The sequence below is a fragment of the Streptomyces sp. Da 82-17 genome, from assembly GCF_046098215.1.
GTDB lineage: Bacteria > Actinomycetota > Actinomycetes > Streptomycetales > Streptomycetaceae > Streptomyces.
In genome coordinates this window covers 337,854-525,813 of record NZ_JBJURH010000002.1, presented here as the reverse complement: position 1 = coordinate 525,813, position 187,960 = coordinate 337,854, and the positions used below count along the sequence as shown (strand labels likewise).

General features: G+C 72.5%; 158 protein-coding genes, 1 pseudogene and 2 riboswitches (1 of these 161 running past the window's edge). Of the genes and pseudogenes, 79 read left to right on the top strand and 80 right to left on the bottom strand.

The features are described 5' to 3' along the window. The coding region (locus ACIDOF_RS05275) for an ATP-binding protein (RefSeq protein ID WP_409004466.1) at window positions 1-2,637 on the top strand (2,637 nt) is incomplete at its 5' end. A gap of 69 nt (window positions 2,638-2,706) precedes the next feature. Here the strand turns inward: ACIDOF_RS05275 and ACIDOF_RS05270 are convergent. From ACIDOF_RS05270 to panB, 3 genes are all read right to left on the bottom strand, one after another. Continuing rightward, window positions 2,707-3,549 (bottom strand): ABC transporter permease, encoded by an 843-nt coding sequence (locus ACIDOF_RS05270; RefSeq protein WP_409004465.1) that lies wholly within the window; start codon window positions 3,547-3,549, stop codon window positions 2,707-2,709. Further along, window positions 3,546-4,565, bottom strand: coding sequence for an ATP-binding cassette domain-containing protein (locus tag ACIDOF_RS05265; RefSeq protein ID WP_409004464.1), 1,020 nt, complete (start codon window positions 4,563-4,565; stop codon window positions 3,546-3,548). The genes ACIDOF_RS05270 and ACIDOF_RS05265 overlap by 4 nt, the downstream gene beginning before the upstream one ends. Window positions 4,566-4,829: 264 nt before the next feature. Continuing rightward, on the bottom strand, window positions 4,830-5,720 hold the full coding sequence (gene panB / locus ACIDOF_RS05260) for a 3-methyl-2-oxobutanoate hydroxymethyltransferase (protein ID WP_409004463.1): 891 nt from the start codon (window positions 5,718-5,720) through the stop codon (window positions 4,830-4,832). Window positions 5,721-6,012: 292 nt separating this feature from the next. Between panB and ACIDOF_RS05255 the strand changes: the two genes are divergently transcribed. Continuing rightward, the gene (locus ACIDOF_RS05255; protein ID WP_409004462.1) at window positions 6,013-7,035 is read left to right on the top strand and encodes an endonuclease/exonuclease/phosphatase family protein; all 1,023 of its coding nucleotides are present in this window, start codon (window positions 6,013-6,015) and stop codon (window positions 7,033-7,035) included. A gap of 160 nt (window positions 7,036-7,195) precedes the next feature. Next, window positions 7,196-8,401, top strand: a complete 1,206-nt coding sequence (locus tag ACIDOF_RS05250) for an MFS transporter (RefSeq protein WP_409004461.1) — start codon at window positions 7,196-7,198, stop codon at window positions 8,399-8,401. A gap of 166 nt (window positions 8,402-8,567) precedes the next feature. On the opposite strand, the gene ACIDOF_RS05245 is transcribed toward ACIDOF_RS05250, so the two are convergent. Together ACIDOF_RS05245 and ACIDOF_RS05240 are read right to left on the bottom strand one after the other, a co-directional pair. Continuing rightward, window positions 8,568-10,319 (bottom strand): NAD+ synthase, encoded by a 1,752-nt coding sequence (locus ACIDOF_RS05245; RefSeq protein ID WP_409004460.1) that lies wholly within the window; start codon window positions 10,317-10,319, stop codon window positions 8,568-8,570. 83 nt (window positions 10,320-10,402) lie between these two features. Then, on the bottom strand, window positions 10,403-11,254 hold the full coding sequence (locus ACIDOF_RS05240; protein ID WP_409004459.1) for a DUF4190 domain-containing protein: 852 nt from the start codon (window positions 11,252-11,254) through the stop codon (window positions 10,403-10,405). Between the two features lie 175 nt (window positions 11,255-11,429). On the opposite strand from ACIDOF_RS05240, the gene ACIDOF_RS05235 reads away from it, so the two are divergent. Together ACIDOF_RS05235 and ACIDOF_RS05230 are read left to right on the top strand one after the other, a co-directional pair. Next, window positions 11,430-12,161, top strand: coding sequence for a DUF998 domain-containing protein (locus ACIDOF_RS05235; RefSeq protein ID WP_409004458.1), 732 nt, complete (start codon window positions 11,430-11,432; stop codon window positions 12,159-12,161). 50 nt (window positions 12,162-12,211) lie between these two features. After that, on the top strand, window positions 12,212-13,069 hold the full coding sequence (locus ACIDOF_RS05230; RefSeq protein ID WP_409004457.1) for an alpha/beta fold hydrolase: 858 nt from the start codon (window positions 12,212-12,214) through the stop codon (window positions 13,067-13,069). Window positions 13,070-13,097: 28 nt separating this feature from the next. Here ACIDOF_RS05230 and ACIDOF_RS05225 read toward each other — a convergent pair whose 3' ends face one another. Together ACIDOF_RS05225 and ACIDOF_RS05220 are read right to left on the bottom strand one after the other, a co-directional pair. Continuing rightward, a complete protein-coding gene (locus tag ACIDOF_RS05225) occupies window positions 13,098-13,796 on the bottom strand; it encodes a DUF305 domain-containing protein (protein ID WP_409004456.1) in 699 nt (232 codons plus the stop codon). Continuing rightward, window positions 13,793-14,497 (bottom strand): DUF3105 domain-containing protein, encoded by a 705-nt coding sequence (locus ACIDOF_RS05220; protein ID WP_409004455.1) that lies wholly within the window; start codon window positions 14,495-14,497, stop codon window positions 13,793-13,795. Before ACIDOF_RS05220 ends, ACIDOF_RS05225 begins: the two co-directional genes overlap by 4 nt. A gap of 183 nt (window positions 14,498-14,680) precedes the next feature. Here ACIDOF_RS05220 and glnA (ACIDOF_RS05215) point away from each other — a divergent pair, with 183 nt between their 5' ends. Further along, on the top strand, window positions 14,681-16,042 hold the full coding sequence (gene glnA / locus ACIDOF_RS05215) for a type I glutamate--ammonia ligase (protein ID WP_409004454.1): 1,362 nt from the start codon (window positions 14,681-14,683) through the stop codon (window positions 16,040-16,042). Between the two features lie 63 nt (window positions 16,043-16,105). Here the strand turns inward: glnA (ACIDOF_RS05215) and ACIDOF_RS05210 are convergent, their stop codons facing one another. Next, window positions 16,106-16,528: a VOC family protein gene (locus ACIDOF_RS05210; RefSeq protein ID WP_409004453.1), complete on the bottom strand. Its 423-nt coding sequence runs from the start codon at window positions 16,526-16,528 to the stop codon at window positions 16,106-16,108. Between the two features lie 41 nt (window positions 16,529-16,569). Continuing rightward, window positions 16,570-17,079 (bottom strand): pyridoxamine 5'-phosphate oxidase family protein, encoded by a 510-nt coding sequence (locus ACIDOF_RS05205; protein WP_409004452.1) that lies wholly within the window; start codon window positions 17,077-17,079, stop codon window positions 16,570-16,572. Window positions 17,080-17,212: 133 nt separating this feature from the next. Between ACIDOF_RS05205 and ACIDOF_RS05200 the strand changes: the two genes are divergently transcribed. Continuing rightward, complete coding sequence (locus ACIDOF_RS05200) at window positions 17,213-20,206, top strand: bifunctional [glutamine synthetase] adenylyltransferase/[glutamine synthetase]-adenylyl-L-tyrosine phosphorylase (RefSeq protein ID WP_409004451.1); 2,994 nt, start codon at window positions 17,213-17,215, stop codon at window positions 20,204-20,206. 24 nt (window positions 20,207-20,230) lie between these two features. On the opposite strand, the gene ACIDOF_RS05195 is transcribed toward ACIDOF_RS05200, so the two are convergent. From ACIDOF_RS05195 to ACIDOF_RS05155, 9 genes are all read right to left on the bottom strand, one after another. Beyond that, window positions 20,231-21,184 carry a phosphatase PAP2 family protein gene (locus ACIDOF_RS05195; protein WP_409004450.1) on the bottom strand — a complete coding sequence of 318 codons (954 nt, stop codon included), beginning with the start codon at window positions 21,182-21,184 and terminating at the stop codon, window positions 20,231-20,233. Window positions 21,185-21,325: 141 nt separating this feature from the next. Next, a complete protein-coding gene (locus ACIDOF_RS05190) occupies window positions 21,326-22,363 on the bottom strand; it encodes a LacI family DNA-binding transcriptional regulator (RefSeq protein WP_409004449.1) in 1,038 nt (345 codons plus the stop codon). A 163-nt stretch (window positions 22,364-22,526) separates the two neighbouring features. Further along, entirely contained in the window at window positions 22,527-23,234 is a 708-nt protein-coding gene (locus ACIDOF_RS05185) for a TetR/AcrR family transcriptional regulator (protein WP_409004448.1), read from the bottom strand. 51 nt (window positions 23,235-23,285) lie between these two features. Further along, window positions 23,286-24,362, bottom strand: a complete 1,077-nt coding sequence (locus ACIDOF_RS05180; RefSeq protein ID WP_409004447.1) for a PDR/VanB family oxidoreductase — start codon at window positions 24,360-24,362, stop codon at window positions 23,286-23,288. A 41-nt stretch (window positions 24,363-24,403) separates the two neighbouring features. After that, entirely contained in the window at window positions 24,404-25,354 is a 951-nt protein-coding gene (locus tag ACIDOF_RS05175; RefSeq protein ID WP_409004446.1) for a metal-dependent hydrolase, read from the bottom strand. 144 nt (window positions 25,355-25,498) lie between these two features. Continuing rightward, the gene (locus ACIDOF_RS05170) at window positions 25,499-27,616 is read right to left on the bottom strand and encodes a hypothetical protein (RefSeq protein ID WP_409004444.1); all 2,118 of its coding nucleotides are present in this window, start codon (window positions 27,614-27,616) and stop codon (window positions 25,499-25,501) included. An 85-nt stretch (window positions 27,617-27,701) separates the two neighbouring features. Further along, entirely contained in the window at window positions 27,702-30,830 is a 3,129-nt protein-coding gene (locus tag ACIDOF_RS05165) for an alpha-N-acetylglucosaminidase (protein WP_409004443.1), read from the bottom strand. A gap of 624 nt (window positions 30,831-31,454) precedes the next feature. Further along, window positions 31,455-32,927, bottom strand: a complete 1,473-nt coding sequence (locus ACIDOF_RS05160) for a DUF1996 domain-containing protein (RefSeq protein ID WP_409004442.1) — start codon at window positions 32,925-32,927, stop codon at window positions 31,455-31,457. A 149-nt stretch (window positions 32,928-33,076) separates the two neighbouring features. Continuing rightward, a complete protein-coding gene (locus ACIDOF_RS05155) occupies window positions 33,077-34,069 on the bottom strand; it encodes an NAD-dependent epimerase/dehydratase family protein (protein WP_409004441.1) in 993 nt (330 codons plus the stop codon). A gap of 296 nt (window positions 34,070-34,365) precedes the next feature. Between ACIDOF_RS05155 and ACIDOF_RS05150 the strand changes: the two genes are divergently transcribed. Both ACIDOF_RS05150 and ACIDOF_RS05145 read left to right on the top strand, forming a co-directional pair. Then, window positions 34,366-35,019 (top strand): hypothetical protein, encoded by a 654-nt coding sequence (locus ACIDOF_RS05150; protein ID WP_409004439.1) that lies wholly within the window; start codon window positions 34,366-34,368, stop codon window positions 35,017-35,019. Between the two features lie 75 nt (window positions 35,020-35,094). Next, window positions 35,095-36,561 carry a PepSY-associated TM helix domain-containing protein gene (locus tag ACIDOF_RS05145; protein ID WP_409004437.1) on the top strand — a complete coding sequence of 489 codons (1,467 nt, stop codon included), beginning with the start codon at window positions 35,095-35,097 and terminating at the stop codon, window positions 36,559-36,561. A gap of 74 nt (window positions 36,562-36,635) precedes the next feature. Here the strand turns inward: ACIDOF_RS05145 and ACIDOF_RS05140 are convergent, their stop codons facing one another. After that, entirely contained in the window at window positions 36,636-37,268 is a 633-nt protein-coding gene (locus tag ACIDOF_RS05140; RefSeq protein WP_409004436.1) for a winged helix-turn-helix domain-containing protein, read from the bottom strand. Between the two features lie 443 nt (window positions 37,269-37,711). Beyond that, window positions 37,712-38,743: a glutamine synthetase gene (gene glnII, locus ACIDOF_RS05135; RefSeq protein WP_409004435.1), complete on the bottom strand. Its 1,032-nt coding sequence runs from the start codon at window positions 38,741-38,743 to the stop codon at window positions 37,712-37,714. A 183-nt stretch (window positions 38,744-38,926) separates the two neighbouring features. On the opposite strand from glnII, the gene ACIDOF_RS05130 reads away from it, so the two are divergent. Beyond that, window positions 38,927-39,865 (top strand): Gfo/Idh/MocA family protein, encoded by a 939-nt coding sequence (locus ACIDOF_RS05130; protein ID WP_409004434.1) that lies wholly within the window; start codon window positions 38,927-38,929, stop codon window positions 39,863-39,865. A 66-nt stretch (window positions 39,866-39,931) separates the two neighbouring features. Here ACIDOF_RS05130 and ACIDOF_RS05125 read toward each other — a convergent pair whose 3' ends face one another. Next, window positions 39,932-40,300: an arsenate reductase family protein gene (locus tag ACIDOF_RS05125; protein WP_409004433.1), complete on the bottom strand. Its 369-nt coding sequence runs from the start codon at window positions 40,298-40,300 to the stop codon at window positions 39,932-39,934. A gap of 173 nt (window positions 40,301-40,473) precedes the next feature. On the opposite strand from ACIDOF_RS05125, the gene ACIDOF_RS05120 reads away from it, so the two are divergent. The 8 genes from ACIDOF_RS05120 to ACIDOF_RS05085 all read left to right on the top strand — a co-directional run bounded on the left by ACIDOF_RS05120 (window position 40,474) and on the right by ACIDOF_RS05085 (window position 48,533). Further along, window positions 40,474-40,761 carry a hypothetical protein gene (locus ACIDOF_RS05120; protein ID WP_409004432.1) on the top strand — a complete coding sequence of 96 codons (288 nt, stop codon included), beginning with the start codon at window positions 40,474-40,476 and terminating at the stop codon, window positions 40,759-40,761. Window positions 40,762-40,959: 198 nt separating this feature from the next. Beyond that, entirely contained in the window at window positions 40,960-41,940 is a 981-nt protein-coding gene (locus tag ACIDOF_RS05115) for a fibronectin type III domain-containing protein (RefSeq protein ID WP_409004431.1), read from the top strand. A gap of 157 nt (window positions 41,941-42,097) precedes the next feature. Next, window positions 42,098-43,105 (top strand): asparaginase, encoded by a 1,008-nt coding sequence (locus ACIDOF_RS05110; RefSeq protein ID WP_409004430.1) that lies wholly within the window; start codon window positions 42,098-42,100, stop codon window positions 43,103-43,105. 393 nt (window positions 43,106-43,498) lie between these two features. Further along, window positions 43,499-44,281, top strand: a complete 783-nt coding sequence (locus tag ACIDOF_RS05105; protein ID WP_409004429.1) for an MHYT domain-containing protein — start codon at window positions 43,499-43,501, stop codon at window positions 44,279-44,281. 113 nt (window positions 44,282-44,394) lie between these two features. Then, entirely contained in the window at window positions 44,395-47,109 is a 2,715-nt protein-coding gene (locus tag ACIDOF_RS05100) for a nitrate- and nitrite sensing domain-containing protein (RefSeq protein ID WP_409004428.1), read from the top strand. Then, window positions 47,106-47,558, top strand: coding sequence for a roadblock/LC7 domain-containing protein (locus ACIDOF_RS05095; protein ID WP_409004427.1), 453 nt, complete (start codon window positions 47,106-47,108; stop codon window positions 47,556-47,558). Before ACIDOF_RS05100 ends, ACIDOF_RS05095 begins: the two co-directional genes overlap by 4 nt. Next, window positions 47,555-47,986, top strand: coding sequence for a DUF742 domain-containing protein (locus tag ACIDOF_RS05090; RefSeq protein WP_409004426.1), 432 nt, complete (start codon window positions 47,555-47,557; stop codon window positions 47,984-47,986). Before ACIDOF_RS05095 ends, ACIDOF_RS05090 begins: the two co-directional genes overlap by 4 nt. Continuing rightward, window positions 47,967-48,533 (top strand): GTP-binding protein, encoded by a 567-nt coding sequence (locus tag ACIDOF_RS05085; protein ID WP_409004425.1) that lies wholly within the window; start codon window positions 47,967-47,969, stop codon window positions 48,531-48,533. The genes ACIDOF_RS05090 and ACIDOF_RS05085 overlap by 20 nt, the downstream gene beginning before the upstream one ends. A gap of 87 nt (window positions 48,534-48,620) precedes the next feature. Here ACIDOF_RS05085 and glnA (ACIDOF_RS05080) read toward each other — a convergent pair whose 3' ends face one another. Next, the gene (gene glnA / locus ACIDOF_RS05080) at window positions 48,621-50,030 is read right to left on the bottom strand and encodes a type I glutamate--ammonia ligase (RefSeq protein ID WP_409004424.1); all 1,410 of its coding nucleotides are present in this window, start codon (window positions 50,028-50,030) and stop codon (window positions 48,621-48,623) included. Window positions 50,031-50,254: 224 nt separating this feature from the next. Here glnA (ACIDOF_RS05080) and ACIDOF_RS05075 point away from each other — a divergent pair, with 224 nt between their 5' ends. Continuing rightward, entirely contained in the window at window positions 50,255-50,722 is a 468-nt protein-coding gene (locus tag ACIDOF_RS05075) for an RDD family protein (RefSeq protein ID WP_409004423.1), read from the top strand. A 407-nt stretch (window positions 50,723-51,129) separates the two neighbouring features. Here the strand turns inward: ACIDOF_RS05075 and ACIDOF_RS05070 are convergent, their stop codons facing one another. The 4 genes from ACIDOF_RS05070 to lipB form a co-directional block, all read right to left on the bottom strand. Continuing rightward, entirely contained in the window at window positions 51,130-51,831 is a 702-nt protein-coding gene (locus ACIDOF_RS05070) for a DUF4191 domain-containing protein (protein ID WP_409004422.1), read from the bottom strand. A 30-nt stretch (window positions 51,832-51,861) separates the two neighbouring features. Further along, a complete protein-coding gene (locus ACIDOF_RS05065) occupies window positions 51,862-52,068 on the bottom strand; it encodes a hypothetical protein (protein WP_409004421.1) in 207 nt (68 codons plus the stop codon). 259 nt (window positions 52,069-52,327) lie between these two features. Then, window positions 52,328-53,293 carry a lipoyl synthase gene (gene lipA / locus ACIDOF_RS05060; protein ID WP_409004420.1) on the bottom strand — a complete coding sequence of 322 codons (966 nt, stop codon included), beginning with the start codon at window positions 53,291-53,293 and terminating at the stop codon, window positions 52,328-52,330. 107 nt (window positions 53,294-53,400) lie between these two features. Beyond that, complete coding sequence (gene lipB, locus ACIDOF_RS05055) at window positions 53,401-54,207, bottom strand: lipoyl(octanoyl) transferase LipB (RefSeq protein ID WP_409004419.1); 807 nt, start codon at window positions 54,205-54,207, stop codon at window positions 53,401-53,403. Between the two features lie 242 nt (window positions 54,208-54,449). Here lipB and ACIDOF_RS05050 point away from each other — a divergent pair, with 242 nt between their 5' ends. Next, window positions 54,450-55,892 (top strand): regulator, encoded by a 1,443-nt coding sequence (locus tag ACIDOF_RS05050; RefSeq protein WP_409004418.1) that lies wholly within the window; start codon window positions 54,450-54,452, stop codon window positions 55,890-55,892. 61 nt (window positions 55,893-55,953) lie between these two features. Here the strand turns inward: ACIDOF_RS05050 and ACIDOF_RS05045 are convergent, their stop codons facing one another. Beyond that, the gene (locus ACIDOF_RS05045; RefSeq protein ID WP_409004416.1) at window positions 55,954-57,360 is read right to left on the bottom strand and encodes an NAD(P)/FAD-dependent oxidoreductase; all 1,407 of its coding nucleotides are present in this window, start codon (window positions 57,358-57,360) and stop codon (window positions 55,954-55,956) included. 295 nt (window positions 57,361-57,655) lie between these two features. Then, window positions 57,656-58,558, bottom strand: coding sequence for a TIGR01777 family oxidoreductase (locus ACIDOF_RS05040; RefSeq protein WP_409004415.1), 903 nt, complete (start codon window positions 58,556-58,558; stop codon window positions 57,656-57,658). A gap of 90 nt (window positions 58,559-58,648) precedes the next feature. Here ACIDOF_RS05040 and ACIDOF_RS05035 point away from each other — a divergent pair, with 90 nt between their 5' ends. Then, window positions 58,649-59,143 carry a GNAT family N-acetyltransferase gene (locus ACIDOF_RS05035; RefSeq protein WP_409004414.1) on the top strand — a complete coding sequence of 165 codons (495 nt, stop codon included), beginning with the start codon at window positions 58,649-58,651 and terminating at the stop codon, window positions 59,141-59,143. A gap of 46 nt (window positions 59,144-59,189) precedes the next feature. Here ACIDOF_RS05035 and ACIDOF_RS05030 read toward each other — a convergent pair whose 3' ends face one another. Next, window positions 59,190-59,795, bottom strand: coding sequence for a TetR/AcrR family transcriptional regulator (locus ACIDOF_RS05030; RefSeq protein ID WP_409004413.1), 606 nt, complete (start codon window positions 59,793-59,795; stop codon window positions 59,190-59,192). Window positions 59,796-60,023: 228 nt separating this feature from the next. On the opposite strand from ACIDOF_RS05030, the gene ACIDOF_RS05025 reads away from it, so the two are divergent. Both ACIDOF_RS05025 and ACIDOF_RS05020 read left to right on the top strand, forming a co-directional pair. Next, window positions 60,024-60,818 carry an SDR family NAD(P)-dependent oxidoreductase gene (locus ACIDOF_RS05025; RefSeq protein WP_409004412.1) on the top strand — a complete coding sequence of 265 codons (795 nt, stop codon included), beginning with the start codon at window positions 60,024-60,026 and terminating at the stop codon, window positions 60,816-60,818. 1,362 nt (window positions 60,819-62,180) lie between these two features. After that, window positions 62,181-63,335 carry a PP2C family protein-serine/threonine phosphatase gene (locus ACIDOF_RS05020; protein ID WP_409004411.1) on the top strand — a complete coding sequence of 385 codons (1,155 nt, stop codon included), beginning with the start codon at window positions 62,181-62,183 and terminating at the stop codon, window positions 63,333-63,335. A gap of 52 nt (window positions 63,336-63,387) precedes the next feature. On the opposite strand, the gene ACIDOF_RS05015 is transcribed toward ACIDOF_RS05020, so the two are convergent. From ACIDOF_RS05015 to ACIDOF_RS04985, 7 genes are all read right to left on the bottom strand, one after another. Then, the gene (locus tag ACIDOF_RS05015; RefSeq protein ID WP_409004505.1) at window positions 63,388-63,912 is read right to left on the bottom strand and encodes a DUF4240 domain-containing protein; all 525 of its coding nucleotides are present in this window, start codon (window positions 63,910-63,912) and stop codon (window positions 63,388-63,390) included. 102 nt (window positions 63,913-64,014) lie between these two features. Beyond that, a complete protein-coding gene (locus ACIDOF_RS05010; protein WP_409004410.1) occupies window positions 64,015-64,986 on the bottom strand; it encodes a helix-turn-helix transcriptional regulator in 972 nt (323 codons plus the stop codon). Between the two features lie 369 nt (window positions 64,987-65,355). Next, window positions 65,356-68,052, bottom strand: a complete 2,697-nt coding sequence (gene aceE, locus ACIDOF_RS05005) for a pyruvate dehydrogenase (acetyl-transferring), homodimeric type (protein WP_409004408.1) — start codon at window positions 68,050-68,052, stop codon at window positions 65,356-65,358. A 267-nt stretch (window positions 68,053-68,319) separates the two neighbouring features. Next, complete coding sequence (locus ACIDOF_RS05000; RefSeq protein WP_409004504.1) at window positions 68,320-68,943, bottom strand: GntR family transcriptional regulator; 624 nt, start codon at window positions 68,941-68,943, stop codon at window positions 68,320-68,322. A gap of 205 nt (window positions 68,944-69,148) precedes the next feature. Beyond that, window positions 69,149-70,921 (bottom strand): 2-oxoglutarate dehydrogenase, E2 component, dihydrolipoamide succinyltransferase, encoded by a 1,773-nt coding sequence (gene sucB / locus ACIDOF_RS04995; protein ID WP_409004406.1) that lies wholly within the window; start codon window positions 70,919-70,921, stop codon window positions 69,149-69,151. 63 nt (window positions 70,922-70,984) lie between these two features. Continuing rightward, a complete protein-coding gene (gene lpdA / locus ACIDOF_RS04990; protein ID WP_409004405.1) occupies window positions 70,985-72,373 on the bottom strand; it encodes a dihydrolipoyl dehydrogenase in 1,389 nt (462 codons plus the stop codon). 321 nt (window positions 72,374-72,694) lie between these two features. Then, complete coding sequence (locus ACIDOF_RS04985) at window positions 72,695-74,221, bottom strand: leucyl aminopeptidase (RefSeq protein WP_409004404.1); 1,527 nt, start codon at window positions 74,219-74,221, stop codon at window positions 72,695-72,697. Window positions 74,222-74,395: 174 nt separating this feature from the next. On the opposite strand from ACIDOF_RS04985, the gene ACIDOF_RS04980 reads away from it, so the two are divergent. Next, window positions 74,396-75,211, top strand: coding sequence for an adenosylcobinamide-GDP ribazoletransferase (locus ACIDOF_RS04980; RefSeq protein ID WP_409004503.1), 816 nt, complete (start codon window positions 74,396-74,398; stop codon window positions 75,209-75,211). A gap of 76 nt (window positions 75,212-75,287) precedes the next feature. Further along, window positions 75,288-76,124 carry a hypothetical protein gene (locus ACIDOF_RS04975; protein ID WP_409004403.1) on the top strand — a complete coding sequence of 279 codons (837 nt, stop codon included), beginning with the start codon at window positions 75,288-75,290 and terminating at the stop codon, window positions 76,122-76,124. Here ACIDOF_RS04975 and ACIDOF_RS04970 read toward each other — a convergent pair. From ACIDOF_RS04970 to ACIDOF_RS04955, 4 genes and pseudogenes are all read right to left on the bottom strand, one after another. Further along, window positions 76,097-76,789 (bottom strand): annotated as a pseudogene (locus tag ACIDOF_RS04970) (hypothetical protein); the annotation flags it as partial. The gene ACIDOF_RS04975 and the pseudogene ACIDOF_RS04970 overlap by 28 nt on opposite strands. Then, window positions 76,786-78,603 carry a phosphatidylglycerol lysyltransferase domain-containing protein gene (locus ACIDOF_RS04965; RefSeq protein WP_409004402.1) on the bottom strand — a complete coding sequence of 606 codons (1,818 nt, stop codon included), beginning with the start codon at window positions 78,601-78,603 and terminating at the stop codon, window positions 76,786-76,788. The gene ACIDOF_RS04965 and the pseudogene ACIDOF_RS04970, both read right to left, overlap by 4 nt. Before the next feature lie 126 nt (window positions 78,604-78,729). Then, window positions 78,730-79,890 (bottom strand): nicotinate-nucleotide--dimethylbenzimidazole phosphoribosyltransferase, encoded by a 1,161-nt coding sequence (cobT, locus tag ACIDOF_RS04960; protein ID WP_409004401.1) that lies wholly within the window; start codon window positions 79,888-79,890, stop codon window positions 78,730-78,732. A 249-nt stretch (window positions 79,891-80,139) separates the two neighbouring features. Continuing rightward, window positions 80,140-81,336 (bottom strand): bifunctional adenosylcobinamide kinase/adenosylcobinamide-phosphate guanylyltransferase, encoded by a 1,197-nt coding sequence (locus ACIDOF_RS04955; RefSeq protein WP_409004400.1) that lies wholly within the window; start codon window positions 81,334-81,336, stop codon window positions 80,140-80,142. A gap of 92 nt (window positions 81,337-81,428) precedes the next feature. Between ACIDOF_RS04955 and ACIDOF_RS04950 the strand changes: the two genes are divergently transcribed. Next, window positions 81,429-81,653, top strand: coding sequence for a hypothetical protein (locus ACIDOF_RS04950; protein ID WP_409004399.1), 225 nt, complete (start codon window positions 81,429-81,431; stop codon window positions 81,651-81,653). Between the two features lie 54 nt (window positions 81,654-81,707). On the opposite strand, the gene ACIDOF_RS04945 is transcribed toward ACIDOF_RS04950, so the two are convergent. From ACIDOF_RS04945 to ACIDOF_RS04935, 3 genes are all read right to left on the bottom strand, one after another. Further along, entirely contained in the window at window positions 81,708-82,310 is a 603-nt protein-coding gene (locus ACIDOF_RS04945) for an RDD family protein (RefSeq protein ID WP_409004398.1), read from the bottom strand. A gap of 117 nt (window positions 82,311-82,427) precedes the next feature. Next, window positions 82,428-83,162: a class I SAM-dependent methyltransferase gene (locus ACIDOF_RS04940; protein ID WP_409004502.1), complete on the bottom strand. Its 735-nt coding sequence runs from the start codon at window positions 83,160-83,162 to the stop codon at window positions 82,428-82,430. Between the two features lie 53 nt (window positions 83,163-83,215). After that, window positions 83,216-83,929: a DUF3043 domain-containing protein gene (locus tag ACIDOF_RS04935; RefSeq protein WP_409004501.1), complete on the bottom strand. Its 714-nt coding sequence runs from the start codon at window positions 83,927-83,929 to the stop codon at window positions 83,216-83,218. Window positions 83,930-84,109: 180 nt separating this feature from the next. On the opposite strand from ACIDOF_RS04935, the gene ACIDOF_RS04930 reads away from it, so the two are divergent. The 5 genes from ACIDOF_RS04930 (at window position 84,110) to ACIDOF_RS04910 (ending at window position 90,757) form a co-directional block, all read left to right on the top strand. Continuing rightward, window positions 84,110-84,904 (top strand): PspA/IM30 family protein, encoded by a 795-nt coding sequence (locus tag ACIDOF_RS04930; RefSeq protein ID WP_409004397.1) that lies wholly within the window; start codon window positions 84,110-84,112, stop codon window positions 84,902-84,904. A gap of 35 nt (window positions 84,905-84,939) precedes the next feature. Further along, window positions 84,940-85,218, top strand: coding sequence for a PspA-associated protein PspAA (gene pspAA, locus ACIDOF_RS04925; RefSeq protein ID WP_409004396.1), 279 nt, complete (start codon window positions 84,940-84,942; stop codon window positions 85,216-85,218). 179 nt (window positions 85,219-85,397) lie between these two features. Then, entirely contained in the window at window positions 85,398-86,615 is a 1,218-nt protein-coding gene (locus ACIDOF_RS04920) for a sensor histidine kinase (protein ID WP_409004395.1), read from the top strand. 49 nt (window positions 86,616-86,664) lie between these two features. Continuing rightward, the gene (locus tag ACIDOF_RS04915; RefSeq protein WP_409004394.1) at window positions 86,665-87,357 is read left to right on the top strand and encodes a response regulator; all 693 of its coding nucleotides are present in this window, start codon (window positions 86,665-86,667) and stop codon (window positions 87,355-87,357) included. Window positions 87,358-87,544: 187 nt separating this feature from the next. Continuing rightward, window positions 87,545-90,757 carry an efflux RND transporter permease subunit gene (locus tag ACIDOF_RS04910; protein WP_409004393.1) on the top strand — a complete coding sequence of 1,071 codons (3,213 nt, stop codon included), beginning with the start codon at window positions 87,545-87,547 and terminating at the stop codon, window positions 90,755-90,757. A 110-nt stretch (window positions 90,758-90,867) separates the two neighbouring features. Here the strand turns inward: ACIDOF_RS04910 and ACIDOF_RS04905 are convergent, their stop codons facing one another. Further along, window positions 90,868-91,752 carry a GNAT family N-acetyltransferase gene (locus ACIDOF_RS04905; RefSeq protein WP_409004392.1) on the bottom strand — a complete coding sequence of 295 codons (885 nt, stop codon included), beginning with the start codon at window positions 91,750-91,752 and terminating at the stop codon, window positions 90,868-90,870. A 73-nt stretch (window positions 91,753-91,825) separates the two neighbouring features. Further along, entirely contained in the window at window positions 91,826-93,022 is a 1,197-nt protein-coding gene (nadA, locus tag ACIDOF_RS04900; protein WP_409004391.1) for a quinolinate synthase NadA, read from the bottom strand. A gap of 309 nt (window positions 93,023-93,331) precedes the next feature. Between nadA and ACIDOF_RS04895 the strand changes: the two genes are divergently transcribed. After that, window positions 93,332-93,688 carry an iron-sulfur cluster assembly accessory protein gene (locus ACIDOF_RS04895; protein WP_409004390.1) on the top strand — a complete coding sequence of 119 codons (357 nt, stop codon included), beginning with the start codon at window positions 93,332-93,334 and terminating at the stop codon, window positions 93,686-93,688. A gap of 113 nt (window positions 93,689-93,801) precedes the next feature. Here ACIDOF_RS04895 and ACIDOF_RS04890 read toward each other — a convergent pair whose 3' ends face one another. Together ACIDOF_RS04890 and ACIDOF_RS04885 are read right to left on the bottom strand one after the other, a co-directional pair. Further along, the gene (locus tag ACIDOF_RS04890) at window positions 93,802-95,343 is read right to left on the bottom strand and encodes a hypothetical protein (RefSeq protein ID WP_409004388.1); all 1,542 of its coding nucleotides are present in this window, start codon (window positions 95,341-95,343) and stop codon (window positions 93,802-93,804) included. A 92-nt stretch (window positions 95,344-95,435) separates the two neighbouring features. Beyond that, entirely contained in the window at window positions 95,436-95,636 is a 201-nt protein-coding gene (locus ACIDOF_RS04885) for a hypothetical protein (protein WP_409004386.1), read from the bottom strand. A 136-nt stretch (window positions 95,637-95,772) separates the two neighbouring features. Here ACIDOF_RS04885 and ACIDOF_RS04880 point away from each other — a divergent pair, with 136 nt between their 5' ends. Then, window positions 95,773-96,747: a carbohydrate kinase family protein gene (locus ACIDOF_RS04880; RefSeq protein WP_409004385.1), complete on the top strand. Its 975-nt coding sequence runs from the start codon at window positions 95,773-95,775 to the stop codon at window positions 96,745-96,747. Window positions 96,748-96,875: 128 nt separating this feature from the next. Here ACIDOF_RS04880 and ACIDOF_RS04875 read toward each other — a convergent pair whose 3' ends face one another. Continuing rightward, a complete protein-coding gene (locus ACIDOF_RS04875; RefSeq protein ID WP_409004384.1) occupies window positions 96,876-98,255 on the bottom strand; it encodes a cysteine desulfurase/sulfurtransferase TusA family protein in 1,380 nt (459 codons plus the stop codon). Window positions 98,256-98,609: 354 nt separating this feature from the next. Between ACIDOF_RS04875 and coxB the strand changes: the two genes are divergently transcribed. The 4 genes from coxB to ACIDOF_RS04855 all read left to right on the top strand — a co-directional run bounded on the left by coxB (window position 98,610) and on the right by ACIDOF_RS04855 (window position 103,092). Continuing rightward, the gene (gene coxB / locus ACIDOF_RS04870; protein WP_409004383.1) at window positions 98,610-99,569 is read left to right on the top strand and encodes a cytochrome c oxidase subunit II; all 960 of its coding nucleotides are present in this window, start codon (window positions 98,610-98,612) and stop codon (window positions 99,567-99,569) included. Then, a complete protein-coding gene (gene ctaD / locus ACIDOF_RS04865; RefSeq protein WP_409004382.1) occupies window positions 99,566-101,314 on the top strand; it encodes a cytochrome c oxidase subunit I in 1,749 nt (582 codons plus the stop codon). Before coxB ends, ctaD begins: the two co-directional genes overlap by 4 nt. After that, entirely contained in the window at window positions 101,311-101,709 is a 399-nt protein-coding gene (locus ACIDOF_RS04860; protein WP_409004381.1) for a cytochrome c oxidase subunit 4, read from the top strand. The genes ctaD and ACIDOF_RS04860 overlap by 4 nt, the downstream gene beginning before the upstream one ends. 138 nt (window positions 101,710-101,847) lie before the next feature. Next, complete coding sequence (locus ACIDOF_RS04855) at window positions 101,848-103,092, top strand: Ig-like domain-containing protein (protein ID WP_409004380.1); 1,245 nt, start codon at window positions 101,848-101,850, stop codon at window positions 103,090-103,092. Between the two features lie 87 nt (window positions 103,093-103,179). Here the strand turns inward: ACIDOF_RS04855 and ACIDOF_RS04850 are convergent, their stop codons facing one another. Continuing rightward, entirely contained in the window at window positions 103,180-103,581 is a 402-nt protein-coding gene (locus tag ACIDOF_RS04850; RefSeq protein ID WP_409004379.1) for a hypothetical protein, read from the bottom strand. Between the two features lie 210 nt (window positions 103,582-103,791). Here ACIDOF_RS04850 and ACIDOF_RS04845 point away from each other — a divergent pair, with 210 nt between their 5' ends. The 6 genes from ACIDOF_RS04845 to ACIDOF_RS04820 all read left to right on the top strand — a co-directional run bounded on the left by ACIDOF_RS04845 (window position 103,792) and on the right by ACIDOF_RS04820 (window position 110,982). Then, window positions 103,792-104,391 carry a heme-copper oxidase subunit III gene (locus ACIDOF_RS04845; protein WP_282541026.1) on the top strand — a complete coding sequence of 200 codons (600 nt, stop codon included), beginning with the start codon at window positions 103,792-103,794 and terminating at the stop codon, window positions 104,389-104,391. 86 nt (window positions 104,392-104,477) lie between these two features. Next, entirely contained in the window at window positions 104,478-105,287 is an 810-nt protein-coding gene (locus tag ACIDOF_RS04840) for a c-type cytochrome (protein WP_409004378.1), read from the top strand. Next, the gene (locus ACIDOF_RS04835; protein WP_409004377.1) at window positions 105,284-106,339 is read left to right on the top strand and encodes a Rieske 2Fe-2S domain-containing protein; all 1,056 of its coding nucleotides are present in this window, start codon (window positions 105,284-105,286) and stop codon (window positions 106,337-106,339) included. The genes ACIDOF_RS04840 and ACIDOF_RS04835 overlap by 4 nt, the downstream gene beginning before the upstream one ends. Next, window positions 106,336-107,961 (top strand): cytochrome b, encoded by a 1,626-nt coding sequence (locus ACIDOF_RS04830; RefSeq protein ID WP_409004375.1) that lies wholly within the window; start codon window positions 106,336-106,338, stop codon window positions 107,959-107,961. The genes ACIDOF_RS04835 and ACIDOF_RS04830 overlap by 4 nt, the downstream gene beginning before the upstream one ends. A 136-nt stretch (window positions 107,962-108,097) precedes the next feature. Then, the gene (trpD, locus tag ACIDOF_RS04825) at window positions 108,098-109,162 is read left to right on the top strand and encodes an anthranilate phosphoribosyltransferase (protein WP_409004374.1); all 1,065 of its coding nucleotides are present in this window, start codon (window positions 108,098-108,100) and stop codon (window positions 109,160-109,162) included. A gap of 132 nt (window positions 109,163-109,294) precedes the next feature. Beyond that, window positions 109,295-109,412, top strand: a riboswitch (SAM riboswitch). A gap of 196 nt (window positions 109,413-109,608) precedes the next feature. After that, window positions 109,609-110,982 carry an aminotransferase class V-fold PLP-dependent enzyme gene (locus tag ACIDOF_RS04820; protein WP_409004373.1) on the top strand — a complete coding sequence of 458 codons (1,374 nt, stop codon included), beginning with the start codon at window positions 109,609-109,611 and terminating at the stop codon, window positions 110,980-110,982. A 272-nt stretch (window positions 110,983-111,254) separates the two neighbouring features. On the opposite strand, the gene ACIDOF_RS04815 is transcribed toward ACIDOF_RS04820, so the two are convergent. The 7 genes from ACIDOF_RS04815 to ACIDOF_RS04785 all read right to left on the bottom strand — a co-directional run bounded on the left by ACIDOF_RS04815 (window position 111,255) and on the right by ACIDOF_RS04785 (window position 117,538). Beyond that, complete coding sequence (locus ACIDOF_RS04815) at window positions 111,255-112,403, bottom strand: glycerate kinase (protein ID WP_409004372.1); 1,149 nt, start codon at window positions 112,401-112,403, stop codon at window positions 111,255-111,257. A 33-nt stretch (window positions 112,404-112,436) separates the two neighbouring features. After that, window positions 112,437-113,855, bottom strand: a complete 1,419-nt coding sequence (locus tag ACIDOF_RS04810; RefSeq protein ID WP_409004371.1) for an SLC13 family permease — start codon at window positions 113,853-113,855, stop codon at window positions 112,437-112,439. Between the two features lie 76 nt (window positions 113,856-113,931). Next, window positions 113,932-114,603: a response regulator transcription factor gene (locus ACIDOF_RS04805; protein WP_409004370.1), complete on the bottom strand. Its 672-nt coding sequence runs from the start codon at window positions 114,601-114,603 to the stop codon at window positions 113,932-113,934. Beyond that, window positions 114,600-116,039 carry an ATP-binding protein gene (locus ACIDOF_RS04800; RefSeq protein ID WP_409004369.1) on the bottom strand — a complete coding sequence of 480 codons (1,440 nt, stop codon included), beginning with the start codon at window positions 116,037-116,039 and terminating at the stop codon, window positions 114,600-114,602. The genes ACIDOF_RS04805 and ACIDOF_RS04800 overlap by 4 nt, the downstream gene beginning before the upstream one ends. After that, window positions 116,026-116,349, bottom strand: coding sequence for a small secreted hydrophilic protein (locus tag ACIDOF_RS04795; RefSeq protein WP_409004368.1), 324 nt, complete (start codon window positions 116,347-116,349; stop codon window positions 116,026-116,028). Before ACIDOF_RS04795 ends, ACIDOF_RS04800 begins: the two co-directional genes overlap by 14 nt. A gap of 95 nt (window positions 116,350-116,444) precedes the next feature. Next, entirely contained in the window at window positions 116,445-116,726 is a 282-nt protein-coding gene (locus tag ACIDOF_RS04790) for an Lrp/AsnC family transcriptional regulator (protein ID WP_161699606.1), read from the bottom strand. Window positions 116,727-116,740: 14 nt separating this feature from the next. Then, window positions 116,741-117,538, bottom strand: coding sequence for a rhomboid family intramembrane serine protease (locus tag ACIDOF_RS04785; RefSeq protein ID WP_409004367.1), 798 nt, complete (start codon window positions 117,536-117,538; stop codon window positions 116,741-116,743). Window positions 117,539-117,717: 179 nt separating this feature from the next. Between ACIDOF_RS04785 and ACIDOF_RS04780 the strand changes: the two genes are divergently transcribed. The 5 genes from ACIDOF_RS04780 (at window position 117,718) to ACIDOF_RS04760 (ending at window position 124,026) form a co-directional block, all read left to right on the top strand. After that, on the top strand, window positions 117,718-117,957 hold the full coding sequence (locus tag ACIDOF_RS04780) for a hypothetical protein (RefSeq protein WP_161699610.1): 240 nt from the start codon (window positions 117,718-117,720) through the stop codon (window positions 117,955-117,957). Window positions 117,958-117,988: 31 nt separating this feature from the next. After that, on the top strand, window positions 117,989-119,401 hold the full coding sequence (locus tag ACIDOF_RS04775) for an NYN domain-containing protein (protein ID WP_409004366.1): 1,413 nt from the start codon (window positions 117,989-117,991) through the stop codon (window positions 119,399-119,401). Between the two features lie 624 nt (window positions 119,402-120,025). Beyond that, window positions 120,026-121,051 carry an NlpC/P60 family protein gene (locus ACIDOF_RS04770; protein WP_409004365.1) on the top strand — a complete coding sequence of 342 codons (1,026 nt, stop codon included), beginning with the start codon at window positions 120,026-120,028 and terminating at the stop codon, window positions 121,049-121,051. 455 nt (window positions 121,052-121,506) lie between these two features. Next, on the top strand, window positions 121,507-122,538 hold the full coding sequence (locus tag ACIDOF_RS04765; RefSeq protein ID WP_409004364.1) for an NlpC/P60 family protein: 1,032 nt from the start codon (window positions 121,507-121,509) through the stop codon (window positions 122,536-122,538). A gap of 303 nt (window positions 122,539-122,841) precedes the next feature. Next, on the top strand, window positions 122,842-124,026 hold the full coding sequence (locus ACIDOF_RS04760; RefSeq protein WP_409004363.1) for a hypothetical protein: 1,185 nt from the start codon (window positions 122,842-122,844) through the stop codon (window positions 124,024-124,026). A 21-nt stretch (window positions 124,027-124,047) separates the two neighbouring features. On the opposite strand, the gene ACIDOF_RS04755 is transcribed toward ACIDOF_RS04760, so the two are convergent. Beyond that, window positions 124,048-125,280 carry a glycosyltransferase 87 family protein gene (locus tag ACIDOF_RS04755; RefSeq protein ID WP_409004362.1) on the bottom strand — a complete coding sequence of 411 codons (1,233 nt, stop codon included), beginning with the start codon at window positions 125,278-125,280 and terminating at the stop codon, window positions 124,048-124,050. Between the two features lie 59 nt (window positions 125,281-125,339). Here ACIDOF_RS04755 and ACIDOF_RS04750 point away from each other — a divergent pair, with 59 nt between their 5' ends. Then, window positions 125,340-126,482, top strand: coding sequence for a glycosyltransferase family 4 protein (locus tag ACIDOF_RS04750; RefSeq protein WP_409004361.1), 1,143 nt, complete (start codon window positions 125,340-125,342; stop codon window positions 126,480-126,482). A 220-nt stretch (window positions 126,483-126,702) separates the two neighbouring features. On the opposite strand, the gene ACIDOF_RS04745 is transcribed toward ACIDOF_RS04750, so the two are convergent. After that, a complete protein-coding gene (locus ACIDOF_RS04745; RefSeq protein WP_409004360.1) occupies window positions 126,703-128,511 on the bottom strand; it encodes an AMP-dependent synthetase/ligase in 1,809 nt (602 codons plus the stop codon). Between the two features lie 322 nt (window positions 128,512-128,833). Here ACIDOF_RS04745 and ACIDOF_RS04740 point away from each other — a divergent pair, with 322 nt between their 5' ends. The 6 genes from ACIDOF_RS04740 to ACIDOF_RS04715 all read left to right on the top strand — a co-directional run bounded on the left by ACIDOF_RS04740 (window position 128,834) and on the right by ACIDOF_RS04715 (window position 133,700). Beyond that, complete coding sequence (locus ACIDOF_RS04740; protein ID WP_409004500.1) at window positions 128,834-129,601, top strand: metallophosphoesterase; 768 nt, start codon at window positions 128,834-128,836, stop codon at window positions 129,599-129,601. Between the two features lie 94 nt (window positions 129,602-129,695). Continuing rightward, window positions 129,696-130,133 (top strand): SRPBCC family protein, encoded by a 438-nt coding sequence (locus ACIDOF_RS04735; protein WP_409004359.1) that lies wholly within the window; start codon window positions 129,696-129,698, stop codon window positions 130,131-130,133. A 2-nt stretch (window positions 130,134-130,135) separates the two neighbouring features. Then, window positions 130,136-131,281 (top strand): ArsA-related P-loop ATPase, encoded by a 1,146-nt coding sequence (locus tag ACIDOF_RS04730; protein WP_409004358.1) that lies wholly within the window; start codon window positions 130,136-130,138, stop codon window positions 131,279-131,281. An 88-nt stretch (window positions 131,282-131,369) separates the two neighbouring features. Continuing rightward, window positions 131,370-131,813, top strand: a complete 444-nt coding sequence (locus ACIDOF_RS04725) for a DUF5304 domain-containing protein (RefSeq protein ID WP_409004357.1) — start codon at window positions 131,370-131,372, stop codon at window positions 131,811-131,813. Window positions 131,814-131,869: 56 nt separating this feature from the next. After that, entirely contained in the window at window positions 131,870-132,823 is a 954-nt protein-coding gene (locus ACIDOF_RS04720; protein WP_409004356.1) for an ROK family glucokinase, read from the top strand. 127 nt (window positions 132,824-132,950) lie between these two features. Next, window positions 132,951-133,700 (top strand): endonuclease/exonuclease/phosphatase family protein, encoded by a 750-nt coding sequence (locus tag ACIDOF_RS04715; RefSeq protein WP_409004355.1) that lies wholly within the window; start codon window positions 132,951-132,953, stop codon window positions 133,698-133,700. 40 nt (window positions 133,701-133,740) lie between these two features. Here ACIDOF_RS04715 and ACIDOF_RS04710 read toward each other — a convergent pair whose 3' ends face one another. From ACIDOF_RS04710 to ACIDOF_RS04695, 4 genes are all read right to left on the bottom strand, one after another. Continuing rightward, on the bottom strand, window positions 133,741-135,942 hold the full coding sequence (locus tag ACIDOF_RS04710; RefSeq protein ID WP_409004354.1) for a terpene synthase family protein: 2,202 nt from the start codon (window positions 135,940-135,942) through the stop codon (window positions 133,741-133,743). 133 nt (window positions 135,943-136,075) lie between these two features. Beyond that, complete coding sequence (locus ACIDOF_RS04705; protein ID WP_409004353.1) at window positions 136,076-138,067, bottom strand: serine/threonine-protein kinase; 1,992 nt, start codon at window positions 138,065-138,067, stop codon at window positions 136,076-136,078. 217 nt (window positions 138,068-138,284) lie between these two features. Continuing rightward, window positions 138,285-139,067: a hypothetical protein gene (locus ACIDOF_RS04700; protein ID WP_409004351.1), complete on the bottom strand. Its 783-nt coding sequence runs from the start codon at window positions 139,065-139,067 to the stop codon at window positions 138,285-138,287. Continuing rightward, a complete protein-coding gene (locus ACIDOF_RS04695) occupies window positions 139,060-139,848 on the bottom strand; it encodes an alpha/beta hydrolase (protein WP_409004350.1) in 789 nt (262 codons plus the stop codon). Before ACIDOF_RS04695 ends, ACIDOF_RS04700 begins: the two co-directional genes overlap by 8 nt. 152 nt (window positions 139,849-140,000) lie before the next feature. On the opposite strand from ACIDOF_RS04695, the gene ACIDOF_RS04690 reads away from it, so the two are divergent. The 5 genes from ACIDOF_RS04690 (at window position 140,001) to ACIDOF_RS04670 (ending at window position 145,092) form a co-directional block, all read left to right on the top strand. Beyond that, a complete protein-coding gene (locus ACIDOF_RS04690; RefSeq protein ID WP_409004499.1) occupies window positions 140,001-140,783 on the top strand; it encodes a lysophospholipid acyltransferase family protein in 783 nt (260 codons plus the stop codon). Window positions 140,784-140,841: 58 nt separating this feature from the next. Then, the gene (gene macS / locus ACIDOF_RS04685) at window positions 140,842-142,041 is read left to right on the top strand and encodes a MacS family sensor histidine kinase (protein ID WP_409004349.1); all 1,200 of its coding nucleotides are present in this window, start codon (window positions 140,842-140,844) and stop codon (window positions 142,039-142,041) included. Window positions 142,042-142,126: 85 nt separating this feature from the next. After that, window positions 142,127-142,771: a response regulator gene (locus ACIDOF_RS04680; RefSeq protein ID WP_409004497.1), complete on the top strand. Its 645-nt coding sequence runs from the start codon at window positions 142,127-142,129 to the stop codon at window positions 142,769-142,771. Window positions 142,772-142,964: 193 nt separating this feature from the next. Further along, window positions 142,965-144,002 (top strand): 6-phosphofructokinase, encoded by a 1,038-nt coding sequence (locus ACIDOF_RS04675; RefSeq protein WP_409004348.1) that lies wholly within the window; start codon window positions 142,965-142,967, stop codon window positions 144,000-144,002. Between the two features lie 82 nt (window positions 144,003-144,084). Next, the gene (locus tag ACIDOF_RS04670; RefSeq protein ID WP_409004347.1) at window positions 144,085-145,092 is read left to right on the top strand and encodes a 2-hydroxyacid dehydrogenase; all 1,008 of its coding nucleotides are present in this window, start codon (window positions 144,085-144,087) and stop codon (window positions 145,090-145,092) included. Here ACIDOF_RS04670 and ACIDOF_RS04665 read toward each other — a convergent pair. Both ACIDOF_RS04665 and ACIDOF_RS04660 read right to left on the bottom strand, forming a co-directional pair. Next, on the bottom strand, window positions 145,032-146,945 hold the full coding sequence (locus ACIDOF_RS04665; RefSeq protein ID WP_409004346.1) for an anthranilate synthase family protein: 1,914 nt from the start codon (window positions 146,943-146,945) through the stop codon (window positions 145,032-145,034). The two genes, ACIDOF_RS04670 and ACIDOF_RS04665, sit on opposite strands and share 61 nt — an antisense overlap. Before the next feature lie 94 nt (window positions 146,946-147,039). Next, window positions 147,040-147,096: a trp operon leader peptide gene (locus ACIDOF_RS04660; RefSeq protein WP_093653364.1), complete on the bottom strand. Its 57-nt coding sequence runs from the start codon at window positions 147,094-147,096 to the stop codon at window positions 147,040-147,042. Between the two features lie 108 nt (window positions 147,097-147,204). On the opposite strand from ACIDOF_RS04660, the gene ACIDOF_RS04655 reads away from it, so the two are divergent. Together ACIDOF_RS04655 and ACIDOF_RS04650 are read left to right on the top strand one after the other, a co-directional pair. Further along, window positions 147,205-148,557 carry a class II 3-deoxy-7-phosphoheptulonate synthase gene (locus ACIDOF_RS04655; protein ID WP_409004345.1) on the top strand — a complete coding sequence of 451 codons (1,353 nt, stop codon included), beginning with the start codon at window positions 147,205-147,207 and terminating at the stop codon, window positions 148,555-148,557. A gap of 154 nt (window positions 148,558-148,711) precedes the next feature. Continuing rightward, window positions 148,712-148,969 carry a bacterioferritin-associated ferredoxin gene (locus ACIDOF_RS04650; RefSeq protein ID WP_409004343.1) on the top strand — a complete coding sequence of 86 codons (258 nt, stop codon included), beginning with the start codon at window positions 148,712-148,714 and terminating at the stop codon, window positions 148,967-148,969. 19 nt (window positions 148,970-148,988) lie between these two features. On the opposite strand, the gene bfr is transcribed toward ACIDOF_RS04650, so the two are convergent. Next, the gene (gene bfr, locus ACIDOF_RS04645; protein ID WP_409004342.1) at window positions 148,989-149,468 is read right to left on the bottom strand and encodes a bacterioferritin; all 480 of its coding nucleotides are present in this window, start codon (window positions 149,466-149,468) and stop codon (window positions 148,989-148,991) included. Between the two features lie 155 nt (window positions 149,469-149,623). Between bfr and ACIDOF_RS04640 the strand changes: the two genes are divergently transcribed. After that, on the top strand, window positions 149,624-150,247 hold the full coding sequence (locus tag ACIDOF_RS04640) for a sulfite oxidase-like oxidoreductase (RefSeq protein WP_409004341.1): 624 nt from the start codon (window positions 149,624-149,626) through the stop codon (window positions 150,245-150,247). A gap of 37 nt (window positions 150,248-150,284) precedes the next feature. Here ACIDOF_RS04640 and ACIDOF_RS04635 read toward each other — a convergent pair whose 3' ends face one another. The 6 genes from ACIDOF_RS04635 to thiO form a co-directional block, all read right to left on the bottom strand. Next, a complete protein-coding gene (locus ACIDOF_RS04635; protein ID WP_409004340.1) occupies window positions 150,285-150,821 on the bottom strand; it encodes a DUF4396 domain-containing protein in 537 nt (178 codons plus the stop codon). Window positions 150,822-150,929: 108 nt separating this feature from the next. Next, window positions 150,930-151,799 (bottom strand): deoxyribonuclease IV, encoded by an 870-nt coding sequence (locus ACIDOF_RS04630; protein WP_409004339.1) that lies wholly within the window; start codon window positions 151,797-151,799, stop codon window positions 150,930-150,932. Between the two features lie 35 nt (window positions 151,800-151,834). Then, on the bottom strand, window positions 151,835-153,796 hold the full coding sequence (pknB, locus tag ACIDOF_RS04625) for a Stk1 family PASTA domain-containing Ser/Thr kinase (protein ID WP_409004338.1): 1,962 nt from the start codon (window positions 153,794-153,796) through the stop codon (window positions 151,835-151,837). Window positions 153,797-153,994: 198 nt separating this feature from the next. After that, the gene (locus ACIDOF_RS04620) at window positions 153,995-154,789 is read right to left on the bottom strand and encodes a thiazole synthase (protein ID WP_409004337.1); all 795 of its coding nucleotides are present in this window, start codon (window positions 154,787-154,789) and stop codon (window positions 153,995-153,997) included. A 3-nt stretch (window positions 154,790-154,792) separates the two neighbouring features. Then, window positions 154,793-155,014 (bottom strand): sulfur carrier protein ThiS, encoded by a 222-nt coding sequence (gene thiS, locus ACIDOF_RS04615; protein ID WP_409004336.1) that lies wholly within the window; start codon window positions 155,012-155,014, stop codon window positions 154,793-154,795. Further along, window positions 155,011-156,189 carry a glycine oxidase ThiO gene (gene thiO / locus ACIDOF_RS04610; protein WP_409004335.1) on the bottom strand — a complete coding sequence of 393 codons (1,179 nt, stop codon included), beginning with the start codon at window positions 156,187-156,189 and terminating at the stop codon, window positions 155,011-155,013. The genes thiS and thiO overlap by 4 nt, the downstream gene beginning before the upstream one ends. Then, window positions 156,187-156,298, bottom strand: a riboswitch (TPP riboswitch). It overlaps the preceding gene by 3 nt. Window positions 156,299-156,670: 372 nt before the next feature. Between thiO and ACIDOF_RS04605 the strand changes: the two genes are divergently transcribed. From ACIDOF_RS04605 to ACIDOF_RS04585, 5 genes are all read left to right on the top strand, one after another. Further along, a complete protein-coding gene (locus ACIDOF_RS04605) occupies window positions 156,671-157,834 on the top strand; it encodes an NAD(P)/FAD-dependent oxidoreductase (RefSeq protein ID WP_409004496.1) in 1,164 nt (387 codons plus the stop codon). A 159-nt stretch (window positions 157,835-157,993) separates the two neighbouring features. Then, the gene (locus ACIDOF_RS04600) at window positions 157,994-158,359 is read left to right on the top strand and encodes an Rv2175c family DNA-binding protein (protein WP_409004334.1); all 366 of its coding nucleotides are present in this window, start codon (window positions 157,994-157,996) and stop codon (window positions 158,357-158,359) included. A gap of 211 nt (window positions 158,360-158,570) precedes the next feature. Further along, on the top strand, window positions 158,571-159,227 hold the full coding sequence (gene thiE / locus ACIDOF_RS04595; RefSeq protein WP_409004333.1) for a thiamine phosphate synthase: 657 nt from the start codon (window positions 158,571-158,573) through the stop codon (window positions 159,225-159,227). Window positions 159,228-159,384: 157 nt separating this feature from the next. Then, on the top strand, window positions 159,385-160,308 hold the full coding sequence (gene metF / locus ACIDOF_RS04590) for a methylenetetrahydrofolate reductase [NAD(P)H] (RefSeq protein ID WP_409004332.1): 924 nt from the start codon (window positions 159,385-159,387) through the stop codon (window positions 160,306-160,308). Between the two features lie 63 nt (window positions 160,309-160,371). Further along, complete coding sequence (locus ACIDOF_RS04585; RefSeq protein ID WP_409004331.1) at window positions 160,372-161,358, top strand: hypothetical protein; 987 nt, start codon at window positions 160,372-160,374, stop codon at window positions 161,356-161,358. 82 nt (window positions 161,359-161,440) lie between these two features. Here the strand turns inward: ACIDOF_RS04585 and ACIDOF_RS04580 are convergent, their stop codons facing one another. From ACIDOF_RS04580 to ACIDOF_RS04560, 5 genes are all read right to left on the bottom strand, one after another. Beyond that, window positions 161,441-162,922, bottom strand: coding sequence for a phytoene desaturase family protein (locus ACIDOF_RS04580; protein WP_409004330.1), 1,482 nt, complete (start codon window positions 162,920-162,922; stop codon window positions 161,441-161,443). A gap of 86 nt (window positions 162,923-163,008) precedes the next feature. Next, complete coding sequence (locus tag ACIDOF_RS04575; RefSeq protein ID WP_409004329.1) at window positions 163,009-163,623, bottom strand: DUF4126 domain-containing protein; 615 nt, start codon at window positions 163,621-163,623, stop codon at window positions 163,009-163,011. A gap of 364 nt (window positions 163,624-163,987) precedes the next feature. Then, entirely contained in the window at window positions 163,988-164,602 is a 615-nt protein-coding gene (locus ACIDOF_RS04570; RefSeq protein ID WP_409004328.1) for a TetR/AcrR family transcriptional regulator, read from the bottom strand. A 38-nt stretch (window positions 164,603-164,640) separates the two neighbouring features. Continuing rightward, window positions 164,641-166,725, bottom strand: coding sequence for a YhgE/Pip family protein (locus tag ACIDOF_RS04565; RefSeq protein ID WP_409004327.1), 2,085 nt, complete (start codon window positions 166,723-166,725; stop codon window positions 164,641-164,643). Beyond that, the gene (locus ACIDOF_RS04560) at window positions 166,697-167,554 is read right to left on the bottom strand and encodes an ATP-binding cassette domain-containing protein (protein WP_409004326.1); all 858 of its coding nucleotides are present in this window, start codon (window positions 167,552-167,554) and stop codon (window positions 166,697-166,699) included. Before ACIDOF_RS04560 ends, ACIDOF_RS04565 begins: the two co-directional genes overlap by 29 nt. 241 nt (window positions 167,555-167,795) lie before the next feature. Here ACIDOF_RS04560 and ACIDOF_RS04555 point away from each other — a divergent pair, with 241 nt between their 5' ends. From ACIDOF_RS04555 to ACIDOF_RS04545, 3 genes are all read left to right on the top strand, one after another. Continuing rightward, window positions 167,796-168,323 carry an SAV_6107 family HEPN domain-containing protein gene (locus tag ACIDOF_RS04555; protein WP_409004325.1) on the top strand — a complete coding sequence of 176 codons (528 nt, stop codon included), beginning with the start codon at window positions 167,796-167,798 and terminating at the stop codon, window positions 168,321-168,323. Between the two features lie 171 nt (window positions 168,324-168,494). Continuing rightward, entirely contained in the window at window positions 168,495-169,256 is a 762-nt protein-coding gene (locus ACIDOF_RS04550) for a methyltransferase (RefSeq protein WP_409004323.1), read from the top strand. 320 nt (window positions 169,257-169,576) lie between these two features. Continuing rightward, on the top strand, window positions 169,577-169,975 hold the full coding sequence (locus tag ACIDOF_RS04545; RefSeq protein ID WP_409004322.1) for a DUF3040 domain-containing protein: 399 nt from the start codon (window positions 169,577-169,579) through the stop codon (window positions 169,973-169,975). 1,246 nt (window positions 169,976-171,221) lie between these two features. On the opposite strand, the gene ACIDOF_RS04540 is transcribed toward ACIDOF_RS04545, so the two are convergent. The 4 genes from ACIDOF_RS04540 to ACIDOF_RS04525 form a co-directional block, all read right to left on the bottom strand. After that, window positions 171,222-173,717: a transglutaminaseTgpA domain-containing protein gene (locus tag ACIDOF_RS04540; RefSeq protein ID WP_409004321.1), complete on the bottom strand. Its 2,496-nt coding sequence runs from the start codon at window positions 173,715-173,717 to the stop codon at window positions 171,222-171,224. Beyond that, the gene (locus ACIDOF_RS04535) at window positions 173,714-175,114 is read right to left on the bottom strand and encodes a DUF58 domain-containing protein (protein WP_409004320.1); all 1,401 of its coding nucleotides are present in this window, start codon (window positions 175,112-175,114) and stop codon (window positions 173,714-173,716) included. The genes ACIDOF_RS04540 and ACIDOF_RS04535 overlap by 4 nt, the downstream gene beginning before the upstream one ends. Then, window positions 175,114-176,160 (bottom strand): AAA family ATPase, encoded by a 1,047-nt coding sequence (locus tag ACIDOF_RS04530; protein ID WP_409004319.1) that lies wholly within the window; start codon window positions 176,158-176,160, stop codon window positions 175,114-175,116. Before ACIDOF_RS04530 ends, ACIDOF_RS04535 begins: the two co-directional genes overlap by 1 nt. A 305-nt stretch (window positions 176,161-176,465) precedes the next feature. Next, window positions 176,466-177,020 carry a beta-class carbonic anhydrase gene (locus ACIDOF_RS04525; RefSeq protein WP_409004318.1) on the bottom strand — a complete coding sequence of 185 codons (555 nt, stop codon included), beginning with the start codon at window positions 177,018-177,020 and terminating at the stop codon, window positions 176,466-176,468. Between the two features lie 416 nt (window positions 177,021-177,436). On the opposite strand from ACIDOF_RS04525, the gene rsmH reads away from it, so the two are divergent. From rsmH to ftsW, 8 genes are all read left to right on the top strand, one after another. Beyond that, a complete protein-coding gene (gene rsmH, locus ACIDOF_RS04520; RefSeq protein WP_409004317.1) occupies window positions 177,437-178,393 on the top strand; it encodes a 16S rRNA (cytosine(1402)-N(4))-methyltransferase RsmH in 957 nt (318 codons plus the stop codon). A 25-nt stretch (window positions 178,394-178,418) separates the two neighbouring features. Further along, on the top strand, window positions 178,419-179,009 hold the full coding sequence (locus ACIDOF_RS04515) for a hypothetical protein (protein WP_409004316.1): 591 nt from the start codon (window positions 178,419-178,421) through the stop codon (window positions 179,007-179,009). 4 nt (window positions 179,010-179,013) lie between these two features. Beyond that, complete coding sequence (locus ACIDOF_RS04510) at window positions 179,014-180,972, top strand: peptidoglycan D,D-transpeptidase FtsI family protein (RefSeq protein ID WP_409004314.1); 1,959 nt, start codon at window positions 179,014-179,016, stop codon at window positions 180,970-180,972. A gap of 52 nt (window positions 180,973-181,024) precedes the next feature. Beyond that, window positions 181,025-182,719 (top strand): UDP-N-acetylmuramoyl-L-alanyl-D-glutamate--2,6-diaminopimelate ligase, encoded by a 1,695-nt coding sequence (locus ACIDOF_RS04505; RefSeq protein WP_409004313.1) that lies wholly within the window; start codon window positions 181,025-181,027, stop codon window positions 182,717-182,719. 4 nt (window positions 182,720-182,723) lie between these two features. Next, window positions 182,724-184,127, top strand: a complete 1,404-nt coding sequence (murF, locus tag ACIDOF_RS04500; RefSeq protein ID WP_409004312.1) for a UDP-N-acetylmuramoyl-tripeptide--D-alanyl-D-alanine ligase — start codon at window positions 182,724-182,726, stop codon at window positions 184,125-184,127. Continuing rightward, the gene (mraY, locus tag ACIDOF_RS04495; protein WP_409004311.1) at window positions 184,124-185,194 is read left to right on the top strand and encodes a phospho-N-acetylmuramoyl-pentapeptide-transferase; all 1,071 of its coding nucleotides are present in this window, start codon (window positions 184,124-184,126) and stop codon (window positions 185,192-185,194) included. Before murF ends, mraY begins: the two co-directional genes overlap by 4 nt. Next, a complete protein-coding gene (gene murD, locus ACIDOF_RS04490; protein ID WP_409004310.1) occupies window positions 185,176-186,621 on the top strand; it encodes a UDP-N-acetylmuramoyl-L-alanine--D-glutamate ligase in 1,446 nt (481 codons plus the stop codon). The genes mraY and murD overlap by 19 nt, the downstream gene beginning before the upstream one ends. A gap of 61 nt (window positions 186,622-186,682) precedes the next feature. Further along, a protein-coding gene (gene ftsW / locus ACIDOF_RS04485) for a putative lipid II flippase FtsW (protein WP_409004309.1) crosses the window boundary here: on the top strand, window positions 186,683-187,960 show its 5' portion. 72 nt of this gene lie beyond the right edge of the window; the window shows 1,278 of its 1,350 coding nt (coding positions 1-1,278); the start codon lies at window positions 186,683-186,685; its stop codon lies beyond the right edge, outside the window.

Sequence of the window (187,960 nt, the reverse complement as noted above, 5' to 3'; positions counted from 1 at the left end):
GTCGGCCGTACCTCCGTCGACCCCCACGCCCCCGCCCCCGTCGGCCGTACCTCCGCCGACCCCGCCCCCGGCAACCTTCGTACGCGGCTGACGAGTTTTGTCGGGCGGGAAGGGGACATCGAGGTGATTCGGGGGGACCTCGGGCGGGCTCGGCTTGTGACGTTGCTCGGGCCCGGGGGTGCCGGGAAGACGCGGCTCTCGCAGGAGGCGGCCGAGGGGCTCGCCGTGGCCGACGGGGTGTGGCTGGCGGAGCTCGCGCCGGTCGACGCGGCGGCCGATCCGGACGCCGTGCCCGAGGCCGTGCTGAACGCGCTCGGCGGTCGCCGTACCGTCCTGTACGGCATGGGCGCCGAGGAGCTGCGCGCCGCCGACCAGGGCGGCGGGGACCCCCTCGTGCGGCTCGCCGAGCACTGCGCGCCGCGCCGCATGCTGTTGCTGCTCGACAACTGCGAGCACGTCGTGGAGTCCGCCGCCCGCACCGTCGAGCATCTGCTCGCCCACTGCCCCGGCCTCACCGTGCTCGCCACCAGCCGCGAACCCCTCGGCGTGCCGGGCGAGTTGGTGCGGCCCGTCGAGCCGCTGCCCGAGCCCGTCGCGTTGCGGCTGCTCGCCGACCGGGGCGCCGCCGCCCGGCCCGGGTTCCGCGTCGAGGACGACCCGGAGGCCTGCGCCGAGATCTGCCGGCGCCTCGACGGCCTGCCGCTCGCCGTGGAGCTCGCCGCCGCCCGGCTCCGCTCGCTCACGCCGCGGCAGATCGCCGACCGGCTCGACGACCGGTTCCGGCTGCTCACCTCCGGCAGCCGTACGGTGCTGCCCCGGCAGCAGACCCTGCGCGCCGTCGTCGACTGGTCCTGGGAGCTGCTCGACGCGCGCGAGCGGGCCGTCCTCCAGCGACTCTCGGTGTTCGCGGGCGGCTGCGAACTCGACGCCGCCGAGGAGGTGTGCGGGGGCGCGCCCACCGGCTCCGAACCGGCCGGCGGCGAGCCCGCCTGCACGCTCGACCTGCACGTGGACCGCCGCGACGTCGCCGACCTCATCGGCTCCCTCGTCGACAAGTCCCTCGTCGTGGCGGCCCCTTCCGACTCGGGGGCGATGCGCTACCGGCTCCTCGAAACCGTCGCCGAATACGCGGGCGCCCACCTCGACGCCGCCGGCGACCGCCCCGCCGCCGAGCGGGCACACCTCGTCCACTACCGCGAACTCGCCCGCCGAGCCGACCCCGAACTGCGCGGAGCCGGGCAGAAGCAGGCCATCGCCCGCATCGAGCGCGAGTACGAGAACCTGCGCACCGCGCTGCGCCGGGCCATGGACGCGGGCGACGAGCAGGAGGGCCTCAGCCTGGTGCTCTCGCTGTGCTGGTACTGGCAGATGCGTGACCTGCGCAGCGAGTCCCGGCACTGGTCGGCCGCCGTGTCCGCGCTCGGCCCCGACCCGTTCGCCGAACCCGTGCAGCCCGCGCCGCCGCTCACCGAACGGTGCACGGCGAAGCCGCCGCCGATGGCGCCCGACCAGCTCCAGGAGGCGCGGCGCGGGGCCCGCCTGATGCAGATCGCGTCGATGGACCACCGGGCCGACGGCTGGAACCGCCCCGAGCACGAGCAGCGCCTGCAGGGCATCGTCGCCGCGTACCGGCCGGGCCTGCCGCAGACCTGCTGGAGCCCCGGCGCGTTCTGGGTGTTCGCGGTGCTCCTCACCGGCAGGCCCGACGACCTGCGGCAGCTCCTCGACCAGAACGTGCAGACCTGCCGTACGCACGGCTTCCGCTGGGAGCTCGCGTCGACGCTGCAGCTGCGCGCCAACGTCCTGGCCAACCGCAGCGCCTGGGGCGGGGACGCCGACCGCGACGCGACCGAGGCGCTCGCCCTGTTCACCGAGCTCGGCGACTCCTGGGGCGCCGCCGAGGCACTGTCGGCGCGCGGCGAGGCCTGGGAGCGGCGCGGCGAACTCGCCCACGCGGAACGGGACTTCGCGGCCGCCGTCGCCCACGCGGAGGCCATCGGCGCGGCCACCCAGGTGGCGGTGCTGCGGGTGCGGCTCGCCGGGATCATGCTGGAGACGGGGCAGGCGGAGCGGGGCGAGGAGATCCTGTGGGAGATCCTCCGCGAGGCCGGCGACACCTTCTCCGAGGCCGTGCCCGCGGCCCGTATCCACCTCGCGGGCCGCCTCGGCGACACCGGCCGCAGGGACGCGGCGCGCGAACAGCTCGACCTGCTGTGGGAGCAGTACTTCTCCGGGCCCGCCGTGATGTTCAAGGGCGTCCTGCACGGCATCTACGGCTGGCTCGACATCCTCGACGGCCGCTACGAGCAGGCGTACGAGCACGGCGCCGCCGCGTTCCGCTGGTCCCAGGACCCGGTGGCCGTGATGATCGCCCCGCACATGCCGTCCATCCAACTCGGCCTCTGCGCCTGGGCGTCGACCGGCGGCGGGGACCGCGAAGCGGCGTACCGCGGGGCCCGGATGCTCGGCGCCGCCGACGCCCTGCTGCCGCCGGGCCACCGCCCCGCCCGCCAGGAGCGCGCCCAACGCGACGCCGCCGAGCGGGCCGTACGGGAGATCCTGGGCGACGAGGCGTACGCGCGCGGGTACGCGGAGGGCGGCGGACTCTCCCTGGAGGAGGCCGCCGCCCTGATCTGATCCGAGGGCGACAAATGGGGCGGCGCGAAGCGCCTCGTTGAGGGGCGGTGGTCGGGCCGGCGGGCGGGATCAGCTCTTGTTGTTGAACTTGTGGACGGCGATCGGGGCCATGATCACCGTGAGGCCGATCGACCAGGCGAGCGTCACCCACAGGCCGTGGGCGATCGGGCCGCCCACCATCAGGCCGCGGGCCGCGTCCGCGAGGCCCGACATCGGGTTGTAGCGCGTGAACGCCTCCAGCCAGCCCGGCATCGACGCGGTCGGCGCGAAGATCGACGAGCCGAACTGCAGCGGCATCATCACGAGGAACCCCATGGCCTGCACGGACTGGGCGCTCTTCATGGTCACGCCGAGCGTCAGGAAGATCCACATCACGCCGAAGCCGAACAGGGCGCCGAGGCCGACGGCCGCGAACAGGCCGCTCCAGCTCACGATGTCGAAGCCGACGAGGACGCCCACGATCAGCAGCACGGTCGTGGCGACCAGCATCCGCAGGAGCTCCACGAAGATCTTCGCGACGAGCACCGAGCCGCGGCCGATGGGCAGGGACCGGAAGCGGTCCATGATGCCCTTCTGGAAGTCCTCGTTGAAGCCGGTGCCGACGGCCTGTGCGATGCCCATGCTCATCATCGCGAGCATGCCGGGGATCACGTACTGCACGTACGCGTCCTGGCCGCCGCCGAGGGCCTGGCCGATGGAGCCGCCGAAGACGTACACGAAGAGCAGTGTGAAGACGACCGGCATCAGCAGGGCGTCGAACATCGACTCCGGGTTGTTCCTGATCCACAGCAGGTTGCGGCGGATCAGCGCGCCGGTGTGCCGGGCGTGCGCGCGCAGCCCGATGCGGTCGTCGGCCGGGCCGGGCTGCGGCACGGGCGCGGCGTCGACGGGCGCGGTGGTCGCGGTGGTCATGCGGCGACCTCCTCTCGGATCGGGTCGGCGTCCTGCGGGGCACTGGCCTTCTGGCCGGTGATGGACAGGAACACCTCGTCCAGGCTGGGCAGTTCGGTGGCGATGTCGGCGAGCGCGTAGCCCCGCTCGGCGAGCGCGCCGACGATCGCGGTGAGCTGCTCGTCGCTCTGCACGGGGACCAGGACCGTGCCGTTCTCGGCGTCCACGGTGGCCGTGGCGAGCCCGGTCAGGCCGGAGGCGTCCAGGTCGGCGGCGAGGGCGCGCAGCTCGGCCGGGTCGGCGGGGCGTACGCGGAGGGTGCGGCCGCCGATCTTCGCCTTCAGCTCGGCGACCCGGCCGCCCGCGATGATCTTGCCGCGGTCGATCACGGTCAGCTCGGACGCCAGCTGCTCGGCCTCCTCCATGTACTGGGTGGTGAGCAGCACGGTCACGCCCTCGCCGACCATCCGCTTCACCTCGTCCCACACCTCGTTGCGGGTGCGCGGGTCGAGGCCGGTGGTCGGCTCGTCCAGGTACAGGACGGCGGGCTGCCCGATCATCGACGCGGCGAGGTCGAGGCGGCGCCGCATGCCCCCGGAGTACGTGGCGGCCGGGCGCTTCGCGGCCTCCGTGAGGGAGAACCGCTCCAGGAGTTCGGCGGCCCGGCGCTTGGCCTCGGAGCGGGACAGGTCGAGGAGCCGGCCGATCATGTACAGGTTCTCGAAGCCGGACAGCTTCTCGTCGACCGAGGCGTACTGGCCGGTCAGGCCGATCTTGCGGCGCAGCTGGCGGGGCTGGCGCAGCACGTCGTACCCGGCGACCGTCGCCGAGCCGGAGTCGGGGGTGATGAGGGTGGAGAGGCAGCGGACGAGGGTCGTCTTGCCCGCGCCGTTCGGGCCGAGCACGCCGAGGACGGTGCCTTCGCGGACGTCCAGGTCCACGCCGTCCAGTGCCTTGGTCTCGCCGTAGTGCTTGACCAGTCCCCGCACCTCTACGGCGTTGCGGCCGTCGCTTGGGTTCTTGTCGGATCGCGTCATGGCACCACCGTGCCGGGGGCTGCCGACAGATCACCGACAGCCCACCGACAGGGTGTTTACGCCCCCGACAGGGCACCGACACGGGGCTCCGCCCCGGACCCCATGGGTCGTTGTTCGGCTTCCCCGCCGTCGTGGCCGGTCGCGCAGTTCCCCGCGCCCCTGTCGGGGCGCGGATTCCCCCACCTCGCTGTGGGCAGGCGTTCCGCAGGGCGGAACGGGTGGGCACAGCGCCACGACGGCGGGTCAGACGAACGACGACCGGTGCTAGTGGAACGCGTGTTCCGGGGCCGGGAACTCTCCGGCCCGGACGTCGTCCGAGAAGGCGCGGGCCGCGTCCCCCATCACCGAGCGCAGCGCAGCGTACTGCTTCACGAAGCGCGGCATCTTGCCCGAGGTGAGGCCCATCATGTCCGTCCACACGAGGACCTGCGCGTCGCAGCCCGCGCCCGCGCCGATGCCGATGGTCGGGATGTGCAGGGAGCGCGTCACCTCGGCGGCGAGCTCCTCCGGGACGAGCTCCAGGACGACGCCGAACGCGCCCGCGTCCTGCGCGGCCTTCGCGTCGCGGAGCAGGCGGTGGGCGTCCTCGTCGCCGCGGCCCTGCACCCGGTAGCCCATGGTGTTCACGGACTGCGGGGTGAGGCCCAGGTGGGACATGACCGGGATGCCCGAGGAGACCAGCAACTCGGTCTGGGCGAGCGACCGTTCGCCGCCCTCCAGCTTCACCGCGCCCACCCCGGCCTCCTTCACGAGCCGGGTCGCCGAGCGCAGCGCCTGCACCGGGCCCTCCTGGTACGAGCCGAACGGCAGGTCGCCGACGATCAGGGCGCGCTTCGTACCGCGGACGACGGCGGCGCTGAGGACGGCCATCTCGTCGAGCGTGACGGGCACCGTGGTCTCGTACCCGAGGTGGCAGTTGCCCGCCGAGTCGCCGACGAGCAGGACGGGGATGCCCGCCTCGTCGAAGACGGACGCGGTCATGGCGTCGTACGCGGTGAGCATCGGCCACTTCTCGCCGCGCTCCTTGGCGGCGGCGAGGTCGCGGACGGTGACACGGCGGCTGGTCACGCCCCCGTACAGCGATGCTCCGGACGTCTTGCTGCGCTCGGGCGTCTGCGCGGCGGCAGGCGTGTGGGCAGCCGGAATCTGCGTCATGACGACGGCTCCTTCAATGTCATCTCGAGGCGCCCTGACGGCGTCCCCGGACCACAGCCATGGTGGCACCCCCGACGGCACCCGCGCCAGGGGAGTGCGGCCGGGGCTGGTGGTCCCGAACGTGCGCGTTTTGTCACAGACGCCGTTGAGCTGCGCCGACGCGGAACTCCGCACGGCCCCCTGTCGTCCTCGACCACGTACGGCCGTCGTGACGGCGGCGGGTAGAGGGCTGCACCTCATCCCCTAGGGTCTGGGGGCGGACGGTGTGCACGGCAGGCAGTGAGGCGACGGTATGGCGCAGGCGTACAGGGCGGAGACGGGGAACCGAAGCTCGGGGAGCGGGCGTTCCGGGTCCCGGCTGCGCCGCCTGGGCGGGGGCTGGCGCGGGGACCGCGGGATCTGGCGGCGCGGCCTCATCCTCGGCTTCCTCGCGGTGCTGCTCGCCCTGGTGATGCTGCTGCACGCGCACATCCCCAACGCGGTCGGCAACCTCGGCAGCCTCATCGAGACGTTCCTGCCGTGGCTCGGCCTCGGCGTGCCGCTGCTGCTCCTGCTCGCGCTCGCGCGGAAGTCGGCCACCGCCCTGGTCGCGGTCGTGCTGCCCGCCGCGGTGTGGGTGAACCTCTTCGGCGGGCTCGTCACCGACAAGTCCGGCTCGGGCGGCGACCTGACCGTCGTCACGCACAACGTCAACGCCGAGAACGCCGACCCGGAGGGCACCGCCCGCAAGCTCGCCGAGTCCGGGGCGGACGTGGTGGCCCTGGAGGAGCTGACCCAGGAGGCGCTGCCCGCGTACCGGAAGGCGATGGGGGAGACGTACCGCTACCACTCTGTGGAAGGCACCGTCGGCCTGTGGAGCAAGCTGCCGATGAGCGACAGCCGGCCCGTCGACATCAAGATGGGCTGGACCCGCGCGCTGCGCGCCACCGTGACGACCCCGAAGGGCGACGTCGCCGTGTACGTCGCGCACCTGCCCTCCGTGCGGGTCAAGGCCGACGCCGGGTTCACGGCCGGACAGCGGGACAACAGCGCGGAGGCGCTCGGCGTCGCCATCCGGGACGAGCCGGTCGAGAAGGTCGTGCTGCTCGGCGACCTCAACGGCACGATGAACGACCGCGCCCTGTCCCCGGTCACCTCGCAGCTGCGCTCCACGCAGGGCGCTGCGGGCGACGGCTTCGGCTTCAGCTGGCCGGCGGCGTTCCCGATGGCGCGGATCGACCAGATCATGGTGCGCGACGTGGAACCCGAGGCGTCCTGGACCCTCCCGGACACGGGCAGCGACCACCTGCCGCTGGCGGCGCGGGTCACGCTGTGAGGACTGTCATCCGGCGTTAACGGGGCCCTCATCCCGCGGAATACAACGGCTGGGAGACTTTGTTCCGTACGAGAACTTAAGTGCGTGAACTTAGGTGCGTGAACGAGTACGTGAACGTGAGTGCGTGAACGTACCTCCTGCCAGTTGTGAAGGGTCTCCCATGCCTGTGGCGCTGCTAGCGCTCGCCGTCTCCGCCTTCGGGATCGGCACCACCGAGTTCGTGATGATGGGCCTGCTGCCCAACGTCGCGGCCGACCTGGGCACTTCGGTCCCCACCGCCGGATATCTCGTCTCCGCGTACGCGATCGGCGTCGTCGTCGGTGCCCCGCTGCTCACCGCCTTCGGCTCGCGCGTGCCGCGGAAGAAGATGCTGGTGCTGCTCATGGCGGTCTTCACGATCGGCAACCTCGCCTCCGCCCTCGCCCCCACCTTCGGCCTGCTCGCCGCCGGCCGGGTCCTCGCCGGGCTGCCGCACGGCGCGTTCTTCGGCGTCGGCGCGGTGGTCGCCGCACGGCTCGTACGGGAGGGGCGCGAGGCGCGGGCGGTCGCGACGATGTTCCTCGGCCTGACCGTCGCCAACATCGTCGGCGTGCCCGCCGCGACGCTGCTCGGCCAGCACCTCGGCTGGCGCGCGACGTTCCTGGTCGTCGCCGCGATCGGGCTGCTCGCCATGGCCGCGCTCGCCCGGCTCGTGCCGTACGTGCCGCTCGACGAGGGGCAGAACCTGCGGCGGGAGCTGCGGGCGCTCGGCGACCGGCAGGTCCTGCTCGGCCTGCTCACCGCGGTGTTCGGCTTCGCCGGGGTGTTCGCCGTCTACTCGTACCTGGCGTCGATGACCACCGAGGTCATGCGGATGTCGGAGTCCTCGGTGACGCTGGTGCTCGCGCTGTTCGGCATCGGCATGACGCTCGGCGCGCTGGTCGCCGGGCCGCTCACGGACCGCGCGCTGCGGCCCACGCTGTACGGGTCCCTCGGCGCCCTCGCCGTGGTGCTGCTCGCCTTCGACTACACGGTGCACGTGCGGTGGGCGGCGCTCGTCACGGTCGTCGTGCTCGGTGCGGTGGGGTTCATGACGACCACGCCGCTGCAGATGCTGGTCATGCGCAAGGCCGCGCACGCGCCGACGCTGGCGTCGGCCTCCAACCACTCGGCGTTCAACCTCGCCAACGCGGGCGGGGCGTGGGCCGGCGGCGCGGCGATCGCGGCGGGCTGGGGCTGGATGTCGCCGACGCTGGTGGGGGCGGGGCTTGCGGTGGTCGGCCTGTCCATCGCCGTGGTCGCCGGTCTCCTCGACCGGGGTACGAGCCCGTCCCGGGTCGTCGCGGGGGGTGGGGCGACGGTGCCGGAGCAGGAGCGGGTGGGCTGAGGGAGGTTTCCTCCCCACCCCGCCCCTTCCCGAGAGCCTCCGGCGGTGTTCGTTCGGCTTTCCCGCCGTCGTGGTCGCTCGCGCAGTTCCCCGCGCCCCTGGACAGGGGCGCGGGGAACTGCGCGATCAGCTGCAGCGGCGCCACAGTCGGACGACGACCTGGGGGTCAGGTCAGTTCCCGCCAGCGGTTCGTGATCGGGAGCCGCCGGTCCTTGCCGAACCCCTTCGCCGAGATCTTCGTACCCGGCGGGTACTGCCGCCGCTTGTACTCCGCCCCGTCGACCAGGCGCAGCACCTTCCCGACCACCTCCGGCTCGTACCCCGCCGCGATGATCTCCTCCGCGCCCTTGTCCCGGTCCACGTACAGGGCCAGGATCCCGTCGAGCACCGGGTAGTCCGGCAGCGAGTCCGTGTCGACCTGGTCCGGGCGGAGCTCGGCGCTCGGGGGCTTGGTGATGGAGTTCTCCGGGATCGGCGGGGTCTGCCCGCGCTCGACCGCCGCCCGGTTGCGCCACTCGGCGAGCCGGAAGATCGCCGTCTTGTAGACGTCCTTGATCGGGCCGTACGCCCCCACCGAGTCGCCGTACAGCGTCGAATACCCCACCGCCAGCTCGGACTTGTTGCCCGGCGCGAGCACGATGTGGCCCTCCTGGTTGGAGACCGCCATCAGCATCGTGCCGCGCAGCCGCGACTGCAGGTTCTCCTCGGCGAGCCCGGTCAGGCCGAGCGAGCCCATGTACGCGTCGAACATCGGCTCGATCGGCACGGTGCGGAAGTTGAGCCCGGTGCGCCGCGCCAGCTCGGCCGCGTCGCCCTTGGAGTGGTCCGAGGAGTACTTCGAGGGCATCGAGATGCCGTACACGTTCTGCGCGCCGAGCGCGTCGCAGGCGATGGCGGCGGTGAGCGCCGAGTCGATGCCGCCGGACAGGCCGATGAGCACGGACCGGAAGCCGTTCTTCGCCGCGTACGCGCGCAGGCCGACGACGAGCGCCGAGTAGATCTCCTCGTCGTCCTCGAGCCGCTCCGCGTACCCGCCCGCGAGCTCCGGCTCGTACGCCGGCAGGGGGTCCTCGGAGAGCACGACGTGGTCGATGCGCAGGCCGTCGTCGACCACCCCGGACGGGGCCGGGCCGGCGGCCGGCAGGTCCAGGTCGAGCAGCACGCTGCCCTCGGCGAACTGCGGGGCGCGCGCGACGACTTCGCCGCTCGCGTCGACCACGATCGAGTCGCCGTCGAAGACCAGCTCGTCCTGCCCGCCGATCATCGCGAGGTACGCCGTGGTGCAGCCGGCCTCCTGGGCGCGCTTGCGCACCAGCTCCAGGCGGGTGTCGTCCTTGTTCTGCTCGTACGGCGAGGCGTTGATGGAGACGAGCAGGCCCGCGCCCGCCGAGCGGGTGGCCGGGACGCGGCCGCCGTCCTGCCAGAGGTCCTCGCAGATGGCGAGCGCGACGTCGACGCCGTGCACGCGGATCACCGGCATGGTGTCGCCGGGCACGAAGTACCGGAACTCGTCGAAGACGCCGTAGTTCGGCAGGTGGTGCTTGGCGAAGGTCAGCGCCACCTCGCCGCGGTGCAGCACGGCCGCGGCGTTCTGCGGGGCGCCCGCGGGCTGGCCGTACTTGGGCTGGGCGGTCCCGGACCGGTCCAGGTAGCCGACGATCACCGGGAGTTCGCCGTACCCCTCGTCGGCCAGGCGGGCGGCGAGCGCGCGCAGCGCCTGCCGGGACGCCTCGACGAAGGACGGGCGCAGGGCCAGGTCCTCGACGGGGTAGCCGGTGAGGGCCATCTCCGGGAACGCCACCAGGTGGGCGCCCTGTTCGGCGGAGTGCCGGGTCCAGTGCACGATCGAGTCGGCGTTCTGGGCGAGGTCGCCGACGGTCGAGTCGATCTGATTCAAGGCGAGGCGTAGTTGAGGCACGCCGCCCAGTGTAATCGTCAAAGCGACGCGATGTCGTGGCGGCCTGGTGTGGGGAGCCCCACGTGCGGGGCTCCCCGGTGGTGCTACTTCGCGGGGCCCGTCCAGATGATGTCGTCGTACTTGATGACCTCCGGGCCGACCTCCAGCTGGACCTCCTTGGTGGCGTCCGCGGGCACGGAGAACGCGAAGTTCCCCTGGGCCTGCTTGCCCGCGAGGAGCTTGCCGTTGAACGGCTTGGTGCCGTTGCTGCCGTCGAAGACCATCTCGACGTCCGCGCCCTTGGCGTCCCGCAGCGTCGGCAGGGCGGTGGTGACGTCCATGGTCTTCTTGCCGCCGTTGACGATGGTGATCGTGAACTGCACCGCCACGTTGCCGTCCTTGTGCCCGGCCGCGAACTCGTCGGGGCTGTACGGCTTCGGCTTGGACACGGTGACCTTCACGCCGTCGTCGTACGTGTGGGTCGCGCCGAACTTCAGCGGCTCGTCGGACGCGGCGGGCTCCTCGGTGTCGTCGCCGCCGGCCGGGTCGTCGGCGCCCGCGCCGGGGTCGGCGGTGGCGGCCTTGTCGACCTCCTTCTGGATCTCGTCGGACACCTTCTGCACGGCCATCACGACGACCACGAGCCACACGATCGACACGACGACCGCGAGGCCGCCGAGGATCGTGCCGGCGAGCGCGACGCCCTTGTTCGTGGCCAGGCCCTTGCGTGCCCGCGCGTGACCGATCAGGCCGAATATCAGGGCGAGCACGCCGAGGATGATGCCGCCCCACACGGTGAAGAACAGCACCGCGCCGATGATGCCGAGCACGAGGGCCGTGGTGCCGAGGCCGTTCTGCGGCTGGGGAGGGGTCGGGAACGGCGGAGCCATCGGCTGGCCGCCGGGCGGCGGGCCGAAGGGCGAGGGCTGGCCGGGGTTGTTGTTGGGCGCGGTCATGTGGAGTCCTAGTGAAGGAGCGGTGAAACGGGGCCCATGAGTGAACCCCGCGCAGGATGGACTCGCGGACCCCGGCCATGGTTGTACGGGCGTGTCCGACGTCTTGCGGAATGGGATGCGTCGGCGGGCGGGCTCCGGGGATGCACGGTGCGGCGCCCGTAGTCTGCGTCCCACTATGTCCACTCAAGACCGGATCAGTCCGTCGCGGGACGCGCGTATCGCCGCCGCCCTGCTCGGCCTCGGCGCCGTCGCCTACACCGCCTGGGTCCTGGAGGCCGTACTCGCCACCGGGCTCGATCCGATACGGACGTACGTCAGCGAACTCGCCGCCGAAAGCCAGGAGTTGGGCGGCCTCTTCCGGGCCACCGACCTCACCGCCGGACTCCTCGTGTGCGCGGGCGCGGCCTGGGCGCTCGCCCGGCTCGGCCCGCACACGCTGTGGTTCCGGGTCGGCTGGGCCGGGCTGCTGCTGTTCGGCGCGGCCACCGCCGTCGACTCGCGGCTGCCGCTCAGCTGCACGCCGACCGCCGACCCCGAGTGCGCGGCGCGCGAGACGGACGGCCTGGTGCCCGCGACCCACACGGCCCACGCCATCAGCAGCTCCCTCGCCGTGACCGGCGCCCTGATCGGCCTGGTCGTCCTGACCGCGGCCGCCCGCCGCGACCCGCACCGCCGACGCTCGGCGCTCGCGCGCTTCGGCCCGTGGCTCGTCGCGCTCGAACTCGCGGTCACCGTCTGGACGTTGAGCGCCGTCGCCGCCTTCCAGTCCGGCCACGGCACCTGGCTCCTCGGCCTCGCCCAGCGCGCCCAGGTCCTGCTGATCGCGGCCTGGCTGGCCCTGCTCGTACGGGAACTGCTGCGGGTACGCGGCCCTCGGGGCGCGGCACGGGCGGAGGCGGGCCGGTGAGCGGCGTGCACGGGAACGGGCCGGTGAGCGGCGTGCACGGGAACGGGCCGGTGAGCGATACGGCCTGGCCGGTGAGCGGCGCGGCCCCGCGGTTCGTGCGGATCGACGGCGTGCCGCACCACGTCCTCGTCGAGGGCGCCGGGCCCGTCTGCGTCCTGTCGGGCGGGCTCGGCATGGCCTGGTACGACTGGGACGCCGTGGCCGCGCTGCTCACCCCGTACCGGACCGTCGTGCGGTTCGACCGGCCCGGCCTCGGCCTCAGCGGCCCGGCCCGGTCCGCGCCGACGCTGACCGGCGAGGCAGGGCGGATCGTGCGGGTCCTCGACGCCTGCGGGCTGCCGGGCCCGGCGACCCTCGTCGGGCACTCGCTCGCCGGGTTCCACTGCGAGGCCGCGGCACGGCTGTGGCCGGAGCGGGTGGCGCGGCTCGTCCTCGTCGACTCCAGCGTGGAGGAACGGGCCCGGCCCCGGCCCCGTGCGACCGCGCTGCGGTTCGCGCTCGCGCGCGGCTCCGGGACGCTGCTCGGCGCGGCCGGGGTCCCGTACGCCCTCGGCCCGGCGCTGCGTCGCGCGTCGGTGTTCCTGGCCCGTACGGGCGGCGGCGACCCGGCGCCGCACGAGCTGGTGCGCCGCACCTACGGGACTAGCCGCGCGCTGCGGGCGATCCTCGCCGAGCACGCGACGTACGGGGAGGCCGCGGCTCAACTGGCGCTGCTGCGGGGGGAGTCGGCGCTGCGGGACGGCCTGCCGGTGCTGGTGCTCGCCGCGGGCGCCGACGCCGGGTGGCTGCGGCGGCAGCGGCGCCTGGCCGCCCGCCTCGGCGCGGAGTTCCGCGTCGCCCCGGAGGCGGGCCACCTGGCGATGCTCGACCGCCCGCACGAGGTGGCGGCGGCGGTCCTGGGGGAGTAGAGGAGCAGAGGGCGCGACCCCGGCGGGGTCACTCCGGCTTCGCGCCCCGCGCCTTCAACAGGTCCGCCATCAGGCTCAGTTCGGACTCCTGCGCCGTCACCATGCCCTGCGCCAGGTCCCGCTGCACGCCCGGGCGGCAGCGGTCGACGCAGCCCTCGGCCATGTGCACGCCGCCCTTGTGGTGCGCGGTCATCAGCTGCAGGAACAGCACCTCGGCCCGCTCGCCCGAGGCCTTCTCCAGACGCGCCAGATCCGCCTTCGTGGCCATGCCGGGCATCAACGGGCCGCCCTTGCCGGAGCCCGAGCCGTGCCCCGAGTGCCCCGAGTGGCCGGACTCGGACCCGTGCCCGCCCTCGGCCGTGCCCATCCACGCCATCGGCGCCCCCGACGACACCTTCGGCAGCCCCCACATGTCCAGCCAGCCGAGCATCATGCCCCGCTGGTTGGCCTGCGTGTTCGCGATGTCGTACGCGAGCCTGCGGACCTCCTCGTCGTCCGTGCGGTCGCGTACGACGAAGGACATCTCCACGGCCTGCTGGTGGTGGACCGCCATGTCGCGCGCGAACCCGGCGTCCGCCGAGTCCGCCCCCGGAACGGAGGCCGACGTTGCGGACGCCGGAACGGCGGGGTCGTCGGCCGGGCCGTCGGCCAGCGCGGCCGTCACCCCGCCGGCCGCCGCGGCGAGCAGCACCGCCCCGCACACGGCCGCCCACCCCGCACGCCTCACTGCGCGATCCCGCCCTGGCAGGCCGCGCCCGGCTCCGGGGTCTGCTTGCCCTGCACGTACTTGGCGAAGAACGTGTCGACGCGCGGGTCCTTCGCGCTGTCCACGGTGAGCTGCTTGCCCCAGGCGCTCAGCATCAGCGCGCCCTTCTGCTCGTTCACGGGGCTCATCAGCGAGTACGGGGTCGCCGAGACCTTCGCCTCCAGCGCCTTCAGGTCGGCGGGCTTCGCCCGGTCGTTGTACGTCACCCAGACGGCGCCATGTTCGAGGGAGTGCACGGCGTGCTTGTCCGGGATCGGCTTCGCGTACACGTCGCCGTTGCAGTTCATCCAGACCTGGTCGTGGTCACCGCCGACCGGAGGCGTCATCGGGTAGCTCACGGGCTTCGTGACGTGGTTGCGGCCCAGCTTCTTCGCGTCCCAGGCCTGCTCGCCCTCGATGTCCTTCCCCTGGGCCTCCTTGCGGAGCTTCTCCTGCCGCTTCTGCTCGGCGGCGACCCGGGCCTCTTCCCGCTGCTTCTCGTTCCGTTCGCTGATGAACAGATACGAGCCGAACCCCACCAGCCCCGCGACGACGGCGGTGCTCGCGACGATCGCGATGGTCCGGTTGCGGCGCTCCCGCGCCCGTTCGGCGCGGCGCATCGCCTCTATTCGGGCCTTGCGGTCGTTCGGGCTTCCCTGCCCGGATGTCTTGCTGGAACCCATGAGTTGTCCTTCTGCGGAAAGGTACGGAAGACGGGTACGGCGGCCCGCCGATCGTAGTGGCCACCGGGATGTCGTACGCCACAAGGGGCCCGTAATCTGGCGGAAACCCCTGGCCTCGACAATGAAGCTCCTACCGTGCCGGGGCGGTGGTGCACAGACCGTCTGAACTGCAAGGATGTAGCTATGGACAAGCAGCAGGAATTCGTGCTCCGCACCCTCGAGGAGCGCGACATCCGCTTCGTACGCCTGTGGTTCACGGACGTCCTGGGCTTCCTCAAGTCCGTCGCGGTGGCCCCGGCCGAGCTGGAGCAGGCCTTCGACGAGGGCATCGGCTTCGACGGCTCCGCGATCGAGGGCTTCGCCCGGGTCTACGAGTCGGACATGATCGCCAAGCCCGACCCGTCGACGTTCCAGATCCTGCCCTGGCGCGCCGAGGCCCCCGGCACGGCCCGGATGTTCTGCGACATCCTCATGCCCGACGGCTCCCCGTCCTTCGCCGATCCGCGGTACGTCCTGAAGCGGGCCCTCGCCAAGACCTCGGACCTCGGCTTCACCTTCTACACCCACCCCGAGATCGAGTTCTTCCTGCTCAAGGACAAGCCGGTGGACGGCTCCCGGCCCACCCCCGCCGACTCCTCCGGCTACTTCGACCACACCCCGCAGAACGTCGGCATGGACTTCCGCCGCCAGGCCATCACGATGCTCGAATCCATGGGCATCTCGGTCGAGTTCAGCCACCACGAGGGCGCCCCCGGCCAGCAGGAGATCGACCTGCGGTACGCGGACGCGCTGTCCACGGCCGACAACATCATGACGTTCCGCCTGGTCATGAAGCAGGTCGCGCTCGAACAGGGCGTGCAGGCCACGTTCATGCCGAAGCCGTTCTCCGAGCACCCGGGCAGCGGCATGCACACGCACCTCTCCCTCTTCGAGGGCGACCGCAACGCGTTCTACGAGTCCGGCGCCGAGTACCAACTGTCCAAGGTGGGCCGCTCCTTCATCGCCGGTCTGCTCCGCCACGCCGCCGAGATCTCCGCGGTCACCAACCAGTGGGTCAACTCGTACAAGCGCATCTGGGGCGGCTCCGAGCGCACCGCCGGCGCGGGCGGCGAGGCCCCCTCGTACATCTGCTGGGGCCACAACAACCGCTCGGCCCTCATCCGCGTGCCCATGTACAAGCCGGGCAAGACCGGCTCGGCCCGCGTCGAGGTCCGCTCCCTCGACTCCGGCGCCAACCCGTACCTGGCGTACGCGGTGCTGCTCGCCGCCGGCCTCAAGGGCATCGAGGAGGGGTACGAGCTGCCGCCCGGCGCCGACGACGACGTGTGGGCCCTGCGCGACGCCGAACGCCGCGCCCTCGGCATCGAACCGCTCCCGCAGAACCTCGGCGAGGCCATCGCCCTGATGGAACGCTCGGAACTGGTCGCCGAGACCCTCGGCGAGCACGTCTACGACTTCTTCCTGCGCAACAAGAAGCAGGAGTGGGAGGAGTACCGCAGCGAGGTCACGGCCTTCGAGCTGCGGAAGAACCTGCCGGTGCTGTAAGGCAGTCGAGGCGGTCGGCCAGGGTGCGGGACCCGCGTCCCGCACCCCCGCCGCCCGCCGTGCTCAGATCGCCGACCGCAGCGGCTTCTCCGCCCGCACCCGGTACTCCTGGACGCCCCAGCCGTTGCCGTCCGGGTCCTTGAAGTACATGAACGTGGCGCCGTCCTGGTCCGCGTAGACCACCGGGTCGCTGACGTCCAGGCCGCGGTCCGTCAGCTCCTTGTGGGCCTGCTGGATGTCGGGGACGCACAGCTGCAGGCCCTGGTACGAGCCCGGGGCGGGTACCGGCTTCACGTTCAGGCCCTCCAGGTTGTTGCAGAGCGCCACCGAACAGCCCGACCCGGGCGGCGTCAGCTGCACGATCCGTACGCCCGGCATGACCTCGTCGTCGAGGTCCACATGGAAGCCGACCTTGTCGCGGTAGAACTCCTTCGCCCGGTCCACGTCGGAGACGGGAAGCGTGATGACTTCGAGGGTGTACTCCATGGTGTCTCTCCCTGGCTGGTCAGAACCGCCGTCGCAGCTGGTCAGAACCGCCACCGCGTCTGGCTGAACAGCTCGCCCTTGCCGAAGCCGAAGGCCGTGCGGGGCACCACCGAGTACACCAGGTCCAGGCCGTTCGCGCCCCGGAAGCCGCCCTCCGTCACCTCGCAGCTCCACACCTCGCCGTACTTCTCCGCCCACGCCGCCGCGAGCGCCCGCAGCCGCGGCTCGTCGGTGACGCGCTCCGCCGTGCCCTCCACCACGACGTCGTAGCCCGCGTCCAGCGCGCCCGACCCGGTGGTCAGGACCACCTCACGGTTCTCGGCGAGGTTCCGCGCCTTGCGCTCCTGCTCGCCGGTCGTGAAGTGCAGCGCGCCCTCCTGCCAGACCGCGATCAGCGGCGTCACATGCGGGCGGCCGTCCGGGCGCACCGTCGACAGCCAGAACACCTCCGCCCGCTCGATCCGCTCCCGGGCCTGCGACCAGGGCACGGCCTGTGCGTCGGCGGAGCTGTAGCGGGGATCCAGATCGGTACGCGGCGACTGCTGAGGCATGACGAACCCTTCCACCGGCGTGGTCTCTCACAGGGCGGACTCCGGCCGTCCCCGGAACTCATCGAAGGTTCCGGTCCCCGCGACTGCGACTACGCTCACTCCCGTACGACGTGATCACAGCGGGAGGCCGAACATGACCACGCCGGGGCGGAGAAGCAGCACGTTCACACGGCTGCTGCGGCACGGCTTCACCGACGCCTCCACGGCCGAGCGGCTCCTCGACAGCCCCGAGCTCGCCCCCGTACGCGCCGACCCCGTCCTCCTCGACGCCCTCGGCGCCACCGCCGACCCCGACCTGGCGCTGCTCGGCCTCGTCCGGCTCGTGGAGGCCCAGGCCGAGGACGAACGGCAGCTGCTGCTCGACACCCTGCTCTCCGCGAAGCCGCTGCGGGACCGGCTGCTCGGCGTGCTCGGCGCCTCCGAGGCCCTCGGCGACCACCTGGCCCGCCACCCCCGCGACTGGCAGGCCCTCGTCACGTACGAGGCGAGCGATCTGCACCCCGGCGTCGAGGAGTTCGAGCAGGGCCTCGCCGACGCCGTCGACCCCGTGACGCTGCGCGTCGCCTACCGGCGCTGCCTGCTCTCCATCGCCGCCCGCGACGTGTGCGGCACCACCGACGTCGCCCAGACCGCCGCCGAGCTCGCCGACCTCGCCACCGCCACGCTGCGCGCCGCCCTCGCCCTCGCCCGCGGCGCGGCCCCCGAGGACGCCGCGCTCTGCTCGCTCGCCGTGATCGCGATGGGCAAGTGCGGCGGGCACGAGCTGAACTACGTCTCCGACGTGGACGTCATCTTCGTCGCCGAACCGGCCGACGGCGCCGACGAGTCCAAGGCCCTGCAGGCCGCGACCCGGCTCGCCTCGCACCTGATGCGGATCTGCTCCGAGACCACCGTCGAGGGCGCCATCTGGCCCGTCGACGCCAACCTGCGGCCCGAGGGGCGCAACGGCCCGCTCGTCCGCACCCTCTCCTCCCACCTCGCGTACTACCAACGCTGGGCCAAGACCTGGGAGTTCCAGGCCCTCCTCAAGGCCCGCCCCGTCGCCGGCGACCCCGAGCTCGGCGAGGCGTACGTGCAGACGCTCGCCCCGCTGGTCTGGCAGGCCGCCGAGCGGGAGAACTTCGTGCCCGACGTGCAGAAGATGCGCCGCCGGGTGGTGGACAACATCCCCGCCGCCGAGATCGAGCGCGAGCTGAAGCTCGGCCCCGGCGGGCTCAGGGACGTCGAATTCGCCGTCCAGCTCCTGCAGTTGGTGCACGGCAGGGCCGACGCCTCGCTGCGCAGCGGCACCACCCTCGACGCCCTCGCGGCCCTCGCGGAAGGCGGGTACGTGGGCCGGGCCGACGCCGCGCAACTGGACGCCGCGTACCGCTTCCTGCGCGCCATGGAGCACCGCATCCAGCTGTACCGGCTGCGCCGCACCCACCTCGTGCCCGAGGACGAGAGCGACCTGCGGCGCCTCGGCCGCTCACTCGGCCTGCGCACCGAGCCCGTCACCGAGCTGAACCGGGCCTGGCGGCGGCACGCGGCCGTCGTCCGCCGGCTGCACGAGAAGCTGTTCTACCGGCCGCTCCTCGACGCCGTCGCCCAGCTCGCCCCCGGCGAGACCCGGCTGCGCGCCGACGCCGCCCGCGAACGCCTCGTCGCCCTCGGGTACGCCGACCCGGCCGCCGCCCTGCGCCACCTGGAGGCCCTCGCCTCCGGAGTCACCCGCAAGGCCGCCATCCAGCGCACCCTGCTGCCCGTGCTCCTCGGCTGGTTCGCCGACTCCGCCGACCCGGACGCGGGCCTCCTCGGCTTCCGCAAGGTGTCCGACGCGCTCGGCAAGACCCCCTGGTACCTGCGGCTGCTGCGCGACGAGGGCGCCGCCGCCGAGAACCTCGCCCGCGTCCTGTCCGCCGGCCGCCTCGCCCCCGACCTGCTGCTCCGCGCCCCGGAGGCGGTCGCTCTCCTCGGCGACGTGCGCGGACTCGAACCGCGCGGCCGGGACCACCTGGAGCAGGAGATCCTCGCCGCGGTGCGCCGGGCCGACGGCGCCGAGCAGGCCGTGGCGGCGGCCCGCGGGGTGCGGCGGCGCGAGCTGTTCCGTACGGCGGCGGGTGACTTGATCGGCTCGTACGGGACGGAGGAGAGCCCCGCCGAAGCCGACCCCGGGGCCTTGGTGGACCGCGTCGGGAACGCGGTCTCCGACCTCACCGCCGCCACGCTCGCCGGGACGCTGCGCGCCGTCGTCCGGGCCGGCTGGGGCGACGAGCTGCCCACCCGGTTCGCCGTCATCGGCATGGGCCGCTTCGGCGGGCACGAGCTGGGCTACGGCTCGGACGCCGACGTGCTGTTCGTGCACGAGCCGCGCGAGGGCGTCGACGACCAGGAGGCCGCGCAGGCCGCCAACCAGGTCGTCGCCGAGATGCGCCGGCTCCTGCAGCTGCCCACGTCCGACCCGCCGCTGCTCATCGACACGGACCTGCGGCCCGAGGGCAAGAACGGCCCGCTGGTCCGCACCCTCAAGTCGTACGCCGCGTACTACCAGCGCTGGTCGCACGTCTGGGAGAGCCATGCGCTGCTGCGCGCCGAGCCCGTCGCGGGCGACGCGGACCTGGGGCGCCGCTTCATCGAGCTCGTCGACCCGCTGCGCTACCCGGCGGAGGGCCTCGGGGACGACGCGGTACGCGAGATCCGCCGCCTCAAGGCCCGTATGGAGGCCGAGCGGCTGCCCCGCGGCGCCGACCCGACGCTGCACGCCAAGCTGGGGCGCGGCGGGCTCTCCGACGTCGAGTGGACGGTGCAGCTCATCCAGCTCCAGCAGGGCTGGGCCGAGCCGGGCCTGCGCACCACCCGCACCCGTGAGGCACTCGCCGCCGCCCGCGCCGCGGAGCTGATCTCCACGCAGGACGCGGAGGTCCTCGACGAGGCGTGGGTCCTCGCGACGCGGGTGCGGAACGCGGTGATGCTGGTGCGGGGGCGGGCCGGGGACACGTTCCCGTCGGACGGCCGCGAGCTGGCGGCGGTCGGGCGCTACCTCGGCTACGAGCCGGGCACGGTCGGCGAGATGATCGACGACTACCGCCGCATCACGCGCCGGGCGCGGCAGGTGGTGGAGGAGCTGTTCTACGGGGCGGCGGGGTAGGCGCCCCCGGGCCCCTGCTTCTCCTCAATCGCCGGAGGGGCCTCCGACGCCGGAGGGGCCTCCGACGCCGGAGGGGCTTTTGACCGACTCCGGCTCTCCCGCCGTCGTGGTTGCTCGCGCAGTTCCCCGCGCCCCTTTGGGGCGCTCGGGGGCAGACCGCGGCAAGCGGTACGGCGCCGTGCCGTACCAGGCGTACGCCGCCGCGAGGCCGACGAGGAGGCAGAGGAGCCCGCCGACCGCGTCGAGCCAGAAGTGGTTGGCCGTGGCGATGATGACCACGAGCGTCGCCAGCGGGTACAGCACCGCGAGCACCCGCACCCACGGCACCCGCGACAGCGTGAACAGCGCGAGCCCGCACCACAGCGACCACCCGATGTGCATGGACGGCATCGCCGCGTACTGGTTCGTCATGTGCTTGAGGTCGCCGGACGCCATCGACCCCCATGTCTCGTGCACCAGGACCGTGTCGACGAAGCCGCCGCCGTCGAACAGCCGCGGCGGGGCGAGCGGGAAGAAGTAGAAACCGATCAGGGCGAGTCCGGTGGTCGCGAACAACACCGTGCGCATGGCCGCGTACCGTCCGGGGTGGCGGCGGTACAGCCACACCAGAACGGCGATCGTCACAATGAAGTGCAGTGTCGCGTAGTAGTAGTTCATGCCGACGACCAGCCATGTCACCGAGTTCACGGCGTGGTTGACCGTGCGCTCGAATGCAAGGCCGATCGCGTGTTCCGCCTGCCAGATCCAGTCGGCGTTCCGCATCGCCGCGGCCTGCTGTTCCGGTACGGCATTGCGGACCAGTGAGTACAGCCAGTAACTCACCGCGATCAGGGCCAGCTCGTACCAGAGACGGGGGCGCCGGGGGGTGCGCAGGCGGCGCACGAAGGTCCCTTCCGGACGGGTCTGGACCTCCGCGACGAGGGGTGAGGTTCCGGCCGCCGTCCGGCCTTCCCGTGTGCTCACATTCGTCTCACCCATGGACAGAAAGTCTGCCAGAAATTCACCTTTGCACGATCATCCCTCGGGTGGGTCCGCAGTGCATTTTCTACGCCTCAGGGACTACTTCGGCATCTGCTTCCGTCCCCCCGGAGAAATACCTTCGGACGAGGAATCTCAGGTTCAACCCTTAGGGGCAGAAGCCTTGCGCGCAGAAGCCGTTGAACCGCGTACGACGAGTTCCGGCATGAACACGAATTCGCTGCGCGGGGCCGGCGTGCCGCCGATCTCTTCGAGCAGGGTGTTGACCGCGGCCTGGCCCATCGCCGGGACCGGCTTGCGGACCGTGGTCAGCGGCGGGTCGGTGAACGCGATCAGCGGGGAGTCGTCGAAGCCGACCACCGAGATGTCGTCCGGCACTTCGAGGCCCCGCTGCCGGGCGGCGCGGATGGCGCCGAGGGCCATCATGTCGCTCGCGCACACCACGGCCGTGCAGCCCCGGTCGATCAGCGCCGAGGCCGCGGCCTGCCCGCCCTCAAGGGTGAACAGCGAATGCTGCACGAGCCGCTCGTGCACGGTCTCCTCGCTCACGCCGAGCTGTTCCCGTACGGCGCGCACGAAGCCCTCGATCTTGCGCTGGACCGGCACGAAACGCTTCGGGCCGAGGGCCAGGCCGATGTCGGTGTGGCCGAGGGACACGAGATGCGTGACGGCCAGGCGCATCGCGGCCCGGTCGTCGGGCGAGATGAACGGGGCCCGCACCTTCTCCGAGAAGCCGTCGACGAGCACGAACGGCACGCCCTGCGCGCGCAGCTGCTCGTACCGGTCCATGTCGGCGCTGGTGTCCGCGTGCAGCCCGGAGACGAAGATGATGCCGGAGACGCCGCGGTCCACGAGCATCTCCGTCAGCTCGTCCTCGGTGGAGCCGCCGGGGGTCTGGGTGGCGAGCACCGGCGTGTACCCCTGCCGGGTCAGGGCCTGGCCGATGACCTGCGCGAGGGCCGGGAAGATCGGGTTCTCCAGCTCCGGCGTGATCAGGCCGACGAGCCCCGCGCTGCGGCTGCGCAGCCGGACCGGCCGCTCGTACCCGAGCACGTCGAGCGCGGCAAGCACGGACTGGCGGGTGGTCGCGGCTACGCCCGGCTTCCCGTTCAGCACCCTGCTGACCGTGGCCTCGCTGACCCCCGCCTGGGCTGCGATGTCGGCAAGCCTCGCGGTCATGGGCGCGACTGTACCGGGCGGATGTACGGATGCCTATCGGGATCCGGTGAGGGGAGGCGCCCGTAGGGGCGCGGGGAACTGCGCGAGCAACCCACGACGATCCGCACCCGGCGACGAAACGGAACAGGGCAGACGGGTTGCGGCGGGCGAGCGGAGGCCACCCTCAACTGCCGTGCACCGGCGCCAACTTCAACCCCACGAGCCGGCTGACGAGATCCCCGAACGGCCCGTCCGCCGGTTCCTCGGCCAGCATGCCGCGCAGCACGCCCGCCATGCCCTCGTCGTACGCCGCACTCACCGCGGCCAGCGCGGCGAAGTCGTGGACGAGTTGGAGTTCGAGCTCGGCGCGCGGCACCCGGCGGCCGTCGAGCCAGAGCAGCGCCGTCGACTCGGCGAGCGACACCCAGGAGCGGACGACGAGTTGGAGCCGGGCGGACGGCTCGTCGATGCCGAGGTGCGCGAGGATCTGCTCGTACGCGGCCTGCCGGACCGAGTTGATCAGGGCGTTGGTGGCGGACGAGCCGACCGCCGGGCCGCCCCGCATCAGCGCCGCGAAGCCGGGCCCGTGCTGGTCGACGAAGTCGAAGAAGCGGCCCATCACCCGCAACAGGCGGGCGCCGAGGGGGCCTTCGCGGGGTTCCTCGAACCGCGCGGCGAGATCGACGGCGGCCTTGCGCAGCGCCGCTTCGTACAGGCTGCGCTTGCCCGGGAAGTAGTGGTACACGAGCGGGCGGGAGATGCCCGCCGCGCCCGCTATCTCGTCGATCGACACCTCGTCGGGGGAGCGGTGGCTGAACAGTTCGAGCGCGACGGCGATCAACTGCTGTCGCCGCTCCTCGACTCCCATCCTGCGGCGCACCCCGGTCGTCATACGAACACCCTAACGGCCGGGGGTGCGTTCACCGCCAGGGGTCGGCGGCGCTCACAGGTCGAGGACCAGCTTGTCGCCGCGGGCGCGGGAGACGCAGATCAGCATCGAGTCGCGCCGTTCCTCGTCGTCGAGCAGCTCGTCCCGGTGGTCCACCTCGCCCGCCACGACCCGGAGTCGGCAGGTCCCGCAGAAGCCCTGCTCGCAGGAGTACGCGACGCTCGGCAGCTTCTTGCGGACCGCGGCGAGCACCGACTCGTCGGCCGGGACCTCCACCGTGCCGCCGCTGCGCCGGAGTTCGACCTCGAAGGCGGTGTTGCCCTCGGTCGCCGTGGCGGGCGTGAACCGTTCCAGGTGCAGGGTGCTGCCGTGCGGCAGGGCGGCGGCCACCGCGTCCATCAGGCCCTCGGGACCGCAGCAGTACACGGCGGCGGCCTGCGGAGCCCCGTCGAACAGCGCGGCGGCGTCCGGCCGGCCGTCCTCGTCCTCGGCGAGCACCGTCACCCGGCCGTGGCTGCTGCGGCCGAGCCGCGCCACCTCGTCGAGGAACGGCATCGACGCGCGCGAGCGGCCCGCGTACACCAACTGCCACTGCGCGCCGGACAGTTCGGCGGCGCGCAGCATCGGCAGGATCGGGGTGATGCCGATGCCGCCGGCCACGAACACGTACGCGTGCGCGGGTTCGAGCGGGAACCGGTTCCGCGGGCCGCGCACCTCGACCTCCGTGCCCTCGGCCAGCTTCTCGTGCACCTCCCGCGAGCCGCCGCGGCCGTCCTCGATCAGCCGGGTCGCCACGGTGTACGCGGACCGGTCCTCGGGATCGCCGCACAGCGAGTACTGCCGGACCGTGCCCGAGGGCAGCACCAGGTCCAGGTGGGCTCCCGGCGCCCAGGCGGGCAGCGGGCCCGCGGCCGGGTCGCGCGGTACGAGGCGCAGCCGGACCACGCCGTCGGCGACCTCGGTGCGCGCGGCGACCCGGAGGCGGTGGGCTCGGCCGCGCGGGCGGCCCGATATCGGGGTCTCCAGGGCGGGCATCGGCCACAGCGGGGCCGTGCTCATCCGGCGGCGCACGGCCCGTCGTACGAGCAGGGCTGCGCCCGCGACGGCGGCGACGGTGCGGAGCTTGGGCATGTCAGACGGCGCCTTTCCGGTTCTTCGGCACTGCACGCATCTCAGGCGGCGCCCTTCTCGCGGGTCGCGGTGACGCCCTTCTCGCGGGCCTCGGCGGCGAGGGCGGCCGGGGACGACGCCAGGTAGGCGACGGCCTGCTCGGTGGAGCCCTCGTGCGAGGGGTGGTACGCGCGGTTCAGGTACCGGGGGATGGAACGCGCCATCGCTCCCGCGGTCGGCAGCACGCCCTGCCGGCCCTTCGCGAAGAACTCCTTGAAGGACGCCTTGCCGTCCACGAGCGTCGGGTCGTTCTCCATGAAGAACCGCGCCCCGCGCTGCCACAGGAACACCAGCGCCGTGAACGCGGTCGCCCAGGTCCGCACCCGGCGCGCGTACGAGCCGTCGACATGCATGAACAGGTCGAACGCCACCGAGCGGTGCTCGACCTCCTCGGCGCCGTGCCAGCGCAGCAGGTCCAGCATGGTCGGGTCGGCGCCCCGCCGGTCCAGCTCGTCGGCGTTCAGGACCCAGTCGCCGAGGAACGCGGTGTAGTGCTCGATCGCCGCGATCAGCGCGACCCGCTCCATCAGCCACCACTTGCGCGGCTTGCCCGGCGGCAGCGTCCGGTCACCGAGCAGCTTCTCGAAGAACCAGTCGATCTGCGCCGTGTACGGGGTCGGGTCCAGGCCCTGCTCCCGCAGATGCGGAAGCACCTCGTCGTGGGCCTGGGAGTGCATCGCCTCCTGCCCGATGAACCCGATCACGTCGGCCCGCAGCTGCTCGTCCTCGATGTACGGGAGGATCTGCTTGTAGACGTGCACGAACCAGCGCTCGCCCGCGGGCAGCAGCAGGTGCAGGACGTTGATGGTGTGCGTCGTGAACGGGTCGCCGGGCAGCCAGTGCAGTGGCGTCTCGTCCCAGGCGAAGGAGACCTTCCGGGCCTTCAGGGCCGTCCACTCGGAAGCGATGGGCTGCGGCGCCCGGTCCGGCCGGGCCTGCGGCGTATTAGACATGGCGTCAATGTACTGACGGGTACGGTCGGGGTGTACCCCCTGTGCAGAGCTTTTTCGGTGCTGTCCTGATGGGCTTTCGGCGCGGTGGGGCTGTGGGGAACGGGGAGGGACGCGGGGCCCCGTGGGCCTGCGTGGCAGGGGGTGTCAGCGCAGCGCCCGCACCTCCGTACCGTTCGCGAGCCGGCCCGTCAGCCGGGAGTGGGCCCCCTTGTGCGCGGGCGCCGCGAGGACATTGCCGGTCGCCGTGCCACGCGCACCGCCCGTGACGCCGATCGACGCCACGTCCTTGCTGCCCGCCGCCAGCACGTGCCAGTTGCCCGCGCGGGACTTCCACAGCACCCCGGCGAGCACCCGCGGTTCACGCGCCCCGCACGCCGGCGAGTCCTGCGCGCGTGCCGCGATCGCCCCGCTCTCCTTGCCGGGCGCCTGGAACTGGGCGAGCACCCTGCCGCCCGTGCCCCGCCACGTGTCGGCCCGCGTGCACACCCACGTGGCCGTCCCGTTGCCCTCGGGCAGCCGCTGCGTCGCGTACGCCCACGAGTTCACCGACCGCACCCCGTTCGACCGCACCGCGCCCAGCAGGCAGGCGGTACGCGCCCAACCCGCCCGCGCCGACGGGCCGTTCACGTCGCGCGGGGCGATTGGGCGGCCGGAGGTGAGGAGGGCGGGGGTGAGCTCGCCGAGGTCGGTCACGAGCCGGGTGCCCGGAGTGCCGCCCGCCTCGCGCAGCTCCAGGGCCGCGACCTCGCCGCACGCGCCGGGCCGCGGCACGGCGGGCACCGAGGCCGTCACCCCGTCCGCCGACAGCGCCAACTCCCGTGCCGGCGCCTCCGGTCGGCGCAGGTCCCGCACGCCGACGGTACGCACCCACGGCGCCGTCAGATACCGCACCTCACCCTTGCCCCGGCCCACGACCACCGCCCCCGACGTGGCCTGACCCGCGCCGTCGACCCGCGCGAAGTCCAGGGCCGCGCCGCCGTCGGGCCCGGACCGCGGCTCGGCGTACCGCACCAGGCGCAGGCCGTCGTGCAGCACCACCACGCGCGCCCGGCCGACCTCGCCCGCGTACAGGAGTTGCGCCGGGCCGGGCGGGGCGCCCTGCGGTGTGCCGGGCGTGGCCGAGACCTGCACGGACGGGCCGGGGCTCGCCCACACGGCGAGCGCACGGCCGAGCAGTTCGCGGTCGCCGGTGAGGGAGCCGCGCGCGGGCCACACGGTGTAGTCGGTGCGTGCCGAGCTCCGCCACGCGTCCTCGTCCGCCCGCGTCAACTTCCGTGGATCCAGGGCCGCTTGGGCGGTGTGCGCGCCGCCGGGGCCCAGGGCGCCTCGGGCGTACGCGGGTGGGGCGGGCTCGTCGGGTGCGAGGCCGTCGCCGGGCAGCGCGAGCAGCGTTCCGCACACCAGGGCCGCCGCGGCGGCGGCGAGCGCGGCCCGGCCGTGCTGTCGGCGCCGCACCAGGTCCGGCGGCCTGGCCTGCAGGGAGCACGGGTCGAACTCGGAGGAGTCGAGCAGCGCGTACGGGGCGGTCACGCCGTCGGCCTCCGCGAGTGCCGCGTGCGGGTCGGCGACCCCGGCGCCCTCCAGGAGCCTGCGCACTTCGGCGTCCGGTAACTGCTCCAGGCCGCGCAGCACGTACGCGGCGCGGGCCGGGCCGCCGAGCGCGGAGAGCTGCTGGTCGAGGGCGAGTTCGTCGGCGCCGCCGGAGCGCGGGAACAGTCGCAGGCCCCACACCTGCGGGAGCAGCGGCGGCAGTTGGGCGCGCTTCGGCCAGGCCCGCCGACGCAGCGGAAGCCCGGCCTCCAGCGCGCTGCGGAGGACGCGCAGGCGTACGTAGGCGTATCCGGCGTCGCTGCCGGGGCGGTCGCCGGGGTGGTGGGCGCTGGGCCGGTCGGGGCGGCGGTCGCCGGGGCGGTGCCCAGTGCGGTCGCCGGGGCGGTCTCCCTCGTTGCCGCTGCCGCGCGGGGTGTTGTGCCGGTTGTCGTTCGGCGGCAGCCCGTTCGCCGTCCGGCCGCTCGCCGTGCGCTGTGCGGGGATCGCGGCGCGTTCGACGGTGGTGCGGCCGCGGGGGAGGGCGCGCTGGGTGAGCCAGTGCGCGGTCAGCACCCGCCGGTTGCGTCCCAGTGACGGCGGCAGCACGAGGTAGCCGAGCCGTACGAGCCGCGGATAGTGCTCGACGAGCGCGGCCTCGGCCTGCTCCACGTCCACGACGGGAGCGGGACCGGCGGAGGGCACGGTTCGGGTGGCGGCGTCCGAGGAACTCACGTTCAGCAGAACGAGCGAATCGTCGGATGGTCACCCGAACGGGCCATCGCCGCAGGCGAGTTGATGCCCGCCGGTCCCGGCCGCCTCACCCCAGCGTGAACCCGCTGAACTCCACCGTCCCGCGCTCCCCGCTTCCGCCGTGCGTCGCCGACATGAAGAAGCCCACGTCCTGCGCCTGCCCCGCGCCCGCGACCGGCACCTCCCCGACCGTCCGCCAGCTCGCCCCGCCGTCCGTCGAGCACTCGCCCCGGAAGACACCCCCGGCCCGGCTCAGCCGCAGCAGCACCGGAGCCGCGATGCCGGTGATCCGCTTGTACGTGTCGAGGGTGCCGTCCCCGTTCGTGTCGTACGACAGGACCACACCGTTCGCGGGCGTCACGGCGAGGTTCACGAAGCCCGGGGAGCCGGGCGCGGCAAGGGAGTTGCGGGCGATGAGCCCTGCGCGCGCCCACGGGCCCGTCGCATCCTGCGCGTCCACCCGCACCGTCGCCGCGACCCCGTCCCGCAGGGCGCCCGCGCGGTACGCCGTGCCGAACTCGCTGGTCCCCTTCCACAGGTCCTGGCCGCCGCCGTTCACCGCGAACCGCTCGCCGGCCTGCCCGAACACCGCCCCGTTGCTGGTGTACGTCCGCCACCCCTCGTCCAGCGGCCCCGCCACGTACAGGCTGCCGTCGACCACCGTCGTCACCCGGTCCTCGCCCAACGGCCCGTACCGCACGGACAGTTCGTACGGCAGCGGTCTCAGCGGCCTCGTCAGCGGCTCGTCCGGGGCCGTGGCGCGCCAGGCGACCTCGCCCTCGCCGGCCGCCGGAACGGAGGGGAGCGAGGTGCTTCCCTCGGGCTCCGCCCGCAGTCCGGTCAGCTCGAAGTCGACGCGCCCCGTGGCGCGCAGGCCGTTGACGTTGGTGAAAACCGCCTCCACGCGCGCGTGCCCGCCGGGCGGGAACGCCGACGGTTCGGCGCTGAGCACGATTCGGCCCTGATAGGGGGCGCGTGCCAGCACATCGTGCGCCTGCTTGGCCGTGCGGTACGCGTCGTTCGGCGGCCGGAGCGGATACTCCTTCCGCTCCCGCGTCCACGGCTCCTCGATCGCGTACCAGTCGAACGTCCGCGGTTCCCGGCCCGCCGCGAGCGCGTCCTCCAGCTCGTCCAGGTAGGCCGTCCACTGCGGCAGGTGGAAGTCGCCGATCAGGCCGTGCCAGTCACGGTTCGCGTAGTTGGCGAGGCGTCCGCCGTCGGCGGTGCCGCGGTCCGCCCATGTGGTGATCAACACCCGCGCGGTGTGCTCCAGTCGGGCCTCCTCGGTGCTGTTCGACGCCATCCGCTTCGCATCGTCCAGCCACGGCCCGAGCAGGAACGCGCGGTGCGAGCCGGTGACGTCCTCACTCAGCCGCATCAGCCGCAGCCACAGCCGCGCGAGCACCCGGAACGTCTCCAGGTCCTTCCTGCCGTACGCCGCCCGCAGCTGCGGCAGCAACTGCCAGGACCGGTTGGCGAGCGCCTGCCGCGCGAGATCCGTGAGGTCGTGGCGGTACGCGTCCGAGCCGCGCAGCGACGCGTCCACCCCGAGCAGCGCCGCGAACGCCCGGTCGAACGTGCCGGGCGAGAACGCGGGCGTGTGCGTCGCGTAGTACGTGCCCGAGTTGGCGGTCAGGCTCGGGCGGGCCGCGAAGATCGAGTCGTGCGGCCTGCCGTCCCGGCTGGTGATCCGGTACGCGCTCTCGCGCAGCGCCGCCGTCGCCGCCCGCGCCCGCTCGTCCCGGCCTCCGTACCGCAGATCCGCGTACGCCCGGAACCACTCGGTCCGGTCGATGGCCTCCTCGCGCCAGGCGAGTTCGCTGAAGAGTTCCAGGGCGGCCGGGTCGCGCTCGGCGGCCTCCGGCATGTACGCCGTGCCCGCGAGCGTCGAGCCCGGCTTGTCCCGCCAGACCGTGAACCGCTCCGTCCACATGTGGGTCTTCGCGCCGATGGTGGTGCGGCCGCCGAAGTTGGGGATGGTGCCGAACGCGTACGGCGCTCCGCCCCAGTCCCGCTCCCGGTCGGTGACGGTCTCCAGGTCGGACAGGCCGTCCACGATCAGCAGCTGTTCCTTGTCGAGCGCGTCGATCAGGTCGCGGCGCGGGTTGGCCTGCCAGCCGAGGATCGTCCAGATCGCCCGGGGGCGCGCGGCGCGCAGGGCCCGCTCCACGGCGCGCGCCGCGTCGGGCACCGGCACGTCGCCCGGATGTCCGCCCTCGTGCAGCAGGTCCATCTTGAACAGGTCGATCTCGCCGAAGAGTTCGGCCTGGTGCCGGTAGAAGGCCGCCGCCACCCGGTCGAACACCTCGGTGCGCGGGTCGAGCCACTCGGGCCTGCGCAGGCCGTTCCAGTCGCCCTGCGGGATCGTGCGCGCGCCCGGGTTGCGTGCGGCGAAGCCGTCCGGGACGGTGCCGAAGTAGCCGGGCAGGACCGGTTTCATGCCGAGCTCACGCATCCGGTCGGCGATCTTCCGCCCCAACTCGACGCGTTTGCCGATGAGTTCGGGGCTGACGGGTCCGCCGTACGCGCTCATGTTCTGCAGTAGCCACCACGGCTGGTGCGAGGGCGCGGGCAGCCAGGCGCGGGCCTCGGCGTCGGAGTACCCGAAGTCCTGCAGCAGCCGGTGGTACACGCCCTCCTGGCCTGCGGTGACGAGCACTTCGTTGCAGCCGTGCAGCGCGAGCACGTCGATCATCCGCTCCCAGCGCGGCCAGTCCGCGTACGGGGCGGTGTAGCCGTCGTGGGTGTCGTTGAAGACGAAGCGGTGCGGGACGGTCGCGGCGCGTTCCAGGGGGCGGTCCGGGCCGGGGAGGTGTTTCGGCAGGTCGAGGCGGCTGCCCGACCAGGATATGTGGGCTCCGCCCACATATTTCAGATACCAGTGCACGCCGGTGAGCACCGCCAGCGGCCCGGTGCCGGCGACGGTGATCCGGCCGGTGGCGCCGCTGACCTTGAACCGCTCGCCGGGGGCGTCGAGTCGGGCGACCGCGATCTGTTCGGCGTGCTCGGGCAGCAGCCTGTTGAGCGCGGCGCGCACGGGATCCGTATCGAGGGCGGGGCCCTGCGTGGGCTCGCCCGTGGCGCGGGCGGAGGCGGCGGCCGGGACGGCGTGGGCCGGGACGGTCGCGCCGAGGACGCTGCCGAGGCCGACGGCTCCGGCCGTCCCGATGACTCTGCGGCGGGACGGTGCGGTCATGTGGTGCCCCCCTCTGTCGTCTGCTGCGGCGCACGCTAACCGTGCGGATGACGGTGCTCAACGGTGCTCACGGAGCTGGCGCGTTCGCGTCGGCGGACGGGTCGGGAGGTAGGCATGAGGCGGGTCCTGTGGGTGGTCGTGGGGGTGCTGGGCGTTGCGGGGTGCGGTGCGGGCGCTGACGGTGGTGCGGGTGAGCCGAGGGGTGGGCGGCCGGTGTCGGTGTCCGGTACGGCGGGCCTGGATCGCCTTGCCGCGGCGGCGGGCTGTGAGCCGGTCGTGCGGTCGGCGAGCCGTGATCTCCGGCAGGCCAACTGCCGTACCGCCGAGGGCCGTTATGTGCTTGCCGTGTTCCGTACGGATCGGGGGCAGCGTGAGTGGCTGGATGCGGCGGACGACTACGGCGGGTCTTTTCTGGTGGGCCGACGGTGGCTGGCGGTGGGGGAGCAGCGGGTGCTCGTGGGGCTGCGCGGCCGGCTCGGCGGGACCGTGGTGACGTCCTCGCACCACTCGGGGAACAGCGGTGGTGGGGGGAGGGAGGGTCACGGCACGGGCCACCATGGGAGCTGACCGCGCAGCGGTACGGGGGGCGGCGGCGGGTGGGGCTGCGCTGACGGATGGTCGGGGTCAGTCGCAGCGGTCGCCGTCGTTGATGCAGCGCACCATCCGGTCCATGAGTTGTTCGTCGAAGACGTTGATGAAGTCGCCGTGGTCGGTGATCGGTTTGTGGAGTTGTTCGGGGAACGAGTCGACGGCGAAGTTCCGCTGCGGCTCGATGTCGTACACGATGCGTTGCACCAACTGCGGTATGGCTCGGAAGCCTTGGGGGCAGCGGCCTTCTTCGTCGGTGAAGGCCACGTGCGTGCGGTGGTTGGCGCTGTCGGTGTTGCGGCCGTCCCAGCAGCTCTGGAAGCGGAAGGTCCGGACGACGTCGCTGCCGTCGGGGCAGAGCGGGTATTTGTCGGTCAGTTGGCGGTCTTCGAAGCCGGTGCAGCTCCAGGACGCGTTGGCGTTGGCGTCTCCGTTGGTGAACGCTTTGGCGTCGCCGGTGATGATGCGCAGGAACCGTGGCATGGCGGTGACTTGGTCGACGGGGCTGCCGGTGAAGGTCAGCTCTACTTGGGTGGGCGTCTGGATCTGCCCGACGTTCTGGTCGTTGCCGCCGCCGTCGGCTTCCGCGTCTTGTTCGTCCTGCCCGTTCTGTACGCGCAGTACGGGCCAGTAGTAGGTGGAGCGGTCGCCTTGGTCGCGGCAGCTGGTGGCGCCGTCCGCGAGGTCCTGGTCGTCGGCGAACGCGTCGTTCGCCTGGTTGCCGACGTAGTCGTGCATGTGGTGTGCGCCGTTGCTCACGCCGGGCGCCACGATGACGTTGTCGGGGTTGCGTTTGCCGTTCTGGTTCGTGCCGCAGTCCGTGGTGAACGTGCCGCGGGATGCGCCTTGTCGCTGGGGGAGGTCGACGTCGGGGTCGACGCTCCTGATGTCCACGAAGTCCCCGTCGACGGGCCCGTTCCCGGCCTGCCCGCCGCTCTGTCCTTGGTTCTGTTCCTGTTCCTGCTCCTGCTCCTGCCCTTGTTCTTGTCCTGGTGGCTGCTCCTGTTGTTGCTCCTGTTGTTGCTCCTCCTGTTGTCCGTCTTGCGCTGTGTCGGGTGCTCGGAGGGTGCACGGGGCGAGGCTGTCGAGGTTTTCGGGGGTGCTCGCGCCGTTCTCCTCGATGGTGGAGGTGATCGTGCCGATGGAGTCGCGGCGTTGTCGTTCGAGTGGTCCGAGGAGTTGGGCGGGATCCTCACCGTTCTCCTGGGCCTGGGCGAGCTGTGTGTATGTGTCGGTGATCTGGCGGTCGAGTTCGGCCAGTTCGGCGTCGACCTCCTGGCGTGCGGCTTGGGGTACCTCCCTCAGTTCGTCGCCCACGTCGGGGCAGTCGATGGTGGTCATGGCGGCGGGTTGTACGGCGCGGGTGTCGCGGCCGTCGGGGGAGTCGCCCTCGCCCGCCGAGGCCTGGACGTTCAGCACGGCCAGCCCGCCGCCGCCGAGTATCAGGGCCGCGGCGGCGGCGATCGCCCGGCCGGCCAGCGTCGATCGTTTGCGTGATGTGCGTCCCATGCGTTGACGTACGCAACACTGGCCCGCCCCGTTCAACGCGGCCCGGAATCAGCGGAGTTGACCACTGGGGCCCGGGCCCCCGGTTCGCCGGGCGCCGGGGGCTCGGGGGCCGGAGGGCCGGGGGGCCGGGGGGCCGGGGCAGGGCGCCCCTATGCCAGGCCCAGCAGCTTCTCCTCCACCTCCGGGGCCAGTCCGAGCTGCGGTCGGTCGGGGCGCTGGGGCGCGACCCCGCCTATGGACTGCAGCCACTCCCAGGTGTCCCGCACGGTCTCCTCCGCCGGACGGCAGCGGAGGCCGGCGCCGAGGGCCTTCGACACGTCGCCGTTGTGCAGCGCCTGGTGCAGCTCGGTGTGGGGCGGCACCCAGATCGGCAGCTGGGTCCACGGCTCGACGCCCGCCTCGACGATCGTCTCCGGCGCCGTCCAGCGCAGCTCGGCGTCGCTCCCCGTGACCTGGACGCAGGCCTCGAGGAGCGCCCCGGTCGTGGTGTGCCCGGGCGGCGCGATCAGGTTGTACGGCCCGCTGAGCCCCGCGCGCGCCGCGTCGAGGATCCACTCGGCGAGGTCGCGTACGTCGATGAACTGCAGCGGCAGCTCACGCGGACCCGGCGCGAGGACGGGGCCGCCGCGAGCGATCCGGCCGAGCCACCACGGCAGCCGCCCCACGTTCTCGTACGGCCCGATGATCAGGCCCGCCCGCGCGAACAGCGAGCGGTCCTCGCCGAAGGACTCCAGGACGGCCAGCTCGCCGCCGCGCTTGTCCTGCGCGTACGCCGTCTGTTCCGCGTCGGCCGCGCCGTGGGTGAGCGTCGCGCTCTCGTCGAAGCCCGCCGGGGGCGCCCATTCGTAGACCGAGCCGCTCGACACGTACACGTATCTCCCCGCCCGGTCGGCGAGCAGGCGCGCGCTGTCCCGGACGACGCGCGGGGCAGCCGACCAGGTGTCGACCACCGCGTCCCACTCGCCGTCCGCCAGCGCCGCGAGACCGTCGGGCGCCGTGCGGTCGCCGTGCAGGGCGCGGACGCCCGAGGGCGGGGCGTGCCGGCCGCGGTGCAGCACCGTCACGTCCCAGCCGCGGGCGAGCGCCGACTCGGCGACGGCCCGGCCCACGAATTCCGTACCGCCGAGGATCAGAAGTTTCATGCCTCCGAGCTTGCCGCCCGACCGGCCGCGAGGGAATGGCGCTCTGCTGACAGAAGATTCGCGCTGCTGTCAGCAGAACCCCGCCCCGCGACGGCCGTGTTCGGTGTATTACGGCGCGCACGCGGCGTCGTTCCTGGCAGCGGGTGAGCTCAGCCGCACGCGACCTGTGCGACGGCGGCCTGTGCGGCGACCACCCGCGCAGTGCGACCTGTGCAGTGCGACCCGTGCAGCGCGACCTGTGCAAGTCGCGCAGGCCCTGTACTCAGCCGTCTGCCGGGATGGCACGATGAGCGCCCATGACGGATGCCCGGTCGCCGCTGCGCGCCTTTCGGGCCGCGATTTTCGCGGCGGTGGGCGTCTCGCTGGGCGCCGTGGGGCATTCCTCCATGTCCGGCCGTGAAATCCCGTTCGGCGCCCTCTTGGTGGCGTTCGTCGTCACCGGCGTCGTCGCCTGGGGTGTCGGCCACCGGCGTCGCGGCGTTCCGTCCATCGCGACGGGACTCCTCGCGATGCAGACCGCCCTGCACCTGACGTTCGCCGGCTCCCAGGCGCATTCCCCGGCTCACCCGAGCCACGGGAGCGGCGCGTCCATGGGTGACGGGAGCGGCGCGTCCACGGGTGCCGGCATGCACGGCGGAGGAGCCGACCACAGCTCCCTCGGGATGCTGGCCGTGCACGGGCTCGCCGCGCTGGTCTGCGCCCTGTGGCTGGCGCGCGGCGAGGCGGCGTTCTTCCAACTTCTCGCCGCCGTCGAATCGTCGGCCTTCGCCCCACTGCGGCTGCTGCTCACGGCGGTACGGCTGCCCGTCCCGCCCCGCCTCACCCGACGGCCCCGGCCCCGCCCGGCCGCACGCGCGCGTGCGGTCGTTCTCGCGTACGCCGTCACCCGGCGCGGGCCACCCGCCCGGCGCTCCTTCTGCGAGCTCCGACTCACGCCCCTGGCGTCCTGAACTTCTGGTCACGCTTTTCGCGACGGCGCCACGGGTGCGCTTCCCCCTGCCGTCGTACGCGTACCGAAGGACGCCATGGCCATCGAAAACCAGACAAAACCCGACCAGCTGTCTGATCACCAACAGGATCAGCACCTACTAGAGGAGCAGCCTGACCGGACCTCCTCCTGGTCCGCGCTGAGGCCGCTGCTGCTGCGGCTGCACTTCTACGCCGGGGTGCTCATCGCCCCGTTCCTCCTCGTCGCCGCCCTGAGCGGGTTTCTCTACTCGCTCTCCTTCCAGGCGGAGAAGATCGTGTACGCGCACGAACTGGAGGTTCCCGTAGGGGACAAGGCGCTGCCGATCAGCGAGCAGGTCGCCGCCGCCCGCGCGGCGCACCCCGAGGGCACCGTCACCGCCGTGTGGCCCGCGCCCGAGAAAGACCGCACCACGCGCGTGCTGCTGTCCACCCCGGACGTGCCGGACGACCGCTCCCTCGCGGTCTTCGTGAACCCCTACGACGCCGAGGTGCGCGGAGAGCTCGTCAGCTACGGCAGCTCGGGCGCGCTCCCGCTGCGGACCTGGCTGTCCGAACTGCACCGCCATCTGCACCTCGGCGAACTCGGCCGCCACTACAGCGAGTTGGCGGCGAGCTGGCTGTGGGTCGTGGTGCTCGGCGGGGTCGCCCTGTGGTTCGGGCGCCGCAGGGCGCGCCGTCGCGACCTCCTCGTGCCCGCGAAGGGGCAGGCGAAGGGGCGGCCCCGCACGCTGTCCTGGCACGGCGCCGCCGGCCTGTGGGCGGCGGTCGGGCTCCTGGCGCTCTCCGCCACCGGTCTGACCTGGTCGAAGTACACCGGCGTCAACATCGACGCCTTCAAGGCCCAGCTCGGCGGAGCCACGCCCGTCGTCGACGCGACGCTCGCCGGAGGCACGTCGGCCGGCGGCGGCCACGAGGGCCACGGCTCCGGGCACGGCAGCGGCCACGGGGGCGGCCACGGCGGCGGCGCGGACATCGGCGTCGACCGGGCGCTGGAGATCGCCCGCGGCGAGGGCGTCGACGGCCAGGTCTCGGTGATCCTGCCGGTCGACGGGCAGGGCTACGTGGTCAAGGAGACCGACACCGAATTCCCCGTCCACCTCGACTCGGTGGCCGTCGACCCGGCCGACGGGCGGGTCATGGACGAAGTCGCGTTCGCCGACTACCCGTTGCTCGCCAAGCTCACCCGGTTCGGCATCGACGCGCACATGGGCGTGTTCCTCGGCCTGCCCAACCAGCTGGCGCTCGCGGCCCTGACGGCCGTCACCGTCCTGCTGATCGTGTGGGGCTACCGCATGTGGTGGCTGCGCCGGCCGACGAAGGACCGCGCCCTCCGCTTCGGCCGGCCGCTGCCGCGCGGGGCCTGGCGCAAGGTGCCGCTGCCGCTGCTCGTGCCGCTCGCCGCTGTGACGGTTCTGGTCGGCTGGTTCGTGCCGCTGCTCGGGCTCAGCCTGCTCGCGTTCCTCGCGCTCGACGTGACGCTCGGGCGGGTGGCCCGGGCCCGGTCGGCGTCACCGCGCGGCTGACGCGTCCAGAGGCTGCCTCCCGTACGACTCGGGTATGACGTACGGGATGCAGCCCCCCGGCCCGTTCCGCTACGTCAACGGCCGGTCGGCGGCGCGTACTTGTACCCCACCCGGCGGACCGTCTGGATGACCTGGCGGTGCTCGGCGCCCAGCTTGCGGCGGAGGCGGGCGATGTGGGCGTCGACGGTCCGGCCGTCGCCGACGTGCCCGTACCCCCACACCGTGGTGACCAGCTGGTCGCGGGAGTGGACCCGGTGCGGGTGGGCGACCAGGTGGGCGAGGAGCTCGAACTCCAGGTAGGTGAGGTCGAGTTCGCGGCCGTCGACCGCGGCGGTGCGCTGCACGGCGTCGACCCGCACCAGCGGAGCCGACGCAGCCGGCGGAGGCGACTGGACCGGCTGAGCCGACTGGACCGGCTGAGCCGACTGGACCGGTTGGGCCGGAGAGGCCGGCGCTTCGGGCCGTCCCGGCGCGGCCTGCTGGTCGGCCGGGACCAGGACCAGGTAGCCGACCATCGGGGGGTGCCCGGGAAGGCTGGGAACGGCGTGCTGCGGCGCGGGCAGCCATGTGGCGCCGGGCGGCAGGAACTCGGCCACGTCGACCATCTCGTCGCGGCCGATGGCGCGCAGATGGTGGCGCCGGAGCGGGGCGGGAGCAGGGGCGGACGGGGAGGAGGGAACGGAAGAGGCGCTCTGGGGACTCGTCATGAGAGGTCAGCTCGATTCGCGCGAGAGGCGTTCGGGGAAAACGTGCTCAGTGGCGCGCCGACCAAAAGCCGCACTCAGAAGAAGTGAACGGCGTTAGCGGGCCGGCGCGTTCAGCGCGCGGCAACAGACCCGGTCGAAGTCGTGGTGCTGACGGGACGGCCAGAACGGCTCGAGGTCGTGGCGACCCGGCGCGGAGTTCTGGAAGCTGGCCATGTGTCCCATTGAAGCAGACGGCGAAAACGCCCACCGAGGCAGACGGCGAAAACGGCCACAGGGGCAGACGGCGAAAACGCCCACCGCGCCGGATGCCGAAAACGCCCACCGAGGCAGACGGCGAAAACAGCCACCGAGGCAGACAGTGAAAACGCCCACAGGAACACACGACAGGAGCGCCCACCGAACCCCGGTGGGCGCTCCCGAAAACCGCAACAGTCGCGTACGGCTCAGACCTGGCCGGCCTTCTCCAGCGCCGAGCAGCAGGTGTCCACGATCAGCCGGGTCACCACGTACGGGTCGACGTTCGCGTTCGGGCGGCGGTCCTCGATGTAGCCCTTGCCGTCCTGCTCGACCTGCCACGGGATGCGGACGGAGGCGCCGCGGTCGGAGACGCCGTAGCTGTACTTGTCCCACGGGGCGGTCTCGTGCAGGCCGGTCAGACGGTCGTCGATGCCGGCGCCGTAGTTCTTGACGTGGTCGAGGGGCTTCGAGCCCTCGCCGAGCGCCTCGCAGGCGGTGATGATCGCGTCGTAGCCCTCGCGCATCGCCTTCGTGGAGAAGTTGGTGTGCGCGCCGGCGCCGTTCCAGTCGCCCTTGACCGGCTTCGGGTCGAGGGTCGCGGACACGTTGAAGTCCTCGGCGGTGCGGTAGAGCAGCCAACGCGCCACCCACAGCTGGTCGGAGACCTCCAGCGGGGACAGCGGGCCGACCTGGAACTCCCACTGGCCGGGCATGACCTCGGCGTTGATGCCGGAGATGCCGAGGCCCGCCTTGAGGCAGTTGTCCAGGTGCGCCTCGACGACGTCACGGCCGTGGATCTCGTCCGCGCCGACACCGCAGTAGTAGCCGCCCTGCGGGGCCGGGAAGCCGCCGACGGGGAAGCCGAGCGGACGGTCGCCCTCGAAGAACGTGTACTCCTGCTCGATGCCGAAGATCGACTCCTGGCCGGCGAACTTCTCGGCGACCTCGCGCAGCGCGGCGCGGGTGTTGGAGACGTGCGGGGTCATGTCCGTGTTGAGGACCTCGCACAGGACGAGTACGTCGTCGCCGCCGCGGATCGGGTCCGGGCAGGTGAAGACCGGCTTGAGCACGCGGTCGGAGGCGTGGCCCTCGGCCTGGTTGGTGCTGGAGCCGTCGAAGCCCCAGATCGGCAGCTCGGCGAGACCGGCCGGCGAACCGGGCATGATCTTGGTCTTGGAGCGCAGCTTCGCCGTCGGCTGGGTGCCGTCGATCCAGATGTATTCGGCCTTGAAGGTCACGGGGCGCCATCCTTTGCGGGCTGTGCGTGCGGTGCGGGCGGGTCGCGGCGGTGCTGTCGCGCTGTACCGCAGCCTCGCAACCCGCGATTTCCCGGCCGTTGCCCGTCTGTGAACCCCGTGTAACGCGGCCCGCTCCCCGGCTTCGGTGGTCAGGTGCGCTGTATACGCGGTTGACTGTGCCCCATGGCGACAGCACCGATCACCCCTGAGAGCCACGCCGACGAGACCCCCGAGGCGCCGCTGCGCGTAGGCCTGTTCGGCACCGGACCGTGGGCCGCGCGTGTGCACGGCCCGGCGCTCGCCGCGCACCCCGGGGTCGAGCTGGCGGGAGTGTGGGGGCGCAGGCCCGAGGCGGCGGGCGCGCTCGCGACGGAGCTCGGCACGCGCGCGTACACGCGGGCGGACGACCTGATCGCCGACGTCGACGCGGTCGCCTTCGCCCTGCCGCCGGACGTGCAGGCGGACATCGCGGTACGGGCGGCAGGCGCCGGCCGGCACCTGCTGCTCGACAAGCCCGTCGCGACGAAAACCGACACCGCGCGTGTGCTGGCCGACGCCGTCTCGGACTCCGGTGTCACCTCCGTCGTCTTCTTCACGCTGCGCTTCTCGGCGGCCAGCGCCCCCTGGCTCGCCGAACAGGCCACCGTGGACGGCTGGTTCACCGGCCGCGCCGAGTGGCTCGGCAGCATCTACGCGCCGGACACGAAGACCCCGTACGCCGCCTCGCCGTGGCGGCAGGAGAAGGGCGCGCTGTGGGACGTGGGGCCGCACGCCCTGTCGCTGCTCGTGCCCGCGCTCGGCGACGTGACGGAGGTGACGGCGGCGCGCGGCCCGGAGGACACCACGCATCTGCTGCTCCGGCACGACTCGGGCGCCTCCTCCGTGGCCACGCTCAGCCTGACGGCGCCGGAGAAGGCGGGCGGCGTGACGGTCGAGCTGCGCGGCAGGTCCGGCGTCGCGACCCTGCCCGAGGTGTGGGGCGATGGGCCGCTCGACGCGTACGCCCGGGCCGTCGACGCGCTGCTCACCTCGGCGCGAACCGGCGAACCGCACGCCTGCGACGTGCGGTTCGGGCTGCGCGTGACGGAGATCCTGGCGGAGGCGGAACGCGCCCTGCGCTGACCACCGGCCGATGCAGAACGCGCGCTGCGCCGGCGGTCGGCCGGAGCCCCGCCGGGCACGGCCCGCTCAGCGGCCGAGCGCGTCCCGGACCGCCTCTTCCGTGCGGGCCACGACCGCCGTGCCGTCGTCCGCCGTGATGATCGGGCGCTGGATCAGCTTCGGGTGCGCGGCGAGCGCGGCGATCCAGCGGTCGCGGGCGGCGGGCTCGCGCGGCCACTCCTCGCGGTCCTTGAGGTTCAGCTCCTTGGCGGCCGCCTCCTGGGTGCGGGTGATGTCCCACGGTTCGAGTCCGAGCCGGTCCAGGACGGCGCGGATCTCGTCCTCGCTCGGCACGTCCTCCAGATAGCGGCGCACCGTGTACGTCGCGCCTGCCTCGTCGAGCAGCTGCTGCGCGCTGCGGCACTTCGAGCAGGCCGGGTTGATCCAGATCTCCATGCCGCAAGCGTAAGCCAGCACTCCGCTACGAGGGGTCGAGTCGAGGCCTCAACGCCCTTGTGGCCAGGGGCGATTGTCAGTGGTGGGCCATAGAATAGAAGCAGTGTTCGAGAAGGGTCGCGCACTGCCGTGGAAGCGGTGTGCGCACCCCCGACCACCCCAGGAGGATGTTCATGGCCGCTGTCCTGTCCGCCGTCCAGAAGCCGTTGCCGATCGACCTTCCGTACAAGCCGCTGCTGAAGGAGCCGCTCCCCGCGGGCCGCCCCCGGGAGTGGTACATCATGCACAACCGCCGTCTGAAGGCCATGCGCCTCGCCATCGCCCTGCTCGACTCGGGCACGCTCCGCGCGGAGCAGGCGAACAACCGCAAGATACGCGCCACGGCCGAGCTCGTCGGGGTGCGCCCGCCTTCGGACATCACCTGCCACATGGTCCGCGCGCTGATGCGGTACAGCCGCTGACGCCAGGCCGGTGACGGGGAGTGCGGGGCGCGGTGCGTGCGCGTCGCCGCCCCGCCTCCCTCTTCCACGCGTGACGCGAACGGTCAACTCCCGCTCGCGTACGCCCTCTTGAAGTGAGCGCGGCCCTGTGGCGAACATGTCCAGACCAATGCCGTCGGTACGGTGCGCACCGCGCGCCGTCGAGCGGAAGGCCGCACCGTGCGACGCACCCACCTCATCGCCCCCGCCGCCCTGGCCGCCGCCCTCTGCCTGCCGTTGACCGGCTGCGCGGGCGACACCAGGGCGGCCGAGCCGGAGCCGGTCGCGCCGCGCGGCCTCACCGCCCAGGCGTCCAGCGCGACCTCGGTCCACGTGATGTGGAACAAGGCCGCCACGGGCGACATCACGGCGTACGAGATCTACCGCGGCAAGACCCGCGTCAAGACCGTGTCCGCCGACCGCCTCATGGTCGACATCACCGGCCTGAAACCCGAATCCACCTACGAGTTCACCGTCCGCGCCAAGGCCGAGGGCGGCGCCGCCTCGCCGCTGAGCCGGCCCGTGCAGGTCACCACCCGCAAGCACACCGCCACCGACGACGAACCGCCCACCGCCCCCACCCGGCTGCGCGCCCGCGCCTCCGGCCCCCGCGCGGCCACCCTCTCCTGGCGCGCCGCCACCGACAACGAGGAGGTCACCGCGTACGACATCTACCAGCGCGGTTCGAGGATCCACAGCGTCGACGGGGACTCGACCGCCGCCCTGGTCACGGGACTTCGGCCCGGCACCGACTACACCTTCACCGTCAAGGCCAGGGACGCCGCCGACAACAGCTCCCGCGCGGGCGAAGCCGTCGGCCTCACCACGGCCGGGGCGTCCGACGGCACGGACGACGCCTCGGCGGACACCGCGCCCACCGGGTTCCGCGTCGGCACCCATGCCGACGACGGCGCCCACCACCTCGACCTGTCGTGGAACCCGCCCGACACCGGGGGAGACGTCAGCGAGTACCAGATCCACCTCAACGGCAGACCGGCCACCACGCTGATGTGGGGAGCGAAGGCCCCCGAAGGCCGGGCCGAGCACAGCTTCTTCATCACCCGCGAGGCGGGAAAGACGTACCGCGTGAAGCTGCGCGCCAAGCTGCCCGACGGAAACTGGGGCGCGTTCTCCGCGGAGCGGACGGTGACGACCGGCTGAGGCCGCCCCGCCCGCCCCGCCCGCCCGGCCTGCCCGGCCTGACTGACCTGCCCGGCCTGCCCGATCCGACCTCCGCCCCACTTCCCGGGCCCGCCCCGGCGGTAGCCTCGGCCCCTCGAAAGCGCCGGTGCGCGCACACTCGCGAAGGGAACTCCCCGTGACCGTAGCCCTGTTCACCCTCGGCGGGACCATCGCGATGGCGGGCGCCGGAACGGAGCAGAGCGGACCCGGGGCCGACCAGCCGGGCGGCACCGTCGTCGCCCGGCTCACCGGCGCCGACCTCACCGCGGCCGTCCCCGGGCTCGACATCCCGCTCGACGTCCACGACACCCGGGCCGTGCCCAGCGCCGACCTCACCTTCCGTCAACTCCTCGACCTGGTCGAGCAGGCCTCGCGGGCGGTACGCGCGGGCGCGCGCGGGGTCGTCGTCACCCAGGGCACCGACACCCTGGAGGAGAGCGCCTTCCTCGTCGACCTGGTGTGGCCCCACCCCGAGCCGTTCGTCCTCACCGGTGCCATGCGCAACCCGACCCTCGCCGGGCCCGACGGACCGGCCAACCTCCTTGCCGCCGCCCGCGTCGCCGCCGCCGACGAGGCCCGCGACCTGGGCGCGCTGGTCGTGCTCAACGACGAGATCCACGCGGCCCGTTCGGTCCGCAAGGCACACGCCACCAGCACGGCCGCGTTCACGTCCCCCGACACCGGCCCCCTCGGCCACGTCATCGAAGGCGTGCCCCGCGTCCTCACCCGCCCGCCCCGCTGCACCCCGCTCACCCCCGGCCCGGGCGCACCCGCCCGCGTCGCGCTGCACACCGTCACCCTCGACGACGACGGGCACGCGCTCACCCGCCTCGGCGACGGAGACGGTGTGCGGGGCCTGGTCGTCGCGGGCTTCGGCGTCGGCCATGTGCCCGGCGAACTCGCGCCCGTACTGGGCGGACTGGCCGAACGCATGCCGGTCGTCCTCGCCTCGCGCACCGGCGGCGGATCCGTGCTGCGGCACACCTACGGCGCCCGGGGCTCGGAGACCGACCTGCAACGCCGCGGCCTCATCAACGCCGGCCTCCTCGACCCGTACAAGGCCCGGGTGCTGCTCCGACTGCTGCTGACGACGGAGGGCGCGACGACGAAGGACATCGCGGAGGAATTCGCCCGCCACGCGTGACCCCGAAGGAGGCGCCCGCCACGCGTGCCCGCCAGGAATGCGCCCGCCACGCGTGAAGGGAACGTGCCCGGATGCCGTAGGCGGCGAAGCACGCGTGAAGGCGCCTGGCCGAAAACCTACGGAGCGCCTCCACAACCTCCCCACGAGTGTCCGAAAGGTCCTTATCGTGCCCGGCCCCGAATGTCCGAAGGGCCCTGAGGTGCGGCGTGACAAGAGTCGCACCGGCCGCGCACGCCCGGTCGTCCGCCGTGCGCCGCAAGCCCCTTGAACTCGCAGTCGAACCCCCGGTAACCCCCGAATTTCCCCGGTTCTCGCGGCCCCCGAACGGAGATCCACTGCGTGTTAGCGTCCCGTCCGACCGGGGGGCCGACCGCACAGTGCGAGAGGAAATCCGTGGGTCACATGCAGCACATGGACGGTGGCTGGATCACTCCAGTCCTGTCGTACGTCATGGCCGTGGTGGGCGCAGCGCTCGGACTGCGCTGCACCGTGCGCGCCCTGGCGGCGGGGGGCAGGGCCAGAAGGAACTGGCTCATCACCGCGTCCGCCGCGATCGGCGCCGGCATCTGGACGATGCACTTCATCGCGATGCTCGGCTACAAGGTCGAGGGCACCGCGATCCGCTACGACATCCCGCTCACCCTGCTGAGCCTCGCCGTGGCCATCGCTGTCGTCGGCGCGGGCGTCTTCATCGCCGGGTACGGCGGGTCCCGCGCCCGTGCCGTCCTCCTCGGCGGTCTGGGTACCGGCCTCGGCGTCGCGGCGATGCACTACATCGGCATGTCCGCGGTGGAGCTCAACGGCAGCATCGCGTACGACCCGACGCTGGTCGCGGCCTCCGTGGTCATCGCCGTCGTCGCCGCGTCCGCCGCCCTGTGGGCCGCGCTGGCCGTACGCGGACCGGTCGCCGCGGCCGTCGCCGCGCTCGTCATGGGGCTCGCGGTGAGCAGCATGCACTACACCGGCATGGCCGCCGTGTCCGTCTCCGTGACCGCGAGCACCGAGCCGCTCGGCGGGGCCAGCGCACCCGCGTTCATCCTGCCGATGGCCGTCGTGCTCGGCTCGTTCCTCTTCCTGACCTGCGCCTTCGTCGCACTGTCGCCGACCGCGCGGGAGAGCGCCGAGAACGCGGCCGCCGCCCGCCCGCTGCACGAGGTGGAACTCCCGGCGACCTGAGCCGACCCCACCGCGCGGTCCGTACGACCCCGAACCCGTAACCCCAGGGCCGAGCCGTCCCCTCGCCCGCTCAACTCCCGCACTGCCGAGTGCCGCCGAGGAGCCACCCCGTCATGTCCGTACGCCTACCGCTGCCCGAACGGCTGCGCCCCAGATCGATCAGGGCCAAGGTCGTCACCCTGCTCACCGTGCCGGTCGTCTCCCTGATGGCGCTGTGGGGCCACGCCGCGGTCACCACCGCCACCCAGGTGTCGGCCGCCGAGCAGCTGAAGCAGGTCAACTCGGCGCTGGTGCAGCCCGTCTCGGACTTCACCCGCGCCGTCCAGGACGAACGGGCCGCCGCCCTCCACCAGTTCGCGGCCCCCGGCCCCGCCGCCCACGACGCGTACACCGCCGCCGAGTCCCGTACGGACAAGGCCGCCGCGGCCCTGCGCGCGGGCGTGCGGTCGAGCAGCACCGACGTCGCCGCGATCAACGCGGCCCTGCCCGACCGCATCCAGCGGCTGCTGCACAGCGCCGACACGGTCGCCGGACGGCAGGCCGACACCCCGGCCGCCGCGCTCGCCCGCTACAGCACCGCCGTCGACCACGGCTTCGCCGTCCGCTCCGCGCTCGTCCGCGCCGACCGCACCGGCTCCGCCCCCGGCACCCGCGCCGTCCTCGAACTCGCCCGCGCCCGCGAGGCGTTGAGCCGCCAGGACGCGGTGTACGGGGCCGCGCAGGCCGACGGCACCATGACCGCCGAGCAGTACCGCACCTTCGTCGGCGACGTCGCACTCCAGCGCAGCCTCACCGGCAGCGCCGCCGCCGACCTCGCCCCGAGCGACGCCCACGCCTACCGCGAGGTCCTCGACTCCGCCCCGGCCGCCGACCTGCGCACCGCCCAGGACAAGGTGCTCGCCGCGGGCCCCGCCAAGGCCGCCGACGCCGTACCCGCCGACACCTGGGAGACCGCGGCCGTCGACACCCTCGCCGGGCTCGACCGCGCCGAACGCGCGAGCGCCGACCCGGCCGCGTCCGCCGAGCCGTACTCCCTCGCCACGCTCGGCAGTTCGGGCCTCGCCGTGATCCTCGGCCTGCTCGGCGTGGTGCTCGCCCTGATCCTCTCCGTACGCATCGGCCGCGGCCTGGTCGCCGACCTCACCGGCCTCCGCAACCGCGCGCTCGAACTCGCCGCGACCCGGCTGCCCACCGCGATGCGCCGCATCCACAACGGCGAGGACATCGACCTCGACACCGAGGCCCCGCTCGACCCCACCCCCGTACGCGACGAGATCGGCCAGGTCGGCGCGGCCCTCACCACCGTGCAGCGCGCCGCCCTGCGCGCCGTCGCGGGCCGCGCCGCCGTCCTCACCGGAGTCTCCGGCGTGTACGTGAGCCTCGCCCGGCGCAGCCAGGTGCTCCTCCACCGCCAGCTGGAACTCCTCGACACGATGGAGCGCCGCACCGAGAACCCCACCGACCTGGAGGACCTCTTCCGCCTCGACCACCTCACGACCCGCATGCGCCGGCACGCCGAGTCCCTGCTGATCCTCTCCGGCTCCGCCCCCGGCCGCGCCTGGCGCAACCCGGTCCCGCTGATCGACGCCGTACGCGCGGGCATCGCCGAGACCGCCGACATCGACCGCGTCCAGCTGCACGACCTGCCGGACCTGCACCTCGCCGGTTCCGCCGTGGCCGACCTCGTCCACCTCGTCGCCGAACTCACCGAGAACGCCGCCCAGTTCTCGCCGCCGCACACCCCGGTCGTCGTACGCGGCGAGGAGGTCGGCGCCGGTGCGGTCCTGGAGATCGAGGACCGCGGGCTCGGCATGGGCGACGAGGCCCTCGCCGCGGCCAACGAGAAGATCCACGCCGCGGACGTCGACCTCCTCGACTCCCGCCAGCTCGGCCTGTTCGTCGTCAACCGCCTCGCCGAGCGCCAGCACGTCGACGTCACCCTGCGCCGCTCCGTCTACGGCGGCATCACGGCCACCGTCTTCGTGCCGAAGGAGATCCTGGAGGCCCCGCACCCGGGCCTGCGCGCCCTCCCGGAGCACACCGAACGCCCGCTCCGCGACCAGCAGTCGACCGTACGACCCCTCCAGCCCCGCCCAACCACCGCCCGGGCCCTCCCGCCCGCAGCCCCGGCCCACCCGACCGCACCCCCGGCCCACCCGGACCGACAGCCGCAGCCCCCGGAACGCCGACCGGAGCCCACCCCCGAACCCGCCCGCGAGCCGAGCGCCCCGCTGCCCTCCCGCCGCGTACAGCACCAGCGGGTGCTGGACCAGCAGCCCCCGGCATCACGCACATCCGCAGCCCCGGCCCATGCGGAAGCGCAGCCCCAGCCGGACCCCCGAGTCCAGCCCCACCCGGACCGACAGCCGCAGCCCTCGGAACGCCGACCGGAGCCCACCCCCGAGCCCGCCCGCGAGCTGAGCGCCCCGCTGCCCTCCCGCCGAGAGCAGCGGCAGCCACCTCGACCGACACCACCCGTGCCCGCACCCCCGCACGACGACGGCCTCCCGCGGCGCGTGCGCCAGGCCAACCTGGCGCCCGAGCTGCGCGCACCCGGCCCCGACGGCCCCGACGGCGACGCACCGGCGTCGCGGGCCGAGCAGCCCGGCCGCCGTTCCCCGGAGGCCGCACGGGCCACGATGGCCTCCCTCCGCTCCGGCCGGCACCGCGCCCGCGCCGCCCGCGAGGCCGCCCCGCACCCGGCCCCGGCCGAAGGCACGCCGAGCCCGCCGAACCCGCCGAACCCCCCGAGCCCGCCGAGCACCCCGCGTACCACAGGCAGCGCCCCGCGCACCCCGACCCACGACGAAGGACAAGGACCCCGATGACCCCGACGTACACCGTCACCAACCTGGGCGGCGCCGACGGACCCGGCGGTGAGGGCCGCGGCGGCGTCGACTGGCTCCTCGACGACCTGGTCGGCCGCGTCCCCGAGGTCCGGCACGCGGTGATGCTCTCCAACGACGGCCTGTGCGTGGGCGCTTCGACCGGCATGGGCCGCGACGAGTCGGAGCGCTTCTCCGCGATCGCCTCCGGCTTCCACTCCCTCGCCAAGGGCGCGGGCCGGCACTTCGACGCGGGCGGCGTCGTGCAGACGATGGTCGAGCTGCAGGGCGGCTTCCTCTTCGTGGTCGCCGCGGGCGACGGCTCCTGCCTCGCCGTCTTCACCGACGGCCACGCCGACATCGGCCTGGTGGCCTACGAGATGGCCCTCCTCGTGGACCGCGTACGCGAGCACCTCGGCGTCCCCACCCGCACGGACGGCGACACCCCATGACGGCCGACCAGCCCGGCCGGGCCCCTCACCCCGGCCGCCCCGACGCCTGGACCGACCGCTACGACGACGACGCCGGCCCCCTGGTCCGCCTGTACGCGATGACCGCCGGCCGGGCCCGCACGGAGAACGGCGCCGAGCGGGTCGACCTGATGGCGATCGTCCGCGCCCGCCCCGAGGCGACCGCGCCGCGCGCCCCGCTCCCGCCCGAGCAGCGCGACCTCCTCGCCCTGTGCACCTCGGGCCCGCGCCCGGTCGCCGACCTGGCCTCGGACTCGGGCCTGCCCCTCGGCGTCGTACGCGTCCTGCTCGGCGACCTGACCGCGGCCGGCCTGATCACCGTCACGACGCCCGACGCCGCCCCGCAGACCAGCACCCGCCCCGACGCCCACCTCCTGCGAGAAGTGATCCATGGCCTACGAGCACTCTGACCGCGCCGCGTTCACCGCGCTGAAGCTTCTGATCGCCGGGGGCTTCGGCGTCGGGAAGACCACGCTGGTGGAGTCGGTGAGCGAGATCCGCCCGCTGAACACGGAGGAGCAGCTCACCGAGGCCTCCCGCCCGGTCGACGACCTGCACGGCGTGGCGACCAAGACCACGACGACCGTCGCGATGGACTTCGGCCGCATCACCCTCCGCGAGGACCTGGCGCTCTACCTCTTCGGCACCCCGGGCCAGGACCGCTTCTGGTTCGTCTGGGACGAGCTGGCCACCGGCTGCCTCGGCGCGGTCGTCCTCGCCGACACCCGCCGCCTCGCGGACTCCTTCCCGGCGGTCGACTACTTCGAGAGCCGGAACATCCCGTTCATCGTCGCGGTCAACTGCTTCGACGGCGTACGCACCCACACCCCCGAAACCATCGCCGCCGCCCTCGACCTGGCCCCCGCGACCCCCGTCCTGCTCTGCGACGTACGCGACCGCGAGTCCGGCAAGGACGTCCTGATCACGCTGGTCGAACACGTCCTGGCCCAACCCTGACCGCGGCCGCCCTGCCGGAAACGGCGAAGGCCGCCGGCCCCCTCGCAGGGGTCGGCGGCCTTCGTACGCGTGGGGCGTACCCGCGGCTCAGAGGTCGAAGTAGAGCTCGAACTCGTGCGGGTGCGGGCGCAGCTGGATCGGGGCGATCTCGTTGGTGCGCTTGTAGTCGATCCACGTCTCGATCAGGTCGGACGTGAAGACGCCGCCCTGCTGCAGGTACTCGTTGTCCTCCTCCAGGGCGTCGAGTACCGCGGGGAGCGAGGTCGGGACCTGGGCGACGTTCGCGTGCTCCTCGGGAGCCAGCTCGTACAGGTCCTTGTCGATCGGCTCGGCCGGCTCGATCTTGTTCTTGACGCCGTCGAGGCCCGCGAGGAGCAGCGCCGAGAACGCGAGGTACGGGTTCGAGGACGGGTCGGGCGCACGGAACTCGACGCGCTTGGCCTTCGGGTTCGAGCCGGTGATCGGGATGCGCATGGCCGCGGAGCGGTTGCGCTGCGAGTACACCAGGTTGATCGGCGCCTCGAAGCCCGGGACCAGGCGGTGGTACGAGTTCACGGTCGGGTTGGTGAACGCGAGCAGCGACGGGGCGTGCTTGAGGATGCCGCCGATGTAGTAGCGGGCGGTGTCCGAGAGGCCGGCGTAGCCCTGCTCGTCGTAGAAGAGCGGGGAGCCGCCCTGCCACAGCGACTGGTGGACGTGCATGCCCGAGCCGTTGTCACCGAAGATCGGCTTCGGCATGAAGGTCGCGGTCTTGCCGTTCCGCCAGGCGACGTTCTTCACGATGTACTTGAAGAGCATCAGGTCGTCGGCCGCGGCGAGCAGCGTGTTGAACTTGTAGTTGATCTCGGCCTGGCCGGCGGTGCCCACCTCGTGGTGCTGGCGCTCGACCTGCAGGCCGGCGTCCTCGAGGGCCAGGGAGATCTCGGCGCGCAGGTCGGCGAAGTGGTCGACCGGCGGGGCCGGGAAGTAGCCGCCCTTGTAACGGACCTTGTAGCCGCGGTTGTTCTCCTCCGCACCGGTGTTCCAGGCGCCCGCCTCGGAGTCGATGTGGTAGAAGCCCTGGTTCGCGGAGGTCTCGAAGCGGACCGAGTCGAACACGTAGAACTCGGCCTCGGGACCGAAGTACGCGGTGTCGGCGATGCCGGTCGACGCGAGGTACGCCTCGGCCTTCTTCGCGATGTTGCGCGGGTCGCGGCTGTACTGCTCGCCCGTGATCGGGTCGTGGATGAAGAAGTTGATGTTCAGCGTCTTGTCGCGGCGGAACGGGTCCACGCGGGCCGTCGACAGGTCGGCGCGCAGCGCCATGTCCGACTCGTGGATGGCCTGGAAGCCGCGGATCGACGAGCCGTCGAAGGCCAGCTCCTCGGACGGGTCGAACGCCGTCGCCGGGATCGTGAAGTGCTGCATCACGCCCGGGAGGTCGCAGAACCGGACGTCAACCATCTTGACGTCGTTGTCCTTGATGAACTTCTTGGCATCGTCGGCGTTCTGGAACATCCGGCTCCTCCTACTCCCGGTCCGGGGTGGAGCCGGGGATGTCTCGCTTGAGTGCGGCCAGTGCGGTGGCACACGCTGGTCCTGACCATAAGGACGCGGGATTTCTCAAGCATGACCCATTTGTTTCGTCGAAGTTAACCGACCGACGGGCGAGACGCCTGCTCTGCCCCGCTTCCGCGACCCCGGCCCGGCCGGTGCGAAAGGGGGCGCAGTACCGTGGACGGGTGGACAACAGACAGGCAATCGGATCGTGGCTCTCCGGCCCCCGTCAGGCGGCCGAGGACATGGGCGCCGAGTTCGGTTACCGGGGCCAGCAGATGGGCCTCCCCGAGGAGGGCCCCGGCGCCATCGCCCCGCTCGGCCGCCGCTTCGGAGCGGTCGTCGTCGACTGGGCCGGCTGCATGCTCATCGCATACGGCCTCTTCGCTCAGGGCAACCAGCAGGCGATGGGCAACTGGGCTCTGGGCATCTTCTTCGTCCTGAGCGTGCTCACGGTCGGCACGGTCGGCTCGACCCCCGGCAAGCGCCTCTTCGGCCTCCGCGTCGTCGCCGAGGGCGGCGGCCGCCTGGTCCTGGGCCGCGTCCTGCTGCGCAGCCTCCTGCTGTGCCTCGCGATCCCGGCCCTGATCTGGGACAGAGACGGCCGCGGCCTCCACGACCGCCTGGCCAAGGCGATCCAGATCCGCATCTGACACGTCGCACGTTCCACCCCGTCCGGCGGCCCACCTGCCGTCCCGGCTGGACGGTAATCCCAGCCCGTCCGGCGGTTCACCTGTCGTCCCGGCCGGTCGGTAATCCCAGCCCGTCCGGCGGTTCACCTGTGGTCCCGGCTGGGCGGTAATGCCAGCCCGTCCGGCGGTTCACCTGTGGTCCCGGCCGGGCGGTAATCCCAGCCCGTCCGGCGGTTCACCTGTCGTCCCGGCTGGACGGTAATTCCAGCCCGTCCGGCGTTTGAGGACGAGCCCGAAGGGCGATCGAGGGCGCCCGAGCCGACGGCACACGAACGACCACCGCATACGCCGATGGGGCGCCGGGAAACAATCCCGACGCCCCATCGACGTACGTACAGCCGTAAAAACCCGTAACCAAGCGGCGAGCGTCACCGCATCTTGGGCCCACCCTTCGGCATCCGCATCCCCTTGGGCATCGGGCCCTTCGGGAGCGGCATGTTGCTCATCAGGTCGCCCATCGCCTTCAGGCGGTCGTTGGTCTGCGTGACCTGGGGGCCGGCGAGCACGCGGGGGAGCTTCAGCATCGTCGTACGGAGCTTCTTCAGCGGGACCTGGCCCTCGTCGTTGCCGACGATGAAGTCGTGCACCGGTACGTCGACGACGATCCGGGCCATCTTCTTCTTCTCGGCCGCGAGCAGGCCCTTGAGCCGGTTCGGGTTGCCCTCGCCGATGAGGACGATGCCGGCCTTGCCGACCGCGCGGTGCACCACGTCCTGGCTGCGGTTCATCGCCACCGCCGGGGTCGTCGTCCAGCCGCGGCCGACGTTGTCCAGGACCGCGGCCGCCGCACCGGGCTGCCCCTCCATCTGCCCGAACGCCGCCCGCTCGGCCCGGCGGCCGAAGACGATCGCCACCGCCAGGAAGGCGAGCAGGACGCCGAGGATGCCCAGATAAACCGGGTGCCCGATCAGGAAGCCGATACCGAGAAGGACACCGAAGGTGACAAGTCCCACTGCGGCTAGAACGAGACCGATCTTGGAGTCGGCCCGCCGGGTCATCTTGTAAGTAAGAGCGATCTGCTTGAGCCGCCCTGCGTTCGCAGCGCTCGCTGCGTCGTCCTTCCTCGCCATGTCTCGAAGTTTACGTGCCCTTCGAACGGGCTACGACGTGCGGGCCGAGCTCACCGCCTCCAGCACCCGCTGGGCCTCGACCCGGTCCTTGGCACGGCGCCGGTCCTCGAGCACCGAGGACCAGGCGTTGCGGCGCGCGGTGCGCTGGCCGCCGCGCAGCAGCAGCGACTCGACGGCCCGCAGGGCGTCGGTGACGGAAGGGATGGCGGTGGCGCGTACGGGAGGCGCGGCCTGCATGGCAGGGGTCCCTCTCTGAAGGCTCTGAAGTCCGGGCGGAGTGGGGGGATGTGCGGTGGTACGTGGCGTAGTGCCAGCGTCACTGATTGGTGTTACCAGCGCATGACCGGCCGGTCAAACACCCATGAAGCCGCGATGAGGGACCCCCGAGGGGCCCCGGAACGCGAGACGCGGCCCGCATGCGGCCCCCTACCTGCGGGGACCTCAACGGGCCGCGTCACCAAGGCCGTTACCGGCCGGTAGTCACTTGTGCGGGAGTTCACACCGCCTGCGAGGCGACGTACTCCCCACGCTTCTCGACGGCCATCTGGAACAGCCGCCCCGCGCGGTACGAGGAGCGGACCAGCGGCCCGGACATCACGCCGGAGTAGCCGATCTCCTCGGCCTCCTCCTTCAGCTCCACGAACTCCTGCGGCTTGACCCAGCGCTCCACGGGGTGGTGGCGCACGGTCGGGCGGAGGTACTGCGTGATCGTGATGAGCTCGCAGCCCGCGTCGTGCAGCTGCTGCAGCGCCTCGCTGATCTCCTCACGGGTCTCGCCCATGCCGAGGATCAGGTTGGACTTCGTGACGAGACCGGCCTCGCGGGCCTCCGTGATGACCTTGAGCGAGCGCTCGAAGCGGAAGCCGGGGCGGATCCGCTTGAAGATCCGCGGCACGGTCTCCACGTTGTGCGCGAGCACCTCGGGGCGGGACGAGAAGACCTCGGCCAGCTGGTCCGGCTCGGCGTTGAAGTCGGGGATGAGCAGCTCGACCTTGGTGTGGCCGCCCTCGCGCTCCGCCGTCATCGCGTGGATCTGGCGCACGGTCTCCGCGTACAGCCAGGCGCCGCCGTCCTCCAGGTCGTCGCGGGCGACGCCGGTGATGGTGGCGTAGTTCAGGTCCATCTTGACGACGGACTCGCCGACGCGGCGCGGCTCGTCACGGTCCAGGGCCTGCGGCTTGCCCGTGTCGATCTGGCAGAAGTCACAGCGCCGCGTGCACTGGTCACCGCCGATGAGGAAGGTCGCCTCGCGGTCCTCCCAGCACTCAAAGATGTTCGGACAGCCCGCCTCCTGGCACACGGTGTGCAGGCCCTCGCTCTTGACGAGGTTGTGCAGGTCCTTGTACTCGGGGCCCATCTTCGCCCGGGTCTTGATCCACTCGGGCTTGCGCTCGATGGGGGTCTGGCTGTTGCGGACCTCCAGGCGCAGCATCTTGCGTCCGTCGGGTGCGACTGCGGACACGACCGGCTCCCTACAGCTTCGATTCTTCGGCGCCCACCAGGGTACGCCCGTTGTTCGTACGGTCTTCAAAGCGGCCAACCTGTGGACGGCGGCCCGCATTCCCTCGGTCAGGCGGCCGGCTGCGCCTCCGGTTCCCGGACGATCTCGCGGGGCTTCAACTCCGCGTTCTCCAGCACCTCTCGCAGATGCTTCTCGACGACCGGCAGGACCTCGTCGATCGTGATGTCCCGGCCCAGCTCGTTCGCGAGCGAGGCGACGCCCGCGTCCCGGATGCCGCACGGCACGATCTTGTCGAACTCGGTGTTGTCCGGGTTCACGTTCAGCGCGAAGCCGTGCATCGTGACGCCCTTGGCGACGCGGATGCCGATCGCCGCGAGCTTGCGGTCCTCCCGGCGCTGGCCGGCGTTGGACGGCGCGTACTCCGGGCCGTTCAGGCGCGGGTCGAACTCCTCGTCCTGCAGTCGCGGGTCGAAGTCCAGGGAGAGCCCGCCGAGCCGCTGCTCCACCGGGTCGCCGAGCACCCACACGCCGCTGCGCCCCTCGACCCTGCTGGTCTCCACGCCGAACTCGGCGCAGGCCCGGATCAGCGCCTCCTCCAGGCGGCGCACGTGCGCGACGACGTCCACCGGTCGCGGCAGCTTCAGGATCGGGTAGCCGACGAGCTGGCCCGGGCCGTGCCAGGTGATCTTGCCGCCGCGGTCCACGTCGACGACCGGCGTGCCGTCGAGCGGCCGCTCGCTGTCGGCCGTACGGCGGCCCGCGGTGTAGACGGAGGGATGCTCCAGGAGCAGGCAGGTGTCGGGCACCTCGTCGGCGAAGCGGGCGGCGTGCACCCGGCGCTGCTCCTCCCAGGCCTCCACATAGTCGACCTTGTCCGGGCCGAAGCCGAGTCGGACGAATCGCAGCTCACTCACGGCAAGCGCCTCCTTGAAAACTTTCACCGTGCACGTTTCGCGCCCCGAGCCACTGTACGACCCGGCGCGCAACCCGTTCGAGTCACCCGTCCCCGCCGAAACCCGTCATCCCTTCGCACAATCCTCACACGATCGGATGAATGCGAGGCCAGGGCGGCGATGCGGCCCCCGGAGGCCGCTACATTCGCGCCGTTCCATGAGGGCCTGCACACCGGCCCGGAAGGCAGGAGACCGCAGAGCCGATGACGGATCGACCCCCGCAGCGCACGCCCAACCGCCAACTAGCCGCGCTGATCGCCGAGGCCGGCTTCTCCAACGCCGGCCTCGCCCGCAGGGTCGATCAACTGGGCCTGGAGCACGGACTCGACCTGCGCTACGACAAGACCTCGGTGACCCGCTGGCTGCGCGGCCAGCAGCCCCGCGGCACGACGCCCGCGCTGATCGCCGAGGTCTTCACCCGCAGACTCGGCCGCCGCCTCTCCGCGCAGGACCTCGGCCTGGACGCCTGCGCACCGGTCTACGCGGGCCTGGAGTTCGCGGGCTCGCCGGAGGAGGCCGTCGACATCGTCAGCGGCCTGTGGCGCAAGGACTCCGGCAGCCACGCCGAGCTGCAGAAGATCGCCTTCACCCCGGCCGGGCTCGTCGTGCCCAGCCGGGACTGGCTGATCGGCCGGGCCGACGAACGGGTCGGCCGCGGCGACCCGGCGAGCAACGCCCGCGTCCCCGTCCAGGGCCGCAGCTCCGTGCCCCGGCAGCGCACGCAGACCGAGCGCGGCCCCGGCCAGAAGGTGACCGGCGGGGACATCGCCGCGCTGCGCTCCGTCGGCGAGCTCTTCCGCGCCCTCGACCACGCCTACGGCGGCGGCCACGCCCGGCAGGCCCTGGTGCGGTACCTGGAGCACGAGGCCGAGCCGATGCTGCGCGGGGTGTACGGCGAGCAGATCGGCCGCCGCCTCTTCTCCGCGGCCGCCGACCTGACCCGGCTCGCGGGCTGGACGTCGTACGACATCGCGGCGCACGGCCTCGCGCAGCGGTACTTCGTCCAGGCGCTGCGGCTCTCACAGGCGGCGGGGGACCGGGCGTACGGCAGCTATGTGCTGGTGACGATGAGCCGGCAGGCGGTCTATCTCGGGCACGGGCGGGAGGCGGTGCAGCTCGCGCGGGTCGCCCAGCAGGGGGTGGGCGCGGCGGCGCCGCCCGTGGTGCAGGCGCTGCTGCACGCGGTGGAGGCGCGCGGGCACGGCGTGCTCGGCGAGGTCCGCGCCTGCACGGGCGCGCTCGCGCGGGCCGAGCGCGCCCTGGAGGCGGCCCGGCCCGGTGACGAAGTCCCGCACTGGGCGCGGTTCTTCGACGAGGCGCAGCTCGCCGACGAGTTCGGGCACTGCCACCGCGACCTGCAGCAGTACCGGGCGGCCGCGCAGCACGCCGAGCGCTCGCTGCATCTGCGCGCGCCCGCGTTCGCCCGCTCGCGCCTGTTCAGCCGCGTCGTCCTCGCCACGGCCCGGCTCGGCCTCGGCGAGCTCGACCAGGCCTGCGTGCTCGGCGCGGAGGCGGCCCAGCAGGCCTCGGAGATGCGCTCGGCCCGCGCCCTGGAGTACGTACGCGACTTCGAGCGCCGCCTGGAGCCGTACCGGGACGCGATGCCCGTGCGCGGCTACCGGGAGCGGGTGGCGGCGATCGGCTGAGGCCCGCCCCGACGGGGACGCGGGGCCGCTGAGGACTTCGGGAAGGGGCGGGTGGGAGAACTCAGGCCGCGGCCCGCACCCCGCCTGCCCCCGTCCCCACCGGCACCCCCAGATCCCGCAGGACCGCCCGCGCCGCCCGCTGCCCCGAGTGCAGGGCGCCCTGGACCGTGCTGGTGTCCCGGTGGTCGCCGCACACGTACAGGCCGGCCAGGATGCGCACGCGGCGGCGCGGGTCGTGCGGGACCGGCATGGCGGGCACGGCCTCCGGGTCGTGGTGGACGGCGAGCAGGTCCCAGCCGGACGTGGACGTGCCGTAGAGACGGGCGAGCTGGGCGCGGACCTCGTGCTCGGCCGGGGGCGGGCCGTGGACGACGGACGTGATCAGCGCCCGGTCGGCGGGGGCGCGGGACGGGTCGACCTCGCTCATCACCGCCGTGTGCGCGACCGGCCCCGAGCGGTCGGCGTCCAGGAGCAGCGCCGGTTCGCCGAGCGGGGGCTCGGGCGCGCTGTGGTGCAGCACGGTCACCGCGTGGAAGTCCGGCAGCCGCAGCCCGGGCAGCAACTCGGCGGCCTGCCGCGCCCCGGTCGCCAACAGCACGGAACGGCACGGCAGTTCACCGTGATCGGCGGTCCGTACGGAGGTCGTGGCGATGTCGATGGCCTTCACCCCGGTGTGCACCGTGCCCGGCGGCAGGGCGGCCGCGAGCAGGGCCGGCAGGGTGTCGGCCCCGCCCGCGGGCACGCAGAGCCGGCCCCGGGCGAAGCCGCGCAGGGCGAGGTCGGCGCACCGGCTGGACGTGTCCAGGTCCGGGTCGCAGAGCAGCGCGGCGAGCAGCGGGCGCAGAAAACCGTCGACGGTACGGGCGGGCAGGCCGCGGGCCGACAGCGCCTGGGCGGTGGACAGTTCGGGCCGGGCGAGCAGGCGGTCCACGGGGGTGGCGGCGAGCCGGTTCAGGGCGGCGCCGAGCCGGGCGTGGTCGAGCGGACCGCCGAGGGCGGGACGGGCGCGCTGCGGGCGGTGTGCGGGGCGCGGCACCCGTGGGGCCCCGGCGAGGGCCCGCGGAGTGCCGGCCAGCGCACGCGCGGCACTGAGTGCGCCCCGTGCGCTTCGTGCGCCCCTCGCGCTCCGGCGCCCGCCGAGCGCGGCGCTCAGCGCGCTCCCGGCTTCCCAGGTGCGGTGGACGCGGCCGCCGCTGTGGACCAGGACGCCGGGTGCGAACGTACGCAGCGCCAGGGCCTCCAGGGCCGGGGTGCGGCGCAGTTCGGGATCGGCCGTGGAGAGCAGCCGGCCGATCCGGTCGAGTCGGAATCCATCGATCCGTTCTGTGCTCATCCGGCCGCCGACGGCGGGGCCCGCCTCCACGACCACGGTGCTCACCCCGGCCTCGGTCAGCTGCAGGGCGGCGGAGAGTCCGGCCACCCCGGCCCCCACGACTACGACGTCCGCCTGTTCCACGGGCTCGTGCACGTGCCCCTCCCCAGGTTGCGGCTGCTGGGGTCGTGATGCCCCAACTCGACCCGGGAATACCCGAGTTCGGCACGAGGGTAGGAGGGGATCCGGTCAGTTGCAGTCGCGCATGCACCGGGCACGGTCGCACGAGGTCGCATACGGTCGCGCACGCCCCATTTCGGGCGCACGCCGGGGCGCGCGGGGAGGGCCCCAGGGGCGTGACGGGACGTACGCACTCCGGCTCGTGGCGGCTGTCGCGGCGCGGCCCGCCCCCGGTTCCGGCGGCTGACGCAGCGCCCCGGGGTTGCGGAGGCTAGCGCAGCGCGGCCCGTACCGCCTCGTCGATCGTCGGGAAGGCGAAGCGGAAGCCGGACTCCAACAGGCGGGCGGGGAGTACCCGTTGGCTGCCCAGCACCTCCGAGGACATCTCGCCGAGGACCGCGCGCAGGGCGGGCGCCGGAGCCGGGACGAGGGTCGGGCGGCGCAGCACGCGGCCCATCGCGGCGGTCACCTCGCGGTTGGTCACCGGGTGCGGGGCGGTCAGGTTGACCGGTCCGGAGAGCGAGTCGGTGTCGAGGAGATGGCGCAGGGCGGCGATCTCGTCGTGCCGCGAGATGAAACTCCAGTACTGCGAGCCGTCGCCGAGCCGGCCGCCGAGGCCCGCCTTGAACAGCGGGAACATCCGCTTCCAGGCCCCGCCCTCGCGCGCCACCACGATGCCGCTGCGGGCGAACACGGTACGCACCCCGGCCTCCACCGCCGCGCCCGCCGCCTCCTCCCACTCCACGCACAAGGACGCCAGAAAACCGTCGCCCGCGGGCGCGCTCTCGTCGACCGCGCGGTCCCCGGTGTCGCCGTAGTAGCCGACCGCGCTGCCGCTGAGGAAGACCCGCGGCGGGGTGTCCAGGGCGGCCACGGCCTCGGCGAGCGCGACGGTCCCGAGCACCCGGCTGTCCCGCAACTCCTGCTTGTACGCGGCCGTCCAGCGGCGGTCGCCGATGCCGGCCCCGGCCAGGTTGACGACGGCGTCGCAGCCCGCGAGGCCCGCCGTGTGCACGTACTGCCGCTCCGGGTTCCACTCGATCTCGTCGGGGAACTCGGCGCGGCGGCGGACCAGGCGCACCACCTCGTGCCCGTCCGCGGCGAGGGAGCGGGCGAGCGCCGAGCCGATCAGGCCGGTCGAGCCCGCGATGGCGATGCGCTGTTTGGCGTCCATGGGCCCATCCTGCCCACAGACCCGCCCGTCGGCGAGCAAGCGTGCGGCCGCCCGGGGGTGTTGTCGGTGCCGGGTCCTACGCTGGCCCGCATGCCGCTCGACGACGTACGCATCCGCCCCGCCCAGCCGTCCGACGAGACCGCCCTCGCCGCGCTCGACCGGGAGACCTGGTCGCGGCTGCACGCCGTGGCGCCCCGGCCTGCTCCGGACGCCGCGTTCTTCGACGAGCGGCACGCGCCGGACGACTTCCTGGTGGCGGAGGCGGCCGGCGCGATCGCCGGGTACATACGGCTGGTGCCGCCCACGCCGCTCGCCGTCAACGCGCATGTGCGGCAGATACAGGGCCTGGCCGTCGCCCCCGCCGCCCGCGGCCTCGGCCTCGGCCGCGCACTGATCCGGGCCGCCTGCGCCCGCGCCCGCGAGCAGGGCGCGAACCGCATGACGCTCAGGGTCCTCGGCCACAACGCCCCGGCCCGCGCGCTGTACGAGGCCGAGGGCTTCACGGTGGAGGGCGTCCTGCCCGGGGAGTTCCTGATCGAGGGGGAGTACGTGGACGACGTGCTGATGGGACGCACGCTGGACTGAGTTGCCGCGCGCCCCTCCTGCTTCTCGCTTCTTGCGCCGCGGCGGGTCAGTCCGGGAGGAGCTCGCTCAGACAGTGCAGGGCGAGAGCGGCGGGGGAGTTCGGGCCCCGTACGTCGGCTTCGTCCTGCTCGGACCAGGTCTCCAGGGCGATGCGGATCGCCGCCGTCGCCGCGGCCGCCGCGAGACGTACGCGCAGGGGGTCCGCGTCCGGGCCCATCAGGGTGGCGAGCACCGGCCTGAGCTGTTCCTCGGACTCCTGGTTGACGCGGTACCAGACTGCGCGCAGCGCCGGATCGTCGACGGCGGCGCGGAGGAGGCCCCGGGTCTGCCGCAGGCCGTCGGCCGCCGCGTCGTCGGCGGGCGTCAGGGCCTCGGCGACGGCTGCGCGCAGCGCCTGCGGCAGTTCGGTGCCGGGTTCCGTCGCGGCGAGGCCGGCGCGCCACTGCGCACCGCCGACCGCGAGCAGCGGGCCCACGGCGTCCTGCTTGTTGCGGAAGTACCGGTAGAAGGTGCGCAGGCCGACGCCCGCGCGGCTCGCGATCGCCTCGGTCGTCGTCGCGTCCGGGCCGACCTCGGTGAACAGCTCGGCTGCGGCGTGCGCGATCTCCAGCTGGGTGGCGGCCTTGCGGCGCTCGGTCAAAGAGGTGCTCACGCCGGAAGCGTACGCCCCGATCCCGCCCTCGACGCCAATGTGGCGTGCATCGCCATCATGGCAAAACATGCCACATGGGCGTACTCTGCAAGAGAAGCGAAGCCGGAACGGCTGGAAGGCGCACCGCCTACAGGCACAGGGCTGAACAGCACAGTGCTGCAAGCACACGGCTGAAGAGCACACAGCTGAAGAGCACACGGCTGAAGAGCACACAGCAGGGAGCAGGTCATGCAGAACCTCGATCGCTACACGGGCCGCCGCGTCCTCGTCACCGGCGCGGGCTCCGGGATAGGCCAGGCCACGGTGCTGCGGATGCTCGCCGAGGGCGGGCGCGTGGTCGCCGCGGACATCAGCGAGGGCGGCCTGAAGGACACCGTCGCCAAGGCCGGCGCGGACGCGGAGCGGCTCAGCACGCTCGTCCTGAACATCGCCGACGAGGAGTCCGTCAAGGCGGGCGTCGCCTCCGCCGTCGAGACGCTCGGCGGTCTGGACGCGCTCGTCAACGCCGCCGGAATCCTGCGCTCGTCGCACACCCACGAGACGACGCTCGACGCCTTCAACCAGGTCATCGCGATCAACCTCACCGGCACGTTCCTGGTGATCCGCGAGGCGATCCCGGCGCTGCTGCGCGGCGAGGGCGCGGCCGTCGTCAACTTCAGCTCGACCTCCGCGATGTTCGCCCACCCGTACATGGCGGCCTACGCGGCGAGCAAGGGCGGAATCCAGTCGATGACGCACGCCCTCGCGAGCGAGTACGGGAAGCAGGGCATCCGCTTCACCGCCGTGCAGCCCGGCTCCATCTCGTCCGGCATGACCGACGGCTCCGGCGCCAGCCGCCAGAGCGTGGGCCCCGGCCTGCCGGAGGACGCCGACATGAGCCTCTTCGTCAAGCTGGCCCCGGCCCTCGGCGAGGGCTTCGCGGGCCCGGAGACGGTCGCGTCGGTCGTGGCGATGCTCGCCTCGGACGACGGCCGCTTCATCACGGGCACGGAGATCCGCATCGACGGCGGCACCCACTTCTGACCCCCGCCTCGCCTCCAGGGGTTTCCGGCCGGCGGCAGGGTGGTCGATCGGGTGCGCTGGGGGTCCGAGCCCGAGCCCGAGTCCGCGGTGGGGCGGTGGCACTCACCGACCCGCCCCCGGGCCCGGGCCCGGGGGCGTACCTCAGGCTGCGCCCGCCGGGGCGTGACATCGGCCCACCGCCGAGACGGGGTAACGCCCGGCCGGGTGGCTCGGTGGCATATCGGGTACGCCCGGGCCCGGGAGCCTGTGGCGTGGTGACGCTCAGCTGCGCTGTCGGTCCGGGCTGTCGGCCACGGCCGGGGGCAACTGACCGGTCTCGGGCCGCCCCTGGCCTGGACCCGGAGACCTTCTTCGGGCTGGGCCGCCGGGGCTTGACGTCGGCCCGCCGCTGAGGCGGGGTAACGCCCGGCTGGTTGGCTTGGTGGCAAATCGGGTACGCCCGGGCCCGGGCCCGCCGTGGGGCGGGGCGTTCGGAGGAGCTGGCGGCCGGGGCTGCTGGGCCACGGACCGGACAGCTGCCCAGCTCGGTCCGCCTGGTCCGGGCCGGGAGCGTTCCTCCGACTGGGCCGCCGGGGCTGGCCTCTGCGGACCGCCGTGACTCGGCGAGGGCCCGCCCCCGGACGATCGCCCACAGGTAGGGGCACCCGGCGTGCCCCTCGCCCTCACCCCTCCGTGACCGGGTGCCCCGACCCGCGATCTCGGCCGGACCCACCGGCCCGCCCCCGGCCTGCAGCCGTGCCCGGGCGAGGGGGCCCGGCCGACCGTCCGACGGCCGCCGACACGGGGCCGGGGTGGGCGCGCCCCTCGTACCCGCCCATCGGCCTCCCCCGTAGCCACGGAGAGGTAGGCACCCGGTGTGCCCCTCGCGCCCCACCCCTCCGTGACCGGGTGCCCCGACCCGCGATCTCGGCCGGACCCACCGGCCCGCCCCGGCCTGCAGCCGTGCCCGGGCGAGGGGGCCCGGCCGACCGTCCGACGGCCGCCGACATGGGGCCGGGGTGGGCGCGCCCCTCGTACCCGCCCATCGGCCTCCCCTCCCGTAGCCACGGACAGGTGGGCACCCGGTGTGCCCTTCGCGCCCACCTCTCCGTGACCGGGTGCCCCGACCTCGGCTGGCCCCAGCGGCCCCCGGCCTGCTTCGCCGCGACGGGGCGAGGGCCCGCCCCCGGACGATCGCCCGCCGGTAGTGGCGCCCGGAGTGCCACCGGCCCCAGCCCCTCGGAAAGCACGGGGCCCGGGGCAGGCCCCGGTGCTTGCCCCCACTCACCCACCCCGCCCGGTCCGACGTGCGGGGGCGCGGCCCGCGCCGCAGGGTGGCCGTATGAGGTGTGTGTTTCGGTGGTGCGGGGTGGGGTCGGGAGCGTGACCGGGTCGGCCGATCGGCGCCGGCACCCCGAACCGCGCGGCGGGCAGGCGGCCTGGCTGCGGCGCGGGGCGGGGCCGCCGCGCTGGGCCCGCTGGATGCCGATCGTGCTGCTCGTCGGCCTCGGCACCGCCCAGGTCCTTACGCCGCCCGAGGTCGAGCTCGGACTGCTGATCGCCGCCACCCCGCCGCTCGCCGCCCTCGCCTACGGGCCGTTCGCCACCGGCTGCCTCGGCGCCGTCGCCGTCGTGCTCGCCGTCCTGCCCGGTACCGGGCCCGACCAGCCGGGCAACAGCGACATCGTGATGATCGCGTTCGTCGCCCTGCTCAGCGTCGGCATCTCCTGGGTGCGCAGCCGCCGTGACGCCCAGCTCGTCAGCGTCGGCTCCGTCGCCGAGGCCGCCCAGCTCGCCGTACTGCCGCCGCTGACCGAACGCGTCGGGCGCGTGCGCTGCGCCGGGCTCTACCGCGCCGCCCAGCGCGGCACCCTCGTCGGCGGCGACCTCTACGACGTACGCGAAGGACCGTGGGGCGTACGGGCGTTGGTCGGGGACGTGCAGGGGCACGGGCTCACCGCCGTCGGCACCGTCGCCGCGCTGCTCGGCGCGTTCCGCGAGGCCGTGCTCGACGAGCCGCACCTCGAAGGCGTCGCCGCCAAGCTGGACCGCCGTCTCGTCACGGACAACGAGCGCTCCGAGCACGCCGAGCTCTTCGCCACCGCCCTGCTCGTCGAGTTCCCGCCCGGCTCGACGACCGTACGGCTGCTGTCCTGCGGGCACCCGCCGCCGCTGCTGCTGCGGGCCGGAGCAGCAGCGGAAGTGGCGCCGGAGCCCGGCACTCCGCTCGGGCTCGGCCTCGCCGGATACGCGCCGCCGCCCCCGCTCCTCGTCGACCTCGAACCCGGCGACCGGCTGCTCGCCCACACCGACGGCCTCTCCGAGGCACGCAACGCGCAGGGCGAGCTCTACGTTCCGGTGCGCCGGTTCGCCGCGCTGCCGCTCGAAGTGCGCGAGGGGGAGACCGTGGTGGTCGTGGGCGCGATCTGGCGGGACCTGCGCCGCTTCGCCGGGGAGGTCGACGACGACGTGGCGTTGCTGCTCCTCGCCCCGACCGAGCCGGAACAGGAAACGGAACCGGAACCGGAAACGGAATAACCAGGGGCCGACCCCGGAATCGCCAGGGGCCGACCCCGGAATCGCCAGGGGCTCAGTCCACCGGGCCGAACCGGTCCCACAGCTTCGGGTAGTAGCGCGCCAGCGCCGCATCGTCCTCGAAGTCGACGGGCGTCCCCTCCGGCTCGGCCGGCGCGGGCGGAATGCCCAGGTCCGCGGCGACGGTGCCGGTCAACTGCTCGTACGCCTCGTCCGCCGCGTACCCCAACTCCTCCGCGTCCCCGTCGACCTCCTCGTCGAAGTCGTCCAGGAGATCGGCGAGCGCGTCCGGGTCGTGCAGGGCGCCCTCGAAGACCTCCCGGCCCTGGCCGATCAGCCAGCAGCGGAAGAAGTCGAAGGCGTCGTCGCTGGCCCCGTCGAGCAGGACGGCGGCCGCGCCCCACAGATCCCAGCGGTACGCCCGGTTGTAGCGGGCCTCGAAGTGCCGGGCGAAGTCCAGGACGGCGTCCGGGTCGAGCTGCACCAGCCGTTCCACGAGCAGGTCGGCGTGATCCTCCGGGTCGCCGTCGGCGGCCGCGCGGGTGCTGTCGATGAGCTCCCAGAACTCCGTCTCGTCCATCACGGGACCAGCATCGTCCCTGCACGGATCCGACGCACCCGGAGTGTCGCTCTTGTTACTCGTACGACGAATGCCGTTCCTGCGGGCGTTCACGGGCCCGCACTAGCCGTACAGCTCCCCGAGCCGGGCCGCGGTCCGCGCGAACCGCTCACGCAGCGCGGCCGGTTCCAGCACCTCGCACTCCGCGCCGAGCACGATGAGCTGCGCGTACGCGACGTCGTCGTTCTCCACCGGCAGCACCACCCGCACCCGCCCGAGCCCGTCAGCGGGCCCCGCCGCGTCCAGGGCCTCGCGGGCGGCGGCCTGGTCCGTGACGTACGGCAGCCGACGCGCGCCCTCGGCGGTCAGACGCAGCACGGCCGTGGAGCGGAGGATCGAGCGCGCGAACTGCTCGGCCTGCTCCTCCCAGAACCGGGGCAGCTCGAACGTCTCGTCCCGCACGAAGCGGTCCTCGCCGGGCGTGACGGACGTGAACCGGTCGATCCGGTACACCCGGTGCGCCTCGTGCTCCGGCACCCGCGCGCACAGGTACCAGACGCCCGCCTTCAGGATCAGGCCGTACGGCTCCAACTCCCGCTCGACCTCGGCGTCCTGGCGGCGGTAGCGGGCGGTGAGGCGGCGGTCGTCCCACACGGCGTCGGCGACGACCGGAAGCAGCTCGGGCGGATCCGACTCCCGGAACCAGGCCGGGGCGTCCAGGTGGAACCGCTGCGCGGCGCTCCGGGACGCGTCCCGCAGGCTGGGCAGCAGGGCCGCGGACACCTTCAGGCGGGCGGCGGAGGCGGCGTCCTCCAAGCCCATCTCGCGCAGGGCGCCCGGTACGCCGGACAGGAACAGGGCCTCCGCCTCGCTGCGGGCCAGGCCGGTGAGGCGGGTGCGGTAGCCGCCGATCAGCCGGTATCCGCCCAGGCGGCCGCGGTCGGCGTACACGGGGACGCCGGCCTCCGAGAGGGCCTGGGCGTCGCGGGTCACTGTGCGCTCGGAGACCTCGAGCTCTGTGGCGAGCTCGGCGGCGGTCATGGAGGGGCGGTTCTGCAGCAGGAGCACCATCTTGATGAGACGAGCAGCACGCATGACCGCATTCTCCCCTGGGCGCCGGCCCCCGGGGCCCCGCTTGCGGCGCTGCTCGTTCGTCTGCGGCGCCGCCCCTGCCCCGGCCGTTTCCCGCCTCCGGCGGATCGATCCCCTCCCCGCCCCTTCTCGAAAGCCTCCGGCGGTTCGTCGTTCGTCTGCGGCCTTCGTCGTGGCTGGTCGCGCAGTTCCCCGCGCCCCTGTCGGGGCTCGTGAATCCAGCCCCTCCGGCGTTTGAGGAGCGGGGGTCCGGGGGCGGAGCCCCCGCAGCCGACGGCAGTCTTTCGGGAAGGGGCGGGGTGGGGAAAAGTGACCGGCCCCCGCCACGACGATGCGTGGCGGGGGCCGGAAAGCCGCAGGGCGACGGGACGCTCAGAGGCCGTACTTCTCCCGGGCCTCCTTGACCGCGGCAGCGGACACCTCTCCGCGCCGTGCCAGCTGCGCCAGCGCCGCGACGACGATCGACTCCGCGTCGACGCCGAAGTGGCGGCGGGCCGCGTCACGGGTGTCGGAGAGGCCGAAGCCGTCCGCACCGAGCGAGGTCCAGTCCTGCTCGACCCACTGCGCGATCTGGTCCGGCACCTGCCGCATGTAGTCGCTGACGGCGAGCACCGGGGTCGTGACACCCTCCAGCGCCTGCCGCACGTACGGCGTGCGCTCCTCGCCGCGGAGCAGGGCCGCGTCCGCCTCGAGGGCGTCGCGACGCAGCTCGGTCCAGGAGGTCGCGGACCATACGTCCGAGGCCACGTTCCACTCGTCGGCGAGCAGCTGCTGCGCCTTGAGGGCCCAGTGGATCGCCGTACCGGACGCCATCAGCTGGGTGCGCGGCGCCTCCGCGGGGAGCGAGATCCCGGCGGACTCGGCGGTGTTGAAGCGGTACAGGCCCTTCACGATGCCCTCGTCGACGCCCTCGGGCTTCGCGGGCTGCGGCATCGGCTCGTTGTAGACCGTGAGGTAGTAGAAGACGTCCGAGTCCTCGCCCGGCGCGGTCTCCCCGTACATCCGGCGCAGGCCGTCCTTGACGATGGCCGCGACCTCGTACGCGAACGCCGGGTCGTACGTCAGCGCCGCCGGGTTGGTCGCCGCGATCATCGGCGAGTGGCCGTCGGCGTGCTGCAGGCCCTCACCGGTGAGCGTGGTGCGGCCGGCGGTGGCGCCGATCAGGAAGCCCTTGCCCAGCTGGTCGCCGAGCTGCCACATCTGGTCGGCCGTGCGCTGCCAGCCGAACATCGAGTAGAAGATGTAGAAGGGGATCATGGTCTCGCCGTGCGTGGCGTACGACGACGCCGCGGCGATGAAGTCGGCCATCGAGCCGGCCTCGGTGATGCCCTCGTTGAGGATCTGGCCGTCCTTGGCCTCGCGGTAGTACATCAGCTGGTCGCGGTCGACCGGCTCGTACGTCTGGCCCTTCGGCGAGTAGATGCCGAGGGACGGGAACAGCGACTCCATGCCGAAGGTGCGGGCCTCGTCCGGGACGATCGGGACCCAGCGCTTGCCGGAGGTCTTGTCCCGCATCAGGTCCTTGGCGAGACGCACGAACGCCATCGTGGTCGCCACCGACTGCGAGCCGGAGCCCTTGTCGAAGGCGGCGAAGGTCTTGTCCGCGGCGGCCGGGAGAGCCGGGAGCGGCTGCGTGCGGCGGGCCGGGGCCGGACCGCCGAGGGCGGCGCGGCGCTCCTGGAGGTAGCGGACCTCGGGGGAGTCGGCGCCCGGGTGGCCGTAGGGGACCTGGCCGTCGACGAAGTCGCTGTCCTTGATGGGGAGTTCAAGAAGGTCACGCATGTTCTTGAACTCGTCCGTCGTGAGCTTCTTCATCTGGTGGTTCGCGTTCTTCGACGCGAAGCCCTCACCGAGCGTGAAGCCCTTGACGGTCTGGGCCAGGATCACGGTCGGCGCGCCCTTGTGGGCGAGGGCCGCCTTGTACGCCGCGTACACCTTGCGCGGCTCGTGGCCGCCGCGGGACAGCTGGAAGCACTCGATGATCTTGTCGTCGCTCAGCGACTTGCCGAGCTGGACGAGCGCCGGGTCGCCCGCGAAGAAGTGCTCGCGGATGTAGGCGGCGTCACGCGTCTGGTACGTCTGGATCTGCGCGTCCGGCACCTCACGGATGCGGCGGACCAGGGCGCCGTTGGTGTCGAGCTGGAAGAGCTCGTCCCAGGCGTTGCCCCACAGCGACTTCACGACGTTCCAGCCGGCGCCGCGGAACTGGGCCTCCAGCTCCTGCACGATCTTGAAGTTGGCGCGGACCGGGCCGTCGAGGCGCTGCAGGTTGCAGTTGATGACGAAGGTCAGGTTGTCCAGACCCTCGCGGCTCGCGAGTGCGAGGGCCGCCGTCGACTCGGGCTCGTCCATCTCGCCGTCGCCGAGGAACGCCCACACGTGCGAGTTGGAGACGTCCTTGATGCCGCGGTTCGTCAGGTACCGGTTGAACCGGGCCTGGTAGATCGCGGAGAGCGGGCCGAGGCCCATGGAGACCGTGGGGAACTCCCACAGCCAGGGAAGCCGGCGCGGGTGCGGGTACGACGGCAGACCGTTGCCGCCGGACTCCTGCCGGAAGTTGTCGAGCTGCTGCTCGGAGAGGCGGCCGTCCAAGAAGGCGCGGGCGTAGATGCCGGGCGACGCGTGGCCCTGGATGTAGAGCTGGTCGCCGGAGCCGTCCTGCTCCTTGCCGCGGAAGAAGTGGTTGAAGCCCGTCTCGTAGAGCCAGGCCGCGGAGGCGAAGGTGGCGATGTGGCCGCCGACGCCGTGCTTGGAACCGCGGGTCACCATCGCGGCCGCGTTCCAGCGGTTCCACGCGGTGATCTTCCGCTCCATCTCCTCGTCGCCGTCGATGGCGGGCTCCGCGGAGGTGGGGATGGTGTTGACGTAATCCGTCTCCAGGAGCCGGGGGAGGGCGAGGCCCGCGTCCTCGGCGTGCTGGAGGGTACGACGCAGCAGGTACTCCGCGCGATGCGTACCGGCGTGCTCACTCACGGCGTCCACGGAGGCCGCCCACTCGGCGGTCTCCTCGGGGTCGCGGTCCGGCAGCTGGTCCAGCTGGCTCGGAAGCTTGCCTACGGGGTCGGTCATGATCGACGCCTTCCGGACAGGTTCTCCCGCATCACCGCGGAAGAGGGGGTGGAGATGGCCCTATCTGGCAGGACAGGGCGGCGGGCTGGGTGCAGCCCGCAGACGACTGTAAGCGGCTGATCGATGATCGATCAAAGGGTTGAGGCGAGAATTTCCCCTACGCGGAAAAATCGGCACCCGGTGCCTTGAGCCCGGGCACGGGGTGCCGCCCAAAACGGGACAGTCCGGGCGCTACTTTGGGGTGGCCGCAGACCATATGAGCGCAGGTCACGCCCGGGGTGCGCACCCCAGGACGTGCTCCTTCACGAGCGGTCCGATCTGCGGGTCCCGCCGCCGGAACGCCGCCACCAACGCCTCGTGCTCCTCCGCGTACGACTGCTGCCGGGTGCCGAGCCAGCGGATCGACAGGGCCGTGAACACCTCGATGCCGAGGCCCTCCCAGGTGTGCAGGAGCACGGAGTTGCCCGCGGCGCGCACCAGTTCGCGGTGGAAGCCGACGGTGTGCCGCACCTGCGCCGTGCCGTCGGCGTTCCGGTCGGCCTCGTACAGCGGCGCCACGTGCGCCTCCAGGGCCGAGCAGTCCTCGGCCAGGCGGTCGGCGGCCAGCTCGGCCGCGATCTGCTCCAGGCCGGCCCGCACCGGGTAGCTCTCCTCCAGGTCGGCCGCGGTCAGATTCCGTACGCGCACGCCCTTGTTCGGGGCCGACTCGATCAGGCGGAGCGACTCCAGCTCGCGCAGGGCCTCCCGCACCGGGGTCTGGCTGACCTCCAGCTCGACCGCGATCCGGCGCTCCACGATCCGCTCACCCGGCTTCCAGCGGCCGCTGACGATCCCCTCCACGATGTGCTCGCGGATCTGGTCGCGCAGCGAGTGGACGACGGGCGCGGACATGGCCGTCCCGGGGCTCGAACTCATGGGTGGTGGCTCCTCAGGCAGGTGCGATGGGACGACGATACGGCGTTCACCACGTCCTTGGGGTGTGCGCGGGGTGCGGGATCCGTCACTCGCGGCTGCCACGACGACGGTTTCGGTGACGACGACGCCCCCGCCCGGAAAGTTCCGGACGGGGGCGCCGCCGTACAACGGAAAGCAGAGGTCAGAGGCCGAGCTCGACCTCGAACTCGCCCGCCTCCAGGATCTGCTTGACCGTGGTCAGGTAGCGGGCGGCGTCGGCGCCGTCGACCAGACGGTGGTCGTAGGAGAGCGTCACGTACGTCATGTCGCGGACGGCGATGGTCTCGCCGAGGTCCGGGTGGTTGATGACGACGGGGCGCTTGACCGTGGCGCCGATGCCCAGGATGGCGACCTGGTTCGGCGGGACGATGACCGTGTCGAAGAGCGCGCCGCGCGAACCCGTGTTGGAGATCGTGAAGGTGGCGCCCGACAGGTCGTCCGGGGCGATCTTGTTGGTGCGGACCTTGTTGGCCAGCTCCGCGGTCTTCTTGGCGATGCCCGCGATGTTGAGGTCGCCCGCACCCTTGATGACCGGGGTCATCAGGCCCTTCTCCGAGTCGACGGCGATGCCGACGTTCTCGGAGTCGAAGTAGGTGATGGTGCCCTCGTCGTAGTTCAGGCGCGCGTTGATGACCGGGTGGGCCTTCAGCGCCTGGACGGCGGCCTTGACGAAGAACGGCATCGGGGAGAGCTTGACGCCCTCGCGGGCGGCGAAGCCGTCCTTGGCCTTGGCGCGCAGCTTCATCAGCTTCGTGATGTCGACCTCGATGACCGAGGACAGCTGGGCCTGCTCCTGCAGGGCCTTGTGCATGTTGTCCGCGATGGCCTTGCGGATCCGCGGCAGCTTGACCGTCTGGCCGCGGAGGGGAGAGACCTCCAGGGCCGGGGCCTTCGGCGCGGCAGCGGCGGCCGGAGCAGCAGCGGCGGCAGCCGGAGCGGCGGCCTTGGCGGCCTCCGCGGCGGCGATGACGTCCTGCTTGCGGATACGGCCGCCGACGCCGGTGCCCTTGACGGTCGACAGGTCCACGCCGTTCTCCGACGCGAGCTTGCGGACCAGCGGGGTCACGTAGGCGCCGTCGTCCACCGGACCGGCAGCGGCCGGAGCCGGGGCCGGAGCGGCGGGCGCGACCGGAGCCGGAGCGGCCGGGGCAGCCGGAGCGGCCGGAGCGGCCGGGGCAGCAGCGGCCGGAGCCGGGGCAGCGGGAGCCGGGGCAGCGGGCGCAGCCGGGGCGGGGGCGGCAGCGGCCGGGGCGGGCTCGGCCGGGGCGGCGGGGGCGGCCGGGGCGGCGGCCGGAGCCGCGCCCGCGGCGCCGATGACGGCGAGCTTGGCGCCGACCTCGGCGGTCTCGTCCTCACCGACCACGATCTCGAGCAGGACACCTGCGGCGGGCGACGGGATCTCGGTGTCGACCTTGTCGGTCGAGACCTCGAGCAGCGGCTCGTCCTCCGCGACCTCCTCGCCGACCTCCTTCAGCCAGCGGGTCACAGTGCCCTCGGTGACGGACTCGCCCAGGGCGGGCAGCGTCACGTCGGTGCCCTCGGCGCCACCCGCGGGGGCGGCGGCCGGGGCGGCCTCGGCGGCGGGCGCCGGAGCCGCGGGGGCCTCGGCGGCCGGAGCCGGGGCGGGCTCGGCGGCGGGGGCCTCGGCCTGGGCCGGGGCGGCGGCCGGGGCGCCGGAGCCGTCGTCGATGATGGCGAGCTCGGCGCCGACCTCGACGGTCTCGTCCTCGGCGACCTTGATGGACGCGAGGACACCGGAGGCGGGGGCCGGGATCTCGGTGTCGACCTTGTCGGTCGAGACCTCGAGCAGCGGCTCGTCGGCCTCGACGCGCTCGCCCTCGGCCTTCAGCCAACGGGTGACGGTGCCTTCGGACACGCTCTCGCCGAGCGCCGGCAGGGTTACGGAAACCGACATGGTTTCGGTTGCTCCTAACGAACTACGTACGGATAAGGGGGCGCGGTCCCTGCGGGAGAGCGACTAGTCGTGCGAGTGCAGCGGCTTGCCGGCCAGGGCCAGGTGGGCCTCGCCGAGCGCCTCGTTCTGCGTCGGGTGCGCGTGGATGAGCTGCGCGACCTCGGCGGGCAGCGCCTCCCAGTTGTAGATGAGCTGCGCTTCGCCGACCTGCTCGCCCATGCGGTCACCGACCATGTGGACACCGACGACAGCGCCGTCCTTGACCTGGACGAGCTTGATCTCGCCCGCGGTCTTCAGGATCTTGCTCTTGCCGTTGCCCGCCAGGTTGTACTTCAGCGCGACGACCTTGTCCGCACCGTAGACCTCCTTGGCCTTCGCCTCGGAGAGACCCACCGACGCGACCTCGGGGTGGCAGTACGTCACCTTCGGCACGCCGTCGTAGTCGATCGGAACGGTCTTCAGACCGGCCAGACGCTCCGCCACCAGGATGCCCTCGGCGAAGCCGACGTGCGCGAGCTGGAGCGTCGGAACCAGGTCACCGACGGCCGAGATGGTCGGCACGTTGGTCTGCATGTACTCGTCGACCAGGACGTAGCCGCGGTCCATCGCGACGCCCTGCTCCTCGTAGCCCAGGCCCTGGGAGACCGGGCCACGGCCGATGGCGACCAGGAGGACCTCGGCCTCGAAGGTCTTGCCGTCGGCCAGGGTGACGCGGACGCCGTCCTGGGTGTACTCGGCCTTCTCGAAGAACGTGCCGAGGTTGAACTTGATGCCGCGCTTGCGGAAGGCGCGCTCAAGAAGCTTGGAGCTGTTCTCGTCCTCGACGGGGACGAGGTGCTTGAGTCCCTCGACGATCGTCACGTCGGCGCCGAAGGACTTCCACGCCGAGGCGAACTCGACGCCGATGACGCCGCCGCCCAGGATGATCGCGGACTTCGGGACGCGGTCCAGGGTGAGCGCGTGGTCCGAGGAGATGATGCGGTCGCCGTCGATCTCCAGGCCCGGCAGCGACTTCGGCACGGAGCCGGTCGCCAGCAGGACGTGGCGGCCCTGCACGCGCTGGCCGTTGACGTCGACGGAGGTGGGGGAGGACAGCTTGCCCTCGCCCTCGATGTAGGTCACCTTGCGCGAGGCGATGAGTCCCTGCAGGCCCTTGTACAGGCCCGAGATGACCTCGTCCTTGTACTTCTGGACGGCCGGCATGTCGATGCCCTCGAAGGTGGCCTTCACGCCGAACTGCTCGGACTCGCGCGCCTGGTCGGCGACCTCGCCGGCGTGCAGCAGGGCCTTCGTCGGGATGCAGCCGACGTGCAGGCAGGTGCCGCCGACCTTGTTCTTCTCGATCAGGGCGACGTCAAGGCCCAGCTGCGCTCCGCGCAGGGCCGCGGCATAACCGCCGCTACCACCGCCGAGGATCACTAGGTCGAAAACGGTGCTGGCGTCGTTCGCCACGTCACGTCCTCCATGCATGTGCGCCGTACGCCGGTCGTCGATGACCGCGCGGCGGCTGGTGTTCGGCCGCTTGTTCCTTCGGCCCTGTGGTGGGGGCCCTGTCCTGCCGAGAACCCATCTTCGCACTTGTCGACGGGTGACGGGACGCCGGGCCGCTGACTGAGACGGGGACCTCACCGTCTCCGAGGGTTACTGCTCCGTATGGACCTGCGGATTTCGTCGCGAGCGAAACCCGCGCACGCCGGTACGGGTGCGCCGCGCCGGGCGTGCTCATGCGTACGGCCCCGGGGTGGGAACTCCGGGGCCGCACACGGAATTCCGTCAGCCCAGGTCGCCGGCGGCGGTGCGCTCGGCGAGCCGCACCAGGGTGCGGACGGCGCTGCCCGTGCCGCCCTTCGGGGTGTAGCCGTACGGGGCGCCCTCGTGGAAGGCGGGGCCCGCGATGTCCAGGTGGGCCCAGGCGATGCCCTCGCCCACGAACTCCTGCAGGAACAGACCGGCCACGAGGCCGCCGCCCATCCGCTCGCCCATGTTGGCGATGTCGGCGGTCGGGGACTCCATGCCCTTCAGCAGGTGCTTCGGCAGCGGCATCGGCCAGGAGGCCTCGCCGACCTCCTCGGCGATCTCGTGCACCGACGTACGGAAGGCGTCGTCGTTGGCCATGATGCCGAAGGTGCGGCTGCCCAGGGCCATCATCATGGCGCCGGTCAGGGTCGCCACGTCGACGATCGCGTCGGGCTTCGCCTCGGAGGCCTTCCACAGCGCGTCGGCCAGGACGAGCCGGCCCTCGGCGTCGGTGTTGAGCACCTCGACGGTCTTGCCGGAGTACATCCGCAGCACGTCGCCGGGGCGGGTGGCGGAGCCGGACGGCATGTTCTCGGCGAGGGCCAGCCAGCCGGTGACGTTCACCTCCAGGCCGAGGCGGGCGGCGGAGACGACCGCGGCGAACACGGCGGCGGCGCCGCTCATGTCGCACTTCATCGTCTCGTTGTGCCCGGCCGGCTTCAGCGAGATGCCGCCCGAGTCGTACGTGATGCCCTTGCCGACGAAGGCGAGCGACTTCTGCGCCTTCGGGTGCGTGTACGCGAGCTTCACCAGGCGCGGCGGGTTCTGCGAGCCGGCGCCGACGCCGAGGATGCCGCCGTACCCGCCCTTGGCGAGCGCCTTCTCGTCGAGCACCTGCACCTTGATGCCGTGCTCCTTGGCCGCGGCCGACGCGACGGCGGCGAAGGCCTCGGGGGTGAGGTCGTTCGGCGGGGTGTTGATCAGGTCGCGGGAGCGGTTGACCTCCTCGGCGACCGCGACGGCGCGCTCCAGGGCGGCCTTGACGGCCTTGTCGCGCGGCTTGTCCACGGCGATCGCGGCCTCGCCCAGCGGGCCCTTGCCGTTCTTGCCGTTCTTCGCCTCGCCGTTGTCCTTGTACGCGTCGAAGACGTACGCGCCGAGCGCGGCACCCTCGGCGACCGCGGCCACGGCCTCGGCGCTGTCGGCGGGCAGCGCGAACACGGCCTTCTTCGTGCCGGCCAGGGCGCGGGCGGCGGCGCCGGCGGCGCGGCGCAGCGTGTCGTCCGCGAACGCCCCGTCCTTCGCCGGGAGTTCGCCGAGCCCGATCGCGAGCACGACCGGCGCCTTCAGCCCGTCCGGCGCGGGCAGCTTCGTCGTCTCACCCTCGCCGCCCGAAGCTCCGAGCGTCTCGAGGACGGCGGCGAGCTTGCCGCCGAACGCCTCGTCCACGACGGCGGCGCCCGGTGCGACGACCGGTCCCTTCGCGCCCTTCGCGACACCGACGACGATCACGTCGGCGCGCTGCCCGGCAGCGGCGGCGGGCTTCAGAGTCAGAGCAGTCACGGTGGTGAATTCTCGCTTCCGTTGAGTTGTGGCCGATGGGATCGGGTCGACCGGGCCCAGCCGCATCGTACGACCGGCCCCGCGGGCACCCGCAGTGAGCCTACGCTCGCCGTCCCCGCGGCCGCCCGGGAGTGGGCGCGCGCGACCTGCGGATAACCTGCCGCGGTGAACTCAGTGGGCGACGGCGGCAGCGGCGGCAAGGGCATACGGGACGACGTGGAGCACGGACTCCGGTTCGCCTTCGGCACGTTGACGGTGCTGCCGGTCCGGCTGACCCGCTGGGACCGCGGCGCCGCCCGGGCGGGCATGCTGTGCGCGCCGCTCGCCGGACTCGTCGTCGGCCTCTGCGCCGCCGCCCTCGGCGCGGCCCTGCTGCTGCTCGGCACGGGGCCGCTGCTCGCCGCCGTCGCCGCGGCCGCCGTACCGGCCGTGCTCACCCGCGGCCTGCACCTGGACGGCCTGGCCGACACCGCGGACGGCCTCGGCAGCAACAAGCCGGCCGAGGCGGCGCTCGACATCATGAAGCGCTCCGACATCGGCCCGTTCGGCGTGGTCACGCTGCTCTTCGCCCTCCTCGCCCAAGTGGCCGCGCTCTTCAGGGCGTACGAGTCCGGGGGCTGGGCGGCGGGCGCGCTCGCCGCGGTCGTGTCGGCGGTCGCCGCCCGCGTCGCGCTCACGCTCGCCTCCCGCGCCGGGGTCCCGCCCGCCCGGCCCGAGGGCCTCGGCGCCGCCGTCGCCGGCACGGTCACGCCGCGCTCCGCCCTGCTCGTCCTCGCCGCCGCCACCCTGCTCGCCACGGCCTGCGGCGCACTGTGGGGTCCGTACGAGGCGCTGCGCTCGGGGGCCGCGGTGCTCGTGGCGGCGGGGGCGGCCGAGCTGCTGCTGCGGCGCTGCGTGCGCAGGTTCGGCGGGGTGACCGGGGACGTCTTCGGGGCCCTCGCGGAGACGGCGGCGACCGGGGCGCTGGTCGTGCTCGTACTGGGGAGCTAGCTCTCGTCCCGCAGGCCGGGCCCGGCCTGCCGCGGCGCGCTAAATTGCGCAGAAGCGGGCAATTCGGGAGCGGTGGATGAGCGACTGGTGGTACCGGAGCATCGTGGAGCCGGGCAAGCTGCCGCTGCTGCTCGCGCTCCTGTCGTTCGTGTTCGCCTTCCTGGTCACGCGGGTCATCACCCGCATGATCCGGGCCGGCCGCGGCCCCTTCGGCAACGTCAAGGCCGGTGACCTGCACATCCACCATGTGGTGCCGGGCATCGTGCTGACCGTCATCGGCGGCTTCGGCGCGGTCGCGGCCGGGCGGCACAACCTCGGCTCGATCGTCTCCGCCGTGATCTTCGGGCTCGGTGCGGGCCTGGTCCTCGACGAGTTCGCGCTGATCCTGCATCTGGACGACGTGTACTGGAGCGAGGCGGGGCGCAAGAGCGTCGAGATCGTGGTGCTCACGGCGGCACTCGTGGCGCTGGTGCTCGGCGGGTTCCTGCCCTTCGGGGTGGACGAACTGACGCCCGAGGAGCGGCACAACCGCACGCTCGTCGTGATGAACACGGCCCTGAACTTCTTCTTCGCCCTGGTCGCCCTCGGCAAGGGCAAGCCGCGGGTCGCGCTGATCGGCACGCTGGTGCCGTTCGTCGCGCTGTTCGGGGCGGTCCGGCTCGCGCGGCCGACGTCGCCGTGGGCGCGGCTCTTCTACCGGAACCGGCCGCGCACCCGGGCCCGCGCCGGGCTGCGCGCCTTCCACCACGACCGGCGCTGGAGCGGGCCGCGGCGCAGGCTTCAGGACTGGATCGGGGGACGCCCGGACCCGGACCCGGAACCGGACCCGGAACCGGACCCGGGACCGGACCCGGAACTGGAACCGGGACCTCCGTCGGACCCGTCGGGCCCGGACCGCCCCGGCCGCCCCTGACGCACGCCCCGCCCCCGGCGTACGCCGCGGACCTCCCGTACCGCGCACCACACCGCCACCAGCGCGATCGCCGCCAGGTGTTCGCGGCCCGCGAGGTTGTCCTTCACCGCCACCTCGACCGCCATCAGGGCCACCACCAGGCCGGCCGTGCACCACGCCCGGAAGTGCCACGCCACGTACACCGCGAGGCCCACCACCGCGGCCGACGGGCCGGTGTCCACGACCTGCGCGTCGGACGCCGGGAGGCCCAGCGGGCGGTCGGGGCCGAGGGCGACGCCCACGCGCGCGTACAGCGTCCCGGCGAGCGTGGCCGCGTACCCGACGGCGAGGGTGCGCGGGCGGCCGAGGCAGATCTCCGCGACGCCGAAGACGAGCAGGATCTGCGCGAGCGCACCCCACACCGGCAGGTCGAGGGCGGGCACGAACAGCGAGAGGGGCGTGCGAAGGAGGGCGAGCCAGAGCGGGTCGTCGGCGCGTACGGCGCCGAGGTTCTGGACGAGCTGGAAGCCCCACTCCTGGTGCTGCGCGTACTGCAGGAGCGAGGTCAGGCAGACCGCGCCGGCCGTCAGGGGGAGGGCCCGCCACTTCTTCGCGGCGAGGCCGTCCCGTACGGCGGTGAGGAGGGCTCCCCACTCCGCCCTGGCGAGGCCGGCGGGTCCGTTCATCTTGGTGGCTCCAGCTGTCTGCGGTGCAGCCGGCGCGGCAGGCCGGGGACTTCGAGGAAGCCCTCGGCCCGGGCGGCGGCGAGCGAGATGCGCGGCAGGTCGCCGCTCTTCTCGAACAGCACGAACCGCGGCACCCAGTCGGGGCGGTACTTGGCGTTGGCGCGGTACAGCGACTCGATCTGCCACCAGCGGGAGCAGAAGCCGAGCACCGCCCGCCACAGCCGGAGCACCGGGCCCGCGCCGAGCCGCGAGCCACGTTCGAAGACCGACCGGAACATCGCGAAGTTCAGCGAGACCCGAGTGATCCCGATCTCTCCCGCGCGCTGCAGGAGTTCGATGACCATGAACTCCATCAGGCCGTTCCCGGTGTCCCGGTCGCGCCGCATCAGGTCGAGCGACAGCCCCTTCGGCCCCCACGGCACGAACGAGAGCAGTGCTCTCAACTCGCCCTCGGCGTCGGTGCATTCGAGCATCACGCAGTCCCCGTCGGCCGGGTCGCCGAGCCGCCCGAGCGCCATCGAGAAGCCCCGCTCGCTCGCCCCGTCCCGCCACGCGTCGGCCCGCCGCAGCAGCCGCTCCCACTCCGGTACGGGGATGTCCCCGTGGCGCCGCAGCCGCACCTCGTACCCGGAGCGCCGCACCCGGTTGTGGGCCTGCCGCACGGTGCGCATCGCCCGGCCGGAGAGGGTGAACTCGGCGGTCTCGACGATCGCCTCGTCGCCCAGCTCCAGGGCGTCGAGGCCGTGCCGGGCGTAGATCGTGCCGGCCTCCTCGCTCGCGCCCATCACGGCCGGGGTCCAGCCGTGCGCGCGGGCCTCGGCGAGCCAGGGCTCGATGGCGCCGGGCCAGGCCTCGGGGTCGCCGATCGGGTCGCCGGACGCGAGGGAGACGCCGCCGACGACGCGGTAGACGACGGCCGCCTTGCCGGTCGGCGACCACATCGCGCTCTTCTCCCGGCGCAGCGCGAAGTAGCCGAGCGAGTCGCGCTGCCCGTGCCGGTCGAGCAGGGCGCGCAGCCGGGCCTCGTCGCCGGGGGTGAGCGGGTCGACGGCGCGGCGCGAGCGGAACGCGGCGTACAGCACGGCGAGCAGGAGCAGGAAGCTGATCGCGTTCACGGCCACGTCCACCCACCCGGGGGTGGCGATGCCGGGCAGGCGGGCGTCGTCCGCGGCGAGCGAGACGAGCCGGAGCGTGCCGTACCGCCAGCGGTCCGTGAACGTCGAACGCGCCGCGTCCGACGCGGAGTTGGTGACGGTGACGAGGAGCGCGGCGAGCAGCGAGCAGACCAGGAGCCCGCCCGCGGCGACGGCGGCGGCGAGCTTCGGGTTGGCCCGGTCGCCCTTCGCGTAGAACGCGCGCCGGCCGGTCACGAGGGCGGCGACGAAGCCGGCGGTGAGGGCGAGGGAGACCCAGTTCTGGGCGTGCGCGCGGATCTCGGGGAACAGCATCGCCACCCCGAGGAGCAGCAGGAACACCCCGCCGAGCACGAGGTTCAGGATCCACGCGGCCCGCTTGCGGCGGCGCATGGTGACGGCGAGGAAGAACGTGACCAGCGCCGAACCGAAGCCCGCGGTCAGCAGGTACGGGGTGAACAGGTCGGCGGTGTTGTGCCGTCGCAGGTCCTGGCCGAGGGAGACCCAGACGGCGCTGAGGACGTTCAGGAAGGTGACGGCCCGCAGGTACCAGACGGCGAGCCCGGCGGCCCGCTCGGCCACCCGGCCGACGGCCCGGGGCGCCCCTTCGTCGGGAGGGCTCTGCGCTGCTGTCGCAGGGGTGTGTTCCGCGGGTGCTTCGAGCGCCTCTGCCGTTCCCATGAACGGTGATCATATGGGGCGTACGGGGTTAATTCGGGCGGGTCTGGGCGGGTCCAGGCGGGTTCGGGCGGCTTCGTGCGGTTCGAGCGAGGGGTGCCGCCGCTCGAACCGCACCGCCTGGGCGCGCTAGGCGCGGGACTCCGCTTCCGGTTCCTTCAACTCGGGCTCGGCGCCTGCCTGCTCGGGCTCGTCGGCCTGTGCGGGTTCCGGGTCGGCCTGCTCGGGCTCGGGTGTGGTCTCGGGCTCGGCCTCGGGGAGTTCCGCCGCCAGGGCCGCGGCCGCCTGTACGAGGGGGAGAGCCAGCATCGCGCCGGTGCCCTCGCCCGCGGTGACGCCCTGGTCGAGCAGCGGGTCGACGGCGAGGCGGTCGAGGGCCTTGGCCTGGGCGGGCTCGCCGCTGCGGTGTCCGGCCAGCCACCAGTCGGGCGCCCGGAACGCCACGCGCTGGGCGACGAGCGCGCAGGCCGCGGAGACGACTCCGTCGAGGATCACGGGGGTCCGCCGTACCGCGCTCTGCAGCAGGAACCCGGTGATCGCCGCGAGGTCGGCGCCGCCCACCGTGCGCAGCAGCGCCAACTGGTCGCCGAGGACCGGGCGGGCCCGGCGCAGGGCGTCGCGCACCGCCGCGCACTTGCGCATCCACGCCAGGTCGTCGATGTGCTTGCCGCCGCGCCCGGTGACGACGGAGGCGTCCGTGCCGCAGAGCGCCGCGACGAGGGTCGCCGCGGCCGTCGTGCCGCCCACGCTGAGGTCGCCGAGCACGACCAGGTCGGTGCCCGCGTCGGCCTCCTCGTCGGCGACGGCCATGCCCGCGCGGAACGCCTGCTCGGCCTCTTCGGGGGTGAGCGCGTCCTCGATGTCGATCCGCCCGCTGCCGCGCCGCACCCGGTGCCGTACGACGTCGGCGGGGAGCTCGTCCGGGTCGCAGTCCAGGGCCAGGTCGACGACGCGTACGGGGACGCCGCTGCGGCGGGCCAGCACGGCGACGGGGCTCTCGCCGTCGAGCACGGCGCGCACGAGGCGGTGGGCGCTGCCGGCGGGCCGCGCGGAGACGTCGAGCCCGGCCACTCCGTGGTCGCCCGCGAACAGTACGACGCGGGGCCGCTCGATCGCCCTCACCGGCACCGTCGACTGCGCGGCCGCCAGCCACTCGCCCAGCTCGTCGAGCCGCCCCAGCGCGCCGGGCGGCACCGCGAGCCGCTCCCTGCGCTCTTCGGCGTCGCGGCGCACCCCGCCGTCGGGGCGCTCGATCAGATCGGAGAAGTCATCGAGATTCAGCGAGCTCATTCGCCGAACAGTACCGGTGCCCCTCCGCTCTCCTCCCATCTCCTCCCACGGATCCCCACGCCCGCCTCCCGGCTACGGCGCGGCCCCGCCGGGGGAGGCCGGGGCGTGGGGGCCGGGCTCTGTCGACTGGCGTAGGGGTGGGCGAGTTGGGCCTACCTCGGTCGTCGGTCGCTTGCGGGGGGGCGCACGTCACGTCACGTCGGCAGGGCACCGAACCCCAGACCGAGCCCCCGCAACGCGAACGCCCGCCTACCCCCGCAGTGCGAGCGCCTGGCCCGCCACCACCAGGAGGACCGACTCGCATTCCGTGGCGAACGAGGCGTTCAGGCGGCCGAGTTCGTCGCGGAAGCGGCGGCCCGCGGGGGTGGCGGGGACCACGCCCGAGCCGACCTCGTTGGAGACCGCCACGACCGTGCGGCGGGTCCTGCGCACCGCCTCCGTCAGCGCGGCGACCCGTTCCCGCAGGGCCCGTTCGCCGCCCTCCGCCCACTTGTCGTCGTCCCACGCGCCGACCTGGTCCATCGCGTCGGTGAGCCACAGCGACAGGCAGTCGATGAGCAACGGCGGCCCGTCCGCGTCGAGGAGCGGGATCAGGTCGCAGGTCTCCTCCGTACGCCAGCTGCCCGGCCGGCGCTCCCGGTGCAGGCCGACGCGCGCCGCCCACTCCGGGTCGCCCTCGCGGGTCCCGCCGGTCGCCACGTACACCACCTCGGGGAACGACTCCAGGCGCCGTTCCGCCTCGACGGACTTCCCGGAGCGGGCCCCGCCGAGGACGAGCGTGCGCCGCGGCAGGTCCGGTACGGCGTGGAACTCGCCGACCACCAGCGTCGTACCGTCCGGCACGGCCCGCGCCCCCGCCGCGGCGAGCCGACGGCGCAGTTCGGCGCCGGGCGGCACGTCGTGGTCGATGTGCACCGCGAGCACGTCCGTCGTCGCGGTCACCGCGCCCGCCGCCCGCAGCCGCGCCAGCGCGTCCGGCCGCCCGACGACGTCGGCCAGCACCATGTCGTACGGCGCCGGGTGGTCGAGGCCCGCGGGTGCGCAGCCCGGCGGCAGGTACAGCAGCCGCTGCCCGTCGGGGCCCGTCACCTCGTACCCCGTGCCCGGGGCGTCCATCGCGAGCGCCCGCACCCGGTGTCCGTCGAGCAGCGCCAGCTCGCGGCCCTCCGGCACCCGGCCCGCCGCGGGCAGCCCCGCCGGGTGTTCCAGGGCCGGGCCCTCCTGCGGGTGCGAGAGCAGCACCTGGCGTACGCCGCTGAGCGTGCGCCCCGCGCGGGCCGCCGCGAACGCCGCGCCGGGCGTCAGGTCGAGCAGCAGCACGCCGTCCACGAGGAGCGCGGTCGCGGCGCGTGCGTCGTCGCCGAGGGCGCTCGCGCAGGCGGCGCAGGGGCAGTCGGGGCGGGGCAGTCCTTCGGGGGCGCCGGTGCCGAGCAGTGTCAGTTCCACGGGGACGATCCTGCCGGTTCCGGGACGGTCTTGCGCGCCCGGATAGGCTGCTGCCAGAAGTCGGATCTTGGACCAGCACCTGGGAGGCTGACATGGCGGCGTGGACGTGGCGGTTCGAGAAGTCCGACGGCACCGAGGTGGAACCGGCGGTGCAGCCCGAGGAGTTCACGACCCAGGGCGACGCGGAGTCCTGGATCGGCGAGGTGTGGAAGGACCTCCTGGACGGCGGCGCCGACCAGGTCCGCCTCTTCGAGGACAGCACGGAGATCTACGGCCCGATGAGCCTGCATGCGGAGGACGCGGCGGCCCAGGGCTGAGCGTGCGGGGGTCCGTGGGGCGCGCCCCCACGGGCCGGCCCCCGCCTCACCGGTTCAGTGCAGATCCTGGCTGCGCACGTACCGCAGCCCGCAGGGGTCGCCGTCGTACGGATCGCCCTCGTCGTTCGTGAGGGCCGCCAGCGGCTGCATCGGGAGCCAGGTCAGACCGAGGAGCCAACGTCTCACCGTCTGCCAGAAGCGCGGTCGTCCGGCGTCATCGGCGCGCACCACGCGCGTGGTGCAGACGAACTTGCCCACCGTCGTGCGGAATATGAGCGCCCCGAAGACCTGGTGAATGAATGAGATCCCGAGGACGAGGCCGACGACGTAGCCCCAGAAGGTGCCGACGCTCTCGCCCTCGGCAAGCTGCTTCGCGAGCGCGAAACCGCCGACGAACGCGATCGACCCGTCGATGAAGGCGGCGCCCCAGCGCCGGTAGTCCCCGACCTCCTCCGGCACGCCCGGTGCCCGATGCTGCGGCTGGTACTGCTGAGGCTGCTGCTGGACATACGGGTGCCCGGGCTGTTGCTGATACAGGCCCGGCTGCTGGGCGTACGGATGCGGCTGGTTCGGATACTGCTGGGCGTACGGATGCGGCTGGTTCGGATACTGCTGGGCGTACGGGTGCTGCTGGTTCGGTGGCTGTTGGTGGTTCACGTCAGCCATCCTGCACCACGCCACTGACAAGCGAACTCCCCTACTGCCAAGAGCAGAAGGGGAGTTGAGCGTTCCGGACGGTGGGCCCGCAGGAAAGCATGGTGGGCCCGCAGGAGCTCAGCCGCGTACCCCGCACAGGTGCGTCAGCGCCGCCACCGCCCGGTAGGGATCCGTGCGGCCCGCGCGTTCCTCCGCCGCGAGCAGCTCCGCGAGTTCCGCTTCCGGGGGCAGCACGGCGTCGTCGGGGGCCGTGTCCGTGAAGACCCGCACGCCGTACCACGCGTGCAGCGGGGCGCCGATGCCCGCGAGCGTCGCCGTGAGCGCGGCCCGGCGGTCGGCGCGCACCTGCAGGCCGAGGCGGTTCGTGTACGTCGTCGTGTCGAAGGCGGTGAGCGCGCCCGGCCAGTCGCCGGACAGGCCCGCCCGCAGTGCGAGCGCGTCCGCGTTCCGCACCAGGAGCGAGAGCAGTCCGCCCGGGGCCAGCATCCGGGCGAGCCCGGCGAGCATCCCGTCCGGCTCGTCCACGTACATCAGGACGCCGTGGCAGAGGACCACGTCGAACGAACCGGGCAGGAAGTGGACGCCGGTGTCCCGGCCGTCGCCCTGCACGAGCCGCACCCGCGCGCGGATGCCCTTGGGCTCGGCGGCGAGCGCCGTACGCGCGGCGGCCAGCATGTCGGCGTCCGACTCGATGCCGGTGACCTGGTGCCCGGCGCGGGCGAGCCGCAGCGCCTGGGTGCCCTGGCCGAGCCCGACGTCGAGCACGCGCAGCCGCTGCCCGACCGGGAAGCGGGCAGCGATCTGCTCGTCCAGCTGGCGCGCGACCAGTTCCTGTCGTACGACGTTCCGCAGTCCGCCGAGGCCCTGCAGCCAGGCGGCCGCACCCCCCTCGAACCTGACTGCGCTCAGGGCCGCTCTCCGCGCTTGACCTGCGGCTTCGGCAGGCGGAGGCGGCGCATCTGGAGCGTGCGCATCAGGGCGTACGCGACGGCGCCGCGCTTCGGCTCGTCCGGGAAGCGCTCGCGGAGCTGCTTCTTCAGGCGGATGCCGGTGAACACCGAGTCGATGACGATCAGCAGGATCACGCCGAGCCAGAGCAGCAGCGCGATGTTCTGCAGCTGCGGGTTCCGCAGCATGCTCAGGACGAGGATGATCACCGCCATCGGCAGGAAGTACTCGGCGATGCAGAACCGCGAGTCGACGAAGTCGCGCGCGAAGCGGCGCACCTTGCCCTTGTCGCGCACCGGCAGATAGCGCTCGTCGCCACTGGCGAGGGCCTCGCGCTGGCGCGCCATGTCCGCACGGCGGGCCTCGCGCTGCCGCTTCGCCGCCTCCTTGCGGTTCGTCGGCGTACTCGCCACGCTGCGGCGCTGCGACTGGGCCTCGCTGCGCTTAGGGGTGGGGCGACCCTTGGGTGCCTGCGGGTCGCGGGGCTGCTTGGAGTCGGCTACCGGCGCCTTGGCGGCCGGGGCCTTCTCTTCGTTGGAACGGCTACGGAACACAAAACCCAAGGGTACGGGGTAGCGCGTGTGCGCCACAGTCCGGCGGGGAACGATCCGGCAACGGCGGACGTCCTGAAAGACAACCGCAAGGGGATGTAAGGGGACCTTCCCGATCATTGCCGCGTCGATCACCTACTCCCTGGGCTGGAGCCACGGCCTTCGCAGTCGTCCTTGGGGAGGAGTGGATCGGCGCTCGAACAGTGCGGTAATGGAGGCAGGGCCCGTAGGCTGGGTTCTGTCGCAGTGCTGGGGCTGGAACGGCCGGTCGTAACTGTCAGAAGGGGGCGCGCGAAGCCCATGAGCGGTGTCATGAAGCGTATGGGGATGATCTTCCGCGCGAAGGCGAACAAGGCCCTTGACCGGGCCGAGGACCCGCGCGAGACCCTCGATTACTCGTACCACAAGCAGCTGGAGCTGCTGCAGAAGGTGCGCCGCGGCGTCGCGGACGTGGCCACGTCGCGCAAGCGCCTCGAGCTGCAGCTGAACCAGCTCCAGTCGCAGTCGTCCAAGCTGGAGGACCAGGGCCGCAAGGCGCTCGCGCTCGGCCGCGAGGACCTGGCCCGCGAGGCGCTGTCCCGCCGCGCCGCCCTCCAGCAGCAGGTCACCGACCTGGAGACGCAGCACCAGACGCTGCAGGGCGAGGAGGAGAAGCTGACGCTCGCCGCCCAGCGCCTGCAGGCCAAGGTCGACGCCTTCCGTACGAAGAAGGAGACGATCAAGGCGACGTACACGGCGGCGCAGGCCCAGACCCGGATCGGGGAGGCCTTCTCCGGCATCTCCGAGGAGATGGGCGACGTCGGCATGGCCATCCAGCGCGCCGAGGACAAGACGGCCCAGCTGCAGGCCCGCGCCGGCGCCATCGACGAGCTGCTCGCCTCCGGCGCCCTCGACGACCAGTCCGGCTCGACCAAGGACGACATCCAGGCCGAGCTCGACCGCCTGTCCGGCGGCACCGACGTCGAGCTGGAGCTGCAGCGCATGAAGGCCGAGCTGGCCGGCGGTTCCGGCGCCTCCCAGCAGGCCATCGAAGGCGGCAACGGGCAGGCGCAGGGGCAGCCGCAGCAGGACACCCCGCGCTTCGACAAGCAGTAGTCCGCCACCCGTATCGACTCTTCGAGGAGAGCGTCATGATCGTACGGATCATGGGGGAGGGGCAGGTGGAGCTGGCGGACAGCCACTTCGCCGAACTGAACAAGCTGGACGACGAGTTGCTCGCCGAGATGGAGAGCGGCGACGGCCCCGGCTTCCGCGCGACGCTGGCCGCGCTCCTGGACAAGGTCCGCGAGCTCGGCACCCCCCTGCCCGACGACGCGCTCGAACCCTCGGAGCTGATCCTCCCGGCACCGGAGGCGACGCTGGAGGAGGTCAGGGAGATGCTGAGCGAGGACGGGCTGATCCCGGGCTGAGGACGGGCTGATCCCGGGCTGAGGGGGAGCAACCAGCCCGTCCGGCGCTTGAGGACGAGGCCGGAGGCCGATGATCGAGCCGGTCCGGCGATTGAGGACCAGGCCGGAGGCCGGAGCGGGTCCGGGGCGGCAGCCCTGGGACCGAGCCCCGTCCGACAGCACCGGTACCGTTCTCCGACGTGAGCACCCTCGTACGCGCCAGGGACTGGCAGAAGGCGCACCCGCTGGCCTTTGACGCGAGCCTCGCCCTGGGCGTGCTGGCCTGCATGCTGCTCGGCTCGTTCGTGGAGCCGCACGGACCGCGCGGGCCGTACTTCGGGCGCAGCCCCGACGGGCTCAGCGTCGCCCTCATGCTCGCCGGGTCCGTCGCGCTGATCTTCCGCCGCCGCCGGCCCTGGCTGGTGCTCGCCGCCACCGTCGCCGTCGCCCTCGTCGAGGTGATCACCGGGGAGCCGCGGGCGCCCGTCGCGATGTGTGCCGTGGTCGCCCTGTTCACCGTCGCCGCGGGCACCGACCGGCCGACCACCTGGCGGGTCGGCCTGCTCACCATGACCGTGCTCACCGGCACCGCCATGCTCACCGGCCCGCTGCCCTGGTACGCCCAGGAAAACGTCGGCGTCTTCGCCTGGACCGGGATGGCCGCGGCCGCCGGGGACGCCGTGCGCAGCCGCCGCGCCTTCATCGCCGCCATCCGGGAACGCGCCGAGCGCGCCGAACGCACCCGCGAGGAGGAGGCCCGGCGCCGCGTCGCCGAGGAACGCCTGCGCATCGCCCGCGACCTGCACGACGTGGTCGCCCACCACATCGCCCTCGTCAACGTCCAGGCCGGCGTCGCCGCGCACGTCATGGACAAGCGGCCCGACCAGGCCAAGGAAGCCCTCGGGCACGTACGCGAGGCCAGCCGGTCCGCGCTCGACGAACTCCGCGCCACCGTCGGCCTGTTGCGGCAGACCGGCGACCCCGAGGCGCCCACCGAACCCGCGCCCGGCCTCGCCCGCCTCGGCGAACTCGTCGACGGCTTCCGCAACACCGGCATCCCCGTCGAACTCGCCCGCGCCGACGAGGACGCTCCGCTTCCGGCCGCCGTGGACCTGGCCGCGTACCGGGTCATCCAGGAGGCGCTGACCAACGTGCACAAGCACGCGGGGGCCGGGGCCAGGGCCGAGCTGAGCGTGATCCGGGTCGGGGCGAACGTGGAGATCACCGTGATCGACGACGGCCCCGGTACGGACGAACCCGCCGAGGGCGGCGGCGGGCACGGACTGCTCGGCATGCGCGAACGGGTCTCCGCGCTCGGCGGCACCCTCACCGCCGGGCCCCGCTACGGCGGCGGCTTCCGCGTCCATGCGATCCTGCCCGTCGCCGACCGCAAGGCCACCACGGGCGAGAGCCGATGAGGCCACAGGCCCGCCGCCGGCGCGAACACACCACCACGGGGGAGACCGCATGACCGTCATCAGGGTGCTGCTCGCCGACGACCAGGCTCTGCTGCGCAGCGCGTTCAAGGTCCTCGTCGACTCCGAGCCCGACATGCAGGTCGTCGGCGAGGCCTCCGACGGCGCCGAAGCCGTCGACCTCGCCCGCTCCGAACGCGCCGACGTCGTCCTCATGGACATCCGCATGCCCGGTACGGACGGCCTCGCCGCCACCCGCAGGATCAGCGCCGACCCGGACCTCGCCGGGGTCCGCGTCGTCATGCTGACCACGTTCGAGGTCGACGAGTACGTGGTGCAGTCGCTGCGCGCCGGCGCCTCCGGGTTCCTCGGCAAGGGCTCCGAACCGGACGAACTGCTCAACGCCATCCGCGTCGCCGCCGCCGGTGAGGCGCTGCTCTCGCCCGCCGCGACCAAGGGCCTGATCGCCAAGTTCCTCGCCCAGGGCGGCAGTTCGGACGACGGCGACGGGACCGGCGGAGCGTACGCCGAACGGCTGCAGGCCCTCACCGGGCGCGAACGGGAGGTCCTCGTGCAGGTCGCCGCCGGCCTCTCCAACGACGAGATCGCCGAACGCCTCACCGTCAGCCCGCTCACCGTGAAGACCCATGTGAACCGCGCGATGGCCAAGCTGGGCGCCCGCGACCGGGCACAACTCGTCGTCATCGCGTACGAGTCGGGCCTGGTACGTCCGAGGGTGGACTGAGCCCCGGAAGGGCGTACTGCGGTCGCAGTAGGCCGCGGGGCGAGGAAGGGACCTGGGAGCGAGGAATACCGGGCCCGGCATGACCGAGGGTTGAAGGGTCGGGCACGGCTGTGTCCTGGGGCCCGGCGACCGGGCGCAGGCTGCGCCCTCTCCTGCCGCGCAAGCCACAGAAGAGAGACCCTCACCCATGTCCTGGCTGTCCAGATTCAGCCTCGCCCAACGGGCCCTGATCGGGCTGATCTCGATCGTCGCGATCGTGTTCGGCGCGATCGCCGTCCCGCAGCTCAAGCAGCAGCTGCTCCCGTCCATCGAGCTCCCGATGGTCTCCGTCATCGCCCCGTACCAGGGCGCCTCGCCCGACGTCGTCGAGAAGCAGGTCGTCGAGCCGCTCGAGTCGTCCATCGAGGCCGTCGACGGGATCACCGGCGTCACCGCCACGGCCAGCGAGGGCAACGCGCTGGTCATGGCCCAGTTCGACTACGGCGAGAACGACTCCAAGCAGCTCGTCGCCGACGTCCAGCAGGCCGTCAACCGCGCCCGCGCCCAGCTGCCCGAGGACGTCGACCCGCAGGTCGTCGCCGGCTCCACGGACGACATCCCGACCGTCGTCCTCGCCGCGTCCGCCGACGGCATGGACCAGCAGGCGCTCGCCGACCGCCTGGAGCGGAGCGTCGTACCCGTACTGAAGGACATCGACGGCGTCGGCCAGGTCAGCGTCGACGGCGTGCGGGAGCTGCAGGTCGCGGTCACCCCGGACGACGCGAAGCTGGCGCGGGCGGGCCTGACGCCGGGCGCGCTCGTGCAGGCGCTGCAGCAGGGCGGGGCCTCCGTGCCCGCCGGGTCGTTCGACGAGGACGGCCGGAACCGCACCGTCCAGGTCGGCGGCGGCTTCACCTCGCTGCAGCAGGTCGAGGACCTGATGGTCGCCCCGGCCGCGGCGCCCGGCGCGTCCGGCGCGTCCGGCGCGTCCGGGGCCGCTCAGGGGCAGCCGAAGAAGCCCGTGCGCCTCGGCTCCGTCGCGAAGGTCGAGCAGCAGGAGGCGACGGCCACCTCGCTGACCCGGACCAACGGCGAGCCGAGCCTCGCCGTCGTCGTCACCATGGACAAGGACGGCTCGGCCGTCGCCATCTCGGACGCGGTCAAGTCCGAACTCCCGGACCTGCGCAAGGACCTGGGCTCCGCCGCCGAGCTGACCGTGGTGTCCGACCAGGGCCCGGCCGTGTCCAAGTCGATCTCCAGCCTGACCACCGAGGGCGCGCTCGGCCTGGCCTTCGCGGTCGTCGTCATCCTGGTCTTCCTGACGTCGATCCGCTCGACCCTGGTGACCGCGGTGTCGATCCCGCTGTCGGTCGTGCTCGCCCTGATCGTGCTGTGGACCCGCGACCTGTCGCTGAACATGCTCACGCTCGGCGCCCTGACCATCGCGATCGGCCGAGTCGTGGACGACTCGATCGTGGTCCTGGAGAACATCAAGCGGCACCTCGGCTACGGCGAGGAGCGCAAGGAGGCCATCCTCGGCGCGGTCAAGGAGGTGTCCGGCGCGGTCACCTCGTCGACGCTCACCACGGTCGCGGTGTTCCTGCCGATCGGCCTGGTCGGCGGCATGGTGGGCGAGCTGTTCGGCTCGTTCTCGCTGACCGTCACGGCCGCCCTGCTGGCCTCCCTGGTCGTCTCCCTCACGGTGGTCCCGGTCCTCTCGTACTGGTTCCTGCGCGCCCCGAAGGCCACCGCCGGGCTCGACCCGGAGGAGGCCCGCCGCAAGGCCGAGGAGAAGGAGGCCCGGAGCCGACTGCAGCGGCTGTACGTGCCGGTGCTGCGGTTCGCGACCCGGCGTCGTTTCACCAGCCTGCTGATCGCGGTGGCCGTGCTGGTCGGCACGTTCGGCATGGCACCGATGCTGAAGACCAACTTCTTCGACCAGGGCGAGCAGGAAGTCCTGTCCGTCAAGCAGGAGTTGAAGCCCGGCACCAGCCTCGCCGCCACCGACGAGGCCGCCCGGAAGGTCGAGAAGGCCCTCGACGGCGTCGACGGCGTGAAGGACTACCAGGTCACCATCGGCTCGTCCGGCTTCATGGCGGCCTTCGGCGGCGGCACCGACACCAACCAGGCCTCGTACCAGGTCACGCTCGCCGACGGCGCCGACTACGAGAGGGTCAGCGACGCCATCGACCGTGAGCTGGCCGCCCTCGACGGCATCGGCGAGACCCGGATCGCCGCGGGCGACCCGATGGCGGGGCAAGACCTCAGCGTGGTCGTCAAGGCCGCCGACGCCGACGTGCTGAAGAAGGCGTCCGAGCAGGTCAAGGACGGCGTCGCCGAGCTCGACGACGTGACGGACGTGCAGAGCGACCTGTCGCAGTCGGTGCCGCGGATCTCCGTGCAGGCCAACGACAAGGCCGCCGCGGCCGGTTTCGACGACACCACGCTCGGCCAGGCCGTCGCCCAGGCCGTCCGCGGCACCCCCAGCGGCAAGGCCGTGCTCGACGACACCGAGCGCGATGTGGTCGTGAAGTCCGAGAAGCCCGCCGAGACCCTCCAGGAGCTGCGTGAACTGCGGCTCGGCCGGGTCGAGTTGGGCGACATCGCGACGGTCGAGCTGGTCGACGGCCCGGTGTCGATGACCCGCATCGACGGCGCCCGCGCGGCGACGATCACCGCCAAGCCGACCGGGGACAACACCGGTGCGGTCAGCGCCGCGCTGCAGACCAAGCTGAACGAGCTGGAGAAGGACCTGCCCGACGGCGCCACCGTCTCGATCGGCGGCGTCTCCGAGGACCAGGACGAGGCCTTCGCCTCGCTCGGCCTGGCGATGCTCGCGGCCATCGCGATCGTCTTCATGCTGCTCGTGGCGACCTTCAAGTCCCTGGTACAGCCGCTGATCCTGCTGGTCTCCATCCCGTTCGCGGCCACCGGCGCGATCGGTCTGCTCGTCGCCACCGACACCCCGATGGGCGTCCCGGCGATGATCGGCATGCTGATGCTCATCGGCATCGTGGTGACCAACGCGATCGTCCTGATCGACCTGATCAACCAGTACCGCGAGAAGGGCTACGGCACCGTCGAGGCCGTCATCGAGGGCGGCCGCCACCGCCTCCGCCCGATCCTGATGACGGCCCTGGCGACGATCTGCGCCCTCGCCCCGATGGCCGCGGGCGTCACCGGCCACGGCGGTTTCATCGCCAAGCCGCTGGCGATCGTGGTGATCGGCGGCCTGATCACGTCGACGCTCCTGACCCTCCTCCTGGTGCCGACGCTGTACGCGATGATCGAGCTCCGCAAGGAGCGCCGCGCCAAGAAGAAGGCCGCCAAGCGCGCCAAGAAGGCGGGCGTCGTCCCGGAGCAGCCCGAGCCCACGGAGGAGTCGGACCGGTCCGACGACCCGGAGCCCGCGAAGGTCTGACCCGGCCGACGGTCGTACGCACGAGGGGGCGCCCCTCTCCGGTCAACTCCCGGAGAGGGGCGCCCCCTTCGCGTACGCACAAGGGCGCCTACAGGCACTGCCCCGTGCGCCTACAGGTACTGCCCCGACGGCACGAACCCCACCGGCGGGGCCATCCCGCGCAGGCACAGGTAGCCGCCGGGCACGGGCTCCAGGCGGGCGGTCAGGGCGACGTCGACGGCCCAGCGCTGCTCGGCGGTGACGTTCTGGATCTTGACGTTCCGGCCGGCGGGGACGTCCCGCAGGGCGGCGGTGAGGAGTCGGGCGGCGGCGGTGTCGGTGGTGGCGACGAGGCCCATCAGCTCGACGGTGTCGGCCGACATGTCGACAAAGCAGTATCCCCGGTGCTCCCCGCTGTCCACCGTCAACAGGCGGCAGTCGCGCAGCAGTCGGGCATGGTCGGGCCCGTGCGCCCCGCCGCGCACCTTCCGGTCGACGGCGTCCAGGAACTCCGGGTCGCCGCCCTCCGTCACCGGCCCGTCGGGCGCGCCGAGCCGGGCCGGGTCGACCGTGCCGTGGAGCCGCATCGCCGGGTGCAGGGCGAACCCGGCGGCCCAGTAGGCGCGCGCGGCCCGCGGATCGCGCGACCCGGAGATGACGCCGCGCGGGCACGACTCCCCGTACTCCAGGGCCCGTTCGAGCAGCGCCCGCCCCACGCCCCGGCCCTGCGCCTCCGGCGCCACGGTGAGCAGCGACAGCCCCCACACCGACTCCCGCCGCGACGCCACGGCCACTCCGAGCGCCCGCCCGTCCGCGCCCTGAGCGATCCAGCACCCCTCGGGGTCGTGCCGTACGAAGTGCAGGTTCAGCGCGTCGATCCGGGCGGCCTGGTCCGGGGTGGGCGGCGGCTCCGGCGGGTCCCCGAGCGCGGCGCCCAGCGCGGCGAAGGCGTCGGTGGCGATGTGCCGGGCGGCGGCGAGGTCGGCGGCGGTGTCCCGCAACGGGCGAAGGATCATGCCCGCACGCTACGGACACCGCCGCCGCACGAAAACGGATTTACGGGACCGTGAGGCCCCGTCGGGCACCGGGCTACGGCAGCGCCAGCATCCGCTCCAGGGCGAGCTTCGCGAAGCTCTCCGTCTCCTTGTCGACCTCGATGCGGTTGACCAGGTTGCCCTCGGCCAGGGACTCCAGGGCCCAGACCAGGTGCGGCAGGTCGATGCGGTTCATGGTCGAGCAGAAGCAGACCGTCTTGTCGAGGAAGACGATCTCCTTGCCCTCGGGCGCGAAGCGGTTGGCGAGGCGGCGCACCAGGTTCAGCTCGGTGCCGATCGCCCACTTCGAGCCGGCGGGGGCGGCCTCCAGGGCCTTGATGATGTACTCCGTCGACCCGACGTAGTCGGCGGCCGCCACGACCTCGTGCTTGCACTCGGGGTGCACCAGGACGTTCACGCCGGGGATGCGCTCGCGCACGTCGTTCACCGAGTCGAGCGAGAACCGGCCGTGCACCGAGCAGTGGCCGCGCCACAGGATCATCTTGGCGGCGCGCAGCTCGTCGGCGGTCAGGCCGCCGTTCGGCTTGTGCGGGTTGTAGACCACGCAGTCGTCGAGGGACATGCCCATGTCGCGCACGGCGGTGTTCCGGCCGAGGTGCTGGTCGGGCAGGAACAGCACCTTCTCGCCCTGCTGGAAGGCCCAGTCGAGAGCGCGCTTGGCGTTGGACGAGGTGCAGATCGTGCCGCCGTGCTTCCCGGTGAACGCCTTGATGTCCGCCGAGGAGTTCATGTACGAGACCGGCACGACCTGCTCGGCTATGCCCGCCTCGGTCAGCACGTCCCAGCACTCGGCGACCTGCTCGGCCGTCGCCATGTCGGCCATCGAGCAGCCGGCGGCGAGGTCGGGCAGGACCACCTTCTGGTCGTCCGTGGTCAGGATGTCCGCCGACTCGGCCATGAAGTGCACGCCGCAGAAGACGATGTACTCGGCCTCCGGCTTGGCGGCCGCGTCCCGGGCCAGCTTGAAGGAGTCGCCGGTGACGTCGGCGAACTGGATGACCTCGTCGCGCTGGTAGTGGTGGCCGAGGACGAAGACCTTGTCGCCGAGCTTCTCCTTGGCCGCGCGGGCGCGCTCGACCAGGTCCGGGTCGGACGGCGAGGGCAGGTCGCCGGGACACTCGACGCCGCGCTCCGACTTCGGGTCGGCCTCGCGGCCGAGCAGCAGCAGGGCGAGCGGCGTGGGCTCGACAGCAAGGTCTACGGGGGAGTGGGCGGTGGTCACGACACGCACCCTTTCTTCTTCCGGCGGGCAGAACCCGCTGTCCGGGCCTGCTTTTCGTCGAATTGACGCTATCTATCATAACCGCTTCACGTCAGTTTGACGATGGCCATCGTGTCGATGTGACGCATCACCGGTCCGCACACCGGCGCCTTGCCCCGCGAGGGTGTGCGAGCATGAAAGGCAACAGGCGGAAACGCGGCGACGCGAAAACGCGAGAACGCGAGAACGCGGAAACAGCGCGCCGGGCCCGGAATGAATCCGCGGCCCCGACGGTTGCAACCGTCGGCAAGCAGTCCGAACAACCCGGGAGAGATGTAGATGTCCGTATCGGACGAGACCACCACCGTCAGCGACGGCATCATCCTGTCCGACGCCGCCGCGGCCAAGGTCAAGGCCCTCCTCGAGCAGGAAGGCCGTGACGACCTGGCCCTGCGTGTCGCCGTTCAGCCCGGCGGCTGCTCCGGCCTGCGGTACCAGCTGTTCTTCGACGAGCGCTCGCTCGACGGGGACGTCGTGAAGGACTTCGACGGCGTCAAGGTCGTCACCGACCGCATGAGCGCCCCGTACCTGGGCGGCGCCTCCATCGACTTCGTCGACACCATCGAGAAGCAGGGCTTCACCATCGACAACCCCAACGCCACGGGCTCCTGCGCCTGCGGCGACTCCTTCAGCTGAGCCGACCGGCTCCAGGAGTCCACAGACACCGAAGGCGGCGCCCCCTGCGCGAGGGGGCGCCGCCTTCGTCGTACGCGCTGCGTCCGTCCACGCGCCCCGGGGCCGCCGCGTGGCTACCTCCGCTGCACCGCCGCCCCGTCCGTGCCGACCACGGTGCGCTCGCCGAGCGGCTCGTCGAGGGTGACCTCGGCCGTGCGCTCCTCGGCGATCATCACGCAGACCTGGCCCTTCTTCTGCGGCTTCTCGGTCACGGCGACCCGCACCTCGCTGCCGCTCTCGGTCGCCCGCGCGCTGTACTCGCTGCACGCCCCGCCCCAGAACCGCAGCGTCAACGTCCGCCCGTCCGCGCTGTACGACGTCACCGGCACGTCCCGCGTCCGCGGCCCGCCCTCGCCCGGGTCCTCGGTCGGCTCGGGCCGCGGCTCGGTGGCACGCGGCTCCGCCAGGTACTTCGGGTCCACGGCGGGATGCGTCAGCGTGAACTCCTCCCCGCCCCCGCCCGGCCGCACCTGGAACAGCCAGGACGGTACGAGCACCTGCCGGCCCCGCTCGAAGTGCAGCGCCAGCCCGAACGTCGCCCCCGTCACCCGGACCGGCTCGGGCCCCTGCCCTTCCGCCCCGGACCCGGACTCGGCCCCGGACTCCGGAGGGCAGGGCTGCTGCGGGCCCACGCCGCCGCCGGGAGCGGGTTCACCGGGTGCGATCCCGGACGGCTCGGACCCTCCGCCCTGCGGCCCGGCGCCCAGGCCCTGCTTCCCGGCGCCCCCGTCGAGCGGCACGGGGCGGGCGCAACCGCCGCTTCCGCTTCCGGGCCCGGACTTCTTCGCCGCCTCGTTCAGCTCCGCGATCGTCCGCTCCGCGCTCAGCACGGGGTACGCGGCGCCCTTCTCCGGCACGCTCAACTGCCCGCTGCCGCCGACCACTCGACCGTCCGCGCCGACCTGCACACCCGTCGACCAGCCGTACGTCGGCAGCCCGCCCACCTCCGGGTCCGCGTTCACGACCCGTACGGCGCCGACCGTCTGCGAGGCGTCCAGCTCGGCGTCGCTCTGCCCGACCGCTTCGAGGACGGGGGCCGCGGCCCGCTCGGCGTCCTCCTCGCTCACCGGCCCGGGCCCGCCGGCCCCAAAACCCGAGCCCGAACTCCCCTGAGGCGTACAGGACTTGCCCTTGACGCAGTCGTCCGTACCGACCGGGTGCGCCCGGAAGCTCCACGTGCCCGGCGCCTCCTTGCCGACCGTGAGCACCGGACCGTCCCCGGCCCGGCCCACCTTCCACACGGTGCCCTCGGCACGCGGCGTGCCCGACACGTCCAGGGCTTCGGCAAGCCGCGCCACCAGGTCCACGTCGACCACTCCGCGCGGCCGGTGCACCGACGCGGAGCCCGGCCCCTTCGGCAGCTCACCGCCCGCCCGGTACGTCACACCGCCCGGCGCGGGCTCCCCGGGCGCGACACCGCGCGCCGGGTCCTCGTCCAGGACCAGCGGGGGAGGGGTCTCGTCGGCCGCGGGGCCGCCCGCACCGGCGCCGCCCGAGGCGTTCGCCGCGACATACGCGCCACCGCCCCCGGCCAGCAGCACCGCGGCCGCCACCGAGGCAGCCACGAGCCCGGGCCGCCGCCGACGACCGCCCTCGGGTGTCTCCTCGCCGCCCACCGCATCGCTCCTTCGTCCACACCGGCTCCCCGCACGGGGAGGCTGTCGGTGGGACGGCCCCGCAGGGCGTACGGTTCCCGGCCGCGCGCCCCTCAGTCCCCGTAGTCGGACATCGCGTCCAGGAGCCGGGCCGAGGTGCCCGGCACGGTCACGCCGTGGATGTTCGCCGGGGAGACGGGCTGCGGCGCGGTCTCGCGCGCCTGCTTCCAGTGCGGAGCCATCCGGGCGCAGTCACCCCGGAGCTGCTCCAGAGTGAGGTCGGGCTGTTCCGGCATGGCGGTGTGCTTCGACATATACGCACCGTACGCACGCGGAACCCCACAGAAAAAGGTCTACTATCGGGTAGTTTCGCCGGTTCAGACGAGGGCCCGGCACCGGATAGCGTGGAGCGTCACTCTCCACCGCAGCCTCTCCGCAGGAGACATACGCGTGCGTATCGCAGTCACCGGCTCCATCGCCACCGACCACCTCATGACCTTCCCCGGCCGATTCGCCGACCAACTGGTCGCGGATCAGCTGCACACGGTCTCCCTCTCCTTCCTGGTCGACAACCTCGACGTGCGCAGGGGAGGCGTGGGCGCGAACATCTGCTTCGGCATGGGCCAGCTCGGCACTCGCCCGATCCTCGTCGGAGCCGCGGGGTCCGACTTCGACGAGTACCGCGCCTGGCTCGACCGGCACGGCGTCGACACCGACTCCGTACGCATCTCCGAAGTCCTGCACACCGCGCGCTTCGTGTGCACCACGGACGCCGACCACAACCAGATCGGCTCCTTCTACACCGGCGCCATGAGCGAGGCCCGGCTGATCGAGCTGCAGTCCGTCGCCGAGCGCGTCGGCGGCCTCGACCTCGTCCTGATCGGCGCCGACGACCCGGAGGCGATGCTCCGCCACACCGAGGAGTGCCGCTCCCGCTCCATCCCGTTCGCCGCGGACTTCTCCCAGCAGATCGCCCGCATGGACGGCGAGGAGATCCGCACGCTCCTCGACGGCGCGACCTACCTCTTCTCCAACGAGTACGAGAAGGGCCTCATCGAGTCCAAGACCGGCTGGACCGACGAGGAGATCCTCGGCCGCGTCGGCCACCGCGTCACCACCCTCGGCGCCCGCGGCGTCCGCATCGAGCGGGCCGGCGAGGACCCGGTCGAGGTCGGCGTCCCGGAGGAGGAGTCGAAGGTCGACCCGACGGGTGTCGGCGACGCGTTCCGCGCCGGCTTCCTCTCCGGCCTCTCCTGGGGCGTCAGCCTGGAGCGCGCCGCCCAGGTCGGCTGCATGCTCGCCACCCTGGTCATCGAGACGCTCGGCACGCAGGAGTACACCCTGCGCCGCGCCCACTTCATGGACCGCTTCACCAAGGCGTACGGCCACGAGGCCGCCGCCGAGGTCCAGGACCGCCTGGCCTGATCCGGCCAACTTCGGAAGGCCGGGTCCGACAGTCCCCTTTCGGCCCGGCCTTCCCGCCGTTCCCGGCACCCGGGCCTCCCGCGGGCCTCGGCTTCCCGGCCTCCCGCCTGCCCGGCGCCCTTCGTACGTCAGGAGACCCGGCGGACCGTATAAGCAGTGCCGCGGTCCGCCGGCTCCTCGCCCACGAACTCCTGCTCCCGCATGTGGCACCAGGCCCGGATGTCGAGCCCCGCCGCCCCGTCGTCCGACAGGACCGTGACCGTGCCGCCCACCGGGACGTCACCGATCACCTTGCCCAGCTCGATCACCGGGATCGGGCACTGCTTGCCGAGCACATCGAGGACCAGCGAATCGGCAGGGCCCGAGGCCGCCGACTCCACCGGCGCCCCCAGCTTCTCCCGCACCGCCGCCACCGCCCGAGGCAGCACGGTCAGGAACCGCTCCACATCCGCGGCCTCCGTGCCCACCGGCAGCGACACCCGCACGTTGCCCTCGCTCAGCACGCCCATCGCCCGGAGCACATGGCTCGGCGTCAGCGTGGAGCTCGTGCACGACGAACCCGACGACACCGAGAAGCCCGCCCGGTCCAGCTCGTGCAGCAGGGTCTCGCCGTCGACATAGAGACAGGAGAACGTGACCAGATGCGGCAGCCGCCGCTCCGGATCGCCGACCACCTCCACGTCCGGCACCAGCTCCGGCACCCGCGCCCTGATCCGCTCCGTCAACTCCCGCAGCCGCGCCGCCTCCTGAGCCGCCTCCGCGTGCACGGCCCGCAGCGAGGCCGCCGCCGCCACGATCGCCGGCAGGTTCTCGAACCCCGGCGCACGCCCCGACTCCCGCTCGTCCGACGGCCCTTGAGCCGCGAACCGCACCCCCTTGCGTACGACCAGGAGCCCCACGCCCGACGGGCCGCCCCACTTGTGGGCGCTCGCCGCGAGCAGCGACCAGGCGCCGCCCACCGGCCCCCACGGCAGGGACTGCGCCGCGTCCACAAGGAGCGGCACCCCGGCCGCCCGGCACGCCTCCGCCGCTTCGCCGACCGGCTGCTCCGTGCCCACCTCGTGGTTGGCGGACTGCAGACAGGCGAGCGCCGTCCCCGCACCCAGCGCCTCCGCGAACGCCCCGGCGTCCACCCGCCCCGAACGCCCCACCTGCACCTGGACCGTCGTACCGCCCTGCTCCTCGTGGGCCGTGGCCGCGTGCAGCACCGAGGAGTGCTCGACCGCGGAGACGACGAGGCGGCTGCCCACGCGGCGGCGGCCCGCGAGCGCCCCCGCGACCCCCGTGTGCACGGCCCGCGTTCCCGAAGGAGTGAAGACCAGCTCGTCCGGCCGGCAGCCCACCGCCCCCGCCGCCGCCTCGCGCGCGGCGTCGAGGAGCAGCCGGGCCCGCCGGCCCTCGCGATAGAGCCGGGCGGGATCGGCCCAGCCCTCGTCGAGCGCGGCGAGCAGAGCCTGCCGGGCAACGGGGTGCAGGGGAGCGGACGATGCGGCGTCGAAGTAGGGCACGCCGTCACGCTACCCGGACCGGGGAAGAGTTCGGCCGGCCTGTGGACAACCTCCGTACGTACCTCCGGAAGCGCGCGTTCCGAGGTGGCCGCCGACTTCCTGTCGGTATCTCCGGAGGGGGTGTCAGTTGCCCGTTCACGTGCGACGTTGGGCTTCGACGAGGGGGTTTTGGCCACCCCTTCGGGTCGGACCACGGCGCGTTGGGCACCCTCCCCGCGCGACCCCAAATAGCGTCCAGTAGGGTTTGGTCCGCATAAACATCCAAACCCCTGCCCGTACAGGGACCGGAGCCCGACCGACCAGCATCACCGGCCGAGCCCGGCCGAGCGGGCGAGACTCTCGGGAAGGCGCTACGTGAGTCCCAACGGCTCCGACCGCTCGTCGCGGCGCCCGATGCGGCGGAAGCTGCCGCAGGTGCTGACTGCGGGCCTGGTCCTGGCGACCGCGACCGGTTGCACATACAAGGACTTCCCTCGGCTTGGTATGCCCACCCCCGTCACGGAAGAGGCTCCGCGGATCCTCTCCCTGTGGCAGGGCTCGTGGGCCGCGGCGCTCGCCACCGGCGTGCTCGTGTGGGGCCTGATCCTGTGGAGCGTTGTCTTCCACCGGCGCAGCCGCACCAAGGTCGAGGTTCCTCCGCAGACCCGGTACAACATGCCCATCGAGGCGCTGTACACCGTGGTCCCGCTCATCATCGTGTCGGTGCTTTTCTACTTCACCGCACGCGACGAGTCGAAGCTCCTCGCACTCTCCGACAAGCCGAAGCACACCGTGAACGTGGTGGGCTTCCAGTGGAGCTGGGGCTTCAACTACATCGAGAACGTCCCCGGTTCCGAAGGCGACGCCAAGTCGAACAAGGACCTCGCGGCGATTCCGGACAAGCTCCAGAAGGACTTCCCGGACAACGCCGGCGGTGTCTTCGACGTCGGCACGCCCGGCACCCGGAACCCGCAGAACGGCAACCCGGGCCCGACCCTGTGGCTGCCGAAGGGCGAGAAGGTCCGCTTCGTCCTGACTTCGCGTGACGTCATCCACTCCTTCTGGGTGGTGCCGTTCCTGATGAAGCAGGACGTCATTCCGGGCCACACCAACACCTTCGAGGTGACCCCCAACAAGGAGGGCACCTTCTTGGGCAAGTGCGCCGAGCTCTGCGGCGTCGACCACTCCCGGATGCTGTTCAACGTCAAGGTCGTCTCCCCGGAGCGCTACCAGCAGCACCTGCAGGAGCTGGCCGAGAAGGGGCAGACCGGCTACATCCCGTCGGGCATCGAGCAGACGGACCCGGCCAGGAATGCGGAGAAGAACCAACTGTGAGCATCCTCAACGAACCCCAGGGTGCTGGTGCAGCAGGCGCCGCGAGCAGTGAACCGTACGAGAACGAGCTCCCGGTTCGGCGCAGGCAGCCCGGCAACGTGGTCGTGAAGTGGCTGACCACCACCGACCACAAGACGATCGGCACGCTTTACCTGGTCACGTCGTTCGCGTTCTTCTGCATCGGCGGCCTGATGGCGCTCTTCATGCGCGCCGAACTGGCCCGTCCCGGCACGCAGATCATGTCGAACGAGCAGTTCAACCAGGCGTTCACGATGCACGGCACGATCATGCTGCTGATGTTCGCGACGCCGCTGTTCGCCGGATTCGCGAACTGGATCATGCCGCTGCAGATCGGCGCGCCCGACGTGGCGTTCCCGCGGCTGAACATGTTCGCGTACTGGCTGTACCTCTTCGGCTCGCTGATCGCGGTGGGCGGCTTCCTCACCCCGCAGGGTGCGGCCGACTTCGGCTGGTTCGCCTACTCCCCGCTGTCGGACGCGGTCCGTTCGCCGGGCATCGGCGCCGACATGTGGATCATGGGTCTGGCCTTCTCCGGCTTCGGCACGATCCTCGGCTCGGTCAACTTCATCACCACGATCATCTGCATGCGTGCCCCCGGCATGACGATGTTCCGGATGCCGATCTTCACCTGGAACGTGCTGCTGACCGGTGTCCTGGTCCTCATCGCCTTCCCGGTGCTCGCGGCCGCGCTGTTCGCCCTTGAGGCGGACCGCAAGTTCGGTGCGCACATCTTCGACGCGGCCAACGGCGGCGCCCTGTTGTGGCAACACCTCTTCTGGTTCTTCGGACACCCAGAGGTGTACATCATCGCCCTGCCGTTCTTCGGCATCATCTCCGAGGTCATCCCGGTCTTCTCGCGCAAGCCGATGTTCGGTTACATGGGCCTGGTCGGCGCGACCATCGCGATCGCCGGTCTGTCCGTGACGGTGTGGGCGCACCACATGTACGTCACCGGTGGCGTGCTGCTTCCGTTCTTCTCCTTCATGACGTTCCTCATCGCCGTACCGACCGGCGTGAAGTTCTTCAACTGGATCGGAACGATGTGGAAGGGCTCGCTGTCCTTCGAGACTCCGATGCTCTGGGCGATCGGCTTCCTGATCACCTTCACCTTCGGTGGTCTGACCGGTGTCATCCTGGCCTCGCCGCCGATGGACTTCCACGTCTCGGACTCGTACTTCGTGGTCGCGCACTTCCACTACGTCGTCTTCGGAACCGTGGTCTTCGCGATGTTCTCCGGATTCCACTTCTGGTGGCCGAAGTTCACCGGCAAGATGCTCGACGAGCGCCTCGGCAAGATCACGTTCTGGACGCTGTTCGTGGGCTTCCACGGCACGTTCCTGGTGCAGCACTGGCTCGGCGCCGAGGGCATGCCGCGGCGTTACGCGGACTACCTCGCGGTCGACGGCTTCACCGCCCTGAACACGCTCTCGACGATCGCCTCGTTCCTGCTCGGTCTGTCGATCCTGCCGTTCTTCTACAACGTCTGGAAGACCGCCAAGTACGGCAAGAAGATCGAGGTCGACGACCCGTGGGGCTACGGCCGTTCGCTCGAGTGGGCCACGTCCTGCCCGCCGCCGCGGCACAACTTCCTCACCCTGCCGCGGATCCGTTCCGAATCCCCGGCGTTCGACCTGCACCACCCTGAGATCGCGGCCCTCGAACAGCTCGGTCACGGCGACGAGTCCGACAAGGCGCTCGCGGGCGGCAAGGAGGCCGGCAAGTGAAGATCCAGGGCAAGATGTTCATCTGGCTGAGCGTCTTCGTCCTCGCCATGGCGATCGTCTATGGCGTGTGGTCGAAGGAGCCGGCCGGCACCACGGCGCTCTTCCTGGCCTTCGGCCTGTGCATCATGGTCGGCTACTACCTGGCCTTCACGGCCCGGCGGGTCGACGCCATGGCGCAGGACAACAAGGAGGCCGACGTCGCGGACGAGGCCGGCGAGGTGGGCTTCTTCAGCCCGCACAGCTGGCAGCCGCTCTCCCTGGCCGTCGGTGGCGCGCTCGCCTTCATGGGCGTCGTGTTCGGCTGGTGGCTGATGTACTTCTCCGCTCCGCTGATCCTCGTCGGTCTGTGGGGCTGGGTGTACGAGTACTACCGCGGCGAGAACCAGAACCAGTGAGCCGCTAGCACGCAGCAGCACAAGAGGGGCCCGGACACTCCGTGAAGGAGCGTCCGGGCCCCTCTCGTGCAGCAACCTCCACCCCTCGTACGGGTCACTCGGCGCGCCGCGGCTGACGAATCTTCATACCGTGTGCTCATGAGCAACTCACCGCGCATCCCCACGGTTCTGAGCTGCACACTGCTGGTCGTCGCGCTCGGCGCGGGAGCGACCGCGTGCGGCGGCTCCGACGGACATCCGCTCTCGGCCAAGCCGTACGACGCGGCCGGCCAGATCGCCTTCAACGGCCCCGACGAGGACGAGAAGGCGGACCCGGAGAAGCCCCTGGAGGTGACCGCCCAGGGCGAGGAGGCGCGCATCACGGACGTGACCGCGACGGACTCCCTCGGCCGGCACGTCGCGGGCGAACTCTCCGCCGACGGCACCCGCTGGCACAGCACGGGCCCCCTCGCGGCCGGCGTGCACTACACGCTGAAGGTCAGCACCGAGGACGAGGACGGAGCGCCCGGGAGCAAGCTCCTCAGCTTCGACACCGGCACCCCCAAGAAGAAGCTCCTGAAGGTCGAGTTCGGCCCGGAGAAGGGCACGTACGGCGTCGGACAGCCCGTCACCGCGAAGCTCAGCAAGGCCGTCAAGGGGAAGGAGGCCAGGGCGATCGTCGAACGCGCCCTGACCGTCCGCTCCGTGCCCGCGGCCGAGGGCGCCTGGCACTGGGTGGACGGCAAGACGCTGCACTACCGCCCGAAGGACTACTGGCCGACCCAGGCGACCGTCGAGGTGCGCTCCAACCTGGAGGGCATCAAGATCAACGACAGCCTGTGGGGCACCGACACCAAGCCCGTGAAGTTCAAGACGGGCGACCGCGTCGAGGCCGTCGTGGACGCCGGCTCGCACTACATGACGGTCTACCGCAACGGCGAGGAGATCAACTCCGTGCCGGTCACCACCGGCAGGCCCGGCTACTCGACCCGCAACGGCGTCAAGGTCGTCCTGGGCAAGGAGTACGCGGTCCGCATGACCAGCGCCAGCATCGGCGCCTCGGACTTCTACGACAAAATGGTGTACTACGCGACCCGCGTCACCGACACCGGCGAGTACCTGCACGCCGCCCCCTGGTCCGCGGGCTCCCACGGCTACGCCAACACCAGCCACGGCTGCGTGGGCATGAGCACCGGCAACGCCGCCTGGCTGTTCGAGAACCTGCGCCAGGGCGACCTCGTCAAGACCGTCAACAGCTACGGCGAGGACATGCCCACCTTCGGCAACGGCCTCGGCGACTGGAACATGAGCTGGAAGGACTGGCGCAAGGGCAGCGTCCTGCTCGCCGACACCCGCGACGGCCAGTCCCCGGTCGACGCGGCCCGCCTCCGCCCGCAGGTCTGAGCGGCCCCGTACATGCCGAACACCCCTGCGCCGTACGGAAGTTGCCCCGTACGGCGCAGGGGCGCGCAGAGCGGCGGGAGGCGGGGCTCAGGCGGTCACGGAGAGGCGGCGGCGCAGCAGGGCCGCCAGGGAGTCGGCGAACTCGACCGGGTCCACGGGGAGCGTCACCGCGGCCTCCGCGCGGCTCCACGTGGCCAGCCAGGCGTCCTGCGGGCGGCCGATGAGGAGCAGCACGGGCGGGGCCTGGAAGATCTCGTCCTTGATCTGCCGGCAGACGCCCATGCCGCCCGCGGGGACCGCCTCGCCGTCCAGGACGCAGACGTCGACGCCGCCGCGCTCCAGCTCCTTGAGGACCGCGGCCTGGGTCGCGCACTCGATGAACTCGACCTGGGGCACGTCCGCGGCCGGCCTGCGACCCGTCGCCAACCGCACTTGCTCGCGGGTGTTCGCATCGTCGCTGTAGACCAGGACCGTGGCGGTCGACTGCATGGTTGCTCCGCTTCGTCGAGGTGCAGGGCTCGGCCGATCAACTCGGTTCCGATGCGCGGATGCTACTCCTCCCGACACCCTGTCAACACCGGTACGGACAGGCCACTGATGGGCCATCCGGGCTGGACATGGGCGGGGAACACTCCGAACGGCACCCCCCGGAGTGAGGGCTGGATAAGCGACCGACATAATGTCGGCGTGGCGACAGCAATGACAGTAGACAAGGGGCACGCGCACCCGTCGGTCAATCGACCGAACCTCACCAGCGTCGGAACCATCATCTGGCTGAGTTCCGAGCTGATGTTCTTCGCGGCCCTCTTCGCGATGTACTTCACCCTGCGTTCGGTTACGGGTGCCGAACACTGGAAGGAAATGGCTTCGGCCCTGAACTTCCCCTTCTCGGCGACGAACACCACGATCCTGGTGCTCTCCTCGCTCACCTGCCAGCTCGGCGTCTTCGCCGCTGAGCGCGGTGATGTGAAGAAGCTCCGGGCCTGGTTCATCGTGACCTTCATCATGGGCGCGATCTTCATCGGCGGCCAGGTCTTCGAGTACACCGAACTGGTCAAGCACGAGGGCCTCTCGCTCTCGTCGGACCCGTACGGCTCGGTGTTCTACCTCACGACCGGCTTCCACGGCCTGCACGTGACGGGCGGCCTGATCGCCTTCCTGCTGGTTCTCGGCAGGACGTACGCGGCCAAGAGGTTCACTCACGAGCAGGCAACCTCCGCCATCGTCGTGTCCTACTACTGGCACTTCGTCGATGTCGTCTGGATCGGCCTCTTCGCCACGATCTACATGATCAAGTAATCGGGCCCGGGTTCGGGAACGTCGAACCCGCCGTCCAACACATTCCAGAAGCATCGACGCAGAAGATCCTGACACCGGGGTAATCCGTGAAAAAGCTCTCCGCACGACGACGCCATCCGCTGGCGGCGGTCGTCGTCCTACTCCTCGCGCTGGCGGCCACCGGGGGGCTGTACGCCGCGTTCGCACCCGCGGACAAGGCGCAGGCCGATGAAACCGCCCAGTCCCTCGCCATCGACGAGGGCAAGAAGCTCTACGCCGTCGGCTGTGCCAGCTGCCACGGCACCGGTGGTCAGGGCACTTCCGACGGCCCGAGCCTCGTGGGCGTCGGCGCCGCCGCGGTGGACTTCCAGGTGGGCACCGGCCGTATGCCGGCCCAGCAGCCCGGCGCCCAGGTGCCGCGCAAGAAGGTCATCTACACGCAGGCCGAGATCGACCAGCTCGCGGCGTACGTCGCCTCGCTCGGCGCCGGTCCCGCGGTGCCGACCGACAAGCAGTACAACCCCGAGGGTGCCGACATCGGCAAGGGTGGCGAACTGTTCCGCAGCAACTGCGCGCAGTGCCACAACTTCACCGGTGAGGGCGGCGCCCTGACCCACGGCAAGTTCGCGCCGACCCTCGAGGACGTCGACCCGAAGCACATCTACGAGGCCATGCAGACCGGCCCGCAGAACATGCCGTCCTTCCCCGACACCACGATGCCGGAGAAGGAGAAGAAGGACATCATCGCGTACCTCGACGCGGTCAACGGTGAGAAGACCGCCAACCCGGGCGGACTGAAGCTGGGCGGCCTCGGCCCGGTCAGCGAGGGTCTGTTCGCCTGGATCTTCGGTCTCGGCGCACTGATCGCAGTCGCCGTCTGGGTAGCCGCTCGGACCGCAAAGGCCAAGAAGTCATGAGTAGCCAAGACATTCCAGAAGAGAACCTGCCCACTGAGCAGGACGCTGCCGGGCACACCCTGGAGAAGACCGCGGACGACCCGTTCGCGGACCCGGGTATCCCCCCGCACGAGCACCGGATCCAGGACATCGACGAGCGGGCCGCCAAGCGGTCCGAGCGCACGGTGGCCCTGCTGTTCACGATCTCGATGCTCGCCACCATCGGCTTCATCGCCTCGTACGTGATCCTCCCGGTCGAGAAGATCGTCTACGTCTGGCCGATCGGGCACATCAGCGCGCTGAACTTCGCCCTGGGCCTGACCCTCGGCATCGCGCTCTTCTGCATCGGCGCGGGCGCGGTCCACTGGGCCCGCACCCTGATGTCCGACGTGGAGATCGCCGACGAGCGGCACCCGATCGCGGCCGAGCCCGAGGTTCGCGCCAAGGTCATGTCCGACTTCAAGGCGGGCGCCGAGGAGTCCGGCTTCGGCCGGCGCAAGCTGATCCGCAACACGATGTTCGGCGCCATGGCCCTCGTGCCGCTCTCCGGCGTCGTCCTCCTGCGCGACCTCGGTCCGCTGCCCGAGGACAAGCTGCGGCACACGCGCTGGGCCAAGGGCAAGATGCTCGTGAACATGAACACCCACGAGCCGCTGCGCCCGGCGGACGTCGCGGTCGGTTCGCTGACCTTCGCCATGCCCGAGGGCATGTCGGAGCACGACCACGACTTCCAGACCGAGATCGCCAAGGCCGCCCTGATGATCGTCCGCATCCAGCCGGACGACATCAAGGACAAGCGCGAGCTCGAGTGGTCGCACGAGGGCATCGTGGCCTACTCGAAGATCTGCACCCACGTGGGCTGCCCGATCTCCCTGTACGAGCAGCAGACGCACCACGCCCTCTGCCCGTGCCACCAGTCCACCTTCGACCTCTCCGACGGTGCCCGAGTGATCTTCGGCCCGGCCGGTCACGCCCTGCCGCAGCTGCGCATCGGCGTGAACGAGGAGGGCTACCTCGAGGCGCTCGGCGACTTCGAAGAGCCCGTCGGTCCTGCCTTCTGGGAGCGCGGATGAGCACCAAAGCTGAGAACACGAGGAAGGCACCGGCCGGCGAGCGCGTAGCCGACTGGGCCGACGGCCGGCTGGGGATCTACTCCCTGGCCAAGGCCAACATGCGCAAGATCTTCCCGGACCACTGGTCCTTCATGCTGGGCGAGATCTGCCTCTACAGCTTCATCATCATCATCCTCACGGGTGTGTACCTGACGCTGTTCTTCCACCCGTCGATGAACGAGGTGGAGTACGCGGGCAGTTACGTCCCGCTGCAGGGTCAGCTGATGTCCGAGGCCTTCAACTCGACGATGCACATCAGCTTCGAGGTCCGCGGCGGTCTGCTCATCCGGCAGATCCACCACTGGGCCGCGCTGATCTTCGTCGCGGCGATGCTCGTGCACATGATGCGCGTCTTCTTCACCGGCGCGTTCCGCAAGCCGCGCGAGGTCAACTGGCTGTTCGGCTTCCTGCTGCTGGTGCTCGGCATGTTCACCGGCTTCACCGGCTACTCGCTCCCGGACGACCTGCTGTCCGGTACGGGTGTGCGCTTCATGCAGGGCGCCGTGCTGTCCGTGCCGGTCGTCGGCACCTACCTGTCGATGTTCCTCTTCGGCGGTGAGTTCCCCGGCGGCGACTTCGTGGCCCGGTTCTACTCGGTCCACATCCTGCTGCTGCCCGGCATCATGATGGGCCTGCTCGTGGCCCACCTGATCCTGGTCTTCTACCACAAGCACACGCAGTTCGCGGGCCCCGGCAAGACCAACAAGAACGTGGTCGGCATGCCGCTCCTCCCGGTCTACATGGCCAAGGCCGGCGGCTTCTTCTTCCTCGTCTTCGGTGTCATCACCGTCGTCGCGGCGATCGCCTCGATCAACCCGATCTGGGCGCTCGGCCCGTACCGCCCGGACCAGGTGTCCACCGGTGCGCAGCCCGACTGGTACATGGGCTTCTCCGAGGGCCTGATCCGTGTCATGCCGGGCTGGGAGATCAACCTCTGGGGTCACACGCTCGTCCTGGGTGTGTTCGTCCCGCTGATGATCTTCCCGCTGGTCCTGGCGGCCATCGCGGTCTACCCGTTCATCGAGTCCTGGGTCACCGGCGACAAGCGCGAGCACCACATCCTGGACCGCCCGCGCAACGCCCCGACCCGTACGGCCTTCGGTGTGGCCTGGCTGACCTGGTACTTCGTGCTGCTGATCGGTGGTGGAAACGACCTCTGGGCGACCCACTTCCACCTGTCGATCAACTCGATCACCTGGTTCGTCCGGATCATGTTCTTCGTCGGCCCGGTCATCGCGTTCATCGTCACCAAGCGGATCTGCCTGGGTCTGCAGCGGCGCGACAAGGACAAGGTGCTGCACGGACGCGAGTCCGGCATCATCAAGCGCCTGCCGCACGGCGAGTTCATCGAGGTGCACGAGCCGCTCAGCCAGGAGCAGCTGCACACCCTCACCGCGCACGAGCAGTACAAGCCGCTCGAGCTCGGCCCCGAGGTCGACGAGAACGGCGTCAAGCGCAAGGTGTCGCGCGGCGAGAAGCTGCGGGCCAAGCTCTCCAAGGGCTACTACGGGGAGGACAACCAGATCCCCAAGCCCACGGTGGAGGAGTACAAGGAGATCACCAGCGGCCACGGCCACCACTGATCCCCGTCAGCTGTAGCTGAACGCCACGGCAGGAGCCCCGTCCATTCAACGGACGGGGCTCTTTGCCGTCACCGGGCTTGGCTAGGCTGGGCCCACACCCTTTTCGACGTGTTCCGTACGAGAACCAGGAGCTGCCATGAGCGCTGCGACCCCCGCTGGAGGCGACCACGCGGCGGGCCGTACCTGGCCCGACGTACTGAACGGACTGCTCGAAGGCCGTGACCAGAGCGCCGACGACACCGCGTGGGCGATGGACCGCATCATGCGCGGCGAGGCGACGGACGCGCAGATCGCCGGCTTCGCCGTGGCGCTGCGGGCCAAGGGCGAGACCGTGGAGGAGATCACCGGTCTCGTACGGACCATGTACGAGCACGCCAACACCATCGAGGTGCCCGGCCCCAGCGTCGACATCGTCGGCACGGGCGGGGACGGCGCGAAGACCGTCAACATCTCGACCATGTCCGCGATCGTGGTGGCCGGCACCGGCGCCAAGGTCGTCAAGCACGGCAACCGGGCGGCGTCCAGCGCGAGCGGCGCCTCCGACGTCCTGGAGAAGCTCGGCGTCAACCTGGAGCTGACGCCCGCGCGGGTCGCCCAGGTGGCCGACGAGGCGGGCATCACGTTCTGCTTCGCCGTGAAGTTCCACCCCGCCCTGCGCCATGTGGCCGCCGCCCGCAAGGAGTTGGGCATCCGGACGACGTTCAACTTCCTCGGCCCGCTGACCAACCCGGCCCGCGTCCGGGCCCAGGCCACCGGCGTCGCCGACCCGCGGATGGCGCCCATCGTGGCCGGAGTGCTGGCCAAGCGCGGCTCCAGCGCCCTGGTGTTCCGCGGGGACGACGGCCTGGACGAGCTCACCACGACCGCCACCTCGCGTGTGTGGGTCGTACGCGACGGGGGCGTGCGGGAGGAGGCCTTCGACCCGCGGGACGTCGGCATCGACCTCGTGCCCGTCGAGGCGCTGCGCGGCGCCGACGCCTCGTACAACGCGGACGTGGCCCGGCGGCTGCTCGGCGGTGAGACCGGGCCCGTGCGGGACGCCGTGCTGCTCAACTCGGCCGCCGCCCTGGTGGCGTTGGAGCCGACCGAGGCGCCGCTCGTCGAGCAGATCCGCGCCGGGATGGCGAAGGCCGCCGAGTCCATCGACTCCGGGGCCGCCCGCCAGGCGCTCGACCGGTGGGTCACGGCCAGCAACTCCTGAGCCGACGAGCAGTCGGCGAGCAGTGTGGCGAGCTGAGTGACGAGCAGTGTGGCGAGCAGTGTGACGTGAGGCGCAGTCCGGATTCTGGACTGCGCCTTGCGCGTGCTCGATCTTCTGGCAGGATGCTGGACAGGTCATGAGTGACAGCGACTGAGGCCCCGGCCCGCTGTCCGGCAACCCTCCGTCCGTGGCGGGGTGCCCCGGGTGAAGACCAGGCCGCAGGCAGCAAGGTCTGCGGCAAGCGCGGACCCCTGCACACCCTGGGGTCCTGGTCCTCAAGGGAGCAGTCTCGTGAGCAAGCGAATGCGATAGGGCGCAACGCCCCTCTCCGCGTACCACTTTTCCTTTTCTTCTTCCCGCGCCGTCGACGCGTCCGGGTGCACCATCGGTGTGCTCAGGCCTGCGTCCTGCGCGGTGAATTCGCCTGCCTCATACGGGAGTTCGCCATGTCCGTCGCCATTTCCGCCGCCGACCAGTCCGTCTGTGCCCCGCTGCCCGTCCTCGGCCGGGACGTCACCGTTCCGCTCGTGACCGGCGGCGAAGTCACCTACGCGGCCCTCGACTACGCCGCCAGCGCCCCCGCCCTGCAGCGCGTCTGGGACGACGTGGCCGCGTACGCGCCGTACTACGGCAGCGTGCACCGCGGCGCCGGGTACCTCTCCCAGCTGTCCACCGACCTGTTCGAGAACGCGCGCCGCACCGTCGAGGAGTTCCTCGACTGCCGCGAGGGCGACCAGCTCGTCTTCACCCGGTCCACCACCGACTCCCTCAACCTGCTCGCCGCCGCGCTGCCCGCCGACTGCCAGGTGTTCGTCTTCGAGACCGAGCACCACGCCTCGCTGCTGCCGTGGCGGGACGCGCGGGTCACGTACCTCAACGCGCCCCGTACGCCCGGCGAGGCCGTCACCACCCTGGAGCGCGCCCTCGCCGACCGCGACCCCTACGGCCCCGCCCTGGTGTGCGTCACCGGCGCCTCCAACGTGACCGGTGAACTGTGGCCCGTGAAGGAGCTGGCCGCCGCCGCGCACGCGCACGGCGCCCGGATCGTCCTCGACGCCGCCCAGCTCGCGCCCCACCACCCGCTGTCCGTACGGGAGTTGGACGTCGACTGGGTCGCGTTCTCCGGGCACAAGCTGTACGCACCGTTCGGCTCCGGTGTGCTCGCCGGGCGGGCGGACTGGCTGCAGGCGGCCGAGCCGTACCTCGCCGGCGGCGGGGCGTCGAAGGCCGTGGCGCGCCGGGCGGACGGCGGTGTGGACGTGGAGTGGCACACCACCGCCGCCCGCCACGAGGCCGGTTCGCCGAACGTGATCGGCGCGTACTCCATCGCCTCCGCCTGCAAGGCGCTCACCGAGGCCGGATTCGACTCGCTCGTGGCCCGCGAGCAGCACCTGATCGGCCTTGTCCGGGACGGGCTCGCCGAGGTGCCCGAGGTGAAGGTGCTCTCGCTGTTCGGCGACGACGCCCCGCGGGTGGGTGTGCTGTCGTTCGTCGTGGACGGCTGGAACAGCTCGCACTTCGCGGCCGCGCTCTCCGCGGAGTACGGGATCGGCGTACGGGACGGTCTCTTCTGCGCCCACCCGCTGGTGCGCACCCTGCTCGGCAGCGACCCGCAGGAGCAGGGCGAGTGCGGTGCGCCGGAGGGCGCGCCCGGCGAGAAGTCGCTGAACGCGATCCGGGTCAGCTTCGGGGCCGGTACGCCCGATGAGCACGTCGAGCGGTTCGTCTCCGCGGTGCGGGAGTTGGTACGGGAGGGTGCGCGGTGGTCGTACCGGACCGAGGGTGGGCGGTGCGTGCCGGATACTTCGGCTGCGGCGTAGGTTCTGTCGGCCGACCCTTGCCGTTGGGTCGGTTGCCGGTCCGGGGCTTTGCCCCCGGGCCCCCTTTGGGGGCTGCGCCCCCAAGCCCTGCTTTCGGGTTCGTTGTTCGGCTTTCCCTGGGCGGGGGCCGGTCGCGCAGTTCCCCGCGCCCCTGGGTCCTGCCCCTTCCGGTTTGTTGGTCGGCCCCCCCGCCGTCGTGGCTGGTCGCGCAGTTCCCCGCGCCCCCCTGTGGGGCGCCCCAGTCCCGTGTGCGTATAGGGCGCCCTGTCCCTTCACGCCGCCAGGCGTGCGCCCAGGAGGACCATCCTCAGGGCGCGTTCCGTTGCGTCCGTGAGGAACTCGCCGCCTCTGCCCAGGGCCTCCGGGAGTGAGACCGGGGACGGGAGGATCGAGCTGTAGGCGTCCACGCCCGAGGAGTGGACCTGGTGGGCGCCCTCGCCGATCGTGCCCGCCAGGGCGAGGACCGGGCGGCCGAACTGCTTGGCTCGGCGGGCCACTTCGGCCGGGACCTTGCCGCGCGGCGTCTGGTGGTCGAGCGCGCCCTCGGCCGTGACGACCAGGTCGGCGCGGGCCAGGCGGGCGTCCAGGTCGAGGTGGTCGAGGAGGACGTCGAAGCGGGGCAGGAGCTTCGCGCCGAGTGCGGCCAGGCCCGCGCCGAGGCCGCCGGACGCGCCGGTGCCGGGGCCCTCGCGCAGGTCGACGGCGCCGAGGTCGCGCTCCAGGACGTACGCCCAGCGCTCCAGGCCCGCCGACAGCTCCTCGACCTGCGCCGGGGTCGCGCCCTTCTGCGGGCCGAAGACGCGGGCCACGCCGCGCTCGCCGCACAGCACGTTGAACGGGTTGCAGGCGACCTGCAGCTCCACGTCCTTCAGGCGCGGGTCGAGGCCCGTCGGGTCGACGCGGTCCAGGCGGTGCAACTCCCGGCCGCCGCGCGGGAGTTCGTACCCCCTCGCGGTGAGCAGGCGGGCGCCGAGGGCCTGCAGGGCGCCCGCGCCGCCGTCCGACGTGCCGGAGTCGCCGCAGCCGACGAGGATGCGGCGCACCCCCGTGTCCAGGGCGGCGCGGATCAGCTCGCCGACGCCGTACGTGGTGGTGGCGCCCGGGTCGCGCAGGGTGCGCGGGACGAGGGAGAGGCCGGCGACCGCGGCCATCTCGACCACCGCCGTGTCCCCGTCGAGCAGCGCGAAGTGGGTGCCCACCTGCTCGCCGACGGGGCCCGTGGCGGGCAGGGCGACGAGCCGGCCGCCGGTGGCCGAGGCGAGCGCGGCCGCGGTGCCCTCGCCGCCGTCGACGAGCGGGATCAGGTCGACCTCCGCCTCGGGCACGACACGGCGCACCCCCGCGGCGATGGCCTCGGCGGCGGCCTGGGCGGACAGGGATTCCTTGAAGCCGCTGGGGGCTACGGCGAAACGGGTCAGCATCGGTCTTCCAACTCCTCGGGAGACGTGGAGAGTTCAGTGGTTCAGGACCGGCACGCCGAGCAGCGGCCAGACGGCGAGGGCGAAGAGCAGGACGAGCGCGGCCGTCGCCGGGGCGAGCACGGCGGACAGGCGCAGCAGGTCGCGCGGCTCGTACGTGGGCGTGCCCGGCAGGTCGGAGAAGAGCGTCACGGGCTTGGCCGAGGCGGGCAGGGTGTGGCAGAAGCCCGCGGCCGCCGTGGAGGCGAGCGCGGCGGCCACCGGGTTGACGCCCGCGCCGACCGCCGCCGCCACGACCAGCGGCACGAGCACCGAGGAGCGGGCCGACCGGGACTGCAGGATCAGATGGGCCGCCGTGCTGACGGCCACGACCACGGTGAGGAACAGCCACGGCGGCACCGTCACCGGCAGGCCCGCCACCAGCCACTTCGCGGCGCCCGAGTCGGCCAGGGCCACGCCCATCGCCATCGTCGCGGCCATGAAGAGCAGCAGCGACCAGGGCACCGTCTTCAGCGCGTCCTTCAGCCGTACGGTGCCGAGCGCGGGGGAGGAGGCCACGACCGCGCCGATCAACGCGACCACGGCGGGCGGGACTTGGTGCAACGGCTCGCTGCACCACAGCGCCACCACCGTGGCGAGCAGCAGCGCGCAGCGGGCCTCGGCCGAGGACAGCGGGCCGGTGACGGGCCGCTCGCTGTGCTCCTGGATCTGGTCGGCGGTGATGCGGACGGGGCCGCGCCGGTCCGCCCGCCGGGTCGTCGTCAACAGCACGATCTCCGCGGCCAGATGGGAGGAGGCGACCGCGAGCGGCAGGCCGAGCAGGAGCCACTGCGTGAAGCCGATGCGGTCGCCCGTCGCCTCCCACAGCACCGAGACCGTGATCAGATGCGCGCCCGCGCCGATCAGCGTCGCCACCGCCGACAGCAGGATCACCGTCGGGAACAGCAGCGCCAGCATCACCACCAGGCGCCTGCGGTCCGAGAGCACCTTCGCCAGCGCCAGGAACACGGGCAGGGCGAGCGCCGCGCGCCCCGAGGTGGCCGGCACCGCGAACGCCGTCACGACGAGCGCGGCGGTGGTGAGATGCGTCAACTGCCGTACGCTGCGCGCCCCCGAGACCAGGAACGCCGCCGCGCGCCCCGCGAGCCCGGTCCGGGCCACCGCCGCCGCGAGCACGAACGAGCAGATCAGCAGCCACACCGTCTCGTCACCGAGCGTGCCGAAGAGGGTGTCGCTGCTGATCACCCCGGTCGCGGTGAGCGCGAGCCCGGCGCCGAGCGCGATGTACGTGTCGTCGATCGGCGTGCCGATCCACGCGCAGGTCGCGAGCGTGAACACGGCGAGCGTGAGCCGGGCGTCACCGCCGAGGCCGGGGAAGTTGGTGGGGACCAGCAGCAGCCCGCAGATGCTCAGGGCCACGCAGAGGGTTGCCGCCTGCCGGAGATTCACTGTCACGCGAGACAGTCTTCGGGCCGGCCGTGAGCCCTCTATGAGCCGTGCATGAAAGGAACTTCACCCACGGCGGCGGCTGTCAGCCCGCGTCCCCCGGCAGCCGGTACCCCATGCCGCGCACCGTCTCCACCCGCTCCGCGCCGAGCTTCTTGCGCAGGGCGCGGACGTACACGTCGACGATGTTGGAGCCCGGGTCGAAGTCGTAGCCCCACACGTGGGACAGGATCTGCTCGCGGGCCAGGACCTGGCCGGGGTGGCGCAGGAACAGTTCGAGCAGCACGAACTCGCGGGCCGTCAGGTCCACCGTCCGCTCGCCCGAACGCGCCCTGCGGGTACGGAGATCGAGGCTCAGCTCGCCGCTGCGCAGCACCGTCACCTCGGGTGCACGGGCCGCGGTGCGCAGCCGGAGCCGGACCCGGGCGAGCAGCTCCTCGAAGCGGAACGGCTTGGTCATCCAGTCGTCGGCGCCGCCCTCCAGGCCGGCCACGGTGTCCCGCACGGAGTCGCGCGCGGTGAGCACGATCACCGGAATCGTGACCCGGGCCTCGCGCAGCTGCCGAAGGACCGTGAAGCCGTCCCGGCCGGGCAGCCCGATGTCCAGGACGATCAGGTCGAAGCCGCCGGTCAGGGCGTAGTCGTAGGCCGTGTCGCCGTCGCCGACCACGGTGGTGGTGAAGCCGTTGGCGCGCAGCCCCTTCTCTACGAACGAGGCGATCCGCTCCTCGTCCTCGACGATGAGTATCCGGTTCACCGGTCTTCCTCCAACGGCAGATCGAGTACGAACGTGGCCCCGGCGGCGGACGGTTCGAGCCGCACCCCGCCCCGGTGGCCCTCGGCGATGGCCCGCACGATGGACAGGCCGAGCCCGGCCCCGGTCGTACGGGCGCCGCGCCTGGCCGTGCCCCGCCGGAACCGCTCGAAGATCACGTCGGCGTCCTGCGGCTGCACGCCCGGCCCCGAGTCGGCGACGTACAGCTCGACCCGGTTCCCGCACAGCCGGGAGCCGATCCGGACGGTCTGGCCCGCCGTGGTGTGCTGGACCGCGTTCTGCGCCAGCTGGACCATCGCCTGCGTGATCCGCTGGGCGTCCAACTCGGCCTCGCCGTCGGCCACTTCGGGCAGCTGCCAGTCGCGCTCGCCCAGCGTGCGGGCCTTGACGAAGACGTCGGCGGTGAGCTCCGCGAGCTGCACCGGGGCCGGCGTCACGAAGTCGGGCCGCTCGGCCTTGGCGAGCAGCAGCAGGTCCTCGACGATCCGGCTCATCCGGTCCAGCTCGTCGGTGACCAGGCGGACGGTCTCCTCGCGCTCCGCCGGGTCGTCGCCCATCAGCTCCAGGTGGCCGCGGACGATGGTGATCGGGGTGCGCAGCTCGTGCCCGGCGTCGTCGACGAACTCGCGCTGCGCGGCGAACGCCCGCTCCAGGCGGTCCAGCATCGCGTTGAACGTCTCGGCGAGCGCCGCCACGTCGTCCCGGCCCTGCACCGGGATGCGCCGGGTGAGGTCCTGCTCGGTCAGCTGGGCGGCCGCGGTGCGGACCGTGCGTACCGGCTTGAGGATGCGGCCCGCGACCGCCCAGCCGATGCCTGTCGTCATCATCAGGGCGACCCCGGAGATCGCCAGCATCAGGCGGAACACCTCGTTCACGCGGGCGAGTTCGCGTTCCGGGTGGAAGGCGACCACGAACGCCGCCTCCGGCTCGCCGCCGTGCCGGGCGACGCTCACCTTCGCCCAGCGGATCTCGCCCTCCGGGCGGTGCAGGGTGCCGGTGGCCTCGTCGGCCTCGAAGATGGCGCGGCGGGCGGCGCCGTCCTCGTGCAGCGGGCGCCGCACCGGGATCTCGCGCTGCTGCACGCGCTGCGCGGGGGAGAGGCCCTCACGGGCGACCAGGCCGAGCAACTCCTCGTCCGTGTCGGCGTACTGCCGCTCCAGGAAGACGTGGATCAGCCGGTCCGGGTCGGTGAAGCGGCGCCCGGTCTCCGGGTCGAAGCCCTGCGCCTCGAAGTTGGTGAACTCGCTGGTCTCCTGGGCGAGCAGCCGGGAGATGCGGTGGTCGACGTCGCGGACCAGGACGGACCGGGTCGTCGTGGCGACCGCGGCGAGCGCCACGGCCATCACGACGAGCAGCCAGAGCAGAATCCTGACCCGCGCGGATATCCACCGCGCGGGCGCCGGCTCAGCCGTCGTCACCGTCTCCGCCGCGCTCGCCCTTGTCGTCGGCGTCGTCGTCCGCGCCGTCATCGTCGTCCCCCGTCGGGCCGTCGCTCACCGGCGGCCGGGAGACGACCTCGTCGCTGGGCGTCGGCTCCGGCTCCGTCCCCGACGGCTTCGGCGCACCGGAACCCGAGCCGGACGGCGTCGGCGAACCGCTGTCCAGCTCCAGCTTCGGGGGCGACTTGGGCGCCTCGGGGCTGTCGGTCAGGACATAGCTGGTCGCCGCGATGCCGAGCGGTATCGCGACGACGGCGGCCAGGGCCGCCATGCGGTGGGAGAAGGCCATGCATCGAGCGTGCGGCACGGGGGCGTACGCCAGGATGAGCCGCAGATGAAGGAACCTTCATCCGGGCCGTCACCCGGCGCCGCCCACGGGAGGACCTAGGAGTCGAGCCCGATGGCGAAGGCCGCCTCGAGATCGTGCTGCGAGTACGTGCGGAACGCGACGTGCGTGTCCGTGCCCTCCACACCCGGGATCTTGCTGATCCGGCCCGGGATCACATCCGCCAGATCGTCGTGACGCGCGACCCGGACCATGGCGATCAGGTCGTACGTACCGGTCACGGAGAAGACCTCGCTGACACTGTCCAGCGCGGCGATCGACTCGGCGATCTCCGGGATCCGGTCCACGCTGGTCTTGATGAGCACGATCGCGGTGATCACGGCTGACTGTCTCCCTAGGTGGCCGTCGACGTGGCTTTCACTCTAGCCGTACGGGGATAACGCACCCACGCGTAGACGAAACCGAGCGAGAAGCCCGCGAGGTGGGCCAGGTAGGCGACGCCCGGGCCGCCCGTGTCGCGCTGTGCGGCCAGCCACTGCAGGGCCACCCAGAACGGCAGCACGATCCAGGCGGGGAAGCGCAGCGGCAGGAAGAACAGGAACGGGAACAGGCTGGTCACCCGGGCCTTCGGGAACAGCCGCAGGAACGCCCCGAGCACCGCGGAGATCGCCCCCGAGGCCCCGACGAGGGTCTGCGTCGAGTCCGCGTTGGCCATCGCGTACGCGCACAGGGCGAGGGCGCCGCAGCCGAGGTAGAACAGCGCGAACTGCACGTGCCCCATGCGCTCCTCGACCATCACGCCGAACACGCACAGGAACAGCACGTTGCCGAGCAGATGCAGCCAGCTGCCGTGCACGAACAGCGCGCTGAGCGGCGTGAGCGCGGCCCGCGGGTCCCCGGTGAGCAGCTCCGCCGGGATCACGCCCCAGCGCTGGAAGTACCCGCGCTGCGCGTCGAGCAACTGCTCACCCGTGCCGTACGCGGCGTTCAGGCCGGAGGACGGGGAGAGCACGAACACCGCGCAGCAGAGCGCCACGAGCGTGTACGTGACCAGGGGGCCGTGGCCGCGCAGCAGCTCCAGCAGCTTCCGCGCGGCGGGGCTGGCACCGCTCCGGTCCGCCTTGTTCTTCCTCTTGCTCCGCCTCTTGTTCTTCCTCGTCGGGCCGTCGCCCGCTCCCCGCTCCACGCTCATGGGACAGATCCTGACGTAACGATCCTTCTACGGACAGACCGCCTCGCCGTACCGGCCCTTGGACGCGGCGTACCCGTGCCCTCCGGCAGGCCGTAGGGTTGAAACGGAGTGTTTCCGCCGAGCACGACCCGCGTGGGCACGACCGAGTGACACGACCCGAGGAAAGGCGCACGAGCGCGATGACGGTTCCCCTGCCGACCGACACCACCCGCTGGCGCTGCACACTGTGCGGCAACCTCACGCGTTTCGACGTCACGCGGTCCTCGAAAGTGGTGGAGTACGTCCACCTCGACCTGGCCGGTGAGCCGAAGGTCGAGGAACGCGAGGTGGTCAGTGAGACCATCGAGTCCGTGCGCTGCCGCTGGTGCAACGCGGTGGACCAGATCGAGTTGGTGGACAGGCCGGGCGCGGAATCCTGAGGGGTCCCGCCCACAGCAAGTGGGGTGACGGATGGTGGAGGCAGGTGAGCACGGCTCCGGTGCCGGGCCCACCGGTGCGGCCGACGGCCCCGCCGGTTCCGGTACGGATCCCGCCCACGGCGCCGACGGCTCCGCCGAGGCGCTCGACCGTCCGCTGCCCGAGGGCGTGCGCCGCCGCGTCGTCGCGATCGCCGCGGAGGGCTTCGGCGGCCTGACCGTCGCCGAACTCCCCGCCCAGCTGCGGCAGTACGCGCGCTTCACGCCCAGCCGGCGCCTCAAGTTCGCGGGCAACGCGATGGCCGCCGCCCTGGAGACCGAGACCCTCTTCCGGCAGCGCATCGGCGAACGGCTCCGCGAGGCCCAGCCCGAACTCGCCGCCGCGCTCGACTCCGGCACCCCGCCGCCGGCCGCCGACCCGCTGGACGTCGCGGCCGCCGCGTACGTCCTGCGGCCGGTCGGCTGGGTCAAGCTCGTCACCGCCGCCGGCGAGGAGGCGCAGCGCGCCGACGCCGAGCGGGTCGGCGAGGAGACCCGCTCCGAGCTGGAGCGGCTGCGCCGCGAACTGGCCGAGGCGCGGGACAAGTCCCGGGCCGAGACGGAACGGCTGCGCGCCGACCTGGACGCCGCCAGGCGCGAGGCCGAGTCGCTGCACCGCAAGCTGCGTTCGGCGCTCAGCGACGTCAAGCGCGGGGAGGCCGCGCTGCGCAAGGCCGCCGCCGAGACGGAGGCGCTGCGCGCCGAGACGCACACCCAGCTGTCGGCCGCCGACAGCGAGGCCCGCCGCCTCAAGACCCGCCTCGGCGAGGCCGAGTCCGCCCTGGAGGCCAGCCGCAAGGCCAGCCGCGAGGGGCGGTCCGTGGAGGACATGCGGGTGCGGCTGCTGCTCGACACCCTCCTGGAGTCCGCGCAGGGCCTGCGCCGCGAACTCGCCCTGCCGCCCGTGTCCGTACGGCCCGCGGAGACCGTGGACGCGGTCGAGCCCGGGCGGATGACGCCCAAGGACATCGCGGCCCGCGCCCTGTCCGAGAACGACCCGGCGATCCTCGACCAGCTGCTCGCGCTGCCCCAGGCGCATCTGGTGGTGGACGGGTACAACGTCACCAAGACCGGCTACCCGACGATGCCGTTGGAGAAGCAGCGGCTGCGGCTCCTCGGCTCGCTCTCCACCCTCGCCGCGCAGACGGGCGCCGAGGTCACCTGCGTCTTCGACGGCGCGGAACTCGCGGCGCCGGTGCTGCTCGCGCCGCCGCGCGGAGTGCGGGTGCTGTTCTCGAAGCCGGGGGTCACGGCGGACGAACTGATCCGTCAACTCGTACGCGCGGAGCCGCCCGGCCGCCCGGTCACGGTCGTGTCGACGGACCGCGAGGTCGCCGACGGCGTCGCCCGCGCAGGCGCCCGCCCGGTGGCGTCGGCGGTCCTCCTGAAGCGCCTGTCGCGGGGCTGACGGGTCGGATGCCGCGCCCCTCCAGGGGCGCGGGGAACTGCGCGAGCGACCACGACGGTGCGGCAGTCGACCGACGGCCGGGGCTGCCGCCCCTGGACCCCGCTCTCGGGGCTGCTGCCGGAGGGGCTGGTTTTCAGGGGCGCGGGGAACTGCGCGAGCGACCACGGCGAGGCGGCAGTCGACCGACGGCCGTCAGGAGCTGCCACCCAGGGGCGCGGGGAACTGCGCGACCGGCCACCGCGTTGCCGCAGCCGAACGACGACCGGGACCGGAGCCGGTGCGGGAGCGTCCGCGCATATGACGTTCACCTTCTGGACACAAGCGGCCAGCGCCGATCACGACCCGCTCGCGGCATTCGAGGAACTGGTCAACTCCTGCGCCGAATGCCCGATTTGATGTGGCCTCTGCGCTACACTGAGTCAACTCCACATCACTGCACGTGCGTTGAGAGTAAAGAATGCGCTCCGCGCGTGAGAATTTTCTCGGCAGGATTTGAAGGATCACGAGAGGGTCACTTAGTGTCTGGGCTCGAACCTCCGCTCGGTTGATCGCTCATTAGGGGTGACGGTGGAGGTCCCGCCCACCGCGACCGGTAGGCGGCTGGAGGAAGAAGGAGCCGCCCCCGTGGCGTCCCACCGTCGACCCAAGCAGCCGAGCCGCACGCGCGTGACCGTGCTCACCGCGACCGCCGCCGCAGCCGTCGCGCTCACTTCGCAGGCCGCCCAGGCCGAGCCGAAGCCGAGCAAGAAGGAAGTCAAGGCGAAGGTCGACAAGCTCTACGAAGAGGCCGAGCACTCGACCGAGCAGTACAACGGCGCCAAGGAGCGCCAGGAGAAGCTCGAGGACCAGATCGACGACCTGCAGGACAAGGTCGCCCGCGGCCAGGACGAGCTCAACGAGCTGCGCTCCGGCATCGGTTCGCTCGCCAGCGCCCAGTACCGCTCCGGCGGCATCGACCCCTCCGTGCAGCTGTTCCTCTCGTCCGACCCGGACTCGTACCTCGACAAGGCCTCCTCGCTCGACCAGTTGACGAGCAAGCAGGCCGACGCTCTCCAGCGGATCCAGTCGAAGCAGCGGGCCCTCGCCCAGCAGCGCGCCGAGGCCTCCGACAAGCTGAAGGACCTCGAGGACACCCGCAAGGAACTCGGCGAGAAGAAGAAGGAAGTCCAGGGCAAGCTCGCCGAGGCGCAGAAGCTGCTCAACACCCTCTCCGCGAAGGAGCGCGCCGCGATGGCCGCCGCGGAGGAGCGTGCCAGCCGCGACGCCGGCGACCGCGCCAACCTGGGCGACGAGGCCCCTGTCTCGGGCCGCGGCGCCGCCGCCCTGCAGGCCGCCAAGTCGAAGATAGGTTCGCCGTACGTCTACGGCGCCACCGGCCCCAGCTCCTTCGACTGCTCGGGCCTGACCCAGTGGTCGTTCTCGCAGGCCGGCGTCTCCATCCCGCGCATCTCGCAGGACCAGGCCAACGCCGGCACGCGTCTCGGGCGGAGCGAGCTCAAGCCCGGTGACCTGGTGATCTTCTACAGCGACCTGCACCACGTCGGCTTCTACGCGGGCAACGGCCAGATCCTGCACGCCCCGAAGCCCGGCGCCAGCGTGCGCTACGAGTCGATCAACAACATGCCGTTCATGTTCGGCGTCCGTATCTGAGTCACCCGGGACCGGTCGGGGCGCGGCAGCCCCAACATGCCCTCCGAACGGGCGAATTCACCGATCGTGTACCGACCCGGCGCCCCGCCGTCCACCTGCGTGGACGGCGGGGCTTCGGCGTTCCCGGGGGAGTGTGGTGCGCCGCTCGCGCGCCCCGGCTGCTGGTAGCTTCCCGGCTGTTCGTCGGCGCCGGGCCCCGTCCTCAAGGGCCCGGAGCCGTGGACCTACCGCCGGACGGGCGGGAAGTGACGCCTGTGGAGGCCTCTTCGGCCGGGACGTGGTCCCGGGCCCGGCCCGCGAAGCAGGAACCCGCCGGGAGCCCTCCGCGCCGCGGAACGGCAGACCGGAACCGTGGCCACCGGCCGCGGCGGACGTCCGCACCGCCGCTGTTCCCCGGCAGTTCCGCCGCCCGCGAGGCGGTGGACACAGCGGCGAGGGAAGGAGAGACGTACCCCGTGGCGTCCCATCGCCGTCCTTCGCAGCTCGGCCTCGGTCTCGGCATCGGCCGTGACCGCAGCGCCCGCGCCACCGTGCTGTCCGCCGCCGCGGCCACCGCGGCCGCCGCCCTCACGGCCCCCACCGCCACCGCCGACCCGCAGGCCTCACCGGCCGAGACCAAGGCCCAGGTGGACCGCCTCTTCGAGGAGGCCGAGCGGGCGACCCAGGCGTACGACAAGGCGGACGAGAAGGCCGACCGGCTGCGCCAGGAGATCGCCGACGCCCAGGACGGCGTCGCCCGCGGCCAGGAGCGCATCAACCGCATGCGGGGCGAGCTCGGTTCGCTGGCCGGTGCGCAGTACCGCTCCGGCGGCATCGACCCGACGCTCGCCCTGATGCTGTCCGAGGACCCCGACGGCTACCTCGCCAAGTCCACGACCCTGGACCGGATCAACGCCCGCCAGGCCGGCCGCCTCGGCAAGCTGCGCACCGCCCAGCGCGCGCTGGCCCAGGAGCGCGACGAGGCCACGCGCAAGCTCGCCGACCTGGAGGAGACCCGGAAGGCCGTCACCCGGCACAAGCGGAAGGTCGAGGCCAAGCTCGCACGGGCCCAGCGGCTGCTCAACTCCCTTTCCCCGCAGGACCGTTCGGCGTTCATGGAAGGCTCGGGCGCCGCACCCGCGCTCACCGGGGCGCCGTCGTCCGACCGGGCCGCGGCCGCCGTCGCCGCGATCCGGCAGGCCATCGGCCGCCCGTACGTGTGGGGCGCCAACGGGCCCGGCAGCTTCGACTGCTCGGGCCTGACCCAGTGGGCGTACGGGCAGGCCGGTGTCGGACTGCCGCGCACGTCGCAGGCCCAGCGGAACGCGGGGCGCCAGGTCTCCCTGTCCGAGGCCCGGCCCGGTGACCTTGTGACATACCGCGACGACGCGAGCCACATCGGGATGTACATGGGGGGCGGGCAGGTCGTGCATGCCCCGTACCCGGGGGCGTCGGTGCGGTACGACCCGGTCGGGATGATGCCGATCTCCGGGGTCACCCGGGTCTGAGCCGCCCCGGGGCCCGGCCCCGGGCCCCGCCCACTCGCCCTGGGCCCGGCTGTTGTTTCGCGGCTTGCCGTGCCGCTGTGGCTGGTCGCGCAGTTCCCCGCGCCCCTGAAAGGCCGCCTACTCGCCGTGGGCCGGGCTGTCTTCTTGCGGCTGCGGCTGCGTTGGGGTTGCTCGCGCAGTTCCCCGCGCCCCTGAGAGACCGCCCACTCGCCGTGGCGTCGGCTGTTGTTTCGCGGCTCACGGTCGGTCGTGGTTGCTCGCGCAGTTCCCCGCGCCCCTGGAGGGGCTCGTACGATCGGAGGGATGGCAGGTCGGGCGAGGTGGCGGGGTGTGGGGGCGGTGGTTGCCGTGCTCCTGCTCGGTGCGTCCTGCTCCGCTCCGGGCGGGCCTGACTCCGCCACCCGCGCCGTCGAGGAGCTTCTGCAGCGGCGGGCGGAGGCCGTGCTCGGGCGGGACGAGGCGGCGTACGCGGCGACCGGTGAGCCCGAGGCGGAGTTCGGGCATCTCGCACAAGTGCCGCTCGGCTCCTGGGAGTACCGGCTCACCCGGCTCGACCGCACCCGTACCGGAGCCACCGCCACGGCCGCGCTCGACTACCGCATAGCGGGCCACGACCGCGCCCCCGTCACCGTCCAGCGCACCCTCGACCTGAGCCGCCGCGACGGCCGCTGGTACGTGGCCGACGAGCGGCCGGGCCCGGACGCGGGGGAGCAGCTGTGGGAGCAGGGCGAGGTCACGGCGGTGCGCGGCGAGCGCAGCCTCGTGCTCGGCGTCGGCCAGGGCGAGGCGCGGCTGCGCCGGTACGCGGACCTCGCCGACCGCGCGGTGCCCGCCGTGCAGGGCGCGTGGGGGCGGGGCTGGCCGGGCCGCGTGGTGGTCCTGGTGCCGGACTCGACGCGGGACATGGCCGACCTCCTCGGCGCCTCCGCCTCCGCGTACCAGGGGATAGCGGCGGTCACCACCGGCGAGGCGGGCGCGGCCGGGCAGGCCCCCGCGGACCGCGTGATCGTCAACCCCGAGTCGTACGACCTGCTCGGCGCGTTCGGCAAGCAGGTCGTCCTCACGCACGAGACCACGCATGTGGCGACCCGCGCGCACACCTCGGACGCCACCCCGCTGTGGCTCTCGGAAGGCTTCGCGGACTGGGTCGGGTACCGGGGCACGGGGCGCACGCCCGAGCAGGCGGCCCCCGGACTGCGCGAGGAGGTGCGCGCCGGGCGGCCGCCGCAGGGGCTGCCGGACGACGAGGCGTTCGGCTTCGCGGGCGACTCGGGCAGGCTCGCGCGGGCGTACGAGAGCGGCTGGCTGGCCTGCCGGATGATCGCCGAGCGGTACGGCGAGCACGCGCTCGTCGAGTTCTACCGGGCGGTCGGCGCACACCCCCGGCGTGCGGGCGCGGTGGCGGGCGCGCTGCGGGACGTCCTCGGCCTCACGGAGGCGGCGTTCACGCGGGAGTGGCGGGACTACGTGCGCACGGAACTCCGCTAGGACCCTGTCTTGGCCCCCGCCTCACGAGCGGGTCAACTGCCCTTCCCGTACGGGCTGTCCGGGCACCCGGGGACCGGCCCGCGCGACGGTCGCCGTGCCGCGCCACAGCGTGCGGCAGGCCGTCACCGTCGCCGCGACCAGCAGGCCGTTGCGGACCAGGAGCAGGCCCACGCCGAGCGCGTCGCCCGCGACCACGTGCGAGAACCAGAGCGGGAACTCCAGGAACGTGACGCCCGTCGCGGCGAGGGTGAGCAGCGCGGGCGTCCGCATCCGGCCCGCCCGGTACGTGAGGCAGACCGCCGCGAGACCGACCAGCCACAGCAGGTACTGCGGGCTGATCACCCGGCTCGTCGTCGTGAACAGCAGCACCGCGGCGAACGCGGCGTCCGCCGGGGTGCTCGGCGCCCAGGCCCGCGCCCGCAGCCGCCACAGCAGCAGCCAGCAGCAGGCGAGCGCCGTCAGGACCTGCGCGGCGGCGCTGACCAGCGGGACGTACGGGCCGAGGAACTCCACCGAGCCGTAGTTGAGCTGCGGCCGGCCCGGCCAGCCGAAGGCACGCGCCACGTGCAGGACGAGGGCGCCGAGCGACTCGATCTCGGTGCCCCGGTCCCGCTGGAAGTCCAGGAAGGCGAGGGCGCCGGGCATCGCGGCCGTGAACGCGAGCAGCAGCACGGAACCGGCGACCGCCGCGGCCGTCCACGCGCGCCGGGACATGTGCCCGCGCGGGACGCCGAGCAGCAGCAGCGCGGGCCACACCTTCAGCAGCGCCCCGAAAGCGGCGAGAACGCCCAGCACGCGCGCGTGCCGCACACCCGCGAGCAGCGCCGCGACGGCGACGGCCGTGACCATCAGGTCGTAGCGCGCGTACGCCGTGGGGCCGAGCAGCGGTACCCCCGCCGTCCAGGCCCAGGCCCCCGTCGTACGGCGGCCGGGGCGGCGGCCCGCGTGCCCGAGCAGGGCGAGCACCGCCGCGTCGCAGAGGCAGCACAGGGCGAAGAACGCTGCCGGGTAGCCGAGGAACGGCAGCAGACCGGGGGAGAGCACGGCGAGCGCGGCGGCGGGCGGGTACTGCCAGGTCACGTCGTCGAGCGGGAAGGTGCCGGTGCGGAGGATCTCGTACCAGCCCTGGTAGATCACCTCCACGTCGCCGGTGACGTCCGGGCCGGGCAGCGTGAGGACCTTCAGGACGAGGAGGAGCAGCAGCGCCCGGCTGACCAGCCAGACGGCGAGAAGCCGGAGGTGCACGCCGGGCATGATGCCGGGCGGGGATCGGCCGGAGCGTGAGGCGTGGCCGTTCGGTACTGTCGGCGGCGATGCACAAGACCCTGATCGTCACCAACGATTTCCCGCCACGCCCCGGCGGCATCCAGGCCTTCCTGCACAACATGGCCCTGCGCCTGGACCCGGACCGGCTCGTCGTCTACGCCTCCACCTGGAAGCGCAGCCGCGAGGGCGTCGAGGCGACCGCCGCGTTCGACGCCGAGCAGCCCTTCACCGTCGTACGGGACCGCACCACCATGCTGCTCCCGACCCCGCGCGTGACCCGCCGCGCCGTCGGCCTGCTCAAGGAGCACGGCTGTACGTCGGTGTGGTTCGGGGCGGCGGCGCCGCTCGGCCTGATGGCGCCCGCGCTGCGCCGGGCCGGGGCCGAGCGCCTGGTCGCGACCACGCACGGGCACGAGGCCGGCTGGGCCCAACTCCCCGTGGCGCGCGGCCTGTTGGGGCGGATCGGGGAGTCCACGGACACGATCACGTACCTCGGCGAGTACACCCGCTCACGGATCTCCCGCGCCCTGAGCCCGGCCGCCGCGGCCCGCATGGTGCAACTCCCGCCGGGCGTCGACGAGAAGACCTTCCACCCCGGCTCCGGCGGCGACGAGGTCCGGGCGCGGCTCGGCCTCAGCGACCGGCCGGTGGTCGTGTGCGTCTCCCGGCTCGTGCCGCGCAAGGGCCAGGACACCCTCATCGAGGCCATGCCCGCGATCCTCGCGAAGGTCCCGGACGCGGTCCTCCTGATCGTCGGCGGCGGCCCGTACGAGAGCGATCTGCGCAAGCTCGCCGCCGAGACCGGAGTGGCCGAATCTGTACGGTTCACGGGCTCGGTGCCGTGGGAGGAGCTGCCCGCGCACTACGGCGCCGGCGACGTCTTCGCCATGCCCTGCCGTACGCGCCGCGGCGGCCTCGACGTGGAGGGCCTCGGCATCGTCTACCTGGAGGCCTCGGCGACCGGCCTGCCGGTCGTCTCCGGCGACTCGGGCGGCGCGCCGGACGCGGTCCTCGACGGCGAGACAGGCTGGGTCGTCCGCGGCGGCGCCCCCGCGGAGGCCGCCGACCGCATCGTCACGCTCCTGCAGGACCCGGCCCTGCGCCGCCGCATGGGGGAGCGCGGCCGCGCGTGGGTCGAGGAGAAGTGGCGGTGGGATCTGCTGGCGGAGCGGTTGCGGGAGTTGCTGTAGCGCCTAGTGGGGTGCGGCCTGGTGTTGTCGTGCGGCTGTCCCCCGTCGTGGGCTGAGCGCGCAGTTCCCCGCGCCCCTGAAGGCCTGCGGCTGCGCCGCTGCCTTCCCCGAGGAGATGCCGCACGAAGTGCGCATCTCAGGGGCGCGGGGAACTGCGCGACCAGCCACAGCGGCGCCGCAGCCGCGAGACAGCCGCAGCCCCCACGGCGGGTGGGCGGGTTCAGCCCCGGTAAAGCGCCTCGATCTCGTCCGCGTAATCCTTCGCCACCACATTCCGCTTCAGCTTCAGGGACGGCGTCAGGTGGCCCGACTCCTCCGTGAACTGCGCGCCCAGGACGCGGAATTTGCGGACCGACTCGGCCTTGGACACGGCCGCGTTGCCGTCGTCCACGGCCCGCTGGATCGCGGCGAGCAGCTCCGGGTCGTCGCGCAGGTCGGCCGCCGACTTGCCGGACTTGCCGTGCTCCTCGGCCCAGCGGCCGATGAACTCCTCGTCGAGCGTGACCAGGGCGCCGACGAACGGCCGGCCGTCGCCGACGACCATGCACTCGGCGACCAGGGCGTGGGCGCGGATGCGGTCCTCGATCACCGCGGGTGCGACGTTCTTGCCGCCGGCCGTGACGATGATCTCCTTCTTGCGGCCGGTGATCGCGAGGTAGCCGTCCTCGTCGAGGGTGCCGATGTCACCGGTGTGGAACCAGCCGTCGGACAGCGCCTCCTCGGTCGCGCCCGGGTTGTTCCAGTACTCCTTGAACAGGTGCTCGCCGTGCAGCAGCACCTCGCCGTCGTCCGCGATCCGCACGACCGAGCCGGGCAGCGGCTGGCCGACCGTGCCGATCTTCTGCCGGTCGTGCGGGTTGAACGTGGTGGCCGCGCAGGACTCCGTGAGGCCGTAGCCCTCCAGGACCGTGAAGCCGATGCCGCGGAAGAAGTGGCCGAGGCGCTCGCCGAGCGGGGCGCCGCCGGAGATCGCGGCCTCGCCACGGCCGCCGAGGACCGCGCGCAGCTTGCTGTAGACCAGCTTGTCGAACGTCTTGTACTTGATCTTCAGGCCGAACGACGGGCCCGACGGGGTGTCGAGCGCGCGGCTGTACGCGATCGCCGTGTCCGCGGCCTTGTCGAAGATCTTGCCCTTGCCGTCCGCCTGCGCCTTGGCCCGCGCCGAGTTGTAGACCTTCTCGAAGACCCGCGGCACACCGAGGATCAACGTCGGCCGGAACGAGGCGAGTTCATCGGTCAGGTTCTTGATGTCCGGCACGTGCCCGAGCTTGATCGGCGCCAGCATCGGGGCGATCTGCACGAGCCGCCCGAAGACATGGGCGAGCGGCAGGAAGAGCAGCACCGAGCACTCGCCGGTACGGAACAGCGGACGGATCCGCTCGACGATGTTGCCGCACTCCGCGAAGAACGAACGGTGCGTCAGGACACAGCCCTTGGGGCGGCCCGTGGTGCCCGAGGTGTAGACGATCGTCGCCGGGTCGTCGGCCTTCGCGAGCGAACCGCGCTCCTCGACCGTCTCGTCGGCCACGTCCGCGCCCGCGCGGCGCAGCACCTCGACGGCGTCGGTCGCGGCCGAACCCGTCTCGATCTGCCACACGTTCGCGAGGTCCGGCAGCCGGTCGCGCACCGCCTCGACGGCCGCGGCGTGCGTGTCCAGCTCCACCAGGCAGGCCACCGCGCCGGAGTCGCCGAGGATCCACTGCACCTGCTCGGGCGAGCTGGTCTCGTACACCGGCACCGTCACCGCGCCGGCGCTCCAGATCGCGAAGTCCAGGAGCGTCCACTCGTACCGTGTGCGGGACATCAGGCCGACGCGGTCGCCGGGGTTGACCCCGGACGCGATCAGGCCCTTGGCCGCGGCGTGCACCTCGGCGAGGAAGTCCTTGGCCGAGATGTCGGTCCAGGTGCCGTTCACCTTGCGGCCGATGACGGCAACATCGGGGTGCTGCGCGGCGTTTCGGCGGACGATGTCGGTCAGATTGCCGTCCGCGGGGACCTCGTAAAGGGCCGGAAGGCTGAACTCGCGCAAGACTGCTGCTCCTCATAGGGCGCCGGCGCCACGACGTTGTGCGATGCGACGGTGCGGTCCAAGATCGGGCAGGTGCTCGATGGCTGAATGTGCAGGTGGGGTCCCATCGAGCACGACTGGACTGCCCGGACGTTACCCACCGGTACTGCTCTTTCGGTAGGGGGGTCGGGGCAGATGTTCGCTGCGTCACACATCGCGCCACACGTCGCGGCGTTCCTTCGCGCACAGTAATCCACGGTTTGGGCGACTCGGAAGTAACCGCAGGTCCGGCGGCCTCTACCCACTCCGCGACGCTCGTCCTAGGGTGATCGGCATGCCAGGTATGCGGGTACATGTGGTGAGCGACGTGCACGGCAACGCGGAGGCGCTGGCCCGCGCGGGAGACGGCGCGGACGCCCTCGTCTGCCTCGGCGACCTCATCCTGTTCCTCGACTACGCCGACCACTCGCGCGGCATCTTCCCCGAACTCTTCGGCGCGCAGAACGCATCCCGCCTGGTCGAGCTGCGCACCGCCCGCCGCTTCGACGAGGCCCGCGAACTGGGCGCCCGCCTCTGGGCCGGCCTGGCGGTCGACCGCGCCACGGCCATCGAGAGCGCCGTCCGCAGGCAGTACGCCGAACTCTTCGCCGCCTTCCCCACCCCGACGTACGCCACCTACGGCAACGTCGACATGCCCGCCCTCTGGAGCGAGTACGCGGGGGAGGGCACCACCGTCCTCGACGGGCAGCGCGTCGAGATCGGCGGCCTGGTCTTCGGCTTCGTCGGCGGCGGCCTCAAGTCCCCGATGCGTACGCCCTTCGAGATCAGCGACGAGGAGTACGCGGCCAAGGTCGAGGCCGTCGGCGAGGTCGACGTCCTGTGCACCCACATCCCGCCGGAGGTCCCCGAACTCGTTTACGACACCGTGGCCCGCCGCTTCGAACGCGGCAGCCGCGCCCTCCTCGACGCGATCCGCCGCACCCGCCCCCGCTACGCCCTGTTCGGACACGTCCACCAACCCCTCGTGCGCCGCATGCGGATCGGCGTCACCGAGTGCGTGAACGTGGGCCACTTCGCGGGCACCGGAACGCCCTGGGCCCTGGAGTGGTGACCGATCCCGGCGCGGTAGCCTGCACGCGGGCGGCACGCAAGTCGTACGCCGCAGATCACACCCTCGACGGAACCGCACCGGAGGAGCCACGGCGATGGCGGAACACACCAGCTCGAGCATCGAGATCGAGGCGGCGCCCGCCGACGTCATGGGGGTGATCGCCGACTTCGCCCGCTACCCGGACTGGACCGGTGAGGTCAAGGAGGCCGAGGTGCTCGCCTCCGACGGGCAGGGCCGCGCCGAGCAGGTCCGCCTCGTCATGGACGCCGGCGCGATCAAGGACGACCAGGTCCTCGCGTACACCTGGACCGGCGAGAATGAGGTCAGCTGGACCCTCGTCAAGTCCCAGATGCTGCGCGCCCTGGACGGCAGTTACGTGCTGGCCCCCAAGGGCAAGGGCACCGAGGTCACGTACACGCTGACCGTCGACGTGAAGATCCCGATGCTCGGCATGATCAAGCGCAAGGCCGAGAAGGTCATCATCGACCGCGCCCTCGCCGGCCTCAAGAAGCGGGTCGAGTCGGGCGCCTGACCTTGCACACCCTCCTCGTCACCGGCCCCGGCGGCAGCGGCCGGACCACCGTCGCCGCGGCCACCGCGCTCGCCGCCGCCCGCGCGGGCCGGCGCACCCTGCTGCTTTCCGCCGACCGCCGCGACACCCTGCCCGCCGTGCTCGGCGCCGCCGGGGCCGACGGCCTCACCGTGCGGCACGTCGACAGCGGCGCCCACTTCCGGCGCGAACTCCTCGCCCTCCAGGACCGCGCGGCCACCGCCCTCGACCTGTTCGGCGCCCAGCGCCTGGACGAGGAAGAGCTCACCGAACTTCCCGGCGCCGGTGAGCTCGCGCTGCTCCGGGCGGTCCGGGACGCGGCCGCCGGGCCGTACGACCAGGTCGTCGTCGACCTGCCGCCCGCGCCGCAGGCCCTCGCGCTGCTCGCGCTCCCCGCCCAGCTGCGCCGCTACCTGCGCCGGCTCCTCCCGCCCGAGCGGCAGGCGGCCCGTGCCCTGCGCCCGATGCTCGCCCAGCTCGCCGGCGTCCCGATGCCCGCCCAGTGGCTGTACGAGACGGCCGCCTCCTGGGACGAGCACCTCGCCGCCGTCCAGTCCGTGGTCGAGGCCGACACCACCGCCGTACGCCTCGTCGCCGAGCCCGGTCCGGCCGGGGCCGACGCCGTGCACGACGCCGCCACCGGGCTCGTCCTGTACGGGCTGCACACCGAACTCCTCGTCGCCAACCGGGTGTTGCCCGAGGACTCGGCCGACCCGTGGCTCGCCTCCGCCGCCGCCCAGCAGGGCAAGGCGCTCGCCGAGTGGCGGGACGCGTACCCGCTGCGCACCGCCGCCCACCTGGGCCGGGACCCGCGCGGCGCCGACGACCTGGGGGCGCTCGGGGTGCCCGCGCCCGAGCCGACGGCGCACTCCGTGCACTGGCCGGTAGAGGACCGGCTCGCGGACGAGGGGTTCCTGGTCTGGCGGATCGCGCTGCCGGGCGCCGTGCGCGACGAGCTCGACCTGGTGCGGCGGGGGGACGAACTCGTCGTCACCGTCGGGCAGTTCCGCCGCATGGTGCCGCTGCCGTCCGCGCTGCGCCGCTGCACCGTCTCGGGCGCGGGCCTGCGCGACGGCGAGCTCCGCATCCGCTTCACCCCGGACCCCGGGCTGTGGCCGCAAGGGCGGTGAACGGGCCGCCGCCGTTCGGGTAACGTCGACAGTACGCAGCCGCACCCCGGCAGCCACACACCGTACGCAGCCGCCGCAGGAGCCTCCCATGAGCGACACCGAGCGCACCGGACCCGACGCCGACGCCTGGGAGAAGGCCTGCGCCGAGGACCTCGCCGCCGAGCAGGCCCGCCGCCGCGAGCAGTACGGCGCGGAGCCCGGCTCGGCCGCCGAGGAGCTGCGCAAGCTGATGGACGCGGTCGCCGAGAAGCTGTCCGCGTTCCAGGCCCCGATCGGCGGGGCCGCGGCCCAGGGCGCCGTGCAGCACTTCGTCGAGCAGGCCAAGGCCGCCGTCGAACCGGTCATCGAGCGCAACCCCGAGGTCTTCGACCACCTCGCGAACGCGGGCTCCGAGCTGCTCGCCGCCTACCGCAGCGCGGTCTTCGGCCACGAGCGCCGCTGGACCGCGGGCCCGGACGAGGCGAAGCCGCAGCCCCCGGGCGGGGACAAGCCCGAGGGGACGGGCTCCGGGGAGCACATCGACCTGGACTGAGTCCGGCCTCGGGTACGGTTGCCCTAGCGGGGCTCGAACCGAAAACTGAGGGACACATGGGACTCACCATCGGCGTCGACATCGGCGGTACCAAGATCGCGGCCGGCGTGGTCGACGAAGAGGGGAACATCCTCTCCACCTTCAAGGTGCCGACTCCCAACACGCCTGACGGGATCGTCGACGCGATCGCCTCGGCCGTCGAGGGCGCCCGAGCGGGGCACGAGATCGTCGGCGTGGGCATCGGCGCCGCCGGATACGTCAACCGGCAGCGCTCCACGGTGTACTTCGCGCCCAACATCCACTGGCGCCAGGAGCCGCTCAAGGAGAAGGTCGAGGCGCGCGTCGGCCTCCCGGTCGTCGTGGAGAACGACGCGAACGCCGCGGCCTGGGGCGAGTACCGCTTCGGCGGCGGCAAGGGCCACCGCAACGTCATCTGCATCACGCTCGGCACCGGCCTCGGCGGCGGCATCATCATCGGCAACAAGCTGCGCCGCGGCCACTTCGGCGTCGCCGCCGAGTTCGGCCACATCCGGATGGTCCCGGACGGCCTGCTCTGCGGCTGCGGCAGCCAGGGCTGCTGGGAGCAGTACGCATCGGGCCGCGCCCTCGTGCGGTACGCGCGCCAGCGCGCCAACGCCACCCCGGAGAACGCCGAGCTCCTCCTCGGGTACGGCGACGGCACCCCCGAGGGCATCGAGGGCAAGCACATCTCCCTGGCCGCGCGGCAGGGCGACCCGGTCGCCGTCGACTCGTACCGCGAGCTGGCCCGCTGGGCCGGCGCCGGGCTCGCCGACCTGGCATCGCTGTTCGACCCGTCGGCGTTCATCATCGGCGGCGGGCTTTCGGACGAGGGCGAGCTGGTCCTCGACCCGATCCGCAAGTCGTACAAGCGCTGGCTGGTCGGCAGCAACTGGCGGCCCGTGGCCGAGGTCATCGCGGCCCAGCTGGGCAACAAGGCGGGGCTCGTGGGCGCGGCGGACCTGGCGCGGCAGCCGGACCCGGTGATGTGACCCGTCCCTCTTCGGCTCGGACGCCCGTCGCCTCCTCCACGGAAGCGGCGGGCGTCCGCGTATCCCGGGCGGGGCGGCGGGCGTTTTCGGCGCGAACGGAGGGGGCCGTTCCCGTACCTTGATCCTCATGACCGCCCTTCCCAACTCCCTTACAGAGCCGGACGGTTCGGCCGTCATCCGTGTCCTCAGCTACAACATCCGCTCCATGCGCGACGACACCGACGCGCTCGCCCGGGTCATCGCCGCCTGCGCCCCCGACCTCGTACTGATCCAGGAAGCCCCGCGGTTCTTCCGCTGGCGCAAGAAGCTCGCCAAGCTCGCCGCCGCCTCCGACCTGGTGATCCTCTCCGGCGGCGCCACCGCCGCCGGGCCCGCGCTGCTGTGCTCGCTGCGGGCCACCGTCGAACGCACCGAGGACGTGCTGCTTCCGCTCACTCCCGGGCTGCACCGGCGCGGCTTCGCCACCGCCGTCGTACGGTTCGGCGGCGCCCGGCTCGGCGTCCTCAGCTGCCACCTCAGCCTGCAGAAGGACGAGCGGTACGAGCAGGGCGGCATGCTCCTCGACCGGCTCGCGGCGCTCGGCACCGAGCACGCGGTGGCGGGCGGCGACCTCAACGACCGGCCGAACGGCCGCACGTTCCGGCGCCTGGCCACCGCGCTCCAGGACTGCTGGGCAGTGAAGCCGTGGGGCGGCGAGTACACGTCGATCCCGACCGATCCGCACCAGCGCATCGACGCGATCTTCGCGACGCCGGGCGTCGAGGTCCTCGGCTGCGGGGTGCCCTCCGAGCACGAGGGGGTGTCGGAGGCGGACCTCCGCGCCGCCACGGACCACCTGCCGGTCCTCGCGGCGTTGCGGGTCCCGGCGACGGGCTGACCCGGCGGGCCGCGACGGGGCGGGGTGCGACGGGGCGCGGCTACCGGGCCGGCACCCGCCCCAGCCGCGTGGAGCCCGTCCCCAGCCCCGTGGGACCGCCGAGGCGCCACGGTCGGGCTCCCGTGCCCGCGCGCAGGTCCTCCTCCCGGTAGCGGCGGCACTCCCGGTGCCAGTGCAGGATCCCGGCCAGCCAGTCCCGCAGCCCCCGCACATGCCCGTCGACCGCCGCACGCGCCCCCGCGTCGAGCCCCGACTCCTCGTACAGCACGGGCAGTTCGTGCCGGACGGCGTGCTCGAACTGGCGCAGCCGGGAGTTCATCAGATCGTGCACGAGGGCCACGCCCGTCGGGTAGTCGACGTCGAAGAAGTTCTGCACGACCAGGACCCCGTTGTGCACCTCGCCCTCGTACTCGATCTCCTTCTGGTACGAGAACAGGTCGTTCAGGAGCGACGCGTAGTCGGCGGCCGCGTTCTCCAGGTCGCGCATCGGGCCGCTCTCGTACACCTCGTCCGGCACCGCCGCCCCGCGGCCCGCGCGGCGCAGCCGCATCGTCAGATCAGAGCCGAACGTGAGCCGCCGCATCTCGATGTAGTCGACCGGGTCGGGGACGCGGTGCTGCGCCTGGTTGGCCAGCTCCCACAGCCAGCTGCCCGCCATGTCCTCCACCGCCCGCCGGAAGCCCGCCCGGTGCCGCCTGCTCATCGGTCCCGCCGTCCGCGCCCACAGGTCGGCGAGCCCCCGCTCAAGGGCGTCCACCGGCTCCGGCGGCTCCTGTCCGTCCAGCGGCATGAACAGCGAGAGCCGCTCGGTCGCCGCGCGGGCCCCGGCCAGGTCGCGGCTGCGGCCGTACAGCGCCGGGTACAGGTCGTCCCCGTACGTGCCCCACGTCAGCCAGTGCGACGCCAGGTCGAGTTCCTGCGGGTCGGCGTCCGGGGCGAGGCCGGCCGCGCAGAGCGGCAGGTCGTAGCCGGTGAGGCGGCGCTCGTCCCAGATGTCGGAGAGCGGCCGGCCGGGCTGCGCCCGTAGCATGCCCATCCGCTCGGCCCACGCCACACACCGCGGCCGCGCCCCCGCCAGGTGCGGGCTCAGCGAGAGCCCGTACGGAAGCCGGAACTCCGGTACGAGCGACGGCCCGACGTGCCGGTACGGCCGATGGCTCAGGCTCCGGGCCCGCGCCCGCTCGGCGCGCGCCGTGAACCGCACACCGGTGCCGGGCAGCGTGAACCCGTCCCGAGCCCCGCCGCCCGGCTCCTCCTTCATGTAGCGGCTGGACCGCAGATGCCACTCGTGCCCGCCGGACTGCCAGTCCTGCAGCCCCTTCGCGTACGCCGCGACCGCCGCCGTCTGCGTCGCGTCGAGGCCGTGCTCCGCGCAGAGGGCGGGCACCTCCGTGAGCGCGGTGTTCTCGAACTGCTGGAGGCGGGAGGTCAGCAGGTCGTTGACGGCTTCGGCCGCCTCCTGCGTCGTACAGCCGAGGAAGGTCTCCATGACCAGGACGCCGTTGCTGTTCTCGCCCTCGTCCTCGACCTCCCGCTGGTACGAGAACAGGTCGTTGCGCAGATGCACCGCGTCCGAGAACGCGTCCCGCAGCACCCGCAGCGGCCTCGACTCCGCGACGGTGTCCGGGAGTTCGGCCCCGGCCGCGAACTCCACGAGCCCCGCCGACCAGGGGGCGCCGCCGACCTTGCGGCGCATCTCGACGTACTCGACGGGGTTGGCGATCCGCCCCTCGTCGATGTTGGACAGCTCCCACAGGGACGCGTTCAGGAGGTGCGCGGTCGCCTCCGCGAAGCGGGCGCGCCAGCCCGGCGACATGTGCGGCACGGTCCGCGTCCACAGGTCGGCGAGGCCCGCCTCCACCGGGGTGCGTGGCGCGGGGAAGCCGCGGGCCGGGTCGCCCGGCATGAACGCGGGCAGCCGGTCGAGGTACGCCTTGGCGCCGGCCCGGTCCTGGGTCCGCTTGAACAGCTCCAGGAAGTGGTCGTCGAAGAAGAAGACCCACACGTACCAGTCCGTGACCAGCGACAGCGTCTCGGCGTCGCAGTCGGGATGCGTGTACGCGCACAGCAGCGCGTAGTCGTGCGCCGCAAGGTCCCGCTCCTCCCAGACCCCGGACCCCTCCAGCATCCCCATCCGCCGCGCCCACGCGGTGCTGTGCGAACGGGCCACCGCCGCATGCGGGTTGAGCCGCGCGGGATACGGCACGTAGAAGTCGGGAAGGGTGAAGGGCTGCTGTCCCATGCGTGCGGGTCCTTCTGGGTACGGGGAGTGACGGTCCGGTGCTTCACGGTGATCGCTTCCGGCCAGCGCTACCCATCCCTCGTACGGCCTACGCGGCGTCGCGATTAGTCGTACAACTCGGGGCGGTTCGGGGTCAGTCGGCGCGGGTGAAGGTCCATGCCTGGTTGCTCTGGGTGAAGTCCTTGTTCTTGAAGAACTTCAGGCCGGACGGCCTGGCCGCGTCGAGGTAGGAGGGGTCCATGTCCGAGCAGCCGGCGCTGGAGCGGGACGTGTCCACCGCGGCCGTGTCGAGGTTGAGGCGGCTGCCGCCGTTCTGCACGGAGATCAGCCGGGCCACGTTCACGCACGTCTGCCCGGGCGCGCCCGCGGAGCCGTAGAACGTCACGCTCCGCCCGCCGTTGGAGGCCTGCTGGACGGTGATCCGGGTCGGGCCGCCGAAGGCCGAGTCGTTCTGCCAGCCGCCGATGAAGTACGACGGGACATCGCCGGAGGGCGCCGCGTCACCGCCGCCGTCCGAGCCGCCGGAACCCGAACTGCCGCCGCTGTCCGGGGCGTCGGCGCCGTCGTCGGCGTTGTCGTCGGCGGGCGGGCGGTCGCCCGAGGCGCCGCCCGACCCGGCCCCGGCGTCGGTTCCGCCTGCGGAGCCCCGCCCCTTCTCGTCGTCCTTCTTCTTCTCCTCGCCGTCGCCCTTCTCCTTGTCGTCGGCGTCCTTGGACGGTGACGGGGAGGGGGAGTCGGCGCCGGGGTCGGGGGAGGCGGAACGGCCGGGGGTGCCGGCGCCCCGGGTGTCCGGGCCGTTGTCGATCAGGTACACGGTGCCGCCCGTGGCCAGGACGGCGAGCACGGCGGCGACGACGAGCCACGCCCGACTCCGGGAACGTCGCCGCTCCTTGGGCTCGGAGGTTGCTTCCAGGGCCGGGGCCGGGGTCGCTTCCGGGGGCGCTTTCTGGTCCGGGTCCGGGTCCGTTCCGGGGCGGAGGCGGACGGTGGATCTGTCCGACGGGCCGGAGGCTTCCGCGGGCGCGGGCGCGGGCTCGGGCTCGGAGTTCGACTCGGCGTCGGGCTCGGGCTCGGCCTCCGGTACGGCGGCGGGGGCCGGCTCGGGCACAGGAGCGGCAGGCGTGGGCTCGGGCTCCTCCTCCGGCTCGGCCTGCCGCAGCCCCGCGGCGGGCGTGGGCGCCTCCGCGTCGAGCAGCCGGGCCGACTGCTGGGCCAGCTCCGCCACCACCTCGCCGGGAAGCCACGCCCCGCGGCGGGCGGCCGGGCGCGGGCGAGCCGGATCGGCCAACAGCTCGGCCACGTCCGGGCGTTCGTCGGGCTTCTTCGTCAGGCAGCGGGCGATCAGCGCACGCAGCGCGGCGTCCGAGACCAGGTCGAGGTCGGGCTCGGCCTCGACGATCCGGTACATCAGGGCGTGCTGGTTGCTCGCACCGTGCCCGAACGCGAGCCGCCCGGTCGCCGCGTACGTGAGGACGCAGCCCAGGGCGAACACGTCAGCCCGCGGCCCCGCCTTCTCCGCGAGAACCTGCTCGGGCGCCATGAACCCGGGCGAACCGATCGCCATGCCCGTGCTGGTGAGCAGCGACTCGACGGAGGTCTGGACGGCGCGCGCGATGCCGAAGTCGATGACCCGCGGCCCGTCGACGGTCAGCATCACGTTGGACGGCTTGAGGTCGCGGTGCACGATGTCGGCGGCGTGGATGCCCCGCAGGGCGTGCAGCAGCCCGTCGGCCAGGGCGTGCACGGACTCGGCCGGCAGTGGCCCGTACTCCCTGACCACGTCTTCGAGGGAGAGCCCGGGCACGTAGCCGGTCGCCACCCAGGGCCTCGCGGCGTCCGGGTCGGCCTCCAGGACGGGAGCGGTGAACTCCTCGCCGACGCGGCGTGCGGCCCTGATCTCGCGCCGGAAGCGGGCCCTGAACTGCTGGTCGGAGGTGTGCTCCTCGTGCACGACCTTCACGGCGACGGTCCGGCCGCCCGCCGACCGCGCCAGGTACACCCGGCCCATGCCACCGGCGCCGAGCCGCCCGAGCAGGCGGTACGGGCCGATGGTCGGCGGGTCGAGCTCGCTCAGCGGCTCGATGCGGCCGGGGCCGCCGTTCCGGTCGTCGTTCGCGCTGCCCATGCCGGAACCGGCCCCCGTTCGCCCCTGTGTGGTCACTGCTGGTCGCTGCTGGTCCTGTGGTCCTGCTGTGATGTGACGTCCGTCCGGGGCGGACGGTTCTGTCGGCCCGAGAACGTGAACAGCGGTCAGGATAGGGGGTGTTGGAGGAACACAGGCGGTCGCCGCCCGTCGGACCGTAGGCATCGCCCGCCGGACCCGGAGGCGCCGCCCGTCGGGCTCAGACGACCGCGCCGCGGCCCGGGTCGTCGTCCTCGTCGTCGTCGCCCTGCATCCGCAGCACCAGCGTGGCGAAGCCGCCGACGAAACCGCCGATGCCGAGGGTGGTCAGCCACCACGTCATGTCCCAGCCGAACAGCACCGCGAGCAGCAGCAGGACCGGGCCGCCGACGACCGCGAGCCAGGCGAACTTGGCCGTCGTGTCGGCCTCGGGCAGCGGCGGCGGCTCGGGCGGGACGAAGTGCCCCTCGTCGTCCTCGTCGAAGTCGTCGTCGGAGGCGTCCGACGGGCTGTAGTCCCGCGGGCCGGGGCCCACGCCGGGGGCGAACGTGATCGAGCCGCCGACCGACTTGCCGGCGCCGCCACCGCGGCCGCCGTTCCGGTCGGCGTCGTCGGAGCCCGCGCCCTTGCCCGACGGGTCCGAGGAGTCGGAGGAGTCGGAGGCGTCGGCGGTGTCGGAGGAGCACGAGCCTGACGAGCCGGACGAGCCGGACGAGGCGGAGGAACCCGGCGACCCGGAGGCACCCGGCGACCCGGCCGGGGTCGTCGAGCCGGGCGCGTCCGGCTCGCGCTCCGCGCCGTCCCGGCCCCGCCGGTCCTCGTTCGCCGCCTCGGCCTCCAGGCCCGCCAGGTCCTCCACCGACCGGAACGGCTTGGCGCCGGGCGGGTCCGGCGGCTCCTCGCCGTACCCGGCGACGATCGCGGCCCAGGCCGCGTCCTCGTCGAGCCGGCGGCCCTCGTCCCCTTCGCGGCTGCCGTCTCTCTCCGCGCCGTGCTCAGCCACCGGTGGCCGTCCCCTCTGTGCTGCCCGCGCCGACACTGGGTGCGAGCCGGGTGAGGAAGGCGAGGCTCTCCTCGAAGATCCGGTCCGCGTCGTGGTCCAACGTCGCGACGTGGTAGCTCTGTTCCAGCAGGATCTCGGTGACGTCCGTGGACGAGACCCGGGCGAGCACCCGCGCGGAGTCGGCCGGCGGCACCACATGGTCCTGCGGGCTGTGCAGCAGCACGATCGGCTGGGTGACCTGCGGCAGCTCGGCGTCCACCCGGCGGAAGAACTTCCGCAGCGTGTGCGCGGCGTGCAGCGGCACGCGTGCGTACGCCAGCTCCCTGCTGCCCTCCTTCGCGATGTCGTTGGCGACGCCCGCGACCGTCGGGACGAAGTGCCGGGCCACGGGCAGGGCGTGCGCCGCCAGGCCGTGCACCTTGTTGCCCGGGTTGACCAGGACCAGGCCGCTGATCGCGTCCCCGTGCTTGGCCGCCAGGCGCAGCGCGAGCGCACCGCCCATCGACAGGCCGAAGACGAACACCTGGGAGCAGCGCTCCCGCAGGTCGTGCAGCGCGCGGTCCACCTCCGCGTACCAGTCCTGCCAGGCCGTGGCCGCCAGGTCCTGCCAGCGGGTGCCGTGCCCGGGCAGCAGCGGCAGCGAGACCGTCAGGCCGCGCTCGGCCAGGTACTCCGCCCAGGGGCGGAGCGACTGCGGTGTTCCGGTGAAACCGTGGCAGAGGAGCACACCGACCTCACCGCCCTCGTGGCGGTACGGCTCGGCTCCGGGGAGGACCGGCACCTTCGGTCTCCTTCACAGGGATCGGGACGGGGGTCGAACGGGGGTTGCGTTCACCGTACGCGACCGGACCGACACCGACCAGGGTCGTCCCGGAAGGAGCGCAGGCGGGGCTCGGGTTAAGGTCGGTGCGACAGATGAGAAAGGCGTACGCGTTGATCTACGGCGTTATGAAGCTGACCGTCGGCGGCAGTCTGAAGACTGTGTTCCGGCCCTGGGTCGAGGGGCTGGAGAACGTTCCGGCCGACGGCCCCGCGATCCTCGCGAGCAACCATCTGTCGTTCTCAGACTCCTTCTTCCTGCCCGCGGTGCTCGACCGGAAGGTCACCTTCATCGCCAAGGCGGAGTACTTCACGTCACCCGGAGTGAAGGGCCGGCTGACGGCGGCGTTCTTCAAGGGCGTCGGCCAGCTGCCCGTGGACCGCTCCGGTGCGCGCGGCGCGGGCGAGGCCGCCATCAAGAGCGGCATCGAGGTCCTGGAGCGCGGCGAGCTGTTCGGCATCTACCCGGAGGGCACCCGCTCCCCGGACGGCCGCCTCTACCGCGGCAAGCCCGGCGGCCTCGCGCGCGTGGCGCTCGCCACCGGCGCCCCGGTGATCCCGGTCGCGATGATCGACACGGAGAAGATCCAGCCGCCCGGCAAGGTCGTGCCCAAGCTGATGCGCCCCGGCATCCGCATCGGCAAGCCCCTCGACTTCAGCCGCTACCAGGGCATGGAGGGCGACCGCTTCATCCTCCGCTCGGTCACCGACGAGGTGATGTACGAGATCATGAAGCTCTCCGGCCAGGAGTACGTCGACATCTACGCGACCGCCGCCAAGCGCCAGATCGCCGAAGAGGCGAAGAAGGCCGAAGAGGCGAAGAAGGCGGAAGCCAAGAAGGCCGAGGCGATGAAGAAGGCCGGGCAGGCCGAGCAGGACAGGACCGGGAAGGCGTAGCCTCCGGGAGGCCGCCGGAGCGCCGGCCGCCGGGCCGGGCCGGACCGTGGGGGGATTCATGGCCAAGCGGGAACGCGTCATGCGGATGTCCGTGGAACTGCCGCTGTGGCGTGCGGTGTCCGGGTACCGCGTGCTCACCGCGCTCTACGCGATCGCGACGTTCGTGCACCAGTGGGCCGACTACCAGCGCCCGTTCGTCGGCGTCGGCTATCTCGCCGTACTCCTCGTGTGGACCGTGGCGACGCTGCCGTGCGTGTCGAGCGCGCAGGCCTGCACGAAGCGGTTCCTCGGCGTCGACCTGACGCTCGCCCTCGTCGGCATCCTGCTCACCTCCGTGGCCGACCCGAACCACGGCGACGGGCCGACGCTGCCGACGATCTGGACCGCCGGCGCCGTCCTCGCCTTCGCCCTCAAGGGCGGCTGGCGCTGGGCCGCGTTCGCCTCGTCCCTGGTGGCCGTCGCGAACATCGTGCAGCGCGAGACCCCCAGCCGGGACACCGTGCACAACGTCCTGCTCGTGTGGGTCGCCTCCATAGCGATCGGCTACGTGGTGGAGGTGGCCCGCGCCTCCGAGCGCACCCTCGCCCGCGCCCTGGAGATCGAGGCGGCCACCCGCGAGCGGGAGCGCCTCGCCCGCGACATCCACGACAGCGTGCTGCAGGTCCTCGCGATGGTGCAGCGGCGCGGCACGGCCATCGGCGGCGAGGCAGCGGAGCTCGGCCGGCTTGCGGGCGAGCAGGAGGTCGCCCTGCGCACCCTCGTCGCCGGCGGACTCACCCCCGCGTCGCACGCCTCCGAGGACGTCTCGCAGGGCGCCGTGGTCCGCGAGGTGGACGAGCCGGACGGTCCCGAGGACACCGGCCCGCGTGATCTGCGGACGCTGCTCGCGCCGTTCGCCGGCTCCCGCGTCACCCTCTCCGAACCGGGCGCCCCGGTCCTGCTCGCCCCGGCCGCGGCACGTGAGCTGGCCGCCGCTGTCAGTGCCGCCCTGGACAATGTGAAACGCCATGCGGGTACGGACGCCCAGGCCTGGATCCTGGTCGAGGACTGGCCGGACGAGGTGATCGTCACGGTCCGGGACGACGGCCCCGGCATCCCGGAGGGCAGGCTGGCGCAGGCCGAGGGGGAGGGGCGGCTCGGCGTCGCCCTGTCCATCCGCGGCCGCCTCCGGGACATCGGGGGCACCGCCGAGCTGATCTCGGTACCGGGGCAGGGCACGGAAGTAGAGCTGAAGGTCCCACGGGGGAAGGCGAGTTGACGTGAGCGAAGAGCAGACGCGGCAGGGTGACGTGAACGTGAGCGGAGAGCAGGCGGGCCAGGGCGGCGCGGCCCCGATCCGGGTGATGGTCGTCGACGACCACCCGATGTGGCGGGACGCGGTCGCCCGCGACCTGACCGAGGCCGGCCTGGACGTGGTGGCGACGGCGGGGGACGGCGAGCAGGCGGTCCGCCGCGCCAAGGCCGTAGCGCCCGACGTCCTGGTGCTCGACCTCAACCTGCCCGCCAAGCCCGGCGTGCAGGTCTGCAAGGAGCTGGTCGGCTCGGACCCGAAGCTGCGCGTCCTGGTCCTCTCGGCGAGCGGCGAGCACGCGGACGTCCTGGAGGCGGTCAAGTCGGGTGCGACGGGCTATCTCCTGAAGTCGGCGTCCACGGAAGAGCTGTTGGACGCCGTCCGCCGCACCGCCGTCGGCGACCCGGTGTTCACGCCGGGCCTCGCCGGCCTGGTCCTGGGGGAGTACCGCAGGCTGGCCTCCGAGCCCGTCCCCACCGAGCCGGACGAGCCGAAGGCCCCGCAGCTCACCGACCGCGAGACGGAGGTCCTCCGCCTCGTCGCCAAGGGCCTGAGCTACAAGCAGATCGCCGAGCGCCTGGTCATCTCGCACCGCACGGTCCAGAACCATGTGCAGAACACCCTCGGCAAGCTCCAGCTGCACAACCGCGTGGAGCTGGTGCGGTACGCGATAGAGCGCGGCCTCGACGAGGAGTGACCCGGCGGGCCTGCGCGCCGAGCCGTCAGGCCCGCGCCGCCCGGCCCTCCTTTGGGGTGAACGGACGGCGATCAACTCCCTTTCCGCGCACCGGAATTGACCCTTCGCGCCGTCCCGGAGTGACCTGGATCACCATTAGCGTGACCCGCAGCAGGCTCACTTCCGGCTCACCGAGGCGAAGGGACGCATTCCTATGGGCGCCAAGAAGATCGGAGTACTGACCGGCGGCGGCGACTGCCCCGGGCTCAACGCCGTCATCCGCGGCATCGTCCGCAAGGGCGTGCAGGAGTACGCGTACCGGTTCGTCGGGTTCCGGGACGGCTGGCGCGGGCCGCTCGAAGGGGACACCGTCCAGCTCGACATCCCGGCCGTACGCGGAATCCTGCCGCGCGGCGGCACCATCCTCGGCTCCTCGCGCACCAACCCGTTCAAGGCGGAGAACGGGGTCCGCAGGATCAAGGAGAACCTCGCCAAGAACGAGGTGGAGGCGCTCATCGCGATCGGCGGTGAGGACACCCTCGGCGTCGCCGCGCGGCTCTCCGACGAGTTCGGCATCCCCTGCGTGGGCGTGCCCAAGACCATCGACAACGACCTGTCGGCCACCGACTACACCTTCGGCTTCGACACCGCCGTCGGCATCGCCACCGAGGCCATCGACCGGCTGCACACCACCGCCGAGTCGCACATGCGGGTCCTCGTCGTCGAGGTCATGGGCCGGCACGCCGGCTGGATCGCCCTGCACTCCGGCCTCGCCGGCGGGGCCAACGTCATCCTCATCCCGGAGCAGCGCTTCGACGTCGAGCAGGTCTGCGCCTGGGTGACCTCCCGCTTCCGCGCCTCGTACGCGCCGATCGTGGTCGTCGCCGAAGGGGCCATGCCGAAGGACGGCGAGATGGTACTCAAGGACGGCTCGCTCGACTCGTTCGGGCACGTCCGGCTCTCCGGCGTCGGCGAGTGGCTGGCCAAGGAGATCGAGCAGCGCACCGGCAAGGAGGCCCGCACCACCGTCCTCGGCCACGTCCAGCGCGGCGGCACCCCGAGCGCCTTCGACCGCTGGCTCGCCACCCGCTTCGGCCTGCACGCCATCGACGCGGTGCACGAGGGCGACTTCGGCAAGATGGTCGCGCTGCGCGGCACGGACGTCGTACGGGTCCCGATCGGCGAGGCCACCGCGCGCCTGAAGACCGTCGACCCGGAGCTGTACCGCGAGGTCGGCGTGTTCTTCGGCTGACCGCGCGGACGCTCCGGTGGGCACGCCGGGCGGCATCCGGCTCCGGGTGCCGCCCGCCGTCGTCGTCCATAGACTCGCCGCCATGGAGATCCTGGCATTCGGCGTGCAGGCCGACGAGAAGCCGCTGATCGAGAAGGCCTTCGCGGGCCACCACGACGTCCGCTGCCTCGACGTGTTCCTGAACGAGGACACCGCCCCGATCGCCGCCGGGTACGAGGTGATCTCCACCAGCGTCAACGCCAGCTTGAACAACCGCGTCCTGCAGACCCTCGCCGCCGGCGGGACGCAGATGATCGCCCAGCGGTCGACCGGCTTCAACAACATCGACCTGCAGGTCGCCGAGCGCCTCGGCTTCACCGTCGCCCGGGTCTCGTACTACTCGCCGTACTCCGTCGCCGAGTTCGCCTGGACGCTCGCCATGGCCGTCAACCGCCGGGTCGTACGCGCCTCCAACCGCACCCGCGACTTCGACTTCCGGCTCGACGGGCTGATGGGCCGCGACATGCACGGCCGCACCGTCGGCGTCCTCGGCACCGGCAAGATCGGCGAGGCCTTCACCCGCATCGCGCACGGGTACGGCATGCGCCTGCTCGGCTGGGACGTGGCGGAGAACCCGGCCTGCCTGGAGCTCGGCATGAAGTACGTCGCGAAGGACGAGCTGCTCGCGGAGGCCGACCTGGTCAGCCTGCACGTACCGCTGTTCCCCGAGACCCGGCACATCATCGACGCCGTCGCGCTGCGCTCCATGAAGGACGAGGCGATCCTCGTGAACTCCAGCCGCGGCGCCCTGATCGACACCGAGGCCCTGGTCGGCGAGCTCCGCCAGGGCCGCTTCTGCGGTGTCGCCCTCGACGTGTACGAGGCCGAGGCCGGGCTCTTCTTCCTCGACAAGTCGATCCAGGGCGTCGAGGACGACACCCTGGCCCGGCTCATGACCTTCCCGAACGTCCTGGTCACCTCGCACCAGGCGTACTACACGGTGGACGCGGTCGGCCAGATCATCGACACCACCGTGAACAACGTCCTCGACTACACCGCGGGCCGCCGCAGCGAGAACGTGCTGGTCCCCGCCCCGCCCAGGACCGACTGACCGAGCAGCTCCGCCACGATCCGGGTGCCGCGCAGCGTGAGCACCGACTCGGGGTGGAACTGCACCGAGGCGAAACCGGGCCCGCGCAGCGCGTGCACCTCGCCGGTGTCCCGGTCGCGGCTGACGTCCACGCGGTGCGCGCCGAGCTCGGCCGCCTCCTCGTCGTCGCAGCGCGCCACGAAGCTGTTGTAGAAGCCCACCACCTCGGGCCGCCCGAACAGCTCGATCCGGGTCTGCGCCCCCTGGTACGGCACCTGCTTGCGGCCGATCTCCAACCCCAGCTCGGCGGCGAGCAGTTCATGGCCCAGGCACACCCCGAGCAGGCCCCCGGTGTGCTTCCGCACCAGGTCCGCCGTCAGCGCGCGCAGCATCCGCATCTTCGGGTCGGCCGTGTCCGCCGGGTCGCCCGGCCCCGGCCCGAGGACCACCGGCCCCGGGTGCGCGAGTGCCGCCTCCCGGAGTCCCGGCTCGTCGTACCGCCGAACGCTCACCTCCAGGCCCGAGGAGCGCAGCAGGTGCGCCAGCATCGCCGTGAACGTGTCCTCGGCGTCGACCACGAGGGCGTGCCCGGACAGCTCCGCCGACCGCTCCTGCATCCGCAGCCAGAACGGGGCGAGCGAGGCCCGCCGCGAGTCCAGCGCCTCCCGTACGCGCGCGTCGTCCGCGAGCCGCGGGCGCACGCCCTCCGCGCGCGGGCGCCCGGGCCGCACGCCGAGCGCGGCAAGGACACCGGCCGCCTTCGCGTGCGTCTCGGCGACCTCGCTCGCCGGGTCCGAGTCCCGCACCAGCGTCGCGCCGACCGCCACCCGCAGGCCGCCGTCCGCGTCGATGTCGGCGGTACGGATCAGGATCGGCGAGTCCAGGGTCCGGGCGCCGCCCGCGTCCCGGCCGATCAGCGCGAGGGCGCCCGCGTAGTAGCCGCGCCCGCCCGGCTCGTACCGCTCGATGACCCGGCAGGCGTTCTGCACCGGCGAGCCGGTCACCGTCGCCGCGAACATCGTCTCCTTCAGGACCTCCCGCACGTCGAGCGACGACTTGCCCCGCAACTCGTACTCGGTGTGCGCGAGATGGGCCATCTCCTTCAGCCGCGGCCCGACCACGACGCCGCCCATGTCGCCGACGGTGCACATCATCTTGAGCTCCTCGTCGACCACCATCGACAGCTCGGCGATCTCCTTGCCGTCCGCGAGGAAGCCGAGCAGATGCTCCGGGGTCGGCCCCTCGGCCGGGTAGCGGTAGGTCCCGCTGATCGGGTTCATCACGACGGTCCCGCCGCTCATCCGCACATGCACCTCGGGACTCGCCCCGACCAGCGTCCGGCTCCCGGTGTGCACGACGTACGTCCAGTACGCGCCCCGCTCCCCGGCGAGCAGCCGCCGGAACAGGGCGAGCGCGTCGGCCCGCGAGAAGCCGTCGATCCGGCCCTCGAAGTTCCGCCGGATCACGAAGTTCGCGCCCTCGCCGGCCCCGATCTCGTCCCGGATCACCCGCTCGACGATCCCCGCGTACGCCTCGTCGTCCACGTCGAACGCCCCGCCCGTCACGCCCACCTCGTGCGCGGGCAGCTCGTCGAGGGCCTGCGCCAGCGGGATGGCGTGGCACTCCTCGGCGGTCAGGACGGTGAGCGGGGTGCCGTCGTCGCGTACGTCGAAACCGCGCTCCCTGATCTGCCGGAACGGCACCAGCGCAAGCACCGGAAGCTCGCCGTCCGGAATGTCCGCGAGCCGCTCCACGTCCCGGACCGGGCCGGTGAGCAGCTCGACCGTGTCGTGGTCGTGCCCGGGCGTGCGGCGGCGCAGCAGGGCGAAGGGGGTGTCGGAGTCGAGGAGGTCGACGAGTCGACTGATCGGCATGGTGGTTCCTTCCTGACGAGAGGAGGGAACGGCCGGCGCTGAAAACACTGAAGGCCGCCCCTCGGGCGGCCTTCGCGATCTCGGATACGCGCAGTCAGTGGGCCGCCGGATGAGCGGTCCACCACCAGTTACGGGTCGTCTGCGCGAACATGCTCCGCACCCTAACCCATCCGGCGGGCCCGACCGGGGCCGTCCGGCGACCGTCTCACGTAGTGGGCCGAGGGCTGGGCACGCGCCCCGACCCCGTAATGTTGTCGAGGTGACCGTGAACGCTAAGACCACCTCTGACGGTGGCAACACCTGGCGAGACCTTCCCGCGGCGCAGCAGCCTGAGTACCCCGATGCCGAGGCTCTGCGCGATGTGATCGCGGACCTCGAGTCGTATCCGCCGCTCGTCTTCGCGGGCGAGTGTGACCAGCTGCGCGCCCGCCTTGCGTCCGTCGCCAAGGGAGAGGCGTTCCTGCTCCAGGGCGGCGACTGCGCCGAGGCCTTCGACGCCGTGTCGGCCGACCACATCCGGAACAAGCTCAAGACCCTGCTCCAGATGGGCGCCGTGCTGACGTACGCGGCCTCCGTGCCCGTCGTCAAGGTCGGCCGTATCGCCGGCCAGTACTCCAAGCCCCGCTCCAAGCCGACCGAGACCCGCGACGGCGTGACGCTGCCGACGTACCGCGGCGACTCCGTCAACGGCTTCGACTTCACCGAGGCCGCCCGCGTCCCGGACCCCGAGCGCCTGAAGCGGATGTACAACGCCTCCGCGTCGACGCTCAACCTGGTCCGCGCCTTCACCACCGGCGGTTACGCCGACCTGCGCCAGGTGCACGCCTGGAACCAGGACTTCGTGAAGTCGTCCCCGTCCGGCCAGCGGTACGAGCAGCTGGCCCGCGAGATCGACAACGCCCTGAACTTCATGCGGGCCTGCGGCACCGACCCGGAGGAGTTCAAGACCGTCGAGTTCTACGCCTCCCACGAGGCGCTGCTCCTCGACTACGAGTCGGCCCTCACCCGGACCGACTCGCGCACCGGCCGCCTGTACGACACCTCCGGCCACATGGTCTGGATCGGTGAGCGCACCCGGCAGCTGGACCACGCGCACATCGAGTTCGCCTCGCAGATCCGCAACCCGATCGGCATCAAGCTGGGCCCGACGACTACCCCGGAGGAGGCGCTGCAGTACATCGAGCGCCTCGACCCGGACCGCGAGCCCGGCCGGCTGACCTTCATCGTCCGGATGGGCGCGGACAAGATCCGCGACAAGCTCCCCGAGCTGGTCGAGAAGGTCACCGCCTCCGGCGCGCAGGTCGCCTGGGTGACCGACCCGATGCACGGCAACACCTTCGAGGCGGCCTCGGGCCACAAGACCCGCCGCTTCGACGACGTGCTCGACGAGGTCAAGGGCTTCTTCGAGGTGCACAAGGCGCTCGGCACGCACCCGGGCGGCATCCACGTCGAGCTCACCGGTGACGACGTCACCGAGTGCGTGGGCGGCGGCGACGAGATCTTCGTCGACGACCTGCACCAGCGCTACGAGACGGCCTGCGACCCGCGCCTGAACCGCAGCCAGTCCCTGGACCTGGCGTTCCTGGTGGCGGAGATGTACCGCGACCAGTAGTCGGCCGCCTGCAGACAGCTGTGGGGCGCGGATCACACGATCTGCGCCCCACACTGCTTTTGCGTATTCCCCATCGCGGGTAAGGTTAGGTTAGCCTCACCGATCAATCGGGGATGGCGCCACCTATCGATCCCGTCGCGATCCCACCGGGGAGGTGAACCGCGTGTACGTCTGCAACTGCTTCGGTGTCACCGAGGACCAGGTCAAGAAGCACGCGGAGGACGGTGCCTGCACCCCCCGCCAGATAGCTTCGGCCTGCAAGGCCGGCACCGACTGCGGTTCCTGCGTACGCCGGATCCAGGCGCTGCTCGGCCGGGGCTCCTGCCCCCGCCGCGACCTGGTCGACCAGGGCAAGCCCGCGCTCGCGTCAGCCGCCGAGCTCGTCGACGTCGCGCTGGACGAGGCGGCCTGACCTTCACCCGGCCCGCGGCTCAGCTGTCGGGCTGCTCGACCAGCTGCGCGATGTAGAGCGGCTCGCCCAGCTTCTCCACCAGCTCCAGCTGCGTGTCCAGGTAGTCGATGTGGTGCTCCTCGTCCTCGAGGATCGACTCGAAGATGTTCGCCGAGGTGATGTCGCCCTTGGCCCGCATGACCTCGATGCCCCGCTTGAGGCGGTCGATCGCCTCGACCTCGATCTGCCGGTCCGCGTTGAACATCTCGGTGACGGTCTGCCCCACCCGCACATGGAACAGACGCTGGTAGTTCGGCAGCCCGTCGAGGAACAGGATCCGGTCGGTGAGCACCTCCGCGTGCTTCATCTCGTCGAACGACTCGGCACGGGTGTACTTCGCGAGCTTGGGCCAGCCGAAGTTCTCCTGCATCTTCGCGTGCAGGAAGTACTGGTTGATGGCCGTGAGCTCGGCGGTCAGCTGCTCGTTGAGGAACTCGATGACCTCGGGGTCGCCCTGCATCGCAGAGGCTCCTTCCAAGTACGTATCGGGGGCAGGTGCGCCGCATCCTTGCATCGGCGCCGATAGTCGTCCAGTAAGTGCATGCTTAGTAGGAGTTGCCCGAATAGGTGCATGCCTGGTCACGGCCACCCTTCGGAGGCTGTCATCATGGAGGCATGGGTCATCCGGAAAGCCGCGAAATGGAGCAGTCGGAACTTCCTCCGGGGCAGCGGCTGCAGCGGGGCTGGCCCGTCACCCACTACGGCCCGGTGCCCAAGTTCCGCCCGGAACGCTGGGAGTTCAGGGTCTTCGGCGCCACCGCCGACGGGGAAAAGCACTGCTGGACGCACGAGGAGTTCGCGGCCCTGCCGTACGCGACGGTCGTGGCCGACCTGCACTGCGTCACCAAGTTCTCGATGCTGGGCGCCGAATGGGGCGGGGTGCCCGCCCGCGCCCTGATCGAGCTCGCGCCGCCCGCGGACGACGTCACCCACGTCATGGTCTGGGCCGAATACGGATTCAGTTCGAACCTACGACTGGGTGACTTCACGGCCGAGAAGACCATCTTCGCCACGCATCGCGACGGTGAACTGCTCACCGCCGAACACGGCTTCCCGCTCCGCCTCGTCGTGCCGCACCTGTACGCCTGGAAGGGCCCGAAGTGGGTGCGCGGCATCGAGTACATGACGGCGGACCGCCGCGGCTTCTGGGAGGAGCGCGGCTACCACAACATCGGCGACCCCTGGCGTGAGCAGCGCTATTCGTACCAGGAGGAACCGGGCGACGGCCCGGAGCTGTAGCAGCCCCGAGCCGTCCGGCCGGTGGTCCTCGGAGTGCTCAGTGGTGGTACTGGTGCACCACCGCGTGGCCCTTGCCGCGGCCGATCAGCCACTTGTTCACCGGCGTCGTCACCAGGAAAGCGATCGCGAACGCGAAGGCGAGCGCACCCCAGAACAGCGCGTCCGACAGGTGCGCCTCCATCGCTCCCGGCACGAGCAGCAGAACGCCGTTGTCGACGATCTCCATGACTGTGATCGACAGGGTGTCCGCGGCCAGCGCCACCCCGATCGCGGCGGCCAGGCCGACGCCGGCACGGACGACCGCCCAGAGCGTCAGCGAGTAGCCGAAGACGAAGGCCAGGGCGATCGCCAGCACCATCGTCGGTAGCGTGCCCCAGCCGAGCGCGGTGCCGATGACCATGCCGAGCACCTCGCCGATGGCGCATCCGGTGAGACAGTGCAGCGTCGCCTTGGCGGCCGTCGCCCACGTGGCGCTGCTGCCGTGGTGCGCGTGGTGCCGGCGGTGGTCGGGGTGTTCCTGGTCTGCCTGGCCGTGGTCGTGCGCCGTGTGTCCCGAGTGGGTCTCGTGCTCCATCGCTGACCCCCAAAGTCAGGTAGCGGCTCCTGCCACTGACAAGAACCGTATACCCCCTAGGGGTATTCTTCAACCGGGAGGGGCGCGCGTGCCGGTGAGGCGCGGAGCCTACCGGTCCCTCAGCTCCTTCAGCCGCGCCACGTCCGCCGCGTGCCCCTCCTTGCCGCCCGGCGTCTCGATCACCAGCGGTACGCCGGCGGTCGCCGGGTGGTTGAACAGGGCGCGGAACGGGTCCTCGCCGATGTGGCCGGCGCCGATGTTCGCGTGCCGGTCCTTGTGGGCGCCGACCACGTCCTTGGAGTCGTTGGCGTGGATCAGCTTCAGGCGGCCCTCGCCCACGGTGTCCACCAGCAGGTCCAGCGTCTGGTGCATGCCGCTCGGCCCGGCCAGGTCGTGCCCGGCGGCGAAGATGTGGCAGGTGTCCAGGCAGACGCCGAGCTTCGGGTGCGCGTCCAGGGCCTCGAAGTACGGGCCGAAGTCCCAGGTGCGGGAGCACAGCGAGGAGCCCTGCCCCGCGGTCGACTCCAGGAGCAGGAACGGGTCGTCGTCGTGCGTCAGCTCGTCGAGGAGCGGCAGCAGCGTCTCGCGTACCTGCTTGAGCGCGACCGAGCGGTCCCGGCCGCCGGTCGCGGAGCCGGTGTGCACCACCACGCCGAGCGCGCCGATCTCCCGGCCGCGGCGCAGCGAGTGCCGCATCGACTCGACCGACTTCTCCGCCGTCGCCTCGTTGTGCGAACCGAAGTTGATCAGGTACGGGGCATGCACATACGCCGGCAGGTCCTCCTCCGCGCAGGCCGCGCGGAACTCCTCGTCCTGCTTCGGGTTGCCGACCGGGGTGGCCCAGCCGCGCGGGTTGGCGACGAAGACCTGCACGGTCTCGGCGCCCAGCTCACGGGCGTACGACAGGCCGACGGTGGCGAGGCCGCCGGCCACGGGGACATGGCCGCCGACGGGGTTGCGGGATCTCTTGCTGCTCACGCCGACAAGGGTGGCACGACCACCTACCCGACCCGTCAGCGCGTCCGGATGGTGACCTCGGTGCCGCGCGGGGCCTCCTCGCCGGCGCCGGGCGACTGGTCCCAGACCGTGTCGCCGACGAACCAGCGCTGGACGTTCACCTTGAAGCCCGCGGACTTCAGCTTCTGTGTGGCCTCGTCCTTGCTCAGGCCGCTCACGTCCGGGATCTCGACCATGTCCGGGCCCTTGGAGACCTTCAGCGTGACCGTGTCACCGTGCGCGAGCTGTGCTCCCTCGCCGGGGCGCTGCACCGCGATCGTGCCCTTGTCCTCCTCGGAGAAGACCCGCTCCGGCTCGATCTCGACCTTCAGGCCCGCCTCCTGGAGCTCCGCGCGGGCGTCGTCCAGAGCCTCGCCGACCACGTCCGGGACGTCGACCGGGCTGCCCTTGCTGACGGTCAGCGCGATCGCCGCGCCCGGCTTCACCTTCGTACCGACCGCGGGGTCCGTGCTGATCACGGCGCCGCGCGGGACCTCGTCGCTGAACTGGCGCGTGACCATGCCCGGGTCGAGGCCGCGGTCCCGCAGGTCGTTCTTGGCCTTCTCCAGCGGGGTGCTCTTCAGATCGGGGACCGCGACGATCCGCGGGCCCAGCGAGATCGTCAGTGTCACGCTGCCGCTGTTGCGGATCTGGCTGCCGGCCTTCGGGTCGGTGGCCATGACCGTGCCGCGCTTGTTCGTCGCGCTGTACTTCCGCTCCACGTCGCGGATGTCCAGGCCCGCCTCCTTGAGCTCCTTGCGGGCCTCGGACTCGGTCTTGGTGAGCAGCGGCGGCACGCGCGTGAACTGGCCCGCGTTGATGTACCAGACGCCCGCGCCGACGCCCAGCGTGACCAGCACGGCGAGCAGCGCGAGCATCGCCCGGCTGGGGCGGCGGCGGTTGCCGGGGCCGCCGACGGACGCACGCGTGGGCGTGACCGGCGGCGGCACCTCCAGGCGGCTGGTGCGGTTCAGACGGTCCTCGGCGCTCTCGGCCGCCGGGTCCGGCAGCTGCTGCTCGGCGGGGAGCGGCCGGGCTGCGGCGCCCACCGCGCGCGGGATCACGCTCGTCCGGTCGTCCGCGTTGTCGTGCGACTGCGCCAGCGCGCCCGGCGGCAGCGCGTCCAACTGCTCGTCGCTGAGCGCCGCGCGCGCCTGCCGGGTCTGCGAGAGCAGCGCCACCGCGTCGTGCGGCCGTACGTCCGGGGTGCGGGCCGTGGCCGCGGCGGTCAGCTCGTCCAGCTCGAAGGGCAGGCCGGGGACGCCGGCGGACGGCGGGGGCACGTCCTCGTTCAGGTGCCGGTAGAGGACCTGCGCGGGGGAGTCGCCGGTGTGCGGCTTGGCGCCGGTGAGCATCTCGTACAGCACGACGCCGCAGGCGTACACGTCCACGCGGGGGTCCGCCGTGCCGTTCTCTATCTGCTCCGGCGCGAGGTACGACACCGTGCCCAGGACGGCGCCCGTGGTGTTCGTGACCGTGTCCACCGCGCGGACCAGGCCGAAGTCGGCGACCTTCACCCGGCCGTCGTCCCCTATCAGGACGTTCTCCGGCTTCATGTCGCGGTGCACGAAACCCGCGCGGTGGGCGGCGCCGAGCGCGGCCAGGACCGGCTCCAGGATGTCGAGCGCGGCCCGCGGCTGCAGCGCGCCCCGCTCCCGCAACACGTCCCGCAGGGTGCAGCCCGCCACGTACTCCATCGCCAGGTAGACGTACGCCCCGTCGGCGCCCTGGTCGTAGACCCCGACCACGTTCGGATGGGAGAGGCGCGCGACCGACTTGGCCTCGCGGATGAAGCGCTCCACGAACGACGCGTCGGCGGCCAGCGTCGGGTGCATCACCTTGAGCGCGAGCACGCGGTCGAGGCGGGTGTCCACGGCCCGGTAGACCGTGGCCATCCCGCCGACCGCCACGCGCGCGTCGATGCGGTAGCGGTCGTCGAGCACCTGCCCGACGAGCGGGTCCTGAAGGGTCGTGTCCACGCGGAGAGTCTACGAGTGGGGACGGACAGCCCCGACCGGCCTGTGGAAAACCGGGCCACGACTGCAGCACAGCTGTGACCCGCGGAATCCCGCGGCCGGCGGGGCCTGCGCGGCCGGCGGTTCGGCGGCCGGGCGGAGCCGGTCGTTCGGTGCCGGTCGTTCGATGCCGGTCGTTCGGTGCCCGGACCTCGCCGGCGGTCAGAAAGCGGGACGTTCTGGGTCGAGCCGGGCCATTCCCTCCGTCGGTGACGACGCCTCGGCGAAGTGCCGACGCGGAATCCGCCCCGCGCGGTACGCGAGCCGGCCCGCCTCCACCGCGTGCCGCATGCCCTCGGCCATCAGCACCGGCTCCTGCGCCCGCGTGACGGCCGAGGCCAGCATCACCGCCGAGCAGCCCAGCTCCATCGCGAGCGCCGCGTCCGACGCCGTGCCCGCCCCCGCGTCCAGGATCACCGGCACGCGCGCGTGCTCCACGATCAGCTGGAAGTTGTGCGGGTTGCGGATGCCTAGGCCCGAGCCGATGGGGGAGCCGAGCGGCATGATCGCCGCGCACCCCACGTCCTGCAGCTTCCGCGCGAGCACCGGGTCGTCGTTCGTGTACGGCAGCACCGTGAAGCCGTCGTCGACCAGGGTCTCGGCTGCCTCCAGGGTCTCGATCGGGTCGGGCAGCAGGGTCCGCTCGTCCGCGATGACCTCCAGCTTGACCAGGTCCGTGCCGAGCGCCTCCCGGGCCAGGCGCGCGGTCAGCACGGCCTCCCCGGCGGTGAAACAGCCCGCCGTGTTGGGCAGCACCTGGATGCCGAGCCGGTCCAGGACGGACAGCACGGAGCCCTTCACGTTCGGGTCGACGCGGCGCATCGCGACCGTCGTCAGCTCCGTCCCGGACGCCACGAGGGACCGCTCCAGGACGTCCAGGCTCGGCGCCCCTCCGGTGCCCATGATGAGCCGCGAGGTGTAGCTCGTACCGCCGATGACCAGGGGGTCGTCTGCCATGGTTCAGCCTCCTTGGACGGCGGTGAGGATCTCGACGCGATCCCCTTCGGCCAGTGCGGTGCGCGACCAGTCACCGCGCGGGACGACGGTTTCGTTGACGGCGGCGGCCACCCCGGAGGGCGCGGAGCTGACGGTCGCCACCAGGGCGTCGAGAGTGGTCCCGGGCGGAACGGAACGGAACTCGCCGTTCACCGACACTCTCGTCGTGTTCGTCGCGGTGCTCATACGGTCAGCTCCTCACGGGCGCCGAAGCGCTTCGGCGTGAACGGGCGTACGGCTTCGGGGAGTTCGCCGGTCGTCAGGGCGTGCGCCAGGGCGTCGCCGGTGATCGGGGTGAGCAGCACGCCGTTGCGGTAGTGGCCGGTGGCCAGGTGCAGGCCGGGCAGCTCGGTCGGGCCGAGCAGCGGGGCGTTGTCGGGGGAGCCGGGGCGCAGGCCCGCGCGGGTCTCGGTGAGCGGCAGCTCGGTGATGCCGGGCACCAGCTCGTGCGCGTCCCGCAGCAGTTCGTACACCCCGCCCGCCGTGACCGTGGTGTCCCAGCCGAGGTCCTCGGTGGTGGCGCCGACGACCAGCTCGCCGTCGACCCGCGGCACGAGGTACACCGCGCCGCCGCGGACCACCGCGCGCACCGTCCGGCTCAGGAACGGGGCGTACGCCTTCGGCACGGTCAGCCGCAGCACCTGGCCCTTGACCGGGCGCACCGGCGGCACGACCTCCGGAGGCACGCCGTCGAGCCGCCCGCTGAGGCTGCCCGCCGCGAGCACCACCTGGTCGGCCTCCAGGGCGGTGCCGTCGGCGAGTACGGCGCCGCGCGCCCGCTCCCCGGCCACGGTCAGCCGCTGCGCCCACTGCCGGTGGAACGTCACGCCGGCCCGCTCGCACGCCGTGACCAGGGCGGCGGCCAGGCGGCGCGGGTCGATCTGGTGGTCGCCGTCGACCCGCAGGCCCCCGCGCACGCCCGGCGCGAGCATCGGCTCCAGGCGGCGGCACTCGCGCCCCGAGAGCCACTCGGAGTCCAGCCCCGACTGCCGCTGCAGGGCGTGCAGTTCGCGCAGGTGCGCCCGGTCGTCGGCGTCGAGGGCGACGGCGAGGGTGCCGCACGCGCGGTAGCCGAGTTCCTTGCCGCTGGCCTCGCGCAGCTCGGCGGCGAAGTCCGGGTAGCGGGCGGCGGAGGCGAGGTTGAGGGCGAGCAGGGTCTGCTCGCCGTAGTGGAGTTCGGTGACGGCGGCGAGCATGCCCGCGGCGACCTGCGCGGCGCCGCCGCCGGGCTCGGGGTCGACGACGGCGGTGCGCAGCCCCCGCTGCGCCGCCCGCCAGGCTGTGACCAGGCCGATGACGCCGCCGCCGAGGACGAGCACATCGGACGTGGGCGTGCGTGGTCGCACACTGCGTGGATGCATGGGCTTCCAGCCCCTCCCTTCGCCGGCATGACCCGGATCAGGTTCGTACGGTCGGAGGCGCTGAGCCTCCCTCTCAGCCCGGTGCGTCCGGGCTCCCGCGAGTGGTCTACGTCCGCCACCCTAGCTCGCGGCCCACACCCGGCTGAAGGGCGCCGACGGGCCGACGGCACGCGCGGAGGCGGATCGGGCACACGCGCGGAGCCGGACCCGGCACCCGGGCAGAGGTGGATCCGGCACCGGGGCGGAGGCGGATCGGGCACACGCGCGGAGCCGGATCGGTTGCACGCGCGGGGCGGGCGCCGGTGTGCAGGCGGAGCGGGCCCGGTGTGCAGCAGGTCACGTCGCGAGCTTGTCCCGAGCGGCCCCTGACGGATCGTCAGTTGTTTAAGGTGATCGGGTGACCGAGCAGCAGAGGCAGAGCGAACCGCAGCAGGGCGAGCGCCCCGAGGCACAGCACCGCGTCGTGATCGTCGGCGCGGGCATGGCCGGTGTGCAGACCGCAGTGGCCCTGCGCGAGCAGGGCTTCACCGGAGCCGTCACGCTGATCGGCGCCGAACCCCACCAGCCGTACGACCGCCCGCCGCTGTCCAAGGCGGTGCTGCTCGGCAAGGCCGAGGGCTCGGCCTTCGACGTCGACTTCGAGGCGCTCGGCGTCGAGCTCAGGCTCGGCGAGGAGATCACCGGCCTGCGCCCCGCCGACCACGAACTGGACGCCGCGCGGGGCCCGATCCCGTACGACACCCTCGTCGTCGCCACCGGCGCCGAGCCCGTTCAGCTGCCCGGTGCGGCAGGCGTGCCCGGAGTGCACCTGCTGCGCACCCTCGACGACGCGGAACGGCTCCGCCCGGTCCTCGCCGAGCGGCACTCCGTGGTGGTCGTCGGCGCGGGTTGGATCGGCGCCGAGTTCGCCACCGCCGCCCGGGACGCGGGCTGCGCGGTCACCGTCGTCGAGGCGAGCGAGGGTCCGCTCGCCGGCGCCCTGCCCGCCGAGGTCGCCGCCCCCATGGCGCAGTGGTACGCCGACGCGGGCGCCGAACTCCGTACGCACGCGCGCGTGCAGAGCGTCGAGCCCGGCGCGGTCGTCCTCGACGACGGCAGCCGGATCCCCGCGGACGCCGTCGTCGTCGGCATCGGCGCCCGCCCCGCCACCGCCTGGCTGGCCGGCTCCGGCGTCGAGATCGGCCCCGACGGCGCGGTGGTCGCCGACGCCTCCCTGCGCACCTCGGTCCCCGACGTGTACGCGGTCGGCGACTGCGCCTCCTTCCCCTCGGCCCGCTACGGCCGCAGGCTGCTCGTGCACCACTGGGACAACGCCCTGCAGGGCCCGCGCACGGTCGCGGCGCACATCATCGGCGGCGAGACGGCCGCGTACGACCCGGTGCCCTACTTCTGGTCCGAGCAGTTCGGCCGCTTCGTGCAGTACGCGGGGGATCATGGCGGGGCCGACAGCACGGTGTGGCGCGGGAATCCGCAGAGCCCGGCCTGGTCGGTGTGCTGGCTGCGGGGCGGCGCGCTGGTCGGGCTGCTCGCCGTCGGCCGGCCACGGGACCTGGCGCAGGGCCGGAAGCTGATCGAGTCCGGGGTGCGGCTCGACCCGGAACGCGTGGCGGACCCGGCCGTTCCGCTCAAGTCGGCGAAGGCCTGAGACGAGACGGGCGGAGGCGGCCGACGGCGTTCCGGCGGTGCCCGACGGAGGGCCGGGCGACCCGGGGCGGGGAAGATCGCGCCTGGTCGGGCGGCTTGCGGGGGCCGTATCGGGGGCGCCGGGTACCGACTGTCAGTCCGGGATGGCACGCTTGTCCCTGTGACCGAGATTGACGCAAAAATCGATGCTCTCGTCCCTGCCTGGCTCAACCTCCCCGAGATCGCCGAGATGCTCGGCGTCGAGGTGACGCGCGTCCGGCAGCTCGTCAAGGAAGGCCAGCTGATCGCCGTGCGCCGCGGCGAGAACAGGGCACTGCACGTCCCCGCCGCCTTCATCGACGGGGACAAGGTCGTCAAGGGCCTCAGCGGCACCCTGACGCTCCTTCGGGACGACGGCTTCAACGACGAAGAGATGCTGGAGTGGCTCTTCACCCCCGACGAATCCCTGCCGGGCACCCCGGCGCAGGCCCTGAGCGAGAATCGCGGCACGGAAGTGAAGCGCCGCGCCCAGGCGCTCGCGGTCTGATCCGGGCGACCGGAGGCACCACCTGATGCCTCCGGGCAACCGGAGGCGACACCTGGTCCCTCCGGGCGACCGGAGGCACCACCTGAACCGGGAAACCGGATGCATCACCCCAACCGGGAAACCGGGCGCACCACCTGAACCGACAACCGACGGCGTACGGACCACGGCACGGCCCGCGGTCCGTACGCCACGAAACGGGGGGAGTCCTTCCATGTCCCGCGCACCCCGCGAGGCCCTCGCCGACGCACGGCTGTACCTGTGCACCGACGCCCGCAAGGCACAGGGCGACCTGCCCGAGTTCCTGGACGCGGTGCTCGCCGGCGGCGTCGACATCGTGCAGCTGCGCGACAAGGGCATGGAAGCCGGCGAGGAGCTGGAGCACCTCCAGGTCTTCGCCGACGCCTGCAAGCGGCACGGCAAGCTCCTCGCCGTGAACGACCGGGCGGACGTCGCCCACGCCATCGCGGCCGACGTCCTGCACCTCGGCCAGGGCGACCTGCCGGTGCCCGCCGCCCGCGCCATCATCGGCGAGAGGCCGCTCATCGGCCGCTCCACGCACGCCGAGTCCGAGGCCGCAGCGGCCGCGGCGCAGCCCGGTGTGGACTACTTCTGCACGGGCCCCTGCTGGCCCACCCCCACCAAGCCCGGCCGGTACGCCCCGGGCCTCGACCTGGTGCGGTACACCGCGGGGCTCGGCACCGACCGCCCCTGGTTCGCCATCGGCGGCATCGACGCCGGGAACCTCGACGAGGTGCTCGAAGCGGGCGCCCGCCGCGTGGTCGTCGTACGCGCCATCACGGAGGCCGACGACCCGGCCGCCGCGGCCGCCGAGTTCGCGAGACGGCTCCGCGAGGCGGCGACGGCCTGACCGGCGCCGGGCAGGTACCCCCAAGGGGTGGCCGTCCGTGATGCCGTGTGGCCGGAACTGGCACACAAGTGTCCGAAGGGTGGACGGCAAACGGCCATTGTGGACAAATTCCCCTGGTCTGGTTGGGGTGCCGAGAACCCCTGAGTAACCTGCCCGTATGGCCCTAGGCACTGCTTCCACCCGGATGGATCGCGCACGCACCGTGCGCGACATGCTCGCGACCGGCAAGACCACGTACTCCTTCGAGTTCTTCGCGCCGAAAACCCCCAAGGGCGAGCGAACCCTCTGGAATTCGCTGCGCCGGGTCGAGGCGGTGGCCCCCGACTTCATCTCCGTCACATACGGAGCGGGCGGTTCCACCCGCGCGGGCACGGTGAAGGGCGCCCAGCAGATCGTCGCCGACACCACGCTGACCCCCGTCGCGCACCTGACCGCGGTCAACCACTCGGTCGCCGAGCTGCGCAACATCATCGGGCAGTACGCGGACGCCGGGATCAGGAACATCCTCGCGGTCCGCGGCGACCCGCCGGGCGACCCGATGGGCGACTGGGTGCCGCACCCCGAGGGCCTGACGTACGCGGCCGAGCTCGTCGCGTTGATCAAGAACTCGGGCAACTTCTGCGTGGGCGTCGCCGCCTTCCCGGAGATGCACCCGCGCTCCGACGACTGGGACACCGACGTCCGCCACTTCGTGGACAAGTGCCGTGCGGGCGCCGACTACGCCATCACGCAGATGTTCTTCGACGCGGAGGCGTATCTGCGGCTGCGCGACAAGGTGGCGGCCGCGGGTTGCGAAACCCCCATCATTCCGGAGATCGTGCCGGTCACGAACGTGAAGCAGCTGACCCGCTTCGCCGAACTCAGCAACGCCGTGTTCCCGAAGGATGTGAAAGACCGCATCCTCGCGGCACAGGACGATCCGGCGGCTGTACGCTCCATTGGCATCGAGTTCGCGACGGAGTTCAGCGCTCGGCTGCTGTCCGAGGGAGTGCCCGGTCTGCACTTCATCACCATGAACAACTCCGCGGCGACGCTGGAGATCTACGAGAACCTGGGCCTGCACGACCCACAGCAGGCCTGAGACCCAGGTCGTAGCCCCCTGCCCGAACCAGGCAGGGCGGGCGGCCGCAGGAGAGGGGCGTACATGGGCTGGACGGTCCTCTACATCGCGTTCGGAATCGTCGCGCTGTGGTTGTTGGGCGAAGTGCTGCTGCAGTACAAGGCGCGGCTGCGCTGGCGGCTGCTCGCCTTCGTCGGCTTTCTCGGCGTGGTCGTCGGCGTCCTCATGCCGTCGATCTGGGTCATCGGCGCCGGCGCCGCCACGTTCGCCGTCGGCCAGACCTATGTGACGCTCTCGTTCCGCCGCGGCTTCTCCACCGGCTGGGCCATCGGCGGCGGACCCGGCGCGAGCCGCCGCCGCAAGGCCGAGAGCCACGCCGACCCGGCCCTCCAGGTCTCCGACGTCGAGTACGAGCAGTCGTACGCCCCGGACGCCCAGCCCTTCGCCGCCCCGGCCGGCGCCCCGCCGTTCCCGGAGCAGAACCAGCCGTTCCCGGACCAGAGCCAGCCGTTCCCCGACCAGACGCAGCCCTTCCCGGCCGCGCAGAGCGCCGACTACGCGGACGGACCGCGGGACTTCGAGACCCCCGAACCCCCGCAGCAGGCCCCGGTGTACGCCCCGGAGCCGCTCCCGGACGAGACCGGCCAGTACGGCGTCTACCAGGACTCGGCCTTCCCGCCCCCGCCCGCCGCGGCCCCCGCCGGCCCCGCCGACTTCGGCTACGACGCGTACGGCACGGGCGGCGGCTACGACCAGCAGAACTACGGCTACGACGAGCAGCAGCAGTACGCGGCCTACTCCGACCCGTACATCGGCAGCAGCCAGGCGGGCTACGGCGCGTACGACACGTACGGGGGCCAGCAGCCGCAGCAGGGCTACGACGCCGGCTACCAGGACCCGTACGCCGCGGGCTACCCGTCGGACACCCCGCCCGGCGGCGTGTGGGTGCCGCAGCAGCGCACCGGCGACGAGCAGCAGGGCGGCGCGGACCTGCCGCCCGAGCAGCCCTACCCGTACCAGAACCAGAGCGGGTACGACACGGGCTACAACGAGCAGCAGTACCGCTACTGAGGCGCCGGGCCGACGGGCTCGGCCGCCGACTCCCGTCCGCAGGGCCGGAGTTCCGCAGTCCGCTCCTGATGGACGGACACGCTCACTGGGAGCCGCGGAACTCCGGCCCTTCGACGATCAGGCCCGCGACCAGAGCCCCGGACATCCCGGCATGCGGCAGCCCGCCGCCGGGGTGGGCCGAGCCGCCGACCAGATACAGGCCGGGCAGCCGCGTCGAGTTCGACGGGTACAGGAAGCGGCCGTCCGCGCCCGCGAGCGCCGGGTGCGCCGCGAACACGGGCGGGCCGTCCGGCAGTTCGCGCCAGACGATCCGCTCCCGCAGCCCCGGAACCGCCGACTCCGCGGCCGCCACCAGCTCGTCCGCGTAACGCTGCGCCCCCGCCGGATCCGCGAGGACCTTCGGCGACGGGGCTGCGGCGGAGAGCACCACCGACTCGTGCTCCGCATCGGGCACGAGCGCCGGGTCGCCGGGGCGGAGGACCGTGACGGTCGGGCGCACGCCGGGGCCGATGCCGGTCGCGAGGGAGTCCAACTCCGGTCTGCGGTCGGCCGGATGGACCACCGTGCGGTGCACGGCGCCAGCCTCCCGGGCGCCGCGCAGGGCGAGCAGCACCGTGAAGCGGGCGCCGCTCAGCGCCGCGTCGTCGGCCGGCCCCACGTCCCCCTCGGCCTGCAGCCGGTGGGCGGTCAGCTCCTGCAGGCGGCGCGGGGCGATGCCGGCCACCACGTGGTCCGCCTCGACACGGGTGCCGTCGGCCAGCTCCACGCCCGCGGCCCGGCCGTCCTTCTCGACGACCGCGACCACCTCCGCCCCGAAGCTGAACTCCACCTTCCGCTCGCGGCAGCGCTCGTACACCGCGCGCGCCAACTCCCTTGTGCCACCGCGGACGTACCAGGTGCCGAAGGCCTGCTCCATGTACGGCAGGACGGCCGCGCTCGCCGGGGTCGCGCGCGGGTCCAGGCCGTGGGCGAGCAGGGCGCTCTCCACCAGGGCGACGAGGTGCGGCTCCGCCAGCTCGCGCCGGGTCACCTCGGCGAACGTGGGCGGTCTGCGGCGCAGCAGCCCGCTCCTGCGCACCGCGGGGTACGGGTCGCGCTCGGCGAGCACCTCCCAGTTGGGCCACAGCGGCTCCTCCAGGAGAGGGCGGCGGCAGCGGTCCCAGGTGTCCCGCGCGCGGTTCAGGAACGCGCCCCAGCGCTCGCCGGCGGGGGCGCCGAACGCCGCGTCGAGCGCCTCGACCACGCCCGCGCGCGAGACGTTCGGCAGGTCGACCGACCGGCCGTCCGCGAAGACGTGCCGCACCGCGGGGTCGACCTGGACGAGCTCGACGCACTCCTCCAGGGGCTTCTTTCCGGTCTTCACGAACAGGTCGCGGTACACGGCGGGGAGCGGGAGCAGGCCGGGGCCCGTGTCGAACGCGAAGCCGTCGCGCTCGAAGCGGCGGACCTCTCCGCCGTACGTCTCCGCCTGTTCGTACACCGCCACCCGGTGGCCTGCCACGGCCAGCCGGGCAGCGGCCGCCATCGCGCCCATGCCGGCGCCGATCACCGCAATCCGTGCCATGCCAGGGACTTTATCGGCCGCCACTGACAACGCCGCAGGCCGTCGGGGCCGCCGGGGCAGCCTGCCGGGGCGGCCGTCCCGCGAGGTCAGCCCGGCGGCGCGGCTGTGCGCTCCGCGAGGCGCTTCTCCTCGCGGCGTTGGGCCCGGCGGCGCAGGAAGCGGCGGATCCGGTGCGCGACGAAGACGAGCACCACCAGGCCGATGACAAGCAGCACGGCCGCGATGATCGCCGCGGCCTCCGGATAGAACATCGCGAACGAGACGAGGCCGCCGACGCCCAGGTCCTCGGCCACGCTCACCACGAAGTTGCTGGCGGGCTCCGGGGAGGTGTTGATCGCCATCCGTGTGCCGGCCTTCACGGCGTGGCTCGCGAGCGCCGTCGAACCGCCGACAGCGCCTGCCGCCAGATCGCTGAGCGAGCCGCTCTGCCCGGCGAGCAGCGCCCCGACCACCGCGCCGGACACCGGCCGGATCACGGTGTGCACCGCGTCCCAGACGGAGTCGACGTACGGGATCTTGTCGGCCACCGCCTCGCAGAGGAACAGCACACCGGCGACACAGAGCACATCAGTGCGCTGCAGCGACTCGGGCACGTCGTCGGTCAGACCGGTCGCACCGAAGATGCCGAGCAGGAGCACCACCGCGTACGCGTTGATGCCGCTGGCCCAGCCGCTCGTGAAGACGAGGGGGAGTACGGACACGGACGCGATCGTAGCCAGAGGGGCGGCGTTCCGGCTGGGGGCGAGCGCGCAGGTCTGAGTACGCGTACTCAGACGGGCAGATGAGTAGCTGCGCGGATGGGCTCCGACCTGCGCAGACGGAAGAGTAGGGGGCACGGAAGGGGCGCGGCGCCGGCACCGCCGACACGGGGCGGCGGAACGGTGCGGCACCCCGGACGTGAACGGGGGACGTCACGGGGGACGCGCCGGCCCCGTGAGGCTCGGGGGGATCGAGCCTCACGGGGCCGGCGCTTTCATGTCTTCGTCTTCGTCTCCGTCTTCCCGGTTCCCGAGAACCTCCCCCTGTTTCCGAGAACCGGCTCTACGCGGTTTCCGAAAACCGGCTCTACGCGCGCGTGCCGCCGACTCGGCCCTGGAGGAGGCGGGACAGCGCCGCGTGGACGTCGTCGATCGTCCGCTCCGGCTGGAACGCCTGCCAGTCGAGGGCGGCGACCAGGACCATCCCGACGAGCGCTGCCGCGGTGAGCTGAATGTCGATCTCCGAGCTCAGCTCACCGGCCTCGACGCCCTCGCGGAGCACGCCCTCGACGACCGCGACGGCCTGCTGCCTGACCACCATCAGCGTGGACTGCCAGGCCCTGTTGGTCCGCCACAGCTCGGCGACGTAGAGCTGGGTGAACGCCGGGTAGGTGTCGATGAAGACGAGCCCCGCGCGGATCATCCGGTCCAGCGCGTCCACCTTGCTGCCGCCCTCCGCGGCGGTGCGGTCGGCGGCCTCCTGGAGCGAGGCGGTCAGCAGGCCCACGCCGTGCCGCAGCAGCTCCTCGAAGAGCTCGGCCTTGCTCGCGAAGTTGTAGTAGACCGTGCCCTTCGCGACTCCGGCCCGCTCCGCGATCTCGTCGACCGTGGTCGCGGAGAAGCCTTTCTCGGCGATGAGCGTGACGGCTGCTTCGTAGAGCTTGGCCCTGGTGGCTTGGCGCCGTGTGCTGCTGCTTTCCATGGCCCCGATTCTCACAGGTCGCGTTCCGCTCGCGGTGCTCACAGGCTCAGCTCCGGGTGCAGCCGGTCCAGGGTCCACACCTGCTTGCGCTTGGCGGACAGCGCCGTGAGGGCGAGCGCGCCGAGCGTGAAGGCGAGCAGCACGGCGCACGCCTGCCACACCGGGCCCAGGTCACCGCCGCTGATCAGCCTGCGCAGCGACTCGACCACGTAACTCATCGGCAGGAACGGGTGGATGGCGTTGAAGAACGACGGGCTGGTCTGCACCGGGTAGGTGCCCCCCGCCGACGTCAGCTGCAGCATCAGGACCGCGAGGACGAGGATCCGCCCGGCCGCCCCGAAGCGGGCGTTCAGCCACTGGATGATCGCCGCGAAGCACCCGGTGACGAGGAGCAGGAAGCCGATCGTTCCGGCCGCCCTGGCCATCTCCAGGCCGAGTCCCCAGTGCAGCACCGACATCAGCGCGGCCACCTGCAGCGCCCCGAGCGCCGCCACCGGCAGCCAGCCCGCGAGCGCGATCCGCCAGGCCGAGGCCCCGGCCGCGAGCGCCCGCCGGTTCATCGGCTGGATCAGCATGTACGCGACCATCGCGCCGACCCACAGGGACAGCGGAATGAAGTACGGGGCGAAACCGGTGCCGTAGTTGGGCGCCTTGTGCAGCGACTGCGAGGCGAGCTGGACCGGGTCGGCCATGACCTCGGTGCGCTCGTCGCGGTCCTGCTTGTCGTAGTCCGGGATCTTCGCGACGCCGTCGTGCAGTCCGCCCGCGAGCTCTCCGGAGCCGTCGACCAGCTTGAACATGCCGCCGTCGAGGTCGTTCGCGCCCGTCTTCAGGCGGCCCACGCCGCTGTCCAGGTCGGCGGCGCCGGTCTTGGCGGTGCCGAGTCCGGTGTGCAGCTTGCCGGCGCCCTTGGCGACCTCCTTGGCGCCGCTGTTCAGCTTGTTGATCTTCGCGACCGCGTCGTCCAGGTCCCCGGCGAGGTGCGGCGCCCGCTCGGCCAGGGCGTCGGCCTGCTGCTGGAGCTTGGCGAGGTGGCCGTCGAGCTTCGCGATGTCGCCGTCGTAGTCCTTGACGACCCGGTCGAGGTCGCCGGCGATCCGGGCCGTGGTGGCGGCGGCCTCCTTGGCGTCCTTGAGGGCCGGGCAGTGCGGGCTAGGAAGGGCGGCGTCCTCGCACAGGGACGCGTACACCGCGTCGAGCCGCTCGGACGCCTTGCGGGAGTCCTCGGCCGCGCCGGGGGCCGCCGCCGCGAGGTCGTCCAGGTGCCGGCGTACGACCGCGGTCGAGTCGGACACGAGCCGCGCGGTGTCGCCGATGGTCTCGCTGTTGTCCTTCAGGAACGGGCGCACCTTGTCCGCGCTCGCGTTCACCTTGTCGGCGAGGGCCTGCGTGCCCGCGGCCACCTGGCCCGCGCCGCGCTCCAGTTCACCGGCGCCCTTGTCCAACCGCCGGATCCCGCCGGAGAGTTCGGTGGAGCCGTTCTTCGCGTCCTTGAGGCCGTCCGCGAGCTCCTTCGCGCCCTTCTTGGCCTTCCCCGCGCCCTCCTTGAGCTTGTCCGCGCCCTCGGCCGCCTCCTTGGTCTTGCCGTGGATGTCGGAGAACGAGATGAAGATCTTGTCGAGGAACGTGCGCGAGGCGTCCGTCGAGGCGGCCGTCCGCACCTCGGAGAACACCGTCCGGGAGATCTGCCCGACGATGTAGTTGTTCGCGTCGTTCGTCCGCACCTGCAGCGCGCTCGTCTCGGGCTCGTCCCCCGAGCTCGACGCGATCCGCTCGCTGAAGTCCTTCGGCATGGTCAGGGACAGGTAGTACGTGCCGTCCTCGACGCCCTTGCGTGCCTCGGCGGCGCTCACCTCGTGCCACTGGAAGGTCTTGCTGTCCCGCAGTCCCTCGGTGATCGAGTCGCCCGCGGAGATCTTCTTGCCGTCCGCGGTCGCGCCCCTGTCGTCGTTCACGAGCGCCACGGGGATCTTGTCCAGCCGGCCGTACGGGTCCCAGAACGACCACAGGTAGAGCGCTCCGTACAGCAGCGGAAGCAGCAGCAGCGCGACGAGCGCCGCGCGCGGCAGCTTGCCCCTGCCGAACCGCCTCAGCTCAAGCGCGGCCAGTTTCGGCGAACGCATCCGCCGCCCCCTTCGTCTCGTTCTCGTCGTCCGTGCCGGCGTCCGTCTCGCCGCGCGCCGGGTCGTCCGCCGCGTCGCGGTCCTCGTCCGCGGCGGTGCCTTCTTCGGTGCGTACGTCCTCCGCGGGCGCCGTGGAGACCACGACCGCGCCCTCGGGCGCCTCGCTGCACACCGCGACGACGGTCGTGCCGGACGCGGCGACCGACCGCAGCAGGTCCCACGCCTCGGCCCGTTCGGCGTCCGACAGCTTCAGGTCCACGTCGTCCACGCCGAGCAGCCGCGGCTCCGCGATCAGCGCGAGCGCCACGGAAAGCCGCAGCGCCTCCAGGCGTTCCAGGTCGCGCACGGACGTACGCGGGCCCTTGGGCAGCGACTCCAGGTCGAGCCCGGCGGACGCGAGCGCGTCGTCGACACGTCGCTTCGTCGACTCCCGCCGCTCGGACGGCCGGCGCAGCAGCGAGTGGAGCGAGCCGCCGAACCGCCGCTGAAGCAGGGCGCGTTCGTGGATCTGCTCGCGCACGGTCAGGGCCGGGTCGAGGTCGGTCACGCCGGGCACCGGGCCGAGCGCGCTGACTCTGCGCACCGCCGACATCTGCTTGGGCAGCCGCATCCGGCCGATCGCGGCGTGCCCCGCCGTCGGCCGCATCCGCCCGGTGAGGGCGAGCAGCAGGCAGGTGCGGCCGGAGCCGGACGGCCCCTCGACGGCGATCAGGGCGCCGGGCTCCGCGTCGATGCGGACGTCGCGGAACGCCCAGCCGCGCGGGCCCTTGAGGCCGAAGCCCTCGGCCGTGACGGATATGCCGCGGGGTGCCCCGTGCGGGCTCTCCACAGACCTTCCCCCTCGTGAACTCTTCAAAGGTGAACTCTTCAAAGCTTCTTTTGAACTGACCGGTCAGTGCAGAAACAGTAGCAGCCGGGACCCCGGACCTGCGGAGCCACCCGCCCCAACTCCCGTACCCGAATCCCTGATCGAGCCAAAACCGCAGGTCAGGGCCGATTGTCAGTGGCGTACTTCACGATGGGGTCATACGGCTACTTATGCGCCGTCATACGACGACAGGAGGTTCGTCATGGCCAGTTCTTCCGCAGCCGCCGCACGCCGGCGCCGCACCACCGGCCCTGCCCCCTCACTGAACGGTCCGGCGAGCGACGTCCACCCCGTGCTGCGCCGGACGACGGCCCCACCGGCCGCTCTCGACCTGCTGGCCCAGGCCCGCACAGGACTCGACGACGCGGTCACCCTGGAAACCCCCAACGAGCGCTACGCAGCCGCCCACCTCGCCGCCCTGCGCACCGCGGCCGCCGTCCTCGCGGCCCGCGGGCGCCCGGAGACCGACCCGCGCAAACGCCGGCGGATCAGGAGCGCTTGGGAAGTGCTCCCCGAGATAGCGCCCGAACTCACCGAGTGGAGCGCCCTGTTCGCCTCCGGCGCCCGCCGCCGGGCCCGCGCCGAGGCCGGCATCAGAGGAGCGGCCAGCACGCGCGACGCCGACGACCTGATGCGCGACGTGGCGATGTTCCTGCGCCTCGTCGAACGCATGCTGGTCCTCCAGCCCGCCCTGCCCCAGCCCCGCCAGGACCGACCGGACGCGGGGTGAGAACCGACGTGCACAAGAGAGACCGAGGAGGCGCCCCGGGCGGATGACAGGTCAGCGGCCGGGAGGCAATAGGGTGGGACCACCTGCGCTTTGCGCACCAAGTGAAGCCGGGTGAACCAACCCCATCGCTCCGCCGACAGCAGGCGGTGCCGCGCCGAGGAGTCAACTGCCGTGTCGGACCCGATGCGCCCCCGCGCTTCTCTCCGTACCGCCGTGGTCTGGGAGGTCCTGAAGGACGCCCTGGACCGTCAGGCCAAGGCGACGGGACGGGAGTCGCTCGACGTCCTGGACACCGGCGGCGGCAGCGGCAACTTCGCCGTGCCCGTGGCCCGGCTCGGACACCGCGTCACGGTCGTCGACCCCAGCCCCAACGCCCTGTTCGCGCTCGAACGCAGGGCCGCGGAGGCCGGGGTCGCCGACCAGGTCCGCGGCGTCCAGGGCGACGCGCACGGCCTGTTCGACGTCGTCGGCCGCGGCGACTACGACGTGGTGCTCTGCCACGGCGTCCTGGAGTACGTGGACGACGCGGCCGAAGGCGTGCGCAACGTCGTCGCCGCCCTGCGCGAGACCGGCACGCTCAGCCTGCTCGCCGCGGGACTCGGCGGTGCCGTGCTGGCCCGGGCCCTCGCCGGCCACTTCACCGAGGCCCGGGAGGCGCTCACCGACCCGGACGGCCGCTGGGGCGAGGGCGACCCCGTCCCGCGCCGCTTCACCGCCGAGCAGCTCACCGGGCTCGTCACCGACTGCGGCCTGCGCATCGGCGCGGTGCACGGCGTCCGCGTCTTCGCCGACCTCGTGCCCGGCGTCCTGGTCGACACCGAGCCCGGCGCGCTCGACGCCCTGCTGAAGCTCGAGGCCGCCGCGGCGGAGCAGCCCGCCTTCCACTCGGTCGCCACCCAGCTCCACGTACTCGCCGAGAAGGCCGCCGCATAGCACTCCCCGGCCGCCGTACGGGGCCCGGCCCCACCCGGAGCCGGGCCCCGTACCGGCGCTGCGGCGCTGATCAGCACCGCAGCCGCAGATGGAGTACGCCACAGGACCCCCGATCGGGCGCTTCGCCCCGTATGATCGAAGGACACCGTCCGGCATGACGGGTCGGCCGCTGGGGCATGCAAGTTTCAGCACGGCCGGACCTCCATGACGGGCCCGGAAGGCGAATTGGCGTAGAGGGGCGGGTTTCACGGGGGCGATTCCCTGCCTATCCTGAAGGGGACCCCCGGTCGCCCCGGCGACTGCACGATGAGGAGGACTCCGTGCCGCTCTCGGAGCACGAGCAGCGAATGCTCGAGCAAATGGAGCGAGCGCTGTACGCCGAAGATCCCAAGTTCGCGACAGCGCTTGAGGGAAGCGGGCTGCGTACACACACCCGTCGACGGGTCTACCAGGCAGTTGCCGGATTCCTGGTGGGTATCGCGCTCCTCATGGCCGGCATGGTCGCGCAGCAGATCTGGATCAGTGTCGTGGGCTTCCTCGTGATGCTCGGCTGCGCCGTTCTCGCTGTGACCGGCTGGCGCAAGGCCCCCAAGCCAGGGGAGCAGGCCGCTCCTGGCACAGCCCAGGGACACGGCCGCCGCCAGGGCAAACAGCGCCGCTCGATGATGGAGCGGATCGAGCAGCGGTGGCAGCGTCGCCGAGACGAAGAAGGCCGCTGAGCCTCACCGAACTTCACCGCTTGAGGGGTGCACGCCTGGTGCGTGCACCCCTCAAGCGTGTCCGGAGCGGGTGCCGGAGCCTGAGCCGGTGCCGGATGGGGGACGGCGTCCCCCGGTCAGCCCCTGCTGGGGCGAGCGGTTCGTGGTCGGCCTGTGCTGGGTGAGTGGGTTTGTGGTCGGCCTGTGCTGGGTGAGCGGGTTCGTGGTCAGCCTGTGCTGGGCGAGCCGGTTCGCGGTCAGGCGAGCCGGGCGATCGGTTCTGCGGTCAGCCGTGCCGAGCTACCCGGTCCGCGGTCAGCCCCTGCTGGGCGAGCTGGTTCGCGGACAGGCCGGCTGGTGGACCTCTCCGCCGTCGGCCCACGCTCCGGCGAGCGGCAGCCCAGCCGGGCGCCCGGGTCGGCGGTCCAGTTGCCGGGTGATCGGGTCGGCGGTCCAGCCCTGCCGGGTGATCGGTTCTGCGGTCCAGCCCTGCCGAGCTGCTCGGTCCGCCGTGTGCCCACGCTCTGACTAGCGGCAGCCCAGCCGGAGGCGTGGCGTCCGGTCCGAGGCCGGGCCATGCTGCGGCGAGCCGCTTGCCCTGCCAAGCCTCGGCGCCACCCGGCGAGCGGGCAGCCGCGCCGAAGATCCGGCTCCCCCGGCGAGCGGCCTGTCCTGCCGGAGATCCGGCCCTCGGCGGCGTCCAACTTTGCCGGAGGCTGTGGCGCCACCCGGGTGAGCGGCCAGCCCCGCAGGAGGTCCGGCCCCCGGCGGGCGGCCAACTCTGCCGGAGGCCCGGCACCCCCGGCGAGCGGCAGACCAGCCGGAGGCTTCGCGTCCGGTCCGCGGCCGGCCTACGCTCCGGCGCGCGGCCTGCCCTGCCGAAGTCCCCGGCGTTCCCGGCGAGCGGCCAGCCCTGCCGGAGGCCCTGGCGCCGCCCAGGCGAGCGGTCAGCCCCGCAGGAGGCCCGGCCCCCGGCGGGCGGCCAATTCTGCCGGAGGCCCGGCACCCCCGGCGAGCGGCAGACCAGCCGGAGGTTTCGCGTCCGGTCCGCGGCCGGCCCACGCTCCGGCGCGCCGCCTGCCCTGCCGAAGGCCCAGCGTTCCCGGCTAGCGGCCAGCCCTGCCGGAGATCCGGCACCCCCCGGCAGGCGGCCAACTCTGCCGGAGCCCCGGCCCCCCCGGCCGAACGGCCTGCCCTGCCGGAGGCCCCGGCGCCACCCCCGGCGAGCGGGCAGCCCCTCCGGAGTTCCAGTGCCCCCGGCGAGCGGCTAGCTCTGCTGGCGGCCCGGGCGGCCCGGGCGGCCCGGGCGGTGCAGTGTCGCGGACCAGCGGTCGAGTCGGCTCTCGCCCCGGGCGTTCAGCAGCAGCCGCCGGGTGAGCGCGCGCCGACGGGCCGAGAACGCCCAGGCCACACGGACGGCCGAGCGCGGCGCGAGCACCGCCCGCATGCGGCTGGCGCGGCTCAACCCGGTACGGAGTCCCGCCCGCAGCAACCGCACATCCTCGGCCAGCCCCGCTGCCGGGCGCGGGTGCGGCGCGTACAGCACCTGCTCCACCGCCGCCGCCAGCCGGTGCGCCGCCTGCGCGGGCTCCTCCGTCAGGTGGCCCACCCGGACGATGCGCTCCGCCGCCTTGCGCGGGGTCAGCGAATCGTCCGGCAGGATGCCGTAGTCCCAGGCCAGGTCGATGACCTCACGCCAGACCGCCAAGGTCCGCGCCGAGACATCGGCCGCCGAACGCCCCGACGCCCCGGCCCCGGCACCCGCTCCGGCCCCGGCCGCTCCGCCCCCGAGCCGCCGTGCCCGCGCCCGCGTGCGCCACAGCAACGGCAGCAGCGGCAGGCCCACGACCAGCAGCACGCCGACGGCCACCACGACGACCGTGCGGATCGACGGGCCGTCCGCACCGCCGCGCGTACCGCCCTGCGCCTGGGCCGCGCCGCACTCGCCGAGCCGCTGCCGGTCCCGGGGGCAGCTCTCCGTGGCCGACGGGGACGGCTCGTCCGACGGGACCGCCGACGCCGACGGCTCGGGCGCCGCGCTGTCACTGGCCGACGGGGCGGGCACGTCCTGCCGCGTGTACTCCGGAGTCGAGCCACGCGTCGGCGTCGGCTCGAAGCGCGTCCAGCCGACCCCCTCGAAGTACAGCTCGGGCCAGGCGTGTGCGTCGCGCAGGCCCACCGACATCGTGCCGTCCGACTGCGGAGCGCCCGGCGTGAAGCCCACCGCGACGCGGGCCGGGATGCCGAGCGTGCGGGACATCGCGGCCATCGAGAACGCGAAGTGCACGCAGAAGCCTTCCTTCTGCTTCAGGAAGCGGCTGATCGCCGCCGCCCCGCTCCCCGCCTGCACTTCCGTGTCGTACGTGAAGCCGCCCTCCGACGTGAACCAGTCCTGCAGCTTCACCGCCCGCTCGTAGTCGTTCGCCGAGCCGCGCGTCACCCGCCGCGCCGTCGCGTACACGTCCGCGGGCAGCGAGTCCGGTACGGAGGTGAACTCGCGCGCCAGCGTCGCGTTCGGCGCCGGGGCCTCGGCCAGTTGCTTCGCGGTGGGGCGCAGTTCAAGGCTCTTCACCTCGTACTGCCTGCCGCCCGTGTGCTGGCCGCGGTCGCCGACGAGGGTGCGGCCCACCGGCTCGTACCGCCAGCGGCCGTCGATGCTGACCTGGGTGGCGGGGAAGGGCATGGGCAGCCAGTTCTGCTTGTACCAGTCCGCCGCCGAGATGTTCGTCTGCACCTCTGTCGTCCGCACCTCGGGGCTCAGGCCGCCGGGCACCGGGAGGCGGCCCGGCACGTCCGTGATGGCGCGCTCGGCCGGCTTCCAGGCCGTCCCGTCGAACTGGTCCAGGGCCACGATCCGCAGATACATGTCCTGCGTCTGCTCGGAGTTCGTGCGGTACGAGATGACCTCGCGGTCGTTCGGTTGGTTCAGGCTGTTCTGCAGCGAGACCAGCGGGTTCACCGCCGAGATCGTGCCGCCGCCGGAACCGGCGCCGCCACCGCCGCCCGTCGGGTCCAGCAGCCCGCCGTCGAGGGAGGGCAGCGCCGCCGGAACCGCCAGGGCGATGCCGAGCGCGACCACGCCGATGCGCCGGCCCGTACGGACCGGGGCCACCGCGCCCGTGCCGCCCGGCGCCAGGCCCGACGACAGGCCGCCCGGTCTGCGGGCGCCGCCGCTGAACACCCGGCCCCACCGGGAGAGCCGGTCGCGCCCCTCGGCCAGGAGCAGTAGCAGATAGCCCGCCGCGGCGAGCACGAACCACACCCAGCCCGCACCGCCGTCCGAGAGCCCCGCCGCCACCGAGTACAGCGCGAGCAGCGGAAGCCCCGCCGGGGCGGCACTGCGGAACGTCACCGCGAGCGCGTCCACCGCGAGGCCGATCACCAGCACCCCGCCGACCAGCATCAGCCGGATGCCGTCGCTGAGCGGCGCCGGGATCGCGTACTGCCCCACGTCCTGCGCGCCCGCCTCGAGCAGCGCGGCGAAGCGGGCGAAGGCGTCCGGGCCGGGCAGGAACCCGGCGAGTGCCTGGCCGCTCGCGAAGACCACCGTGAGCAGCAGCAACGTCACCACGGCCTGCGCCAGGACGGTCAGCGGGCGGGCCAGCGGCACCCGGCGGGCGAGCGCGCCCGCGCCGGACTGCAGGGCGAGGAGCAGCGCGGCCTGGAGGAGCCATGAGACCGAGTCGACCAGGGGCAGCAGCGCGCAGGACGCGAGCAGCGTGGCCGCCGTGGCGCACAGGGCGAGGCGGATGTGTCCGCTCATGACCGGCCTCCCGTCGCCGTGCCCGCGGGCGAAGCGGGGTCGGCAGCTGAGGCGGTGCTCGTCGCCGATGCGGTGGCCGCGCGGTGCCGGTCCGCCTCCCGCCACAGCAGGGCGAGGTCCGCGCCGGGCGGCACGGCGATCACGGTCCAGCCCGCCTCCCGCAACTGCCGCTGCCGTTCGTCGAAGAGCTCGGCGGGGGCGCCGTGCGTCCAGGCCCCGCTGTCCAGCACGAAGGCGACGGCCGCCGCGCTTCGCTGCCGCATCCGCGCGACCACCGCGGCCTGCGCCTCGTCGAGGTCGCCGAGGAACGCGACGAGCAGGCCCTCGTTGCCGCCGCGGAGCACGTCGTACGCCCGCGACAGGTCGGTGCCGTCGGAGTGGTCGACCACCGCGAGGGTGTCCATCATCAGCCCCGCCGCGTCGGCCGACTCCTGACCGGCGCCCGCGAACCCGTCGGAGCCCTCGCCCGGCACGGACATCCCGGAGTCGGTCAACAGGCGGACGCCGTAGCCCCGTTCGAGCATGTGCACCACGGCGGAGGCCGCGCCGGAGACCGCCCACTCGAAGGCCGAGTCGGGCCCCGCGCCCTCGTGCGCGACCCGGCGGGTGTCGAGCAGGACCGTGCAACGGGCGCGCTGCGGCTGCTCCTCGCGGCGGACCATCAGCTCGCCGTACCGCGCGGTGGAGCGCCAGTGGACGCGGCGCAGGTCGTCGCCGTACCGGTACCCGCGCGGGATCACGTCGTCCTCACCCGCCAGGGCGAGCGCGCGCTGTCTGCCGTCGCCGTACCCGGCCGCCTCGCCGGAGAGCCGGACCGGGGGCAGCGGTGTCACGCGCGGGATCACGGTCAGCGTGTCGTACGTACTGAAGGAGCGGGTCAGCTCGCACATGCCGAAGGGGTCCGACAGGCGCAGCTGGAGCGGGCCGAGGGGATAGCGGCCGCGCAGGTCGGAGCGGACGCGGTAGGACACCTCGCGGCGGCCGCCCGCCTCGACCCGGTCGAGCACGAACCGGGGGCGCGGGCCGAGCACATAGGGCACCCGGTCCTGGAGCATCAGCAGTCCGGTGGGCAGCCGCGACACGTTGTCCATCCGCAGGTGCACCCGGGACTCCGAACCCGCGGGCACGCGCGCGGGGGAGAGGCGGCGCGAGCCCGCCACGCGGTACCGCGTGCGGTACAGCACCACCGTGCAGATCAGCGGCAGCACGGCGAGCAGCAGCCCGACGCGCAGCAGGTCGCTCTGCCCCAGGACGTACGCACAGGCGGCGGCTGCGAGGCCCGCGGCGAGGAAGGAACGGCCGCGGGTGGTCAGGCCCGCGAACGCGGTGCGCAGCGTGCCCCGGTCCTCGTCCACGTCCGCGCGCCCGGCCTGCGGCGGCGGCCCCCCTGCCGCCATCACAGCCTCCGCGAGCCGGGCGGCTGCTGGCCGTACGCGGCGGAGCCCGGCAGGCCGCCCGGGTATCCGGAGGACGGCGCGGGGGCGGCGGGCACCGGCGTGCGCTGCAGGATCTCCAGGACGACCTGCTCGGCCGTGCGACGGTTCAACTGGGCCTGGGCGGTGGGCAGCAGGCGGTGCGCGAGGACGGGGACGGCGAGCGACTGGACGTCGTCCGGCAGCGCGTACTCCCGGCCGTTCAGGGCGGCGGCGGCCTTGGCGGCGCGCAGCAGGTGCAGGGTGGCGCGCGGGGATGCGCCGAGGCGGAGGTCGGCGTGCGTGCGCGTCGCGGCGACGAGGTCCACCGCGTACCGCCGGACCGGCTCGGCGACGTGGACCGTGCGGACCGCCTCGATCAGCTTCACGATGTCGTGGGCGTGCGCCACCGGCTGGAGGTCGTCGAGGGGCGAGACCGCGCCGTGCACGTCGAGCATCTGCAGCTCGGCCTCCGGGCTCGGGTACCCGATGGAGACGCGGGCCATGAAGCGGTCGCGCTGGGCCTCCGGGAGGGGATACGTGCCCTCCATCTCGACCGGGTTCTGCGTGGCCACGACCATGAACGGGTCCGGCAGCTCGTAACTCTTCCCGTCGACGGTGACCTGGCGCTCCTCCATGGACTCCAGGAGCGCGGACTGGGTCTTGGGGGAGGCGCGGTTGATCTCGTCGCCGATGACGATCTGGGCGAAGATCGCGCCGGGCTTGAACTCGAAGTCCCGCTCCTGCTGGTCGAAGATCGACACTCCGGTGATGTCCGACGGCAGCAGGTCGGGTGTGAACTGGATGCGGCGCACCGAGCAGTCGATGGACCGCGCGAGGGTCTTCGCGAGCATGGTCTTGCCCACGCCCGGGACGTCCTCGATCAGCAGGTGCCCCTCGGCGAGGAGCACGGTCAGCGAGAGCCGTACGACCTCCGGCTTGCCCTCGATCACACCCTCCACCGCCCTGCGCACACGCTCCGCGGTGGTGGTCAGATCAGTGAGGCTCGCTCGATCTTCATAGGTCGTCACCCGGCCCTCCTCGGCCCGTTCTCCAGGCCGAAGTCCCTGTGCGACCCGGCCCTCCCCGATAACCGGCACCGTTCGCGAAGGTGTCCGCGGGATGCCACACCCGCATTCTTGTTGCCGTTACCGGGTCGTGTCACTCGGCTGTGGATAACTGGCGGCGATATGTCGGGGCTTGGGGCCTTTTGAGAGTTGAGGGAGGCCGATTTCGCCCGGAAGGCATCGCTCCGCCGGGCTCGAAACAGCGCCCGGCGAAGCCACGGCCGAGGCGGCGGAACGACGCCGTCCACAGGCCGGACGGGACCGGCCCGTCACGCCGGGTCGATCTCCCGCAGCAGACCCGTCTGCACGTCGAAGACGAAGCCGCGCACGTCCTCGCGGTGCAGCAGGAACGGCGAGGTGCGCACCCGCTGCATGGACTGGCGGACGTCCTGGTCCACGTCCCGGAAGGCCTCCACGGCCCACGGCGGACGCTGACCCACCTCGTCCTCCAGCTCGTGCCGGAAGTCCTCGGTCAGGTTGAGCAGACCGCAGCCGGTGTGGTGGATCAGGACCACGCTGCGGGTGCCGAGCGCGCGCTGGCTGATGGTCAGCGAGCGGATCACGTCGTCGGTCACCACACCGCCCGCGTTGCGGATGGTGTGGCAGTCGCCCAGCTCGAGCCCGAGGGCGTCGTGCAGGTCGAGACGGGCGTCCATGCACGCGACGACGGCCACCTTGAGCACCGGCCGGGCGTCCATGCCGGGGTCGGTGAAAGCGGCGGCGTACTGCTGGTTCGCCTCGACGAGGCGGTCGGTGACCGTGCCTCCGGCAGGAGTGTCCGATATCCGGCCGGCGGGGTCCGCGGGAACTGAGGCAGTCGACATGCGTACGACGTTAGTCCGCACAGGTCACGACGGCCCGCTGTGAGAGAGGACAAAGAACGTCGACGGGGCTTGTTGTGAGCTAACCCACAGAGCCTCCCCGGGCCGCGCCCGTACGGGTGAAAAGGCGCCCGCAAGGCTGTCGTACGACGCGCACAGCGCGCGCGTGGCCGGAGATTGACCGCGGTACAGCGTGGACTAAAGTGACGCGAAGCGGGAGGGGAAAACCCTCCCTCCTTGACTGGTTTCCCGGAGATTCCTTCCGAATTTCCCCGCGTGCGCGGCGCGCACGTACGGCTCGGCCTCCTCCCGCTCCCGGTCGGCTGACGCCCCTTCCCCGGCGCCAGGCGGGCCGTTCCCCTTCGAGCGGGCGGGGACCCGGCAGTGCGTGCGGCCGTCGCTCTACTTGAGAGGGTGTTTTGAGCGAGAGCCGACACGTCCCGGTGATGCTCCAGCGATGCCTGGACCTGTTGGCCCCGGCGCTGACCCAGCCCGGAGCCGTGGTCGTCGACTGCACGCTCGGCCTCGGCGGGCACAGCGAGGCCCTGCTGCGCGCCTTCCCCGAGGCCCGGCTCGTCGCGCTCGACCGGGACAAGGAGGCGCTGCGCCTCTCCGGCGAGCGGCTCGCCCCGTACGGCGACCGGGCCACCCTGGTGCACGCCGTCTACGACGAACTCCCCGAGGTCCTCGACCGCCTGGGCATCCCGAGCGTGCAGGGGATCCTCTTCGACCTCGGCGTCTCCTCCATGCAACTGGACGAGGCGGACCGGGGGTTCGCGTACGCGCAGGACGCCCCGCTCGACATGCGCATGGACCAGACGACCGGCATGAGCGCCGCCGAGGTCCTCAACACCTACCCGGCCGGCGAACTCGTCCGCATCCTGCGGTCGTACGGCGAGGAGAAGCAGGCCAAGCGGATCGTCTCGGCGATCGTGCGCGAGCGCGAGAAGGAGCCGTTCAGCAACAGCGCGCGGCTCGTCGAGCTCATCCGGGACGCGCTGCCGCAGGCCGCCAAGCGCACCGGCGGCAACCCAGCGAAGCGCACGTTCCAGGCGCTGCGGATCGAGGTCAACGGCGAACTCTCCGTACTGGAAAGGGCGATCCCCGCGGCCGTGAAGGCGCTCGCGCTCGGTGGCCGGATCGCGGTCCTCTCGTACCACTCGCTCGAGGACCGGCTCGTCAAGCAGGTGTTCGCGGCCGGCGCGGCCAACACGGCGCCGCCCGGGCTGCCGGTCGTGCCCGAGCGCTACCAGCCGCGGCTGAAACTCCTCACGCGCGGCGCCGAACTTCCCACGGAGGAAGAGGTGGCCGAGAACCGCAGGGCAGCGCCCGCGCGACTGCGCGGGGCGCAGCGCATCCGGGAGGACATCGCGTGAGGCCGGGCAGCGGGGAGGGCTTCGCATGAGCAGGAAACCGCCGGTCAGGGGGAGGGCCGCGCGCCTCGCGCGGCTGCTGCCCGCCGGGCCCGCCTCCGCGGCCCGTACGCCCTTCGTGCTCCTCGTCGTCGTGCTGCTCGGCGGTGGCCTGATCGTGCTGCTGCTGCTCAACTCCTCGCTCAACCAGGGGTCGTTCCGGCTCAGCAAGCTGAAGAAGGAGACCACCGAGCTCACCGACCGGCAGCAGGAACTGCAGCGCGAGGTCGACGGCTACTCCGCGCCCGGCACCCTGGAGCGGCGCGCCCGCGAGCTCGGCATGGTCCCCGGCGGCAACCCCGCCTTCCTCGACCCGAACGGGAAGATCCGCGGCACCACGGACCCGGCCACCGCCGAACCCCTCCCCGCGCCCAAGCCGTCGCGGCCCGCCAACTCCTCGCCCGCGCCGTCGAGTTCGCCCTCCGGTTCGCCCTCCGCGCCGGCCTCGGGCAAGCCCGGCGACCCCGCCTCGGCCAAGCCCTCCGGGGCGTCCGGCGCTCCCGGTGCGCGTTCCGCCCCGGCTTCCGGAACGCCGCAGGACCCGAGCCCGGCGCCCACCCCCTCGACCACCGCGAGGTGACGCCGTGACCGACAGGCAGCCCCCACGACGTCGGGTCCCCGGACCGGCCAGGCCCGGCCGCCCCGGCAGCACGCCACGCCGCCCCGCACCCGGCGCCCGCCCGGCAGCGCGCCGGCCGCGGCCCGCCCAGGCCCGGCCCGGCACCATCCGCCTCGGCAGCCCGCGGCCCCGCCTCCGGCTGATCAGCGTGGGCCTGGCGCTCGTGATGATCGCGTTCGTCGTACGGCTGCTGCAGGTGCAGGCCGTCGACGCGAGCGCGTACGCGGCCAAGGCCGAGAAGAACCGCTATTTCAGCCACACCCTGACCGCCGAGCGCGGCGGCATCACCGACCGCAACGGCGCCGAACTCGCGATCAGCGTGGACGCGTACGACATCACGGCCGACCCGTCGATGTTCACGCCCGAGGCGACGAAGGTGCCGGACGCGCCCGAGCAGGCGGCCACGCTGCTCGCGCCGATCGTCGGCGCGGACGCCGCCGACCTCGCCGCCAAGCTGAAGAAGCCCGACAGCCGCTACGCCCTGCTCGCCCGCCGCCAGACGCCCGAGGTGTGGAAGCAGATCAAGGACCTCAAGAACGCCTTCCAGGAGAAGGCGGACAAGGCCGGCAAGGGCAGTGTCCTCGCCGGTGTCTTCCAGGAGCCGAGCAGCAAGCGCCTCTACCCGAACGGCGACCTCGCCGCCGGCATGCTGGGCTGGGTCAACGCCGAGGGCAAGGGCGGCGGCGGCATCGAGGCCCAGCTGAACGACGAACTCGCGGGCAAGGACGGCAAGATCACGTACGCGCAGTCCGGCGGGCGGCGCGTGCCCACCGCCGGCGGGCAGGAGAACCCGGCGACGCCCGGCTCCGACGTCGAGCTGACCATCGACCGCGACATCCAGTACCTCGCCCAGAAGACCATCGCCGAGCAGGTCGAGAAGTCCAAGGCCGACCGCGGCTACGTCGTCGTCCAGGACACGAAGACCGGTGAACTGCTCGCCCTGGCCAACGCGCCCGGCTTCGACCCGGCCAACCTCGCCGAGGCCGACCCGAAGGCTCTCGGCAACGCCGCCCTGCACGACGCGTACGAGCCGGGCTCCACCACCAAGCTGGTCTCGATGGCCGCGGTGCTGGAGGAGAAGGCGGCCACGCCCGGCACCCACGTCACCGTGCCCAACCGACTGCACCGCGGCGACCGGCTGTTCAAGGACGACGTGGACCACCCGACCTGGTACCTGACGCTCAGCGGCGTGCTCGCCAAGTCCAGCAACATCGGCACGATCCTCGCCACGCAACAGCTCGGCAGGACCCAGCCGGAGGCCAACAAGGTCCTCTACTCGTACCTCCGCAAGTTCGGCATCGGACGGCCGACCGGGCTCGGATTCCCCGGGGAGACCGCGGGCATCCTGGCCAAGCCGGAGGACTGGTCGACCTCGCAGCAGTACACGGTCCCCTTCGGCCAGGGCTTCTCGCTCAACGCCGTCCAGGCCACCTCGGTGTACTCGACGGTGGCCAACGGAGGCGTGCGCGTCGAGCCCACGCTGATCCGCGGATCGAAGGGCCCCGATGGCCGATTCACGCCGTCGCCCGAGCCGAAGAAGAAGCGGGTCGTGAGCGAGAAGACCGCCCGCACGCTGTCCGAGATGCTGCAGTCCGTCGTGGACGACGACGAGGGCACCGGCACCAAGGCGCAGATCGACGGATACCGCGTGGCGGGCAAGACGGGCACGGCCAACCGCGTCGACCCGGAGACCGGCCGGTACAAGGGGTACACGTCGTCGTTCGCCGGATTCGCGCCCGCCGACAAGCCGCGGATCGCGGTCTACTGCGCGGTCCAGAACCCCACCAAGGGCAACTACTTCGGTGGCCAGATCTGTGCGCCGATCTACAAGAAGGTCATGGAGTTCGCGCTCAAGACCCTCCAGGTGCCGCCCTCCGGCGCCAAGGCGCCCGGCCTCCCGGTCACGTTCGACCCGAAGGACTGACCGGTCACGTTCGATCCGAAAGACTGATCCGCACCAGTGAACAGGTAAGCCCGTGACAACCATCACCCCGGACTCCGGGAACCAGAACCCCCGCCCCGCGCACGAGGACAGCCCATTTCGCGCCCCGCAGGGTGCGCCGGGTACGCTCACCGCCGTGCCACACGCTGATCAGTCCCAAACCACCCAGAAGGACGTTCCCGTGACCTATCCGGGACCGCCGCGGCCGGAGCGAGTCTCCGCGAGCACCCTCGCGGACCTCGCCGAGCAGCTGGGTGTCGATGTCCCCGGGACGGCCGCGGAGATCACGGGCATCACGCACGACTCCCGTGCCGTGCGCCCCGGTGACGTCTACGCCGCCCTCCCCGGCGCCCGAGTCCACGGCGCCGACTTCGCCGCGCAGGCCGCCGACCTCGGCGCCGCCGCGATCCTCACCGACCTGGCCGGGATGGACCGCGCCGCGTCGACCGGGCTGCCGCTGCTGATCGTCGGCGACCCGCGCGGCCGCATGGGCGAGCTGGCCGCCACCATCTACGGGCGGCCGGGCGGCGACCTGCTGCAGATCGGCATCACCGGCACGTCGGGCAAGACCACCACCGCGTACCTCGTCGAGGGCGGGCTCAAGGCCGCCGGGCACAACACCGGGCTGATCGGCACCGTCGAGATGCGCGTCGGCGACGAGCGCATCAAGTCGGAGCGCACCACCCCCGAAGCCACCGATCTGCAGGCGCTGTTCGCGGTGATGCGGGAGCGCGGCGTCGACTCGGTCGCCATGGAGGTCTCCAGCCACGCGCTCGTGCTCGGCCGGGTCGACGGCTGCGTCTTCGACGTCGCCGTCTTCAACAACCTGAGCCCGGAGCACATGGAGTTCCACTCCGACATGGAGGACTACTTCCAGGCCAAGGCGCAGCTCTTCACGCCGAAGCGCTCCCGGCTCGGCGTCGTCAACTTCGACGACGAGTACGGCCGCAGGCTCGTCACCGAGGCCACCGTCCCGGTGATCACGTTCTCCGCCGAGGGCCACCCGGACGCCGAGTGGCGTGCCGAGGACGTCGAAGTCGGCCCGATGGACTCGACGTTCACGGTCGTCGGCCCCAAGGGCGAGCGGATCGAGGCGAAGTCGCCGCTGGCCGGCCCGTTCAACGTGGCCAACACGCTCGCCGCGATCGTCGCCCTCGCCGCCTCCGGCATCGACCCGCAGAAGGCCGCCGACGGCGTCGCCGCCGTCCCCGGCGTCCCGGGCCGCCTGGAGCGCGTCGACGCCGGCCAGCCCTATCTCGCCGTCGTGGACTACGCGCACAAGACCGACGCCGTCGAGTCCGTGCTCCGCGCCCTGCGCAAGGTCACCGAGGGCAAGCTGCACATCGTCCTCGGCTGCGGCGGCGACCGCGACCAGACCAAGCGCATGCCGATGGGCGCGGCGGCCGCCCGGCTCGCCGACACCGCCGTCCTCACCTCGGACAACCCCCGCTCCGAGGACCCCCTCTCGATCCTCGCCACCATGCTCGCCGGCGCCGCCGAGGTGCCGGTCCACGAGCGCGGCGACGTCCAGGTCTTCGAGGACCGGGCCGCCGCCATCGCCTCGGCCGTGCACCGCGCCCGCCCCGGGGACACCGTCCTCGTCGCCGGCAAGGGCCACGAGCAGGGCCAGGACATCAACGGAGTGGTACGCCCCTTCGACGACCGTGACGTGCTGCGCGCCGCCATCGAGCACAGCCGCCGCAACGCCACTCAGAACACCCAGGGATGAAGCAGTGATCGCCCTCTCCCTCGCCGAGATCGCCTCCATCGTCGGCGGGCAGCCGTACGACATACCGGACGGCGAACGTCAGGTCACCGGATCCGTGGTGATCGACTCCCGCAAGGTCGAGCCCGGCGGCCTCTTCGCCGCCTTCGTCGGTGAAAAGGTCGACGGCCACGACTACGCGGAGCGCGCCATCGAGTCGGGGGCGGCCGCCGTGCTCGCCACCCGGCCCGTCGGCGTGCCCGCCATCGTGGTCGACGACGTCGAGAAGGCGCTCGGCGCCCTCGCGCGCGCCGTCGTCGCCCGGCTCGGCACCACCCTCGTCGCCCTCACCGGCTCCGCCGGGAAGACCTCCACCAAGGACCTGATCGCGCAGCTGCTGCAGCGCAAGGCCCCCACGGTGTGGACGCCCGGCTCCCTCAACAACGAGATCGGCCTGCCGATCACCGCGCTCACCGCCACCGAGGAGACCAGGCACCTGGTCCTCGAAATGGGCGCCCGCGGGATCGGCCACATCCGGTACCTCACCGGCCTCACCCCGCCGAGCATCGGCGTCGTGCTCAACGTCGGCTCCGCCCACATCGGCGAGTTCGGCGGCCGTGAGCAGATCGCCCAGGCCAAGGGCGAGTTGGTCGAGGCCCTCCCCTCCGGGGCGGAGGGCGGCACCGCGATCCTCAACGCCGACGACCCGCTCGTACGCGCGATGGCCGCGCGGACGCAGGCCGACGTGCTGCTCTTCGGCGAGTCCGAAGAAGCCGACGTACGCGCCGAGAATGTCCGGCTCACCGAGCAGGGACAGCCGTCCTTCACGCTGCACACACCCTCCGGGTGCAGTGACGTGACCTTGCGCCTGTACGGTGAGCACCACGTGTCGAACGCGCTTGCCGCGGCCGCCGTCGCCCACCGACTCGGGATGTCAGCCGAGGAGATCGCGGTCGCGCTCTCCGAAGCGGGCAACCTGTCCCGCTGGCGGATGGAGGTCACCGAGCGCCCGGACGGCGTGACAGTCGTCAACGACGCCTACAACGCGAACCCCGAGTCCATGCGGGCGGCGCTCCGCGCGCTCGTCGCCATGGGCAAGGGGCGCCGCACGTGGGCGGTGCTCGGGCAGATGGCCGAGCTGGGGGACGAGGCGCTGGCCGAGCACGACGCGGTCGGGCGTCTGGCCGTCCGGCTCAATGTGAGCAAGCTCGTCGCGGTCGGGGGCAGGGAAGCGTCCTGGCTGCAGCTGGGCGCATACAACGAGGGTTCGTGGGGTGAGGAGTCGGTGCACGTGTCCGACGCACAGGCGGCGGTCGACCTGCTGCGCAGCGAGCTGCGCCCGGGAGACGTCGTGCTCGTGAAGGCCTCCAGGTCGGTGGGCCTGGAAAAGGTCGCGTTCGCGCTCATCGAGGGTGAGGTCGCCGGTCGATGAGGCAGATCCTCTTCGCAGGTGTGATCGGGCTCTTCCTGACCCTGATCGGCACCCCGCTGCTGATCAAGCTTCTGGCCAAGAAGGGCTACGGCCAGTACATCCGGGACGACGGCCCGCGCGAGCACGCCAGCAAGCGCGGTACGCCGACCATGGGTGGCATCGCCTTCATCCTGGCGACGATCCTCGCGTACTTCGGCGCCAAGCTGATCACGGGTGCGCCGACGACGTTCTCCGGGCTGCTCGTGCTCTTCCTGATGGCGGGCATGGGCCTCGTCGGCTTCCTCGACGACTACATCAAGATCATCAAGCGGCGCTCGCTCGGCCTGCGGGCCAAGGCCAAGATGGCCGGCCAGCTGATCGTCGGCGTCACCTTCGCGGTGCTCGCGCTGCAGTTCGCGGACAACCGCGGCAACACCCCGGCCTCCACCAAGCTGTCGTTCGTCACGGACTTCGGCTGGTCGATCGGGCCGGTGCTCTTCGTGGTCTGGGCGCTCTTCATGATCCTGGCCATGTCGAACGGCGTGAACCTCACGGACGGCCTCGACGGCCTCGCCACCGGCGCCTCCGTGATGGTCTTCGGCGCGTACACGTTCATCGGCGTCTGGCAGTTCCAGGAGTCCTGCGCCAACGCGCAGACCCTCACCAACCCCGCGGCCTGTTTCGAGGTCCGCGACCCGCTGGACCTCGCGATCGTGGCCTCCGCGCTGATGGGCGCCTGCTTCGGCTTCCTGTGGTGGAACACCTCGCCCGCCAAGATCTTCATGGGTGACACCGGCTCGCTCGCCCTCGGCGGCGCGCTCGCCGGCCTCGCGATCTGCTCCCGTACGGAACTGCTGCTCGCGCTCCTCGGCGGTCTGTTCGTCCTCATCACGATGTCCGTGGTGATCCAGGTCGGCTCGTTCCGCCTCACCGGAAAGCGCGTCTTCCGGATGGCACCCTTGCAGCACCACTTCGAACTCAAGGGGTGGTCCGAGGTCCTTGTGGTGGTCCGCTTCTGGATCATCCAGGGCATGTGCGTCATCGTCGGCCTCGGCATCTTCTACGCGGGATGGGCAGCGGACAAGTGACCGACTGGCAGGGCAAGCACGTCACCGTCGCCGGACTCGGCGTCTCCGGAATCCCGGCGGCCAAGGTCCTGCACGGCCTCGGCGCGATCGTCACCGTCGTCAACGACGGCGCCGACGAGCGTTCCCGTACGCAGGCCGCCGAGCTGGAGGCGCAGGGCATCACCGTCCGGCTCGGTGACGGCGACACCCTGCCGCCCGGCACCGAACTGGTCGTCACGACCCCCGGCTGGAAGCCCGACAAGCCGCTGTTCGCCGCGGCCGCCGAGGCGGGCGTCGAGGTGTGGGGCGACGTCGAGCTGGCCTGGCGGCTTCGCGGGCCCGACGCCGCCCCGTGGCTCGCGGTCACCGGCACCAACGGCAAGACCACGACCGTGCGGATGCTCGCCTCGATCCTGGAGGCGGCGGGCCTGAGGACCGCCGCCGTCGGGAACATCGGCGTCTCCCTCCTGGACGCGGTCCTCGGCGAGGAGAAGTACGACGTCCTCGCCGTCGAGCTGTCCAGCTACCAGCTGCACTGGTCGCCCTCCGTCCGCGCCCACTCGGCCGCGGTCCTCAACCTGGCCCCGGACCACCTGGACTGGCACGGCTCCATGGAGGCGTACGCCGCGGACAAGGGCCGGATCTACGAGGGCAACCAGGTCGCCTGCGTCTACAACGTGGCCGACAAGGCGACCGAGGACCTGGTCCGCGAGGCCGACGTCGAGGAGGGCTGCCGCGCGATCGGCTTCACCCTCGGCAGCCCGCGGCCCTCCGAACTCGGCGTCGTGGACGGCATCCTGGTCGACCGTGCCTTCGTCGAGAACCGGCAGAAGAGCGCCCAGGAGCTGGCCGAGGTCGCGGACGTCGACCCGCCCGCCCCGCACAACGTCGCCAACGCCCTCGCGGCCGCGGCACTGGCCCGCGCCTTCGGCGTCGAACCGGCCGCCGTGCGCGACGGGTTGCGCAACTTCCGCCCCGACGCCCACCGCATCCAACGCGTCGCGGACGTCGCGGGAGTGGCGTACGTGGACGACTCCAAGGCCACCAACCCCCATGCCGCGCAAGCCTCGTTGGCGGCGTACGAGTCGATCGTCTGGATCGCGGGCGGGCTCGCAAAGGGCGCCTCGTTCGACGAGCTGGTCGCCTCCTCCGCGAAGCGGCTGCGCGGCGCCGTGCTCATCGGCAAGGAGCGGCACCTGGTCCGCGAAGCCCTGGCACGACACGCCCCGGAAGTCCCGGTGGTGGACCTCGACCGGACCGACACTGGGGCGATGTCCGCGGCCGTCGAGGAGGCGGCACGGCTCGCCGGTCCCGGTGACACCGTCCTGTTGGCCCCGGCCTGCGCCTCGATGGACATGTTCGTCAACTACAACAAGCGTGGCGAGGCGTTCGCGGACGCCGTGCACGCACTCGCCGGGCAGCACGGCGACGACACCGAGAGCGCCTGAGCCGGCCCGGCCCGCCCGCCGCACGCCGGCGGCGCGGGCACGACTGGAGGGGACAGCGACGATGCCGGCCGACGCAAGGGCCGCGCGCGACGTACGGCGCGCGGCCGTTCCGCTGAGCAGCAACCGAGGCTCCGCCTCACCCCGGCCCCCCGGCGACCGGCCGTTGCGCCGCCTCGTCGACCGCGCCCGCAGAGCCTGGGACCGCCCGCTCACCGCGTACTACGTGATCCTCGGCAGCAGCCTGCTGATCACCGTGCTCGGACTGGTGATGGTCTACAGCGCGTCCATGATCCAGGCGCTGCAACTCAACCTGCCCGCCTCGTACTTCTTCGGCAAGCAGTTCGTCGCGGCGGTGCTCGGGTCGATCCTGCTGCTCGTCGCGATGCGGATGCCGGTCAAGCTGCACCGGGCGTTCGCGTACCCGATGCTGGCCGGGTCGGTCTTCCTGATGGTGCTGGTCCAGGTGCCCGGGATAGGGCATTCGGTGAACGGCAACCAGAACTGGATCTATCTGGGCGGCCCGTTCCAGCTCCAGCCGAGCGAGTTCGGCAAGTTGGCGCTCGTGCTGTGGGGCGCGGACCTGCTCGCGCGCAAGCAGGACAAGCGGCTCCTCACGCAGTGGAAGCACATGCTGGTGCCGCTGGTCCCCGTCGCGTTCATGCTGCTCGGCTTGATCATGCTCGGCGGCGACATGGGCACCGCGATCATTCTCACGGCGATCCTCTTCGGTCTGCTCTGGCTCGCGGGCGCCCCCACGCGGCTCTTCGCGGGCGTGCTGTCGGTCGCCGTCGTGCTCGGCTTCATCCTGATCCGTACGAGCCCCAACCGCATGGCCCGCCTGGAATGCCTCGGTGCCACCGATCCGGGGCCCAGTGACCAGTGCTGGCAGGCCGTGCACGGGATCTATGCGCTTGCCTCCGGCGGATTCTTCGGTTCCGGTCTCGGAGCCAGTGTGGAAAAATGGGGTCAACTCCCAGAACCGCACACCGACTTCATCTTCGCCATCACCGGGGAGGAACTGGGTCTGGCAGGGACGCTGTCGGTGCTCGCTCTGTTCGCGGCTCTAGGCTATGCGGGTATCCGCGTGGCCGGACGCACGGAGGACCCCTTCGTGAGGTATGCCGCGGGAGGCGTGACCACCTGGATCACGGCCCAGGCCGTGGTCAACATCGGTGCGGTGCTCGGCCTGTTGCCGATCGCCGGAGTCCCGCTCCCGCTGTTCTCCTACGGAGGATCCGCCCTGCTGCCGACGATGTTCGCCGTCGGACTCCTCATCGCCTTCGCGCGCGAGGATCCCGCGGCACGAGCAGCGCTTGCCATGCGGTCGTCCGCCTCGGGC

Coding starts and splice junctions, on each gene's coding strand:
- ACIDOF_RS04720 (WP_409004356.1), top strand. CDS start 131,870: ATGGGACTCACCATCGGCGTCGACATCGGCGGTACCAAGATCGCGGCC.
- ACIDOF_RS04845 (WP_282541026.1), top strand. CDS start 103,792: ATGACAGTAGACAAGGGGCACGCGCACCCGTCGGTCAATCGACCGAAC.
- ACIDOF_RS05250 (WP_409004461.1), top strand. CDS start 7,196: ATGCCTGTGGCGCTGCTAGCGCTCGCCGTCTCCGCCTTCGGGATCGGC.
- ACIDOF_RS04895 (WP_409004390.1), top strand. CDS start 93,332: ATGTCCGTATCGGACGAGACCACCACCGTCAGCGACGGCATCATCCTG.
- ACIDOF_RS05100 (WP_409004428.1), top strand. CDS start 44,395: ATGTCCGTACGCCTACCGCTGCCCGAACGGCTGCGCCCCAGATCGATC.
- ACIDOF_RS04635 (WP_409004340.1), bottom strand. CDS start 150,821: ATGGAGCACGAGACCCACTCGGGACACACGGCGCACGACCACGGCCAG.
- ACIDOF_RS05145 (WP_409004437.1), top strand. CDS start 35,095: ATGGCCATCGAAAACCAGACAAAACCCGACCAGCTGTCTGATCACCAA.
- sucB (WP_409004406.1), bottom strand. CDS start 70,921: ATGTCGGTTTCCGTAACCCTGCCGGCGCTCGGCGAGAGCGTGTCCGAA.
- ACIDOF_RS04755 (WP_409004362.1), bottom strand. CDS start 125,280: ATGCCCGGCGTGCACCTCCGGCTTCTCGCCGTCTGGCTGGTCAGCCGG.
- ACIDOF_RS05025 (WP_409004412.1), top strand. CDS start 60,024: ATGCAGAACCTCGATCGCTACACGGGCCGCCGCGTCCTCGTCACCGGC.
- aceE (WP_409004408.1), bottom strand. CDS start 68,052: ATGACCGACCCCGTAGGCAAGCTTCCGAGCCAGCTGGACCAGCTGCCG.
- ACIDOF_RS04905 (WP_409004392.1), bottom strand. CDS start 91,752: ATGATCCTTCGCCCGTTGCGGGACACCGCCGCCGACCTCGCCGCCGCC.
- mraY (WP_409004311.1), top strand. CDS start 184,124: ATGAGGCAGATCCTCTTCGCAGGTGTGATCGGGCTCTTCCTGACCCTG.
- ACIDOF_RS05185 (WP_409004448.1), bottom strand. CDS start 23,234: ATGACGACCGGGGTGCGCCGCAGGATGGGAGTCGAGGAGCGGCGACAG.
- ACIDOF_RS05195 (WP_409004450.1), bottom strand. CDS start 21,184: ATGGGTGAGACGAATGTGAGCACACGGGAAGGCCGGACGGCGGCCGGA.
- ACIDOF_RS05270 (WP_409004465.1), bottom strand. CDS start 3,549: ATGACCACCGCGACCACCGCGCCCGTCGACGCCGCGCCCGTGCCGCAG.
- ACIDOF_RS04815 (WP_409004372.1), bottom strand. CDS start 112,403: ATGCTGACCCGTTTCGCCGTAGCCCCCAGCGGCTTCAAGGAATCCCTG.
- ACIDOF_RS04780 (WP_161699610.1), top strand. CDS start 117,718: ATGACGGTTCCCCTGCCGACCGACACCACCCGCTGGCGCTGCACACTG.
- ACIDOF_RS04605 (WP_409004496.1), top strand. CDS start 156,671: ATGGCCGGTGTGCAGACCGCAGTGGCCCTGCGCGAGCAGGGCTTCACC.
- ACIDOF_RS04675 (WP_409004348.1), top strand. CDS start 142,965: ATGGGCGCCAAGAAGATCGGAGTACTGACCGGCGGCGGCGACTGCCCC.
- thiS (WP_409004336.1), bottom strand. CDS start 155,014: ATGAGCACCGCGACGAACACGACGAGAGTGTCGGTGAACGGCGAGTTC.
- ACIDOF_RS05265 (WP_409004464.1), bottom strand. CDS start 4,565: ATGACGCGATCCGACAAGAACCCAAGCGACGGCCGCAACGCCGTAGAG.
- ACIDOF_RS04835 (WP_409004377.1), top strand. CDS start 105,284: ATGAGTAGCCAAGACATTCCAGAAGAGAACCTGCCCACTGAGCAGGAC.
- pspAA (WP_409004396.1), top strand. CDS start 84,940: ATGATCGTACGGATCATGGGGGAGGGGCAGGTGGAGCTGGCGGACAGC.
- ACIDOF_RS04535 (WP_409004320.1), bottom strand. CDS start 175,114: ATGGCGGCAGGGGGGCCGCCGCCGCAGGCCGGGCGCGCGGACGTGGAC.
- ACIDOF_RS04795 (WP_409004368.1), bottom strand. CDS start 116,349: ATGGCCTTCTCCCACCGCATGGCGGCCCTGGCCGCCGTCGTCGCGATA.
- ACIDOF_RS04760 (WP_409004363.1), top strand. CDS start 122,842: ATGGCAGGTCGGGCGAGGTGGCGGGGTGTGGGGGCGGTGGTTGCCGTG.
- ACIDOF_RS04570 (WP_409004328.1), bottom strand. CDS start 164,602: ATGGAAAGCAGCAGCACACGGCGCCAAGCCACCAGGGCCAAGCTCTAC.
- ACIDOF_RS04620 (WP_409004337.1), bottom strand. CDS start 154,789: ATGGCAGACGACCCCCTGGTCATCGGCGGTACGAGCTACACCTCGCGG.
- ACIDOF_RS04565 (WP_409004327.1), bottom strand. CDS start 166,725: ATGCGTTCGCCGAAACTGGCCGCGCTTGAGCTGAGGCGGTTCGGCAGG.
- ACIDOF_RS05165 (WP_409004443.1), bottom strand. CDS start 30,830: ATGACCGCACCGTCCCGCCGCAGAGTCATCGGGACGGCCGGAGCCGTC.
- ACIDOF_RS04785 (WP_409004367.1), bottom strand. CDS start 117,538: ATGAGCGTGGAGCGGGGAGCGGGCGACGGCCCGACGAGGAAGAACAAG.
- ACIDOF_RS05155 (WP_409004441.1), bottom strand. CDS start 34,069: ATGAAACTTCTGATCCTCGGCGGTACGGAATTCGTGGGCCGGGCCGTC.
- ACIDOF_RS05220 (WP_409004455.1), bottom strand. CDS start 14,497: ATGGGTTCCAGCAAGACATCCGGGCAGGGAAGCCCGAACGACCGCAAG.
- ACIDOF_RS05240 (WP_409004459.1), bottom strand. CDS start 11,254: ATGACCGCGCCCAACAACAACCCCGGCCAGCCCTCGCCCTTCGGCCCG.
- ACIDOF_RS04680 (WP_409004497.1), top strand. CDS start 142,127: ATGGTCGTCGACGACCACCCGATGTGGCGGGACGCGGTCGCCCGCGAC.
- ACIDOF_RS04540 (WP_409004321.1), bottom strand. CDS start 173,717: ATGAGCGGACACATCCGCCTCGCCCTGTGCGCCACGGCGGCCACGCTG.
- ACIDOF_RS04710 (WP_409004354.1), bottom strand. CDS start 135,942: ATGGGACAGCAGCCCTTCACCCTTCCCGACTTCTACGTGCCGTATCCC.
- thiO (WP_409004335.1), bottom strand. CDS start 156,189: ATGCATCCACGCAGTGTGCGACCACGCACGCCCACGTCCGATGTGCTC.
- ACIDOF_RS05205 (WP_409004452.1), bottom strand. CDS start 17,079: ATGCCTCAGCAGTCGCCGCGTACCGATCTGGATCCCCGCTACAGCTCC.
- panB (WP_409004463.1), bottom strand. CDS start 5,720: ATGACGCAGATTCCGGCTGCCCACACGCCTGCCGCCGCGCAGACGCCC.
- ACIDOF_RS05000 (WP_409004504.1), bottom strand. CDS start 68,943: ATGTCCGCGCCCGTCGTCCACTCGCTGCGCGACCAGATCCGCGAGCAC.
- ACIDOF_RS04975 (WP_409004403.1), top strand. CDS start 75,288: ATGAGCGACTGGTGGTACCGGAGCATCGTGGAGCCGGGCAAGCTGCCG.
- ACIDOF_RS04915 (WP_409004394.1), top strand. CDS start 86,665: ATGACCGTCATCAGGGTGCTGCTCGCCGACGACCAGGCTCTGCTGCGC.
- ACIDOF_RS04950 (WP_409004399.1), top strand. CDS start 81,429: ATGGCGGCGTGGACGTGGCGGTTCGAGAAGTCCGACGGCACCGAGGTG.
- ACIDOF_RS05235 (WP_409004458.1), top strand. CDS start 11,430: ATGTCCACTCAAGACCGGATCAGTCCGTCGCGGGACGCGCGTATCGCC.
- ACIDOF_RS04580 (WP_409004330.1), bottom strand. CDS start 162,922: ATGGCACGGATTGCGGTGATCGGCGCCGGCATGGGCGCGATGGCGGCC.
- glnA (WP_409004424.1), bottom strand. CDS start 50,030: ATGTTCCAGAACGCCGACGATGCCAAGAAGTTCATCAAGGACAACGAC.
- ACIDOF_RS05120 (WP_409004432.1), top strand. CDS start 40,474: ATGGCCGCTGTCCTGTCCGCCGTCCAGAAGCCGTTGCCGATCGACCTT.
- ACIDOF_RS04585 (WP_409004331.1), top strand. CDS start 160,372: ATGGGCTGGACGGTCCTCTACATCGCGTTCGGAATCGTCGCGCTGTGG.
- thiE (WP_409004333.1), top strand. CDS start 158,571: ATGTCCCGCGCACCCCGCGAGGCCCTCGCCGACGCACGGCTGTACCTG.
- ACIDOF_RS04665 (WP_409004346.1), bottom strand. CDS start 146,945: ATGCCGATCAGTCGACTCGTCGACCTCCTCGACTCCGACACCCCCTTC.
- ACIDOF_RS05035 (WP_409004414.1), top strand. CDS start 58,649: ATGCCGCTCGACGACGTACGCATCCGCCCCGCCCAGCCGTCCGACGAG.
- ACIDOF_RS04640 (WP_409004341.1), top strand. CDS start 149,624: ATGGGTCATCCGGAAAGCCGCGAAATGGAGCAGTCGGAACTTCCTCCG.
- metF (WP_409004332.1), top strand. CDS start 159,385: ATGGCCCTAGGCACTGCTTCCACCCGGATGGATCGCGCACGCACCGTG.
- ACIDOF_RS04725 (WP_409004357.1), top strand. CDS start 131,370: ATGAGCGACACCGAGCGCACCGGACCCGACGCCGACGCCTGGGAGAAG.
- ACIDOF_RS05150 (WP_409004439.1), top strand. CDS start 34,366: ATGACGGATGCCCGGTCGCCGCTGCGCGCCTTTCGGGCCGCGATTTTC.
- ACIDOF_RS04555 (WP_409004325.1), top strand. CDS start 167,796: ATGGCCAGTTCTTCCGCAGCCGCCGCACGCCGGCGCCGCACCACCGGC.
- ACIDOF_RS04885 (WP_409004386.1), bottom strand. CDS start 95,636: ATGTCGAAGCACACCGCCATGCCGGAACAGCCCGACCTCACTCTGGAG.
- ACIDOF_RS04935 (WP_409004501.1), bottom strand. CDS start 83,929: ATGATCGGGAAGGTCCCCTTACATCCCCTTGCGGTTGTCTTTCAGGAC.
- ACIDOF_RS04715 (WP_409004355.1), top strand. CDS start 132,951: ATGACCGCCCTTCCCAACTCCCTTACAGAGCCGGACGGTTCGGCCGTC.
- ACIDOF_RS04965 (WP_409004402.1), bottom strand. CDS start 78,603: ATGGGAACGGCAGAGGCGCTCGAAGCACCCGCGGAACACACCCCTGCG.
- ACIDOF_RS05210 (WP_409004453.1), bottom strand. CDS start 16,528: ATGGAGTACACCCTCGAAGTCATCACGCTTCCCGTCTCCGACGTGGAC.
- ACIDOF_RS05255 (WP_409004462.1), top strand. CDS start 6,013: ATGGCGCAGGCGTACAGGGCGGAGACGGGGAACCGAAGCTCGGGGAGC.
- bfr (WP_409004342.1), bottom strand. CDS start 149,468: ATGCAGGGCGACCCCGAGGTCATCGAGTTCCTCAACGAGCAGCTGACC.
- ACIDOF_RS05065 (WP_409004421.1), bottom strand. CDS start 52,068: ATGCAGGCCGCGCCTCCCGTACGCGCCACCGCCATCCCTTCCGTCACC.
- ACIDOF_RS04740 (WP_409004500.1), top strand. CDS start 128,834: ATGCGGGTACATGTGGTGAGCGACGTGCACGGCAACGCGGAGGCGCTG.
- ACIDOF_RS05090 (WP_409004426.1), top strand. CDS start 47,555: ATGACGGCCGACCAGCCCGGCCGGGCCCCTCACCCCGGCCGCCCCGAC.
- ACIDOF_RS05180 (WP_409004447.1), bottom strand. CDS start 24,362: ATGCCCAAGCTCCGCACCGTCGCCGCCGTCGCGGGCGCAGCCCTGCTC.
- ACIDOF_RS04910 (WP_409004393.1), top strand. CDS start 87,545: ATGTCCTGGCTGTCCAGATTCAGCCTCGCCCAACGGGCCCTGATCGGG.
- ACIDOF_RS05160 (WP_409004442.1), bottom strand. CDS start 32,927: ATGGGACGCACATCACGCAAACGATCGACGCTGGCCGGCCGGGCGATC.
- cobT (WP_409004401.1), bottom strand. CDS start 79,890: ATGAGCTCGCTGAATCTCGATGACTTCTCCGATCTGATCGAGCGCCCC.
- murD (WP_409004310.1), top strand. CDS start 185,176: ATGGGCAGCGGACAAGTGACCGACTGGCAGGGCAAGCACGTCACCGTC.
- ACIDOF_RS05190 (WP_409004449.1), bottom strand. CDS start 22,363: ATGACCGCGAGGCTTGCCGACATCGCAGCCCAGGCGGGGGTCAGCGAG.
- ACIDOF_RS05085 (WP_409004425.1), top strand. CDS start 47,967: ATGGCCTACGAGCACTCTGACCGCGCCGCGTTCACCGCGCTGAAGCTT.
- trpD (WP_409004374.1), top strand. CDS start 108,098: ATGAGCGCTGCGACCCCCGCTGGAGGCGACCACGCGGCGGGCCGTACC.
- ACIDOF_RS04670 (WP_409004347.1), top strand. CDS start 144,085: ATGGAGATCCTGGCATTCGGCGTGCAGGCCGACGAGAAGCCGCTGATC.
- ACIDOF_RS04775 (WP_409004366.1), top strand. CDS start 117,989: ATGGTGGAGGCAGGTGAGCACGGCTCCGGTGCCGGGCCCACCGGTGCG.
- ACIDOF_RS05050 (WP_409004418.1), top strand. CDS start 54,450: ATGACGGATCGACCCCCGCAGCGCACGCCCAACCGCCAACTAGCCGCG.
- ACIDOF_RS04855 (WP_409004380.1), top strand. CDS start 101,848: ATGAGCAACTCACCGCGCATCCCCACGGTTCTGAGCTGCACACTGCTG.
- ACIDOF_RS04735 (WP_409004359.1), top strand. CDS start 129,696: ATGGCGGAACACACCAGCTCGAGCATCGAGATCGAGGCGGCGCCCGCC.
- ACIDOF_RS05130 (WP_409004434.1), top strand. CDS start 38,927: ATGGCGACAGCACCGATCACCCCTGAGAGCCACGCCGACGAGACCCCC.
- ACIDOF_RS04930 (WP_409004397.1), top strand. CDS start 84,110: ATGAGCGGTGTCATGAAGCGTATGGGGATGATCTTCCGCGCGAAGGCG.
- ACIDOF_RS04830 (WP_409004375.1), top strand. CDS start 106,336: ATGAGCACCAAAGCTGAGAACACGAGGAAGGCACCGGCCGGCGAGCGC.
- macS (WP_409004349.1), top strand. CDS start 140,842: ATGGCCAAGCGGGAACGCGTCATGCGGATGTCCGTGGAACTGCCGCTG.
- ACIDOF_RS05125 (WP_409004433.1), bottom strand. CDS start 40,300: ATGGAGATCTGGATCAACCCGGCCTGCTCGAAGTGCCGCAGCGCGCAG.
- ACIDOF_RS05095 (WP_409004427.1), top strand. CDS start 47,106: ATGACCCCGACGTACACCGTCACCAACCTGGGCGGCGCCGACGGACCC.
- ACIDOF_RS04525 (WP_409004318.1), bottom strand. CDS start 177,020: ATGTCGACTGCCTCAGTTCCCGCGGACCCCGCCGGCCGGATATCGGAC.
- ACIDOF_RS05140 (WP_409004436.1), bottom strand. CDS start 37,268: ATGACGAGTCCCCAGAGCGCCTCTTCCGTTCCCTCCTCCCCGTCCGCC.
- ACIDOF_RS04705 (WP_409004353.1), bottom strand. CDS start 138,067: ATGGGCAGCGCGAACGACGACCGGAACGGCGGCCCCGGCCGCATCGAG.
- ACIDOF_RS04515 (WP_409004316.1), top strand. CDS start 178,419: ATGAGCAGGAAACCGCCGGTCAGGGGGAGGGCCGCGCGCCTCGCGCGG.
- ACIDOF_RS05200 (WP_409004451.1), top strand. CDS start 17,213: ATGACCACGCCGGGGCGGAGAAGCAGCACGTTCACACGGCTGCTGCGG.
- ACIDOF_RS05015 (WP_409004505.1), bottom strand. CDS start 63,912: ATGGACGAGACGGAGTTCTGGGAGCTCATCGACAGCACCCGCGCGGCC.
- ACIDOF_RS04750 (WP_409004361.1), top strand. CDS start 125,340: ATGCACAAGACCCTGATCGTCACCAACGATTTCCCGCCACGCCCCGGC.
- ACIDOF_RS05010 (WP_409004410.1), bottom strand. CDS start 64,986: ATGCGTGCTGCTCGTCTCATCAAGATGGTGCTCCTGCTGCAGAACCGC.
- glnA (WP_409004454.1), top strand. CDS start 14,681: ATGGACAAGCAGCAGGAATTCGTGCTCCGCACCCTCGAGGAGCGCGAC.
- ACIDOF_RS04850 (WP_409004379.1), bottom strand. CDS start 103,581: ATGCAGTCGACCGCCACGGTCCTGGTCTACAGCGACGATGCGAACACC.
- ACIDOF_RS04820 (WP_409004373.1), top strand. CDS start 109,609: ATGTCCGTCGCCATTTCCGCCGCCGACCAGTCCGTCTGTGCCCCGCTG.
- ACIDOF_RS05070 (WP_409004422.1), bottom strand. CDS start 51,831: ATGGCGAGGAAGGACGACGCAGCGAGCGCTGCGAACGCAGGGCGGCTC.
- ACIDOF_RS05040 (WP_409004415.1), bottom strand. CDS start 58,558: ATGGACGCCAAACAGCGCATCGCCATCGCGGGCTCGACCGGCCTGATC.
- ACIDOF_RS05175 (WP_409004446.1), bottom strand. CDS start 25,354: ATGTCTAATACGCCGCAGGCCCGGCCGGACCGGGCGCCGCAGCCCATC.